The 230,686-nt window shown below is 70.3% G+C and carries 196 protein-coding genes, 1 tRNA gene and 1 riboswitch (2 of these 198 cut by a window edge); of the genes, 88 read left to right on the top strand and 109 right to left on the bottom strand.

Translation table 11 applies throughout. From position 1 onward, the window contains the following. Positions 1-820, bottom strand: the 5' portion of a protein-coding gene (gene secA / locus DEU34_RS04400) for a preprotein translocase subunit SecA (protein ID WP_121148982.1). 1,991 nt of this gene lie to the left of the window's left edge; only the first 820 of its 2,811 coding nucleotides appear in the window; the start codon lies at positions 818-820; its stop codon lies off the left edge, out of view. A 167-nt stretch (positions 821-987) separates the two neighbouring features. Here secA and DEU34_RS04395 point away from each other — a divergent pair, with 167 nt between their 5' ends. Continuing rightward, on the top strand, positions 988-2,292 hold the full coding sequence (locus DEU34_RS04395) for a hypothetical protein (protein WP_121148981.1): 1,305 nt from the start codon (positions 988-990) through the stop codon (positions 2,290-2,292). 119 nt (positions 2,293-2,411) lie between these two features. Here the strand turns inward: DEU34_RS04395 and hpf are convergent, their stop codons facing one another. The 5 genes from hpf to mtrA all read right to left on the bottom strand — a co-directional run bounded on the left by hpf (position 2,412) and on the right by mtrA (position 8,005). Beyond that, positions 2,412-3,071, bottom strand: a complete 660-nt coding sequence (gene hpf / locus DEU34_RS04390) for a ribosome hibernation-promoting factor, HPF/YfiA family (protein WP_121148980.1) — start codon at positions 3,069-3,071, stop codon at positions 2,412-2,414. Positions 3,072-3,220: 149 nt separating this feature from the next. Continuing rightward, positions 3,221-3,859, bottom strand: a complete 639-nt coding sequence (locus tag DEU34_RS04385; RefSeq protein ID WP_121148979.1) for a ComF family protein — start codon at positions 3,857-3,859, stop codon at positions 3,221-3,223. A 93-nt stretch (positions 3,860-3,952) separates the two neighbouring features. Further along, positions 3,953-5,653 carry an LpqB family beta-propeller domain-containing protein gene (locus tag DEU34_RS04380; protein ID WP_121148978.1) on the bottom strand — a complete coding sequence of 567 codons (1,701 nt, stop codon included), beginning with the start codon at positions 5,651-5,653 and terminating at the stop codon, positions 3,953-3,955. Continuing rightward, the gene (mtrB, locus tag DEU34_RS04375; protein WP_121148977.1) at positions 5,650-7,317 is read right to left on the bottom strand and encodes an MtrAB system histidine kinase MtrB; all 1,668 of its coding nucleotides are present in this window, start codon (positions 7,315-7,317) and stop codon (positions 5,650-5,652) included. Before mtrB ends, DEU34_RS04380 begins: the two co-directional genes overlap by 4 nt. 7 nt (positions 7,318-7,324) lie before the next feature. Then, positions 7,325-8,005, bottom strand: a complete 681-nt coding sequence (gene mtrA / locus DEU34_RS04370; RefSeq protein WP_116646071.1) for an MtrAB system response regulator MtrA — start codon at positions 8,003-8,005, stop codon at positions 7,325-7,327. 163 nt (positions 8,006-8,168) lie between these two features. Here mtrA and DEU34_RS04365 point away from each other — a divergent pair, with 163 nt between their 5' ends. The 8 genes from DEU34_RS04365 to DEU34_RS04330 all read left to right on the top strand — a co-directional run bounded on the left by DEU34_RS04365 (position 8,169) and on the right by DEU34_RS04330 (position 18,330). Continuing rightward, positions 8,169-9,407 carry a glycerophosphoryl diester phosphodiesterase membrane domain-containing protein gene (locus tag DEU34_RS04365; RefSeq protein ID WP_121149713.1) on the top strand — a complete coding sequence of 413 codons (1,239 nt, stop codon included), beginning with the start codon at positions 8,169-8,171 and terminating at the stop codon, positions 9,405-9,407. Next, complete coding sequence (locus DEU34_RS04360) at positions 9,404-10,069, top strand: DUF4129 domain-containing protein (RefSeq protein WP_183042356.1); 666 nt, start codon at positions 9,404-9,406, stop codon at positions 10,067-10,069. The genes DEU34_RS04365 and DEU34_RS04360 overlap by 4 nt, the downstream gene beginning before the upstream one ends. Beyond that, the gene (locus DEU34_RS04355) at positions 10,066-11,247 is read left to right on the top strand and encodes a DUF4350 domain-containing protein (protein ID WP_121148975.1); all 1,182 of its coding nucleotides are present in this window, start codon (positions 10,066-10,068) and stop codon (positions 11,245-11,247) included. The genes DEU34_RS04360 and DEU34_RS04355 overlap by 4 nt, the downstream gene beginning before the upstream one ends. Further along, positions 11,244-12,224 carry a MoxR family ATPase gene (locus DEU34_RS04350; RefSeq protein ID WP_121148974.1) on the top strand — a complete coding sequence of 327 codons (981 nt, stop codon included), beginning with the start codon at positions 11,244-11,246 and terminating at the stop codon, positions 12,222-12,224. The genes DEU34_RS04355 and DEU34_RS04350 overlap by 4 nt, the downstream gene beginning before the upstream one ends. Positions 12,225-12,232: 8 nt before the next feature. Then, a complete protein-coding gene (locus DEU34_RS04345) occupies positions 12,233-13,534 on the top strand; it encodes a DUF58 domain-containing protein (protein ID WP_121148973.1) in 1,302 nt (433 codons plus the stop codon). A gap of 142 nt (positions 13,535-13,676) precedes the next feature. Then, positions 13,677-14,699: a 3-oxoacyl-ACP synthase III gene (locus DEU34_RS04340; protein WP_121148972.1), complete on the top strand. Its 1,023-nt coding sequence runs from the start codon at positions 13,677-13,679 to the stop codon at positions 14,697-14,699. Beyond that, on the top strand, positions 14,696-17,365 hold the full coding sequence (locus DEU34_RS04335) for an alpha/beta fold hydrolase (RefSeq protein ID WP_121148971.1): 2,670 nt from the start codon (positions 14,696-14,698) through the stop codon (positions 17,363-17,365). The genes DEU34_RS04340 and DEU34_RS04335 overlap by 4 nt, the downstream gene beginning before the upstream one ends. Further along, positions 17,362-18,330 carry an NAD(P)-dependent oxidoreductase gene (locus tag DEU34_RS04330; RefSeq protein WP_121148970.1) on the top strand — a complete coding sequence of 323 codons (969 nt, stop codon included), beginning with the start codon at positions 17,362-17,364 and terminating at the stop codon, positions 18,328-18,330. The genes DEU34_RS04335 and DEU34_RS04330 overlap by 4 nt, the downstream gene beginning before the upstream one ends. A gap of 234 nt (positions 18,331-18,564) precedes the next feature. Here the strand turns inward: DEU34_RS04330 and katG are convergent, their stop codons facing one another. Genes katG through DEU34_RS04315 form a run of 3 tightly spaced genes read right to left on the bottom strand, consistent with a single transcriptional unit; the run spans position 18,565 to position 22,379 of the window. Continuing rightward, positions 18,565-20,838 (bottom strand): catalase/peroxidase HPI, encoded by a 2,274-nt coding sequence (gene katG / locus DEU34_RS04325; RefSeq protein ID WP_121148969.1) that lies wholly within the window; start codon positions 20,836-20,838, stop codon positions 18,565-18,567. Then, the gene (locus DEU34_RS04320) at positions 20,835-21,326 is read right to left on the bottom strand and encodes a Fur family transcriptional regulator (protein ID WP_259460022.1); all 492 of its coding nucleotides are present in this window, start codon (positions 21,324-21,326) and stop codon (positions 20,835-20,837) included. The genes katG and DEU34_RS04320 overlap by 4 nt, the downstream gene beginning before the upstream one ends. 57 nt (positions 21,327-21,383) lie before the next feature. Next, on the bottom strand, positions 21,384-22,379 hold the full coding sequence (locus DEU34_RS04315; RefSeq protein ID WP_121148968.1) for a stage II sporulation protein M: 996 nt from the start codon (positions 22,377-22,379) through the stop codon (positions 21,384-21,386). 15 nt (positions 22,380-22,394) lie between these two features. Here DEU34_RS04315 and DEU34_RS04310 point away from each other — a divergent pair, with 15 nt between their 5' ends. Beyond that, on the top strand, positions 22,395-23,222 hold the full coding sequence (locus tag DEU34_RS04310; RefSeq protein WP_121148967.1) for an RDD family protein: 828 nt from the start codon (positions 22,395-22,397) through the stop codon (positions 23,220-23,222). A 15-nt stretch (positions 23,223-23,237) separates the two neighbouring features. Here DEU34_RS04310 and DEU34_RS04305 read toward each other — a convergent pair whose 3' ends face one another. After that, the gene (locus DEU34_RS04305; RefSeq protein WP_116646754.1) at positions 23,238-23,444 is read right to left on the bottom strand and encodes a DUF3499 family protein; all 207 of its coding nucleotides are present in this window, start codon (positions 23,442-23,444) and stop codon (positions 23,238-23,240) included. 91 nt (positions 23,445-23,535) lie between these two features. Between DEU34_RS04305 and DEU34_RS04300 the strand changes: the two genes are divergently transcribed. Beyond that, entirely contained in the window at positions 23,536-23,970 is a 435-nt protein-coding gene (locus DEU34_RS04300) for a metallopeptidase family protein (protein WP_183042355.1), read from the top strand. 99 nt (positions 23,971-24,069) lie between these two features. Here DEU34_RS04300 and DEU34_RS04295 read toward each other — a convergent pair whose 3' ends face one another. From DEU34_RS04295 to DEU34_RS04275, 5 genes are all read right to left on the bottom strand, one after another. Then, positions 24,070-25,458, bottom strand: coding sequence for a DUF5719 family protein (locus DEU34_RS04295; RefSeq protein WP_121148966.1), 1,389 nt, complete (start codon positions 25,456-25,458; stop codon positions 24,070-24,072). Then, a complete protein-coding gene (locus DEU34_RS04290; RefSeq protein ID WP_121148965.1) occupies positions 25,455-28,286 on the bottom strand; it encodes a glycosyltransferase in 2,832 nt (943 codons plus the stop codon). The genes DEU34_RS04295 and DEU34_RS04290 overlap by 4 nt, the downstream gene beginning before the upstream one ends. Positions 28,287-28,355: 69 nt before the next feature. Beyond that, a complete protein-coding gene (locus DEU34_RS04285; RefSeq protein WP_116646056.1) occupies positions 28,356-28,676 on the bottom strand; it encodes a WhiB family transcriptional regulator in 321 nt (106 codons plus the stop codon). Positions 28,677-28,827: 151 nt separating this feature from the next. Then, positions 28,828-29,991: a mannose-6-phosphate isomerase, class I gene (gene manA, locus DEU34_RS04280; RefSeq protein WP_121148964.1), complete on the bottom strand. Its 1,164-nt coding sequence runs from the start codon at positions 29,989-29,991 to the stop codon at positions 28,828-28,830. Positions 29,992-30,047: 56 nt separating this feature from the next. Then, the gene (locus DEU34_RS04275) at positions 30,048-32,054 is read right to left on the bottom strand and encodes an acyltransferase family protein (protein WP_183042354.1); all 2,007 of its coding nucleotides are present in this window, start codon (positions 32,052-32,054) and stop codon (positions 30,048-30,050) included. A gap of 132 nt (positions 32,055-32,186) precedes the next feature. On the opposite strand from DEU34_RS04275, the gene DEU34_RS04270 reads away from it, so the two are divergent. Beyond that, the gene (locus DEU34_RS04270) at positions 32,187-33,422 is read left to right on the top strand and encodes an O-antigen ligase family protein (RefSeq protein ID WP_121148962.1); all 1,236 of its coding nucleotides are present in this window, start codon (positions 32,187-32,189) and stop codon (positions 33,420-33,422) included. A gap of 27 nt (positions 33,423-33,449) precedes the next feature. Beyond that, complete coding sequence (locus DEU34_RS04265) at positions 33,450-34,451, top strand: glycosyltransferase family 2 protein (protein WP_121148961.1); 1,002 nt, start codon at positions 33,450-33,452, stop codon at positions 34,449-34,451. A 7-nt stretch (positions 34,452-34,458) separates the two neighbouring features. Here the strand turns inward: DEU34_RS04265 and DEU34_RS04260 are convergent, their stop codons facing one another. From DEU34_RS04260 to DEU34_RS04240, 5 genes are all read right to left on the bottom strand, one after another. Continuing rightward, positions 34,459-36,573 (bottom strand): acyltransferase family protein, encoded by a 2,115-nt coding sequence (locus DEU34_RS04260; protein ID WP_121148960.1) that lies wholly within the window; start codon positions 36,571-36,573, stop codon positions 34,459-34,461. Positions 36,574-36,659: 86 nt separating this feature from the next. Continuing rightward, positions 36,660-38,564: a glycosyltransferase gene (locus DEU34_RS04255; RefSeq protein ID WP_121148959.1), complete on the bottom strand. Its 1,905-nt coding sequence runs from the start codon at positions 38,562-38,564 to the stop codon at positions 36,660-36,662. A gap of 17 nt (positions 38,565-38,581) precedes the next feature. After that, on the bottom strand, positions 38,582-39,724 hold the full coding sequence (gene glf / locus DEU34_RS04250; RefSeq protein ID WP_121148958.1) for a UDP-galactopyranose mutase: 1,143 nt from the start codon (positions 39,722-39,724) through the stop codon (positions 38,582-38,584). Positions 39,725-39,786: 62 nt separating this feature from the next. Next, the gene (locus tag DEU34_RS04245; RefSeq protein WP_121148957.1) at positions 39,787-40,902 is read right to left on the bottom strand and encodes a glycosyltransferase family 4 protein; all 1,116 of its coding nucleotides are present in this window, start codon (positions 40,900-40,902) and stop codon (positions 39,787-39,789) included. Then, complete coding sequence (locus DEU34_RS04240) at positions 40,899-42,137, bottom strand: lipopolysaccharide biosynthesis protein (protein WP_121148956.1); 1,239 nt, start codon at positions 42,135-42,137, stop codon at positions 40,899-40,901. The genes DEU34_RS04245 and DEU34_RS04240 overlap by 4 nt, the downstream gene beginning before the upstream one ends. A gap of 153 nt (positions 42,138-42,290) precedes the next feature. On the opposite strand from DEU34_RS04240, the gene DEU34_RS04235 reads away from it, so the two are divergent. Beyond that, complete coding sequence (locus tag DEU34_RS04235; protein ID WP_121148955.1) at positions 42,291-44,222, top strand: DUF6541 family protein; 1,932 nt, start codon at positions 42,291-42,293, stop codon at positions 44,220-44,222. Further along, the gene (locus DEU34_RS04230; RefSeq protein WP_259460021.1) at positions 44,219-45,127 is read left to right on the top strand and encodes a glycosyltransferase; all 909 of its coding nucleotides are present in this window, start codon (positions 44,219-44,221) and stop codon (positions 45,125-45,127) included. Before DEU34_RS04235 ends, DEU34_RS04230 begins: the two co-directional genes overlap by 4 nt. A 1-nt stretch (position 45,128) precedes the next feature. Here the strand turns inward: DEU34_RS04230 and DEU34_RS04225 are convergent, their stop codons facing one another. Next, positions 45,129-45,905: a glycosyltransferase gene (locus tag DEU34_RS04225; protein ID WP_259460020.1), complete on the bottom strand. Its 777-nt coding sequence runs from the start codon at positions 45,903-45,905 to the stop codon at positions 45,129-45,131. Between the two features lie 119 nt (positions 45,906-46,024). On the opposite strand from DEU34_RS04225, the gene DEU34_RS04220 reads away from it, so the two are divergent. Beyond that, positions 46,025-47,020 (top strand): glycosyltransferase, encoded by a 996-nt coding sequence (locus DEU34_RS04220; RefSeq protein ID WP_121148953.1) that lies wholly within the window; start codon positions 46,025-46,027, stop codon positions 47,018-47,020. Here DEU34_RS04220 and DEU34_RS04215 read toward each other — a convergent pair. The 4 genes from DEU34_RS04215 to DEU34_RS04200 are packed head-to-tail and all read right to left on the bottom strand — an operon-like array spanning position 46,995 to position 51,174. Beyond that, positions 46,995-47,945, bottom strand: coding sequence for a glycosyltransferase (locus DEU34_RS04215; RefSeq protein ID WP_121148952.1), 951 nt, complete (start codon positions 47,943-47,945; stop codon positions 46,995-46,997). The genes DEU34_RS04220 and DEU34_RS04215 overlap by 26 nt on opposite strands. Then, entirely contained in the window at positions 47,945-48,337 is a 393-nt protein-coding gene (locus DEU34_RS04210) for a DUF2304 domain-containing protein (RefSeq protein ID WP_121148951.1), read from the bottom strand. The genes DEU34_RS04215 and DEU34_RS04210 overlap by 1 nt, the downstream gene beginning before the upstream one ends. After that, positions 48,334-49,071 (bottom strand): glycosyltransferase family 2 protein, encoded by a 738-nt coding sequence (locus DEU34_RS04205; protein ID WP_121148950.1) that lies wholly within the window; start codon positions 49,069-49,071, stop codon positions 48,334-48,336. Before DEU34_RS04205 ends, DEU34_RS04210 begins: the two co-directional genes overlap by 4 nt. A gap of 36 nt (positions 49,072-49,107) precedes the next feature. Further along, positions 49,108-51,174 (bottom strand): hypothetical protein, encoded by a 2,067-nt coding sequence (locus tag DEU34_RS04200; RefSeq protein ID WP_147424005.1) that lies wholly within the window; start codon positions 51,172-51,174, stop codon positions 49,108-49,110. Positions 51,175-51,265: 91 nt separating this feature from the next. On the opposite strand from DEU34_RS04200, the gene rfbA reads away from it, so the two are divergent. The 5 genes from rfbA to DEU34_RS04175 all read left to right on the top strand — a co-directional run bounded on the left by rfbA (position 51,266) and on the right by DEU34_RS04175 (position 56,232). Then, positions 51,266-52,135, top strand: a complete 870-nt coding sequence (gene rfbA, locus DEU34_RS04195; RefSeq protein ID WP_121148948.1) for a glucose-1-phosphate thymidylyltransferase RfbA — start codon at positions 51,266-51,268, stop codon at positions 52,133-52,135. A 3-nt stretch (positions 52,136-52,138) separates the two neighbouring features. Continuing rightward, positions 52,139-53,137: a dTDP-glucose 4,6-dehydratase gene (rfbB, locus tag DEU34_RS04190; RefSeq protein ID WP_121148947.1), complete on the top strand. Its 999-nt coding sequence runs from the start codon at positions 52,139-52,141 to the stop codon at positions 53,135-53,137. A 5-nt stretch (positions 53,138-53,142) separates the two neighbouring features. Then, complete coding sequence (locus tag DEU34_RS04185) at positions 53,143-54,558, top strand: bifunctional dTDP-4-dehydrorhamnose 3,5-epimerase family protein/NAD(P)-dependent oxidoreductase (protein WP_121149709.1); 1,416 nt, start codon at positions 53,143-53,145, stop codon at positions 54,556-54,558. A gap of 86 nt (positions 54,559-54,644) precedes the next feature. Next, on the top strand, positions 54,645-55,499 hold the full coding sequence (locus DEU34_RS04180) for an ABC transporter permease (RefSeq protein ID WP_121148946.1): 855 nt from the start codon (positions 54,645-54,647) through the stop codon (positions 55,497-55,499). Between the two features lie 4 nt (positions 55,500-55,503). After that, a complete protein-coding gene (locus tag DEU34_RS04175; protein ID WP_259460019.1) occupies positions 55,504-56,232 on the top strand; it encodes an ABC transporter ATP-binding protein in 729 nt (242 codons plus the stop codon). A gap of 14 nt (positions 56,233-56,246) precedes the next feature. Here DEU34_RS04175 and DEU34_RS04170 read toward each other — a convergent pair whose 3' ends face one another. The 4 genes from DEU34_RS04170 to DEU34_RS04155 form a co-directional block, all read right to left on the bottom strand. Next, positions 56,247-57,341, bottom strand: coding sequence for a glycosyltransferase (locus DEU34_RS04170; protein ID WP_121148945.1), 1,095 nt, complete (start codon positions 57,339-57,341; stop codon positions 56,247-56,249). Continuing rightward, positions 57,338-58,804, bottom strand: a complete 1,467-nt coding sequence (locus DEU34_RS04165; protein ID WP_121148944.1) for an LCP family protein — start codon at positions 58,802-58,804, stop codon at positions 57,338-57,340. The genes DEU34_RS04170 and DEU34_RS04165 overlap by 4 nt, the downstream gene beginning before the upstream one ends. After that, a complete protein-coding gene (purE, locus tag DEU34_RS04160) occupies positions 58,801-59,268 on the bottom strand; it encodes a 5-(carboxyamino)imidazole ribonucleotide mutase (RefSeq protein WP_121149707.1) in 468 nt (155 codons plus the stop codon). Before purE ends, DEU34_RS04165 begins: the two co-directional genes overlap by 4 nt. A 180-nt stretch (positions 59,269-59,448) precedes the next feature. After that, complete coding sequence (locus tag DEU34_RS04155) at positions 59,449-60,072, bottom strand: hypothetical protein (protein ID WP_121148943.1); 624 nt, start codon at positions 60,070-60,072, stop codon at positions 59,449-59,451. Positions 60,073-60,210: 138 nt separating this feature from the next. Here DEU34_RS04155 and DEU34_RS04150 point away from each other — a divergent pair, with 138 nt between their 5' ends. Both DEU34_RS04150 and DEU34_RS04145 read left to right on the top strand, forming a co-directional pair. Beyond that, positions 60,211-61,110, top strand: coding sequence for an alpha/beta fold hydrolase (locus tag DEU34_RS04150; RefSeq protein WP_121148942.1), 900 nt, complete (start codon positions 60,211-60,213; stop codon positions 61,108-61,110). 37 nt (positions 61,111-61,147) lie between these two features. Beyond that, a complete protein-coding gene (locus DEU34_RS04145) occupies positions 61,148-61,540 on the top strand; it encodes a PPOX class F420-dependent oxidoreductase (RefSeq protein WP_121148941.1) in 393 nt (130 codons plus the stop codon). Between the two features lie 4 nt (positions 61,541-61,544). Here the strand turns inward: DEU34_RS04145 and DEU34_RS04140 are convergent, their stop codons facing one another. The 3 genes from DEU34_RS04140 to DEU34_RS04130 all read right to left on the bottom strand — a co-directional run bounded on the left by DEU34_RS04140 (position 61,545) and on the right by DEU34_RS04130 (position 64,161). Further along, complete coding sequence (locus DEU34_RS04140) at positions 61,545-62,681, bottom strand: 5-(carboxyamino)imidazole ribonucleotide synthase (protein ID WP_121148940.1); 1,137 nt, start codon at positions 62,679-62,681, stop codon at positions 61,545-61,547. Between the two features lie 55 nt (positions 62,682-62,736). Beyond that, complete coding sequence (locus DEU34_RS04135) at positions 62,737-63,291, bottom strand: PH domain-containing protein (RefSeq protein ID WP_121148939.1); 555 nt, start codon at positions 63,289-63,291, stop codon at positions 62,737-62,739. 75 nt (positions 63,292-63,366) lie between these two features. Next, the gene (locus tag DEU34_RS04130) at positions 63,367-64,161 is read right to left on the bottom strand and encodes a biotin--[acetyl-CoA-carboxylase] ligase (RefSeq protein WP_121148938.1); all 795 of its coding nucleotides are present in this window, start codon (positions 64,159-64,161) and stop codon (positions 63,367-63,369) included. 375 nt (positions 64,162-64,536) lie between these two features. Between DEU34_RS04130 and DEU34_RS04125 the strand changes: the two genes are divergently transcribed. The 3 genes from DEU34_RS04125 to DEU34_RS04115 all read left to right on the top strand — a co-directional run bounded on the left by DEU34_RS04125 (position 64,537) and on the right by DEU34_RS04115 (position 67,243). Continuing rightward, positions 64,537-65,256 (top strand): endonuclease domain-containing protein, encoded by a 720-nt coding sequence (locus DEU34_RS04125; protein WP_183042353.1) that lies wholly within the window; start codon positions 64,537-64,539, stop codon positions 65,254-65,256. 167 nt (positions 65,257-65,423) lie between these two features. Further along, positions 65,424-67,013: an acyl-CoA carboxylase subunit beta gene (locus DEU34_RS04120; protein ID WP_396652100.1), complete on the top strand. Its 1,590-nt coding sequence runs from the start codon at positions 65,424-65,426 to the stop codon at positions 67,011-67,013. Next, positions 67,010-67,243 carry an acyl-CoA carboxylase subunit epsilon gene (locus DEU34_RS04115; protein WP_121148935.1) on the top strand — a complete coding sequence of 78 codons (234 nt, stop codon included), beginning with the start codon at positions 67,010-67,012 and terminating at the stop codon, positions 67,241-67,243. Before DEU34_RS04120 ends, DEU34_RS04115 begins: the two co-directional genes overlap by 4 nt. 262 nt (positions 67,244-67,505) lie before the next feature. Here DEU34_RS04115 and DEU34_RS04110 read toward each other — a convergent pair whose 3' ends face one another. From DEU34_RS04110 to DEU34_RS04095, 4 genes are read right to left on the bottom strand one after another with little or no spacing between them, the layout of a single operon-like run. Next, complete coding sequence (locus tag DEU34_RS04110; RefSeq protein ID WP_259460018.1) at positions 67,506-68,528, bottom strand: hypothetical protein; 1,023 nt, start codon at positions 68,526-68,528, stop codon at positions 67,506-67,508. Beyond that, complete coding sequence (locus DEU34_RS04105; RefSeq protein ID WP_121148933.1) at positions 68,525-69,778, bottom strand: sensor histidine kinase; 1,254 nt, start codon at positions 69,776-69,778, stop codon at positions 68,525-68,527. Before DEU34_RS04105 ends, DEU34_RS04110 begins: the two co-directional genes overlap by 4 nt. Then, on the bottom strand, positions 69,771-70,433 hold the full coding sequence (locus tag DEU34_RS04100; protein WP_121148932.1) for a response regulator transcription factor: 663 nt from the start codon (positions 70,431-70,433) through the stop codon (positions 69,771-69,773). The genes DEU34_RS04105 and DEU34_RS04100 overlap by 8 nt, the downstream gene beginning before the upstream one ends. Further along, positions 70,430-71,704 (bottom strand): class I SAM-dependent RNA methyltransferase, encoded by a 1,275-nt coding sequence (locus DEU34_RS04095; RefSeq protein WP_121148931.1) that lies wholly within the window; start codon positions 71,702-71,704, stop codon positions 70,430-70,432. The genes DEU34_RS04100 and DEU34_RS04095 overlap by 4 nt, the downstream gene beginning before the upstream one ends. A 73-nt stretch (positions 71,705-71,777) precedes the next feature. Here DEU34_RS04095 and DEU34_RS04090 point away from each other — a divergent pair, with 73 nt between their 5' ends. Both DEU34_RS04090 and DEU34_RS04085 read left to right on the top strand, forming a co-directional pair. Next, positions 71,778-72,413, top strand: a complete 636-nt coding sequence (locus DEU34_RS04090) for a nucleoside triphosphate pyrophosphatase (RefSeq protein ID WP_121148930.1) — start codon at positions 71,778-71,780, stop codon at positions 72,411-72,413. A gap of 80 nt (positions 72,414-72,493) precedes the next feature. Continuing rightward, positions 72,494-74,254, top strand: coding sequence for a biotin carboxylase N-terminal domain-containing protein (locus DEU34_RS04085; RefSeq protein ID WP_121148929.1), 1,761 nt, complete (start codon positions 72,494-72,496; stop codon positions 74,252-74,254). 899 nt (positions 74,255-75,153) lie between these two features. Here DEU34_RS04085 and DEU34_RS04080 read toward each other — a convergent pair. Next, on the bottom strand, positions 75,154-76,614 hold the full coding sequence (locus tag DEU34_RS04080) for an NAD(P)H-quinone dehydrogenase (protein WP_121148928.1): 1,461 nt from the start codon (positions 76,612-76,614) through the stop codon (positions 75,154-75,156). Between the two features lie 53 nt (positions 76,615-76,667). On the opposite strand from DEU34_RS04080, the gene DEU34_RS04075 reads away from it, so the two are divergent. The 3 genes from DEU34_RS04075 to DEU34_RS04065 all read left to right on the top strand — a co-directional run bounded on the left by DEU34_RS04075 (position 76,668) and on the right by DEU34_RS04065 (position 79,875). Then, a complete protein-coding gene (locus tag DEU34_RS04075) occupies positions 76,668-77,501 on the top strand; it encodes a purine-nucleoside phosphorylase (protein ID WP_121148927.1) in 834 nt (277 codons plus the stop codon). Further along, positions 77,498-79,210 (top strand): phospho-sugar mutase, encoded by a 1,713-nt coding sequence (locus tag DEU34_RS04070; RefSeq protein WP_121148926.1) that lies wholly within the window; start codon positions 77,498-77,500, stop codon positions 79,208-79,210. The genes DEU34_RS04075 and DEU34_RS04070 overlap by 4 nt, the downstream gene beginning before the upstream one ends. Positions 79,211-79,296: 86 nt before the next feature. Next, entirely contained in the window at positions 79,297-79,875 is a 579-nt protein-coding gene (locus DEU34_RS04065; protein WP_121148925.1) for a GNAT family N-acetyltransferase, read from the top strand. An 86-nt stretch (positions 79,876-79,961) separates the two neighbouring features. Here the strand turns inward: DEU34_RS04065 and DEU34_RS04060 are convergent, their stop codons facing one another. Then, complete coding sequence (locus tag DEU34_RS04060) at positions 79,962-81,887, bottom strand: transcription antiterminator (protein ID WP_121149706.1); 1,926 nt, start codon at positions 81,885-81,887, stop codon at positions 79,962-79,964. A gap of 163 nt (positions 81,888-82,050) precedes the next feature. Between DEU34_RS04060 and DEU34_RS04055 the strand changes: the two genes are divergently transcribed. From DEU34_RS04055 to DEU34_RS04025, 7 genes are all read left to right on the top strand, one after another. Further along, complete coding sequence (locus tag DEU34_RS04055; RefSeq protein ID WP_121148924.1) at positions 82,051-82,389, top strand: PTS sugar transporter subunit IIB; 339 nt, start codon at positions 82,051-82,053, stop codon at positions 82,387-82,389. A gap of 13 nt (positions 82,390-82,402) precedes the next feature. After that, the gene (locus DEU34_RS04050) at positions 82,403-82,678 is read left to right on the top strand and encodes an HPr family phosphocarrier protein (protein WP_121148923.1); all 276 of its coding nucleotides are present in this window, start codon (positions 82,403-82,405) and stop codon (positions 82,676-82,678) included. Between the two features lie 14 nt (positions 82,679-82,692). Beyond that, positions 82,693-84,384 carry a phosphoenolpyruvate--protein phosphotransferase gene (ptsP, locus tag DEU34_RS04045; RefSeq protein ID WP_121149705.1) on the top strand — a complete coding sequence of 564 codons (1,692 nt, stop codon included), beginning with the start codon at positions 82,693-82,695 and terminating at the stop codon, positions 84,382-84,384. Continuing rightward, entirely contained in the window at positions 84,381-85,991 is a 1,611-nt protein-coding gene (locus tag DEU34_RS04040; protein WP_183042352.1) for a PTS mannitol transporter subunit IICB, read from the top strand. The genes ptsP and DEU34_RS04040 overlap by 4 nt, the downstream gene beginning before the upstream one ends. Positions 85,992-86,094: 103 nt before the next feature. Beyond that, the gene (locus DEU34_RS04035; RefSeq protein ID WP_121148922.1) at positions 86,095-86,535 is read left to right on the top strand and encodes a PTS sugar transporter subunit IIA; all 441 of its coding nucleotides are present in this window, start codon (positions 86,095-86,097) and stop codon (positions 86,533-86,535) included. Further along, entirely contained in the window at positions 86,532-87,686 is a 1,155-nt protein-coding gene (locus DEU34_RS04030; protein ID WP_121148921.1) for a mannitol-1-phosphate 5-dehydrogenase, read from the top strand. Before DEU34_RS04035 ends, DEU34_RS04030 begins: the two co-directional genes overlap by 4 nt. Before the next feature lies 1 nt (position 87,687). Next, positions 87,688-88,476 (top strand): alpha/beta hydrolase, encoded by a 789-nt coding sequence (locus DEU34_RS04025; RefSeq protein ID WP_259460017.1) that lies wholly within the window; start codon positions 87,688-87,690, stop codon positions 88,474-88,476. Between the two features lie 109 nt (positions 88,477-88,585). On the opposite strand, the gene DEU34_RS04020 is transcribed toward DEU34_RS04025, so the two are convergent. From DEU34_RS04020 to DEU34_RS03985, 8 genes are all read right to left on the bottom strand, one after another. Further along, complete coding sequence (locus tag DEU34_RS04020; protein ID WP_121148920.1) at positions 88,586-89,701, bottom strand: adenosine deaminase; 1,116 nt, start codon at positions 89,699-89,701, stop codon at positions 88,586-88,588. 25 nt (positions 89,702-89,726) lie between these two features. Then, positions 89,727-91,028 carry a thymidine phosphorylase gene (locus tag DEU34_RS04015; protein WP_121148919.1) on the bottom strand — a complete coding sequence of 434 codons (1,302 nt, stop codon included), beginning with the start codon at positions 91,026-91,028 and terminating at the stop codon, positions 89,727-89,729. After that, complete coding sequence (locus DEU34_RS04010) at positions 91,025-91,426, bottom strand: cytidine deaminase (RefSeq protein ID WP_116646002.1); 402 nt, start codon at positions 91,424-91,426, stop codon at positions 91,025-91,027. The genes DEU34_RS04015 and DEU34_RS04010 overlap by 4 nt, the downstream gene beginning before the upstream one ends. Positions 91,427-91,492: 66 nt before the next feature. Further along, a complete protein-coding gene (locus DEU34_RS04005; protein ID WP_121148918.1) occupies positions 91,493-92,779 on the bottom strand; it encodes an ABC transporter permease in 1,287 nt (428 codons plus the stop codon). Further along, positions 92,776-94,056, bottom strand: coding sequence for an ABC transporter permease (locus DEU34_RS04000; RefSeq protein WP_121148917.1), 1,281 nt, complete (start codon positions 94,054-94,056; stop codon positions 92,776-92,778). Before DEU34_RS04000 ends, DEU34_RS04005 begins: the two co-directional genes overlap by 4 nt. Further along, positions 94,053-95,567 carry an ABC transporter ATP-binding protein gene (locus tag DEU34_RS03995; protein ID WP_121148916.1) on the bottom strand — a complete coding sequence of 505 codons (1,515 nt, stop codon included), beginning with the start codon at positions 95,565-95,567 and terminating at the stop codon, positions 94,053-94,055. Before DEU34_RS03995 ends, DEU34_RS04000 begins: the two co-directional genes overlap by 4 nt. A 126-nt stretch (positions 95,568-95,693) precedes the next feature. Then, positions 95,694-96,773, bottom strand: a complete 1,080-nt coding sequence (locus DEU34_RS03990) for a BMP family protein (RefSeq protein WP_121149702.1) — start codon at positions 96,771-96,773, stop codon at positions 95,694-95,696. 225 nt (positions 96,774-96,998) lie between these two features. Further along, a complete protein-coding gene (locus DEU34_RS03985) occupies positions 96,999-98,117 on the bottom strand; it encodes a mannose-1-phosphate guanylyltransferase (RefSeq protein WP_121148915.1) in 1,119 nt (372 codons plus the stop codon). 213 nt (positions 98,118-98,330) lie between these two features. Here DEU34_RS03985 and sdhC point away from each other — a divergent pair, with 213 nt between their 5' ends. From sdhC to trpS, 8 genes are all read left to right on the top strand, one after another. Beyond that, on the top strand, positions 98,331-98,765 hold the full coding sequence (sdhC, locus tag DEU34_RS03980; protein ID WP_121148914.1) for a succinate dehydrogenase, cytochrome b556 subunit: 435 nt from the start codon (positions 98,331-98,333) through the stop codon (positions 98,763-98,765). Next, positions 98,765-99,211, top strand: a complete 447-nt coding sequence (locus DEU34_RS03975) for a succinate dehydrogenase hydrophobic membrane anchor subunit (RefSeq protein ID WP_116645996.1) — start codon at positions 98,765-98,767, stop codon at positions 99,209-99,211. The genes sdhC and DEU34_RS03975 overlap by 1 nt, the downstream gene beginning before the upstream one ends. Before the next feature lie 49 nt (positions 99,212-99,260). Continuing rightward, positions 99,261-101,090 (top strand): succinate dehydrogenase flavoprotein subunit, encoded by a 1,830-nt coding sequence (gene sdhA / locus DEU34_RS03970; protein ID WP_121148913.1) that lies wholly within the window; start codon positions 99,261-99,263, stop codon positions 101,088-101,090. Between the two features lie 2 nt (positions 101,091-101,092). Further along, positions 101,093-101,878 carry a succinate dehydrogenase iron-sulfur subunit gene (locus DEU34_RS03965; protein WP_183042351.1) on the top strand — a complete coding sequence of 262 codons (786 nt, stop codon included), beginning with the start codon at positions 101,093-101,095 and terminating at the stop codon, positions 101,876-101,878. Between the two features lie 42 nt (positions 101,879-101,920). After that, positions 101,921-103,060, top strand: coding sequence for an MFS transporter (locus DEU34_RS03960; RefSeq protein WP_259460016.1), 1,140 nt, complete (start codon positions 101,921-101,923; stop codon positions 103,058-103,060). Between the two features lie 9 nt (positions 103,061-103,069). Continuing rightward, positions 103,070-104,224, top strand: coding sequence for a YihY/virulence factor BrkB family protein (locus tag DEU34_RS03955; RefSeq protein WP_121148911.1), 1,155 nt, complete (start codon positions 103,070-103,072; stop codon positions 104,222-104,224). Between the two features lie 166 nt (positions 104,225-104,390). Continuing rightward, complete coding sequence (locus tag DEU34_RS03950; protein ID WP_121148910.1) at positions 104,391-105,239, top strand: exodeoxyribonuclease III; 849 nt, start codon at positions 104,391-104,393, stop codon at positions 105,237-105,239. Positions 105,240-105,531: 292 nt separating this feature from the next. Continuing rightward, positions 105,532-106,536: a tryptophan--tRNA ligase gene (trpS, locus tag DEU34_RS03945; protein ID WP_121148909.1), complete on the top strand. Its 1,005-nt coding sequence runs from the start codon at positions 105,532-105,534 to the stop codon at positions 106,534-106,536. 159 nt (positions 106,537-106,695) lie between these two features. Here trpS and DEU34_RS03940 read toward each other — a convergent pair whose 3' ends face one another. Beyond that, positions 106,696-107,538 (bottom strand): endonuclease domain-containing protein, encoded by an 843-nt coding sequence (locus tag DEU34_RS03940; RefSeq protein ID WP_121148908.1) that lies wholly within the window; start codon positions 107,536-107,538, stop codon positions 106,696-106,698. 349 nt (positions 107,539-107,887) lie between these two features. Here DEU34_RS03940 and DEU34_RS03935 point away from each other — a divergent pair, with 349 nt between their 5' ends. The 6 genes from DEU34_RS03935 to DEU34_RS03910 all read left to right on the top strand — a co-directional run bounded on the left by DEU34_RS03935 (position 107,888) and on the right by DEU34_RS03910 (position 114,143). Continuing rightward, positions 107,888-108,751, top strand: a complete 864-nt coding sequence (locus DEU34_RS03935) for an Fpg/Nei family DNA glycosylase (RefSeq protein ID WP_121148907.1) — start codon at positions 107,888-107,890, stop codon at positions 108,749-108,751. A 274-nt stretch (positions 108,752-109,025) separates the two neighbouring features. After that, entirely contained in the window at positions 109,026-110,051 is a 1,026-nt protein-coding gene (ribD, locus tag DEU34_RS03930) for a bifunctional diaminohydroxyphosphoribosylaminopyrimidine deaminase/5-amino-6-(5-phosphoribosylamino)uracil reductase RibD (RefSeq protein WP_121148906.1), read from the top strand. Continuing rightward, the gene (locus DEU34_RS03925; RefSeq protein WP_121148905.1) at positions 110,051-110,734 is read left to right on the top strand and encodes a riboflavin synthase; all 684 of its coding nucleotides are present in this window, start codon (positions 110,051-110,053) and stop codon (positions 110,732-110,734) included. Before ribD ends, DEU34_RS03925 begins: the two co-directional genes overlap by 1 nt. Continuing rightward, complete coding sequence (gene ribA / locus DEU34_RS03920) at positions 110,731-112,008, top strand: GTP cyclohydrolase II (protein WP_121148904.1); 1,278 nt, start codon at positions 110,731-110,733, stop codon at positions 112,006-112,008. Before DEU34_RS03925 ends, ribA begins: the two co-directional genes overlap by 4 nt. Next, the gene (ribH, locus tag DEU34_RS03915) at positions 112,005-112,481 is read left to right on the top strand and encodes a 6,7-dimethyl-8-ribityllumazine synthase (protein ID WP_116645985.1); all 477 of its coding nucleotides are present in this window, start codon (positions 112,005-112,007) and stop codon (positions 112,479-112,481) included. The genes ribA and ribH overlap by 4 nt, the downstream gene beginning before the upstream one ends. A gap of 171 nt (positions 112,482-112,652) precedes the next feature. Beyond that, entirely contained in the window at positions 112,653-114,143 is a 1,491-nt protein-coding gene (locus DEU34_RS03910) for an MFS transporter (protein WP_121148903.1), read from the top strand. 21 nt (positions 114,144-114,164) lie between these two features. On the opposite strand, the gene DEU34_RS03905 is transcribed toward DEU34_RS03910, so the two are convergent. From DEU34_RS03905 to DEU34_RS03890, 4 genes are read right to left on the bottom strand one after another with little or no spacing between them, the layout of a single operon-like run. After that, positions 114,165-114,905: an ABC transporter ATP-binding protein gene (locus DEU34_RS03905; RefSeq protein ID WP_259460015.1), complete on the bottom strand. Its 741-nt coding sequence runs from the start codon at positions 114,903-114,905 to the stop codon at positions 114,165-114,167. Then, entirely contained in the window at positions 114,902-115,798 is an 897-nt protein-coding gene (locus tag DEU34_RS03900; protein ID WP_121148902.1) for an ABC transporter ATP-binding protein, read from the bottom strand. Before DEU34_RS03900 ends, DEU34_RS03905 begins: the two co-directional genes overlap by 4 nt. Then, positions 115,795-118,356, bottom strand: coding sequence for an FtsX-like permease family protein (locus DEU34_RS03895; protein ID WP_121148901.1), 2,562 nt, complete (start codon positions 118,354-118,356; stop codon positions 115,795-115,797). The genes DEU34_RS03900 and DEU34_RS03895 overlap by 4 nt, the downstream gene beginning before the upstream one ends. Then, positions 118,353-121,004: a hypothetical protein gene (locus DEU34_RS03890; RefSeq protein WP_121148900.1), complete on the bottom strand. Its 2,652-nt coding sequence runs from the start codon at positions 121,002-121,004 to the stop codon at positions 118,353-118,355. The genes DEU34_RS03895 and DEU34_RS03890 overlap by 4 nt, the downstream gene beginning before the upstream one ends. Positions 121,005-121,133: 129 nt before the next feature. On the opposite strand from DEU34_RS03890, the gene DEU34_RS03885 reads away from it, so the two are divergent. Then, on the top strand, positions 121,134-123,047 hold the full coding sequence (locus DEU34_RS03885; protein ID WP_121149699.1) for an ABC transporter ATP-binding protein: 1,914 nt from the start codon (positions 121,134-121,136) through the stop codon (positions 123,045-123,047). Positions 123,048-124,045: 998 nt separating this feature from the next. Here the strand turns inward: DEU34_RS03885 and DEU34_RS03880 are convergent. Further along, entirely contained in the window at positions 124,046-125,923 is a 1,878-nt protein-coding gene (locus tag DEU34_RS03880) for a phosphoenolpyruvate carboxykinase (GTP) (RefSeq protein WP_121148899.1), read from the bottom strand. A 109-nt stretch (positions 125,924-126,032) separates the two neighbouring features. Between DEU34_RS03880 and DEU34_RS03875 the strand changes: the two genes are divergently transcribed. The 3 genes from DEU34_RS03875 (at position 126,033) to DEU34_RS03865 (ending at position 128,994) form a co-directional block, all read left to right on the top strand. Further along, complete coding sequence (locus DEU34_RS03875) at positions 126,033-127,469, top strand: XRE family transcriptional regulator (protein ID WP_121148898.1); 1,437 nt, start codon at positions 126,033-126,035, stop codon at positions 127,467-127,469. A gap of 34 nt (positions 127,470-127,503) precedes the next feature. Then, on the top strand, positions 127,504-128,112 hold the full coding sequence (locus tag DEU34_RS03870; protein ID WP_121148897.1) for a DUF1684 domain-containing protein: 609 nt from the start codon (positions 127,504-127,506) through the stop codon (positions 128,110-128,112). Between the two features lie 87 nt (positions 128,113-128,199). Next, entirely contained in the window at positions 128,200-128,994 is a 795-nt protein-coding gene (locus DEU34_RS03865) for a transglutaminase family protein (RefSeq protein ID WP_121149698.1), read from the top strand. 103 nt (positions 128,995-129,097) lie between these two features. Here the strand turns inward: DEU34_RS03865 and DEU34_RS03860 are convergent, their stop codons facing one another. Together DEU34_RS03860 and glyA are read right to left on the bottom strand one after the other, a co-directional pair. Continuing rightward, positions 129,098-129,979 carry a bifunctional methylenetetrahydrofolate dehydrogenase/methenyltetrahydrofolate cyclohydrolase gene (locus DEU34_RS03860; RefSeq protein WP_116645979.1) on the bottom strand — a complete coding sequence of 294 codons (882 nt, stop codon included), beginning with the start codon at positions 129,977-129,979 and terminating at the stop codon, positions 129,098-129,100. 105 nt (positions 129,980-130,084) lie between these two features. After that, entirely contained in the window at positions 130,085-131,359 is a 1,275-nt protein-coding gene (gene glyA, locus DEU34_RS03855) for a serine hydroxymethyltransferase (protein WP_121148896.1), read from the bottom strand. A 70-nt stretch (positions 131,360-131,429) separates the two neighbouring features. Continuing rightward, positions 131,430-131,531, bottom strand: a riboswitch (ZMP/ZTP riboswitch). A gap of 130 nt (positions 131,532-131,661) precedes the next feature. Between glyA and DEU34_RS03850 the strand changes: the two genes are divergently transcribed. The 4 genes from DEU34_RS03850 to DEU34_RS03835 all read left to right on the top strand — a co-directional run bounded on the left by DEU34_RS03850 (position 131,662) and on the right by DEU34_RS03835 (position 135,379). Next, positions 131,662-132,048, top strand: coding sequence for a YrdB family protein (locus DEU34_RS03850; protein ID WP_121148895.1), 387 nt, complete (start codon positions 131,662-131,664; stop codon positions 132,046-132,048). Further along, entirely contained in the window at positions 132,045-133,418 is a 1,374-nt protein-coding gene (locus DEU34_RS03845) for an FAD-binding oxidoreductase (RefSeq protein WP_121148894.1), read from the top strand. Before DEU34_RS03850 ends, DEU34_RS03845 begins: the two co-directional genes overlap by 4 nt. 14 nt (positions 133,419-133,432) lie before the next feature. Next, positions 133,433-133,828, top strand: coding sequence for an NUDIX domain-containing protein (locus tag DEU34_RS03840; RefSeq protein WP_310793499.1), 396 nt, complete (start codon positions 133,433-133,435; stop codon positions 133,826-133,828). A 96-nt stretch (positions 133,829-133,924) separates the two neighbouring features. Continuing rightward, positions 133,925-135,379, top strand: coding sequence for a L,D-transpeptidase family protein (locus DEU34_RS03835; RefSeq protein WP_121149697.1), 1,455 nt, complete (start codon positions 133,925-133,927; stop codon positions 135,377-135,379). A gap of 199 nt (positions 135,380-135,578) precedes the next feature. Here DEU34_RS03835 and DEU34_RS03830 read toward each other — a convergent pair whose 3' ends face one another. After that, entirely contained in the window at positions 135,579-137,795 is a 2,217-nt protein-coding gene (locus DEU34_RS03830; RefSeq protein WP_121148892.1) for an NADP-dependent isocitrate dehydrogenase, read from the bottom strand. Positions 137,796-137,955: 160 nt separating this feature from the next. On the opposite strand from DEU34_RS03830, the gene DEU34_RS03825 reads away from it, so the two are divergent. Next, complete coding sequence (locus DEU34_RS03825; protein WP_121148891.1) at positions 137,956-138,408, top strand: GNAT family N-acetyltransferase; 453 nt, start codon at positions 137,956-137,958, stop codon at positions 138,406-138,408. Between the two features lie 114 nt (positions 138,409-138,522). On the opposite strand, the gene DEU34_RS03820 is transcribed toward DEU34_RS03825, so the two are convergent. Then, complete coding sequence (locus DEU34_RS03820; RefSeq protein ID WP_121148890.1) at positions 138,523-139,311, bottom strand: lytic transglycosylase domain-containing protein; 789 nt, start codon at positions 139,309-139,311, stop codon at positions 138,523-138,525. A gap of 97 nt (positions 139,312-139,408) precedes the next feature. On the opposite strand from DEU34_RS03820, the gene DEU34_RS03815 reads away from it, so the two are divergent. Then, entirely contained in the window at positions 139,409-140,047 is a 639-nt protein-coding gene (locus DEU34_RS03815; protein ID WP_147424004.1) for a Pr6Pr family membrane protein, read from the top strand. Between the two features lie 7 nt (positions 140,048-140,054). On the opposite strand, the gene DEU34_RS03810 is transcribed toward DEU34_RS03815, so the two are convergent. From DEU34_RS03810 to DEU34_RS03795, 4 genes are all read right to left on the bottom strand, one after another. Next, positions 140,055-141,872 (bottom strand): ABC transporter ATP-binding protein, encoded by a 1,818-nt coding sequence (locus DEU34_RS03810; protein ID WP_121148888.1) that lies wholly within the window; start codon positions 141,870-141,872, stop codon positions 140,055-140,057. Further along, positions 141,869-143,698 (bottom strand): ABC transporter ATP-binding protein, encoded by a 1,830-nt coding sequence (locus DEU34_RS03805; RefSeq protein ID WP_121148887.1) that lies wholly within the window; start codon positions 143,696-143,698, stop codon positions 141,869-141,871. Before DEU34_RS03805 ends, DEU34_RS03810 begins: the two co-directional genes overlap by 4 nt. 131 nt (positions 143,699-143,829) lie before the next feature. Continuing rightward, positions 143,830-144,339, bottom strand: a complete 510-nt coding sequence (locus tag DEU34_RS03800) for a methylated-DNA--[protein]-cysteine S-methyltransferase (RefSeq protein WP_121148886.1) — start codon at positions 144,337-144,339, stop codon at positions 143,830-143,832. Beyond that, positions 144,336-145,832, bottom strand: coding sequence for a DNA-3-methyladenine glycosylase 2 family protein (locus DEU34_RS03795; RefSeq protein ID WP_121148885.1), 1,497 nt, complete (start codon positions 145,830-145,832; stop codon positions 144,336-144,338). Before DEU34_RS03795 ends, DEU34_RS03800 begins: the two co-directional genes overlap by 4 nt. A 201-nt stretch (positions 145,833-146,033) precedes the next feature. Here DEU34_RS03795 and DEU34_RS03790 point away from each other — a divergent pair, with 201 nt between their 5' ends. After that, positions 146,034-147,455, top strand: a complete 1,422-nt coding sequence (locus DEU34_RS03790; protein ID WP_121149696.1) for an NAD(P)/FAD-dependent oxidoreductase — start codon at positions 146,034-146,036, stop codon at positions 147,453-147,455. A gap of 106 nt (positions 147,456-147,561) precedes the next feature. Here the strand turns inward: DEU34_RS03790 and purH are convergent, their stop codons facing one another. The 9 genes from purH to DEU34_RS03745 all read right to left on the bottom strand — a co-directional run bounded on the left by purH (position 147,562) and on the right by DEU34_RS03745 (position 157,933). Beyond that, entirely contained in the window at positions 147,562-149,169 is a 1,608-nt protein-coding gene (gene purH / locus DEU34_RS03785) for a bifunctional phosphoribosylaminoimidazolecarboxamide formyltransferase/IMP cyclohydrolase (RefSeq protein ID WP_121148884.1), read from the bottom strand. 8 nt (positions 149,170-149,177) lie between these two features. Then, positions 149,178-149,816 carry a phosphoribosylglycinamide formyltransferase gene (purN, locus tag DEU34_RS03780; protein WP_121148883.1) on the bottom strand — a complete coding sequence of 213 codons (639 nt, stop codon included), beginning with the start codon at positions 149,814-149,816 and terminating at the stop codon, positions 149,178-149,180. Positions 149,817-149,820: 4 nt separating this feature from the next. Continuing rightward, the gene (locus DEU34_RS03775; RefSeq protein ID WP_183042350.1) at positions 149,821-151,338 is read right to left on the bottom strand and encodes a DUF6350 family protein; all 1,518 of its coding nucleotides are present in this window, start codon (positions 151,336-151,338) and stop codon (positions 149,821-149,823) included. Positions 151,339-151,394: 56 nt separating this feature from the next. After that, positions 151,395-152,951 (bottom strand): polysaccharide deacetylase family protein, encoded by a 1,557-nt coding sequence (locus tag DEU34_RS03770; protein WP_121148882.1) that lies wholly within the window; start codon positions 152,949-152,951, stop codon positions 151,395-151,397. Next, complete coding sequence (locus DEU34_RS03765; RefSeq protein WP_121148881.1) at positions 152,948-153,484, bottom strand: hypothetical protein; 537 nt, start codon at positions 153,482-153,484, stop codon at positions 152,948-152,950. Before DEU34_RS03765 ends, DEU34_RS03770 begins: the two co-directional genes overlap by 4 nt. Positions 153,485-153,596: 112 nt before the next feature. Next, the gene (locus DEU34_RS03760; RefSeq protein WP_121148880.1) at positions 153,597-154,037 is read right to left on the bottom strand and encodes a nitroreductase family deazaflavin-dependent oxidoreductase; all 441 of its coding nucleotides are present in this window, start codon (positions 154,035-154,037) and stop codon (positions 153,597-153,599) included. A gap of 95 nt (positions 154,038-154,132) precedes the next feature. After that, the gene (gene sucD, locus DEU34_RS03755; protein ID WP_121148879.1) at positions 154,133-155,035 is read right to left on the bottom strand and encodes a succinate--CoA ligase subunit alpha; all 903 of its coding nucleotides are present in this window, start codon (positions 155,033-155,035) and stop codon (positions 154,133-154,135) included. Between the two features lie 46 nt (positions 155,036-155,081). Continuing rightward, a complete protein-coding gene (gene sucC, locus DEU34_RS03750) occupies positions 155,082-156,245 on the bottom strand; it encodes an ADP-forming succinate--CoA ligase subunit beta (protein ID WP_116645954.1) in 1,164 nt (387 codons plus the stop codon). Between the two features lie 158 nt (positions 156,246-156,403). After that, on the bottom strand, positions 156,404-157,933 hold the full coding sequence (locus tag DEU34_RS03745; RefSeq protein WP_121148878.1) for an FAD-dependent oxidoreductase: 1,530 nt from the start codon (positions 157,931-157,933) through the stop codon (positions 156,404-156,406). A 112-nt stretch (positions 157,934-158,045) separates the two neighbouring features. On the opposite strand from DEU34_RS03745, the gene DEU34_RS03740 reads away from it, so the two are divergent. Genes DEU34_RS03740 through DEU34_RS03730 form a run of 3 tightly spaced genes read left to right on the top strand, consistent with a single transcriptional unit; the run spans position 158,046 to position 161,560 of the window. Next, complete coding sequence (locus DEU34_RS03740) at positions 158,046-159,284, top strand: acyl-CoA dehydrogenase family protein (protein WP_121148877.1); 1,239 nt, start codon at positions 158,046-158,048, stop codon at positions 159,282-159,284. Positions 159,285-159,336: 52 nt separating this feature from the next. Continuing rightward, complete coding sequence (locus DEU34_RS03735; RefSeq protein WP_121148876.1) at positions 159,337-160,512, top strand: AI-2E family transporter; 1,176 nt, start codon at positions 159,337-159,339, stop codon at positions 160,510-160,512. A 4-nt stretch (positions 160,513-160,516) separates the two neighbouring features. Next, positions 160,517-161,560, top strand: a complete 1,044-nt coding sequence (locus DEU34_RS03730) for an ATP-dependent DNA ligase (protein ID WP_259460014.1) — start codon at positions 160,517-160,519, stop codon at positions 161,558-161,560. Here DEU34_RS03730 and DEU34_RS03725 read toward each other — a convergent pair. The 3 genes from DEU34_RS03725 to DEU34_RS03715 all read right to left on the bottom strand — a co-directional run bounded on the left by DEU34_RS03725 (position 161,533) and on the right by DEU34_RS03715 (position 164,204). Then, a complete protein-coding gene (locus DEU34_RS03725) occupies positions 161,533-161,937 on the bottom strand; it encodes an LPXTG cell wall anchor domain-containing protein (protein WP_121148874.1) in 405 nt (134 codons plus the stop codon). The two genes, DEU34_RS03730 and DEU34_RS03725, sit on opposite strands and share 28 nt — an antisense overlap. A gap of 157 nt (positions 161,938-162,094) precedes the next feature. After that, complete coding sequence (gene ligD / locus DEU34_RS03720) at positions 162,095-163,123, bottom strand: non-homologous end-joining DNA ligase (RefSeq protein ID WP_121148873.1); 1,029 nt, start codon at positions 163,121-163,123, stop codon at positions 162,095-162,097. Positions 163,124-163,181: 58 nt separating this feature from the next. Further along, complete coding sequence (locus DEU34_RS03715) at positions 163,182-164,204, bottom strand: SseB family protein (protein WP_121148872.1); 1,023 nt, start codon at positions 164,202-164,204, stop codon at positions 163,182-163,184. 231 nt (positions 164,205-164,435) lie between these two features. Between DEU34_RS03715 and DEU34_RS03710 the strand changes: the two genes are divergently transcribed. Then, entirely contained in the window at positions 164,436-164,798 is a 363-nt protein-coding gene (locus tag DEU34_RS03710) for a hypothetical protein (protein ID WP_121148871.1), read from the top strand. Here the strand turns inward: DEU34_RS03710 and DEU34_RS03705 are convergent. Beyond that, on the bottom strand, positions 164,795-167,242 hold the full coding sequence (locus DEU34_RS03705; protein ID WP_121148870.1) for an ATP-dependent helicase: 2,448 nt from the start codon (positions 167,240-167,242) through the stop codon (positions 164,795-164,797). The genes DEU34_RS03710 and DEU34_RS03705 overlap by 4 nt on opposite strands. A gap of 151 nt (positions 167,243-167,393) precedes the next feature. On the opposite strand from DEU34_RS03705, the gene DEU34_RS16185 reads away from it, so the two are divergent. Next, positions 167,394-167,469, top strand: a tRNA-Met gene (locus tag DEU34_RS16185). A 34-nt stretch (positions 167,470-167,503) separates the two neighbouring features. On the opposite strand, the gene DEU34_RS03700 is transcribed toward DEU34_RS16185, so the two are convergent. Genes DEU34_RS03700 through DEU34_RS03690 form a run of 3 tightly spaced genes read right to left on the bottom strand, consistent with a single transcriptional unit; the run spans position 167,504 to position 170,049 of the window. Further along, the gene (locus tag DEU34_RS03700) at positions 167,504-167,923 is read right to left on the bottom strand and encodes a low molecular weight phosphatase family protein (RefSeq protein ID WP_121148869.1); all 420 of its coding nucleotides are present in this window, start codon (positions 167,921-167,923) and stop codon (positions 167,504-167,506) included. After that, positions 167,920-169,305 (bottom strand): FAD-dependent oxidoreductase, encoded by a 1,386-nt coding sequence (locus DEU34_RS03695; RefSeq protein ID WP_121148868.1) that lies wholly within the window; start codon positions 169,303-169,305, stop codon positions 167,920-167,922. The genes DEU34_RS03700 and DEU34_RS03695 overlap by 4 nt, the downstream gene beginning before the upstream one ends. A 15-nt stretch (positions 169,306-169,320) precedes the next feature. After that, a complete protein-coding gene (locus tag DEU34_RS03690; RefSeq protein WP_259460013.1) occupies positions 169,321-170,049 on the bottom strand; it encodes an aquaporin in 729 nt (242 codons plus the stop codon). A 50-nt stretch (positions 170,050-170,099) separates the two neighbouring features. Between DEU34_RS03690 and DEU34_RS03685 the strand changes: the two genes are divergently transcribed. Continuing rightward, positions 170,100-170,771: a helix-turn-helix domain-containing protein gene (locus tag DEU34_RS03685; protein WP_121148867.1), complete on the top strand. Its 672-nt coding sequence runs from the start codon at positions 170,100-170,102 to the stop codon at positions 170,769-170,771. Positions 170,772-170,854: 83 nt separating this feature from the next. Here DEU34_RS03685 and DEU34_RS03680 read toward each other — a convergent pair whose 3' ends face one another. After that, positions 170,855-171,319: a MarR family winged helix-turn-helix transcriptional regulator gene (locus DEU34_RS03680; protein ID WP_121148866.1), complete on the bottom strand. Its 465-nt coding sequence runs from the start codon at positions 171,317-171,319 to the stop codon at positions 170,855-170,857. Positions 171,320-171,504: 185 nt separating this feature from the next. Here DEU34_RS03680 and DEU34_RS03675 point away from each other — a divergent pair, with 185 nt between their 5' ends. From DEU34_RS03675 to DEU34_RS03660, 4 genes are read left to right on the top strand one after another with little or no spacing between them, the layout of a single operon-like run. Continuing rightward, the gene (locus DEU34_RS03675) at positions 171,505-172,356 is read left to right on the top strand and encodes a MetQ/NlpA family ABC transporter substrate-binding protein (RefSeq protein WP_121148865.1); all 852 of its coding nucleotides are present in this window, start codon (positions 171,505-171,507) and stop codon (positions 172,354-172,356) included. Continuing rightward, positions 172,238-173,383, top strand: coding sequence for a methionine ABC transporter ATP-binding protein (locus DEU34_RS03670; protein WP_121148864.1), 1,146 nt, complete (start codon positions 172,238-172,240; stop codon positions 173,381-173,383). The genes DEU34_RS03675 and DEU34_RS03670 overlap by 119 nt, the downstream gene beginning before the upstream one ends. Continuing rightward, positions 173,380-174,048 (top strand): methionine ABC transporter permease, encoded by a 669-nt coding sequence (locus DEU34_RS03665; protein WP_116645939.1) that lies wholly within the window; start codon positions 173,380-173,382, stop codon positions 174,046-174,048. The genes DEU34_RS03670 and DEU34_RS03665 overlap by 4 nt, the downstream gene beginning before the upstream one ends. A 2-nt stretch (positions 174,049-174,050) precedes the next feature. After that, complete coding sequence (locus DEU34_RS03660; protein ID WP_147424003.1) at positions 174,051-175,235, top strand: pyridoxal phosphate-dependent aminotransferase; 1,185 nt, start codon at positions 174,051-174,053, stop codon at positions 175,233-175,235. Here DEU34_RS03660 and DEU34_RS03655 read toward each other — a convergent pair. Then, the gene (locus tag DEU34_RS03655; protein WP_121148862.1) at positions 175,213-176,586 is read right to left on the bottom strand and encodes an FAD-binding oxidoreductase; all 1,374 of its coding nucleotides are present in this window, start codon (positions 176,584-176,586) and stop codon (positions 175,213-175,215) included. The genes DEU34_RS03660 and DEU34_RS03655 overlap by 23 nt on opposite strands. A gap of 91 nt (positions 176,587-176,677) precedes the next feature. Beyond that, positions 176,678-177,676 (bottom strand): glycerophosphodiester phosphodiesterase family protein, encoded by a 999-nt coding sequence (locus DEU34_RS03650; protein WP_121148861.1) that lies wholly within the window; start codon positions 177,674-177,676, stop codon positions 176,678-176,680. Between the two features lie 132 nt (positions 177,677-177,808). Between DEU34_RS03650 and DEU34_RS03645 the strand changes: the two genes are divergently transcribed. Next, positions 177,809-178,708 carry a Bax inhibitor-1/YccA family protein gene (locus DEU34_RS03645; protein ID WP_220659921.1) on the top strand — a complete coding sequence of 300 codons (900 nt, stop codon included), beginning with the start codon at positions 177,809-177,811 and terminating at the stop codon, positions 178,706-178,708. 451 nt (positions 178,709-179,159) lie between these two features. Then, positions 179,160-180,383 carry a non-homologous end-joining DNA ligase gene (ligD, locus tag DEU34_RS03635; protein ID WP_121148859.1) on the top strand — a complete coding sequence of 408 codons (1,224 nt, stop codon included), beginning with the start codon at positions 179,160-179,162 and terminating at the stop codon, positions 180,381-180,383. 688 nt (positions 180,384-181,071) lie between these two features. On the opposite strand, the gene DEU34_RS03630 is transcribed toward ligD (DEU34_RS03635), so the two are convergent. The 4 genes from DEU34_RS03630 to DEU34_RS03615 all read right to left on the bottom strand — a co-directional run bounded on the left by DEU34_RS03630 (position 181,072) and on the right by DEU34_RS03615 (position 185,129). Next, positions 181,072-182,457 (bottom strand): glycosyltransferase, encoded by a 1,386-nt coding sequence (locus DEU34_RS03630; RefSeq protein ID WP_121148858.1) that lies wholly within the window; start codon positions 182,455-182,457, stop codon positions 181,072-181,074. After that, complete coding sequence (locus DEU34_RS03625) at positions 182,454-182,903, bottom strand: nitroreductase family deazaflavin-dependent oxidoreductase (RefSeq protein WP_121148857.1); 450 nt, start codon at positions 182,901-182,903, stop codon at positions 182,454-182,456. Before DEU34_RS03625 ends, DEU34_RS03630 begins: the two co-directional genes overlap by 4 nt. Positions 182,904-183,036: 133 nt before the next feature. Further along, on the bottom strand, positions 183,037-184,617 hold the full coding sequence (gene guaA / locus DEU34_RS03620; RefSeq protein ID WP_121148856.1) for a glutamine-hydrolyzing GMP synthase: 1,581 nt from the start codon (positions 184,615-184,617) through the stop codon (positions 183,037-183,039). Beyond that, entirely contained in the window at positions 184,614-185,129 is a 516-nt protein-coding gene (locus tag DEU34_RS03615; RefSeq protein WP_121148855.1) for a DUF3817 domain-containing protein, read from the bottom strand. The genes guaA and DEU34_RS03615 overlap by 4 nt, the downstream gene beginning before the upstream one ends. Positions 185,130-185,432: 303 nt before the next feature. On the opposite strand from DEU34_RS03615, the gene DEU34_RS03610 reads away from it, so the two are divergent. Continuing rightward, positions 185,433-185,705, top strand: coding sequence for a hypothetical protein (locus DEU34_RS03610; RefSeq protein ID WP_121148854.1), 273 nt, complete (start codon positions 185,433-185,435; stop codon positions 185,703-185,705). A gap of 30 nt (positions 185,706-185,735) precedes the next feature. Here DEU34_RS03610 and DEU34_RS03605 read toward each other — a convergent pair whose 3' ends face one another. From DEU34_RS03605 to guaB, 4 genes are all read right to left on the bottom strand, one after another. After that, the gene (locus tag DEU34_RS03605; RefSeq protein WP_121149694.1) at positions 185,736-186,509 is read right to left on the bottom strand and encodes an SURF1 family cytochrome oxidase biogenesis protein; all 774 of its coding nucleotides are present in this window, start codon (positions 186,507-186,509) and stop codon (positions 185,736-185,738) included. Positions 186,510-186,607: 98 nt separating this feature from the next. Beyond that, positions 186,608-187,723 (bottom strand): GuaB3 family IMP dehydrogenase-related protein, encoded by a 1,116-nt coding sequence (locus tag DEU34_RS03600; RefSeq protein ID WP_121148853.1) that lies wholly within the window; start codon positions 187,721-187,723, stop codon positions 186,608-186,610. Between the two features lie 122 nt (positions 187,724-187,845). Next, positions 187,846-188,487, bottom strand: a complete 642-nt coding sequence (locus DEU34_RS03595) for a TMEM175 family protein (protein ID WP_121148852.1) — start codon at positions 188,485-188,487, stop codon at positions 187,846-187,848. An 18-nt stretch (positions 188,488-188,505) separates the two neighbouring features. Then, complete coding sequence (gene guaB, locus DEU34_RS03590; RefSeq protein ID WP_121148851.1) at positions 188,506-190,008, bottom strand: IMP dehydrogenase; 1,503 nt, start codon at positions 190,006-190,008, stop codon at positions 188,506-188,508. Positions 190,009-190,342: 334 nt separating this feature from the next. Here guaB and DEU34_RS03585 point away from each other — a divergent pair, with 334 nt between their 5' ends. Genes DEU34_RS03585 through DEU34_RS03570 form a run of 4 tightly spaced genes read left to right on the top strand, consistent with a single transcriptional unit; the run spans position 190,343 to position 194,332 of the window. Continuing rightward, a complete protein-coding gene (locus tag DEU34_RS03585; RefSeq protein WP_121148850.1) occupies positions 190,343-191,599 on the top strand; it encodes a branched-chain amino acid ABC transporter permease in 1,257 nt (418 codons plus the stop codon). A 9-nt stretch (positions 191,600-191,608) separates the two neighbouring features. Continuing rightward, positions 191,609-192,589, top strand: coding sequence for a branched-chain amino acid ABC transporter permease (locus DEU34_RS03580; protein WP_116648664.1), 981 nt, complete (start codon positions 191,609-191,611; stop codon positions 192,587-192,589). 22 nt (positions 192,590-192,611) lie between these two features. Then, the gene (locus DEU34_RS03575) at positions 192,612-193,598 is read left to right on the top strand and encodes an ABC transporter ATP-binding protein (RefSeq protein WP_121149693.1); all 987 of its coding nucleotides are present in this window, start codon (positions 192,612-192,614) and stop codon (positions 193,596-193,598) included. Beyond that, on the top strand, positions 193,595-194,332 hold the full coding sequence (locus DEU34_RS03570) for an ABC transporter ATP-binding protein (RefSeq protein ID WP_116648663.1): 738 nt from the start codon (positions 193,595-193,597) through the stop codon (positions 194,330-194,332). Before DEU34_RS03575 ends, DEU34_RS03570 begins: the two co-directional genes overlap by 4 nt. 531 nt (positions 194,333-194,863) lie before the next feature. On the opposite strand, the gene DEU34_RS03565 is transcribed toward DEU34_RS03570, so the two are convergent. The 3 genes from DEU34_RS03565 to groES form a co-directional block, all read right to left on the bottom strand. Further along, a complete protein-coding gene (locus tag DEU34_RS03565) occupies positions 194,864-196,147 on the bottom strand; it encodes an ABC transporter substrate-binding protein (protein WP_121148849.1) in 1,284 nt (427 codons plus the stop codon). Positions 196,148-196,392: 245 nt separating this feature from the next. After that, positions 196,393-197,355 carry an EamA family transporter RarD gene (gene rarD, locus DEU34_RS03560; protein WP_121148848.1) on the bottom strand — a complete coding sequence of 321 codons (963 nt, stop codon included), beginning with the start codon at positions 197,353-197,355 and terminating at the stop codon, positions 196,393-196,395. A 189-nt stretch (positions 197,356-197,544) separates the two neighbouring features. Then, positions 197,545-197,841 (bottom strand): co-chaperone GroES, encoded by a 297-nt coding sequence (groES, locus tag DEU34_RS03555; RefSeq protein ID WP_116648660.1) that lies wholly within the window; start codon positions 197,839-197,841, stop codon positions 197,545-197,547. Between the two features lie 397 nt (positions 197,842-198,238). Here groES and DEU34_RS03550 point away from each other — a divergent pair, with 397 nt between their 5' ends. The 4 genes from DEU34_RS03550 (at position 198,239) to DEU34_RS03535 (ending at position 204,211) form a co-directional block, all read left to right on the top strand. Then, a complete protein-coding gene (locus DEU34_RS03550; protein WP_183042349.1) occupies positions 198,239-200,077 on the top strand; it encodes an Hsp70 family protein in 1,839 nt (612 codons plus the stop codon). Positions 200,078-200,100: 23 nt separating this feature from the next. Then, entirely contained in the window at positions 200,101-202,617 is a 2,517-nt protein-coding gene (locus tag DEU34_RS03545; protein WP_121148846.1) for a LuxR family transcriptional regulator, read from the top strand. Between the two features lie 154 nt (positions 202,618-202,771). Further along, the gene (locus tag DEU34_RS03540; RefSeq protein ID WP_121148845.1) at positions 202,772-203,515 is read left to right on the top strand and encodes an IniB N-terminal domain-containing protein; all 744 of its coding nucleotides are present in this window, start codon (positions 202,772-202,774) and stop codon (positions 203,513-203,515) included. A 3-nt stretch (positions 203,516-203,518) separates the two neighbouring features. Continuing rightward, positions 203,519-204,211, top strand: a complete 693-nt coding sequence (locus tag DEU34_RS03535; protein ID WP_121148844.1) for a hypothetical protein — start codon at positions 203,519-203,521, stop codon at positions 204,209-204,211. On the opposite strand, the gene DEU34_RS03530 is transcribed toward DEU34_RS03535, so the two are convergent. The 4 genes from DEU34_RS03530 to DEU34_RS03515 form a co-directional block, all read right to left on the bottom strand. After that, positions 204,140-205,663 carry a dynamin family protein gene (locus tag DEU34_RS03530; protein WP_121148843.1) on the bottom strand — a complete coding sequence of 508 codons (1,524 nt, stop codon included), beginning with the start codon at positions 205,661-205,663 and terminating at the stop codon, positions 204,140-204,142. The genes DEU34_RS03535 and DEU34_RS03530 overlap by 72 nt on opposite strands. Continuing rightward, positions 205,660-207,561: a dynamin family protein gene (locus DEU34_RS03525; RefSeq protein WP_121148842.1), complete on the bottom strand. Its 1,902-nt coding sequence runs from the start codon at positions 207,559-207,561 to the stop codon at positions 205,660-205,662. Before DEU34_RS03525 ends, DEU34_RS03530 begins: the two co-directional genes overlap by 4 nt. Before the next feature lie 152 nt (positions 207,562-207,713). Continuing rightward, positions 207,714-208,610, bottom strand: coding sequence for a hypothetical protein (locus DEU34_RS03520; RefSeq protein WP_121148841.1), 897 nt, complete (start codon positions 208,608-208,610; stop codon positions 207,714-207,716). Between the two features lie 78 nt (positions 208,611-208,688). After that, positions 208,689-209,585 carry a hypothetical protein gene (locus DEU34_RS03515; RefSeq protein WP_121148840.1) on the bottom strand — a complete coding sequence of 299 codons (897 nt, stop codon included), beginning with the start codon at positions 209,583-209,585 and terminating at the stop codon, positions 208,689-208,691. A 192-nt stretch (positions 209,586-209,777) separates the two neighbouring features. On the opposite strand from DEU34_RS03515, the gene DEU34_RS03510 reads away from it, so the two are divergent. Next, the gene (locus tag DEU34_RS03510) at positions 209,778-210,962 is read left to right on the top strand and encodes a THUMP-like domain-containing protein (RefSeq protein ID WP_121148839.1); all 1,185 of its coding nucleotides are present in this window, start codon (positions 209,778-209,780) and stop codon (positions 210,960-210,962) included. 26 nt (positions 210,963-210,988) lie between these two features. Here DEU34_RS03510 and DEU34_RS03505 read toward each other — a convergent pair whose 3' ends face one another. From DEU34_RS03505 to tsaB, 4 genes are read right to left on the bottom strand one after another with little or no spacing between them, the layout of a single operon-like run. Beyond that, the gene (locus DEU34_RS03505; protein WP_121148838.1) at positions 210,989-211,471 is read right to left on the bottom strand and encodes a hypothetical protein; all 483 of its coding nucleotides are present in this window, start codon (positions 211,469-211,471) and stop codon (positions 210,989-210,991) included. Further along, positions 211,468-212,523 carry a tRNA (adenosine(37)-N6)-threonylcarbamoyltransferase complex transferase subunit TsaD gene (gene tsaD, locus DEU34_RS03500; protein ID WP_121149692.1) on the bottom strand — a complete coding sequence of 352 codons (1,056 nt, stop codon included), beginning with the start codon at positions 212,521-212,523 and terminating at the stop codon, positions 211,468-211,470. The genes DEU34_RS03505 and tsaD overlap by 4 nt, the downstream gene beginning before the upstream one ends. Continuing rightward, positions 212,514-213,011, bottom strand: a complete 498-nt coding sequence (gene rimI, locus DEU34_RS03495) for a ribosomal protein S18-alanine N-acetyltransferase (protein WP_121148837.1) — start codon at positions 213,009-213,011, stop codon at positions 212,514-212,516. Before rimI ends, tsaD begins: the two co-directional genes overlap by 10 nt. Then, positions 213,008-213,655 carry a tRNA (adenosine(37)-N6)-threonylcarbamoyltransferase complex dimerization subunit type 1 TsaB gene (gene tsaB / locus DEU34_RS03490; RefSeq protein ID WP_121148836.1) on the bottom strand — a complete coding sequence of 216 codons (648 nt, stop codon included), beginning with the start codon at positions 213,653-213,655 and terminating at the stop codon, positions 213,008-213,010. Before tsaB ends, rimI begins: the two co-directional genes overlap by 4 nt. A 62-nt stretch (positions 213,656-213,717) precedes the next feature. Here tsaB and DEU34_RS03485 point away from each other — a divergent pair, with 62 nt between their 5' ends. Further along, a complete protein-coding gene (locus DEU34_RS03485; RefSeq protein ID WP_121148835.1) occupies positions 213,718-214,659 on the top strand; it encodes an alpha/beta fold hydrolase in 942 nt (313 codons plus the stop codon). Here the strand turns inward: DEU34_RS03485 and tsaE are convergent. The 8 genes from tsaE to coaA form a co-directional block, all read right to left on the bottom strand. Next, positions 214,637-215,140, bottom strand: coding sequence for a tRNA (adenosine(37)-N6)-threonylcarbamoyltransferase complex ATPase subunit type 1 TsaE (gene tsaE / locus DEU34_RS03480; RefSeq protein WP_259460012.1), 504 nt, complete (start codon positions 215,138-215,140; stop codon positions 214,637-214,639). The two genes, DEU34_RS03485 and tsaE, sit on opposite strands and share 23 nt — an antisense overlap. Further along, a complete protein-coding gene (gene alr, locus DEU34_RS03475) occupies positions 215,137-216,261 on the bottom strand; it encodes an alanine racemase (RefSeq protein WP_121148834.1) in 1,125 nt (374 codons plus the stop codon). The genes tsaE and alr overlap by 4 nt, the downstream gene beginning before the upstream one ends. Further along, positions 216,258-216,623 carry a holo-ACP synthase gene (locus tag DEU34_RS03470; protein WP_121148833.1) on the bottom strand — a complete coding sequence of 122 codons (366 nt, stop codon included), beginning with the start codon at positions 216,621-216,623 and terminating at the stop codon, positions 216,258-216,260. Before DEU34_RS03470 ends, alr begins: the two co-directional genes overlap by 4 nt. A gap of 32 nt (positions 216,624-216,655) precedes the next feature. After that, positions 216,656-218,506, bottom strand: a complete 1,851-nt coding sequence (gene glmS, locus DEU34_RS03465; protein ID WP_121148832.1) for a glutamine--fructose-6-phosphate transaminase (isomerizing) — start codon at positions 218,504-218,506, stop codon at positions 216,656-216,658. A 157-nt stretch (positions 218,507-218,663) separates the two neighbouring features. Next, positions 218,664-219,821, bottom strand: a complete 1,158-nt coding sequence (locus tag DEU34_RS03460; protein ID WP_121148831.1) for an HTTM domain-containing protein — start codon at positions 219,819-219,821, stop codon at positions 218,664-218,666. Next, entirely contained in the window at positions 219,818-220,705 is an 888-nt protein-coding gene (locus DEU34_RS03455; RefSeq protein WP_147424002.1) for a DUF5819 family protein, read from the bottom strand. Before DEU34_RS03455 ends, DEU34_RS03460 begins: the two co-directional genes overlap by 4 nt. A gap of 25 nt (positions 220,706-220,730) precedes the next feature. Next, a complete protein-coding gene (locus DEU34_RS03450; protein ID WP_121148829.1) occupies positions 220,731-225,878 on the bottom strand; it encodes a choice-of-anchor G family protein in 5,148 nt (1,715 codons plus the stop codon). A 360-nt stretch (positions 225,879-226,238) separates the two neighbouring features. Next, positions 226,239-227,192, bottom strand: coding sequence for a type I pantothenate kinase (coaA, locus tag DEU34_RS03445; RefSeq protein WP_121148828.1), 954 nt, complete (start codon positions 227,190-227,192; stop codon positions 226,239-226,241). A 70-nt stretch (positions 227,193-227,262) separates the two neighbouring features. Between coaA and DEU34_RS03440 the strand changes: the two genes are divergently transcribed. Continuing rightward, the gene (locus DEU34_RS03440) at positions 227,263-228,195 is read left to right on the top strand and encodes a Ppx/GppA phosphatase family protein (protein WP_121148827.1); all 933 of its coding nucleotides are present in this window, start codon (positions 227,263-227,265) and stop codon (positions 228,193-228,195) included. Between the two features lie 12 nt (positions 228,196-228,207). On the opposite strand, the gene DEU34_RS03435 is transcribed toward DEU34_RS03440, so the two are convergent. Continuing rightward, complete coding sequence (locus tag DEU34_RS03435) at positions 228,208-228,723, bottom strand: flavin reductase family protein (protein ID WP_121148826.1); 516 nt, start codon at positions 228,721-228,723, stop codon at positions 228,208-228,210. After that, a complete protein-coding gene (locus DEU34_RS03430; protein ID WP_121148825.1) occupies positions 228,720-229,262 on the bottom strand; it encodes an NADPH-dependent FMN reductase in 543 nt (180 codons plus the stop codon). The genes DEU34_RS03435 and DEU34_RS03430 overlap by 4 nt, the downstream gene beginning before the upstream one ends. Before the next feature lie 463 nt (positions 229,263-229,725). On the opposite strand from DEU34_RS03430, the gene DEU34_RS03425 reads away from it, so the two are divergent. Continuing rightward, on the top strand, positions 229,726-230,421 hold the full coding sequence (locus DEU34_RS03425; RefSeq protein ID WP_121148824.1) for a hypothetical protein: 696 nt from the start codon (positions 229,726-229,728) through the stop codon (positions 230,419-230,421). A 65-nt stretch (positions 230,422-230,486) separates the two neighbouring features. Here the strand turns inward: DEU34_RS03425 and glmM are convergent, their stop codons facing one another. Further along, a protein-coding gene (glmM, locus tag DEU34_RS03420; RefSeq protein WP_121148823.1) for a phosphoglucosamine mutase crosses the window boundary here: on the bottom strand, positions 230,487-230,686 show its 3' end. The gene runs 1,159 nt beyond the window's last position; the window shows 200 of its 1,359 coding nt (coding positions 1,160-1,359); its start codon lies off the right edge, out of view; the stop codon is at positions 230,487-230,489.

Below are 230,686 nucleotides of genomic sequence, written 5' to 3'. Positions count from 1 at the left end.
AGTCCTCGACCTTCTCGATGCCGGGCTCGAGCACGCCGATGGTGCGCTTCTTCTCGTCGACCTCGTAGTCGACACCGACCTCGAGGGTGCGAGAGATCTTCGCGAACTCGGCGAACCAGCGGTTGGCCTCGCCCGACGAGGGGCCGGAGATGATCAGCGGGGTGCGCGCCTCGTCGATGAGGATCGAGTCGACCTCGTCGACGATCGCGAAGAAGTGCTCGCGCTGCACGAGGTCTTCCTTGCGCCACGCCATGTTGTCGCGCAGGTAGTCGAACCCGAACTCGTTGTTCGTGCCGTAGGTGATGTCTGCCGCGTACTGCTCACGGCGCACCTGCGGCGTCTGCCCGGCGACGATGACGCCCGTCGTCATGCCCAGCGCGCGGTAGACGCGGCCCATGAGTTCGGACTGGTAGCTCGCGAGGAAGTCGTTGACCGTGATGACGTGCACGCCCTTGCCGGCGATCGCGTTGAGGTAGACCGCGAACGTCGCCGTCAGTGTCTTGCCCTCACCGGTCTTCATCTCGGCGATGTTGCCGAGGTGGAGGGCAGCGCCGCCCATGATCTGCACGTCGTAGGGACGCTGGCCGAGGGTGCGCTTGGCCGCCTCGCGGATCGCGGCGAACGCCTCCGGCATGAGCTGGTCGAGCGTCTCGCCCGCTTCGTGACGCGAGCGCAGCTCCGCGGTCTCGCCGCGCAGTTCGTCATCGGTCAGCTGTGCGTAGTCGTCTTCGAGTGCGTTGACCGCTTTGACCACCTGCTGGAGCCGGCGGAGGATGCGCCCCTCTCCGGCGCGGAGCAGTTTCTCGAGAGGATTGGCCACGGAGGATCTCCATCTGTCGGGTGCGGCGCGAAGGCCCGCCTGCGAACAGGCATATGACGCCCATGTTATCCGTTCGTGACCTCCGAGGAACCAGGGTGGGTAAGCCCATCGCGCGCCCACGGCGAACAGTCGGCTTCCACACCGCACCGGGATCGTAGGATCGGAACATGGCCGGGTTCTGGGGAAAACGCAAGCGCGAAGAGCAGGATGCGGCGGATGCCGACCTGATGCGACGGGCCGAGATGGCCATCGTCGCGGCCGACGAGCGCGTGCGTCTGACGACCGATGAGCTCGACTTCGCGGTCGCCGAGCTCGGCGAGTCGGCCACCGCAGACCTGCGCAACGCCCTCGATTCCGTGAAGACCCACCTGAGCGAGGCCTTCCACCTCCACCAGCTCAACCACGATGAGATCCCCGATACTCCGGAGGAGCTCCGCACCCGCAACGCCCGCATCATCCAGCTGTCCGAGTGGGCCGAAGACCTGCTCGAGGAGCGCACCACGGTGCTGCAGGGCGCGATCGAGAAGGTGCGTCGCGCGCCCGAGGTGCTCGAACGCGTGCGCGCCGACCGCGAACGCCTCTCACTGCGCGTGCCCGCGGCCCGCGATGCCGTGCAGCGGCTGGCGACCCGGTACAGCCCGGCCGCGCTGCAGCAGATCTCGGGCAACCCCGAGGAGATCGAGCAGCTGCTGAGCTTCGCCGGTCACACCGCCGACGTGTCGGAGCGCCGACGCGAGGCCGGCCAGCGCGAACAGGCCGGGGTCGCCCTCGAGGCGGCGACCGAGTCGATCCGCCGTGCCGAGTCGCTTCTCGACGCGATCGACTCCTACGAGATCGAGGCGCTGCGCGCCGAGTCGACGCTCGCCGCCGTCGTCGAGGACTCCCGCGGCGATCTGGTCGATGCGCGCAGCGGTCCGCAGACCCCGGCCGTCCGTGAGGCCATGGTCGCCCTCGAGAAGGCCCTGGCCGAGCTTCCGGCCGGCGGAGTGCGAGACGACCCGTTCGGGGCACTCTCGCGACTGCGTCAGGCGAACACCGATCTCGACACCGCCCGCGAGCGCGCCTCGCGGCCGGTCATCCCCCAGACCCACGTGACGCACGCCGTCGACGACGCCGATCGCCAGCTCACCGTGGCGCGCAGCATCATCTCCGGCCACCGCGGCTGGATCGGAGCCGATGCGCGCACGCGCTTCGCAGAGGCCGAGCGCCTCCGCTCCGAGATCCCCCTCGGACCGATCGACGAGGAGGCGCGCGAGCGCACCATCGCGCAGGCCCGCCGGGTGGCCGCGCTGGCGTCGGAGGCCCTTCAGCTCGCGCAGAACGACATCGACTCCTCGCGCCCGAACGACTGGGGCGGCGACGGATGGGGCGGTCGCCGCGGCGGCGGCGGCATGGGCGGCGGCAACATGGTCGGCGGCATGCTCGGCGGCCTCGTCATCGGGTCGCTCCTCGGCGACATGTTCGACGGCTGATCGGCCCGCCGCAGCATCTGCTCGCCCACAGACCGCGAGACCCGATCTCCGCGGCGAGACCCTGACAGAAAGCCAGGGTCTCGCCGGTCGGATCGGGTCTCGCGGTCTGTGCGGGGGTGTCAGGAGGCGGCGCGTGCCTCCGGAGCGGCCTGCGTCTCGAGCGAGATCACGCCGTAGTCCCAGCCCTTGCGGCGGTAGACGACGCTCGGGTGGTCGGAGCGCGCGTCGACGAAGAGGAAGAAGTCGTGTCCGACGAGCTCCATCCGGTCGACGGCCTCCTCGACCGTCATCCACTCGGCGTCGAACTGCTTCGTTCGGATGACGACGGGCGTGTAGTCGGCCTCGTCGTCCGCCTGGACGACGGGCACCTCACCCGTCGCGACGGCGTGCAACAGCTCGGCGGAAGCGGGCTCGATGTCGATGCCCGCGAGCGATCCGCTCTCCTTCTCGAACTTCGCACCCCGGGGGTGGTTGCGCGCGTCGACGCGCTTGTCCTTGGCTCGACGCAACTGCTCGGCCATCTTGTCGACGGCGAGGTCGAGGGCGGTGAACTTGTCGCCGTCCGTTGCTTCGGCCCGTACGACCGGACCCTTGCCGCCGAGGGTGAGCTCGACGGTCTCGTCTTCCATCCGCCCGTTGTGATAAGCGCGATGGGTGACTTTCACCTCGAGGCCCTGCGCGCGGGGCGCGAGGGTTTCGATGCGTGAGGCCTTCTCTTCGACGACTGTTCGGAATCGTTCCGTGATCCCTACTCCCACGCCGACGATGTTGGTGTCCATCCGTGACCTCCTTGTTCCGGGTTCGCCCAATCGGCTTGTTCGGTGCCAAGGGCGAACGGTCCGTCGCCTTGCTAGTCCCCCCACCGTAGTCGTGACGACCGGACCTGTCACGCCCGAACCGCGGATGCGGTGAACCTCATCGGATTCGCCTAGCGGAGGCCCCCGCGACGCCTCGGCGTCGCCGCCGCCGTCGCCGCTCCCACCACGTCGGCTCCTGCCGCGCGCAGGGCCCGCACCGCCTCGCCGAGGGTCGCGCCGGTCGTGACGACGTCGTCGACGACGACCACCCGACGCCCCTCGACGCCCGTCGCGATCAGACTGCGCTCGACGTTCGCGCGGCGGTCGTCGATGCCGAGCGCGCGCTGGTCGCCCGTGGCCCGCACGATGCGCAGCGCCCTGTGGACGGGAACCCCCGCTCGGCGCAGCAGCAGCTCGGGCACGCGGTATCCGCGTCGTCGCATCGACGCCGTCGACGTCGGCACCGGAACGAACGCGGCGCCGTCGGGGAGCGCGGCGAGCGCCGCGCCGAGAGCCGCCCCCAGCGGGCGTGCGAGCGCCGTGCGCCCCTCCTCCTTCAGCGTGCGCACGACGCGGGCAGCTCTCCCCTCGAAGCGCACGCCGCTCCAGACCGCCACGCCGTCGATCTCGCGGCACTGCGGCTCGGGCTCGAGCGCGACGAGGCATTCGCCGCACAAGGCCACGTCTTCGGCCTCGCACCCGGCGCACTCGACGGGGAGGACGAAGGCGAGCGCGTCGGCGAGCGCACGTCGGATGACGGCGGAGTCCATCGCGTCATCGTTGCGCGTCCGAGGAGCGATCGAGCGCCGAGCGGACAGGACGAGAACGGATGCCGCCTTCCTCCCGCCTGGGGAGGAGACGAACTACTCCGGCGCGCCCTGCTGAACGCCGAGGACGGCGATGTCGCCGGCCGCTTCCTCCCAGTTCGCGCCGCGCTGGATGAGCAGTGCTCCGTCGAAGGTCCGCAGGCGAACGCTGGAGTTGCCGCCCGAGATGCTGACGGCGTCGGAGGTCACCGCGTTGGAAGACCCCCGCCCGCCCACCGGTTGCAGCAGCACGGTCGATCCCTGTTCCGAGGCGAGCAGCACCCCCACGCTGAGGTCGTCGAGCCAGGCCAGGTCGAGTCCCAGCGACGACGTGGTGGCGAGCACCTGCGGTTCGCCGACGGCGACGGGCACCCCGCCTTCGCGCGTGATGGCGGCGACCCATACCTCGGTGCGGTCGCTGGTGAGCACGAGAGCGGCGAGCCGCGTTCCGTCGCGAGAGACCTGGAACGCCGAGATCTCCATGGCGCTCGTCCAGAGAGAGGCCGACACCGTGACGGGCTCGCCGTCGAGGGGGTACACCGTGAAGGAGTCGGGCGTGCTCGCCGATGCCGACCACACCGCTCCCTGCGTATCGAGCGACGGGACGACGAGGTCGACGGAGCTGCCGTCGAGAACCTCGTATGTGCCGTCCGCGAACGCACGCAGGATCGCGCCGTCCGTGTTCTGCACGGCAGCGGTGCGATGGTCGGCGGCGAGGACGACGGATGCGGCGTCGATCTCGCGCACGGCGCCGGAGATCCCGGGCACCGCCTCCACGGTGTTCGAGCTGAGGAACCCGAACTCACCCCCGGCGATCTCGACGAGGGGGTTGGAGTTCACGCGGGTGGAACGCACGGCGACGGCCTGCGCCGTGACGGGTGTCGTGCCGACGTTCATCTGCACCTCGGCGACGCCGACCGACTCGAGGCTCTTCTCGAGCTGGGTCTGCATGCGGTTGAGGGTGAGATCGTCGAGCGCGAGGACGGCCGGGGTGAACTCGACCTGCGCGGTGGTGCCGCCGTCTTCGAGCGGCACGGCGCTGCTGGCGAGGGTCACGTTCTCGGGGAAGGCGTTGGCGATGCCCCGCGCCAGCCACTCGCTCGGCGGACCGTCGACGAGGGCCTGGGCGACCCGCGCCGCGATGAGCGTGTTCGGGAACCACCGCTCATCGGGCACGAGGTAGGTGTAGGTCGGATCGAAGTACATGATCGATGCCGGCCGGAAGACGCTCGTGAAGACCTCTTGGTAGAGCACGATGCCGTTCGGGGCACGGTCGATGCGCCATCCCTCGTCGGTCTGCACGAGGTGGAACGCCAGCGAGATCGGTCTGCCGTCGGCGGGGGTGTACTCCCCCGTGTCCGAGACGAACGCCTCCGCGGTCACGCGCTGGGTGATCTCGACGGAGTCGGATCCCTGCGACGGTGTCGGGGACGGCGACGAGGGCGCGGCGGCCCGCTCGCTGAGTCGGTCGATCGTCACCGACCTCGGCTGCCACTGGGGTGCGAAGTCGGTCGTGAGGTATTCGCGAGCGGTCTTCCAGTCGTTCTGCGCGCCGACTCCGGCACGCAGGAAGCCGTCGACGATCTGCTGGGGCGACGCGCCGGCCTGCGGCGGATCGGGGACGAGGTCGAACGGCGGGGAGTCGTCGGCCTCGCGGGGAAGGAGTCCCGGCTGCACCGGCCCCGAGGTCGGCAGTCCCGTGCAGCCGGCCAGGAGCAGCAGCATCCCCACCGCGAGCGCGGCGATGACGCGCCTCACGAGGCACCGTCCGAGACGTGGATCGGCTGGGTGAGCCCCAGCGCTCCGAACGGGGCGACCTCGCCCTCTCGCGGAGCGAGCGGGATGGGCGAGCCCTCCACGCGCGAGCCGTCGCGCGGCAGCGTGAGCACGAAGTGCGATCCCCGGCCCGGTTCCGACCACACCGCCAGGGTGCCGCCGTGCAGCCGCGCATCGCCCAGCGCGATCGAGAGCCCGAGACCGGTGCCGCCGATCGTGCGCTTGCGAGAGGGGTCGGCGCGCCAGAACCGGTCGAAGACGCGCTCGGCGTCGGCCGGCAGCATCCCCATACCGTAGTCGAGCACGCCCAGGGCGACGGTGCGCTGGTCGCTGTCTACCGTGATCACGATCGGCCGCCCCTCGCCGTGCTCGATGGCGTTGCCGAGCAGGTTGCGCACGATGCGGCGGATGCGCCGCGGGTCCATCTCGACCGGCGAATAGCCGCCGGGCGCCACGAGCCGCACGTCCGATCCGTGCTGCTGGGCGAGCTGCGACATCGACGCGATGACGTCTTCGGCGAGGTGGGCCAGGCTCGTGGGCTCGAGTTCGAGCTGCACCGACCCGGCGTCGTAGCGGCTGATCTCGAGGAGGTCGGTCAGCAGCGTCTCGAAGCGCTGCACCTGGGCGTGGAGCAGCTCGGCGGCCCGCGCCGTCGCGGGGTCGAAGTCGTCACGGCGATCGTTCAGCATGTCGGCGGCCAGCCGGATGGTCGTCAGCGGGGTGCGCAACTCGTGCGAGACGTCGGAGACGAACCGCTGCTGCACGAGCGAGAGGTCGGCGAGCTCCTTGATCTGCGACTGGATGCTGTCGGCCATCGCGTTGAACGAACGCCCGAGCGTGGCGAGCTCGTCGTCGCCGCGGACGTCCAGTCGCACCCCGAGGTCGCCCGACGCGAGCTTCGCGCTCGTGTCGGCGGCCTCGCCGATGGGGGTCGTCACCGAGCGCAGCACGTACCACGCGATACCGCCGATGAGGATGAGAAGCACGATCCCGACCATCCACAGCACGAACTGCACGAACGAGAGGGTCTGAGCGGGACTGGCGAAGTCGTAGGCGAGGTAGAGCTCGTAGGGTCCGACGTCGGGGATCTCGAGCTGCTGCCCGACCACGATGCCGGGTACCGTGCCACCGCCCGACGTCGGAAGGGGCACCGACTGCCACCACTGCGAGCCGCTGTCGCCGTTCTGCACCTGCTCGCGGAGCCCGGGCGACAGGATGCTCTCGTCGAACCCGCGAGACGTCTGGTTCTGGGGCGCGAGGGGTGAGATATCGGTGCCGATGCGGTAGAACGCGAACACGTCGCTCGACGCCTGCTGCAGCAGAGGCTGCTGGATGCTGGTCAGGAGGTTCTGCCTCGCGACCGCGCTCTCACCGGTGTCCACGGTCGATTCGAGCGTCTTCTGCGCCGCGATCGTGGCGTTCTGGGAGCTTTCGAGCACCTGGTTCAGCCGCGACTGGAAGAGGTCGTTCTGGATCGCGAGGGCCATGCCGACGCACGCCACGAGAATGGCGAGGGCCGTCAGCCCCACCGTCAGCAGCACCGTTCGGAATCGCAGCGAACGACGCCACAGTGTTGCGAGTCGGGTCGGCCACGCCCGCCAGTCGCGGATGACGCGCACCGTCGAGGTGATGACCGGGCCGGTCATCAGGGCCTCACACGACCGCCCCGGCGCGGTATCCGACGCCGCGCACGGTCGTGACGATGCGCGGGTTGTCGGGGTCGTTCTCGACCTTGGCGCGGAGGCGCTGCACGTGGACGTTGACCAGGCGGGTGTCGGCCTTGTAGTGGTAACCCCACACCTGCTCCAGCAGCATCTCGCGGGAGAACACCTGCTGCGGCTTCGACGCCAGCGCGACGAGCAGTTCGAACTCGAGCGGGGTCAGGCCGATCGGGGCGTCGCCGCGGCGCACCTCGTGCGCGGCGACGTCGACGGTGAGATCGCCGATGCGGAGGGTCTCGCTGCTCGGCTGGCCCGCGGGGCGCAGACGCGTGCGGATGCGCGCGACGAGCTCCTTCGGGTTGAACGGCTTCATGATGTAGTCGTCGGCGCCCGACTCGAGCCCCTTCACCACGTCGGCGGTGTCGGTGCGGGCGGTCAGCATGATGATGGGCACGCCCGATTCCGCACGCACGCGGGTGCAGATCTCGATGCCGTCCATGCCGGGGAGCATGAGGTCGAGCAGGATCAGATCGGGCCGCTCGCGGCGCCAGGCGTCGACGGCCTGGGCTCCGTCCGCGCAGAAGGCCGTCTCGAATCCCTCGGTGCTCAGCACGATGCCGATCATCTCGGCGAGTGCGGTGTCGTCGTCGACCACCAGGATCCGTGAAGTCATATGCGCTTCGCCCTCCCGCGTCCGGCCCAGGCGCCATGGGCCCGCGCAACAGCCTCCCCGTGCGCTCCCCACAGAGTAGTCGACGTGTCGGAGAGGTAGCCGCATCCGCCGCGTGGCGTATGACACGATGGGACGACCGCCGCAGCACGAGGAGGCACCGACCGTGACCGCGTATCCGGCCTGGAGCCCTGCCCCGCGACCGGGCATCGTCCCGCTGCACCCCTTCGGCTTCGGCACGATCCTCGGTCGTTCGTTCGTGGCCCTCCGGCAGAACCCGAAGGTGCTCCTGGGCTTCGCGCTGTGCGTGCAGGTCGTCTCCTACATCGTGCTCATCGTCGCCACGGGCGGGGTCGCCTTCGCGTCGTTCTCGCGCCTGGAGACCATCCCGAGGGGGACCGACGACTACGACGCCGTGATGATCGGATCGATCGCCGCGACGGGCATCACCGGCTTCGTGCTCGGCCTCGCCACCGCCGCCCTCGGGGTCATCGTGCAGGGCGTCGTGGTGAGCGAGGTCGCCTCCGCCGTCGTGGCCGAGAAGCCCACCCTCGGCGAGATCTGGCGACGCGTGAAGCCGGTCGCGTGGCGCCTCATCGGATACACCTTCCTCGTGACACTGGCGGCTCTGATCGCCATCGCGGTCGTCGGCGGACTGCTGTTCGCGGTCGGTGTCGCGGTGCTCCCGCTGGCGATCCTGGGCGGCATCCTCGCCGTCCTCGGAGCGATCCCGCTGTCGCTGTGGCTCACCACGAAGCTTCTGCTGGTGCCGGCGGTCATCATCCTCGAGCACGCGAGCATCCGCACGGCGATCGTCCGGTCGTGGCGGCTCACCCGCCGGCGGTTCTGGCCGACCCTCGGCATCGTGGTGATCATCTCGTTCACCTTCGGCGCGATCGCGCAGCTCATCAGCATCCCGACCTCCTTCGTCTCCCTCGGGTTCACCACCGCTCTGACGCCCACGGGCGATCCGGAGCCGACAGCGATCATCGGCTACATCGCGTCCACCGTGCTCACGCAGGTGCTGACCCTCTTCGTCCAGTGCGTGGCCGTCATCGTGCAGTCCACCGCGACCGCCCTCATATACGTCGACTGCCGCATGCGGCACGAGGGACTCGACCTCGACCTGCAGACGTACGTCGAGCGCAGGGACGCCGGCGGCACCGGTCTGCCCGATCCCTACCGCGAGAACATCGGGCGCACCGCAGGCCCGCGGCCGCCGCAGTACCCCTACCCGCCGCAGGGGTACGCACCGCCCCAGGGGTACGCGCCCCCGACCGGGTACGACCGTCCCGCGACCGCGCACGCGGGGCCGGACGGGGCCACGCACCCCGCTCCCCCGGCTCCGGCCGCGCCCGCTGACCCCTCGCCGACGCGCTGGTCCGCGCCGGGCGACGGCTCGTGACGGCCCCCGCGATCCTGACCCACGTGCTCGCCGCGGCTCCTCTCTCGCCCGACCGCGACGCCGCACGCGAGTGGGCCGAGCGCGAGCTCTCCGACCCTCGCTACGCCGCCGCGGAGCCGAACCTCCTCGATCGCGCCGCCCGAGCCGTGGTCGAGTTCGTCGGCGGCCTGTTCAACGGACAGCTCACGGGCGACTGGGGGCCGGTCGCGGCCATCGTCATCGCCGTCCTCGTCGCGGTGCTCATCGTGGCCGGGACCCTCATCTGGGGTCGGCCGCGGCGCAGCGCTCGCCTCCCCTCCCTCGCGACACCGCTGTTCGGCGACACCGATGCGCGGACGGCGGCCGACCTCCGTCGAGACGCCGCCGCCGCCGCATCGGCCGGCGAGTGGAACGACGCCATCGTGCTGCGCTTCCGCGCGCTCGCCCGCGCGCTCGCCGAGCGCACCCTCGTCGAGGTGTCGGCCGGCACGACCGTGCACGGTTTCGCACGACGGGCAGCGCTCGTCTTCCCGGCCGAGTCTCAGCGGATGGATGAGGCGGCCGCCGCGTTCGACGACGTGCGGTACCTGCGGCGCCCCGGTAGCGAGACCGCCTACCGCGCGATCAGCACCCTCGACGACGATCTGGCTCGCGCGCGTCCGGCCCTGGCGGGCGTCTCATGACCGTCACGACCGAGCGCACCCGCATCGCCGCTGCACCGAACCGCCTCCGACGTGCTCTGCTCGGGTGGGGGGCCATCGTCGCAGCGGTGGTCGCGCTCGCCCTGATCGGCACGGTGCTGGCCGGCGACGGATGGGCCGAGCGCGACGCCCTCGATCCGGAGTCCGCGGGCCCTGCGGGCACCGGCGCGCTCGCACGCATCCTCGTCGACCAGGGCATCGACGTGCGCGTGACCCGCGATCGCGCCACGGCGCGTGCCGCCCTCGGCGGCGGCGCGACACTCGTCCTGCCCGACGCTCCCGCGCTCTCGGACGAGGCGATCGGCGAGCTCGCGTCGGCGGCCGACGAGATCGTCATCCTCGAACCGCGCAGCAGGACGCTCCGCCTCCTCCTTCCCGGCTCACAGCTCGCGGGATCGGCCGGCACCGACGAACTCGCCCCCGCCTGCGACCTCGCCGTGGCCGACCGCGCCGGGGGCGTCGTCGGCGGCTCGCTCATGACCCCCGGTGACGGCGTCACCGGCTGCTACCCGTCCGGCGACGGATTCGCCCTCCTCGTCGGCGAGACGGGGCCGACGCGCGTGACGGCGGTGGACGGACGGGCGATGTTCGCGAACGACGTGCTCGCCGACGCCGGAAACGCCGCTCTGGCCCTCGGCATCGTCGGAACTCACCCGCGCGTCGTCTGGTACGTGCCGTCGCTCTCCGACTCCGACATCTCCACCGCCGCACCCACCCTCGGCGAGTTGACACCCCGCTGGGTGACACCGGCGCTGGTGCTGCTCCTGCTCGCCGCCGTCGCCGCGGGGTTCTGGCGCGGGCGCCGATTCGGTCCGCTCGTCGTCGAGAACCTGCCCGTCGTGGTGCGTGCTTCGGAGACGACGGCCGGGCGCGCTCGCCTGTACGCCCGTGCGAACGATCCGGGGCACGCCCTCGACCAGCTGCGGCTCGGCGCGCTCGAACGCCTCGCGCGCATGCTCGGTCTCTCCGCCACCGCGCGTCCCGAGGACATCGTCGACGCCGTCGCCGCGCGCCTCGGCGGCGACCACGCGTCGGTGCGCAGCATCCTCATCGACACCACCCCGCGTAACGACAGCGACCTCGTCGAGTGGGCGGCCCGCCTGCGCGACCTCGAGGCGCGCGTGCACGCCGCCGTTCGACCCGAAAGGAACACCCGATGAGCGACGAACAGACGGCCGCATCAGACGAAGCCGCCCTCCGCGAGGGGATGCACCGCGTGCGTCTCGAGGTGGGCAAGGCCGTGGTGGGCCAGGACGGCACCGTGACCGGGCTGCTCATCGCCCTGCTGGCGGGTGGCCACGTGCTGCTGGAGGGCGTGCCGGGCGTGGCCAAGACGCTGCTCGTCCGCTCGTTCAGCCGCGCACTCGGGCTCGACACCAAGCGCATCCAGTTCACGCCCGACCTCATGCCCGGCGACGTGTCGGGATCGCTCGTCTACGACGCGCGCACCGGCGAATTCGAGTTCCGTGCCGGGCCGGTGTTCACGAACGTCGTGCTGGCCGACGAGATCAACCGCACCCCGCCCAAGACGCAGGCCGCGCTCCTGGAGGCCATGGAGGAGCGGCAGGTCTCCACCGACGGGGTCACACGGCCCCTTCCCGAGCCGTTCCTCGTCGCCGCGACACAGAACCCGGTCGAGCACGAGGGCACCTACACCCTGCCCGAGGCGCAGCTCGACCGCTTCCTGCTCAAGCTCGTCGTGGGCATACCCGATCGCGATGCGGAGGTCGCCGTGCTCCGCCGTCACGCCAACGGCTTCGACCCGCGCGAGCTCGGCGAGGCCGGCGTGCAGGCGGCCGTCGCACCGGCGGATATCCTCGCCGCCCGCCGGGCCGCCGCATCCGTCGCCGTCGCCGACGACGTGCTCGCGTACGTCGTCGACCTCGCCCGGGCGACCCGCGAGAGTCCCTCCGTCGAACTGGGGGTCAGCCCGCGCGCCTCGACGGGACTCCTCGCGGCGGCGAAGGCGTGGGCGTGGCTCGGCGGGTACCCCGCCATCACCCCCGACCACGTGCAGACGATGCTCGTGCCGACGTGGCGTCACCGGATCCGGCTGCGCCCCGAGGCGGAGATCGAAGGAGTGTCGGTCGACGCGATCCTCTCGTCCGTCGTCCAGCAGACCCGCGTTCCCATCTGATCACGCGCATGTTCGTCACCGGTCGTCTCGCTCTTCTCGTCGCCCTCGGCGTCGTGCCCGTCGTGGTGCTCTCGGTCGGAGGGGTGAGCCCGTGGGCCGCCGCCGGGGTGTGGGTGCTGCTCGCGCTCGCGGCGACGGGGGCGGATGCTGCGGCTGCGGCCGACCCGCGTCGCGTGTCGATCGATCGGCGGGTCCCCCCGCGCGTGCTGCGCGACGAGCCGCTCGCCACCGAGCTCCTCGTGACGAATACCGGCGACCGCCGATTGCGCGGACGGATACGCGATGCGTGGCAGCCGACGGCCGGCGCGTCGGCCGATCGGCCCGCCGTCGACCTCCCGCCCGGCGAGCGCCGATCGGTGCCGATCGCCCTCCGGCCGCGGCGCCGCGGCGAGCTCGGCACCGACGGCGTGGTGGTGCGCTCGAGCGGACCGCTCGGTCTTGCAGGCCGCCAGGCGTGGATCGACGCCCCCGGCCGCGTCCGCGTGCTCCCGCCGTTCACGTCGCGGCGCCACCTGCCTTCGCGTCTCGCACGCCTGCGCGAACTCGACGGCAACACGAGCGTGCAGGTGCGCGGCCAGGGAACGGAATTCGACTCCCTTCGCGAGTACGTCCGCGGCGACGACGTGCGCGCGATCGATTGGCGTGCCACCGCACGAGCGGGCACGACGATGCTGCGCACGTGGCGCCCCGAACGCGACCGCCACATCGTCGTCGTCATCGACACCGGGCGCACGGCCGCCGCACGCGTGGGAGACGGCGTTCGCCTCGACGCCGCGATGGAGTCTGCCCTGCTGCTCGCCGCCCTCGCGGCGCGCGCGGGCGACCACGTGCACCTGCTCCTGTTCGATCGCGCGGTGCGGGGCCGCGTGACCCGCCTCGACGGCCCGGCGCTTCTGCCGGCGATGGTCGACGCCATGGCACCGGTGGAGCCGCAGCTCATCGACACCGACTGGGATGCCGCGTTCGCGCAGGTGCGCCGGCTCACGGGCCGGCCGTCGCTCGTCGTGCTGCTCACCGCCCACGACGAGCCGCTCGCCGCCCGCGGGTTCCTCGCCAGTCTCTCCGGGCTCGCCGACCGCACCCGGGTTCTCGTCGCGACCGCCACCGACGCCGATGCGTCGGACCCGATCTTCGACGACGCGTCCGACGTCTACGCCGCCGCCGCCGTGGAGCGCGCGCGGCGCGATGCCGGGCGCGTCGCGGCCGCCGTGCGCCGCGCCGGGGGCGAAGCCCTCGTGGCCGACGCCGAGGCTCTGCCGCCGCTCGTCGCCGACCGATATCTGGCGCTGAAGGCGGCCGGGCGTCTCTGATCCCTTCCTGGGGAGATTCCGCAAGGGGCCAACGCATACGCCCTCGCTCATACGGAGCGGATTAGGGTTGCAAGGATGTGGCCGCGAGCTCGCGCACACGCAGTGCCCTGCCCCGTCGACCGCCGTCACTACCGGAGATCTCTTGCACGGAAACGCCACGACCCGATTCGATGATGTCGCGCTCATCTCGGTCGCCAGCCAGTTACCCGGACGCGTCACCTCGTCCGACGATATCGAGCGCCGACTCGCCTCGGCCCTGTCCCGGATGCACCTGAAGCCCGGACTCCTGCGTCGCGTCGCCGGCGTGCTCGAGCGGCGCAACTGGGCCGAAGGCGAATCCGCCGACACCTCGACCGTCATCGCCGCCCAGCGCGCTCTGGCCGAGGCCGGCGTCGACCCCGCCGAGGTCGGGCTCATCATCAACACCTCCGTCACGCGCAAGCACCTCGAGCCCTCGGTCGCGGTGCGCCTGCACCACGAGCTGGGCCTGCCGAGCTCGGCCGTCAACTTCGACGTCGCGAACGCCTGCCTCGGCTTCATCAACGGGATGAGCCTGGCGGCGGGCATGATCCAGTCGGGTCAGGTGCGCTACGCCCTCATCGTCAACGGTGAGGATGCGGACGACGTGCAGGTGAACACGGTGGCGCGCCTGCTGGGCAGCGACATCGACCGCGACTCCTTCATGAGCGAGTTCGCCACCCTCACGCTGGGCTCCGGCTCGGCTGCCGCCGTGCTCGGGCGCGCCAGCGAGCATCCGGAGGGGCACCGCATCCTCGGCGGCGTCACCCGCGCGGCGACCCAGTTCCACGAACTCTGCGTCGGCAGCGTCGACGGCATGTTCACCGACGCCAAGGCACTGCTCAAGGGCGGCATGGAGCTCGTCATGTCGGCGTGGAAGGAGGCCAGGACGGACTGGTCGTGGTCGGACATGGACCGCTACATCACCCACCAGGTCTCGGCGGTGCACACGAACGCGATCGTCAAGGCGATCGGCCTCGACCGCAAGCGCGTGCCCGTGACGTACCCGCATCTCGGCAACGTCGGGCCCGCCTCCATCCCGATCACCCTCGACGCCGAGAAGGCGACGTTGCGCTCGGGCGACCGGGTGCTGCTCATGGGAGTGGGATCGGGTCTGAACACCGGCATGCTCGAGCTGGCCTGGTGAGTCGAGAGACCGGTCTCTCGGCGACCCTCCCGCCGGAGGGACTGCCGGGCCTGGACCCCGCTCTGTCCCGGGTCGTCGCCGTGCCGGGATTCGGCGTCGACGTCGGACGCTCCCCGCGGTGGCACGTGCTCGACACCGGCGATGCACTGCGCCGCCTCGGTGCGGAGCCGCTGGGCACGATCATCGCCGTGCACGGCAACCCCACGTGGTCGTATCTGTGGCGCGATCTGCTCGCCGCGTCGCTGCGCCAGGCGGCCGACGGCGGCGACGCCTGGCGCATCATCGCCGTCGACCAGCTGGAGATGGGGTACTCCGAACGCACTTCGCGGTCTCGCGGGCTCGAGCAGCGCATCGGCGATCTCGCCGCGCTCGTGCGATCCCTCGCCCCCGAGGGGCCGATCGTCACCCTGGGGCACGACTGGGGCGGTCCGATCTCGCTCGGCTGGGCCGTCGAGAATCCGACCAGACTGGCCGGCGCGATCGTGCTGAACACCGCCGTGCACCATCCGTCCGAGGAGCGCATCCCGTTCCCGCTCCGCGTCGCCGGGGCCCGGGGCGTGCTCGGCGCCGCCACCACGGTCACCACGGCGTTCCTCGATACGACACTGTCCCTCGCCGATCCGAAGCTCGACCCGGCCGTGTCGTCGGCCTACCGCTCGCCCTACGCGACCACCGCGCGTCGGAGGGGCATCGGCGAGTTCGTCGCCGACATCCCCGCGACCCCCGACCACCGCAGCACCCCCGCGCTCGAGCGGGTCTCGGGCGGACTGGGCGGAATCGGAGTGCCGGCGCTCCTCCTACGCGGCCCGACAGACCCCGTCTTCCTGGAGAAGCACCTCGAAGATCTGACGCGGCGGATGCCCTGGGCCGACGTGCATCGGTTCGAAGGCGCCGGCCACCTGCTCGTCGAAGAGCGGCCGTACGCCGAGACGGTGCTCGCGTGGCTGTCCGACCGGGTCGCCCCCACGCTCGACTCGACCGCGGGCGCGCCGGCCGCCGCATCCGTCCCTCCCGACGACTCGACCCCCCTGTGGGATCGGCTCTTCGCCCGCCGCGACGACGACGGCACGGCCGTCATCGACATGACCGCCGGCAGCGACGGCTCGGCGCTGCGCGTCAGTTGGCGCCAGCTCGCCGACCGGGTGGAGCAGCTCGCCGCCGGGTTCCACCGCATGGGCGTGCGACGCGGCGACCGCGTCTCGCTGCTCGTGCAGCCGGGGCCGACGCTGACGGCCGTGCTGTACGCCTGCCTGCGTATCGGCGCGGTCGTGGTCGTCGCCGATCGCGGGCTCGGCATCCGCGGCCTCTCCCGCGCCGTCCGCGGCGCGAGCCCCCGGTTCGTCGTCGGGGAGGTCGCCGGCCTCGCCGCCGCGCGCGCCCTCGGCTGGTCGGGCATCCGCATCTCGGCCTCACGACTCCCGTCGGCCACGGCGCGGCTGCTCGGGGTCTCGCACAGCCTCGCCGACGTCGCCGCCCGCGGCGCGTCGGGTGTGCTCCCCGAGCCCCCCGCATCGAGCGACGACGCTGCCGTCCTCTTCACCTCCGGTTCGACCGGACCGGCGAAGGGCGTCGTGTACACGCACGGGCAGCTCTCGGCCCTCCGTGACGCTCTGGGCGATCACTTCGACGTGCACGAGGATTCCGGTCTCGTCACGGGCTTCGCACCCTTCGCGCTGCTCGGTCCGGCGCTCGGCACCCGCTCCGCGACCCCCGAGATGGACGTCTCCGCGCCGCGCACGCTCACCGCCACCGCAGTCGCCCGGGCTGTGCGGGAGTCGGAAGCGAAGATCGTCTTCCTCTCCCCCGCCGCGGTCACGAACGTCGTGGCCACCTCGGGCGATCTCGACGACGCCGATCGCGCGGCCCTGGCCGACGTGCGCACGTTCCTCTCCACCGGCGCCCCCGTGAGCCTCGAGCTGCTCCGCGCCGCGCAGCGGCTCATGCCGAACGCGGTCGCGCACACGCCGTACGGCATGACCGAGTGCCTCCTGGTCACCGACATCACCCTGACCGACCTCGAGGACGCCGCAGCATCCGGCCAGGAGGGCGTGTGCGTCGGAGCCCCGATCGGGTCGGGTCGCGTGCTCATCATCCCGCTCGACGAGCTCGGCCGTGCGACCGGCGCTCTCACCACCGACCCCGCAGTCACGGGCGAGGTCGTCATCTCGGCACCGCACCTCAAGCGCGGCTACCACCGCCTGTGGGCGACCGACCGCGAGGCGACCCGCGACGTCGCGCCCGATCCCACCGCCCGGTGGCATCGCACCGGCGACGTAGGGCATCTCGATGAGAACGGCAGGCTCTGGATCGAGGGTCGGATGCCGCACGTGATCGCGACGAGCGACGGCCCCGTCACCCCGGTCGGGGCCGAGCAGAGCATCGAGCGGGTGCACGGTGTCGCGCGAGCCGCGGTGGTCGGCGTCGGCCCCGAGGGGCTGCGTCAGTGCGTCGCGGTGATCGAGACCACCGCCGGTGCCCGGCGGGCGGCTCTCGCCGACCCCTCGCTGACCGAGGCGATCCGCAAGAGCACCGATCTGCCCATCGCGGCCGTGCTGCAGGTGCGGGCGCTCCCGACCGACGTGCGTCACAACTCCAAGATCGACCGCTCGCGCCTGTCGGCCTGGGCCGAGGGCGTGCTGTCGGGCCGTACGCCGAGCGCGCCGTGATCGTGCTCGCCACCGGTACGTCCGGGTTCCTCGGGCGGGCGGTCGCCGCGGCCCTCGTCGATGCCGGGCACGAGGTGCGCACGCTGCAGCGCCGCCCCTCGGGGGTTCCGGGCGTGATCGACGTGCTCGGGTCCGTCACCGATGCCGGCATCGTCGACCGGGCCGCGCGGGGTGTGGACGCCGTCGTGCACCTCGCCGCGAAGGTCTCGCTCGCCGGCTCGCCCGCCGACTTCCGAGCGGTGAACGTCGACGGCACGCGGATGCTGCTCGACGCCGCAGAGGCGCACGGCGTCCCCCGGTTCGTGCACGTCTCCTCCCCCTCCGTCGCGCACGCCGGGAGCGCCCTGGCCGGGGTCGGAGCGGAACCCGCCGACCCCGCCGGCGCGCGCGGCGAGTACGCGCGCACCAAGGCCGAGGCCGAGATCCTCGCGCTCTCTCGCAACCGCGACGGTCTCGCCGTCGTCGCCGTGCGGCCGCATCTGGTGTGGGGCCCGGGCGATACCCAACTGGTCGAGCGCATCATCGACCGCGCGAGGCGCGGGCGACTGCCGCTGCTCAACGGGGGCACGGCGCTCATCGACTCGACCTACGTCGACAACGCCGCATCCGGCATCGTCGCCGCGCTCCAGCACGCGCCCGACGTCGGCGGGCGCGCGTACGTGCTCACGAACGGCGAGCCGCGTCCGGTCGGCGACCTGCTCGCCGGCATGTGCCGTGCCGCCGGTGTGTCGGTTCCTCGTGTCAGCGTGCCGGCGCCCCTCGCTCGCGCCGCGGGCGGGCTGGTCGAGCGCCTGTGGGCGGTGCGCCCGGGCTCGGACGAACCGCCGATGACCCGGTTCCTCGCCGAGCAGCTCTCCACCGCGCACTGGTTCGAGCAGCACAGCATCCGTCGCGACCTCGACTGGTCTCCCGCGGTGTCGCTCGATGCGGGCCTCGCCCGCCTCGCCGCCCACTACGCCCGCTGAGCGCGCCCGCCCGGGCTGCGTGTAGGTGTGTGCTGCTCGCGCCGCACGCGGGCTTCCGGCCCACACGCGGGCAGTCCACACCCCGAAACCCGCGCCCCGACCGATCCCCCGCATCCCGCGAATGGATGCTGCGCCGACCGCGGCCCCGACATGCACGCCCCGATCCCCCCGTCTCGGGCACGGGTACGGCGACGCGGCCCGCCCCCGGAGGGACGAGCCGCGTCGTGGTGGGGCTCAGACCAGGTCGAACCGGTCGAGCTCGGTGACCTTCTGCCAGGCGGCGACGAAGTCGGCGACGAACTTCTCCTTCGCGTCGTCGGAGGCGTAGACCTCGGCGAGGGCGCGCAGCTCGGAGTTCGAGCCGAACACCAGGTCGGCGCGGGTGCCGATCCAGGTCGCCTCACCGGTGGCGTCGTCGTGCGCCTGGAAGGCGTGCGACCCGGGGTCGAGCGGCTTCCACGTGGTGCCGAGCTCGAGCAGGTTCACGAAGAAATCGTTCGTGAGCGCGCCCGGCGTCTGGGTGAGCACACCGAACGACGAGCCGTCCCAGGTGGCACCGATCGCGCGGAGTCCGCCGACGAGCACAGTGGTCTCGGGCGCGGTCAGCGTGAGCTGGGCGGCCTTGTCGATCAGGTGGTACTCGGCCGGGAGCGACGCCGACCGGCTCTGGTAGTTGCGGAAGCCGTCGGCGACGGGCTCCAGCCACTCGAACGACTTCTCGTCGGTCTGCTCGGGGGTCGCGTCGACGCGTCCTGCGCGGAAGGGAATCACGACCTCGACGCCGGCCGCGCGGGCCGCCTCCTCGACGCCGGCGTTGCCCGCCAGCACGATGAGGTCGGCGATCGAGACGCGCTTGCCGGCGGTCTGCGCCGCATCGAACGCGCTCTTGACGCCCTCGAGGGCCTCGAGCACGGTCGCGAGCTGGGCGGGGTTGTTGACCTCCCAGTCCTTCTGCGGAGCCAGACGGATGCGTGCACCGTTGACGCCGCCGCGCTTGTCGCCGCCGCGGAACGTGGACGCTGCGGCCCACGCGGTCGACACGAGCTGGGCGGGCGTGAGACCCGACTCGAGGATGCGGCGCTTGAGGTCCGCAGCATCCGTCTCGTCGATCGGCTCGGACTCGGCCGCCGGGAGCGGGTCCTGCCAGATGAGGTCTTCGGCGGGAACCTCGGGTCCGAGGTAGCGCACCTTCGGACCGAGATCGCGGTGCGTGAGCTTGAACCAGGCACGGGCGAACGCGTCGGCGAACGCGTCGGGGTTCTCGAAGAACCGGCGCGAGATCTCACCGTACGACGGGTCGAAACGCAGGGCGAGGTCGGTCGTCAGCATGCGCGGTTCGCGGCGCGACGCGGGGTCGTGGGCCAGCGGCACGAGGTCGGAGCCGGCGCCGTCCTTCGGACGCCACTGCCAGGCGCCCGCCGGGCTCTTGAACAGCTCCCACTCGTACGAGAAGAGGATGTGGAAGAACTCGTTGTCCCAACGCGTCGGGTGGTAGGTCCAGGTGACCTCGAGCCCGCTGGTGATCTGATCGTCGCCCTTGCCGGTGCCGTGGTTGTTCTTCCAGCCCAGGCCCTGCTGCTCCATGCCCGCGGCTTCGACGTCGCCCTCGAGGTTGGAGTCGGGCGCCGCTCCGTGCGTCTTCCCGAAGGTGTGGCCACCGGCGATCAGCGCGACGGTCTCCTCGTCGTTCATGGCCATGCGGCCGAACGTCTCGCGGATGTCGTGCGCGGCGGCGATCGGGTCGGGGTTGCCGCCCGGGCCCTCGGGGTTGACGTAGATGAGTCCGAGGTGGGTCGCCGCGAGCGGCTTCTCGAGGTTCTTCGCCTCGCGGCCACCGGGGAAGCGCTTCTCGTCGCCGAGCCACTCGGTCTCCGAGCCCCAGTAGACGTTCTCGGGCTCCCAGACGTCCTTCCGGCCGCCGGCGTAGCCGAAGGTCTGGAAGCCCATCGACTCCAGCGCGACGTTGCCCGCGAGGATGAAGAGGTCGGCCCACGACAGGCTCTGCCCGTACTTCTTCTTCAGCGGCCAGAGGATGCGGCGTCCCTTGTCGAGACCGACGTTGTCGGGCCAGCTGTTCAGCGGGGCGAAACGCTGCTGGCCGCTTCCGGCACCGCCGCGGCCGTCCCATACCCGGTACGTGCCGGCGCTGTGCCAGGCGAGGCGGATCATCAGCGGGCCGTAGTGGCCGAAGTCGGCGGGCCACCAGGGCTGCGAGGTCGTCAGCACCTCGAGGATCTCGGCCTTCACCGCGGCGAGGTCGAGGCCCTGGAACGCGGCGGCGTAGTCGAACTCCGCGCCGAGCGGGTTGCGCTCGGCCGGGTTGAACGCGAGCAGGTCGATGTTGAGCTTGTTCGGCCACCACGTGTGGTTCGGGTCACCCGCGGTCGGACGGGGAAGGTCTTCGTGCAGCACGGGGCAGCTCGCGCCGGCGGCGGGCGACTCCTGGCCGGTGGTCGTGGTCGATTCGGTCTCCTCGTCGGTGACGACGGGGGTATCGCTGTCGGTCATTCGGTTCCTTCCGCGGGGTGGGTGAGGGCAGAGGTCGAGTCGGTGGGGGCGGATGCTGCGGCGCCGCTGCAGGGTCGGCACAGACCCCAGAACGTCACCTCCGCCGAGAAGACGGTGAAGCCGTGGGTATCGCCCGGCACGAGGCAGGGCGCCGCCCCGACCGTGCAGTCGACGTCTTCGATACGGCCGCAGGACGCGCACACGAGGTGATGGTGGTTGTCGTCGACCCGGAGCTCGAAGAGCCCGGGGTGGCCCGCCGGCTCGATCCGACGCACCAAGCCTGCCGCCGTGAGGTCGCCGAGCGCGTTGTACACCGACTGCAGGCTGGTGTGAGCGAGCGCGGGGCGAACCCGCTCGAAGACATCGTCGGCCCGCGCGTGGGGCAGGTCTCGCAGAGCGTCGAAGACCGCGACCCGCGTGCCCGTGACGCGCAGACCCGATCGACGGATCACGCCCTCGGTCTCGGAGGTCACGGGAAGATCGGGCACGATTCCAACCTAGCGGCTTCTTTTGATTCGCTCAAAAAAAGCAGGTCACCGGGCGTGTCAGCCGGCGACGAGACGGGGCGTGCCCGCCTCGTACTCGGTGAGATCGCCCGACTCCCCCTCCTCGGCGGCGCGGCGGCCGAGCACGAGCATGTAGACGAGGAACACCGCGAGCGCACCCGCGCCGATCGTGAGCTTGATCTGCCACGGCCACGCCTGCGGAGTGACGAACCCCTCGACCAGACCCGACAGCGCCAGGACGAACACCAGGCCCACCGCGATCGTGCCGAGCGATCGCCCCGCCGCGGCGAGAGCCTCGCCGCGCGATCGACGACCCGGCGCGATCCACGCCCAGAAGATGCCCAGCCCCGCAGCGGCCGCGACGAAGATGGCCGTGAGCTCGAGCAGCCCGTGCGGGAGGATGAACTGGAAGAAGATGTCGCCCCGGCCGAAGGCGAACATGATGGCGGCGGCCTGACCGACGCCCACGGCGTTCTGCATGACCACCATGACGGGCCAGAAGCCGGTGATGCCGAAGATCACGCACTGGGCGGCGATCCAGGCGTTGTTCGTCCACACCGTGCCGGCGAACACCGCCGCGGGGTTCTCGGTGTAGTACCCGGTGAACTGGTCGTCGGCGTAGGCCTGCAGATCGGCCTGCTCACCCAGCGAGGCGAGGGCCGCCGCATCCGACGAGATCCATGATCCGACGAGGCTCGCCACCACGAGGAAGGCCACCGCGACGGCCAGGGTCGTCCATCGCACGCGATACAGCGCCGCGGGCAATTGACGCAGGAAGAATCGCGGAACCTGGCGCAGCACGTTCTCGCGCGCACCGGTCAGCCGCAGTCGCGTGCGGGCGAGCAGGGTCGAGACGTGATCGCCCTGCGGGGTGCGGCCCGCCGAGGTCTTGATGTCGGCCAGATCGGCGGATGCTGCGCGGTAGCGCGTGACCAGCTCGTCGACGTCGGCGCCGCTGAGACGACGGCGGCGACCGAGTTCGTCCAGGCGCGCCCACTCCTCACGTCGTGCGGCGGTCAGGGCATCGAGGTCCACTGGTTAACTGTATCCATGACGCAGGCGCCCGCCCCGGTACGGATCCCTCAGGAGGAGACCCTCACCGGCGAGGCCGTCGCCCTCGACGTGCAGCCCGTGGGCTTCTTCCTCCGCGGGGTCGGCCTCCTGATCGACATGGTCGTCTCGATCGTGGTGCTCGTGCTGCTCGCGCTCGCGACCTTCGCCCTGATCGACGCCGGGGCGCTGAGCGCGGAGGTGCTGCCGATCGTCGTCATCGTCGTGCTGGTGCTGGTCGCCGTCGTGCTGCCGACGACCGTCGAGACCGTCACCCGTGGGCGGAGCCTGGGGAAGCTGGCCGTGGGCGGCCGGATCGTCCGCGCCGACGGAGGGGCGGCGGGGTTCCGCCACGCGCTGCTGCGGTCCCTGGCCGGAGTGCTCGAGATCTGGCTCACCGTCGGCTCGGCCGCCGCTCTCGTCGGCGCCTTCACGCCCCGCGCACAACGGATCGGCGATCTGCTGGCCGGCACGTATTCCGAGCGCACGCGCACGACGCGTCTTCCGGCGCCCGCTCCCGGGGTTCCCGATGCGCTCGTCGACTGGGCGCGCACGGCCGATGTCGACCGGCTCCCCGACCGGCTCTCCTCGCGCATCGCCCAGTTCGTTCGGCAGGCGTCCGATCTGCAGCCCGCACCCCGCGCCCGGCTCGCCGCGTCCCTCGCCGCCGAGGTGCGTCCGCATGTCGCCCCGGTCCCGCCGGTCGACGCGGAGACGCTGCTGCGGGGCGTGGCGGCGGTGCGCCGCGATCGCGAGTGGCGCGCGCTGAACGGTCAGAACACTCGGGTGGACGCACTGCTCGCGGGCACGGGCGACACGCTGCGCTGAGTCGTCGAGCCGGGGTCAGACCTGGAGGGTCTCGTGCCGCACGACGATCCACCCGCGCGGCACGGAGAGGCGCTCGGTATGGATCGCGCAGAGATCGTGTGCGTGAGGGTCGTCGGCGCGCCCCAGTGGTCCGATCGCGGCCATCTGATCGCCGTAGTCGTACGTCAACGTCGACACGGCCTCGCGGGCGCACGCCACCTTGGAACACAGTCTCTCGCGCATTGTCCCGAGCGTAGTCCGGGCCTCCCCCGCGACCGCGACGCCACCCCGCGCACCGCCGAACGCCGGGCCGCCGCCGCGTAGGATGGGCCGCATGGCGTGGCGACGGGTTCGAGAGGCCGCGGCACCGCGCGCGTCTCGTCACGGTCGCCACGGGCGGGAGAACCGCAGCCCGGTGGTGCGTCCGCCGCTCCCGCCGCTCGACACGCGCGCGGAGCGCTTCGAGCTCACCGTCGGTACGGCGGCGGAGTTCCTCCGGTCGGCGTGGGACGAACTGCGCGACGTCTCGTTCGAGATCGGCATCATGCCGCCGCTCGTCGAGGACGCCGGCATCCCCCGGTGGCGGGTGCTGCGCGAGGAGAAGCGCATCATCCTCTTCCGCGTGCCGATCGAGCGGCTCAGTCACCTGCACCGCGACGACGAGCTGCACCGTCGGATGGTGATCGAGGGATGCGTCTTCCGTGCCGCCGCGGAGTACCTCGACCGCGACCCGTGGGACCTCGGCCCCGAGCGCTTCCGCTTCTTCTGAGGCTCGCCCCCGTCGGTCGGATCGGCCCGAAGCGGTGCGCGCGAGCGCTCACCCGCACCGATCTCGACCGATGTCACCGATGACGGCGGGTGCGTCGGCTCAGGGGTACACGGTCAGCGGCGGAGCCGCAGCATCCGATGCCCACACGACGAACGCGCCGATCGCGCTCTCCGACGAGAAGTCGACACCGGCGTAGACCTGCGCGGAGGGCTCGATCCGGTAGACGCTGCCGGGTGAGACGGGGGCGGTGGTCGAACCGCCGGCCGCGACGGAGAGGGTGGTGGAGCCGCCGACGGTGGTGTCGACCAGGGCGACGGTCGCGGCCTCGGCTCCCGCGTTCGCGATCGTGAGGGTGGCATCGGGGCCGTCGGGCACGGCGAAGACGCTCGCGGTGGAGATCTCGGGGGCCGACGTGTACCAGGCGAAGTCGTCGCCCTCGCCGAAACCGGTCGCCTGGAAGGTTCCGGCGACGACGGGCACGGATGCGTCGACCGTGACCGTGTAGCGCCCGGGCTCGAGATCGTCGTAGGCGAGCGAGGAGGGCAGTCCTGCCGTCAGGGGCACCGTCGAGGTGCGCGCAGCCGCGGAACCGTCGACCGACGCGATGGTGACCGTCGCCTCCGCGTCGCCCACCGGCGCGAGCAGGCGAACGATGGTCGCCGAGTTCGCGCCGTCGGGCTCGGACACCACCGATACGCCCGGCATCACCTGACGGGGCGAGGCGGCGGCGAGCGCGCCGACCTGGTCGACGCCGCCGGGCGTCAGCGCCCGGGCCAGGCTCGCCTGGAGCGACGCGCGCACGGGCGCACCGCTCGAGGTGACCCGCACCACCGGGCTCTCCTCGCCGAGGAGGAGGCCCGCCAGCGGGATCACCACCTGCGATCCGGCGGCGACCACGCGGTTGCTGCCCCCCGGAGGCAGCCGCGGACCGTCGACGCCGTAGACGGTGAGCTGCACGGTCGCTGCGACGTCGCCCGGGTTCGACACGACGATCAGATCGTTCGAACCGGTGGTGGTCGCTCCGCCCACGAGCCACGACTCCATCAGCGGGGTCGTGCACGAGGAGGCGGCGAATCCGGCGAGGTCGGCGTCGGCGAGCGACGCCGAGCCCGACGCCGCCAGCTCCGCCCGCACTCCCCCCGACGGATCGGCCGAGAGCGCGACGGGTTCGGCTCCTGCGGGCCCGGTGACGGTCACCGGCTCCGCGGCGGTGGTCGACGGCCCCGACACGACGGACTGCCCCGCGGCGATGCTGATCGCCGACGAGTCTTCGACGGTGCGGCCCAGAGCGAGGACCGGACCGTCGCAGACGACCGTGGCGGCCGAGGGCGTCGGGGTCGCCGAGACGCTGACCGGCTCGGCCGACAGACTCGGCCAGGGGGCGGCGATCCCGGCCCCGACCGCCACGACGGCGGCCGCGGCGATACCCGTTCCCACGACGAGACGTGCGCTCGTGGTGGCCCAGCGGCGTGCGCGTGAATCGGTCATCGGGTCTCCCCGGGAGTAGGCCCGACGATGCGCGGAGATCGGCGTGCCGTTCCTCGGCTGGCGGTCGTGGGGATGGCGAGCAGCAGGGCGATGACGACGACACCGATCTGCACGCCGGCGATCAGGAGCGCCGTATCCCGCGTCATCCGCGAGGGTTCGGCGCGCGGAGCGACCGCCTCGGTCACGCGCCACAGCGTGCCGCGAGAGGTGTCGCCGACGGTGTCGAGCCCGCCGAGCTGATCGAGCGCGGTCGATGCCGACAGCTGCAGGGTCGCGGCCGCGTCGGCCGTGGCCGGATCACCCGGAGTGAGCAGCACGAAGGCGATCCCGCGCTCGGCCAGGTCTGAGACGGCGTCGCCCGCCGACGACGTGACGAGGCTCGCAGCGAGATCGGCCACGTCCCGGTCCGACGCGTCGACGGAGTCGCGCGTCGAGACGACGGTGCTCTGGCCGCCCAGGGTCTCGCTGCCGCCCCACACCACGCGCACGTGAAGACCGGTGTCGTCGGGGTCGAGCACGAGCGTGCCCAGCCGAGCGTCGTCGCGGCCCTCGGCGGCGACGTAGGCCGGCAGGGTCGAGGCGGGCCCGTTGGTCAGCGCCAGCTCGTTGCGGAACGAGAGCGTGAGCACCGGAACCGCAGCGACCGCCAGCGCCGCCAGGGCGAGCACCGCGGCGATCGGACGGACCACGCGCATGCGGTTCACCACACCCGCATCGAGGGTGACCATGGCGGCACCGATCGCGCCGAGCCACGCCAGGCTGAGAGCCGCACCAGGCCAGATCGCGACGGCCGTGGCGTCGACGAACGACACCGCCACCCCGATCGCGGCGAACGCCGTCGCAAGCCCCGTGCCGGCGATGACGAGCAGCGCCGCGCCGCTGACCCATCGCGGGGTCAGCACCGCGAGCAGGGCGAGCACGGCGATCGGGGCGGCGAGCAGCGGCACCCACCATGTCGGAGCGCCCGCGAGCAGCGATGACCAACCACCCGGGTCGGACAGCGGGAACCCCGTCGCGAGCAGGAAGCGTCCGATCGCGTCGGCTCCCACCGTGGCGCCCGCGTAGGGCACACCCGGGTCGGCCAGCAGAGCCCACGGGTTGCCGACGCGCACCTGATGCCAGACCAGCGGCGCGAAGGCGACCACCGAGGGCACGAAGAGCCAGACGATCTGGCCGAGTCCGCGACCGCGCTTGACGAGGGCGACGAGAAGCAGGGTCGCCGACCACAGCAGCACGAACGCCGGAGCCAGCGACGGCGAGCACGCGATCACGGCGACCAGGAGCAGGGATGCTGCGCCCGCGGCGGCCCACGAGCGATGCGCCACGCTCGCGGTGTAGAAGAGCCACGGGAGGAGCAGGTGCACGATCACGCCCGCCGCGCGACCCTCGGAGAGCGCCGCGAGGAACGTCGGGGCGAGCGCCCACGCGACGGCCGCGGTGAGCCGGAGCGAGGAGCGTTCGGTCACGCGGGTGCTCGCGAACCACGCGCCGAGCACAGCGAGGGGCAGAGCCGCGAGCCAGAGGAGCACCATCGCGCGCGCGGGCTCGAAGGGCCACAGGGTGCCCAGGAGCGCGATGACGGCCGAGAAGGGGTCGGCCGGGCCGATCTCGGCGAGTCCGGTGGAGCGCTGGCCGAAGCCCGCGTCGGCCCAGAGGCGCGCGACGGTGTCCTGCATCGGGGCGAGCGCGCCGCCCCCGAGAGCCGGCCACGCCAGAAGCGTGGGGAAAGCGGCGACCGACACGAGGATCGCCCCGAGCACCACCCAGGCCGCGCCGCCGGTGAAGAAGCGGAGGTCGGAGCGCACGGGCGCTGTGGGCTCGGCGTCGCCGTCGAGCCGAAGCCGCAGCTGCGTGCGGCTCACGCGGAGCGAGGCCAGACGCGGCCAGCCGACGCGGCGCACGGCACGGATCCGCCCGCGCGCACGAGCGACGTGATCCAGACGCACCAGAACGCGCAGCGTCGCCAGCCACTCCGGCCAGACGCGCCCCGGTTCCTTCGATACCAGGTGCATGATCGTGCGCCAGATCGCGAGGGGGAGCAGCGACAGCCAGTGCAGCGGCACCGCGAACCCCGGGGCGTAGCTCAGGCGGCGGTGGAGCTCGGCCGTGCGCACCGCGAACGCGCGACGCGAGGCACGGTGGCCGTCGGGGAGGGAGGCGACACCGTCTCCGGCGACGGCGACCCGCGCGCTGGGGACGACGGTGACGAGGTCGCCGGCGAGTCTCGCGCGCACTCCGAGGTCGAGACCCTCGTCGGCGCCCGCCAGCGCGGGGTCGAGGCCGCCGAGCGCCCGCCAGTCCTCGCGTCGCACGAGCACGCCGCGGATGTCGGAACCGAGCACGTCCGCCGCGGCGTCGTGCTGGCCCTGGTCGAGTTCGTCGGCGGCCAGTTCGACGGCGCGGCCGAGGCCGCTCATGCTCACACCCAGCGACACGATCTCGGTGCGGTCGTCCCAGCGCACGAGCTTGGGGGCGACCATCGCCAGCGACGGTGCGAGTTCCAGGGCACCCGCCAACCGCGTCAGCGCCTGGGGCTCGGGCGCGGTGTCCTGAGCGAGCAGCCAGACGGCGTCGCCCGTCAGCCGTGGCGTCGCGAGGGCGGTCGCCGCGGCGAAGCCCGTCGAGTGCGGGGCGGTGATGACACCCTCGGCGCCGGAGGCGGCGGCGATCTCGGTCAGTGCGGCGTCGCCACCGCAGAGCACGATCGTGAGGGCGTCGACCGGCTGGGTCTGCGCCCGGAGGGCATCGATCGTGCGCTTCAGGTGCGGCGCAGCGGGCGTACGTCCCTCGGGACGCACGACGAGAATGGCATGAACTCGCGCGGGCATGGCGCGATCAGCCTAAACGGCGGCGCGACGAGGGCGAGCCGCACGCGCCGAAGCGATCGGTATCGACGATCAGCTGGCGCGACGCTTGAGCTTGCGTCGCTCGCGCTCGCTGAGGCCGCCCCAGATGCCGAAGCGCTCGTCGTTCTGCAACGCGTACTCGAGGCATTCCGTGCGGACGTCGCAGGTCGTGCAGACGCGCTTGGCGTCTCGGGTCGAGCCGCCCTTCTCGGGGAAGAACGCTTCGGGGTCGGTCTGCGAGCAGAGCGCATCGGTCTGCCAGGCGAGCGCGTTGTCTTCGACGTCGGCCTCGCGGCGGACACCGGGGACACCCAGCTGCACCGGATCGACGAACCAGTTCTCGGGTGCACCGGAACGGTAATCTGACGCCATTTCGTCCCCTTCGCGATCCCCCGCGTGTCGGTCACGCGCTCATAATTACACCGGTGTTATTCGCGGAAATCAAGTCGCGGATACTAAAGCCTCAAGCGCGCATTGAACCTTTACGCGGATTCGTCGGCGTGTCGCGGGCTGAATCGGCAGGTCAGACCTCGCCGGGCATGGCAATGAAGAGCTCCCCCAAGCCCACGACCGCCAGCGGGGCCTCGTCGACCGTCGCGAGAACCGCCTGACCCGGTGAGAGCTCGATGCTCTCCCCCGAAGCACCCGTCACGCGAACCGTGCCGCGCGTCGCGAGCGCGATGGCGGTGCCCCGCAGCGCGGCGTGGATCGGTGCGGCGGTCGCCTCGACGTGCAGCAGCGCGAAGTCGGGCACACCCGCGTCGAAGAGCTCCGCACCGGCTTCGAGCGCGACCGGCGCGAGCCTCGGCGGCGGGGAGGGCGCAGCATCCACCAGGGAGAGCAGCTCAGCGACGTCGATGTGCTTCGGTGTCAGTCCGCCCCGCAGAACATTGTCGCTCGCGGCCATGAGCTCGACCCCCAGCCCCGCGACGTACGCGTGGAGGACGCCGGCGGGAACGAAGACGGCCTCCCCCGGTCGCAGCGACACGAGGTTCATCAGCAGCGCGACGACCACACCGGGGTCGCCGGGGTAGGCCTCGGCGAGTCGGGCCGACAGCGCGAGCTCGGCCGCGAACTCGTCCGACGACGCCGACGCGGCGGCGCCGATGATGCGATCGACGTCGACCTGCGCGTCGCCGCCGAGCAGCCACCCGATCGTCGAACGCAGGGCCTCCCCCGCATCCGTTCCCTCGAGATGCGCGCGCAGCGTCGCCGCGTCGGCTCCGAGGCCGTCGACCAGACGCCGCGTCGCCTCGAGGTCGCGCAGTCCTGCCAGGGCGACGAACGGGTCGCTCAGCGCGACGATGACCTCGGGTTTGTGATTGTCGTCGCGATAGTTCCTCTCGCCGGCCTCGCGCGGAACGCCCGCGGCCTCTTCCCGGGCGAACCCGGCCTCGGCCTGCGCCTTCGACGGATGCACCTGGATCGACAGCGGCGCGCCGGCCGCGAGCAGTTTGAGCAGGTACGGCAGCCTCGCCGCCCCGTCGTCGGCGGCGGCCTCCGCGGGGAGCCAGTCGTCGAGCGTGCGGCCGGTGCCGTCGTGCACCTCGGAGGGCGAGCCGGGGTGATCGCCGAACCACACCTCGGCCTCGGGTCGGCCGCTCGGGGAGCGCCCCTCCAGTTCGGCGATCAGGGTGGTGGAGCCCCAGGCGTAGTCGCGCGGCGTGTTCGAGATCCGGGTCAGCACGCTCCCATCGTAGAGGCGGCGCGGAAGACCCCATCGCGTCTCGGAAAGGGACCCCGCTACCCGAGGGGGATGCCGGGGATCGACGCGAGGGCGTCGCGCATCGCCGGTGTGAGGCTCGCCGCGTACGTGGCGGAGAGGTGACTCTGATCCAGGTACACCGCCACGTTGCCGATGACCGCGTAGCACGTCCCCTCGGGGCACAGGAAGTCGAGGAGATCCACGGCATGGACGCCCTCGCGAGAACCCAGCTCCGCGGCGGGATTGATCTCGGCCGAGACGTCGGCCCGAGCGCGGGTGCACTCGGCGGCCTCTCGCCCGTTGTCCTCGACGCAGCGGTACATGTTCGTCTCGTACCGCGGATTGTCCCGGATGAGGAGGACATCGGATCCGGAAGCGACGATCTGATCCACTCGCTCCTCGATGCCGAGCGGCAGCCGCTCCTCCGGCGACTCCGCGACGGCTCGGCTGCCGATCAGGACCACGAGATCCGCGGGGGAATCCTCGGCGTAGGACGCCGCCGCCCGTTCCCAGTCCTCGCACTCGGCGTCGACCTGGGCGGCCTCACCCGGGGCGAAGAAGCACCCGCCTTTGAGGAGCGCAACGACGTTCCAGCCCTCGTCCTGCAGGATCGGCAACAACGCCCCCGACCACTGCTGCGCGTGGGAGTCGCCGATGATGAGAGCGGTGCGCGCAGCACTTTCCGCGCTCAGGGTCTCGAGGCAGGTCGCAGCCAGCGAACGATCGCGGGGCACCCTGTCCTGCGTGCACCTCGAGTCGAAGTCCACCCAGTCCGTATCCACAGCGGTGCCGACCGGGACGATGTCGGCGTCGGCGATCACGTTCGCGGCGTTGCGCGGAAGGAGGACCGAGGCACCGGGGTTCGCCTGCGGGTCGGCCATCGCCGACCGGATGCGGTCGGCGGCCTGCCACCCCGTGAGGGGCACGAGCACGATGAGCAGCCACCCGACGGTGACGCCGACGCTTCTGCGCAGAGATACCGACGACGCCTTCTCGGTCCGACGCTCCACGAGGCGGTTGAGGGTGATGGCCAGCGTCAGCGACACGGCGACGACCAGGAGGCCGCCGATGAAAGAGACCGAGGCCGAATCGGTGATGACGAGGTACGCCACCAACACGGGCCAGTGGACCAGGTAGAGGCTGTAGGCGATGGTCCCCAGCCGGACCATCCAGGTCGAACCGAGGAACCGGACAGGAGCGCTCGTCGTCTCGGCCTGTCCCGCCAGGATCAGGAAGGCTGCGCTCAGCGTGGGCCAGAGCGCCGCTGCGCCGGGGAACCCCGACTCGACGTCCAGGACGATCCCGCACAGCAGCACCCCGGCGATGCCGACCCACGCCAGGATCGCACCGAAGCGGGCGCGGATGCGCAACGACGGCGCGATGATCGCGAGCAACGACCCGAGGGCGAACTCCCAGAGCCGCGACCACGTGTCGAAGTACGCCAGCTGCTGATCGGCGCTGGTGTAGACGATCGAGCGGATGAAGGATGCGGCGAAGACCGCACCGAAGACGATCAGCAGCACGCGTCGCGGGTTGAGCCGCAGACGGCGGGCCACCCAGAGCCCACCCGCGATGAGCACCGGCCAGAGGAGGAAGACCTGGCCCTGGATGGACAGCGACCAGAAGTGCAGGAGCGGCGAGGGGAAGGTCTCGGTGCGTGCGTAGTAGTCCACCGACTCCGCCGACAACTGCCAGTTCTGCGCGTAGAAGAGCGACGCGAACGATTGCGACCAGATCGTGTTCCACGACGACGTGGGGAACACCGCCGCGGCGAGCAGCAGCACCCCGAGTACCGTGACAGCGGCGGCGGGGATCAAGCGGGCGAACCTGCGCAACCAGAACCGGCCGAGATACGGCGCATCGACGCTGGCGGCGCGGCGGAGGAATGACGACGTCAGGAAGTACGCCGAGACCATCAGGAAGACGTCGACGCCGCCCGAGACCCGCCCGACCCAGACGTGGTAGATGACGACGAGGGCGATCGCGAACGCTCGAAGGCCGTCGATGTCGGCTCTGCGCACGGCGGACGCAGACGCGGTCGCCATCGTGCTCCGGAGCCCGGAAGACGCTCCCGATGCGGAGCTCGCCCGACTCATCCCGCTCGCAGCGAGGTGAGGGGGAGACGACTGCACATCCATCTAGCGTAAGGTCGCTGCCGCACTACCCTGGAAGGCACGATGGCGATCTCGACGAAGCATCCCGCGTCCGCTCCCCCGGAGGCACCGGCGCGCGAGACGACCGGCCACCTCCTGCTGCGCGGGTGGTGCGTCTTCGTCATCGTCGCCGCCCTCATCGGATCGGGCTGGGTCTTCGCCCTCGGCCCGGTCGGTACGGGCGTGCTCGTGGCGGCGACGGTCGTCGTCACGATCGTGCTGTGGGTGACCATCCGACCCCCGCTCCAGTGGCGTCGGCTTCCATGGGTCGCGCTCGCCTTCCTCCTCTGGGCCGCGGTGCCGATGATCTGGAGCCCCCGGCCGGTGGAGGCAGCGGTGGTGTGGATGCTGCTGGCCGCCGCCGCCGTGCACGCGATGTTCATCGCCGCCGCCCTCACCTGGCGCGATGTCGTGCGCACCATCGCCTCCGCGCTGAAGTGGCTGATCGGCCTCTCGATCGTCTTCGAGCTGGCGGTCGGCGTCTTCGTGGGCGGTCCGCTCCTGCCGGGATTCGTCGTCGCCTCGGCCGACTCCGACCCCGCCACGTTCTGGTCCAGCGGCGACTTCTTCGGAGCCAGTCCTCTCGAGGGTCTCGTCGGCGACCCCGGCGTGCTCGGGGCGCTCATGGTGCTCGCCATGACCGTGTTCGTCATCCGCTTCGCAGCCCGGGCTCCGCGGCGCCCCGTTCTGCTCGCCTGGATCGTGATCGCGGCGTTCATCCTCGTCCGCTCGGGCTCGACCGTCTCGCTCCTCGCCGTCGCCGGCGTGACCCTCGTCCTCACGACCGTGCTCCTCATGCGCACCGCAACCCACCCCGGCGAGCGCACCCGCTACTACCTCCTGTACGCCACGGCGGGCCTCGCCGGCGGCGCCGTCGTCTGGATCGCCTTCGGTGCCGAACTCGCCCGAGCGGAGGGTGCGTGGGCCCAGGTCTTCGCTCACCTCGGCCCGGTCGGGGTGGTGCTCCTGGCTCTCACGCTGCTCGCCTTCATCTGGCGCGCCTGGTTCTTCGCGATCGATCGCCCCCGCTTCGACCTGCGCGCCGACCGCCCCTACTCCCCCCTTTCGCTCCTCCCGACGCTCCTCGCCGCGCTCCTTCTCGTCGAAGGCGTCGCCGAACCCGGCGTGCTCCTGCTGTGGGGATGGATGCTGCTCGTGCTGCTCGGCGCGAAGATCAAGCAGGCGCCCCTCATCGGGGTCGGGCCCGCCGAGCAGAGCATGGCGATCGAACGCGGAGAGGCGCCCGGCCAGGTCTCCTGAGGTGCCTCGGTTAGGATCGAGCACGATATGAACGCCTCCTCCCGCTCATCCGTGCCCGAGTCCGAAGCGTTCGATCCGTCGTCCGCGACCATCGCGATCGTCACCTACAACCGGTCGCACCTGCTCACCCGGCTTCTCGAGAGCATCGGGCGGATGGATCCCAAACCCGGTCACGTCGTCGTCATCGACAACGCCTCCACCGACGACACGACGGAGGTCATCGAGGCGCTGCGCGAGCAGGTGGGCACCGAGCTCGTCTACCGCCGCCTCGACACGAACACCGGCGGGTCGGGCGGCTTCAGCGAAGGCATGCGCGTCGCCTACGAGCTGGGATCCGAGTGGATGTGGCTGATGGACGACGACGTGGAGGTCATCCCCGACGGCCTCGCCCGCATGGGCAGATGGACACCCCGCTTCCGCAGCATCCAGGGCCGGCGTTACGACTACGACGGCAGTGCCTTCTACTGGCAGTACCGCGTCGCGGAGTCGATGGCGATCCCCATCCCGTTCGCACCCGCGGGGTTCGACGCATCCGGGTTCAAGGAGATGAACTCCGGATGCTTCGAGGGGATGTTCATCCACCGCGACATCGTGCGCGAGATCGGACTGCCCGACCCCCGGTTCTTCATCTACTGGGACGACCAGATGTACGGCTGGCTCGCGTCCCGAGTGACGACGTCGGTCATCGTCGACGACTTCGTACTGCGCCGCACCCGCGAGATCAAGCAGCACGACTTCGGCGTGCGGCACATGAACGCGTCGAGCAACGCCTACCGGTACTACATCATGCGCAACCGGGCCTACTTGAAGCAGTACTACCGAGCGCACGGCGCGTACAAACCCCTGCCGTTCGCCGCCGGCACCGCGCTCACGCTCGCCAAGGAGCTGATCCGACTCGTGCTGGTCGAGAGAACGATCCGCGGCACGAGCCATCTGGCGCGAGGTCTGCGCGACGGGCGGAAGATCGCAAGCGATCGGTCGTGGCGGCCGATGCCTCCTCTCGCCGACGCCGTCGAGTCCCCCGCCTGACCGCCCGTCAGGTGCCGGGGGCGCTATCGACGGCGCTCTCGAACCGGTCGGCCAGCATGCGCGAGTACCGCCGGCTCACGTGGTCGGCGTCGTAATACACCGGTTCCCCACCGATCACGGCGAAGCACGACCGGTCGTCGCAGAACGCGTCCGTGAGGTCGATGAGGCGTACCTCCGGCCTGCCCGCTTTCTCGACGGCCAGCGGAAGCGGATCGCCCGGAGGCAGTGCGACCGCGCGGGGCCGAGCGCACTCGAGCGGATGCTGCGGATTGAGCAGAACGCAATCGGGATCGCGGACGTCGCCGTTGAGCGGCGGATCGACGATGGCGAACACGCGCGACCCCGCGTCGGCCCAGGCGTCCCAATCCGCGACGAGGCCGTCGGCGAACCGTTCCTGAGCGAGTTCGGGTGGAAGATCGCCCTCGAGCAGCTCGAAGCGGCCCGCCATGGAGGTGAAGACCAGATCGGGGCGACTCTCCACGACCGCCGCCGACACATCCCTCGACCAGGTGCGGCAGACCGCGACCTCCGGCGGACCCCAGAGCGTACGGAACCCCGCGAAGGGCACGTCCGCGGCCGGACAGCCGCCGAAGTGGCTGATCGTCAGACGCCATCCTCGCTTCTCGGCGATGTCGAGGAGGGGGCCTTGCCACTGCTCGGCGTGCGAATCGCCGACGAGCCATACGTCTGTGGCGTCGCTCCCCCCGCGCGAGAAGTCGCACAGCGTCGTCGTCGCGCGGTCGTCGTAGACCATCCGGTCGAGAGGCCGGCAGACCTCGGGCGCCCACCAGTAGACGTGCGCGCCGGTGATGACGGCCGACTCCGGAGGTCCGAACGCATCGGGGCAGGACGCCGCATCCGCGATCGCCGCCGGTCCGACGCACGCTCCCGCCCGGAGCGGGCCGTCGGGCAGATCGTACGAACTCTGCTGGGCGTAGGCGGCGTGCAACGAGCCCGCCGCCGTGAGGACAACGATCATCCCCACCGCCATCCCGGCGAAGGCCCGGCGGGTCGACGTCGACCACCACCGCCACCGCTGGGCGGGTCGTTCGACGAGACGGTGCGTCACCCAGGCGAGCAACAGCGAGATGACGAGCACGCCGATCTTCGACACCGTCGACAGGGGGCCCGCGAGCACGAACGGCGCCACGACGATGAGGGGCCAGTGCCAGAGGTAGAGCGAGTACGAGACGTCGCCCACCCACTGCACGGGCCTCGCGCCCGTCACCGCGGAATGGACGAGCCGATCGTGGCCCGTCCCCGCCACGATCACGGCAACGGTCGAGAGCACGGGGAGGAGTGCCGTCCATCCCGGGAACGGAGTCTCGGGCCCGAAGAGGAAGACCGAGAGCACGATCCCGGTGAACCCCAGGAGCGACAGCAGATCCGCCGCTCTTCGAGGCAGCCGGATGCGCGAAGCCAAGACCGCGACCAGCCCGCCCAGCGCGAACTCCCACATTCTGGTGAAGGTGACGAAGTAGGCCGCGCTCGGCGCCAGCTGCGTGTAGATGACGCTCGCCGCGAAGGACGCGACCGCGACCACGGAGATGAGCAGGAGCGCCCGGCGACGGCGGTCGGCCGCGCGGCGGACACCCCACCCGGCGAGCGCCAGCAGCAGCACGGGCCAGATGACGTAGAACTGCTCCTCCACGGACAGCGACCAATAGTGCTGCACCGTGCTGGCCGCCTCGTTCGCTGCCGAGTAGTTCACGGAGAAGCCCGTGAGCACCCAGTTCTCGACGTAGAGCGCCGCCGCGGCGATCTCGGCCGCGTTGCGCTCCCACCGCGGGTACGGCAGGAAGACATACGCGAGCGCGGCGGCCGCCGCGAGCACCAGGAGGGCTGCCGGGAGGAGACGGCGGACGCGGCGGGCGTAGAACCGGCCGAGGCGCACGCGACCCGTGCGGCCGATCTCCGCGAGGAGGTGCCCGGTGATGAGGAAGCCGGAGATCACGAAGAAGACATCGACCCCGACGTAACCGCCGGTGAAGCGCAGTGGCCAGAGGTGGTTGAGCACGACCGCCGCGATGGCGAGGGCGCGAAGCGACTGGATATCGGTGCGGAACGCCCGGGTGCGCTCAGCGGGCTCGCTCGACGGCGCTTCGACGGCCGGTGTCGCCATGCTCGATCCCTCTACTCCGAAGGCGGCGTTCCGCCTCGGAAGAGGCTAGCCTGCCGCGACTCGCGGCCGCCGCAGGCGCCCGTGCCTCACTTTGTGGTGGTCACGTCTCCTGCGAAGATCGACCGCCACTGCTCGGGAGACGTGATCTTCGGCGCCTCCCGACCGTACTCGTCGGCCAGACGCGCCCATCGACGGGCCAATCGCATGTTCAGGCGCACGCTGTCGAAGAGGAACCGTCGCATCGCGGAACGGTCGCGCTGGTACCAGGCGACGCCCACTCCGTCCGGCGAGGTGACGAGGGCGGAGTCGATGTCGGCGAACCGCCACCAGGTGATGTCAGGCGCAGCGATGATGCGCTCCGGGTTGCGATGGCTGCCCTCCGATTCGCGGATGAAGAGCTGCCTCACCGCCACGCGCAGGGCGAGGACGACCGCCGCGACGGGGTTGGTCGGGCGGCGGACGGCGCCCAGCATCACGCGTGACGAACGGCGGACGGGCGGCAGGGTCGAGAAGTCCTCGACGACGGTGGCATCCACGAAATCGGCGCGAAGACGTCTCGCGTCGCCCTGCTTGGTCGCGAGCCAGCCCGGCAGCGCATCCGGGCCGGCGAACGCGTCGCGCAGAGCCTGGTGACGCAGCCGCACGGTCGAGTACTGCAGCATGAACAGGAGCTTGACGTCGCCGAGGAACGAATGCAGCGGCAGGTAGCCGCCGCGCGGGACCGGTGAGCGGAGGAGGCCGGTGATGACGCGGTTGCGGTGGATGAAGTACTCCTCCCACGTCCTCGTCGGGTCCTTGTCGTGCCAGGCCATGTGCCAGACGGCGACGCCGGGAAGACACACCGTCGGGTAGCCGCTCTGCGCTGCTCTCAGCGAGTACTCGATGTCGTCGAACTTCAGAAACACGGGTAGCGAGAGACCGATGTCACGGAGGATATGCGTCGGAATCAGGCACATCCACCAGCCGTTGAAGTCGGCCGCGAGGCGACGGTGGAGCTCCGGTGTCTCACGAAGGGTGTCTTCGGCGAAGTCGTGGTCGTATTCGCTCTCGCCCGAGGCCGACATCCACGACTTGCGGGTATCCCAGACCTCACCCTGGGTGTAGAGGACGGACCGCTCGTCGAGGTGGAGCATCCCCCCTCCGACGATCGTCGGCACCGTCGCGAAGTCGGCGAAGCGCACCGCCCTCATGATCGCTTCGGGCTCGGAGATCGCGTCATCGTCGAGGAGGAGGACGTAGTCGCTGCGGCCCTCCGTCAGCGTTTCGAGCATCGCACGCGAGAACCCGCCGGACCCGCCCAGGTTGGCCTGCCGCAGCACCGAGAGATGTTCGCCGAGCTGCTCGGCGGCCTCGCCGAAACGCGGCTGATCCTCGACGAGATCGGTGCCCTGATCGATCACGTACACCGTGTCGAGGACGCTGGCGATGTCGGTGTCGGCACCGATCGTGAGGAGCTGGTTGAGGCAGTACGAGGGGCGGTTGTACGTCGTGATGCCCACCGAAACCGTGCCGGGTGCCTTCGCCTCGGGGGCAGCCACCTGCCACTCGGCACTCTCGAGAGTCGCCTCGGACTGCGCGCACGCGATGTCGAACCAGTAGTTCCCGCCGTCGACGAACGAGAGCACCGGGAGCTCGAACGACACGGTCTCGTCGTCGAACTGCTGCGACGCCACGGCGGAGGCTCGACCGCGCGCACTCGACTTGTACACGGAGAGGAGACCCTGACCGCGGAGCGTCACGACCAGCCGAACGGACCGGACGCTCGTCCAGCGCTGCCAATAGCTCGCGGGGAACGCGTTGAAATAGGTGCTCAGCGAGATGCGGCGGTGGGCGTACACCGTGATGGATCGTCGCCCATTGATCTCGTAGTCGGCGCCCGGCTGCGATCCGTCGCCCGCCCCCGTATCGACGTAGAGCGCCGAGACCTCCGCGACCCCTTCAGTGGGGAACACGACGCGATTGACGGTGACGTAGTTCTCTGCGTTGTCCATCGATGCTCTCCCTGGCTTCACGCCAGCGTGTTGTTCCACATCGACAGCGCAGATCCGATCGCCATGTGCATGTCGAGGTACTGATAGGTGCCGAGGCGCCCGCCGAAGTGGACGTCCTTCTCCCCCTGGGTGAGTTCACGGTAGGCGAGCACACCGGTGCGGTCTTCGGGAGTGTTGACCGGGTAGTACGGCTCGTCCTCGCGAGTAGCGAAACGCGAGAACTCCTTCATGATGACGGTCTTGTCCGTCGGGTAGCGATCGGCCCGCTCCGGGTGGAAGTGCTTGAACTCGTGGATTCGCGTGTAGGGCACGTCGGCATCGGCGTAGTTCATCACGCTCGTTCCCTGGAAGTCGCCGACCGGCAGCACCTCTTCCTCGAAATCGAGGGTTCGCCAGTTGAGCTCCCCCGCCGTGTAGTCGAAGTAACGGTCGACGGGGCCCGTGTAGACGATCGGGAGCTGCCCGACAGTCGCTCGCTTGTTCAACGGCTGAGACTCGTCGAAGAAGTCCACATTGAGCTTGACATCGATGTTCGGGTGGTCGGCCATGCGCTCCAGCCACGCCGTGTAGCCGTCGACGGGGAGACCCTCCCACGTGTCGTTGAAGTACCGGTTGTCGTACGTGTATCGCACCGGGAGACGCGAGATGACCTCGGCGGGCAGGTCCTTGGGGTCGGTCTGCCACTGCTTGGCCGTGTAGTCGCGGATGAACGCCTCATACAGAGGGCGACCGATGAGACCGATACCCCGTTGCTCCAGGTTCTGGGCAGCTCTGGGGTCGAACTCCCCCGCCTGCTCCGCAACGAGCGCGCGCGCCTCACTGGGCGAATATGCCGCGTTGAAGAACTGGTTGATCGTGCCGAGGCTGATCGGCAGCGGGAACACGACGTTCTTGTGGTTCGTGTAGACGCGGTGCACGTAGCTCGTGAAGTCGGTGAATCTGTTGACGTACTCCCACACCGTCGGATTCGACGTGTGGAACAGGTGCGCACCGTACCGGTGCACCTCGATCCCGGTGGTCGGTTCGGCTTCGGAATAGGCGTTCCCACCGACATGGTGCCGGCGGTCGATCACGGTCACCTTTCGACCGGATGCCGCAGCCCGCTCCGCGATCGTGAGACCGAAGAAGCCGGAGCCGACGACGAGAAGATCAGGATTCACAGTCACGTCCTTTGCGTTGGCAAATCGCCATCAAGTCTAGACGGCCGCCCCGCCGCGCATTTTCAGCTTTGGCGCTTCCGAACGGCCGCAGCGATGTCGAGCAGCGCCCGGGTGTTCTCCCCGTACGTCACCGACCGGATCCGTGCAGCCGCGGTGTCGACGCGCAGCTGAGCGGCATCCGGATTCTCCAGCACGCGTTCGGCGAGCGAGGCCAGGGCCTCGCCATCACCGGGCGGACCGTAGAGCGCCTCATCACCCATCGAGGCTCGGACACCGCCGATATCGGTGGACACCACGGCCGCCCCGGAGAGAGTCGCCTCCGCGGGCGGGAGATGCCACCCCTCTGCATCGCTCCCGCAGAGATAGACGGAGGCAGACCGATAGAGCTCCCGCAGCACCTCAGGCGAGGGGTCGCATACATACTCCACGCCGGGGGCGAGCGGACGCGGTGGGACAGGATCGATACCGAAGGCGACCACCCGCGCGTCCGGGCGGCCGGCGCGCACGGCGCCGAGTGCGTGCGCAACGACGTCGGGCCGCTTGTACCCGTGAGGAGAAAGAAGCGACATCACCATGGGGCGACGTTGCGCGAGCGGAGCACCGGTCGGAAACGAATCGACGTCGAGCGCGTTCGTCAGCAGGACGCTGGACAGACCCGCCTGCGAACACAGCTCGGCGAGCCAGGGCGCGATGACTATTCGCTCGTCAACGCGTGCCCAGGCGCGACGGATGACGTCCTCGGGAGCCGCCCACGTCTCGAAGTGCTGGATGAGGGCGAGAGACGTCGCGCCCGCACGGCGGGCCACCTCAGCGACGTGATCGGTGGTCTGCACCGCCGTCGCGACGACCACAGAGCGCCGCCCCAGCTTCGGTCGGGGCCTGGCGGAGGTGACCTTCACTCGTACGCGCGGATCGAGCCGGTACCAGGGGATGGAAGTGGTCGCGCGCCCGGTCAGACGGCGTCGCCACAGACCCGCCGCCAGGATCGCGGCCCGATACCTCGAGAACCGCCCACTCTCGAATGCGTTGAAGATCGAGCTGTGCCAGACCGTCACATCGACACCTCGGCTGACGAGCGCGTCGGCATACTCGTACACCACCTTGTACCCGCCGATGGGGGTCAGGGCCGGGGCAGGAAGCAGGAAGTGGACGTCCGAGACAGTCTCGTCGGTGCTCACCGCGACGCCGCCTCGGAAGTGAGCGGCTCTGCCAGTCCCGTCCGCCGGGAATACCAGACGCAGCAGAGCAGCGTGAACACCTCGCTGAGGGCGAGGCCCGCAGCGACTCCGACCGGGCCGAACGCGATGCCGCCGACCAGCATCCCCGACAAGCCGAGGATCGCACTCGCCGTCGTGACCCACAGAACCGCACCCTCCCGCCGTGCCGGCAGCAGCACGTTGCGTATCAACGGCGTCGAGGTGGATATCGCGATGTAGGACACCCCTAGCCAGAACAGCATGGCGGGGTCGGCTGCCAGCTCCTGCCCGAAGATGAGTTGACTGGCGGGAACTCCGAGGAAGACGAGAAAGGCGAACCCCACCAGTCCGAGGGCGAGCATGATCCCGATGGACGCGAGATTGCGCGAGCGGCGATGATGGCCGCGTGCCTCGAGCGCCCACCCCTGCAGGGCGTTCCCCATGGCGACCACACCGAGCAGACCGTAACGATAGATGCGGTCGCTCGATCCGTAAGATGCCGAGGCGGCGGGCGACGACGTCGCCGCGACGATGGGCACGGGTGCGTTCGAATAGAGGTTCCCGACCACCTCGACACCCCAGGCGGAGCGCAGCCCCTGAATGTCCGACCGGACTCGTCGCCAGCCCACCCACCTCGGGAAGAACCGTCGAAGGTGGACGAGATGGAACGCGAGGACCCCCGCCACCGCCGCCACGATCATGGCGACGCCGTACCAGACCACGTCGCCCGTCCACAGGAGCAGGCCGATGGCGATCGCCGTGGCGATCGCCCGCGGCACGATCTCGAACCAGACGATGATCGAGATCGACGAGACCCCGACCGCGTACCAGCTCACTCCGAAACCGCCCAGCGCCCCGGCGATGGCGAACGTCACGGCGACGCCGACCGTCGCCCCGGGCGCGAGAAGGGCGCCGATGATGGCAGCGCCCACGGCTACGACGGCGATGATCGGCAGGCGCGCGTAGAACGACCGACCATAGAGCTCGTGGCGGGCTCGACCCGATGTCTCGACGGCGACCATCGGTGTGCCCAGAGCGTTCCACCCGACATAGCCGACCGCGGCGGCGTACGTGCCGACGGCTTGACCGACATTGAATGCGACCCAGCCATCCTCTCCGCTGGCTCGCCCCACGATGGGGATGGCCACGAAGGGCAGGATGGCCGAGATGAAAGGAAGTGTGGAGAATCCGGCAAGACGTCGGATGAGAGTGGCCACCCGAAGAGACTAGTTGACCTCGATTCGAGAACCTGCGGCGCTGCCTCTCGGAGTCCGCCGATCTTGGTCCGTTATTCTTCCCTGCGGGCTCGGTGCCGATATGCGCCGAGTTCGAGCCCTCCGGGCCCCGCGCGCCGAGCGAAAGACATATGAATGACCTGGATTGATCTCGCCATCGCCGGCGCCCTCACAGCGGCCGTGGTGGTCCTTCCCGGAATTGTGCTCGCCGTCGTCATGGGATTGCGCGGGCTCGGGTCGTGGGCCGCTGCCTTCCCGTTCGGAGTCACCGTCGTCAGCACGGCCTCCGTCGCCGCCCCGCTCATCGGACTCTCCTGGTCGCCGCTACCCGTCGTCCTCGTGACGGTCGTGTTCGCAGCCGTGATCGTCGCAGTACGGTTCGCCGCCAATCGCGGCTGGCGGTTCCGTGCGTCGCAGCCGGTGAATCGAGGACACTGGGTCGTCGCCGCGGTGGTAGCGGCAGGGATCGTCGTCGCAGCACAGGTCGTCGTCGTCGTCGGTGCCCCCGACAACATCTCTCAGACGTTCGACAACATCTTCCATCTGAACGCCGTGCGGTATGCGTTGGACAACGGGAATGCGTCGCCGTTGTTCGTCGGTTCCATGACGAGCACGAGCGGCGGAATGTGGTTCTACCCCACCGCATGGCACGCGGTGGCCGCACTGGTCGTGCAGGCGACCGGAGCCTCCATCCCCGTCGCTGCCAATGCCATGGCCCTCGTGTTCTCCGCGCTCGCCTGGCCGGCGGGAGCGATGTGGCTGACGTCCGAGCTCTTCGGGCGCGGGCGCAGCACCGCCCTCGGCGCAGGACTGGCCATCATCGGGTCGGCGTCGTTTCCCCTGCTGATGATCGATTACGGCGTGCTTTATCCACTGCACATGGGGCTGGCCGTCCTCCCCGCCGCGCTCGCGCTTGCGCTACGGGCACTGCGGATCACCTCTCCCGGACGTCTGCCCATGGCGTTGACCGTGGTCGGCACCCTCGGAACATTGCCCGGCCTGGCCATCGCGCACCCCGGCGCTCTCGTGGCGTGGATCGTCTTCTTCTCGGTGGGAATCGTGTTCACCGCCGTCCGGGCGTGGAACGGCTCGCGCTCGAGCGGACAGCGCGTCCTCGTCGTGCTGCTCGTCGGTACCTACGCGGTCGTCGCCGCGGCCGTGTGGTGGGTCCTGCGCCCGCCGGCTGCAGCTCGGACGTGGGAGCCCGAGATGACCGTCGCCCAAGCACTGGGAGAGGTGTCCTTCGCGTCTCCCTACCGCGCGCCGCTCGCGCTGCTCGTTGCCATTCTCATGATCGCGGGAGTCGTCTGGGCCCTGCGGGCGCGTCGCCGCGCCCCCCTGTATGCGGTTGCCGCGCTCCTGGCCGTCGGCGGTCTGTACGTCGTCGTGGCCGCGCTCCCCTACCTCGACGTTCGCGACGTGCTGACGGGCAGCTGGTACAACAACCTCCCCCGGGTCGCAGCGATCCTGCCGACGGCGGTCGTCCCTCTCGCCGGCGCGGGTGCACTGCTCCTATCGTCGGGTGTGCGGGGCGCGGCTCGACGGGCGCGGCTGCGCGGCCCTCTCCGGGCGGTCGCGACCGCGGGCGTCCTGCTCATCGCCGTCGTCGCAGCGCTCCTGCCTATGAGGACGCCCATCGATACGGCGCAGGCGAATTACACGCTGAATGCCGACTCCCCCCTGGTCTCGGCCGACGAGATGGCCCTCATGCGGCGACTCGACGACGAGGTGGAACCGGACGCGGTGATCGCGGGAAGCCCGTGGACGGGTGCCGGGCTGGCCTACGCCATCAGCGGGCGGAAGGTCCTCCAGCCCCATACGCTCATGGACATCACGAGCGAGATGACCGCCATCAACGACGGTCTCGACCGTGCTGTGCCGGGCGGGTCGGTCTGCCGGGCGGTCGACGACACGAGGGTCCGGTACGTCCTCGACTTCGGCACCCGCGAGGTACACGGCGGCAATCACCCGTATCCCGGATTCAGCCGACTCGCCGCCTCGACGGCGGTCGAGCTCGTCGACCAGGAGGGCGACGCGCGCCTGTACCGCATCGTCGGTTGCGCATGATGACGGGCGACCGCGTCGTGGTCGACATCATGCTCCCTTTCTGGGGGCCGCCGGAGCTTCTGTTCGAGGCGGTGCGAAGCGTTCTCGAACAAAGCGACCCGGGATGGCGGTTGACCGTCATCGATGATGCATACCCGAGCACGGAGGTACCCGCGTTCTTCGCCGAACTCGACGACGAACGAGTGCAGTACCTGCGTAACGACAGCAACATCGGCATCACGGAGAATTTCCGTCGCTGCGCCGAGCTGGCCTCCGCGGACTACACCACGATCCTGGGCTCGGACGACCGTCTTCTCCCCGATTACGTCCGGTCGCTCCGAGACTTCGTCTCGCGCTTCCCCGACGTCGATATCTTCGCCCCGGCCGTCGTCGTGATCGATGAGAACGGCGATACCCACAGGCCACTGGCCGATCGTGTGAAGACCGTGTTGGCGCCGTCGCCGACGGCGGGACCGGTGCGTCTGGTGGGCGAGGGCCTCGTCTCCAGCCTCGTCCGCGGCAACTGGCTCTACTGGCCCTCACTGGCCATCCGCACCGCCCGACTCAAGCAGATCCCCTTCCGACTGGACCTGCCGATCATCCTCGACCTGGCTTTCATCCTCGACGTCGCCTTCGATGGAGGGACCGTGATGTACATGAACGGTACGCCGTCGTTCGCGTACCGGCGGCATGGATCGAGCCTGTCGCAGACGGCGATCTCCGACGGCGTCCGGTTCCGAGACGAAGCTCGCTTCCACCGCGAGATCAGCTCCCGTGCGCGCACCCGCGGATGGCGCAAAGCGGCGTGGTGGGCGGCGCTGCGTCCATCGTCGAGACTCCATTCCGCCGCAGCACTTCCGGGAGCAGTCAGGGCACGCGACTCCGCCGCTTCCTCCGCGGCGGCGCGGAACGCTTTCGGACGATGAGCTAAGCCCCGCGCCTGGACCGCCGGGTGCGGCGCACGGCTTCCACCGAGCATCGCACGAGCATGACCCGAGCGCGAAGCACCGCACGGACTCCGCGGGGACGCGAGGGCGACGCGTTCGCCTCATGCAACCGCCGCTGAACCGAAGGCGAGTGGACGTGCTCGAGCGAGGCCGCCGCGTTGGCGGCCGTGGCGATCCACAGATCGTGCGACTCCGTGAGGAAGGTCGGAAACGGTAGCACCGTCGGGAGGAACTCTCGGCGCACCGCCATCGCGCAGCCGAAGTACGGTGCAACGCCCGCCCAGATCGTCAGCTGCCGGCGGATTCGATCGGACGGCCGGGATCGTCCTAGCCGCCACGGGCGCCTCGTCAGAGGGTGCGGGAGGGGTGCACCGTCGCCCAGGAGGACGAGGTCGGATGCCGCGACGTCAGCAGATTCCACGGCAGCGCAGAGGAGATCGCGGCGCCCGTGGACCCAGACGTCGTCTTGATCGGAGAGCAGGATGACGTCGCGCGTCGCGAGCGAGAGAGCATGCTCGAATGTCGCCACATACCCACGATTGGTCTCGTGCCTCAGTATGCGCACTCGTGGATCGGCGAGCGTCTCGATGAGGGCGACGCTGTCATCTGTGCTCGCATCATCGACGATCACGATCTCGTCGTCGGACCGGAGCTCGTCGAGAATGGACTCCAACTGCGGCGTGAGCCACCGTGCGCCGTTGTACACCGCCATGCAGACCGAGACACGGGGGCCTGTCGGCGCGGAAGTGGTGTCCACTGTGTGTCCTCCGGTCGGATGCGCGATCGACGGCGCATTCCGTGCAGCTCGCCCGCGCCATCTAGACTATCCACAGCGCCGAGAGGCGCCGCCATGCAACTCAATCGGGAGGACGATCGATGCTCCGTCCCACACCGGGCGCCATCGTGATGGCCGTCTATGAGCCCGACCCGGAGCTCTTCCGACGGCAGATCCGATCCATCGCCGCGCAGACCGTCGCCGATTTCACCTGTGTGATCTCTCCTGACAGCGACCCCGCACCGATCCGCGCCCTCCTTGATGAGGCCGCCCCGGGCGACGGTCGTTTCGCCGTCGTCGACACGGGAGGGGTGCGGCTCGGGTTCTATCTCAACTTCGAACGCGGCCTCCTGTCCGTGCCGCCCCAGACGGAATGGATTGCCCTCGCCGATCAGGACGACTGGTGGTACCCCGAGAAGCTGGAGGTGCTGCTCCCCCACCTTGCGACGCACGGAATGGTCTCCGGTCAGGCCCGCCTCGTCCAATACCCGTCCGGTGAGGTCCTCGGCACGACCGAACGGCGCAACGGCTCGCTCGAGCGTCTGATACTCAGCAACCAGTTCACCGGTTCGCTGAGCGTGCTCCGCCGCGAGGTGCTGGACCTCGCCCTCCCCTTCCCACGACTGAGCACGAGGGCAGCAGCGCACGATCACTGGTTGGCCGTGTGCGCCGCAGCGACATCGGGCACGCACATCACGACTGACGTGGTGCAGGACTACGTGCAGCATTCCGCGAACGTCTTCGGTGATCCGACCTCCATGCCCTCACGCCCCTCCGTCCTCCAGTCATGGCGGAACGCACGAAAGATGAGTCGCAGCGCGGAGGGCGGTGACGACGTTCTCGCGGTCGTGCGCACCACGTACAACGTCTATGTGGGCTGGCGCGAGGCAATGACGGCGACCCTAGCCCGACGACGGCACGACGCCGCGTCGCTGGGCGTCCTCGAACGCAGCTTCGGCCCACGACGGCGACTGCGGGCTCTGCTTCCCAACCTCCGCGTCGCCGTCAGGGACGGCTATGTTCCCCGCGGATTCGCCGTGCAGTACCTGGCGAGCTGGTTGTGCGGGACGGTCAGTGCGCGACGCCGTCGCGACTGACCTCGACGCCGCTCCACCGCACGCCGTCGGCCACGTTCGAGAGACGAGCGGGTAAACGACCCATGGTGCCCCGGAACCCGGCGCCCAGGCCTCGAACGATGATGTGCGCGAGGGACCGGCGCGGTCGCGCCCCGAGAACGGCGACGACGAAGTAGGCGAGATCGACACCAGCATCCGAAAGCACCCTCACCGGGGCCCGCCGCGCGTAGGAACGGCTGAGCACCACACGGTTTCGGGCACGGTAGAAGTAACGGAACGGGGTGCTGACCGACGTCGTGACCTGCAGCCCCGGAGCCAGGCGCAACCGGATCATGCGTCCGAGCGAATGCGGCATCGACACGCCCCGCGCTGCGAGAACCTCCCACCCGTGGGTCAGTGCTCGCATCTCGAACTCCGTGTCGACGAGGTCGATGAAGTAATCATCGCGCAGTGCGCCGAGCGCGTTCCACGCTTCGCGCGGAACGAGCATTCCCGACTGGATGACTTTCCTCGCTCGGCATAGACCGGGCGCGAGGTCCGCCCCACGCGACTGAGCCGTATCGGCGAAGAACTCGGGGACGATCGCGGCGACCGACGAGGATATGGATTCGCGCGCCCGTGAGAGGGCGTCGCTCATCTGCTCGATGAAATCGTCCGCCGGTGAGGAGTCCTGATCGAACGTGAAGACGGCATCGGCGCCCGATGACAGCGCCCGCTGCACTCCGATGTTCAGCGCGTGCGCTATCCCCCGGTTCTCTTCGTGACGAACGACCTGGGCGCCGGCGTACTCCGCCGCCTCGTAGACGGCGTCCGATCCGGACCCGCTGCCGTCGTCGACTACGACCACGTCGCAATCACGGGCGAGCACGGCGACCAGGTCGGCGAGCGCCTCCGGGGGACGGAAGGTCGCGATGACGGCCGACGGTCGCGTGCGAGGCCCGGTCATCACCGGTCGGGGCCGTCCGAGGGATCGCTGTCGTCGGCGGAGACGGCGTCGAAGGCAGCCTCGATCCGCTCGACGCTCTCTCGAAGCACCGCGACCTCCTCGGCCAGGCGACGAATCTCTTCCTCAGCCTGGGACTGCTCCCACGAGAGGTGCAGCGCTACCCCCAGCAGGAGAAGGATCGCCAGGGTGAAGAGAAGATTCGCGGGCAGCTGGAATCCGAGGGATACCGTCGCCCACATCAGCAGCTGGGGGAAGATCCCGAGGACGAGCACGGCCGCACCGATGATGAGCCAGAGCACGGCGTACTTCTCGCGCAACTGGCGACGCAGGAGCATGGTGACGACCGCGACGACCAGCGCGATGGCGAGCAGGATCGCCCCGAAAACCATCATGCGCGCGCTCCCGGGCTGGTCGGTCCGGTCGGTCGACGCATGATCGCGAGCATCAGCGCGAAAACCGATCGGAGAAGGTAGATCGTCGATCCGAGGGCGCCCTGGCTGGGACGACCTCCCTGTCGCGGTCTCATCGCCACAGGCACCTGGGTCACCGTGAGCCCGACATGCGCGGCCGCCACGAGGCTGTCGATGGTGTCTCCGAGGTACTCCGCCGGGTAGTACCGAACGTACTGATCGATGGCGTGACGATTCGCGGCACGGAAGCCACTGGTCACGTCCGTGAGTCGGGTCTTGGCGACGCGCGACAAGATGGAGGCGAGGAAGACCATCGCCCATCGCCGAGGCCCGCGCGCCGAGAACTCCCCGACCTCGGCAAAACGCGCTCCGATCGAGATGTCGGCACGATCGAGCCCCTCGAGAACCGAAACGATGTCGCGGGGGTTGTGCTGCCCGTCGGCGTCGACCTGGATCGCACGGGCGAAGCCGTGCCGCTGCGCGAAGACGTATCCCGCCCGCATGGCTCCGCCGACTCCCAGGTTGAACGGCAAGACCAAGACACGTGCCCCCGCCGCCTTCGCCACCATCGCCGTGGAGTCGGTGGATCCGTCGTCGACCACGAGCACGTGAGCGGCCGGAAGCTCGCTGCGGATCTCTCGAACCGTGTTGCCGACGTTCCCCTCTTCGTTCCAGGCCGGGACGATGATCAGAAGATCGGCGAGCGACGTGGGCATGCTCTCATTCTAGGCGGGCGGGGCGCGTCGCCCCGGTCAGCGGGGCATCGCCGGGCCGAACGTGTACGAGGCGCGGAAGGATTCCGGCAGCCGTTCCACGACGGGCCAGCGCGGGCTCGCAAGGCGCGTGAGCGTCTCCACGTCCGGAACGAGTCTGAGCACTCCACCGGTGACGTAGAACACGTCCGGATCGCCGAACTGCACGAACGATCCATCGGTCAGATACGGGGCTCCCGACGGGACGCGCGCGATCGAGGCTGCCGACCAGGAGAGGAAGACCAGGGGCCGTCCGGCGTTGAGTCGCTGGAGCGTCTGCTGATCACGAACGTGCCGCAGGGTTCCGTCGGTATAGAGGAGCACGGGGTCCGCAGCCGGGTTCTTGACGAAGAACGGAGCGCTGACGGCGCTACCCCTGCGCGGAAGGACGGCGCAGACGGATTCCGGAAGAGCCGGGGCCGCCGCGGACGGGACTGTGCCGTTGACGGGGACGATGCCCGTTCCCCCGAGAGCGAAGACGGAGCCGCTGCAGGTCAGAACCGGGCCCAAGGTCACGTTCGACTTCGTGAACCCGCTCAAAGTGCCGTCGGGGTAGATCCGGTAACGCGTCACGCCCGCGTCGCGGGCGGTGTCGAACGAATCGACGTAGACCAACTCGGCCGCCGTCCCCGTGAGGTAGACGTTCGGCGTGGACTGCTCCTTGGCGAGGATCCCGGAGGCCAGGACCGGACGCCCGAGTGCAATACCGGCCGCCGACGCGGGCTTCATGGTCGCCACGTACGTCGGCCGGGAGCCGGTGAGCTCGGCCCACGCCCAATCGTCGACGACGTAGCGCTTCTGGTTCTCTCGCCAGACGTAGTAGTCGGCGGACCCCTCCGCCTTGAAATAGTCGCCGACGGCATCACCGGTGCGGAAAGCGTCGACGTGCGAGGGCGACAGATTGACGTAGTCACCGAACGAGTACCCGAACCGGGCGATGAGGTCGCCGCTGGAGAACCAGTGCTTGGTGCCGTCGCTCTCGAGAAGATACAGCGCGCCGCTGCGGGCGTCGTGAATATAGCGCGAGGCGTCCCTGCCGGCCGGCACCGAGGCGAGGTACGCATCAGGAACGGTGGACACCGTGGGCAACGCCGACATGAGCACCCGCAGAGTGGCCTCGTCCGGGATGTAGTGCTTGACGCCCTCCGTCACGAAGTACATCGCGGGCGACGAGGCGGACTTCACGATCGGGGCGTATCGCGTCTGAAGGCTGCCGAACCAGTCCGAGAAGTAGTTGTAGAAGTTGCGGTTGCCGTAACTCGAGCACCCGTCGCCCTCGCCGTAGCCTGCACGGAGCGCCGCCGCGTTGGGCTGATACGGCGTGTAGTAGTAGAGATTCGCCGTGGCCTGGTTCTCGATGTACACCGGCGAAGAACCGCACGACTGGTTCGGGTTGAACTGCACGTTCCACGTCTTGCCCGGTGCGTACCAGGTGAAGTACGTACTCTGCCCGTACAGCTTGAACTGCCGTGCGGCGCCGTACACCTGGTTGTAGAACCCGTAGTACCTCGTATCGCACGCGGCCGTATCCGGGCACCCCTGTCCCATCGCGATCGTGTAACGCCAGTCCGACGGCCACGTGTGCGTGACGAGACCTTGTTCCTTCTGGAGCGTTGTCAGGATCACCTGCGGGTTGATACCGCACGCGGCAGCCACCTTCTGGATGATGCGCGCCGCCGACTCAGCCGTTCCACCGTCATACCGGCCGCAGTACGCGTCGGCCGTTCGGGTGACGGTGTCCTGGCGGAAGTCCTTGAGGCAGACGTAGCCGGACTGGCAGTTCGGAACGCGGGCGCGAAGGAACGCATCGATCTGCGCCTCAGACATCGTCGTGGAGTCATAGAAGACCGCGTTCGAGATGATGTTCCCCGGGCGGAACTGCGAGAGATCGGCGGCGGACTGCACCTGCCGCGGGCCGACGGTGGACTGCGTCCCGACAGCGGCGGGGGCTGTCTGCGATCCGACAGCAGCCACGGCGACGTTCGGCGTCGCACCGATGAGCGCGAGCGTCGCAACGAACGCCAGGAACAACCGAAGCGGACGCGACCGCGCTGTGTTAGATCTCACCGGCATATTCTTGCGGACAACCCCGGCGGGCGCACGGCGATACGGGCTCGACACGCCAGAGCCGGCGAGCCCGGTGTGGCACGATTGACGGGTGAAGGGCATAATTCTCGCCGGTGGTTCTGGCACGCGGTTGCATCCGATCACTCTGGGTGTGTCGAAGCAGTTGATCCCGGTGTACGACAAGCCGATGGTGTATTACCCGTTGTCGACGCTGATGTTGGCGGGTATCCGCGACATTCTGGTGATCACGACGCCGCACGATGCCGAGCACTTCGAGCGGCTCCTGGGTGACGGGTCGAAGTTCGGGATCAATCTGTCGTTCGCGGCGCAGCCGTCGCCGGATGGGTTGGCGCAGGCGTTCACGATCGGCGCGGACCATATCGGCGATGACAAGGTCGCGCTCGTTCTGGGTGACAACCTGCTGTACGGGCCCGGTCTGGGGTCGCAGTTGTCCCGGTACGCGGACGTCGACGGGGGCGCGGTGTTCGCGTACTACGTCGCCGAGCCGTCGGCGTACGGCGTGGTCGAGTTCGATGCGGCGGGGCGTGCGGTGTCCCTCGAGGAGAAGCCCGCCACCCCGAAGAGCAATTACGCCGTCCCGGGGTTGTACTTCTACGACAACGATGTGATCGAGATCGCCCGGAACCTGTCGCCGTCGCCGCGGGGCGAGTACGAGATCACCGACGTGAACCGTGCGTATCTTCAGGCCGGAAAGCTGCAGGTCGAGGTCCTCCCCCGGGGGACGGCGTGGCTGGATACCGGCACGTTCGATCAGATGATGGACGCCGGCGAGTACGTCCGCACCATGGAGCGGCGCACCGGGATGCGCATCGGGGTGCCCGAGGAAGTCGCGTGGCGGCAGGGTTTCCTCTCCGACACGGAGCTGGAAGAGCGTGCGGGCAGGCTCGTGAAGTCGGGGTACGGGACGTACCTGTTGGATCTGTTGAAGCGAGGAAAGTGACGCATGGCACGTTTGTTGGTCACCGGCGGTGCCGGGTTCATCGGATCGAACTTCGTCCACCACGTCGTGGAGCACACCGACCACACAGTGACGGTGTTGGACAAGCTCACCTACGCCGGCAACGAGTCCTCCCTCGCCGGCCTGCCAGAAGACCGGGTCCGCCTCGTGAAGGGTGACATCGCCGACGCCGACCTCGTCGACACCCTGTTCGCCGACACCGACGCGGTCGTGCACTATGCCGCGGAGTCGCACAACGACAATTCCCTGAACGACCCGCGCCCGTTCCTGGACACCAACATCGTCGGCACGTACACGCTGCTCGAAGCCGCCCGCAAACACGGCACCCGGTTCCACCACATCTCCACCGACGAGGTCTACGGCGACCTCGAGCTCGACGACCCGGCACGGTTCACCGAGAACACCCCCTACAACCCGTCCTCGCCGTACTCCTCGACGAAGGCCGGCAGCGACCTCCTCGTGCGCGCGTGGGTGCGGTCTTTCGGGGTGCAGGCCACCATCTCGAACTGCTCCAACAACTACGGCCCGTACCAGCACGTGGAGAAATTCATCCCCCGCCAGATCACGAACGTGATCCGCGGCATCCGCCCCAAGCTCTACGGCGCCGGCGAGAACGTCCGCGACTGGATCCACGCCGACGACCACTCCTCGGCCGTCCTCACCATCCTCGACAAAGGGCAGATCGGCGAGACCTATCTCATCGGCGCCGACGGCGAGAAGGACAACAAGACCGTCGTCGAACTCATCCTCACCCTCATGGGCGAATCCCCCGACGCGTACGACCACGTCACCGACCGGCCCGGCCACGACATGCGCTACGCCATCGACTCCACCAAACTGCGCACCGAACTCGGCTGGGCACCCCAGTACCGCGACTTCGACGCCGGCCTTGCCGCCACCATCGACTGGTACAAAGCAAACGAAGCCTGGTGGGCACCCGCGAAAGACGGCGTCGAAGCCTTCTACGCCTCGAAAGGCCAGTGACCCCGATGACCGAGTACGCCAAGCCGCTCTCCGTCACCGAAACCCCGATTCCCGGACTGGTGGTCTTCGACCTCCCCGTCCACGGAGACGCGCGCGGCTGGTTCAAAGAGAACTGGCAGCGCGAGAAGATGACCGCCCTCGGTCTGCCGGATTTCGGCCCGGTGCAGAACAACATCTCCTTCAACGACGCCACCGGCACCACCCGCGGCATCCACGCCGAACCCTGGGACAAGTGGGTGTCCGTCGCGACCGGCCGGATCTTCGGCGCCTGGGTCGACCTCCGCGAAGGAGAAACGTTCGGCGCCGTGTACACGACCGAGCTCGACCCCTCGAAGGCGATCTTCGTCCCCCGCGGCGTCGGGAACAGCTACCAGACCCTCGACGAGAACACCGCCTACACCTACCTCGTCAACGACCACTGGTCGCCCACCGCCTCCTACACCTTCCTCAACCTCGCCGACGAAACCGCCGCCATCGCCTGGCCGATCCCGCTGGACCAGGTCGAGATCAGCGACAAAGACAAGGCACACCCGCGTTTGCAGGACGTGACCCCCATGCCCCCGGCGAAGATCCTCGTCACCGGCTCGAACGGGCAACTCGGCGCCGCCCTCCGCGACGCCCTCGGAGACGCACCCCACGTCGAATACACCACCCGCGACACCCTCGACCTCACCGACCCCGACCTCGGCACGGCCCGACGGTGGCGCGACTACGACACCATCATCAACGCCGCCGCCTACACCGCCGTCGATACCGCCGAAACCCCCGAGGGGCGCGCCGCCGCGTGGGCGGCCAACGTCACCGCCGTGACCAACCTCGCCACGATCGCCGCCCACAACGGCATCACCCTCGTCCACGTCTCCAGCGACTACGTGTTCGACGGCACGAAAGACGGCGCCTACAGCGAAACCGACCCCGTCGCACCGCTCGGCGTCTACGGACAGACGAAGGCCGCCGGCGACGCCGCGGTCGCCACCGCTCCCCGCCACTACATCGTCCGCACCAGCTGGGTCATCGGCAACGGCAACAACTTCGTCCGCACGATGGCCACCCTCGCCGAACGCGGAATCAACCCCACCGTCGTCAACGACCAGCATGGCCGGCTCACCTTCACCCCGACCATCGCCGACGCCATCCGACACCTCCTCGACACTCGCGCCCCCTACGGCACCTACAACGTCACCAACACCGGCGAGCCGACCACCTGGTACGACATAGCCCGCGATGTCTACCGACTCACCGGACACGACCCCGATCGCGTCACCCCCGTGAACACCACCACCTACTTCGAGAACGCCACGGGCCCCGTCTCCCCGCGCCCTCGTAACAGCACCCTCGACCTCGCCCGCATCACCGCCACGGGATTCACCGCCGCCGACGCGGGCGAGCTGACCGCAGGCTGGGTGAAGAGCTCCGCCTGACCCGCGCGGCGCGCTGTGGTGCGAGCGCACAGCCGATCGCGATTACAGTAGATGACCGCGCGCCCGCGCGCCGTGAAAGAAGACCCATGTCCGATCAGTCCTCATTCGTCGCTCCCGGCAGAAGCGTCGGGCTGGCAGACGTCTTCCGCCGGCGGTATCTCCTTTCGCTGATCGTCCGCAAGGAGATCGGCATCCGCTATCGCGGGTCCGTGCTCGGGTGGATGTGGTCGTACGTCAAACCGCTCGTGCAGTTCGTCGTCTTCTACCTCGCCATCGGTGTCTTCCTCGGAATGAACGGGCGCGTGGAGTACTTCCCGCTCTACCTTCTCGCGGGCATCACTGTCGTCACGTTCTTCAGCGAGGCCTTCACCAACGGCACCCGCTCGCTGGTCGACAACGCGGCTCTGATCAAGAAGATCTACCTGCCCCGGGAGATGTTCCCCGTCGCGAGTGTCCTGGTCGCGGCCGTCAACATCCTGCCGCAGATCGTCGTCGTCACGGTGATCGCCGTCTTCTTCGGCTGGGCGCCATCGGCATTGCACATCGCGGCCCTCCTGCTCGGCCTGATCATCGTCGCCATGCTGGCCACCGGGCTCGGCCTGCTTTTCGGGGCCGTGAACGTGACCTTCCGCGATGCTCAGAGCTTCGTGGAGATCATCACCATGTGCGCGGTATGGGCCTCGCCCGTGATGTATCAGTGGGAGATGGTCCAGGAGAAGGTTCCGGATTGGCTGTTCGTGCTGTACCGGATGAATCCGATCACGGCGGCGGTCGAGCTGTTCCATTTCGGCATCTGGTTCCCCCTGGGGCCGGTGAACGGACAATTGATCCCCGACATGTGGCTTTTCGCGGGGATCGGCGCAGTGCTCTCCCTCGCTCTTCTCGTGATCGGCCAGCTGGTGTTCCGGCGGTTGGAGGGACGTTTTGCACAGGATCTCTGAGCCCGTGACGACATCGAACAGTCGCATCGTGGTGGACGGCGTGCACAAGGAGTTCAAACTCCGGCACACGCACTCCATCAAAGAGACCTTCGTCGCGGCGGTTCGCCGTAAGCCGTTGACCACCAAGTTCCACGCCTTGGACGGCGTCTCCTTCGAGGTGGGCCAGGGCGAGTCGATCGCTCTTCTGGGCTATAACGGCTCAGGCAAATCGACGATGTTGAAGCTCATCTCGGGAGTCCTCCTCCCCGACACCGGGCGCGTGCTCACGCGAGGTCGCGTCGCGGGGCTGATCGAGGTCGGTGCGGGCTTCCACCCCGACCTCTCCGGGCGGGAGAACATCTTCCTCAACGCCGCGATCCTGGGCATGAGCAAGAAAGAGACGGAAGAGCGCTACGACGAGATCGTCGCGTTCAGCGAGATCGAACAGTTCATCGACACGGAGGTGAAGCACTACTCGTCGGGGATGTTCCTGAGGCTGGCTTTCTCCGTCGCCATCCACACCGAGGTCGACATCCTTCTCATCGACGAGATCCTCTCGGTCGGCGACGAGCCCTTCCAGCAGAAGTGCCTCGCGCGTATCCGCGAACTCCACGCGAGGGGGAAGACCCTCGTCGTCGTCAGCCACGACCTCGATATGGTCTCTGACCTCTGCGAACGGGGAATCCTTCTCCGCGATGGCAAGGTCAGGTACGACGGTGCGAGCAAGGATGCTGTTGCTCTGATGCGCAACTGATCAGCGAAGGCGGATCAGAGGTCGGCGTGAAGCGCCCAGACGCGCTCGGCCGATTCGCGCCACGAGAAGGCCTGCGCCCGATCGCGGGACAATACCCCCAGCCGGTCGGCCGCATCGCCGGTGGCCCGCACCAGCGCGGCACCGAGCTCTTCCTGCCCCACGACGATTCCCGCGTCGACGAGCACCTCGCGATGCACGGGCGCGTCCGCGGCGACGATCGGCACGCCCAGCGCCAGCGCCTCGACGAGGCGCCACGGCCAGTCCGACCGCGTCGACGGCGCGAGGAACACGCTCGCGCCTCCCAGGACGGCAGCGCGGTCCCACGTGTCGAGTGCGCCGCGGACGTGCACGCGCGAGGCTGACAGCCCCGCGGCCGCCGCGATCTCGACGACGGCCGGCTCCTCGCCCTCGGGGCAGTCGAGCACGACGACGTCGTTCGACTCGTTCGACTCGGCGACGGCGCGGAAGGCGTGCCCGAGGGCGTCCGACTCCGTCGCGCCACCTGCCGTGACGAGGAACGACGAGGGCAGGTCGAGTGCGCGGAGGCGCCCGACGTGGTCGTTGGGCACCCGGAACCCCGCGGGCGCGGCGCCGGAGATGACGCGCACGCGCCGGTCGAACCGGCCCAGGTCGCCGAGCTTCGAGGCGAGTGCATGGGTGGGAACCACGATCGCGTCGGCGTGCTTCTCGGCACGCTTGAGCATCGCCTTGTGCCAGACGACCTCGGTGCGCGAGAGGGTCTCGGGCGCCTCCCAGGCACGGAGGTCCCACACGGTCGCGACGAGCTGGTGCGTGTCGTTGACCCGGTCGTGCCGCACGAGGGGCGCCAGCAGCGTGGGCGAGTGGATCATGCCCTTCCCGACCCCGGGGGCGATCCCGAGCTGCCACGACGCGGCGAGCTCGCGGCGCGCGAGGGCGAGCCGGTGCACGTCGGCCAGACCCGCGGCATCCTCGTCGTCGAGCCCGGGAGAGGGCACGATCCCCTCGACGACGCAGCCCGACGGCGCGGTCTCGGCCAGGGCACGGACGAGCTCGCCCGACGCCTCGGCGAGTGCGGGGGCCGTGGGGGCGACGAGCTGGTCGAGGATGACGCGCAGCGCGACCGTCACTCGGTCGGCTCCGGGGTCGGCGGATGCAGCGTGCTGTCGATGAGCTGCCGGATGTACTCCACGTCGGGCGAGTCCTGCGAGATCTGATGCGCCTCGGGGGTCAGCTCGATCGTCGTGACCGGCTGCTCCTTCGCTTTCAGGGCGAGGTCGACGAGGGCCGGCAGCAGCCCCTGCGGCAGGTCGGTCTGCACGAGGTTCGTGCCGGCCGCCGCCACGTTCTGGAAGCGTGTGAGCACGGTCTCGGGCGTGAACTGCTCGAGGATCGCCTCCTGCAGCTGACGCTGACGCAGCATCCGGTCCCAGTCGTTCGTCGTGTAGCGGGAACGGGCGTACCACTGGGCGGTGTCGCCGTCCATGTGCTGCGCGCCGGGCTCGATCCAGCCGATCGCCCACTCGTCCGCCGGTTCGCCCGGGTACTGCGGGCCGCCGCCCTTGGGCAGGCGCTGGTCGACGGTGATGTCGACGCCGCCGAGGGCGTCGATCATGGCGGCGAAACCGTGCATGTCGATGAAGACGTAGTAAGGGATGCGGATGCCGAGGAGCCCCTCGGCGGCGTCCTTGGTCGCCTCGACGCCGGGCTCGGAGCCGTTGGCGACGGCGTCGGGGTAGAGGGCGGTGCCGTCGCGGCACACCTCCACCTCGGTGCGCAGCTGGTTGATGCCGCTCCCCCAGCCGCAGGTCGCGCTCGACTTGCCCTCGTGCACGTCGGGGTAGAGGTCTTGCATCGGCCCGGGCGCGAACGGGAAGTGCCCGAGGTCGCGCGGGATGCCGGTGATGGTGGTGGCGCCGGTGTCGGCGTTGACCGAGACGACGGAGATGCTGTCGAACCGCATCGAGTCGCGGCCTTCGCCACTGTCGGCCCCCAGCAGCAGGATGTTGTAATACCCGTCGGTGGGGGGCTCGACCGCGGCCGAGGAGCCGAAGATCGCACCCAGGGCGTCACGTGTCGAGCCGGCGACCTGCGCACCGTAGGCCGCGGTGGTCGACGAGGCGGCGGCGAGGATGATGGCGAGGACGGGAATCCCGATACGCGAGAGGGTCTTGACCCGCACGAGCCGCACGAGACGCAGCGTATCGACGGTGAGAACGATCCAGAGCACCGCGTAGGCGATGAAGAGCCCCTGCACGATGAGGAGCGGGATCGGACGCAGGAGCGACAGGGGTGCGGGCAACCAGGCCCCCGACGCGATGCTGAAGGTTCCGGAGGGCCAGAGCAGCGCCCCCAGACCCGCGAAGACCAGGAGCAGCCACATGAAGACCGTCGCGCCGAGTCCGAAGCGCCCGAGCTTGCGGCTCCCGGCGAGCACCTGGGCGGAGCCCGGCAGCAGGAAGTTGAGTGCGACGAGCCACCATCCCCGCGTGGTCATCATGCTGGCCGATGTCACGTCGGGGTTGCGGATCGGACGCGACTCGATGACGCTCTTGCGCACGGGGCGCTGAAGCGGCGGGCTCGCAACGCTCACAGCGACTCCTTCAACCGGCGGTTCTTCTCCTCGACCTGCGCTTCGAGGTCGCGCGCGAAGGCCTCCACGCGGTCGGCGATCGAGGGATCCCCGGCTCCGAGGATGCGGGCGGCGAGGAGCCCGGCGTTCTTGGCCCCGTTGATCGAGACGGTGGCGACCGGGATACCGGCGGGCATCTGCACGATGCTCAGCAGCGAATCCAGGCCGTCGAGCGTCGCGAGCTGCACCGGCACGCCGATGACGGGAAGAGCGGTGACAGAGGCGAGCATGCCCGGAAGGTGCGCCGCGCCGCCGGCCCCGGCGACGACGACGCGAAGACCGCGTCCGCGCGCCTCGCGGCCGTACCTCAGCAGTTTGTCGGGCGTGCGGTGGGCCGAGACGACCTCGACCTCGTGCGCGATCCCGAAGTCGGTGAGGGCTTGCGAAGCATCCGCCATCACCCGCCAATCGGAGTCGGAGCCCATGACGACGCCGACCACGGGCGCGTCGGAAGAATGCAGCGGTCGGGTCACGCCCACAAGGCTAGGACGCATCGCTGGAAGATCACCGCAACGCGCGGCAGTCGGGAGCGACTCGGATGCTGCGCACCCCCTCGCTGCCGTCGACAGGCCTGACTCGCGGGCCCATGCCGCACCGCGGAGCGGTCAGGCTCCCAGTGTGGCGAGGATGTCTTCGACGTACCCGTCGAGGGGGCGGTTCAGCCAAGAGGTCGCCACCCAGACGTTCCCCCGGAGCGCGTGGGTCTCTCCGCGGACGTACGGGACGTCGTCGAGGCTCACCCCGCGCTGTTCCAGGCTGCAGATCCTCGCACCGCCCTGGTCACCGCAACCGAACCCGCTTTCGGCGAGCTCCGTCTCGATCGCCGCGGCCTGCGCCGCGTCGACGACGGTGACGTTCGTCGTGATCCCGACGGTGCCGGGCGCCCCCCACGAGCAGCGCAGGGTGGGCAGGGTCTCGAGGTCGCCCAGGAGCGCGGCGTTCTGCGTCGCCAGCATCGTCACGGCCGGATCATTAAGGGGCAGGCCCTCCTGCTGCAGCGACGACAGCATCGACGGTGAGTAGACCTGCGCGCAGTCGCCGGGCAGGGCGATGCCTGCCGGAGTCTCGGAGACCGTGGGCGTCGGTGTCGCCTCTTCGGTCACCGACGATGTCGGCATAGACGAGGTCGGCGCCTCGGACGGGGTGGTCGCCGGTTCGGCGACGCATCCGGAGAGCACGACGGCGAGCAGCAGGGTGGTCACGCCGATCGTCGAACGGCTGCGGAACATGGCGCCTCCTGGGGTCGTGCTCGACAGTAGTCGACCGGCCCGACCGCCCCGCGTCGACGCACCGGCCCATCCTGCGGTCGCCGGCGTCGCACGGGCGCCCGGTTCGACCGCCGGGCCCGCTGCCTAGACTGCTCGGCGATGGATACCCTCGTCGAACCCCTCGATCGGGCGTTCGTCGACGTCGACGGCCGACGGGTCGAGGCCTTCGACACGGGCTCCTCGCCGGTGGGCGCACCGGTGGTGGTGCTCCTCACCGGGGCGGGCGACACCGCCCGATCGTGGCTGCCTCTCCAGACGCTCCTCTCGCGCACGACCCGCGTGATCTCGTACGAGCGCTCGGGGATCGGAGCGAGCGCCCCCGGCTCCCCGCGCACGATCGACGGCCTCGTCGCGGAGCTCGAGGGCGTGATCGCGGCACTCGCGCCGCACTCCCCGGTGCTGCTGGTCGGTCACTCGTTCGGCGCGCTGATCGCACGCGTCTTCACCGCGCGGCACCCCGCTCGGGTCGCCGGGCTCGTGATGCTCGACGCGACTCCCGATCTGCTCGCCTCCGACCCGGTGCGCCGACGGGGGTACCGCTTCTACGTCGGGGGCATCGCCGCGGCACGGCGGATGCTGCCCGCTCCCCTCTTCGCGCGCCTGGTTCGCCGCAACACGCTGCCCCTCTACCCCGGACGCGGGCCTTTCCTCGCGGCCCTCCAGCCCCGCGCACGCGACGAATGGCACAGCGCCGTGGTCGCCCTCTTCCTCGGCGACGCGGTCGCGGAGATGCGCGCGGTGCTCCCCGGAACGGTGGCGGCGGCGGCCGAACTCGCAGACGCGGTGCACGGCGACCTCCCGGTGGCGCTGATCACCAGCGGCACCTACGGCCGGGGGTGGATCACGATGCACGACGCGGTCGCGTCGCGTTACCCGAATGCGACCCATCACCTCTCGGGCGATCGGTTCCACAACGTCCACATGCGGCACTTCGGACAGATCGCTGGAACGGTGCGCGCGATGCTCGATCGCGCGTCGGGCGACCCCCACGCCCGGTGAGGGCTCAGACTGAGACCCCACCCCTCGAGGAGACCCGATGACACTGCCCGATGCCCTGCTCGACCTGCTGCGCCAGCCGAGCCCCTGCTTCCTGTCCACGATCATGCCCGACGGGTCGCCTCAGGTGACCGAGACGTGGGTCGACACCGACGGCGACCACGTCGTGATCAACACGGTCGTCGGGTTCGTGAAGGTGCGCAACGTCGAGCGCGATCCGCGCGTGGCGGTCGCGATCCAGGATCCGTCGAACCCGTTCCGCTACATGCAGGTGCGCGGCAGGGTCGTCGACATGACGACCGAAGGCGGGGCCGAGAGCATCGAGGCCCTGTCGCAGAAGTACACCGGTCAGCCCTACCCCTGGTACGGCGGACGCGACCAGCAGCGCATCATCCTCACGATCGCCGCTGACAGCATCAGCGGCCAGGGGTAGCGGGTCAGTCCAGGAACACGGATGCTGCGGCGCGCGCCTCGTAGACGACGTCGTCGAGATCGTCGCCGGCCACGGTGACGTGCCCCACCTTCCGGCCGGGCCGCGGAGCCTTGCCGTAGGTGTGGATCTTGGCCGCGGGGTGCGATGCCATCGCCGCGTCGAAGCGCTCGTCGAGCCCGCCCTGCGCGGGGCCGCCGAGGATGTTGACCATCACGGTCCAGGGGCGGGTCGCCTCGGTCGCCCCGAACGGCAGATCGAGCACGGCGCGCAGGTGCTGCTCGAACTGGCTCGTCACGGCGCCGTCCTGGGTCCAGTGCCCGCTGTTGTGCGGGCGCATGGCGAGCTCGTTGACGAGGATGCGGCCGTCGACCGTCTCGAACAGCTCGACCGCCAGCATCCCGGTGACCCCGATCCCCTCGGCGATCGCCATCCCGACGTCCTCCGCTGCGAGCGCCAGACGCTCGCTCGCCCGGGGCGCCGGGGCGACGACCTCCACGCACACGCCGTCGCGCTGCACCGTCTCCACGAGCGGGAATGCCCGCATGCCGCCCGACGGGCGACGCGCGATCTGCTGGGCGAGCTCGCGCGAGAAGTCGACGAGCTCCTCCACCAGCAGCTCGCCCCCGCGCGCGTCTTCGGCGAGTGCGGCGAACCAGTCGGCAGCCTCCGTGGCGGCCGAGACGACGCGCACCCCCTTGCCGTCATAGCCGCCGCGGGGGGTCTTCACGACCGCGCGCCCGCCGTGGGCGTCGATGAACTCCTGCAGCTGTGCGGCGTCGGAGACCGCGGCCCAGTCGGGCTGCGGCATACCGAGCTCGGCCATGCGGGCGCGCAGCACCAGCTTGTCCTGGGCGACGGCGAGGGCGTTCGGACCGGGATGCACGGCGACGCCGGCGTCGACGAGCGCCGCGAGAACCTCCTGCGGCACGTGCTCGTGGTCGAACGTGATGACGTCGACGTCGCGGGCGAACGCGAGCACCGTCTCGGCGTCGCGGTAATCGCCGACCGCCGTCGCCGCCAGCGCAGCAGACATACCGGTCTCCTCGGCCAGCACGCGCACCTCGATGCCGAGTTCGACCGCGGGCGCGATCATCATCCGCGCCAACTGGCCACCGCCGACCACACCCACACGCAGCGTCATGCCACTCCCTCGTTCGAGTCCGTCGCTCCCATCTTGGCGCACTCGCGCTCGGCGGTCAGGAGGGCAGCGGCGGAGGGGTCAGGCTCTGCGAGTCGCGGTGGGCCAGGATCTGGTTGACCTCGACCTGGTCGACCAGCACTTCGTAGACGAGGGCGACGTTCGCGATACGACGCAGCCGCACGGGCGCATCGACGCCGTTCGACAGCACCAGGGTTCCCCCGCCGCCGATGCGCTGCAGGATTCCGCGCTTGAGTTGCACCGTGTAGCCGCGCACGTGCGACAGCTCGGCTCGGCGACGGCCGAACGGGCCCGACCGGGCGATCACGCGGCGGGTGGTGATCGTGTAGCGCTGCGCCCACCAGCTGAGGAACGGGAGCACGACGAGGAGGAGCACGACCGCACCGGCGGCGCTCAGCAGCATCCAGTCGGCGAACGGCTCGCGCAGGTTGTCGAAGAAGTACCCGACCGCTCCGGCGACGGCGATGAGCACGACGGCCGACCAGAACAGCCGTGTCGCGCGCGGCCGGAACCGCGCCACACGCAGCTCGGGCGTCGGTGCGCCGGGCGCCGGCATCAGCGGGCGCCCCCCGAGGGTCGTCGGCTGGGTCACGCTCTCATTGTCACCCTCCCCGCCGACGTCGGGGTGATCCCACGCGGCACGCCGCTCAACGAGGCGGCGGGGCACTCAACGCACGTGCTGCACGTCGCCGGCCGCGACCGACGTCTCCACACCGTCGACGACGACGACGAGGCGACCCTCGGGGTCGATGCGCTGCGCGCGGCCGTGGAGCGCCCTGTCGTCGGGCAGCGACACGACGACGTCGCGGCCGAGCGTCGCGCAGAGGCTCTCCACCTCGCCTCGCACGTTCGCCGCGGAGGCATCACCGCCGGCCGCCATGAGCGCGCTCAGCTGCTCGTCGAGCGCGCGAAGGAAGTCGGCCAGCAGCCGGTCGTCGTCGCACTCGGCCCCGACGGCGGCGAACGACGTCGCGGTCGAGACGGGCAGGTCGGCGCGCGTCATGTGGGTGTTGACGCCGGCGCCGACGACGACCGCATCCATCGTGCCGGGAAGGGCTTCGGCGAGGATGCCGCAGATCTTCGCGCCGTCGACGAGCACGTCGTTGGGCCACTTCAGCTGGGCGGTGTTGCCGGTGCCCTTCAGCTGCGCTGCCACCGCGCGGGTCATGGCCGCCCCCGCGATGAGCGGGATCCACCCGCGCGACGCGGCGGGGAGCCCCTCGACCCGCACCAGCACCGAGACGGCGAGGGCGGTGCCCGGGGGCGCGGTCCACATGCGACCCATCCGCCCGCGACCGGCGCGCTGGTCGGTCGTGACGAGTGCGGCCAGGTGCGGCCAGCCCTCGGGGGCGGCGGATGCGGCGGCGACCGCGTCGGCGTTGGTCGAATCGGTGGTCTCGACCACCTGCAGGCGCGGACTGACGGCGGCGGCGAGCGGGTAGCCCTCGGCGGGGATCGGCATGGCCACACCCTACGCGGACGCGCGCCGCGCAGCATCCGCGGTTGACAGCCGTGCGCCGCCGTCGCCGCCCGAATCGTTGAAATCGGCCGGAGTCGGTGCGCGTCCAGGTAGACACGCACCGAATCGGGCCGATTTCACCGCAGAGAGGAAAGAGGGGACGTGTCCTCCCCAGCCGGTCTGCGAGAGAATCTCTCCCCATTCGCCCCCTCCTGCATCCGCACACCGCGAGCACGCCGCAACGGTGGGCGGATGGGTTCGAGCACGAGATCATTACGGCCACTCGTCGCCGCGCGAGGTTATATCCATCTTGCGGAGGTGCGCGAAGCGGGGTGGCGCCCCGACGCCATTCGTGCGGCCGTCCAGAGGGAAAGGCTGGTGCGAGCGGGCCGCGACTGGGTGCTGCTTCCCGGCGCACCCCCGGAACTGCTGGTCGCCGCCCAAACCGGCTGCGCGGTGACGTGCGTCTCCGCGGCGTCGCTGCGCACGCTCTGGCGGGCCGACGACGACCCCACGGTCCACCTGGCGGTGCCAAGAGGAGCGCGCAGGTCACCACCCGCCGCACACGGACACTGGGGCGCCGGCATCATTGCGCGCCCCCGGCGGCTTCTCATCGATGCGGTCGAGAACATGCTCGCCGCCGTCGCGGTCTGTCGTCCTCACGAACAAGCCCTCGCGATCTGGGAATCAGCGGTGCGCGCCCGCCTCATCACTGTCGAGAGCATCGGGGCGATCGACTGGCGCGGCGAGCGGGCTCGGGCGCTCCGCGACGAGACCACCGCTCTGTCGCACTCCGGCCTCGAGACCTACTTCGTCTCACGGATGCGGAGGCGAGGCGTCCTGGTACGACAGCAGGTCAAGATCGACGGCCATCATGTCGACGGGCTCATCGGTGCGAGGCTCGTCGTGCAGATCGATGGCTTCGCCCACCACTCCGATCCGAGACAACGTCGATCCGACATCGCCCACGACCGCCGGCTGCGGTTGCTCGGATACACCGTGCTGCGTTTCGATTACCGCGAGATCGTCGACGACTGGCCCCGGGTGGAGGCCACCATCCTGGCCGCCATGGCGCAGAATCTTCACCTCGCGCGGTGACCCGCCCCACCCGAATCGGTCAGTTCGGCGCTCTTCGGTGACCTTGAACAGCAATACGCACCGAATCGCGCCGAACTCACCGACGTGCGCTGGACGACAGGGGATTCGGCGAGTCGTTGTGCGCACCCTCCAAGGCCGAGAGGGAGCCCGCCGCTAGTGTGGAACGCGTGACAGAGCAGCCCGACCACGCGACCACCGCCGGCAAGATCGCCGACCTCCGCACGAGGTACCAGGAGGCGGTCGTCGACGCCGAGGCCGCCGCCCAGGCCAAGCAGCACGCGAAGGGCAAGTTCACCGCCCGCGAGCGCATCGCCCTGCTCGTCGATCCGGGCTCGTTCGTCGAGCTCGACGAGTACGTCCGCCACCGCACGACGGCGTTCGGCATGGACAAGTCACGCCCCTACGGCGACTCCGTCGTGACCGGCACGGGAACGATCCACGGCCGCACCGTCGCCGTCTACGCGCAGGACTTCTCCACCTTCGGCGGCTCGCTCGGCGAGGCGGCCGGCGACAAGATCATCAAGGTCATGGAACTCGCGCTGCGCAGCGGCATCCCCATCATCGGCATCCTCGACTCCGGCGGCGCTCGCATCCAAGAGGGCGTCGTCGCCCTCGGCAAGTACGGCGAGATCTTCCGCCTGAACACCGCGGCCTCGGGCGTCATCCCCCAGATCTCGCTCATCATGGGCCCGGCGGCCGGCGGTGCGGTGTACTCCCCCGCCCTCACCGACTTCGTGATCATGGTCGACAAGACGAGCCAGATGTTCGTCACCGGCCCCGACGTCATCAAAACCGTCACCGGCGAGGACGTCGGCATGGAGGAGCTCGGCGGCGCCTACACGCACAACACCCGCTCGGGCGTCGCGCACTACCTCGCCGAAGACGAAGACGACGCGATCGACTACGCGCGCACCCTGCTCGGGTTCCTCCCCGACAACAACATGGCCGAGACCCCCGTGTTCGACACCGGTTTCGAGTTCGAGACGACGGATGCTGACCGGTCGCTCAACACCGTCATCCCCGACTCCCCCAACCAGCCCTACGACATCAACACCGTGATCGGTCGCCTGATGGACGACGGCGAGTTCCTCGAAGTGCAGCCGCTGTTCGCCCCGAACATCGTGATCGGGTTCGGCCGCGTCGAGGGGCGCACGGTCGGCATCATCGCGAACCAGCCGTCGCAGATGGCCGGCACGCTCAACATCGAGGCCGGCGAGAAGGCGAGCCGCTTCGTGAGGTTCTGCGACGCGTTCTCGGTGCCGATCGTCACCCTCGTCGACGTGCCCGGCTACCTGCCCGGCACCGACCAGGAGTGGACCGGTGTCATCCGCCGTGGCGCGAAGCTGCTCTACGCCTACGCCGAGGCGACCGTGCCCCTGGTGACCGTCATCCTCCGCAAGGCCTACGGCGGCGCGTACATCGTCATGGGCTCGAAGCAGCTCGGCGCCGACATCAACCTCGCCTGGCCGACCGCCGAGATCGCCGTCATGGGCGGGCAGGGCGCCGTCAACATCCTCTACCGCGGCGAGATCAAGCGCGCCGAGGAGGCCGGCGAAGACGTCGCCGCTGTGCGGGCGCGTCTCGCGAGCGAGTACACGTACAACGTCGCCTCGCCGTTCCTCGCCGCCGAGCGCGGCGAGCTGGACAGCATCATCGAACCCGCGCAGACGCGCGTGTCGATCGCGAAGGCCCTGCGTGCCCTCCGCAACAAGCGCGCGACCCAGCCGGCCAAGAAGCACGGGAACATCCCCCTGTGAGCGAGAGCACGGCGGCCGGCGATGCGACGCCGCCCGACATCCGGGTGCGCCGCGGAAACCCGACCGACGAAGAGCTCGCCGCCCTGATCGCGGTCGTCGGCGGCGCCTACCTCGAGGAGTCCGCCGAACCCGCGATCGTCGCCCCCGCACGTTCGCGCTGGGAGCTGTCGGCACGCGGCCTGCGCCGACCCCTTGACCGCGAACGCCGGTGGGGCGGCTTCAGCGGCTGAGCCGGCGACAGGCTAAGCATTTGTCCCCCGAAGTACCTACAGACGCGGGCGTTGGGGTCGCAGATACTGAATGAGCTGGAACGCATTACGCGTTCGGCCGACCTGCTCATTAGAGCCAGGATCGGTCCCGCGGACGGTTTTCGGGTAACCGTTCGCACGGCGAGGGGCGGGCGGCTTCGCCGCCCCTCGCCTTCTCTTTCTTCTCTTCCACCGTCCCGGACCCCTCCCCTACCGGGACGGTGGAGGAGAAGACTTCCGCGCGTCAGGGTCTACGGATCTCGCGCCAGAGGTCGACGCTGTCCTCGTCGGACAGGCTCTCCCCGTCGCCGGACCGCCCGACGACGGTGATGGCGATCTGCGCGTGCGGCGAGGTGCGGATGATCAGACGGGTGGATGCGGCGTCACGCAGCGTCTCGGCGAGCTCGGCGCGAACGATCGCCAGCGCGGCGTCGTCGAGGTCTTCCAGGCCTCCCTCGTCGAACATGGTCACCGCGGAGCCGCGACGACGCACGGCCTCCAGCTCGGCCCGCACGGCGTCGTCGAGAAGACGGCGGCCCCGCAGTTCGTCGCGCAGGCGACCCTCGGCCAGACGTGCGTCGACGCGCTCCTCCGGCCGCAGGTTGCCACCGGTCTCGATCGTGCGGCCCAGCACGGGCCCCGCGGCCTGGAGGGCGCGCTGCACCTGCACACGGCGCTCGCGCTGGCGCCCCACCTGTGAGGCCTGCCACGCGGAGGCCGCCTGCTGCAGGCTCGCGAGCTGCTCTGTGTCGCGGGCAGCCCGGTCGAGGGCGTACATGAGCAACTGGGCGGCGGCGACCCACACGATCGAGCCCGGCAGGCCGAGGCTCAGCGCAGCGAGCGGACCGAGCCACAGGATGGCCGACACCGACATGAGTCCTACGCCGATCCACGCGGTGACCGGGCGACGGCGCACCATGACCACCGTCATCAGCGCACCGATGCCGCCGATGAACCAGGTCGCGAACGGGAGACTGCGCGATTCGACCGGCACGGCCCAGAGGATCGCGTTGGGGACGACGATCGCCGCGACCAGGGAGAGGAGGGCGAGCCACAGCGGGAGGGTGGCGCGCGGGACGGCGCCGGTCGAGGCCGCGCCCGGCCGATAACCCCAGAAGATCACCGTCCACGTGACGACGAGATAGAGGGTCAACGCGAGGTAGGTCACCCAGGGCGTCTGGACGGCGCCGGTGAACAACAGCCCGCGGGCGGCGAGGTAGGCCGTGAAGGCCACTCCGATGACGGAGACGATTCCGCGGACGGTCACCAGCGATCACCGCTTTCCCAGTGGAGGGTGACGGTCGTGCCGGTCGCCCCCGATTCGATCTCGGTGCGCCCGCCGACCGCGGTCACGCGCGCCTGGATCGACCCGCGGATACCCAGACGGTCGTCGGGGATGAGGTCGATGTCGAACCCGCCGCCCGCGTCGCGCACCCGCACCGTGACGCCGCCGGGTTCCGCGCGTCCGCGCAACTCCACCCGGAGCCCCGCGGCGTCGGCGTGCTGCACGGCGTTGGCGACGGCCTGCATGGCCGCAAGCACCAGCGCACGCGCGACGCGTCCCGGAACACGCGGCGTCTCGTCGTCGAGCCGACGCACGACGGCGGTGTCGACGCCCATCTCGCGCGCGGCCGCCTCGATCTCGTCGGCCAGGTGCGCAGCATCCACCGGTTCGTCACTGCCCTCCCACGCGTCCTTCTCGGCATTAGCAAGGCGGGTGAGGGCCTCCCGGGCCATGCTGACGGCGAGCGTGCGCTCGCGCGGCGTGCCGGCGCGTTCGGCGGCGAGGAGAGCGCCGAGCACACTGTCGTGCATGAGGGCTGCGACCGCCACGCGCTCGCGTTCGGTGGCCGCTGCGGCCGCGGCCGCGGCGTAGCTCGCGACCGCGCGCGCCCGGGTCTCGTCGACGTTCGCGGCGACGGAGCGGTACGTCCACCCCAGCACCACCAGGACGCTGCCGAGGATGATGGCGAACGACACGTCGAGCCCGACGGGCACGAAGAAAGCGTCGTCGAAGTCGCCCTGGATGAGGCGGGTGAGCCCGAACAGCAGCGGCGCCGCGATGTTCACGGCGATCTGCAGGGAGAGCGGGAGGGCGACGACGGTGGCGGCGGTGGCCACCGTCAGCAGATAGAAGGTCCACGGCTCTTCGGTCGGTGACGGCTGCGACCCCACCGTCGCGATCGGCCAGAGCGCGAGCACCGCGATGTAGACGACGACGAACACACCCGCGAAGACCCGCGCGAATCGGCCCACCAAGCACGCCACGATCATCGCGGCGAGGGGAAGGAAGACGGCCGCGACCAGCGGCGTGTGCCAGCCGTCGCGCTCGTCGCCCGGGCCCAGGGCCGCGACGAACGCCTGCAGCGCGAACACGAAGCTGCCCGAACCGATCAGCAGCTCGCTGACGCGCTCGATGCGGGTGCGGGTGAAGGATCCGTATCCTTCCGCGGTCTCACGAGTGTGAGGGATGCGCCCCCACGCCTCGTTGAGCACCGACCTGCCCGCTTCAGCCATGGCGTTCTCCGTCGGACGGACCGATGATGCCGTCCTCCATGGCCCGCAGTCGCAGGTCGATCTTCGTCGGGGCGGGCCTGCCGACCTCGACGTACTTGACCCTGACCCGGGTGATGTTCTCCTTGGCAGTTGAATACGCCACACCCAGCCGATCGGCGACGACCTTGAGCGGGAGCCCGGCCGCGTAGAGCCGCAACACCTCGCGCTCGCGCACGGACAGCTGTGCGTCGGCGAACTCGCGGTCGCCCTCGACGGCACTGGCCCACTCGACGTTGTTCAACAGCTCACCACGAGCGACCGTGAGGATGGCGCCGATCACTTCGTGGATCGGCGACGCCTTGCTCACGATTCCGGCGGCCCCCGACGACAACGCCTCGCGCACGGCGGCGGGGCGGTCGGCGACGCTGTGGATCAGCACGCTCGATCCGTCGCCCACGAGACGCTGCACGTTCTCGGCGACCGTCGTGCCGTCGCCGAGCGTGAGGTCGAGCACGACGACGTCGGCGGGCGATTCATCGCCGGCCAGACGCCACTGCAGGTATTCGGTCACGTTGCTTCCGGAGAAGACCACCGCGGTCGATTCTTCGCCGGCGCAGGCGGCCTCCAGGCCGAGTCGCACCGACTCGTGATCGTCGATCAGCGCGACTCGCGTCATGCCGACATCGTATCCGTGTCGCGCTCCAGCACGGCGAGCGCCTCGACGTGGTGGGAGTTCGGGAACAGGTCGACGGCACGCACCCCGCGACGGGCGGAGTAGCCGAGGTCGGCGAACGTGCGGAGGTCGCGAGCGAGGGCCACCGGATCGCAGGCGACGTAGGCGATGACCGCGGGCGAGAGTGCGGCGATCCCCCGCACGACCTCGCGACCGGCTCCGGCGCGCGGCGGGTCGAGGAGCACGACGCCCTGCGAGAGCCGCTCGCGCTCACGGGGGGATGCTTCGGCCGAGAGCTTCGAGACGAAGCGGTCGACGCGTGCGGTCTCGGCCCGGGCTCCGACCCACTCCGCGAGGTTCTCACCGGCGTGCTCGGTGGCACGTGCGTCGGACTCGACCGACGTCACCCGCGTCGTCGGGCCGCCGAGGTCGCCGAGCGTCGCGGCGAAGAGTCCGACTCCGCCGTAGAGGTCGAGGTGCCAGGCGTCGGGATCGATCCGGCCGAGCTCCTCGCTCACCATGCGGGTGAGGGTGTTCGCGGCCAGGCGGTGCACCTGCCAGAAGCCCCGGTCGTCGACTCGGAACTCGCGGTCGCCGACGCGCTCGACGACGACCTCCGGCATGCCCGGCGCGCGGCGCTCGGAGTCGGGTCGGGCGAGCACGCGCACGCGGCCGTCCGCGGGCTGCACCAGGTCGATGCGGCCGGAGGCTCCGGAGCGCAGGCCGAGGGCTGCGCGTTCGACGGCCGCGGTCGCGAGCGGAAGGTCGTCGACCTCGATGACCGTGTTGCTGCGCGGAGCGTAGGGGCCGACGCGGCCCTCGTCGTCGACGTGGAGGCTGACGCGGGTGCGCCACCCGGTGCCGTCGGCGGTCTCGGCCGTGAGCGCGCCGGCCGAGGGCTCCTCCATCGTCACGGGGAAGTCGGTGAATCGCCCGATGCGCTGCAGGGCGTCGGCGAAGACGTCGAGCTTCAGCTGCCGCTGACGGGCGAGCGCGATGTGACCGAAGTCGGCGCCCCCGGCGCGGCGCTCCGGAGCGACCGAGATGTCGGCCGCGCCCCAGACGTGCGCACGACGGTCGGGCGACGCATCCAGGATCTCCAGGGCCTCGGCCCGCCAGAACGACGACTTCGACGTGTCGGTGAGCCGTGCGCGCACCCGCTCGCCGGGGATGGCGTCGGGGACGAACACGACCCGGCCTTCGTGTCTGGCCACGAAGACGCCGCCGTGGGCGACCCCCGTGACGTCGAGGTCGACGAGATCTCCTGATTGCATCCCCCGAGCTTTTCACGTCGCGACCGCCGCGGCGACCGCGACGCGTCGCGGATCGCCCGGGTACCGTCGAGGCATGCGCGTCTGCCTCGCCTCCACCTCCCCGGCCCGACTGATGCTCCTGCGTCAGGCGGGGATCGAACCCGAGACCATGGCTCCGGAGGTCGATGAGGAGGCGGCCGTCGCCCAGGTCGAGGCGGCCGAGGCACGGCGCCTGTCCGCGCCCGAGCACGTTCTGCTGCTCGCACGCCGGAAGGCCGCCGATGTGGCCGAGAGAATCGACCCCGCCTTCGACGGCATCGTGATCGGCGGCGACTCGATGTTCGCGCTCGGCGACGAGATCCTCGGGAAGCCGTACACCGCCGACACCGCGATCGCCCGGTGGAATCGGATGCGGGGAGCCACCGGCGTGCTGCACTCGGGCCACAGCGTCTTCCGCGTCGTGCCCGGCGAAGCGCCGCGCGAGGCATTCGCGGTGGCCGAAGCATCCGTGACCTTCTCCGCCGACGTCACCGACGACGAGGTGGCCGCGTACGTCGCGACCGGCGAACCGCTGCAGGTCGCGGGGGCCTTCACCGTCGACAGCCTGGGCGGTGCGTTCATCGACCGGATCGACGGCGACCCCTCCACCGTGGTCGGGATGTCGCTGTCGACACTGCGCGTGCTCGTGCGCCGACTCGACGTGGAGTGGACCTCTCTCTGGAACCGGTGAGAGACACCCGACACGTTTCACCCATTTTCTTGTGGAGTGGCGCTAAAGGCCTTCCCCAGACCGTCGATAGGCTGACTCTTATGCCGAAGATCGCCAAGGTGCTCATCGCGAACCGCGGCGAGATCGCCGTTCGTGTCATCCGCGCGGCGCGCGACTCGGGCAAAGCGTCCGTCGCCGTCTACGCCGACCAGGACCGCGACGCCCTCCACGCGCGTCTCGCCGACGAGGCCTATGCCCTCGAGGGCGCCACCAGCGCCGAGACCTACCTCTCGATCGAGAAGATCCTCTCGATCGCCCGACGCTCCGGTGCCGACGCCGTGCACCCCGGCTACGGCTTCCTCGCCGAGAACGCCGACTTCGCCCGCGCCGTCATCGGCGCAGGCCTGGTGTGGATCGGCCCCTCGCCCGACGCCATCGAAGCGCTCGGCGACAAGGTCACCGCGCGACACGTCGCCGAGAAGGTCGGCGCGCCGCTGGCTCCGGGCACGCCCGGTCCCGTCGCCGATGCCTCCGAGGTCGTCGCCTTCGCCGACGTGCACGGACTCCCGATCGCCATCAAGGCGGCCTACGGCGGCGGCGGGCGCGGCCTGAAGGTCGCGCGCACCGCCGAAGAGATCCCCGAGATGTTCGACTCGGCCACCCGCGAGGCGATCACCGCCTTCGGGCGCGGCGAGTGCTTCGTCGAGAAGTACCTCGACAAGCCGCGCCACGTCGAGACGCAGTGCCTGGCGGATGCCGCGGGCAACGTCGTCGTCGTCTCCACGCGCGACTGCTCGCTGCAGCGCCGTCATCAGAAGCTCGTCGAGGAGGCGCCCGCGCCGTTCCTCACCCCGGAGCAGAACGACATCCTCTACAGCGCGTCGAAGGCGATCCTCCGCGAGGTCGGATACGTCGGGGCGGGAACGTGCGAGTTCCTCATCGGTGCCGACGGCACGATCTCGTTCCTCGAGGTCAACACCCGCCTGCAGGTCGAGCACCCGGTCTCCGAGGAGATCACGGGCATCGACCTGGTGCGCGAGCAGTTCCGTCTCGCCGAGGGCGGGGAGCTCGACTACGGCGACCCCGTTCCGACCGGCCACTCGATCGAGTTCCGCATCAACGGTGAAGACCCGGGCCGAGGCTTCCTTCCCCAGCCGGGCCCGATCCACGTCTTCAAGACCTTCGGCGGCCCCGGCATCCGCCTCGACTCGGGCGTCACCGCCGGCGACAGCGTCAGCGGTGCCTTCGACTCGCTCCTCGGCAAGATCATCGTCACCGGCCGCGACCGCGCCGAGGCCCTCGAGCGGGCGCGTCGCGCGCTCGACGAGTTCGAGGTCGCGGGCCTGCCGACGGTGCTGCCGTTCCACCGCAAGGTCGTGCGCGAGCCCGCCTTCACAGCCGAGGACGGCCGCTTCGGCGTCTTCACCCGCTGGATCGAGACCGAGTTCGTCAACGACATCCCGGCGTGGGACGGCGAGCTCGACGCTCCCGCCGTGCCGGCCGCACGACACACGGTGGTCGTCGAGGTCGGCGGCAAGCGCCTCGAGGTGAACCTCCCCGATCGCGTGGCCGCGGCCCCGGCCGGACGCCCCGTGGCGGCCCCTCCCTCGCGGCGCGCGCACGCAGCATCCGGCGTCTCGGGCGCGACCGGTGACACGGTCAAATCGCCCATGCAGGCCACAATCGTGAAGATCGCCGTCGAAGAGGGACAGCAGGTCGTCAAGGGCGACCTCGTCGTCGTGCTCGAGGCGATGAAGATGGAGCAGCCCATCCAGGCCCACAAGGACGGCGTCATCGGCTCGATCGACGCCACCCCCGGCGCCACCGTCTCGGCCGGTCACACGCTGCTCACGATCGCGTAGCCCGGCCGCCCCCTCGCCCCGCGCGACCCGCCTCCCCTCGTCCCTGGGCCCGGGCCCGGCCCGGCCCGGCCCGGCCCGGCCCGTACTCAAGGGGATGCTGCGCGGGCCCGCCCACACCTGCGTCTTTCCGCTCCCGCGGTGAGACCATCCTGAGTTGGTGCCACGCCGGCCTGGGCGCGGAGGGTGCCTGCGCGCCGAGCCGGGGTGCGGCTGCGGGTGCGGAGCCGGGGTACGCGCCGCCCCAGCCGCCGGTCTGCCGCGCGCGCCGGGCCGGGGTGCGGCTGCGGGTGAGGCTGCGGCTGCGGGGTACGCGCCGCGCCGCCCCAGCCGCCGGTGGTATGTGCCGGGCCGCCCCAGCCTCCGGGCTGTCCCACCCGCCGGGCCGGGGTGCGGCTGCGCGGGTGGACCTGCCGGGGCGGCCAGGACAGCCCGCCGTCGGCCGGGAGAACACCTCTCCCCGCACGAACTCAGGATGAACGCGGCGGCACAACCGCCCGCGCGGCGTGTCGCCAATAGGGCACCCCTCTCATCCTGAGTTGGTGCGATGGGCGGGCGGAGCCGAGAGGGACGGACGCATCGGCGGCAGACACGGGGCGGATACGGAGCGGCCACCGGGCGGAGCGAGCCATCCGCCGAACTGTCCCACCCGCCGGGCCGGGGTGCGGCTGCGCGGATGGGTGTGCAGAGCCGGCCTACGCCGGCCCGCCGGCGACCGGGAGAAGACCTCTCCCCGCACGAACTCAGGATGAGCGCGGCGACACGGCCGCCCAGGCGGCGTGTCGCGCAGATGGCAGCCCTTTCATCCTGAGTTAGTGCCGCCGGCAGGGACGGAGCGCACGGAAGCGAGCGCGGGCGCGCCGGCGCAGGGACGGGCGGAGGCGGCGCGCGGCCGCCTCGCCTCAGGAGTCGAGGTCGTTGCGGTCGACGACGTGCATCGCCCGGGTCGCATCGGTGATGCTCGCCGACAGCGACGGATAGACGGCGAACACACGGGAGACCTGGTCGATCGTGAGACGTCGTTCGACGGCGATCGCGATCGGGTAGATGAGCTCCGACGCGCGGGGGCCGACGATGACGCCGCCGATGACGGTACCGCTCCCCTGCCGGGCGATGATCTTGACGAAGCCGTCTTTGATGCCCTGCATCTTCGCGCGCGGGTTCGCCGAGAGCGGGAGCTTGCGCACGACCCCGTCGATACGTCCGTCGGCGATGTCCTGCTCCGACCAGCCGACGGTGGCGATCTCGGGTGCGGTGAAGATGTTCGCCGAGATGCGGCGGCGCTCGAGCGGGATGACCACGTCGCCCAGCGCGTGGAAGATCGCGGTGCGGCCCTGCATGGAGGCGACCGACGCCAGCGGCACGAACGTGGTGCAGTCGCCGGCCGCGTAGATGTTCGGCACGGAGGTGCGCGCGACACGGTTCACCCGGATGTTGCCCGACGAGGTCAGCTGCACGCCGGCCTCCTCGAGTCCGATGCCGGCGGTGTTGGGAATCGAGCCGACCGCCATGAGGCAGTGGCTTCCCTCGACCGTCCGCCCGTCGGCGAGGGTCACGACGACGCCGTCGCCGGTGTTCACCACGCTCTCGGCGCGCGCCTTCGACAGCAGCGTCATGCCGCCGCGCTCGAACACCTTCTCGAGCACGGCCGCGGCGTCGGAGTCCTCTCCGGGGAGCACCTGGTCGCGGCTGGAGACGAGCGTGACCTTCGACCCGAGGTTCATGTAGGCCGAGGCGAACTCGGCACCGGTGACGCCGGAGCCGACGACGATCAGGTGCTTCGGCAGCGAACGCATGCCGTAGAGCTGGGTCCAGGTGAGGATGCGGTCGCCATCGGGCTTGGCGGAGGGCAGCTCGCGCGGCGACGAACCGACGGAGACGAGCAGCGTGTCGGCCTCGACGCGGTCGAAGTCGGTGCCGCCCGGCTCGGTGGCGATCACGACGGCGGAGTCGCCCTCGAGGCGACCGTGCCCGGAGACGATGCGCACACCGGCCTCCACGAGCGAGGCACGCATGTCGTCGGACTGCTGGCGGGCGAGGGAGAGCAGCCGGGTGTTCACGGCCGCGAGGTTGATGGCGACCTCGGGCTGCAGCGGCTTGCCGTCGCCACCCTTCGCGAACAGCTGAACCCCCAGGGCGCTCGCGCCCTTGATCGCGACCGCGGCATCGGCCGTGGCGATGAGGGTCTTCGACGGCACGACGTCGGTCATGACCGCGGCGCCACCGACGCTCGCGCGCTCGACGAGGGTCACCTCGGCTCCGAGCTGGGCGGCGGCGAGCGCCGCTTCGTAACCGCCGGGGCCACCGCCGATGATGGCGACGCGCTGGGTTCGCTCGAAGCTGAGAGAGGACATGTACTCCATTCTGTCGCGCGTCGCGTGTGGCGACGAAACGCGGCGATTCCTAGAGTGGGCTCATGTCCTCATCTGCCGAGAACCCTCTCGATGACCCCACGGCCGATCCGTTCGAGATCGCCGCCACCGCCGCCGCCGACATCGCACGCCTCACCGGCGTCGAGCGCCACGACATCGCCGTCACTCTCGGAAGCGGGTGGGGACGCGCCGCCGAGCTCATCGGCGAGAACGTCGCATCGTTCCCTGCGACGGAGGTCACCGGGTTCAGCGCTCCGGCTCTCGCCGGGCACGTCGGCACGCTGCGGAGCGTCCGCACCCCCGCGGGTAAGCACGTGCTCGTGATCGGAGCCCGCACGCACTTCTACGAGAACCACGGCGTGCGCCGGGTCGTCCACAGCGTGCGCACGGCCGCAGCATCCGGCGCGTCCACCATGATCCTCACCAACGGCGCCGGTGGTATCCGCGAGACGTGGACGCCCGGGCAGCCGGTGCTCATCAGCGACCACATCAACCTCACCGCCGCCTCGCCCCTCGAGGGAGCGACCTTCGTCGATCTGACCGACCTGTACTCCCCGAGGCTGCGCGACCTCGCACGCACGATCGACCCGACTCTCGACGAGGGCGTGTACTGCCAGTTCCGCGGCCCCCACTACGAGACGCCCGCCGAGGTGCAGATGGCCAAGACCATCGGCGGCCACATCGTCGGCATGTCGACCGCTCTCGAGGCGATCGCCGCCCGCCAGGCGGGCATGGAGATCCTCGGCTTCTCGCTCATCACGAACCTCGCCGCCGGTATCCAGACCACGCCGTTGAGCCACGAAGAGGTGCTCGAGGCCGGCCGTGAGGCCGAGCCCGTGATCTCCGCCCTGCTCGCGCGCGTCATCGAGGCGCTGTGAGCGCCGACGCGGCGTCGCGCACCGACGACCTGCTGGAGGCGGCCCGCGCCTGGTTGGCGCAGGATCCCGACGGACAGACCCGCGACGAGCTGCGCACGCTGATCAGCCGCACCGAGGAGGCGGATGCTGCGGCCGCCGCCGAGCTGACGAACCGCTTCTCGCAGCGACTCGCGTTCGGCACCGCGGGACTCCGCGGCGCGCTGGGCGCCGGGCCCAACCGCATGAACCGCGTGCTGGTGGCGCAAGCAGCCGCGGGCCTGGCCGCGTTCCTGCTCGAGCGCGCCGGTGGAGGCGATGCGCCGTCGGTCGTCATCGGCTACGACGGTCGCCGCAACTCCGACGTGTTCGCCCGTGACTCGGCCGAGATCTTCGCCGGTGCCGGACTCCACGCGATCCTCCTGCCGCGGATGCTCCCCACTCCCGTGCTCGCCTTCGCCGTCCGCCACCTCGGCGCGTCGGCCGGCGTCATGGTCACCGCCAGCCACAACCCGCCCGACGACAACGGCTACAAGGTCTACCTCGGCGGCGACGACGACGGCGCGCAGATCGTCTCGCCGAGCGACTCGGCGATCGCGGCGCACATCCAGCGGATCGCCGACACCACCGAGCTCGGCGAACTCCCCCGTTCCGTCGGGTACTCCAACGCCGACGAGTCGCTCGTGGAGGCCTACGTCACGGCCACCGCGGCCGTCTCCCCCGCCCCCGTCGGCGCGGACGGACTGCGCTGGGTGTACACCGCGATGCACGGCGTCGGATGGGAGACCCTCTCTCGCATCGTCGAGGCGGCCGGGTATCCGGCGCCCATCCCCGTCGAAGCGCAGCTGCACCCCGACGGCGCATTCCCCACGGTGGCGTTCCCCAATCCCGAAGAGCCGGGCGCCCTCGACCTGGCTTACGAGACCGCGCGGCAGAACTCCGCCGACCTGATCATCGCCAACGACCCCGACGCCGACCGCCTGGCGGTGGCGATCCCGGATGCTTCGGCGGAGGGCGGCTGGCGGATGCTCAGCGGCAACGACGTCGGGCTGCTGCTCGGCTGGCGGGCGGCCCGCGCCGCCGTGGACCAGAACGGCGTGCCCCGCGACCCGTCGGCGACGCTGGCCTGCTCGCTCGTCTCCTCGCCCGGGCTCGGGCGCATCGCGGAGCACTACGGCCTGGGTTTCCGCGAGACCCTGACGGGCTTCAAGTGGATCTCCCGCGCCCCCGGTCTCGTCTTCGGGTACGAGGAGGCCCTCGGGTACCTCGTCAACCCCGGCACGGTGCGCGACAAGGACGGCATCTCCGCCGCCGTCGCGATGCTCGGTCTCGTCGGCCAGGCACGAGAAGACGGTCAGACCATCGCCGACGTTCTCTCGGAGTTCCGAGAGACCTTCGGCGCGTTCGCGAGCGACCAGATCTCCGTCCGCGTCGACGACGTGGCCGAGATCGCCGCCATGATGGCGACGTTGCGCGACGACCTGCCGAAGACGGTCGGCGGGGTCGCCGCATCCCGGGTCGACGACCTGCGCGACGGACTCGGCGACCTGCCGCCCGGCGACGTGTTGCGCTTCTCGCTCGAGGACGGCTCCCGCCTCATCGTGCGCCCGAGCGGCACCGAGCCGAAGCTGAAGCTCTACCTCGACGTGCGCGCCACGACCGAGAAGAAGGCGCGCAAACGCCTCGCGGAGCTCGCCGCGGGCGCTCGCGAAATGCTCGACGCCGTGCGCTGACGCTGGCCTCGTTCGGCATCGACCCGCCGGGATAGGCGGATGCTGCGGGCGCCCGGCGTCGCGCGGGCGAGCCCTAGGCTCGTCGCATGGATCTGGTCGAACCCGTCACCCTCGAGAACGCGCGCGTGCGGCTAGAGCCGCTGTCGGCCGGTCACACGGAAGACCTCGAGGTCGCAGCATCCGGTCTCGAACACGCCTGGTACACCAGCGTCCCCACCCCCGGCGATGTGGCCGCCGAGATCGCGGCCCGGCTGGCGACGCGCGAGAGCGGCTCGATGAACCCCTGGGCCGTGGTGCTCCCCGACGGCACCGCGGTCGGCATGACGACGTACTGCAATATCGACCAGGCGAACCGTCACGTCGAGATCGGCCACACCTGGCTCTCACCCCGCGTGCAGCGCACCGCCGTCAACAGCGCGGCCAAGCTGCTGCTGCTGGGCCACGCCTTCGAGGCCTGCGACGCGATCGCGGTGGAGTTCCGCACGCACTGGCACAACCGTCAGTCCCGCGCGGCGATCGAGCGCCTCGGCGCACGCCAGGACGGCGTGCTGCGCAACCACCGCGTGGACGGGGACGGCATCCTGCGTGACACGGTCGTGTATTCGATCCTGCCCGGAGAGTGGCCCGGCGTCCGCCGCGGCCTCGAGGCGCGCCTCGCGAGCTGACCCGATCGGGGCGCGATCTTCTCCCTGGGGCGCGGAATATCGCGCCCCAGCCGGAGAAAGGCGCCCCGAACCCGCCCGAGCGGGCGTCAGCCGTCGATGACGGCGACCAGCTCGTCGAGGAAGGCCGCGAAGTCGGTGCCGCGCCGCACGATCCGCTGCACGCTGTCGCGCTCGCTGAACACCTCGACGAACTGCTCGAACACGGTCTGGAACGCCTCGCGGTCGGTTTCGCTGAACGCCACGAGAGCGACCACCTGCACGCGGCCCTCGCCCCACGGGATCGAGGAATCGGCGATGCCGATCGCGATCCGCGTGCGCGAGGCGGTCATGTCCATCGCGTGGGGCACGGCGAGCGCGTCGGTGAAGGCGGTCGACGAGAGCGCCTCGCGGTCGATCGCCCGCTCGACGTAGTCGTCGTCGATGACCGACTGCGCCACGAGCAGCGACCCGAGCTCTCGGATCACCCCCGACTCCCCCTCGGCCGCGTCGATGCCGCGGATGAACGCGGTCGGGTCGAAATAGCGCTCGAGCTCGGTGCGCAGCCGCGCGAGGCGCCGCCCGCGCCGGATACGGCCGGCCGCCGCCTGCACCCGTTCCACGTCGCTGTCGGTGAGGAACGGCTGGATCCGCACGATGCGGTCGCTCGGGCGTGCCGGGTCGATCGTGGAGAGAACGAGGTCGGTGTCGATCGACTCCCAGTCGGGATCGACGCGGGTCTCGACGCCGACGACCTCGATGGCCTGGCCGAGCGAGCGGTCGACGCTCGAGCGCAGCAGCTCGTGCAGCTCGTAGTACCCGGGGCACACGATCGTCGCCGTCAGCAGCTGGTCGGCTCGCCTGCTGCGCTCCAGGCGCCCACCGACGTGCATCGCGATGTAGGCGATCTCATCGTCCTGGATGGGGATGCCCAGGCTCCGCTGCAGACCGCTGGCGATGTAGACGGCGACGTCGAAGATCATCGGATACGTCGACTTCAGCGAGCGCGTCAGGGGGTTGCGCGACCACGCCTGCTCCCTCGCGCGGTGCAGCAGGTTCTGCACGTGGAGGGCGAGGCGGAGGATGAAGTCCTCGTGCGCGATGTCGACGAGGAAGTCGGCGGCGGCCTGCTCGACGACGGCACGCACGGATGCTTCGACCTCGGGATCGAGTCGCGCGCGCGCGTCATCGGCCGAGGGCGCGCCGGGGGCGACGACCCGGGTGAGCACGAGGGTGGCGAGGTGCTCGCGGTCGCCGGTGCCCAGCTGCACGCCGAGGTGCCGGAGAGTGAGCCGGTCGAGGAGGCCCGCGACCTCGGAGTGGGCGGCGGAGCTGTCGGTCGACGCGCGTTCGAGTGCGCGGTCGCGGGTGATGCGGTCGGCGGCGATCGCGATGTGCATCACGACATCGCCGATCCCGAACTCGTTGACGAAGTAACCCATCGTGCCCAGTTCCGCCACGAGCTCGGACTTGAACGGTCCGAACGCGCGGGCACCGACCGACCCCTCCCCGAGGGTGCGGCGCAGCGCTGCGAGGTCGAACAGCCCCGCATCCATCTCGTCGTGGGCGAGCTTGCTCAGGAGCCGCCGCTGGGCCATCTCGGTGCCGCGCAACCGCGCGGTCGACGCGGAGCGCTCGAGCGTCAGCTCGGTGCCGCCGAGGAGCCCGCGCACCCGGGCCAGGTCGGCGTCGAGGGTGGCGGTGCTGACGTGCAGGGCATCGGCGGTCTCGAACACGTCGATGCCGTCGGGCGAGTCCAGGAGCGCGCGCACGAGCGTGTGGAGCCGGTCGCGGGGGGTGCCCGCCTCCGGCGCACTGCCCGCTCGCTGGGCGGCCGCCGCATCCGCCCCCGCCCGGTAGCCCGACGGTCCCGACTCGATCGCCGTCCCGTCGGGAACGCGGGCGTTGACGGCGTTGACGTACGACCGGATGCTGCGCGGCGTCACGCCCAGGGAGTCGGCGAGGGTCGCCGCCGTCTCCCACTCGCCGTTCCGGGTCAGCAGGGCGAGCAGGCGATCCTGTCTCGCTCGTGTCACGTCGTCCTCCACGTCCGCCGTCGTGTCGCGGAAGCCCTCCCAGTCAATCACGCGCCGACCCCCCGGGCGGCGGCCCACCAGCGTTCATTCCGGGGGGTGGGAAACGAACCTGGTTGTCGTCTCCCAGCGTTCTCACAAGAATGGGCGAGAAGGAGGCGGATCGATGAGGATCCTCGTGGTCTGTGGTGCGGGTGCGTCGAGCACCTTCGTCGCGCAACGCGTGCGGCACGCCGCTCATGACCGCGGCCTTCCCTACACCGCGTTCGCCGGCACCGACAGATCGCTCCCGATCGATCTGGACGCCGCCGACATCGTGCTGGTCGGACCCCACATGGCCGACTCGCTCGAGAGGATCGAGAGGGATGCTGCGGCCCGTGACGTCGTGGTCGTCCTCCTCCCGGATGACGTCTTCACCGACCTGTCCGGCGTGCGGACCCTCGACCTGGTCGAGCAGGCCGTGCAGAGCTCCCCGGCACGCGCCACCGACCCCCTCGACGCCTGAGAAAGGACCACCCATGCCCCAGATCACCCGCACGGTGAGGATCGGCTCGTCCCACGGACTGCACGCCCGCCCCGCGAAGCTGTTCGCGCAGGCCGCGAAAGACTCCGGCATCCCCGTCACGATCGCCAAGGACGCGGGCGCCCCGGTGAACGCCGCCAGCATCCTCGGGGTGATCGCCCTCGGGCTCGATCAGGGCGACTACGTCACGATCACGGCCGACGGCCCCCACGCCGAGGCGACGGTCGACGCCCTCGCCGAACTCCTGACCACCGACCACGACGCAGCATGACGGGAACCGAGACCATGACGGAACTTCGCGGAGTCGGAATCGGCCTGGGCGTCGCTCAGGGGCCGGTCGCACGCATGGCGGAGCCCCTCCCGGCTCCGAAGGACGCCCCCAGCGAGCTGAGCGTCGACGAGGAATCGTCGCGCGTCCGCGAGGCTGTCGCCGCCGTCGCGCGCGAGCTCGAAGAGCGCGGCAACACCGCGGGCGGCGCCGCCCGCGACGTGCTGGAGGCCCAGGCGATGATGGCCGAGGACCCGACCCTCGAAGCCGAGGTCGACACCCGCCTGCAGGCCGGCAAGACCGGCGAGTGGGCCGTCCACGACGCCTTCGCGTCGTTCCGCGAGCAGCTCACCGCGCTCGGCGGTTACCTCGGCGAGCGCGCCGCCGACCTCGACGACGTCGCCCAGCGCGTCATCGCCCGCCTCCGGGGCGTCGCCGCCCCCGGCATCCCCGACCCCGGGCACCCGTTCGTGCTCGTCGCGAAAGACCTCGCCCCGGCCGACACCGCGCTGCTCGACCTCGACAAGGTGCTCGCGCTGATCACCACCGAGGGCGGCCCGACCTCGCACACGGCCATCCTCGCCCGCGAGAAGTCCATCGTCGCCGTCGTCGGCGCCGCGAATGCCGCGAGCCTCACCGAGGGCGAGACGGTGATCGTCGATGCCGCGGCCAACCTCGTCGTGACCTCGCCGTCCGACGACGAGCTCGCCCGGGCACTGACCCGCGCCGCCGACCGTGCGGCCGCAGCATCCGCCCCCATCACCCCGGGCGCTCTGGCCGACGGCACCGCCGTGCCGCTGCTGGCGAACCTCGGCAAGCCCGGCGGCGCCTCCGAGGCGGTCGAGCTGGGCGCCGAGGGCGTCGGCCTGTTCCGCACGGAGTTCCTCTTCCTCAGCTCGAGCTCGGCCCCCACCGTCGAGGAGCAGCGCGCGGCCTACACCGAGCTGCTGGCGACATTCCCCGGCAAGAAGGTCGTCGTGCGCATGCTCGACGCCGGCGCCGACAAGCCCCTGCCGTTCCTCAACGACGCGCACGAAGAGAACCCGGCGCTCGGCCTCCGCGGCCTGCGCGCCCTCCGCGCGAGCGAGGACATCCTGCGCGAGCAGCTCACCGCGCTCGCGGAGGCGGATGCGGCGACGCGACGCTCTCCCGAAGGACCGGCCGATCTGTGGGTCATGGCACCCATGGTCTCGACGGTCGAGGAGACCGAGTACTTCGTCTCGCTCGCGAAGGACTACGGGCTCAAGACCGCGGGCGTCATGGTCGAGGTGCCCTCGTCGGCGCTCCTGGCCGACCGCATCTTCCGCCACGCCGACTTCGCCTCGATCGGCACGAACGACCTCACGCAGTACACGCTCGCCGCCGACCGCCTGCTCGGCTCGGTGGCATCGTTCCAGGATCCGTGGCACCCCGCGGTGCTCCGCCTGGTGCGCGAGGTGGGAGCGGCCGGAGCGGCGGCGGGCAAGCCCGTCGGCATCTGCGGCGAAGCGGCGGCCGACCCGCTGCTGGCCGTGGTGCTCGTCGGTCTCGGCGCGACCACGCTCTCGATGGCGCCGACGGCCCTGGCCGACGTGCGCGCCACCCTCCTCACCCACACTCTCGACGATGCCCGACGCATCGCCGAGGCAGCACTGGCCGCCGACGGCGCGGCCACAGCACGCGAGGCGGCGCAGGCCGCCTCCGCACGACAGAAAGAAGCGGTCAAATGACGACGACGTCGAAAGACGTGACGAGCAGCACCGGCGGCGCACGCGTCGCGGTGCAGCGCTTCGGCACGTTCCTCTCGGGCATGATCATGCCCCTCATCCCCGCGCTCATCGCCTGGGGTATCTTCACGGCCTTCTTCATCGAGAAGGGCTGGACGCCCAACGACCAGCTCGCCACGATCGTCGGCCCCTTCATCCACTACCTGCTACCGGTGCTCATCGCCTATCTCGGCGGCCACCTGGTCTACGCCGTGCGCGGCGGTGTGGTGGGTGCGATCGCCACGTTCGGCGTCATCGCCGGCTCCGACTACCTCATCGCACAGGTCAACCTGACCCTCCCCGCCGACAACCAGCTCGGTGAGATCAACATGTTCATCGGCGCGATGATCATGGCCCCGCTCGCCGCGTGGACGATGAAGCAGCTCGACAAGCTCTGGGACGGCAAGATCAAGGCCGGCTTCGAGATGCTGGTCAACATGTTCTCGGCCGGCATCTGGGGCTTCGTGATGGCGATCGTCGGGTTCTACCCGCTGGCGTTCCTCATCAACGGCCTCATGAACGTGCTCAGCACCGCGGTGAACTTCCTGGTCGACACGGGCCTGCTGCCGCTGACGAGCATCCTGATCGAGCCCGCCAAGGTGCTCTTCCTCAACAACGCCATCAACCACGGCGTGCTGACCCCGCTGGGCATCCAGCAGGCGGCCGACAGCGACACCGGCGGGTCGATCCTCTTCCTGCTCGAAGCCAACCCCGGCCCCGGCGTCGGCCTGCTGCTCGCGTTCACGTTCTTCGGGCTCGGCGCGGCGCGTGCGTCCGCTCCCGGTGCGGCGATCATCCAGTTCTTCGGCGGCATCCACGAGGTGTACTTCCCGTACGCGCTCATGAAGCCGACCCTCATCCTCGCCCTCATCGGCGGCGGCATGACGGGCGTCACGACCAACCTGCTGCTGGGCGGCCAGCTCCGCGCCCCCGCGGCTCCCGGCAGCATCCTCGCGGTGCTCGCCCAGGTGGCCGACAACCGGTACTTCGCGGTGATCCTGTCCGTGGTGCTGTCGGCCGCGGTGACGTTCCTCATCTCGGCGATCATCCTGCGCGCCTCCCGCAAGCGCGACCTGCTCGCCGAGGGCGACGCCTTCTCCGCCGCCATCTCGAAGACGTCGGCGAACAAGGGCAAGTCGTCCGCCGCTCTCGACGCGCTCCGTGCGTCGGACGGCCGCGACCGCGAAGCGGTTCGCGAGGCCGAGGAGGCCGTCGACCGCCTCGAGACCGAGGAGGAGACCGGTGGAGCGCTCGGCGGCGGCATCGTCGCCACGAAGCAGATCCAGAACGTGGTCTTCGCGTGCGACGCCGGAATGGGCTCGTCGGCGATGGGTGCGAGCGTGCTGCGCAACAAGTTCAAGAAGGCCGGTCTCGCCGACGTCACGGTGACCAACAAGGCCATCGCGAACCTCGACCCGTCGGCCGATCTGGTGATCACCCAGGCTCAGCTGACCGACCGCGCGCGCAAGCAGACGCCCGGTTCGATCCACGTGTCGGTCGACAACTTCATGAACTCGCCGAAGTACGACGAGGTCGTGGAACTCGTGCGCGACCAGCACGACGACAAGTAAGAAAGATCACTCCTACGAGGCCGGGCGCGCGAAGCCCCGGCCTCGTAGGCTTTCACCCACGGATGCTTCGGCATCCGACCCCTCGAAACGAAAGGCGAACGACATGCCACGCGACGTTCTCAGCATCGGCCAGGTGCGCATCCACAGCGGCAGTGCGACCCGTGAAGAGGCGATGAAGGAGGCCGCCGACATCCTCGAATCGGCCGGCGCCGTGACGTCGGAGTACTTCGACGCGATGCAGCAGCGCGAGGAGACCGTCTCGACCTACATGGGCAACGAGCTCGCCATCCCCCACGGCACCAACGAGACGAAGGACGCCATCCTCGACTCCGCGCTCTCGGTGGTCCGGTACGACGGCGGCGTCGACTGGGGCGGGGAGCCGGTGACCTTCGTCATCGGCATCGCCGGCAAGGGCGACGAGCACCTCGAGATCCTCTCGCAGATCGCGATCCTCTTCTCCGACGAGGACGAGGTCGCCCGCCTGAAGCAGGCCGACGCCCCCGAGGCGCTCTACCAGGCCCTCGCCGCGGTCAACGACGCATGAAGGCCGTCCACTTCGGCGCGGGCAACATCGGCCGTGGCTTCGTCGGCGTGCTCCTGCACCAGGGCGGTTACGACCTCGTGTTCTCCGACGTCGCGGCGTCCCTGGTCGATGCGATCAACGATGCGTCCGAGTACACGGTGCACGAGGTCGGCGAGGGCGGCGTCGACACCGTCGTCACCGGCTTCCGCGCGATCAACAGCGCCACCGACGCTGCGGCGCTCGTCGACGAGATCGCCGGGGCGAACGTGGTCACCACGGCCGTCGGCCCGACGATCCTGAAGTTCGTCGCGCCGCACATCGTGGCGGGCCTGGGCCTTCGCGACCCCGCGTCGCCGCCGCTGCAGATCATGGCGTGCGAGAACGCGATCGGCGCGACCGACACCCTCCGCGAAGAGATGGCGAACGCCGCGGGAGATGCGTGGGACGCCGTCTCCGCCCGCGCCGTCTTCGCCAACACGGCCGTCGACCGGATCGTGCCCGCCCAGTCTCCGGGCGACGGCATCGACGTGACGGTCGAGCCGTTCTTCGAGTGGGCCATCGAGCGAGCGCCGTTCGGCGACAACCCTCCCCGCATCCCGGGGGCGCACTTCGTCGATGACCTGACGCCGTACATCGAGCGCAAGCTCTTCACGGTCAACACCGGGCACGCCACCACGGCGTATTTCGGCGCCGAAGCGGGGATCGAGCGCATCTCCGACGCCCTCGCCGACCCGGCGATCGCCGAGAAGGTCGAGAGCGCGCTGCGCGAGACCTCCGAGCTGCTCATCGTGAAGCACGAGCTCGACGCCGCGACGCAGCACGAGTACCGCGCGACGATCCTGCAGCGGTTCCGCAACCCCGCGCTCCCCGACACGGTGTGGCGCGTCGGGCGGCAGCCGCTGCGCAAGCTCTCGCGACACGAGCGCTTCGTCGGCCCGGCCGCCGAGGCCGTCGACCGCGGCCTCCCCGTCGATGCCCTCGTCGCCGCGATCGCCGCGGCTCTGAAGTTCTCCGATCAGGAGGACGCACAGGCCGTCGATCTCCAGCGGATGCTGCGTGAGCAGTCGGCCGCGGAGTTCACGGCGTCGGTGACGGGCCTCGACGCGCAGCATCCGCTCTTCGCCCGCATCGAGGCGCAGGTCGCCGCGCGGCAGGCGGAGCTGGCAGCCTGACGTGACCGATCCGCACGACGCGACGCCGGCCGGGGGCACTCCCCCGCGCCGGCGTCGTCGGTTCCGGGCACTGCGCTGGACCCTTGGCATCATCGGCGGCCTCGTCGTGGCGCTGATCATCGGCGTCGTCGTCTGGAGCCAGGTCGGCGTCATGGCCGCCGAGGCCGGTCCGCTCGACGCGGTCACGAGCGATCCCGCGATCACGGTCGCCGACGACGGCGCGGGCATCGTGCTCGCGCCCGCCGGCGGCGGCAGCGATGTCGGGCTCGTCTTCATCCCGGGCGCGAAGGTCGACCCGTGGGCGTATGCGGCGAAGCTCTCCCGGCTGGTCGTCGACGACGGCGTGACCGTCGTCATCACCCGGCCGTGGTTGAACCTCGCGTTCTTCGACCCGCGCCCGCTCGACGCCTTCACCTCGCTCGCCCCCGACGTCGAGGCGTGGGCGGTGGGCGGGCACTCGCTCGGAGGCGTCCGGGCGTGCCAGCTCGCCTCCGACGCCGACGCGCTCGTGCTGTTCGCCTCGTACTGCGCCAACGACCTCAGCGGTTCCGGTCTTCCCGTGCTGAGCCTCGCGGGCTCCGACGACGGTCTCTCCACCCCGCAGAAGATCGCCGACGCGAGGGGCGATCTGCCCGCCGATGCCCGGTTCGTCGAGATCGCCGGCGCCTCCCACGCCTCGTTCGGCGACTACGGTCCGCAGGCCGGCGACGGCACCCCGACGATCTCCGACGCCGACATGACCGCCGCCCTGACCGACGCGATCGCCCCGTTCCTCGCCGCGCTCCCCTGACCGGAGCCCACGCAAGACCGCGAGACCCGATCCGCGCGGCGAGACCCCGTCAGAATGTCGGGGTCTCGGTGCGCAGAAGCGGTCTCGCGGTCAGCAGCCGGGGCGGAGGTCAGGCGCCGAAGCCGGCGGCGATGAGTTCGATGAGCTCCTCGCGCTCCTCGACCGGCAGGAAGGCACCCGCGGCGGCGTTGAGCTGGAAAGCCTCGAGGTCGCCGAGGTCGTAGCCGAAGGCGTCGACGAGCAGGGAGAGCTCGCGCGTCAGGCTCGTGCGGCTCATCGTGCGGTTGTCGACGTTCACCGTGACCGAGAAGCCGAGCTGGTAGAGCAGATCGAACGGGTGGTCCTCGATCGCGGTGCCCCACGCCTCGATCGCACCGGTCTGCAGGTTCGACGACGGGGAGAGCTCCAGGGTGATCTCGCGGTCGCGCACCCAGCGGGCGAGATCGCCGAACTGCACCATGACCTCCTCGCCCGAGCGCTCGATGACGTTCAGGTCGGATGCGAGCCGCACACCGTGGCCCAGACGCAGCGCACGGCCGTCGAGAAGGGCGGAACGGATGCTGTCGAGCCCGGCCGCCTCTCCGGCGTGCACCGTCGTCGGGAAGAACTCCCGCGCGAGGTAGTCGAAGGCGTCGCGGTGCAGGGCGGGGAGGTACCCGTCCTCGGGGCCGGCGATGTCGAACCCGACCACTCCGCGCCCTCGCCACGACACGGCGAGCTCGGCGAGCTCACGGACGCGTTGGGTGTGGCGCATGCCCGAGATCAGCTGGCCGACGCGGATGTCGCGACCCGCTGCCTCCGCGGCATCCTCGCCCTCCTCGATCCCCTCCTGCACGGCGTCGACGACGTCGTCGAGCGAGAGCCCGCCGGCGAGGTGCTGCTCGGGAGCCCAGCGGACCTCGCCGTAGATCACGCCGTCGGCGGCGAGGTCTTCGACGAACTCGCGTGCGACGCGCGTCAGGTTCTCGCGCGTCTGCATGACGCCGGTCGTGAGGTCGAAGGTCTTGAGGTACTCCACGAGCGACCCCGAGTCCCCCTTCTCGGCGAACCAGTCGGCGAGGTCGTCTCCGTCGTCGACGGGGAGATCGACACCTGCCGCATCGGCGAGCTCGGCGATGGTGTCGGGGCGCACCCCTCCATCGAGATGGTCGTGCAACGACACCTTGGGCAGGCCGCGGAGCGACATCCCCTCGAGGCGGGCGTCTCCGTGCTGATCGATCGACATGGCTTCCTCCTGTGCGCGGGTTCGGTCAGGCCGTGATGCGCTCACGGACCAGTGGCAGCACGTCGACCGCCGAGTCGGCGATCTCCCATGCTCCCGCGACGGCCTCGAGAGCGCGGCCGAACCGCTTCTCATCATCGGCCGACAGGGTGAACAGCGGTTGACCAGCCGTCACCCGATCGCCGGGCTTGACGTGCAGGTCGATGCCCGCAGCGTGGATGACGGGGTCGATGGCTCGGGCGCGCCCGGCACCCAGCCGCCAGGCGGCGACGCCGAAGGGCAGCGCGTCCACGCGCTGCACGATGCCGGCGCGCTCGGCGGTGACGACGTGCGTCTCGCGGGGCGTGGGGAGCGCCGCATCCGGATCGCCGTCCTGCGCGATGATCATCGCGCGCCAGGCGTCCATCGCGCGGCCGTCGGACAGCGCCGCCTCGACGTCGGCATCGGGGTGCCCCGCGAGGGCCAGCATCTCGCGGGCGAGGGCGAGGGTGAGCTCGACGACGTCGGCCGGTCCGCCGCCGGCGAGCACCTCGACCGACTCGCGCACCTCGTTGGCGTTGCCGATCGCACGGCCCAGGGGCGTGTTCATGTCGGTGAGGAGCGCCGTGGTCGACACGCCCGAGTCGGTGCCCAGAGCCACCATGGTGCGGGCCAGCTCACGCGCCCGGTCGATGTCCTGCATGAAGGCGCCGGAGCCGAACTTCACGTCGAGCACGAGCGCGTCCGTGCCCTCGGCGATCTTCTTCGACATGATGCTCGACGCGATCAGCGGGATCGCCTCGACCGTGCCCGTGACGTCGCGCAGGGCGTAGAGCTTCTTGTCGGCCGGGGCGAGGCCCGAACCGGCCGCGCAGATGACGGCGCCGACGTCGCGCAGCTGCGCGAGCATCTCGTCGTTCGACAGGGCCGCGCGCCACCCGGGGATCGACTCGAGCTTGTCGAGCGTGCCCCCGGTGTGTCCGAGGCCGCGACCCGACAGCTGCGGCACGGCGACGCCGAACGCGGCGACCAGCGGCGCCAGCGGAAGGGTGATCTTGTCGCCCACTCCCCCGGTCGAGTGCTTGTCGACGGTGCGCTTGCCGAGGGAGGAGAACTCCATGCGCTCGCCCGAGGCGATCATGGCGTCGGTCATGACCCGGATCTCGTCGCGCGACATGCCGTTGAGGAGCACGGCCATCGCGAACGACGACATCTGCGCGTCGGAGACGTAGCCCTTCGTGTAGTGCTCGATCATCCAGCGCAGCGCGGGCTCGGGCACGGCCTGGCCGTCGCGCTTGGCGCGGATGATGTCGACGGCGTCGTGGGGGTGCACCTCCGACTCCGCGCTCATCGGGCCGCCTCCTCGAGGTCGCGCGGGCCGAAGGCATCGGGCAGCACCTCGTCGATCGTGCGGATCCCCGACACGGTCTCGAGCAGCATGCCCGGGATGGCGTGCTCGAAGAGCAGCTGCCGGCACCGGCCGCACGGCATGAGCGTGCGCCCGTCGCCGTCGACGCACACGAAGGCGACCAACTGGCCGCCGCCGGAGCGGTGCAGCTCGCTCACGAGTCCGCACTCGGCGCAGAGGGTCACACCGTAGGAGGCGTTCTCGACGTTGCACCCCGACACGATGCGCCCGTCGCTGACGAGGGCCGCGGCCCCCACCTTGAAGCGGGAGTACGGCGCGTACGCGTGGTGCATGGCATCGGTGGCCACAGTGCGCAGCTCGTCCCAATCGATGTCGGTCATCTGTCCTTCTTGTCGTGAGTCGGATGCTTCGGCACGCCGTTGATCGGATGCCGCGGCGAGGTCAGGTCAGCCCTTGATGTAGGGCTTGCCGGCGGCGGCCGGACCCCGGACACGGCCCGCCAGGCCCACCACCGCGAAGATGGTCACCAGGTAGGGCAGCATCGCCAGGAAGTCGCCCGGGATAGGCGACCCGAGGTTGCCGAGCAGGGTCTGGAGGTTGGTGGCGAACCCGAACAGCAGCGCCGCGAGCGTCGCGCGCACCGGATCCCACCCGCCGAAGATCACCGCGGCGAGGGCGATGAACCCGAGACCGTTGGTCATCTCCTTGTCGAAGCTGCCGACGGCGCCGAGGGTGAAGTACGCGCCGCCGATGCCCGCGATGCCTCCGGCCAGCAGCAGGTTCCAGAAGCGGGTCGGGTTGACCTTGATACCGACGGTGTCGGCGGCCTGGGGGTGCTCGCCCACGGCGCGCAGGCGCAGGCCCCAGCGCGTCTTGTAGAGCCCCCATGCGACGGCGGGGACCGCGATGTACATGAGGTAGACGATGAGAGTCTGGTTGAACAGCACGGGACCGAGCACCGGGATCTCGCTGAGCCCGGGGATGGCCCAGCGCGGGAAGCGCGGCGGGCTGTTCAGGGTGGCGCCGTTGGGCACCATGATCGCGCCGTGGAGGAAGCTCGTGAGGCCCGTGATGAGCACGTTCAGCACGACTCCGACGATCACCTGGTCGACGAGATAGCGGATGGCGAACAGACCGAGGACGGCTCCGACGAGGGCACCGGCGAAGATGGCCGCGATCAGACCCAGCACGTAGCTTCCGGTGATCGTGCCGACCAGCGCACTCGTGAAGGCCGCGAGGAGGAACTGGGCCTCGATCGCGACGTTGACCACGCCCACCCGCTCGCCGATCACGCCGCCGAGCGCTCCGAAGACGAGCGGTACCGAGAGCGAGATCGCACCGAAGAGCAGACCGGTGACGGGCACGAGGCCGTCCGCAGCCGACCAGGTGAGGAATCCGAAGACGCCCACCAGCGCGACGACGATGGCCAGCCACAGCCCCGGGCGTCGGTAGCGCAGCGTCGCCCAGACCGAGTACGCCGTCGCGAGGGCGAGGAGGAGCGCGCACACCAGCACCGTCGGCCAGGTGGGCACGAGGATGTCGGGCGCGGTCCACGACGACGCGCGGTCGGCGAGGCGGTACGTGCTGACACCGGTGCGTCCGGCGGGCAGCGCGAGCAGCAGGAGGAGGATCGTCGCCACGCCGAACGTGATCGAACCCTTCCAGCTGCGCTGACGCGACATCTCGAGGCCCGTGTCGACGGGGGCGTTGTCCTTGACCGTGGCGGCGCTCATGCCGACACCGCCTTCCGTGCGGCGCGGCGCGTTCGCCGGGTGGGCGTCGCGGGGTCTTTCGGGAGGAAGAAGATCGTCCGCACGAGCGGCGGGGCGGCGATGAACAGCACGATCAGCGCCTGCACGACGAGCACGATGTCGACCGGGATGTTCTCCGTGATCTGCATCGTGAAGCTCCCCGCCTTCAGGGCGCCGAACAGGATGCCCGCGGCGAAGACGCCCCACGCCCGGCTGCGGCCGAGCAACGCCACGGTGATGGCGTCGAAGCCGATACCGGCGTCGATGCCGTTACCGAAACCGCTCGTGATCGTGCCCGAGATCTGGTTGACGCCGGCGAGTCCGGCGAGGGCACCGGCGAGAGCCATCGCGTAGATGAGGATGCGGCCGACCTTCACGCCCGACGCACGGGCCGCGTGCGGGTTCTCGCCCACGGCCCGCATGCGGAAACCGAGCGAGGACCGCTCGATGAGCCACCAGACGAAGACCGTGGCCAGGATCGCGACGAGGAAGCCCCAGTTGACCGTGAGCGGCGCCGGGAAGATCGCCGGGAACTGCGCCGTGACGGGGGTGGCCTGGGAGATCGGCTGCGATCCGCCCGGCCGCATGAGCAGTCCCGGTGTCGAGAGCAGCCACGACACGAAGTAGAAGGCGACGAAGTTGAGCATGATCGTGAGGATCACCTCGTGCGCACCGGTACGGGCTTTGAGCACACCGACGATGCCGCCCCAAACGGCCCCTCCGGCAAGGCCGGCGAGGATGGTCAGCGGCAGGTGGATCCACAGCGGCGCGTCGACCGAGAACGCGACGAACGCGGCCGTCGCGGCACCGATGAGCAGCTGACCGCGGCCACCGATGTTGAACAGACCGACGCGGAACGCGAGTCCGACGCCGAGGCCGGCGGCGATCAGCGGCGTGGCGAAGTTCAGCGTGTCGGTGAGCGGTTTGATGGCCCGGAGGAAGTCGGGTGCGTCGTAGTTGTAGATCGCGCCGCGGAAGAGCGCGGAGTAGGTGCCCGCGAAGGCGTCCCATACGGCGCCGAGCATGTCGCCGGGGCGGGCGAAGAAGTAGCCGGCGGTGCGGATCACGTTCTGATCGGTCAGGGCCACGAGCAGGCCGCCGATCAGCATCGACAGCACGATGGCCAGCACCGTGGTGACGACGTTGCCCCGTAGGAGGTCGGCGACGAAGGCGTTCTGCCGCGGCGCCGGGGGCGAGGACGGCGTCTGGCCCGCCAGCGGTCCGGTGGCCGCGGGAAGCTCGGAGGAGGTGTCGGTCATGCGTTGATCCCCTCGATCGATTCGCCCGCCATCATGAGCCCAAGCGTCTCCCGGGACGCGTCGCCGGGCACGATCCCGACGATGCGACCGCGGTACATCACCGCGATCCGGTCGGCCAGCGCCGACACCTCGTCGAGCTCCGTGGAGACGACGATGACGGGCACCCCGGAGTCGCGGGTCTCGACGATGCGCTTGTGCACGAACTCGATCGATCCGACATCGATGCCGCGGGTGGGCTGGGAGGCGACGAACAGCTTGAGCGGACGGCTCAGCTCCCGCGCGAGGACGACCTTCTGCTGATTGCCGCCCGACAGACGACCCACCGCCGTCTGGGCGCTCTGGGTGCGGATGTCGAACTCGTCGATCTTCTCGCGGGCGAAGTCTGCGAGAACCGACCGGCGCAACGTGGCGGCCTGGAAGAACGGGGCCTCTCCCGACCTGTTCAGCACGAGGTTCTCGGCCACGCTGAACTCGCCCACCAGTCCCTCGACCTTGCGGTCCTCGGGGACGAAGCCGACACCGGCGTCGATGATCTGCTTGACGCTGCGACCGTTCAGGTTCTCGCCGTCGAGGAGGATCGATCCCGACACCTTGGCCTGCAGGCCGATGAGGGCCTCGGTGAGCTCGGTCTGACCATTGCCCTGCACTCCCGCGATCGCCAGGACCTCGCCCGGCTGCACGGTGAAGCTGACGTCGTTGACGACCAGGTGGCCGGTCTCGTCGGTGACGCTGAGGCCCTCGACGACGAGCCCGCCGGGGCGCAGGTTGGGAGCTTCCCGGCTCACGGTGAGCTCGACGGCACGACCGACCATCAGCGAGGCGAGTTCGGCGTTCGTGGCGGTCGGCTCGGCCTCGGCGACGACCTTCCCGAGCCTGATGACCGTGATGGTGTCGGCGACCTCGCGCACCTCGCGGAGCTTGTGGGTGATGAAGACGATGGATGTGCCCTCGTCGCGGAGCTGACGCATGATGCCCATCAGCTCGTCGGTCTCCTGCGGGGTGAGCACGGCGGTCGGCTCGTCGAAGACGAGCACCTTCGCTTCGCGCGAGAGCGCCTTGATGATCTCGACGCGCTGCTGGACGCCGACGGGGAGGTCGCCCACGATCGCGTCGGGGTCGATGGCGAAACCGAACCGGGCCGCCACCTCCCGCACGTGTGCGCGCGCGGCGGGCAGATCGAGCGCGCCGCCGAAGCGCGTCGACTCGTGTCCGAGCATCACGTTCTCGGCGACCGAGAACACGGGCACGAGCATGAAGTGCTGGTGCACCATGCCGATGCCGGCCTGCATGGCATCGCCCGGGCCCCGGAACTGCTGGACGACACCGTCGAGCAGGATCTCGCCCTCCTCGGCCGTGTAGAGGCCGTAGAGCACGTTCATCAGGGTGGACTTGCCGGCGCCGTTCTCGCCCAGGAGGGCGTGGATCTCTCCGGGACGGACGACGAGGTCGATGTGGTCGTTCGCGACAAGGTCGCCGAATCTTTTTGTGATCCCGCGCAGTTCGAGCGTCATGACGTCAATCTAATCGAGAGGACGGGGCGGCAGGAGGCCGGCGGCCCGGGCGAGGGAAGCGGGTGGCGCGAGGCCGGGCACGACCACGGCCAGCCGGATCACCGGCTGGCCGTGGTCGTGGCGGGATCAGCCCTGGGCGGGCGAAGACACCGATTCGGCGTCGATCGTGCCGTCGATGATGCCCTGACGGATCGTCTCCAGCTCGTCGGAGAGGCCGAGTGCGACCTCGTTCTCGAAGTCGTGGAAGCTCGAGATGCCCACGCCGTCGTTGTCCAGCACGCCGACGAACGGGGTGGTGTCGAACCCGCCGGCGGCGGCCTCCATCGCGGCCTCGTGGACGGCGACGTCCATGCCCTTGAGGATCGAGACCAGCAGCAGGTCGGCGACCGACGGGTCGGTCTCGTAGACGTCCGCGTCGACGCCGAGCAGCGCGATGTTGCCGCCCGAGTCACGGATGGCCTGCGCGGCCGACTGGTAGATCGGGCCGCCGACGGGCAGCAGCACGTCGACGTCCTGGTCGATGATGCCCTGGGCGAGCTGCTTGGCGACGTCGTTGGCGGCGAACGCGTTGGTGAACTGGCCCTCCTGCGTGGCCGAGTCCCAGCCCACGACCTGGACGTCGGTGCCCTTCTGCGAGTTGTAGTACTCGACGCCGCTCTGGAAGCCGTCCATGAAGATCGTCACCGGCGGGATCTTCGCTCCGCCGAAGGTGCCGACCTTGCCGGTCTGCGTGTAGGAAGCGGCGGTGTAGCCGCCGAGGAAGGCAGCCTGCGCGGTGTCGAAGAGCAGCGGCTTGATGTTCGGCGCGTCGGTGGTGCCGTCGAAGTCGTTGTCTGCGGCGTCGTCGATGATCGCGAACTCGATGTCGGGGTTGGCCAGAGCCGCCTCCACCGTCGGAGCGCTCAGGTTGAAGCCGACCGAGACGATGAAGGTGCAGTTGGCCGCGACGAGACCGTCGAGGTTCGAGGCGTAGTCCGAGGCCGAGGCGGACTCGGTCTTGGTGACCTCGACGCCCAGTTCGTTCGCGGCGCGCTCCAGGCCCTCGAAGCCGAGCTGGTTGAACGACTTGTCGTCGAATCCGCCCTCGTCCGAGACCATGCAGGGCTTGAACCCGTCGACCACCGTTGCGGCGCTGCCGCTCTCGGCGGGTGCGGCGGCGTCCGGCGCGGATCCACAGGCGGTCAGCAGCGCGAGGGTACCGACCATCGCGAGACCGCTGAGAACGGCCTTCTTCGTCGTGTTCACAAAGTCCTCCAGAACGGGGGTATGACCTCCGGGTTCGGAGATCGATGCAGTCACATTACATATTGTGACGCCGCGCCCCACGGCCCGAACGAGGGCCGAGGGGCAATGGTTACAAAGACGCAACAGAGGGGACACGGATGCGGCGTGCGAGCCGCAGATCCCCCTGCACCGCGCAGCATCCGCCCGTCAGAGCACGTCGCTGCGGCCGGTCAGTTTCAGGGCATCGACGACGCCCTTGACCCGCTGGGCGTTGTCGCTGGTCGTGACAAGGAGCGCGTCGGGGGTGTCGACGACCACGATGTCGTGGACGCCGATCAGGCTGATCACTCGACTGGTCTGCGAGACGACGATGCCGCTGGAGGAGTCGGCGAGCACGCGCGCGTTCTTCCCGAGGATCGCGAGCTCCCCCTTGCCGCCGTGCGAGTTGAGCTTGGCCAGGCTCGCGAAGTCTCCGACGTCGTCCCAGTCGAAGTGTCCGGGGATCACGGCGAGACGCCCCTTGTCGGCAGCGGGCTCGGCCACGGCGTAGTCGATCGCGATCTTCTTGATCGTCGGCCACACCCGGTCGACGACGGGCCCTCGGCGGTCACGGTCGTCCCACGCCTCGGCGAGCTCCATGAGACCGGCGTGCAGCTCGGGCTCGTTGGCCTCGATCTCGGCGAGGAGCACATCGGCGCGCGTGATGAACATGCCCGCGTTCCAGAGGTAGGCGCGGTCGGCGAAGTAGGTCTGGGCGGTCGCGAGATCGGGCTTCTCGACGAAGCGCTCGACCAGCGCGGCCTCGGGCGCACCCTCGACATCGAGCTCGCCGGCCTTCTTGATGTAGCCGAATCCGATCGACGCCTCGCTGGGCTGGATGCCGATGGTGCAGATGTATCCCTCTCGGGCGACCGCGACGGCCTGCTGCACGGCGAAGGCGAAGGTGTTCGTCCCTCGGATGACGTGGTCGGCGGCGAACGAGCCGATGACGACATCGGGCTCGCGGCGAACGAGGATCGCCGCGGCGAGACCGATCGCGGCCGCGGAGTCGCGCGGCTCGGACTCGAGGATCACGTTCTTGTCGGCGACGCCCGGGAGCTCGCGCTCGACCGCGCCACGGTGCGCGCGTCCCGTCACCACGGCGATGCGGTCGCGCCCCGTCAGGGGCTCGAGGCGGTCCCAGGTGTCTCGGAGGAGGGTCTGACCCGACCCCGTCAGGTCGTGGAGGAACTTCGGTGCCTCGGCGCGCGAGAGGGGCCACAGCCGGCTGCCGATGCCCCCGGCGGGGATCACGGCGTAGAAGTCGTCGAGGGGGTGAGAAGCCATGCCGCCAGGGTAGTGGCGTCGCGGGGTCGCGCCCGTCGCGGCCGGGTGACCGGCATGTAAACGATTCTCTCGATATCGAGATAGTTAGGAGGGCCTTAGGGGCGAACCTATGAGGCGCCGAATAGAATTGCGAAGCGCTCGCGCGCCGTCCGGGATGCCCCGTGCGGGGGCATCGAATGGCCCCGAAACCGTGTTCGATCAGGGAGGACGACCGTGTCAGCACCTGCACGCGTCACACCGTCGATATCCGAGACCACCTCGAAGGTCCCTCGCGGCACCCTGTACCGGGGTAACGAGGGAATGTGGTCGTGGGTGCTCCATCGCGTCACCGGCATCGCGATCTTCTTCTTCCTCCTGGTGCACATCCTCGACACGGCGCTCATCCGCGTGTCGCCCGAGGCGTACGACGCCGTCATCGGCACCTACAAGAACCCGATCATGGGTCTCGGCGAGGTGGCCCTGGTCGGTGCGATCGCCTACCACGCCTACAACGGCCTGCGCATCATCCTCGTCGACTTCTGGGGATGGGCCACCCGCCACCAGCGTCAGCTGTGGTGGGGCGTGCTCGGCCTCTGGGTCGTGACGATGCTCGGCTTCACGCCGCGCCACCTCATCAACGTCTTCTCGAGCATGGGAGTCGGACACTGATGACCACCGCAGACCTCGCGGCACCGCGCACCCCCTACGTCCGCAAGAAGGGCGTCAACCTCGAGAAGTGGGGCTGGCTCTACATGCGCGCCTCGGGCGTGCTGCTGATCATCCTGATCTTCGGCCACCTGTTCTCCAACCTCCTGACCAACGACGGCATCCACCAGATCGACTTCGCCTTCGTCGCCGGCAAGCTGGCCTCGCCGTTCTGGCAGTGGTGGGACGTCGCGATGCTCTGGCTCGCCCTCATCCACGGCGCCAACGGCATGCGCACGATCGTGAACGACTACGTCGCGACGCCGCTCATCCGCCGCATCCTCGTGGTGTCGCTGTGGACCTCCGCGGCGTTCCTCATCCTCCTCGGCACGCTCGTGGTCTTCACGTTCGACCCGTGCATCGGGGTCGACGAGGCCAGCGTGCTCTGGGAAACCTGCACCGGCGCCTGACCCGCACCTCCCCTCGCCCGCACTTCACCGACAGCAGAGGCATCTCCCCGTGAGCACCCAGACCAGCTCGGACTCCGTCGTCAAAGACGGAGTGCACTACCACCAGTTCGACATCGTCATCGTCGGCGCCGGCGGCGCCGGCATGCGCGCGGCGATCGAGGCCGGCCCCGGTGCCAAGACCGCGGTGATCTCGAAGCTCTACCCCACCCGCTCGCACACCGGTGCGGCGCAGGGCGGCATGGCCGCGGCGCTCGCCAACGTCGAAGAGGACTCGTGGGAGTGGCACACGTTCGACACCGTCAAGGGCGGCGACTACCTCGTCGACCAGGACGCGGCCGAGATCCTCGCGAAAGAGGCGATCGACGCGGTCATCGACCTCGAGAACATGGGTCTGCCGTTCAACCGCACGCCCGAGGGCAAGATCGACCAGCGGCGCTTCGGCGGCCACACCGCCGACCACGGCAAGACTCCGGTTCGCCGTGCCTGCTACGCGGCCGACCGCACCGGCCACATGATCCTCCAGACGCTGTTCCAGAACTGCGTGCGCCTGGGCATCAACTTCTTCAACGAGTTCTACGTGCTCGATCTCGTGACCGTCGTCGACGATGCGGGCGCGACCCAGGTCGCCGGTGTCGTCGCGTACGAGCTGTCGACCGGCGAGCTGCACGTGTTCCAGTCGAAGGCCGTGATCTTCGCCACCGGCGGCTTCGGCAAGATCTACAAGACGACCTCCAACGCCCACACCCTCACCGGTGACGGCGTCGGCATCGTCTGGCGCAAGGGCCTGCCCCTGGAGGACATGGAGTTCTTCCAGTTCCACCCGACCGGCCTCGCCGGCCTCGGCATCCTCCTCACCGAGGGCGCGCGCGGTGAAGGTGCGATCCTCCGCAACGCCTCCGGCGAGCGGTTCATGGAGCGCTACGCCCCCACGATCAAAGACCTCGCGCCGCGCGACATCGTCGCACGCTGCATGGTGCAGGAGGTCGCGGAGGGCCGCGGCGCGGGCCCCCACCGCGACTACGTGCTGCTGGACTGCACCCACCTCGGCGCGGAGGTGCTCGAGACGAAGCTTCCCGACATCACCGAGTTCGCCCGCACCTACCTGGGCGTCGACCCGGTCGTCGAACCGGTTCCCGTCATGCCGACCGCGCACTACGCGATGGGCGGCATCCCCACCAACATCAACGCCGAGGTGCTGAGCAACAACACCACCGTCGTGCCGGGCCTCTACGCCGCCGGCGAGTGCGCCTGCGTGTCGGTGCACGGCTCGAACCGCCTCGGCACCAACTCCCTGCTCGACATCAACGTGTTCGGCAAGCGCGCCGGCCGCAACGCGGTGGAGTACGTCAAGACCGCCGAGTTCGTGCCGCTGCCGGACGACCCGGCCAAGGAGGTGCGCGAGCTCATGGAGGGCCTGCGCGCGAACCCCGGCACCGAGCGCATCGCCGTCCTCCGCAAGACCCTGCAGGACGAGATGGACAAGGGCGCCCAGGTGTTCCGCACCGAGGAGTCGCTCACCCGGATGCTGACGACGATCGAGGATCTGCGCACCCGCTTCAACAACATCCACGTCGACGACAAGGGCAAGCGGTTCAACACCGACCTGCTCGAGGCCGTCGAGCTCGGTTTCCTGCTCGACCTCGCCGAGGTCGTGGTGTACTCCGCTCTCAACCGCAAGGAGAGCCGCGGAGGCCACATGCGCGACGACTACCCGACGCGCGACGACGAGAACTACATGAAGCACACCATGGCCTATCTGACGGGCGACCCCCACTCGTCGTTCGCCTCCGACCACATCGAGCTCGACTGGAAGCCCGTGGTCTTCACGAAGAACGAGGCAGGCGAGTTGCGTTACCCGCCCCTGGAGAGGAAGTACTGACCATGGCATCTACAGTCATCGACACGACGGACGCCACGGCGGAGGCCTCGGAGAACACGGCCGACACCGGCATCCAGTCGTTCATCGTCACCTTCAACGTGCGTCGCTTCGATCCGGAGTCCGACACCGAACCTCGCTGGGTCGACTACGACGTGGAGCTCTACCCCACCGACCGCGTGCTCGACGCGCTGCACAAGATCAAGTGGGAGGTCGACGGCTCGCTCGCCTTCCGCCGCTCGTGCGCCCACGGCATCTGCGGCTCCGATGCGATGCGCATCAACGGCCGCAACCGCCTGGCCTGCAAGACGCTCATCAAGGATCTCGACATCTCGCAGCCGATCTACGTCGAGGCGATCAAGGGCCTGCCGCTGGAGAAGGACCTCATCGTCGACATGGAGCCGTTCTTCGCCTCCTACCGCGACGTGCAGCCGTTCCTGATCTCCAAGACCAAGGCCGAGCCCGGCAAGGAGCGCGTGCAGTCCATCGTCGACCGCGAGGTCTTCGACGACACCACGAAGTGCATCCTCTGCGCCGCCTGCACCTCGTCGTGCCCGGTCTTCTGGACCGACGGACAGTACTTCGGACCCGCTGCGATCGTGAACGCGCACCGCTTCATCTTCGACTCGCGCGACGACGCGGCCGACGTGCGTCTCGACATCCTCAACGACAAGGAAGGCGTCTGGCGTTGCCGCACGACCTTCAACTGCTCCGAGGCCTGCCCCCGCGGCATCGAGGTCACCAAGGCGATCGCCGAGGTCAAGCAGGCGGTTCTGCGCGGCGGTCGCTGACACTCGCTCCCTGAGGGATCGTCCGCGCGCTACCCTGTGCGCGTGGACGAGCGGATGCGGCGACCGGCGGGTGCCGCCATCGGCGCGGCGTATGCGGCGCAGGGTCTCGGCTACGCGGCCGTCGTCACCTCGCTTCCTTCGCTGAAGGATCAGGTGCGCATCGACGACGTCGCCGTCGCGGTGATCGTGCTCGGGGTGAGCGTGGCCGCGGCCGTCGGATCGGTGCTCGCCGACCTCATCGCCGTCCGGGCCGGTAGCCGCGCGGCGCTCGTCACGGGCCTGCTCCTGCAGGCCGCCGCTCTGCCGCTGATCGCCCTTCTGACCCCTCTCCCCCCGTTCCTGGCGGCCTTCGCCGTCTACGGCCTCGGGCTCGGTTGCGTCGACGCGGCGTCGGCGATGCAGGGCGTCGCGCTCCAGCGCTCGCTCGCCCGCCCCGTGCTCGGACGACTCTTCGCCGTCTACACCGCCGCGGCGATCGTCGGAGCGGTGCTCGTCGCCGGCGCGGCGGCGTCCGCGCTGCCGCCGATACCGCTCCTGATCGCCTGCGCGGTCGCCGTCGGCGCAGCCGTGGCGGGAGTGCGCTGGTTCTCGACGGAACGACCCGTCGCCGCAGCATCCGGCTCGTCACGGCTTCCGCGGCGGGGCATCTGGGTGTTCGGCTCGGTCATCTTCGCGGCCTTCGCCCTGGATGCGGCGGTCAGCACGTGGAGCACGGTCTACCTCGCCGACACCCTCACCACCGCCGCGGTGATCGCTCCCCTCGGCTATGCCGCGTACCAGGGCGCCGTTCTCGTGACGCGGTTGGCGACCGATGCCCTCGTCACGGGGCTCGGCCGCCGAGCGCTGGCGGTGCTGTCGGCGGTGGTCGCGATCGTCGGATGCGGCGTGGTCGCCGCCGTCCCCCTGCCGGCGGCGGCGGTCGTCGGCTTCGCGCTCGCGGGCGTGGCGACGGGCGTGCTCGTGCCGGTCGCCTTCGCCGCCGCCGGCGACCTCGACCCCGCACGCACCGACGAGGTGATCGCCCGGGTGAACCTCTTCACCTACGCCGGCGCGGTGCTCGGGGCCGTGGGCGTGGGACTCATCGGCGACGCGACCGGGCTCGGTATCGCGTTCCTGCTTCCGGGGCTCGCGCTCCTCACCGTCCTCGTCGTGCGACGGCGCTTCGCCCCGCGCGCTCGGTAGTCTGATCGGGTGGCAGACTCCAATGCGTCCGGGGAGCGCCTGCAGGCGCTGCGCGAGCGACTGGACGAGCCGATCGAGAAGGCGACCGAACTGACGAGGAAGACCCTCGCCTGGTTTCCGATCCGCGTCTGGCGCCATTTCCTGCAGCACAACGGGTTCCTGCTCGCGGCCGGGATCAGCTATCAGTCGCTCTTCGCGATCTTCGGCGTCATCTATCTCTCCTTCGCGCTCGCGGGTCTGTGGCTCGGCGGCAGCACGGAGTCGGTGCAGGCGCTCATCGACCTGATCAACCGCTACATCCCGCAGATCATCAGCGAGAACGGGCTCGTGAAGCCCGAGCAGGTCGAAGCGGTCGCGGCCGGCAGCACCGGCCTTCTCACCGTCACCGGCATCGTCGCGGCGGTCGTGGTCATCTGGACCGCCATCGGGTTCATCACCTACGCCCGCCGCGCCGTGCGCGACACCTTCGGCCTCCCCTTCGACCGGCGCAGCTACGTGCTGCTCAAAGCCCGCGACTTCCTCGCCGCGGTGATGTTCGGGGTGGCGCTCATCGTCGGCGCCGGGCTCGGACTCGTCGCCACCGGCGCGATCGAGCTCATCTTCCTGCTGCTCGGCTGGGACAGCCAATCGATCTGGGTGCGCGTCCTCAGCCGCGTGCTGGCGTTCGTCGTGGCGTTCTGGGTCAACACCTCCGCCCTGGCGGCCATGTTCCGGTTCCTCACGGGCGCCTCGCTCTCGTGGCGGCGCATCTGGTCGGGATCGCTCCTCGGCGGCGGCGCGATGGTCGCCCTGCAGATCGCCGCGGGCTTCCTCTTCGTCTACTCCCCCACCAACCCCCTCCTGGCGACGTTCGCGATCTTCATCGGGTTCCTCCTCTGGTTCCGCCTCAACGGGATCGTGATCCTCGTCGCCGCCGCGTGGATCGCCGTGGGTGCCGAGGACCGCGGCCTGTCGCTGTTGTCGGAAGACGAGCGGGTGGCCGCCGAACACGCCGCGCTCGTCACCGCCGCGCAGGTGCGCCTGCGAGACGCCGAGCAGGAGCTCCACGGCGCCCCGTGGTACGCCCACTGGTGGGCCGCACGCGAGGTGAACCGATTGCGTGACGATCTCGCCGAGGCCGAAGCATCCGCCCCTCCTCGGGCCTCGAGCACCTTCCTCGACTGAGCCTCCCCGCCCGTCCCTCGCTCCTGTGCCGGAATGTGGCGCATTCCTGTGGTGTGCCGGAATGTGGCGCATTCCGGCGAATGACCGCAACGATTGGTACCGTCATGAGCGGCAAGGTGTGGCAGTCGCCCCGGCCGTGTCGGGGCCCGCGGTTAGGCTTGCGGTCGTGTCTCGCAGCGTTCGCATCGTCTCCATCAATGTCAACGGCATCCGTGCCGCCGTCCGCAACGGGATGAACGATTGGCTCGCCGAAGCCGATGCCGACATCCTCGCGATCCAAGAGGTGCGCGCCACCGCCGACGACCTGCGCACCGCACTGCCCGGATGGGAGATCGTCAACGACGAGGCCCTCGCGAAGGGCCGCGCCGGTGTCGCGATCGCCAGCCGGGTGGCACCCGTCGAAGTGCGCACCTCGCTCAGCGCCGATCCCGTCGACTCGGCCGGCCGCTGGCTCGAGGGCGACTTCGACATCGACGGCGAGACCGTGACGGTCGTGAGCGCCTACGTGCACAGCGGCGAGGTCGGCACCCCCAAGCAGGAGGCGAAGTGGGGCTTCCTCGATGCCATGGAGAAGCGGATGCCGCAGCTCGCCGCCGAGCGCCGGCTGGCCCTCATCATGGGCGACCTCAACGTCGGTCACCGCGAGCTCGACATCCGCAACTGGAAGGGCAACGTCAAGAAGGCCGGCTTCCTCCCGCGTGAGCGCGGCTACTTCGACCGCTTCCTCGGCGAGGCCGAAGCGACCGTGACGGGCGTCGACGGCAGCGTCGGCACCGGACTCGGCTGGATCGACATCGGCCGCCGCCACGCCGGCGAGGTCGACGGCCCGTACACGTGGTGGTCGAGCCGCGGCAAGGCCTTCGACACCGACACCGGCTGGCGCATCGACTACCACCTCGCCACCCCCGCCATCGCAGAGCGCGTCACCGACTACCGCATCGGCCGGGCACCCTCGTGGGACACACGCTGGAGCGACCACGCTCCCGTGGTGGCCGACTACACCCTCGGCCTCTGACGCGCCGCGCTCCGAGTGCACGGCGGCTGACGCCGCATCCGCTCACCACGTCCGCGACCGAGTCCGCATCCCTGCGCAGCCGTGGGGTGCTGATCCACGTGACGCCGTGTGGAGCGGATGCTGCGCCGTTCCGGGGAGCGGCGGAGCGGTGGGAGGGTCCGCGACGCTGGCATCGGGTCTGGCGGTGAGCCGCCGGCCGCAGGCCGACCACTCCGGGCATGCGTCACGGACCCTCCTACCGCGCAGCCGCGGGCGGGGCTGACGCCGCATCCACCCGCTCTAGGATTGGGCGGTGACCAAACCGCGTTTGTACTCCGGCATGCAGCCCTCGGCCGATTCGCTCCAGATCGGCAACTACATCGGGGCGCTCATGCAGTGGCGGGAACTGCAGGACTCGTACGACGCGTACTTCTCCGTCGTCGACCTGCACGCGCTCACCCAGCCGAACGACCCGGCCGAGCTGCGGGCGAAGACCCGACGCACCGCCGCCCAGTACATCGCGGCGGGCATCGAGCCCTCGCGATCGACGCTGTACGTGCAGTCGCACGTGGCGGCGCACTCCGAGCTCGCCTGGGCACTGTCGACCATCACCGGATTCGGTGAGGCCGGTCGCATGACGCAGTTCAAGGACAAGTCGGCCCGCTACGGTGCGGACGCCACGAACGTCGGCCTCTTCACCTATCCCGTGCTGATGGCCGCCGACATCCTGCTGTACCAGACCGACGTCGTGCCCGTCGGCGACGATCAGAAGCAGCACATCGAGCTCACGCGCGACCTGGCCGAGCGTTTCAATTCGCGCTACGGGAAGACCTTCACCGTTCCGACGCCGGTGATCCAGCGCGACACGGCCCGCATCTACGACCTGCAGAACCCGACGGCGAAGATGTCGAAGTCGGCCGAATCCGACGCCGGGGTGCTGTGGCTCCTCGACGAGCCGTCCAAGAGCGCGAAGAAGATCATGCGGGCGGTCACCGACAGCGAGGGCGTCGTACGGTTCGACCGCGAGACGAAGCCCGGGGTGTCGAACCTGCTCGTGATCTACGCCGCCCTGACCGGACGACAGATCGCCGCGATCGAAGACGAGTACGCCGGCCGCGGCTACGGCGACTTCAAGAAGGGCCTCGCCGAGGTCGTCGTCTCGGAGTTCGGGCCGGTGCGCGAGCGCGCTCTCGCGCTGCTCGACGACACGGCCGAACTCGACCGGGTGCTCGCGGAGAACGCCGGGCGCGCAGCATCCGTCGCCAACCGCACCCTCAGCGACGTCTACGACCGGATGGGCCTGCTGCGGCGCGTCTGAAACCGGTCGCACCTCGTCGCGTCGGCCTCATCGCCACAACTCAGGATGGTTCGCACGGGCATCCGACGGGGCCTTGATTCGTCAGGGCACGCGCACCGCTCGGACGCAACCAGCCTGAATTACGGATGCGCGGCCGACCGACCTCGCGCGGACGCGGGATCAGCGAGGACGGCTCGCGAGCATGCGCTTGACCGCGGCCAGGACGAGCTCGGGCTCGTCCATGATCATCTTCGCGGTCGGTCTCAGCGTCGTGTATCCCCGAGCGGCCAGCAGCATGTCACGGCGACGATCTCGTTCCTGGCTCTCCCAACCGGCGTGGAATTCCTGGCTGTCGCACTCGATGACGAGCCAGCCGTCGACCAGCAGATCGACACGTCCGATGCCATCGAACGACACCTGCACCCTCACCTCGCAGCCGAGGGACCGCAGCATCAGCCGCATGATCGTCTCCGGCCCCGACTCGGAACGCGGATCGAGCAGCGGAAGGAGCACGCGGTATTTTGCCGGGAGCGCGTGGAACATGTCGGCGACCTCCTCCATGCGCACCAATCCCTGGTGCAGAGCGCTGTCGAGCGTGGCGACGGCGGCACGCGGCGCCTGGCAGAGCACGGAGTGCGCCAGCGCGTCGAGGATCGATACGCACGCCGACTGTCCGGGCGGAATGATCAAGGGAAGCCAGTGCAGTCGAACACCCCGCCTCGTCCGGGTTGACAGAGCGCGCCGTCGATCGTGCGGGGAGCGCAGGCGCGAGGCGTTGCGCGGAAGGTGGACGTGTAATGCGCCGTGGCGCAGCACGAAGACCGACAGCATCGACAGGAGCGACAGGCACGTGAGTCGCCCACCCACACGCACGGCGCGAATGATCGACTCGGCCGTGTCGCCGGGGAGGTAGTGGTCACGGCGCGCCCGCACCAGGTATCCGAGAGCGAGGGCGGCGTCGATGTCGGCGCGACGAAATCCATCACGCACGAGGTCGTGACGGTGGAGGAACTCGATATTCATCACGCGACGATCGCCAGCAGCCACGAGCCGATGGGCGCGCGGCGCACATCCGTGGACGAAAGGCGACTCAGCGGATGCTGTGGAGGACCGCTTCTCGCACGAACTCAGGCTGAATCCGGGCGCCCGCCTGCGCGCCCGCGGAAAACCGGGGTTCGACAGGCGCTCAAGAATTCTCATCCTGAGTTCGGGCCGAAGCCGAGCGCGCAGGGGCGGGTGGAGCTGCGGGAGGGACGGACCGCACGGCGCACAGCGGAGCGCAGAGGAGCGGGCGAAGCGCACGGGGCGGGCGGAGCGCACGAGAGCGCACAAGGGCGGGACGGCTGTCGACGGTGCGTGGGAGGATGGGCGCATGCCGGAGATGCCGGAAGTACAGGGCCTCGTCGATTTCCTCCGCGGACGCGTGGTCGGGGTGGAAGTGACGCGGGCGAGCGTCAGCGCGATCTCGGCGCTGAAGACCTACGATCCGCCCATCACGGCTGTGGTCGGTGCGCACGTGACCGGGGTCGAGCGGCGCGGCAAGTTCGTCGACATCGCCACCGACGCCGGCGCGCACCTCGTCTTCCACCTCGCGAAGGCCGGCTGGCTGCGGTGGTACGAAACTCTCCCGTCGACCGTGATCCGCCCCGGCAAGACGCAGATCGCGCTGCGCGTCGGTCTCGCCGACGGGTCGGGCTTCGACCTCACCGAGGCGGGCACGAAGAAGTCGCTCGCGGTGTACGTCGTGAGCGATCCCGCCGACGTGCCGGGCATCGCCCGACTCGGGCCCGATCCGCTCGATCCGGGCTTCGATCGCAACACGTTCGCCGCGCTGCTGGCGGATCGCCGAACGCAGATCAAGGGCGTGCTGCGCGACCAGTCGATCGTCGCGGGGGTCGGCAACGCCTACTCCGATGAGATCCTGCACGCCGCGAAGATGTCGCCGTACGCCCTCGCGGCGGGCCTGAGCGCCGAGGAGATCGATCGTCTCTACGCCGCGCTGCGCGACACGCTGGCCGAGGCCGTCACCACCGCGAGCGGCAAGCCCCCGGCCGAGCTGAAAGACGCGAAACGACGCGGAATGCGGGTGCACGGCCGTCGCGGCGAGACCTGCCCGGTCTGCGGCGGCGAGGTCAAGAGCGTGTTCTTCGCCGACAACTCGCTGGAGTACTGCCCGGTCTGCCAGACCGGAGGGAAGATCCTCGCCGATCGCCGGTTGTCGCGCCTGCTGAAATGACCGCGCGCGATCGGGGAATGAAACGTCGAGACGGGCGTTGACTAGAATCGCACCCAACACACACGTGCTCCGGGGTCGGTGAGAATCCGAACCGGCGGTGACAGTCCGCGAACTCGCGATATCCGACAGGATGCTTCGGGTTGATCCGGTGGAATTCCGGAACCGACGGTGATGCGACGAGCGATCGTCGTCAGTCCGGATGGGAGGAGGCACGCACGGTACGCCGTGCCGTTGCGTCTTGACCCCCGGGGATTCACCGGAAGGAACAGGACCGATGGCCACCACCGCCGAGCTCGAGGCGATGCGGCACGCGCTGCGCCTCGCCCGGCGGGGTCCGCGGGGTGTGAACCCCCAGGTGGGATCCGTGATCCTCTCCCCCGCCGGCGACGTCATCGCCGAGGGCTGGCACCGAGGAGCGGGCACCGCCCACGCCGAGGTCGACGCGCTCTCGAAGCTCGAGCCGGGTGCCGCCCGCGGCGCGACCGCCGTCGTGACCCTCGAGCCCTGCAACCACACCGGGCGCACGGGGCCCTGCGCCGTCGCTCTCATCGAGGCCGGCGTCGGGCGGGTCGTCTACGCGATGGCCGACCCCAACGCCGCCGCCGCCGGCGGAGCCGAGCGTCTACGTGCCGCCGGGGTCGAGGTCGAGGGCGGGGTGCTCATCGACGACGCGATGGATCTCCTGCGCGGCTGGCTCGACGTGCAGCGCCTGCGCCGTCCTCGCGTGACCGTCAAGTGGGCGCAGAGCCTCGACGGCCGCGCGGCGGCGGCCGACGGCACGAGCCAGTGGATCACCGGGCCGGAGGCACGGGCCGACGTTCACCGACGTCGCGCCGAGGCCGACGCGATCGTCGTCGGCACGGGCACGCTGCTCGCCGACGACCCGGCCTTGACCGCGCGCCGCGCCGACGGCTCGCTGTACGACGCGCAGCCGCGGCCCGTGGTCATCGGCTCGGCCGAGGTGCCGACGGATGCTGCGGTGCGGCGTCACCCGATCGATCCGCTGTTCTTCGCCACCCGCGACCTCGACACCGTGCTCGCCGACCTCCGCGAGCGCGGGGTGCAGCGCGTGTTCGTCGAGGGCGGCCCGACGCTCGCCAGCGCGTTCGTCCGCGCCGGTCTCGCCGACGAGATGCTCGTGTACGTCGCCCCGGTCCTGCTCGGCGGCGACCGGCTCGCCGTGGGAGACATCGGCGTCGCCACCATCGCCGACGCGCACCGGCTGCGCGCGGCATCCGTCACCGCTCTCGGCGACGACCTCCTGGTCGTCGCGCACCCCGCCGTCGAAGGAGACCTCTGATGTTCACCGGAATCGTGGAAGAGATCGGCACGGTCACCTCCGTCGAGCCTTCGGGCGACGGCGTGCGGCTCACGGTGCACGCACCCGTCGCGGTCTCCGACGCCGCCCACGGCGACTCGATCGCGGTGAGCGGCGTGTGCCTCACGGTCGTCGAGCAGGGGGCCGACTGGTTCACCGCCGATGTCATGAAGCAGACGCTCGACATGTCGACCCTCGCGGGCGTCGCTCCCGGGCGGCCCGTGAACCTCGAGAGGGCCACCGCTGCGCACGGCCGCCTCGGCGGGCACATCGTGCAGGGCCACATCGACGGCACCGGCGAGGTGCGCGAGGTGCGACCGGGCGAGCAGTGGCGCGTGGTGCGCGTGGGCATCCCGGCAGCGCTCGCCCCGCTCGTCGTCGACAAGGGCTCCATCGCCATCGACGGCATCTCGCTGACGGTGAGCGCCGTCAGCGATGCCGACGAACCCGCGCCGTGGCTCGAGGTCTCCCTCATCCCCGAGACCCTCGAGGCCACGACGCTCGGGGCGGCGGAGGTCGGCGACCCCGTCAACCTCGAGACCGACATCCTCGCGCGCCATGTGCAGCGCCTGTTCAGCTTCTCTTCCGGGGCGAGCGGGGCCGCTTCCTCCCCCGCAGCCGACGAGACGCCTTCCGCATCCACGACCGAAGGAGGCTCGCGATGAGCCTTGCCAGCATCCCCGAGGCTCTCGACGCGCTCCGCGCCGGTCGCCCCATCATCGTCTCGGACGACGAGAACCGCGAGAACGAGGGCGATGTCGTCCTCTCCGCCGAGCGGGCGACCGCCGAGTGGATCGCCTGGACCGTGCGGTGGTCGAGCGGCTTCATCTGCGCGCCGATGCCCGCCGAGTGGGCCGACCGCCTCGACCTCCCCCCGATGGTGGAGGTCAACCAGGACGCCCGCGGCACCGCGTACACGGTGAGCGTCGACGCCGCCACGAACGTCACGACCGGCATCAGCGCGGCCGACCGCGCCCGCACGCTCAACGTGCTGGCCGACCCCGAGTCCGTTCCGACGAGCGTGCACCGGCCGGGACACATCCTGCCCCTGCGCGCGGTCGACGGCGGCGTGCGCGAGCGGAGCGGACACACCGAGGCCGCCGTGGAGCTCATGCAGCTCGCGGGGCTCTCGCCCGTCGGCGCCATCGCCGAGATCGTCGCCGAGGACGGCAGCATGATGCGGCTGCCCGGCCTTCTGGAACTCGGCGAGCGCGACGGCATCCCCGTCATCACGATCGAGCAGCTCATCGCTCACCTCGATCAGATCGCGCCCGCCCCGGCCGCACCCGCCGACCGCCACAAGCGGCGCGTGAGCCTGCGCGCCGAGGCCCAGGTTCCCACCTCGCACGGCGAGTTCCGCTTCCTCGCCTACAAGGACCGCGTCACCGGCACCGACCACATCGCGGTCGTCTCCGGCGACCTCTCCAGTGAGGCACCGCTGGTGCGCGTGCACTCGGAGTGCCTCACCGGCGAGGCCTTCGGCTCGCTCAAGTGCGAGTGCGGCCCGCAGCTCGATGCCGCGCTCGACGCCATCGACAGGGAGGGCGGCGTCGTCGTCTACATGCGCGGGCACGAGGGCCGCGGCATCGGCCTCATCAACAAGCTCCGCGCCTACAGCCTGCAGGAGCGCGGACTCGACACCGTCGACGCGAACCTGGCGCTCGGGCTCCCCGCCGACGCGCGCGACTACGCGGCGGCCGCCGGCATCCTGGCCGACCTGGGAATCGAACGCGTGCGCCTGCTCACCAACAACACCGACAAGGTCTCGCAGCTGCGTCAGCTCGGACTCGAGATCGTCGAGCAGGTGCCGCTCCTCGTGGGCGTCGGGCCCAACAACCACCAGTACCTGTCGACGAAGCGCGACCGGATGGGACACATCATCGCCGAGCAAGACCTCAGCGATGCCCTCGAGCAGATGAAGGAAGGGGCCGGTTCATGAGCGGCAAAGGAGCACCGATCACAGGAGACCTTCGAGGAGAAGGGCTGTCGATCGTCGTGGTCGCTGGCACCTGGCACGACGCCATCACCGACGGACTGATCGCGGGGGCCGAGCGCACGCTCGACGCGGCAGGTGCCGACTGGCGCCTCGTGCGGGTCCCCGGCTCGTTCGAGCTGCCCGTCGCGGCGAAGGCGGCCTTCGAGGCCGGCGCCGACGCGGTGGTGGCCCTCGGCGTGATCATCCGCGGCGGTACGCCCCACTTCGAGTACGTGTCGTCGGCGGCGACCGACGGGCTCACCCGGGTGGCGATCGACGCCGGTCGTCCGGTCGGCTTCGGCGTGCTGACCCTCGACGACGAGCAGCAGGGCATCGATCGGGCAGGACTCCCGGGCTCGAAGGAAGACAAGGGAGCCGAAGCGGCGGATGCTGCGGTGCGCACCGCGCTCGTCCTGCGGCAGCTGCGCGCGGGCTGACGGCGCCGAGGGGTCTGCGAGCGGCATAGGATCGTTCACCGTGTGTCGGCGACCAGGCCGTCGCACTCGGTGACCCGGCGTCCAGCCCCGGCGCAGACCCCGCGCCCACGGCCGCCCACCGCGACGCATCGCAGAACGTGCGTCTCCTCGTGCTGATCGACAGGCCCTCTCTTGACCTCCCCCGCATCCTCCCCCTCCTCCACTCGCGCGCCGTCCAAGCCCGCCAACCCGCGCTCGCGCGTCATCACCGCGAGCCTCGTCGGAACGACGATCGAGTTCTACGACTTCTACGTCTACGCGACGGCGGCCGTGCTCGTCTTCCCGATCCTCTTCTTCCCCACCGGCAACGACACCACGGCCCTCCTGCTGTCGTTCAGCGTGTTCGGCGCCGCGATGATCGCACGGCCGATCGGCGCCATCGTCTTCGGGCACTTCGGCGATCGGTTCGGCCGCAAGGCGACCCTCGTCGCGTCGCTGCTGACGATGGGCGTCGCGACATTCCTCATCGGGTGCCTCCCCACGCACAACGAGATCGGACCGTGGGCGGCGTTCCTCCTGCTGGTCATGCGGCTCGCCCAGGGCTTCGCACTCGGCGGCGAGTGGTCGGGTGCGGCGCTCGTCGCCACCGAGAACGCCCCGAAGGGCAAGCGCGCCTGGTACGGCACGTTCCCCCAGCTCGGCGCGCCGATCGGCTTCATCATCGCCAACACCGTGTTCCTGCTGATCAACTTCGCCCTCCCCCACCCGGGCGGCGCCGGCCAGCGCTCGGCCGACTTCCTCGCCTGGGGCTGGCGCGTGCCGTTCCTCTTCTCCGCCGTGATGGTGATCATCGGTCTCTGGGTGCGCCTGAAGCTCGTCGAGTCGGAGTCGTTCACGAAGGCCGAGGCGAAGGGCACGATCCGCAAGTTCCCGCTCGCGGTCGTCGTGCGCCATCACTGGAAGGCGCTCATCCTCGGCACGTTCATCATGCTGGCGACCTACGTGCTCTTCTACCTGATGACCAACTTCACGCTGTCGTACGGCACGAAGGCGGCGAGCCTCGAGACGGCGGCCGCCGCCGCGCAGACCGCGGCTGCGAACGGGGGTGCGCCCTACGACGCCACGGCGTTCGCCGCACAGTTCTACCCCGGATTGGGCTTCGGCTACACCGACTTCGTCATCATGCAGATCATCGGTGTCGTCTTCTTCGGCATCTTCACGCTGCTCTCCGGTCCGATCGCCGATTCCATCGGACGCCGACGGCTGCTGCTGTGGGTCACGGGCGCGATCATCGCCTTCGGCCTCACGTTCTCGATCTTCCTGCTGCCGCAGGCCGATCCGAAGTTCACGGGTGCGCTCACGCAGGCGTTCCTCGTTCTCGGGTTCATGCTCATGGGTGCGACGTTCGGACCGATGGGCGCGCTCCTGCCCGAGCTCTTCCCGACCAACGTGCGGTACTCGGGGTCGGCGATCTCGTACAACGTGTCGTCCATCCTCGGAGCGGCGCTCGCGCCGATCGTCGCGCTGTGGCTCTGGCAGATGGGTGACGGCAACCCGTGGCTCGTCGGCATCTATCTCTCCGCGATGGGCGTGCTGACCTTCGTCGCCCTGCTGCTGTCGAAGGAGACGAAAGACATCGACTACGACGAGAACCTGGGGCTCGGCGCCACCGGCTCGCTATAGAAGAGCCGCGGAAGGCGGATGCTACGCGGGCGCCTCGCCCCGCAGCATCCGCCTTCTGCGTGCCTGGGCACGAGAGGTCGGCGCGAGGGCGCCGAGTCGGCCGTCGTGGATCTCGATGACCCGATCGGCGATCGCGGCCAGCTCGGGATCGTGCGTGGTGACGACGGCGGCCATGTCGTCGCGGTGCACCCGTTCGGCGATCAGCTCCATCACCGTGCGAGCGCTGGCGCTGTCGAGCTGGGCGGTCGGCTCGTCGGCGAGCAGCACCCGCGGGCGGTGCACGAGGGCGCGGGCGATGGCCACCCGCTGCTGCTGCCCGCCCGAGAGCTGATCGGGGCGCTGACGGGCGTGCGGGGTCAACCCCACCGCCTCGAGCGCTTCCGCCACCCGCGCCCCGCGCTCGGTGACGGGCGTGCGCGCGATCCGTAGCGGCAGCTCGACGTTCTCCGCCGCGGTCAGCATCTCCACGAGCGCGAAGTCCTGTGCGATGAAGCCCACGGTCTGGGCCCGCAGCCCGGCGAGGTCGGTCTCGGACGCCCGCGTCACCTCGACGTCGTCGATCCACGCCGTGCCGGCATCGGGCACGTCGATGCCCGCGAGCAGCGACAGCAGGGTCGTCTTGCCCGAACCCGACGGGCCTCGTACGACGACGACCTCTCCCGCCGAGACGTCGATGTCGATCCCGTCGACGGCGACGGTGCGCAGGGCTCCACCGCCGAAGACGCGCACGAGTCCCTCGGCGTGCACCATGCGACGCGTCATCGCGGGTCTCCGTCCGGCTGATCGCCGGCGTGGATCTCGATATGCCGCTCGCGGAACCCCAGGCGCACCCGGTCGTGCATACCGAGACGGGCGAGCTGATCCTGGGGCAGCTGGAGGCGCCCGGCGCGGTCGAGGACGGCGAACTCCTCCGAGATCCCGCGCTCCACTCCTGCCTCGTCGATGCGCGTCGAGCGCAATACCTCGGTGGAGGTGCGCCCGTCGCGGATCTGCACGGTGCGGCGCACGTGATCGGCGACGTCGGGATCGTGGGTGACGATGAGCACCGTCACCCCGCTCTCGACGTTGACCGAACGCATCGCCTCCAGCACCTGCGCGGAGCTGCGCTCATCGAGCTCGCCCGTCGGCTCGTCGGCGAAGAGCACCTCGGGGGCGTTGACCAGCCCCACCGCGATCGCCGCGCGCTGGCGTTCCCCGCCCGTGACCTGCGCGGGATCGCGCTCGGCGATCGCGGTGATGTCGAGCAGCCGCACGACGTCGTGCACCGCCTGAGCGCGGCGCCGTCGCCCCCCGCCGGTGAGGGAGGCCGCCAGCTCGATGTTCTCGAGGATCGACAGGCCCTCGACGAAGTTTCGGGAGGTCTGCTGCCAGATGAAGCCCGCCGCCTCCCGCCGGTATCGCGCACGCTCCCCCGCATTCATCGACATCAGGTCGTGGTCGCCGACCCGCACACGCCCGGCGCTGGCGACGTCGAGGGCCGAGAGGATGCCGAGGAGCGTGGACTTGCCCGATCCCGACGCCCCGACGATGGCGGTCAGCTCCCCGCGGTCGACCCGCAGGTTCAGGCCCTGGAGCGCCTGCACCTCGACGCTCGCGCTGCGATAGATCCTCACGACGTCGGCGCAGTCGATGAGGGGTGGATGCTGGGCGTTCATGATGCTCCGTTTCGAGCGGGGACGCGGCGTGCGCGCCGGAGGCCGGGGAGGGCGGCGACCATACCCGCCGCGATGAGAATGCTCATGCCACCCGTGGTCGCGAGGGCGACGGCGAGAACGGGGAAGGCGGAGCCGGCCGCCGTTGCGGTGACCCCGGCGATGCCGGCGACGTCGGTGGCGGCCGCCACCAGCGAAGAGACCGCGATACCGACGACGGCCCCCACGAGGGAGCCCGCCACCACCACCGGCACGACCTGCCAGAGCACGGGAAGGGCGCCCCCGCGCGGCGGCATCCCCAGGAGGCGCAGCACGGCGCGCAGACGCTCGCGCTCAGGGCCCACGGCCACGACGGCGGCGAACAGGGCGAGCGCGGCGAGACCGAGCGGCACCACCGCGCCCGCCCAGAGCACGCCGGTCAGCACCACGGCCGATGGGCGCGCGGCGGCCTCCGCCCGCACCTCGTCGGCGACCGTCACCGTGGCGTCGTCCCCGGCGATCGCCCGGAGGCCGGCCGGAGTGTCTGCGGGGGCATCCGCCGCGAAGGAGCACAGCACCCAGACGGGGCCCGAGAGCGCCTCACCCGCGAGGGTGCGCTCGTCCACGAGCACCCACCGCCCCTCGTCGGACGCCGGTAGTCGAGCGGACACGACGCGCGCGTCGACCGGGATGTCATCGCCGATCTCCAGCGTTCCGTCCACCCCGCCTGCAAGCTCGGGACCCACCGCGATCTCGCCCGGCTGCAGCACGGGGAGATCGGGCCGGAGCGCGTGCAGCGCTGCGGTGTCGGTCACGAGCACGTCGGCCGATCGTGACCGGCCGTCGTCGGTCAGGCCGACGCCTCTCGCGACCCTCACTTCGACGGCGTCGGCCACCCCCGGCACGGCCCGGACGTCTCCGAGCGCCGCACCTGCGCCCGAGACGGATACGATCCGTGCGTCGGCTCCGACGGCGTCTCGCGCGACCGTCGTGAGGGTGTCGGCGAGGGCCTGCCCCGCGATCAGCGACGACACGCACGCCGACAGCGCGACGACGATCGCGACGAGCGGCGCCACGGCTGCCGGGCGCCGGGTGGCCCACGCCCGCGCGACACCCGCCCCCGCCGACGCGCCGTTGCGGCGCACCCGCTCGATCGCGCGGAGGCCGTACGGCAGGATCCGGCCGGCGAGCACCCCCGCCGCGATCGCGATCCACGCGGGTGCGGAGACGAGGAAAGGGTCTGCCCCCGCATCCGAGGGCGCGAACCCTCGCACCGCGAGCAGCGCGGCCGCACCGGCGCCGAGGGCGAGCACGAGGAGGTCTCCCCCGACGCGCACCGAGCCGCGCCAGGCCGGGGGCAGCGGGGCCGCCCTCACCGCGCCCCACAGGATGGCCGCCAGAGCGACGATCGCCGCACTCCCGATATCGCCGGGACCGACGGGTCCGGGGAGGGCGACGACCGCGACGGCGACCCCGATCGCCGCTCCCGGCACCGCGGCGACCGCCGTCTCCATCGCGGCGTCACGGATGGTGCGACCGACGCTCGCTCCGCGCGCGGACAGCAGCGCACGACCGACCGCTCGACGGTCGGCGAAGCTCCGTAGGGCGTTCCCGACCGCCACGACGACCGCGCCCAGGACGCCCGCGGCCAGCAGCCACGCCAGCGCCGACGTGTTCGCCGATGTCGTGACGACGCGATCGAGGATCGGTGGGAGTCGGGAGTTCACGCTGAGCGGCTGGCCGCTCTGCAGGGCGGCTCCGGAACTCATCGCCGACCGGATCGCCGAGGTGAGCTCGCCGATATCCGATGCCTCGAGACCGGCCGACGACACCGGGTACCAGGCCGAGAACTGCGCACCGAAGACGAATCCGTCGAGCGCATCGAGACTGGCGGGATCGATCAGGGCGCCGATACCCAGCACGGCGGTGCCGCTCTGCAGGCGTTCCTCGGTGATGTCGTCGAACACCTCGCGGTGCCGGAGCGCGACCGCGTCGCCCGGTGCGGGCTCGACGACCTCGGCGACGATCATCTCGAGGCCGGCCGAGCTCAGGCGGTCGCCCACGGCGACACCCATCCGCGACGCGGCCGAGTCGACGAGCGCGATCTCGAGCGGCCCCACCCCCGTCCACGTCGCCGGGGCGGCACCCTCGATCGTGCGCGCGCTCGAGAGGGCCTGCGCGTCGACGCCCAGGCGCACCCGGACGGGATCGTCGCCGTCGGCGCCCGTCTGATCGAGGAGGAGCCCTGCGAGCACGATGTTCGTCGTCGCCTGGCCGGTGGCCCCGGCGAGCGGTTCGCGCAGCCGTGCGGGGAACTCCTCCGCCGCACGGGCGAGAGAGCGCGCGAGAAGACCTCCCCCGTCGGCCTCGGCCCATTCGCCGCTGAGGGTGATCTCCGAGGCGGAGGAGCGGTTCGGGTCGAGCGCAGCCGCGAACTGCTCGTCGTTCGACACCGCCAGAGCACGCGGCAACCCGACCACGCCGACCACGAGCGCGGCGATGAGCACAGCGGTGAGGACGAGCGGCGCGATGTGCGGAGCGATCCGCCGCCGGAAAAGTCGCGCGGAGACGAGCCGGGTCATGAGCGCGACCCCGGCCCCGGTGCGCGCGGCTCACGCCACGCGACGACGGCGACCACCAGGGCGAGGGCCCCGAGGAACGACACCGCAGACCATGCGAGCGCGATGGTGTCCACGACGGGAGCGGCGAGTCCGAGGGCCTCGCTGGGCGCCGCGCCCCGGGCGAGGGACGGCACGAGGAGAGCGACCACGACGGCGCCCGCCATCAGCCCCACGACGACGCCCACCGCGACGACGGCGAAGCGCTCCGCGGCGCGCGCGGCCCTGCGACGGCGCTGGTCGAGCCCGATCCGTCGCAGCGCGTCCGCTTCCGCGGTCTCGGCGGCACGCCCCGCCAGGGAGACCGCGGCCGTTCCGAGCAGCGCCAGGAACGCCGCAGCCCCCGCGCCCCACCACATCGCCACCGGAGCGGCGGCGAGGATGTCGCGAGCCGGGTCTACCGCCGTCCCGTCGATGCGGACGCCCTCCGGCACGACCCTCCGCAGAGCCGCAGCGGTCGACGCCGGCGCTCCGGCCGGCCCGATCCAGGCCGCCGTCGGCGACGGGGCGTCGTCCGACCAGGCGAGAGATCCGACGACCGGCGCCCACGCGTCGATCATCACGGCGACGGCGTTGTCAGCGCCCGGGATCGCGGGCGTCACGGCGGCGATCTCGACGGCGGTCGTATCGAGGCCCCAGAGCGTCAGGGAGAAGCGGTCACCGAGCGTCAGCCCCGTCGCGTCGAGGAACGCCGTGGTGACCACCACGGGCAGCGGGCCGGCGTCGGGGCCCGCCAGGAAGCGCACGGAGGGCGCCCCGTCGAGGATCGCCGCCTCGAGCCGGGCATCGCGCCCCGTGTCGATCGGGTACGGCTCGGAGAACGGACTCGCGACCACCCACCCCGCGGGGTCGAGCCGCTCCCCGTTCGCGCTCACCTCGACCTCGACGGTCGGCGCGCCCCGCTCGTCTCCGGTGGCGGGCGGTGAGATATCAATGGCGAACAGCCGCCACCCCCCAGCATCCGCGGGTGCGATCAACGCCACCGTCGCCTCACTCCCGGCGGAGGTGCCGCCCACCTCCACGACGAGCCCGTCGGCGTTTCCGAGGAAGGCCGACACCGTCGTACCGGGGGTCGCGCCGTCACCCGACAGAGCGACGTCGATCATCGCGCCACCCGCCACGGGCCACCCCGGCGGAGTCCGGGGGGCGATGATGTCGGCCCACCCTCGTCGTAGCTCCGCGGGGGCGTCGGCGAGCTCGGCCACGGCCGGGGCGGTGACCGCCAGCACCGACACCGACTGCGCGGCCAGCGACTGCTCGGTCGTGCGGATCGGCGCGACCCTCGTCACCTCGTCGAGAGCACCCGCCGCCGCGAGGTCGTCTGCGTCGATGCCGCGGCCACCCGCATCCATTCGCACTTCCGTCCCCCAGCGCGCCGACGCCACCGCGTCGTACCGCGCCGTCCACGATCCGCCGTAGCCGGCCACGACGATCAGCTGACCCACGGCCAGGGCGCACAGCAGCAGCGGGGTGACCGACACTGCCCCTCTGCGGAATGCGCCGCGGGTCCACACCGCGGAGAACCAGGAGGCCCGCCGGTCGACGGCGCGGTCGATCGGCGAGCGCAGCAGCGACACCAGCAGCAATGCAACGATCGACAGGGCTGCGAGAGCGGCGGCCGGCGCGAGGAGGATCGCGGGGTTGGTGCGTGCCGCCTCGGCGGACAGCGGCGACGCGCCGAAAAGCAGAAGCTGCCACGACGTGAAGCCGGCGAGTGCCACGAGCAGAGCGACGGCGACGACGCGCACCGCTCGCCGCGCCCGAGGGCTCTCGGCGGTATCGGGTCGCTCGAGCCTGCGCACCCCGGCGAAGGCGTGACCCGCGATGAGTGCCACCGCGATCGGCACGACCGCGATGGCACCGGCGACCGCCGCCCATCCGGCAGCATCCAGCGGCAGGCGGCCGGCGACCGCGGCTCCGGTCAGCGCGCCGACGGCGGCGCCGACGACGACGGCGACCGCGCTCGGCAGCGTGGCGTCGCCGACGAGGCGGGTCACGCGCGCTCCCCGAGACCACAGCAGCGCCGACCGGCGCGCACCGCGGGTCGCCAGCAACCGCGCGATCTCGTTCACGGCGACGAGCGCGATCATCCCCGCGACCGCCAGCGCGATCGGAGCCGCGCCGCGCAGCGCGTCCGACTGCCGCGTCACCGTCAGAGCCGTCGGCACGAGGCTCCCCGAGAAGGCGACCTGCGACACATCGGCGCCGGAGTCGACCAGCGCCGAGCGCATGCGTCGCCAGGCCGCGGGCACCGCCTCGAGGGCCGCGGCGCTGATCTCGTCGGCACGAGGAGCGATCGTCCACCGCAGGAGGCCGTCGTCGGGCCCGGTCCGCGACACGTCGAGGGCGACCCCGACGCCGTCGGCGCCGAGGGTGGAATCGATCGCGCGTCGGACCGCAGCATCCTGTACGTCGACGTCGTCCGCGACCGGCAGCTCGATCGTCAGCGTGACGTCGACACTGCCACCGGCGGCGAGCGTCGCGCGTGCGAGCTCGTCGACCGCGGCACCCACCTGCAGGGGCAGCAGCACGGCGAGGAAGGCAGCGACCGCAATGACCGCTCCCGCCGCCGCCTCCAGCGCACGGCGCGGGAGAAGCGAAGCGAAGTGCACGAATTCTCCGTCGACTCGATGACTCTCCGCACCATAGACCTCGGCGGAGCACGGCGCGACCCGACAGGCCGCGCGCACGAAGTACGGTCGAAGGGATACACCCGAACATCGATCGAACGAGGTACCGGCATGTCCACCCCCGAACGCGCACGCCGCGGCCGCCGCACCCCCGACGACGGCCCCCGCGCAAGCTTTCGTCAGCTGCTGCCGTTCCTCTTCGAGCACAAGAGGGTGCTGGTGATCGTCGCGATCCTGAGCGTCATCGGCGCGGCCACGACACTCGCCCAGCCGTTGCTCGTGGGCCAGGTCATCGAGCTCGTGCAGAACGGCGAGACGCTGGGCGCGCTGGTCTGGGCGATCGTCGCGCTCGTGGTCGTGTCGTCGATCATCTCCGGCTATCAGCACTACCTGCTGCAGCGCACCGGCACCGCCGTGGTCTATTCCAGCCGCCGCAAGCTCATCGCCCGCATCCTCCACCTGCCGATCAGCGAGTTCGACGCCCGCCGCACCGGCGACCTCGTCTCACGGGTGGGAACCGATACGACGCTGCTCTACGCGGTGCTCACGCAGGGTCTCGCCGACAGCGTCGGCAATGCCCTCATCTTCGTCGGAGCGATCGTCGCTATGGCGATCATCGACCCTGTGCTGCTCGTTCTCATCGTGGTCGTGATCGGCGTATCCATCGCCGGTGTCACCGTGCTGTCGGGCCGCATCCGCAAGGCCACGACGACGCAGCAGGAGAAGGTGGGCGAGCTCGCCTCGAGCGTGGAGCGCGCGGTCGGGTCGATCCGCACGGTGCGCGCCTCCGGTGCCACCGAGCGCGAGGAGTCCTCGATCACGGCCACCGCGGGCGAGGCCTACGGGATCGGTGTGCGCATCGCGAAGGTCTCGGCCCTCGTCGTGCCGATCGCGGGTGTCGCGCTGCAGGTCTCGCTCCTCGTCGTGCTCGGTGTCGGCGGATACCGCGTCGCCGACGGGGCCATCACGATCGCCTCGCTCGTGACCTTCGTGATGTTCCTGTTCTTCCTCGTCGGCCCGCTCGGCAGCTTCTTCGGCGCGATCACCTCGGTGAACCAGGCGCTCGGCGCGCTCGGGCGCATCCAGGAGGTCATCGACCTGCCCGTCGAGTCGCAGGACGACGCGGCGACCGCGGCACGCGTGACGGCGGATGCTGCCGCTGCCCCGGCCGACTCCGACGCCGCGATCGAGTTCCGCGACGTGCACTTCGCCTACCCGGAGAACGTGGTCGCCGCTCGCCGCAAGGCCGAGACCGAGGCCCTCGCCGCGCTCGAGACCGCCCATCTCGCCACCGCCGCGATCGACCTGCCCGCCGGCGACCCCGACGCGCCTCACGCACTCGACGGCGAGGTGCTGCGGGGCGTGTCGTTCACCGTGCCGCGCGGTGCCCGCATCGCCCTCGTCGGTCCGTCCGGTGCGGGCAAGAGCACGACCCTCTCCCTCATCGAGCGCTTCTACGACCCGACGGCGGGCGCGATCCTCCTCGACGGCACCGACGTGCGCGCCCTCGACCGCGCCGAGCTGCGGAGCCGTCTCGGCTACGTCGAGCAGGACGCCCCGACCCTGGCCGGCACCATCGCCGAGAACCTGCGGCTGGCCTCCCCCGAAGCATCCGATGCCGACATCGAGCGCGTGCTGCACGCGGTCAACCTCGGCGACGTGCTCGATCGCAATCCGCTCGGGGTCGATGCGCCCGTCGGAGAATCCGGCGTGATGCTGTCGGGCGGCGAGCGCCAACGCCTGGCCATCGCGCGCGCGCTGCTGGCGGCTCCCCCGATCCTGCTGCTCGACGAATCGACGTCGTCGCTCGACGGGCTCAACGAGCAGCGCATGCGCGACGCGATCGACGCGGTGGCCGCCGGGCGCACGCTCATCGTCATCGCCCACCGCCTGTCGACGGTCGTCGACAGCGACCTGATCGTCGTGCTGGAGAACGGGCGTGTCGTCGGTCAGGGCACGCACTCCGAGCTCGTGGAGTCGACGCCGCTCTACCGCGACCTCGCACGGCACCAGCTGCTCGTCTGACGACGCGCACCTGCGCATCCCCTCGCCCCGTCCACGCCGCCTCCTCCGCGCCGCCTCCTCCTCAGCGCCGCTTCCTCAGCGCCGCCTCCTTAGCGCCGACTCCTCCACGCCGCCTCCTCAGCGCCGACTCCTCAGCGCCGCCGGCGTCACGCCGTAACTCAGGATGGATGCGACAGCCCTGCCCGCGGCACCCCGAGAACACGGGCCTGGGCCCTCCGCCAGGAAGAACGAGCCTGAGTTGGTGCGGGAGGCGCCCGCGCCCGCCGCGGCGCGCTGCACCCGACGCCCGCGGATCGGGCACCGCGGCCGGCCACCCGGCACCCGGACCCCCGGCACCCGGGATGCACGCGCGACGGACCTTAACTCAGGATGGATGCGGAAGCCCCACCCGCGGCACCCGTAAATCCGGGGCTCGGCCCCGCCCCGCGGCGAACGAGCCTGAATGAGCGCACCGGGCCGGCGCGCAGGGGGCGGGAGAGCGGGGACCCCGGTACAGAGGACCGGAGTCCCGAGACGACCGGACACCGGGATGCACGCGCGGCAGACGGCAACTCAGGATGGATGCGGAAGCCCCGCCCGCGGCACCCGCGAATCCGGGAGCCGACCCCGCCCCGCGGCGAACGAGCCTGAGTTAGCGCACCGGGCCGGCGTACCGGGTGCCAGGCGCCGGAGAGACGGGCCCACGGTACCCGCCCCCGGTGCGGACTCCGGCCCCCGCGATCGGCTCCCGGGGTACCCGGACGCCGGGATGCGCGCGCGGCAGACCGCAACTCAGGATGGATGCGGAGGCCTGGGCTGCGGCACCCGTAAATCCGGGGGCCGGCCGCGCCCCGCTGCGGACGAGCCTGAGTTAGCGCACCGGGCCGGCGCGCAGGCCCCGCGGCGAACGAGCCTGAATTAGCGCACCGGGCCGGCGCGCCGACCCCGCCCCGCGGCGAACCAGCCTGAGCGGGCGCAGCGCGCGGGGCGGAGGGGTATCCGAGGATGCTGCGAGGGGTTCAGGCCTGCGCGGCGCGGAGGCGGTAGCGCAGCGCCGACAGCTCCGCCGTGAGCGCGGCGGGGATGCGTCCGCCGAACGTGTCGAAGAACTCCTCGGTGAGGTCGGCCTCGTCGAGCCACGACCGAGGGTCGATCTCGAAGAGCTGCTCGAGGTCGGCCTCGGGCACGTCGATGCCGTCGAGGTTGAGGTCGGCGAGCCGCGGGATGCGACCGATGGGAGTGGTCACCGCGGGCACCTTGCCGTCGATCCTGCGGATGATCCAGTCGATGACGCGCGCGTTCTCGCCGAAGCCGGGCCACAGGAAACGGCCGTCCGCACCCTTGCGGAACCAGTTGACCTGGAAGATCCGCGGCGCGTGGTCGAACCGCAGGCTCTGCCCGACCCGCAGCCAGTGGGCGAAGTAGTCGGCCATGTTGTATCCGCAGAACGGGAGCATGGCGAACGGGTCTCGGCGCAGCTCGCCCACGGTGCCCTCGGCGGCGGCGGTCTTCTCGGACGACACCGTCGAGCCGAGGAACACGCCGTGCGCCCAGTCGGTCGCCTCGAGCACGAGCGGCACATTGGTCGCGCGGCGTCCGCCGAAGATGATGGCATCGAGCGGCACGCCTTCGGGGGTCTCCCAATCATCGGCGATCTGCGGGCACTGGGACGCGGGCACGGTGAAGCGCGAGTTCGGATGCGCGGCGGGGCGCCCCGACTCGGGCGTCCACGGCTCGCCGCGCCAGTCGGTGAGGTGCGGCGGTGCCTCATCGGTCAGCCCCTCCCACCAGACGTCGCCGTCCGGGCGCAGCGCGACGTTCGTGAAGATCGTGTTGCCCCAGAGGGTCTCGACGGCCGTGACGTTCGTCGATTCGCCCGTGCCCGGGGCGACCCCGAAGAACCCGGCCTCGGGGTTGATCGCCCACATCCGGCCGTCGGCGCCTCTGCGTATCCACGCGATGTCGTCGCCGAGGGTCTCGACCCGCCAGCCGGGGATCGTCGGGCGGAGCATCGCCAGGTTCGTCTTGCCGCACGCCGACGGGAAGGCCGCGGCGAGGTGGTAGGCCCGCCCTGACGGATCGATCACGCGGATCAGCAGCATGTGCTCGGCGAGCCAGCCCTCGTCGCGCCCGATGACGGAGGCGATGCGCAGCGCGAAGCACTTCTTCGCCAGGATCGCGTTGCCGCCGTAGCCCGAGCCGAACGACCAGACCTCGAGGGTGTCGGGGAAGTGCACGATGTACTTCTCGTCGTTGCACGGCCACGCCGCATCCGCCTGCCCGGGGGCGAGGGGTGCACCGACCGAGTGCACGGTGCGCACCCAGGGCGCGCCGTTCTCGATCTCGCGCAGCACGGGTGCTCCGACGCGGGTCATGATGCCGATCGATGCGACGGCGTAGGCGCTGTCGGTCAGCTGCACGCCGATGTGCGAGAGCGGACCCCCGACGGCACCCATCGAGAACGGTACGACGTAGAGCGTGCGGCCGCGCATCGATCCGGCGAACAGCGACGTGAGCGTGCCGCGGATCTCGTCGGGTGCGACCCAGTTGTTCGTGGGGCCGGCGTCGTCCTCGTTCTCGGAGGCGATGAACGTGCGCGCTTCGACGCGGGCGACGTCGCCGGGGTGGGTGCGGGCGAGGTACGACCCCGGCCGCCATTCCGGGTTGAGTTTGATGAGCTTGCCCTCGGCGACGAGCTCGCGCATGAGGGCATCGTGCTCGGCGGCGCTGCCGTCGACCCAGTGCACGCGATCGGGCTTCGTGAGCGCGACGACCTCGTCGACCCAGAGGCGCAGGGCGATGAGACCCGGCGACGTCGACGGGGGCGGCGACCCGCCGGCGGGCACGGCCGCGGGCGACGTCGACGGGCGGAAGGTGAGAGTGTCGGCGATGGCCATGCGAGCTCCTTCGAAGAGAACGGGGTTCCTCCTTAGATTGACCGTTCCGTCGGCGTCTTTAGGAGAAAAATCTTGATAAGAATCGAGTTTCTTTCGCTAGGATCAAACAATGACGTCTCCCGCCTTCGAGCTGACGACCCTCGGGCACCGCATCCGTCATCACCGCCTCGCGTGCGGGCTCACCCTGGACGAGCTCGGCGCTCAGGTCGGGGTCGCGGGCAGCCAGCTGAGCCTCATCGAGAACGGCAAGCGCGAGCCCAAGCTCTCGCTGCTGCAGGAGATCGCGCGGGCGACCTCGACGCCCATCTCCGAGCTGCTCTCCGCCGAGCCTCCGAACCGGCGGGCGGCGCTGGAGATCGAACTCGACCGCGCGCAGGCCAGTCCGGTGTTCCGGCAGCTCGGCCTGCCCCCGGTCAAGGTCACGAAGAGCATGTCCGACGACACGATCGAGACCGTGCTCGGACTCCACCACGAACTGCAGCGTCGCGAGCGGGAGGCCATCGCCACCCCCGAAGAGGCTCGTCGCGCGAACACCGAGCTGCGCCTGCGCATGCGCGGCGTCGACAACTACCTGCCCGACGTCGAGAAGCTCGCCGAGAAGCAGCTCAAGAGCGCCGGACACGTCTCCGGCGCCCTCACCCACCGCACGGTCAGCATCATGGCCGAGCAACTGGGGTTCGAACTGCTCTACGTCGACGACCTGCCCCACTCGGCGCGCTCGGTCACCGATCTCGAGAACGGCCGCATCTACCTCCCCCCGGCCTCGATCCCCGGCGGGCACGGCCTTCGGTCTATGGCGCTGCAGGCGATGGCGCACCGCCTGCTCGGCCACCGCCCGCCCACCGACTACGCCGACTTCCTGCAGCAGCGGTTGGAGATCAACTACTTCGCGGCGTGCTGCCTCATGCCCGAGGGCAACTCGGTGGCCTTCCTGCATCAGGCGAAGAAGGATCGCGACCTCGCGGTGGAAGACTTCCGCGACGCCTTCGGGGTCACCCACGAAGCCGCCGGCATGCGGATGACGAACCTCCTGACGCAACACCTCGGGATCAAGCTGCACTTCCTGCGGGCCGACGGCTCAGGGGCAATCTCTCGCGTCTACGAGAACGACGGCCTCCCCCTCCCCGCCGACGTCACCGGTGCCGTCGAAGGCCAGCGCGTGTGCCGACGCTGGTCGGCGCGCACGGCGTTCGCCGAGAAGAACCGCACGACCGAGCACTACCAGTACACCGACACCCCCGCCGGCACGTTCTGGTGCTCCACGCAGACGGGCACGACCTCCGACGGCGACTTCTCGATCACGGTGGGGGTGCCCTTCGACGACGCGCGGTGGTTCCGAGGCCGCGAGACGCAGACCCGCGCGGTGTCGCGCTGCCCCGACGAGTCGTGCTGCCGCAGGCCACCGGCGGAGTCGGCGAGCCGATGGACGGGCAAGGCCTGGCCGAGCGCCCGCGTTCACCGCCACATGTTCTCGCCGCTCCCCCGGGGCGACTTCCCCGGCGTCGACGACACCGAGGTCTTCGCCTTCCTCGATCGCCACGCCTGAGCCACCCCGCCGCGGCGCGGCCTAGGGTCGGAGTATGCAAGCCCTCGAGATCGTCGACTGGCGCCGCCGCGTCTTCGCCCTCTACGCCGCGGTGCGCGAGCACCCCGACCTCTCCGCCGCGCACGACCTGTGGCGGCGCGGTCGCGATGAGCTGTTCGCGCAGCATCCGGCTTCGCCCCTCCTCGACGACGACCGCGGCGCTTTCACCGGCCTGCGCGTGCCGCCGTACGACCCCGAGTGGCGGTTCACCTGCCGGATCGAGCCCACCGACCCGCATCGTATGGAGGTCGAGACCGGCACCGACGGCTCCGTGCCGTTCGAGCGCATCGGCCGCGTCGACGTTCCCGGCGTGGGCGGTCTCGACGTGTGGCGGCTCGCCTCGTACGGCGGCGGGGTGTTCGTGCCCGTCAAGGATGCCCTCAGCCGCGTGCCCGGCGGCACCTACGGCGGCGGGCGGTACCTGCTCGACACCATCAAGGGTGCCGACCTCGGGGGTTCGCCCGACTCGCTCGTGCTCGACTTCAACTTCGCCTACAACCCGTCGTGCGCCTACGACCCGATGTGGGCCTGCCCGCTGGCCCAGGTCGGCAATACGGTCGACGTCGAGATCCCCGTCGGCGAGCGCTACGGAAGCGCGCGCTGAACTCGCTCGGACCGCGACGAACGACGCCCCGAGATCTCGGGACGGATGCTGCGACCCGAGCGAGCGCGGGTGTGGCACGCTGTGCGCATGAGACGTGACGTGACCAGCAAGATCGTGCTCGACGTGACCGGACAGGCCGACCTGGTGTTCGCGGTGGCGGTCTCGTCCCACTACGCCCCCACGACCGAGGAGTTCACCGCCTCGATCGACGGACGCCGGATCGACCCGTCGGTCGTCGACGATGCCCACGGAACGCGTCTGCACCGGCTGAGCGCCTCGCCCGGCCGCCTGGAGGTGCGGTATCGCGCGACCGTCGGCGAGGGGGAGGTCGCCACCGCGACCGAGACCGACCTTCTGGTCTACACCCGCCCGAGCCGGTACGCCGAGTCCGACCGGCTGCTGCCGACGGCCGTGGCCGAGTTCGCGGGCATCACCGACCCCGTCGACCTGCTGGCCGCCGTGTCGTCGTGGGTGGGCACCGAGCTCGCGTACGTGCCCGGGTCGAGCCTGCCGACCGACGGGGCGGTGCGCACCCTGCTCGACCGCCGCGGCGTCTGCCGCGACTACGCCCACCTGTGCGTCGCGCTGCTGCGCGCGCTGAACGTGCCCGCCCGCCTGGCGGCCGTGTACGCCCCCGGGCTGCACCCTATGGACTTCCACGCGGTGGCCGAGGCGTGGGTCGACGGCGCGTGGCGGATCGTCGACGCGACCACCCTCGCGCCGCGTCAGACGCTCGTGCGCATCGCGACGGGGCGAGACGCCGCCGACACCGCGTTCCTCACCATCATGTCGGGCTTCGCGAACCTCGTCGAGATGGAGGTCACCGCGACGGCGGAGTCGCTCCCCCTCGACGACATCACCCGGCTGGTGCAGCTCGCCTGACCGCGATTCGCGAGGCCGGGGCCGGAGAACCGCACCTGCGTCGGAGGATCCCGCGCGCATCGTCCGACGCTGCGACGACCCTCCGACGCGCGGAAACGCCGGGTCAGGCCGTGGCGCGCTCCGCCGCCTCGACGACGTTGGTCATGAGCAGCGCCACCGTCATGGGGCCGACCCCGCCGGGGTTGGGCGAGAGGTACCCGGCCACGTCGGCCACACCGGGGTGCACGTCGCCGTATACGCGGTTCTTGCCCGTCTCGGGGTCGGTCTCGCGCGTGACGCCGACGTCGAGCACGGCTGCGCCGGGCTTGACGTGCTCGGGGAGCACGATGTGCTTGACCCCGGCGGCGGCGACGATTACGTCGGCCTGACGCAGGTGGTGACCGAGGTCGGTCGTGCCCGTGTGGGTGAGGGTGACGGTCGCGTTGTATTCGCGGCGTGTCAGCAACAGCCCGATCGAGCGGCCGATCGTGACACCGCGGCCCACGACGACGACCTCCTTGCCCGTGAGGTCGTAGCCGTTGCGCACCAGCAGCTCGATGACGCCGCGAGGCGTGCAGGGCAGCGGCGTGGTGATCGGCGCGTTGACGTTGAGCACGAGGCGTCCGAGGTTGGTCGGGTGCAGGCCGTCGGCGTCTTTCGCGGGGTCTATCCGCTCGAGGATCGCGTCGGTGTCGATGTGCTTCGGAAGCGGCAGCTGCACGATGTAGCCGTGGCACGTCGGGTCGGCGTTGAGCTCGTCGATGGTCGCCTCGACCTCGGCCTGGGTCGCCTCGGCGGGCAGCTCGACCTGGATCGAGTTCATGCCGATGGCCTCGGACTCGCGGTGCTTCATGCCGACGTACAGCTGCGAGGCCGGATCGGCACCGACCAGCACCGTCGCGATGCCCGGCGTGACGCCCTTCGCACGGAGGGCGTCTACGCGCTCGCGCAGCTCCGCCTTGATCTCGGCTGCCGCCGCCTTGCCATCGAGCTTCTGCGCGGTCATGTGTTCTCCTCGTGTCGTCGTCGACGGTCGAGAGCCCGGCTCCCGCAGATCACTATGCCCGTAGGTATAGGTCCACGGCAACCGGGCTTCCGAACCTCTCGGTCTTTACTGAGTCAGACCCGGGTACAGCGGGAAGGCTGCGGCGAGCGCGGCGACGCGGGTGCGCAGGGCCTCGACATCGGCGTTCGGCAGGAGCGCCAGGGCGATGATGTCGGCGACCTCGGTGAACTCCTCGTCGCCGAAGCCGCGCGTCGCGAGCGCCGGGGTTCCGATGCGCAGACCGGAGGTCACCATCGGCGGGCGCGGGTCGTTCGGCACCGCGTTGCGGTTGACCGTGATGTGGATCTCGTGCAGCAGGTCTTCGGCCTGCTTGCCGTCGATGGCGGCCTCGCGCAGGTCGACCAGCACCAGGTGCACGTCGGTGCCGCCCGACCGCACGGCGATGCCGGCGGCGGAGACGTCGTCGCGGGTGAGGCGCTCGGCGACGATCGCCGCGCCGCGCACCGTGCGCTCCTGACGCTCGCGGAACACCGGCGAGGCGGCGAGCTTGAACGCCGTGGCCTTGGCGGCGATCACGTGCATGAGCGGGCCACCTTGCTGGCCGGGGAACACCGCGGTGTCGATCTTCTTCGCCAGCGCGGCGTCGTTCGTGAGGATGAAGCCCGAACGCGGGCCACCGATCGTCTTGTGCACGGTCGACGACACGACGTGGGCGTGCGGCACGGGGCTGGGGTGCAGGCCCGCCGCGACGAGGCCGGCGAAGTGCGCCATGTCGACCCACAGGAGGGCACCGACCTCGTCGGCGATCTCACGGAACCGGGCGAAGTCCAGCTGACGGGGGTAGGCCGACCAGCCGGCGATGATGACCTTGGGCTGGTGCTCGATCGCCAGTCGGCGCACCTCGTCCATGTCGATGAGCGAGGTCTCGGGGTCGACGCCGTAGGCGACGATGTTGTAGAGACGACCCGAGAAGTTGATCTTCATGCCGTGCGTCAGGTGGCCGCCCTGGTCGAGCGAGAGACCGAGCAGCGTGTCGCCGGGGCGGGCGATCGCGTGCAGCACGGCGGCGTTGGCGGTCGCACCCGAGTGCGGCTGCACGTTGGCGAACTCCGCGCCGAACAGGCTCTTCGCCCGCTCGATCGCGAGCTCCTCGGCGACGTCGACCTCCTCGCAGCCGCCGTAGTAACGGCGACCGGGGTAGCCCTCGGCGTACTTGTTGGTGAGTACCGATCCCTGCGACTGCAGCACCGAGACGGGCACGAAGTTCTCGGACGCGATCATCTCGAGGTAGCCGCGCTGACGCTCGAGCTCGCGCTCGAGCACCTCGGCGATCTCGGGATCGACCTCGGAGAGGGGGGCGTTGAATGACGGGTCGGACACGGGCGGACTCCTCGATCGTCGGGTGGTTACTGCGGTTGCAGTCGGCCCGCGGAGCGCGCCGACGAACATCCACATCGGCCCAGGCGAGCGGTCGAATGCCATCGTGCAGAAGGCGAAAACAGTGTCGCTCCCCGGTGGTCCTCCACCTTGAACGCCAGTCGCGACAGGTCAGATCATACCGGATGCTGCTGTCCGGCGACCCGCGCCGACGAGCCCCCTCGGCGTGCCGGTCGTGCCCGTTTCCCGATCCGTCCCCGACCGCGGCCTCCGCCTCGCGGCGAGACGGATCGTAGACTGGTGGCATGCCCGAAACCCCGAATGTCCGCGCCGAAGCGCCCCTCCAGCCGGGGATGCGACCGCGGCCCTCGGCCGCCGAGATCGGCGCCTTCCTCTGCGGCCTGTTCGCCTTCGCGACCCTCGCCCTGTGGGGCTTCCTGGCATGGCCGCTCCCTTGGAACATCGTGTTCGGCATCGCCGCTCCCGTCGCGGCGATCCTCGTGTGGGCGCTGTTCGTCTCGCCGCGCGCGGTGTTGGCCGTGCACCCGTTCGTGCGGGCGATCGTCGAGCTGCTCGTGTACGCGGCGGCGACCGTGGCCTGGTGGAACATGGGCCAGGTGTGGGTCGGCATCGCCTTCGCGATCGTCGCCATCACGTGCGGCCTGTTCGCCGGCCGGCGACGACTCGCATGAGCGTCGACGTCGTCGGGCTGCTCCGAGACGCCCTCGGCGACCTCGTCGACACCTCCGCCGATGCGCTCGACGCCGCCCGCGCCGACAAGTCGGGCCACGCGGCCCCCGACCGGCCGCTCGCTGTCGTGCACGCCGAGTCGGTGGCCGACGTGCAGCGCGTGCTGCGGATCGCCTCGGAGACCTCGACCCCCGTCGTCACCCGCGGCGCGGGCACGGGGCTCGCCGGCGGCGCCAACGCCGGGGGCGGCGAGATCGCCCTCTCGGTGCGCCGCATGAACCGCATCCTCGAGGTGCGCCCCGATGACCTCCTCGCGGTGGTCGAGCCCGGCATCCTCAACGCCGAACTGAACGACGCCCTCGGTCTCCAGGGCCTGTGGTGGGCCCCGGATCCGGCCAGCCGGGCCATCTCCACCGTCGGCGGCAACATCGCCACGGGCGCCGGCGGACTCCTGTGCGCCAAGTACGGCGTGGTCCGCGATGCCGTGCTCGGGGTCGACATCGTGCTCGCCGACGGGCGGCTCATGAAACTCGGACACCGCAGCGTCAAGGGCGTGACGGGCCTCGACCTCACGTCGCTCGTGATCGGCTCCGAGGGCATCCTCGGGGTCGTCGTCGCCGCCACCCTGAAGCTGCGTCGTCTCGTGGAGGGCGAGATCGTCACGATCGCGGCCACCTTCCCCGACGTCCGCACCGCGGCCGCGGCATCCGCCGCCGTCACCGCCTCGGGCGCGCAGCCCGCGATCATGGAGCTCATGGATGCGGCGTGCCTGGCCGCCGTGCACGCGCTCCTCGGTCTCGACGCGCCCGCCCCCGGCGTGGCGCAGCTCACCCTCCAGACCGACGGCCCCGCCGCCGCCGCGGAGGCTTCGAGGATCAACGAGGTGCTCTCGGCCGCCGGGGGCACCGTGCGCGTCGCCGCCGACCGCGAGGAGGGCGAACGGCTGCTGATGATCCGTCGTTCGATGCATCCCGCGATGGAGACCCTGGGGACCGCCCTGATCGAAGACGTCTCGGTGCCGCGCAGCGCGCTCCCGGCGATGTTCGACGAGATCGCCCGCATCGAGCGGGAGTTCGGCATCGTCATCCCCACCGTCGCCCACGCCGGCGACGGCAACCTGCACCCGAACTTCGTCTTCGACGGTCCGGAGGTGCCCGAGCACATCTGGGCCGCGGCCGACGCCCTGTTCCACGCCGCCCTCGACCTCGGCGGCACGCTCACCGGCGAGCACGGCATCGGCGTGCTCAAGCGACGCTGGCTCGCCGACGAGCTGGGCGCCGATCAGTGGGAGCTGCAGCGGCAGGTGGCTCGCGTGTTCGATCCCGCCGGGATCCTGAACCCGGGCAAGGTCTTCGAGACGGCCTCCCGGTGACCGCGGAGGTGCACGTGAGCGCCGCCGTCGTGCTCGACCACGAACGGCGCGCGCTGCTCGTGCGCAAGCGCGGCACGCACACCTTCATGCAGCCCGGCGGCAAGCCGGAGCCCGATGAGACCCCGGCCGAGACGCTCGCGCGCGAGCTCCTCGAGGAGGTCGGGCTGAGCGTCGATGCGGCTGCGCTCGAGCCGCTCGGGCAGTTCCGGGCGGATGCGGCGAACGAGCCCGGATTCACCGTCGTGGCGCACGCGTTCCGTGTGCGAGAAGCGGTCTCGGCGTCGGAGGTCACCATCGGCGCAGAGATCGAGGAGATGCGCTGGTTCGGTGAGGCCGAAGCATCCGTTCTGCCTCTCGCTCCGCTGAGCCACGTGCTGCTCCCCCTGGTCTGGGGCGCGTCCCGCGAGTGAGCCCGGCGCACTTCGTTGTGCCACCGTGATACGGATCGCCCCCGCAGGCCCACCCCTGCGGACTACCATGGAGTCATCAAACGGGGGGTGACCGACATGACCGATCTCGTCACGAGACCGGATGCCGACGCAGACGACCGCGATAGAACGACCGTCGACGGCGGCACCGACGGTTCCGCCCCCACGGTGGCGTGGGCCCCCGTCGAACCCGGCCGTCCCAAGAAGAAGCGCACCGCGCTGTGGATCGGCCTGCCGGTGGGCGCGACGCTCACCGCACTGATCGCCGCCTCCCTGGTTCTCATCGCCCCCGGCGCCTCCGTCGCGGGCGTGCCGGTCGGCGGACTCACCGCCGGCGGCGCCGCCGACGCGATCTCCGCCCGCCTGGCCGAGACCACCGTGGTGCTCGACAGCCCCGACGGCACCTTCGAGGTCACGGGTGCCGACCTCGGTGCGAGCGTCGACGCGAGGGCCCTCGCCGACGCCGCGTTCGCCGAGAACCCGATGTGGAACCCGTCGACCTGGTACCCGGGCAGCAGCGACGCCGCGGTCACCATCGACCAGGCGACCGCCACGGCCGCCCTCCAGAGCACCGCCCCCGACCTCTACGTCGCCCCCGTCGACGCAGCCGTGACGTTCGACGCCGCATCGGCGAGCTACGTCACGACCCCCGCGGTGCCGGGCGAGGGCGTCGACCTCGCGACCGTGCAGGCCGCCCTGCAGACGGCCTTCGACAGCGGGCAGACCACCACCACGATCGACGCCGCGCCCGTCGCCGTCGACGCCCTCGCGACGACCGACGAGGCCGACGCCGCCGTGGCTGCGCTCAACAGCGTGCTCGAGACGGTCGGCTTCTACGTCGGCCAGGAGCGCACCGTGCCCGTCGACCGCACCGTGGCCGCGTCGTGGCTCACCGTGTCGTCCGAGGGCGGCCAGTTCTCGTACACGGCCGACCCCGCGCTGATCCAGGCGAGCGTCGACACGCTCCCCGCAGCCGTGAACCGCGACGCCGTCAACGCGAACGTCATCACCGACTCCTCCGGCGGCGTCCTGCTCGAGCAGGTCGCCGGCGTCACCGGTCGTGCCCTCGAGTCGACCGACGGCATCGCCTCCGCTTTCGCGAGCCAGCTCGCCGAGGGCAACGGCGTGTTCCCGCTGACCGTGGCCGAGACGCCGTTCGCGACGACCGCCACCGAGCGCCGCCTCGAGGTCAACCTGAGCACACAGATGACCTACCTCTACGAGAACGACCAGGTGCTGTACGCCTGGGCATCGTCGACCGGACTCCCGAGCAGCCCGACGACACCGGGCTCGTTCCGCATCGGGTGGAAGACTCCCCTGCAAGACATGGGGTGCTTCCCCGGCGCGACGTACTGCACCGAGAACGTGCCGTGGGTGGCCTACTTCAATGGCGACGAGGCCTTCCACGGCGCCTACTGGCACAACAATTTCGGCAACGTCATGAGCCACGGCTGCGTGAACCTGCCGGTCGCCTCGGCCAAGTTCCTCTACGACTGGGCGCCCAAGGGCACCGAGGTCTGGGTGCACTACTGAGTTCGGCCGAAGGGGCGGATGCTGCGAAGCATCCGCCCCTTCTTCGTACCCGGGTGCGCTCGGCCGGCGTCCGACTCGTGCGCCCCTCGAAGCCGCGCTCCCCCGTCTCGCATCGCGTCCGCTACCGCGACCGGTGCAGGCCGCGTGAAACGACGAGGAGCGGATGCCTCGCAGCATCCGCTCCTCGTCGTTCGGGGCGTCAGACGGCGTCGATGATGCCGTTCAGCGTCGTCGAGGGACGCATGACGGCCTCGACCAGCGCGGGGTCGGGCCGGTAGTAGCCGCCGATCTCGGCCGGCGTTCCCTGCGCCGCGGCGAGCTCGTCGACGATCGTCTTCTCGTTCGCCGCGAGCGCCTCGGCGACCGGGGCGAAGACCGCCGCCAGCTCCGCGTCGGTGGTCTGCGCTGCGAGCTCCTGCGCCCAGTAGAGCGCGAGGTAGAAGTGGCTGCCGCGGTTGTCGATCGCGCCGATGCTGCGTCCGGGCGACCTGTCGTTCTCGAGGAACGTGCCGGTGGCCGCGTCGAGCGTGTCGGCGAGGATCTTCGCACGAGCGTTGCCGGCGCGGTCGGCGAGGTGCTCGAGCGACGCCGCGAGGGCGAAGAACTCACCCAGCGAGTCCCACCGCAGGAACCCCTCCGCGACGAGCTGCTGCACGTGCTTGGGGGCCGAGCCTCCGGCGCCGGTCTCGAAAAGTCCGCCGCCCGCGAGCAGGGGCACGATCGAGAGCATCTTGGCGCTCGTACCGACCTCGAGGATCGGGAAGAGGTCGGTGAGGTAATCGCGCAGCACGTTGCCGGTGACCGAGATGGTGTCCTCGCCGCGACGGATGCGCTCCAGCGAATAGGCGGTCGCCGCCTCGGGCGCGAGGATCTCGATCGTGAGGCCCTCGGTGTCGTGGTCGGCCAGGTAGGTGCGCACCTTCTCGATGAGCCGCGCGTCGTGCGCGCGGGTCTCGTCGAGCCAGAACACCGCGGGAGTGTCGCTGGCACGGGCACGGCTCACCGCGAGCTTCACCCAGTCGCGGATCGGGATGTCTTTCGTCTGCGTCGCGCGCCAGATGTCGCCCTGCGCGACCTCGTGCTCGATGAGCACGTCGCCGGCCGAGTTCGTGATCTGCACGACACCGGGAGCGGCGATCTCGAAGGTCTTGTCGTGGCTGCCGTACTCCTCGGCCGCCTGAGCCATGAGGCCGACGTTGGGCACGGTGCCGATCGTCGCGGGGTCGAGCGGGCCGTTCGCGATCACGTCGTCGATGGTCGCCTGGTAGACGCCCGCGTACGACGAGTCGGGGATCACGGCGAGCGTGTCGTCCTCGCCCCCGTCGACACCCCAGAGCTTGCCGCCGTTGCGCACGAGCGCCGGCATCGACGCATCGACGATGACGTCGGAGGGCACGTGGAGGTTCGTGATGCCCTTGTCGGAGTTCACGTACGACAGGCTGGGTCCCGATGCGAGGTCGGCGGTGATCGCCGCGGCGATCTCGTCGCCCCCCTCGATCGACGACAGGCCGGAGAGGATCGCGCCGAGTCCGTCGTTCGCGGTGAGTCCGGCGGCGGCGATGGCGTCGCCGTAGCGGTCGAAGACGTCGGCGAAGTAGGCCTTCACGACGTGGCCGAAGATGATGGGGTCGCTGACCTTCATCATCGTGGCCTTGAGGTGCACCGAGTAGAGCACGTCGTCGGCCTTGGCCGTCGCGAGCGTCTCGGCGAGGAACGCGTCGAGGGCCGTCGCCGAGAGGAACGTGGCGTCGACGATCTCGCCGGGCAGCACCTTCAGGCCGTCGCGCAGCGTGGTCACGGTGCCGTCGGCGGCGACGTGGCGGATGTCGAGCACGTCGTCGCCGGGGATGACGACCGACTTCTCGTTCGAGCGGAAGTCGTCGTGCCCGAGCGTCGCGACGCGCGTCTTCGAGCCCTGCGCGAACGGCTTGTTGCGGTGCGGGTGCTTGCGGGCGTAGTTCTTCACCGACAGCGGCGCACGGCGGTCGCTGTTGCCCTCGCGGAGCACCGGGTTCACCGCGGAGCCCTTGATGCGGTCGTAGCGGGCGCGGGCGTCCTTCTGCTCCGTCGTCGTGGGCTCGTCGGGGTAGTCGGGCACGTCGAAGCCCTGCGACTGCAGCTCGGCGATCGTGGCCTTCAGCTGCGGGATTGAGGCGGAGATGTTCGGGAGCTTGATGATGTTCGCTTCGGGCAGCGTCGCGAGACCGCCGAGCTCTGCCAGGGCGTCGCCGACCTGCTGCTCGGGGCTCAACCGCTCGGGGAACGCGGCGAGCACGCGCCCGGAGAGCGAGATGTCGCGGGTCTCGACGTCGACGTCGGCGTGCCGCGCGATCGCCTGCACGATCGGCAGGAACGATGCGGTCGCGAGCGCCGGGGCCTCGTCGGTGTGGGTGTAGATGATGGTGGAGTCAGGCACGTGTCGTCTCTCCGTCAGGCGTCGTTGTCACCCGTCGATATCGAGCGTCGGGGTCGAGAATCAGCCTAACGCAACCGGGAAAATATCTTGATGTCGAGATAGTTGACACGGGCCGTCAACTCGTTTCCCGCGGCACGCTCTTCCCGGCTAGCCTGTCGTCATGGCAGACCTGCGACTCGTCGAACTGTCGGCCGCCACGATCGTGGCCGTCAACACGCTGTCTCTCAAGCCCGGGCAGGAGCAGTTCCTTGCTCCGCTGAGCTACGGGATCGCCGCCACCGTGGTGAATCCGCAGACCTCGTGGCAGCGCGTCGTGCTCGACGGTGACGAGGTCGTGGGTTTCGTCAGCGCGAACTTCGACCCCGAAGCATCCGTGGAGCACTTCCGTTCCGTGCTCTGGCGCATCAACGTCGACGCCGACGACCAGGGCCGCGGCATCGGGCGTTTCGCCGTAGAACGCCTGCTCGACGAGGCCCGATCGCGCGGGCTCGAGCACGTCGACGTGATCTACGAGTCGGGCGAAGAGGGCCCGGAGGCGTTCTTCCAGCGCGTCGGCTTCACCCCCGTCGGCGAGACCGAGTACGGCGAGATCATCGCCCAGGCCCACCTCTGACCGACGCCGACGCTTCACCGGCGTCGGAGAACCGCACCTTCGTCGGAGCATTCGGGCCGCAGCCTCCGACCCGGGTGCTCTTCTCCGACGCCGATGCGAGGTGGATGCTGCGTCTCAGCCGGCGTCGAGCGCGTAGCGGTTGGCGACCGCGGCCACGTCGTCGACGTAGACATCGAGGTGGTTGTAGCTGAACACCGCCGCCCGCCAGCCCTCGGTGCTCGTCATCGAGCCGGAGTGGCAGAGGTAGCGCGCCGCCGCCAGCGCCGCGTCGTCGATCTGGTTCGGGTCGGCCGCGCCGTCGCCGTTCGCGTCGGCACCCCAGCGCGCCCAGGTGTCGGGGATGAACTGCATCGGGCCCACGGCGCGGTCCCACACGATGTCGCCGTCCCATGCTCCGCCGTCTGTGTCGCGCAGGGCGGCGTTGCCGTCGCCGTCGAGCTGCGGGCCGCGGATGGCGGGCGACGGGTAGCCGTCGTCGCCCAGTGCGGCTCCCCCGTGACGGCCGTGGTCGGTCTCGACCGAACCGATGCCCGCGAGCGTGTTCCACCCGATGCCGCATCCCGGCTGCTCGGCGTCGACGACGAGATCGGCCAGGGCGTAGGCCTCCAGCGCCCGCCGCGGGATGCCGATGGCGGCCGCGACGCGTGCGCTCCACGCCGCATCCACCGTGACCGCGGGGGCACTCGCCGGCGACGGGCCGGCGACCGACGTCTGACCGCCGACCTGGCCCGACACCTCGGTCGCGGCGGCCGGCGAATCGACGCGCGGGGCGTCGGCCCGCGTCGACGCGGTGTTCACGGTGGCGAGCCACGCCCCCGCGACGACCAGGAGCACGACCCCGGCGATCAGGCCGAACCACGTGAGGCTCGAACCGCGCGTCGGGATCTCGTCGTTCGATGTCACGGGGGTTCTTCGCGGGTCGGGAACGGGAAGAGGATGCTGCGCACCATAGCAGGGCGCAATGACCCGCGCCCGAACGCTCTCCCGCTATCGTGTGCACATGACCTCGCGGGTGGCGTCGATCGTGTTCAGGCTGTTCTTCGCCGTGCTCTCGCTGTCGGCGGTGGCGTGGCAGTTCTTCGCCGGCACCGTGGCGAGCGGCTTCAGCATCCTGAACTTCTTCTGCTACTTCACCAACCTCTCGAACATCCTCATCTCGATCGTGTTCATCGTGAGCGCGGTGCGGGTGATCCGACGACGCGCCGATCCCTCCGAGACGCTCGTGTCGATCCGCGGGGGCGCCGTCGTGTACATCGTGTTCGTCGGCATCGTCTTCAACACAATCCTGGCCGCCGGTGACATCGGCGCGATCTTCCCCTGGGTGAACGTGGTCGTCCACATGATCGTGCCGGTCGCGGGCCTCGTCGACTGGATCATCTGGGCGCCGCGGCGCAGGCTGCCCTTCCGGGTGACCCTGTGGTGGATGATCTGGCCGGTCGTGTACTCGGTCTTCTCGCTGGTGCGCGGCGCGGTCTCGGGCTTCTACCCCTACCCCTTCTACAACCCGGCCGTCTCGGGCGGGTACGGCGGGGTGGCCCTGTGGTGCATCGGACTCGTCGCCGGCTTCTTCGTGCTGGCCGTGGCCGTCTGGGCGATCGGCAACGCCCGGCACGCGCGCGCCGCGCGGGTGCGCACGTAGCCGGACGTCAGACGAGCGACTCGCGCCACGACGCGTGCAGCTGGGCGAACTTGCCCGTCCCGGCGATCAGCGCCTCCGGGGTGTCGTCCTCGATGATGCGGCCGTACTCCATCACGAGCACCCGGTCGGCGATCGCGACCGTCGACAGACGGTGGGCGATGATGATGGCGGTGCGGTCGGCGAGCAGCGTCTGCAGGGCCTCCTGGATGAGGCGCTCGCTCGGCATGTCGAGCGATGCCGTCGCCTCGTCGAGGATCAGCACCGCCGGATCGGCGAGAAACGCCCGCGCGAACGAGATCAGCTGACGCTGACCGGCCGATACGCGCCCGCCGCGCTTGTTCACGTCGGTGTCGTAGCCGTCGGGAAGAGCGCGGATGAACTCGTCCGCTCCGACCGCTCGCGCGGCCGACCGGATCTCGTCGAGCGTCGCGTCGGGCTTGCCGAGAGCGATGTTGTCGGCGACGGTGCCACTGAACAGGTAGGCCTCCTGCGTGACCATCACGATCGCGCGACGGAGGTCTTTCGGGTGCAGCTGCCGGAGGTCGACGCCGTCGAGGGTGATCGCGCCCGACGTCGGGTCGTAGAACCGCGATACCAGCTTCGCGAGCGTCGACTTTCCGGCGCCCGTCGTTCCGACGAGGGCGATCGTCTGACCGGCGGGCAGATCGAGTGTGAAGTCGGGCAGGATGACGCGGTCGTCGGAGTACCCGAACTCGACGTCGTCGAAACGGATGTGCCCGCGGGCCTGCCGCAGGTCGACGGGGTCGCTGGGGTCGGGGACGGTGAGTTCCTCCTCGAGGACTCCCGACACCTTCTCGAGCGCGGCCGTCGCCGACTGATAGGAATTGACGAAGAACGCCACCTCGCTCAGCGGCGAGAAGAAGTTGCGCACGTACAGCACCGCACCCAGCAGCGTTCCGACCGCGAACGTGCCGTCGACGACGCGCAGCCCACCCCACAGCAGCACCAGGGCGACGGAGACGGCGGCCACGGCCATCAGGCCGGGCTCCAGGATGCCGAACAGCCGGATCGAGCGCATGTTGACGTTGCGGTACTGGTCGGACAGGTCGCCGAAGCCCTCGTCGTTGCGGGGCTCTTTGCGGAACGCCTTCACCGCGCGGATGCCGGTCATCGTCTCGACGAACTTCACGATCACCTGGGCGCTGATCACGCGCGACTCGCGGTACACGCCCTGTGAGCGGAGGTAGAACCAGCGCATCAGGAAGTACAGCGGCACACCCATGACCACCACGACCATGCCCGACTGCCAGTCGAGCAGCAGCAGCGCGATGAGCGTGAACCCGCCGTACAGCACACCGGAGACGAGCTCGTTCAGGCCGCCGTCGAGCAGTTCGCGGATCGTGTCGAGGTCGCTCGTCTGCCGCGAGATGATGCGGCCGGAGGTGTACGACTCGTGGAACTCGAGACTCAGCCGCTGCGTGTGCAGGAAGATGCGCTTGCGCAGATCGAGCATGACGGCCTGCGTCAGCCGCGCGGCGACGATCGAGTACCAGCCGATGAGCGCGGCGCCGCCGAAGCCCGCGACGAGGTACACCGAGACGACGCCGATCGTCGGCATCCAGTCGGCCTGCTCGAGGGCGGCGGGCAGGGCGTTGTCGATCCCCCACGCGATGAGCGCGGGGCCGGCGACGCGCAGGGCCGTCGAGATCACGAGCACGACGGCTGCCAGCAGCACCTGCCAGCGCACCGGGCGCACGAGCGAGCCCAGAAGCCGCAGGGAACGACGGCGGATGCTGCGGCTCTCGGCCTTGGTGTAATCGGAGCGGTCTTCGCCGGCCGTTCCGGAGACGGTCGTGGCGCTCATCGGATCACCTCGATCTCCCGGGTGTTCGTATCGCGCACGGCCGCCTCGACCTCCAGGCTCGAGATCACGTGGCGGTAGTGCTCGTTGCCCCGCAGCAGCTCGGTGTGCGTGCCGATGGCGGTCACGCGGCCCTGCTCGAGCAGGGCGACACGATCGGCCAGCAGCACGGTCGACGGGCGGTGGGCGACCACGAGCGCGGTGGTGTCGGCGAGGACCGCGCGCAGCGCCTCCTCGACCAGCGCCTCGGTGTCGACATCGAGGGCGGACAGGGGGTCGTCGAGCACGAGGACGGCGGGCTTGGCGGCCACGGCGCGAGCCAGGGCGAGGCGCTGACGCTGGCCGCCCGACAGGCTGAGCCCCTCCTCGCCGATGACGGTGTCGAGCCCGTCGGGCAGCTCGTGCACGAACCCGGCCTGAGCGACGGCGAGCGCCTCGGTGATCGCGGCCTCCGCCTCCGGCGAACCGGGCTCGAGGTCTTCCCGACCGAGCAGGACGTTCTCGCGCACGGTGGCCGAGAAGAGCGTGGCGTCTTCGAACGCCATGCCGATGTGGCGCCGCAGATCGCTGAGGGTGAGGTCGCGCACGTCGACGCCGTCGAGCGTCACCCGGCCTCCGGTCACGTCGTAGAGGCGGGCCGGGAGAGTGGTGAGCGTCGTCTTGCCCGACCCGGTGAGCCCGACCAGCGCCATGGTCTCTCCGGGGCGGAGGGCCAGGTCGATGCCGTCGAGCAGGTCGCGCTCGCCCTCCCCGGCATCCTGGTACCGGAACCGGGCGCCTTCGAAGACGAGCGCTCCGCGCACCTCGTCGAGCGCGACCGGGTGCTGAGGGTCGACGATCGTGTTCTCCTCGTCGAAGACCTCGAAGATGCGGTCGGTCGCCGTGCGCGCGTCGAGGAGGAACGAGAAGAGGAAGCCGATCGACTCGGTGGGCCAGCGCAGGATCGCCGCCATCGCGAAGAACGCGAAGAGCTGCGCCACGTCGAGTTGACCGATCGAGGTGAGCACGATGCCCGCGCCGAGGCAGAGCGCCAGCGCGATGTCGGGCAGCAGCACGAGCCAGAACATGATGAGCCCGACCGACTTCGCCTTGCGCAGCTCGGTGACGCGCAGACTCTCGGCCTGGCGGGTGAACTTGCCCAGCAGGTGCCCGCCGCGACCGAACGCCTTGAGCACGCGGATGCCGTGGACGCTCTCCTCGACCGCGGTCGCGAGGTCGCCGGCCTGGTCCTGGCTCTGGCGGGTCAGCATGCCGTACTTCTTCTCGAAGAGGTAGCCCGCGATCCACAGCGGTGCCGAGCACACGACGTAGACGGTGCCGAGCACCCAGTGCCAGCTGAACAGCAGCACCGACCCCGCGAGGATGGTGAGCATGTTCACCACCAGCAGCACGAGGCCGAAGGCGAACCAGCGGCGCACGAGGCTGATGTCCTGCATCATGCGGCTCAGCAGCTGCCCCGACTGCCAGCGGTCGTGGAACGCGACCGGCAGACGCTGCAGACGCTTGTAGAACTCGGTGCGGATCACGTACTCGACCTGGGTCGAGGGCGCCAGTACGAACCACCGGCGAGCCCACGTCATGAGGGCTTCGAGCAGACCGAGCGCGAGCACCGCGGCGGCTCCCCAGGCGATGAGGCCGGGGTCGCCGGAGGCGATCGGACCGCCCACGACGGCCTCGAGCACGAGCGGGATACCGAGCGCGAGCAGGCTCGCGACGAGGGCGCTGACACCGCCGAGGATGAGGCGTCCCTTGACGGGACGCACGAACGGCAGCAGCCGCGCGAGCGATCGCGCGGTGGACAGTTCGGAGGCAGGTGTAACGGGGGTCATGATCCTCGGTGGAGCGGCACCGTCCACGGACGGCAGAATTTCAGGGGACTCACAGCCGCAACGCTCGGGCGGGAGGAGTTATGCCCGACTCGCGGGCAGCCCTCCAGGATACAGACGTTCGCGCTGCAGCCTCAACCCCGGGCGCGCAGCGCCGTCTCCCGGTCGAGGAGGCGCCTCTTGACCTCGAGGCCCCAGGCGAACCCGCCGAGCGAACCGTCGGTGCGCAGCACCCGGTGGCAGGGCACGAACAGCGCGGGGGCGTTGCGGGCGCAGATGGAGGCTGCGGCCCGCACCGCACGAGGCTGTCCGAGCGTCGCGGCGAATCCGGTGTAGGTGAGCGGCGCCCCCGGGGCGATCCCCCGCAGCGCCGACCAGCCGGCGAGCTGCAGGGCGGTGCCCGTCTGGGCGACGGCGACACCGTCGATGGCGGCGACGTCGCCCTCGTAGTACGCCCGCGCGGCATCCGCAGCATCCGTCCGGCCCTCGGCGACGGCCGACGGGCGCGCCGCCGGGGCCAGGCGGCCGACGACTAGCTCGGCATCGCTCGTCCAGCCCGACGACAGCACGCGGCCGTCGGGGTCGGCGAGGATCGTGAAAGGGCCGTCGGGGGTGTCGATCGTCTCGATCGTGGCGGTGGTCATGACTTCTCCTCGATGGGGGCGGGCGCGGCGCGCCAGGACTGGGTGACGGGGGCGGCGTACCAGAGGTGCGACATCAGATAGCTGCGCCACGGTGCGGCGCGCACGGCCCATCCGGTGAGACCGGCGGCGTCGGCCGGGATGCCGGCGGCGGCCGCGCCCGCACGCGCGGCGATGTCTCCGGGAAGCAGCACATCGGGGTCGCCGAGCACGCGCATACGCACGTAGTCGGCGGTCCACGGACCGACGCCCCGCAACGCCAGCAGCCGTTCGCGCTGCTCGGCGCCGTCGTCGCCGGCCCCGAGGTCGAGCGAGCCGTCGGCCAGGGCGGTGGCGGTCTCGACGATGGCGCGCATGCGCGCCGCAGGACCCCGCAGCACGTCATGGCCGCGCTCGGCGATCGCGGTCATGGTCGGGAAGAGCACGGTCGTGCCCTCGTCGCCCTCTACCCGCTCGCCGAGGGCATCGGCGAGCCGCGTCATGGCGGTGCGCGCGGCGGCGACGCTGATCTGCTGGCCGATCATCGCGCGGATGAGCATCTCGTGCGCGTCGACGCATCCCGGCACCCGCACCCCCGGAATGCGCGCGACGAGGGGCGCGAGCAGAGGATGCCGCGACAGCGCCGTATCGACGGCGACCGGATCGGCGTCGAGGTCGAACAGGCGCCGGACGCGGGTGATGAGGGTCGCGAGGTCGGACAGCTGAGACAGACGCGCGCGCATGCGCACCCGGCCGTCGGCATCGAGCGTGACGGAGAACCAGGCCGGACCGCCGCCGAGCAGGAGTGTCCGCGCGAACGAGGTGGCCGACGCATCCTCTACTCCTCCGATGGCGTGAGCGGCCATCCACCCGAACAGTCCGGCGGAGTCGAGGGGCCCGCGATGCGGCAGCACGAGGTCGATCTGCCCCGGGGTGCTCTCGTGCGAACGACGACGTGCGCGCAGCTGCGTGGGCGGCATGCCGAACACCTCGCCGACGGTCTCGTTGAACTGGCGCACGCTGGAGAACCCCGCCGAGAACGCGACGTCGGCGGCGGGCAGGTCGGTGCCGACGAGCAGCATGCGCGCGGTGTGCGCCCGGTGCGCCCGGCTCAGCGCGAGAGGGCCGGCGCCGAGCTCGGCCGCGAGCAACCGGGTCAGATGCCGCGGGGAGTATCCGAGCCGGCGGGCGAGCCCCGGTACGCCCTCGCGGTCGACGACCCCGTCGGCGATGAGGCGCATCGCCCGAGCCGTCACGTCGCCGCGGAGGTTCCACTCCGGCGAGCCGGGGGCGGCCTCCGGCAGACACCGCTTGCACGCGCGGTAGCCCGCCTCGTGGGCGGCGGCCGAGGTGGCGTAGAACGAGACGTTCTGCTCCTTCGGGGTGCGCGCCGGGCAGCTCGGACGGCAGTAGATGCCGGTGGAGCTGACCGCGGTGACGAACTGGCCGTCGAAGCGCGTATCGCGCGACTGGATCACGCGATACCGCTCGGAGAAGCTCATGCCCGTCGTGCTCATTCCCCCAGCCTGCCACCGCCCGCCGACACCGGCTGGCGGTTTTCGGACACGGCCGTCGCGGCTGGCGCGCTGAGAGTCCACGACACCCGGGCGGCCCGGGCTGCGCGTCCGGGTGTCTTGGACTCTGGAGGGAGAGTGGGTCAGCTCGACGGGACGCGCAAGCCCCGCCCTCCCCCGCTCGTGCGGCGGTACCGTGTCGCCATGAGCGCACGCGAATACGACGTCATCGTCATCGGAGCCGGTCCCGTCGGAGAGAACGTCGCCGACCGGGCCGTGCAGAGGGGCCTCTCGGCGGTCATCGTCGAAGCCGAGCTGGTCGGAGGCGAGTGCTCCTACTGGGCGTGCATGCCGTCGAAGGCGCTGCTGCGCAGCGGCGCGGCTCTGCGAGCGGCGCAGGCCGTCGACGGCGCCAAGCAGGCCGTCACGGGCGACCTCGACGTGGCCGCTGTGCTGCGCCGGCGCGATTCGATGACGCACGACTGGAACGACTCGAGCCAGGTCGAATGGCTGCAGGGCGCCGGCATCGATCTCGTCCGCGGCTACGGCGCGCTGACCGGCGAGAAGACCGTGCGCGTCACCGCTGACGACGGCACGACGACCGACCTCGTCGCCCGGCACGCGGTCGCCGTGTGCACCGGATCCGCAGCCCTCCTCCCCGACATCCCGGGACTCGCCGATGTCGCACCGTGGACCAGCCGGGAGGCGACGAGCGCCCAGAAGATCCCCGCGTCGCTCGCGATCCTCGGCGGCGGTGTGGTGGGGGCCGAGATGGCGACCGCCTACGCGAGCCTCGGCAGCGCGGTCACGCTCGTGGCGCGCTCAGGGCTGCTCGCGAACAACGAACCGTTCGCGGGAGAGCTCGTCGCCGCATCCCTCACCGACCTCGGCGCCACGGTGAAGACGGGGGTGGACGCCGTCTCCGCCCGTCGCACCGACGCGGGCCTCGTCGCCATCGAGCTGTCCAACGGCACCACCGTCGAAGCCGAAGAGGTGCTGGTCGCGACCGGGCGGATCCCCCGCACCGGCGGGCTCGGCCTCGAGACGGTGGGACTCGAGCCCGACTCCTGGCTCGAGGTCGACGACACGCTGCTCGTGCGCGGGACGGATTGGCTCTACGCGGTGGGCGACGTGAACCACCGGGCGCTGCTCACCCACCAGGGCAAGTACCAGGCGCGCGCCGCCGGCGACGTCATCGCCGCGCGCGCCCAGGGTGCGCCGGTCGACGACGCGCCCTGGGGCGCCCACGTCGCGACGGCCGATAACGAAGCGGTACCGCAGGTGACCTTCACCGACCCCGAGGTCGCCTCGGTCGGATTCACCGCGGCCTCCGCCGAGAAGGCGGGACGCCGCATCCGTGTTCTCGACTACGACCTGTCGTGGATCGCCGGTGCCAGCGAGCAGTCGGACTCGTACAAGGGTCAGGCCCGCGCCATCGTCGATGAAGACCGCGGCACGATCATCGGCGCGACCTTCGTGGGTCCCGATGTCGCCGAGCTCGTGCATTCGGCGACGATCGCGATCGTCGGCGAGGTGCCGCTGACGCGCCTGTGGCACGCGGTGCCGTCGTACCCGACCGTCAGCGAGGTCTGGCTGCGCTTGCTCGAGACCTACGGCCGCCCCTGACACCATCCGCCCGAAGACCGCGAGACCGCTTCCGCGCCGCGAGACCCCGACATGAAGCCGGGGTTTCGGTGCGCAGGAGCGGTCTCGCGGTCTTGGCGGGGGCGCGTCAGTGGAAGAAGTGGCGCTCGCCCGTGAAGAACATCGTCACGCCGGCGGCACGCGCCGCGTCGATGACCTCTTCGTCGCGCACCGAACCGCCCGGCTGCACGATCGCCGACACCCCGGCGTCGAGCAGCACCTGGGGGCCGTCGGCGAAGGGGAAGAAGGCGTCGGATGCTGCGACCGAGCCCGCGGCGCGGTCACCGGCGCGCTCGACGGCCAGACGGCACGAGTCGACGCGGTTGACCTGACCCATCCCGATCCCGACCGTGGCGGAGCCCTTGGCCAGCACGATCGCGTTGGACTTCACGGCGCGGCACGACTTCCACGCGAAGATCAGGTTCTGCATCTCGGCCTCGCCGGGCTGCTCGCCCGAGACGAGCTGCCAGTCCTTCGCGACCGACTCGATGTCATCGGGGAAGCGGTCGGCGTCCTGCAGCAGGAGCCCGCCCGAGACGAGGCGCACGTCGAGACGCTCCTGCTCCCAGTCGGCCGGCAGGCACAGCACGCGCAGGTTCTGCTTGAGCTTGAAGACCTCGAGCGCCTCGGGCTCGAAGTCGGGCGCGATGATGACCTCGGTGAAGATGTCGCGCAGGTTCTCGGCCATCTTCAGCGTCACCGTGCGGTTCGCGGCGATGACGCCACCGAACGCCGACACGGGGTCGCACTCGTGGGCGCGCAGGTGGGCGCTGGCGATCTCGTCGAGCGCGTTGGGTGCGGCCACCGCGATGCCGCAGGGGTTCGCGTGCTTGATGATCGCGACGGCGGGCTTGACCATGTCGAACGCGGCGCGAAGGGCGGCGTCCGCGTCGACGTAGTTGTTGTACGACATGCCCTTGCCCTGCAGCTGGCGGGCCTGGGCGATGCCGTGGCCGCCTGCGCGGGAGTAGATCGCCGCGCGCTGGTGCGAGTTCTCGCCATAGCGGAGGGTCTCGAGACGCTCGGCCGCGATCGTCAGGTGCGCCGGCAGCTCGTCGGCCGACGAGAGCGTGTCGTCGGCGAACCACGTCGAGACCGCCGTATCGTACGCGGCCGTGTGTGCGAAGGCACGCGCGGCCAGCTCGCGGCGCTGTGCGAGGGTCGTGCCGCCGGCACCGAGCGCGTCGATGATCGTGGGGTACGACTCGGGCGCGACGACGATCGCCACGTTCGCGTGGTTCTTCGCGGCGGCGCGCACCATCGCGGGGCCGCCGATGTCGATCTGCTCGACGACGTCATCGCCCTCGGCGCCCGAGGCGACCGTCTCGACGAACGGGTAGAGGTTCACCACGACGAGTTCGAACGGCGCGATGCCGAGCTCGTCGAGCTGGCGCTCGTGGCCCTCCAGGCGGAGATCGGCGAGCAGCCCGGCGTGCACGCCCGGGTGCAGGGTCTTCACACGGCCGTCGAGCGACTCGGGGAAGCCGGTCACCGCCGACACGTCGGTGACGGCGTGACCGGCCTCGCGGATGGTCGCCGCGGTCGAACCCGTCGAGACGATCTCGACGCCGGCGGCGGCGAGTGCCTCGGCGAGGCGCAGCAGGTCGGTCTTGTCGCTCACCGAGACGAGCGCGCGGCGGACCGCCACGACGTCGCGGTCGCGGTAGAGGGAGGGGTCGTGCCGAGGTCCGGCCATGGGGACTCCTAGGGTGTGTCGAGGGCGGATGCTTCGTTGTGCCGCGCGGCGGACGGCGACGGGACGGTCGAGGACAGGTCGAGATCACCGGTCGCGATGCGGCGCACCACGTCGATGAGGAGCCGTCGCTCCACGGGCTTGATGCGGTCGTGCAGGCGGTGCTCGTCGTCTCCGGCCAGCACGGCGACGCGCTCCTGGGCGAGGACCGGCCCGGTGTCGACACCGCCGTCCACGACGTGCACGGTCGCCCCGGTCTCGGTGGCACCGGCGGCGAGGGCGTCGCGCACTCCGTGCGCTCCGGGGAACTCGGGCAGGTAGGCGGGGTGGGTGTTGATGAGCCGCGGCGACCAGGCCTCGACCACGGCCGGCGGGAGCACGCGCATCAGTCCGCTCAGCACGACGAGGTCGGCGTTCCAGACGGCGAGCTGTTCGATGAGCTCGCTCCCCCACTCGGCGCGCGAGTCGAACTGCTCGTACGGCACGAGGAACGTGGGGATGCCGAAGGCCTCCGCGTGCGCGAACCCCTCGGCCTCGCGGTCGGCGCCGACGACGATGACCCTCGCCGGGAAATCGGCGGAGGCGGCGGCCTCGAGGAGGGCCCGGAGGTTCGATCCGGTGCCCGAGATGAGGACCGCGACGGTGAACACCCGGTCAGTCTACCGACGGGCGCCGCGGACGCTCGTCGCCATCCGAGGCGCCCCCGCGCTCGAATCCGGGGATCGGCTCGGTCGCGTCCGCGTCGACCGGCACCGGGTGGGCGCGCTCGCCGTCGCCCGCCGCCGCCGGCTCCCCCGATTCGGTCGGCGGGGCCAGCCACGTGTCGGTCGTCGGGATGGGGCGCTCGGGGTGGGAGAACGGACGCTCGGCGGCCAGACGCCGCCAGGTGTCGAGACCGGTGTCGGGCGGTGCCGGGCGCGCGGGGACGACGGATGCGGCGACCTCGCGGCGCTCGTCGTCGCTCGCGCGTCGCGGCAGGAGCAGAAGGATCGCTGCACCGACGAGCACCTCGACTCCGACGGTGAACGCGAGAGCACCGGCGTCGGGACCGATCCGGGCGAGCCGCCCGGGACCGATCGAGCCCGACCCGAAGACGGCCAGAAGCGCGGCGACGGCCCCCGTCACGACCGCCACCGACACGGCGAGCACGAGGCGGAACAGCAGACCGCCGTCGTGGTCGCGCGCGGCGTGGGGCCTTGCGGCGAGGCGGGAGCGCAGCATCCATCCGGTCAGCACGCCGACGGCGACCGGGAGGAGCGCCAGGAGCAGCAGCCACGTCGTCGATGACTCGGGCACGACCCCGAGAACCGGGATGCCGGGCAGCACTCCCAGCTGCGTGCCCGCGGGCGAGACGGCCGTGCCCTCACCGAGAGCGAAGCCCGGGCCCGCGACGAACGAGAGCGCCCAGACGATCAGCGTCGGAAGGTACGCGAGCTGCGCGAGGGCGAGCACGATCACGCCGGCGGCGTCGACGTGTGCGGCCTCGAACAGCGCCACGATCTCTCCGCCGCGCAGCAGTACGGCGATGCCCGCGACGGTCGCCGCGACGCCGATCAGACCGGTCACGGCGATGGCGCTGCCCCGCGCGAGGAGACCCGGCAGCGCTCCCCAGGTGCCGTGCTCGATCCGAGACCGCAGCCGCGCGATCGATCCGTGCTCGTCGAGTCGCCACGATTCGACGAATGCGCCGAGCATGGCGGGGAGCCCGAAGACGAGAGCGGGGAAGAGCACGGCCTGCCAGAGTTCGACGGTGGCGAGGTCGTTGGCCGTCGTCAGGGCGATGACCGCGGCGATGGCCGTGAAGACCGCCAGGCCCGTCACCGCACCGGTCGCGGGGGCGCCCGCCTGAGCCGCGCGGCGACCGGATCGGGCAGCGAACAGCGCCGTGAAGACGGCGAGGGCGAGCGGCGCGAGCGAGAGGGTGAACGACGCCGCCGTCGGGTCGATACCGGCGACGTTCAGATACTCGGGCGGCAGCGTGAGCTCGAGCGGCACGAGGTGCCCGAGCTGCCAGATCGCCCCGCTCGCGGGCCAGAGCGTCGACCAGTCGGCACCGGATCCGAAGCCGACGACCCACAGCAGGGTCAGGGGTGCGAGCACGACGGCGACGCCGCCCGCTGCCGCGATGACGGCGTCGAGGGCGGCGAGGAGAACGACGAGGAGGCGATGCATGCGCGAACGACCCTACCCGCGGGTGCGGCGCGTCCCGCGACGGGACACGCGCAGGCTCAGCGGCCGCTGCGCCAGGCGCCCGACGCGGGTGCCTGGCCGCCGAACAGCTGCGCGACGGTGACGAGGCTGAAGCCCCGGTCGCGCAGCCCGTCGTAGACCGCGCCGGCGGTGCGGGCGGTGTTCGGCTGGATGTCGTGCTGCAGCACGATCGATCCGGGTCGGGGCTGCTCGACGGCACGGCCGATCAGCACGTCGTCGGCGATCCCCTGCCAGTCGAACGTGTCGACGTCCCAGAGGATCGCAGGAAGGCCCGACCCCGAGACGATCTCGGCGGTGTACTCGCCGTACGGCGGACGGAACATGGTGACCCGCTCCCCCGTCTGCTTCTCGATCGCCCCGGTGGCATCGCGGATCTGTCGTAGTGCCGCGTCGAGAGGGATGTCGGGGAGGTGCGGGTGGTTCCAGGTGTGGTTCTCGGCGAGGTGCCCCTCCGCCACCATGCGGCGCAGAACGTCGCCGTAGCGCGACGACTTGTCGCCCATCGTGAAGAACGTCGCGGCCGCCCGGCGTGAGGCGAGCTCGTCGAGGATGCCGGGAGTGAAGTCACTGGGTCCATCGTCGTAGGTGAGCGCCACGCACGGGAAGAGGTCGCAGTCGATCGGGGCGCTCCCGGCGGGCAGCGCGACGGGGCTCTCGAAAGCGGCGCCCGACTGCCCGGCCGCGACGAGCGCGGCGCCCAGCGGGGTGACCAGAGTCGCGGCGGTCGCCGCGGGCACCTCGATCACGAGAGCCGACTCGGTCGGCGGCACGTCGAGCGCCGCCAGCTCGGGAGCGGTGAAACCGGGCGCGAGCGTGAAGACGAGCGAGCCGCCCGCGCCGGGGACGGTCGTCCCGAGAGCGGGGGCGAACCCCGCCAGACCCGCCTCGTCGGCGGGCGCGGCCGTCGCGAGGCTGAGCGCACCCGCCTCGCGCCGCAACAACTCCACGATCTCGCCGTGAAGACGCCCGGATGCTTCGGGATTCCAGAGGTCGGCGGCGGAGCCCACCGTACCGCTGGCGACGTCGGCGTAGACGATGGTCGTCACGTCGGACGCCACGCCGCCCGGGCCGCCGTCGACGACCCTCACACGCTCGCCGAGGACGGGTCCGGTCGCGGCGACGATGTCGCAGACGACGGCGATGCCCGTTCCGCCCACCGGCCCCAGTGCGGGATCGGCCAGCACGTCGGCAGCGCTTCTCAGCGTGCCCCCGCGCACGCATCCGCGGTCGCCGAGTCCGGCGCCGAGGGGGAACACCTCGGGCGCATAGGTCTCGCCGATCGCCGCGGCACGGCCCAGGGCGGCATCGCGGACCAGGCCCACCACCCGTTCGTCGAACGCCCCGGAGCCGGGGAGCAGCGAGAACCGGGCATGGACGCCGACGGTGTCGTTGCGCAGGCGTTCGCCGCTGAGCGCGCCGACGCTCGCCGGGTCGATCGGCTCGGGCGGTGTCGTGATGCGGATGTCGTGCTCCTCCCAGCCGGGTGGTGTCCACTGCGGGTCGCTCGCGACGGCGCAGCCGCTCAGGAGCAGTGCGGTCACCGCGACGACGGCGACGAAACGGCGCCGCCTCATGATCCCACCCGCACGCTCTCGATCAGATCGGCGATGACGGGCCGGTAGGGGGCGAGATCCTCCCTCGCTCCGGTCGCCACCATCCGCACGCTCGGCCCCGCCGTCCCTCGCCCGACCGCGACGACGAGCGCGTCGTCGGTCTGCGCGTGCGCGGCGTCCAGGCCCGAGGCGAGCCGCTCCACGACCGTCCCGCCTGGGCCCGTCGCGTCACCGGGGTCGACCGTCGGTCGCGCGGCGTCGACCGAGATGGTGAAGGTCACGGCCAGCCCGCCGTCGGGCGAACGGAGGACGAGTTCACTCTCGCTGCCCCCCGCCCGCTGCGACGCCCAGCCGGCGGGGACGACGACCGTCGCACTGGTGTGCGCGTCGACGATCGTCTGCGGGTGCGCCTCGTCGAAGACCTCGGTGAAGAGGTTGGGAAGCACGCGGGGTGCCAGGTACGCCCCGAGCAGCAGAACGGCGACGACGACGAGAAGGACCGCGCCGATGCCGATCGCCACCGATCGCGCACGTCGGGCCTGCTGTGCGGTCATGCCGACTCCCCCGATCCGCCGCTCCACCCGTGGAGCAGGGAGATTCTAGGGTCGGCCGGTGACCGATCGGTGCAGCGACGCCCGTCTGCGCGTCACCCGCGCCGGCGCTCGATCACCCGTCGACGGGCTCGAGCACGAACACCGCGATCCGGCGGTCGGTCTTCGCCTGGTAGGCGTCGTAATCGGGCCAGACCGCGGTGGCCCGCGTCCACCAATCCACGTACTCGTCGCCCTCGGCCTCGTGAGCGATGTAGTCGCGTGTCACGGCGCCGTCCTGAAGCTCGACGTGCGCGTTCTTGACGAGGTTCCAATACCAGGCGGGCGCCTTCGGTGCGCCGCCCTGAGAGGCGACGACGGCGTAGCGGCCGTCGTGCTCGACGCGCATGAGAGCGGTCTTGCGGAGCGCCCCCGACTTCGCACCCACGGTCGTCAGCACGATGATCGGCACGCCGCGCAGCTCGGCGGCCTCCGCACCCCCGGTGGCCTCGAAGGTCTCGGCCTGGTTGCGGGCCCACTCGGACGTGCTGGGCAGATACTCCCCGGAAAGCGGCATGCGTCCCACCCTATGCCGCGACGACAAGGGGGCGGATGCGGCGACCGCGGCGCGTGAGCGCCGGTGTCGAAGCATCCGCCCCCTCGGGTGCGTGCTTACAGTGCGGCGATGATCTCGCGCATGAGCGTCGCGGTCTCGCTGGGCGTCTTGCCGACCTTGACCCCGGCGGCCTCGAGGGCCTCCTTCTTGGCCTGGGCGGTGCCCGCCGAGCCCGAGACGATGGCGCCGGCGTGGCCCATCGTCTTGCCCTCGGGTGCGGTGAAACCGGCGACGTAGCCCACGACGGGCTTGGTCACGTTGGCCTTGATGAAGTCGGCCGCGCGCTCTTCGGCGTCGCCGCCGATCTCGCCGATCATCACGATGGCCTTGGTCTCGGGGTCGGCCTCGAACGCGGCGAGCGCGTCGATGTGCGTCGTGCCGATGATCGGGTCGCCCCCGATGCCGATGGCGGTCGAGAAGCCGAGGTCGCGCAGCTCGAACATCATCTGGTAGGTCAGGGTGCCCGACTTCGAGACGAGGCCGATGGGGCCCTTCCCCGTGATGTTGGCGGGGGTGATCCCCACGAGCGCCTCACCGGGCGTGATGATGCCCGGGCAGTTCGGACCGATGATGCGCGTGGTCTCGCCCTTCGACTTCGCGTAGGCCCACGCCTCGGCGCTGTCGCCGACGGGCACGCCCTCGGTGATGACGACCAGCAGCGGGATCTCGGCGTCGATGGCCTCGATCATGGCGTCCTTCGTGAACGCCGGCGGCACGAACGCGATCGACACGTCGGCGCCGGTCGCGGCGATCGCCTCGGCGACCGAGGCGAACACGGGCAGCTCGACGTCGTTGCCGTCCTTGTCCTTGTGCGCGACGACGGTGCCCGCCTTACGAGCATTGACACCGCCGACGACCTGGGTGCCGGCCTTCAGCATGAGCGCGGTGTGCTTGGTGCCCTCGCCGCCGGTGATGCCCTGGACGATGACCTTGGAGTCCTTGTTGAGGTAGATCGACATTTCTTATGTCCTTCGAATCAGTCGCTGAGCTTGTCGAAGCGTCGGGTCAGGCGTTCGCCAGCTCGGCGGCCTTGTCGGCACCCTCGTCCATACCGGCGGCGAGGGTCACGAGCGGGTGGTTGGCGGCGGCGAGGATCGCGCGACCCTCTTCGACCTGATTGCCGTCGAGGCGCACGACGAGCGGCTTGGAAGCGGTGTCGCCGAGGATCTCGAGCGCCTTCACGATGCCGTCGGCGACCGCGACGCACGAGGTGATGCCGCCGAAGACGTTGACGAACACGCTCTTGACCTGCTCGTCGCCGAGGATGACGTCGAGCCCGGCCGCCATGATCGTGGCCGAGGCCCCGCCGCCGATGTCGAGGAAGTTGGCGGGCTTGACGCCGCCGTGCTTCTCGCCGGCGTACGCGACCACGTCGAGGGTCGACATGACCAGGCCCGCGCCGTTGCCGATGATGCCGACCTGGCCGTCGAGCTTGACGTAGTTGAGGTCGTGGGCCTTGGCCTTGGCCTCGAGCGGGTCGGCGGCGTCCTTGTCCTCGAGCTCTTCGTGCTCGGGGTGGCGGAAACCGGCGTTCTCGTCGAGCGAGACCTTGCCGTCGAGGGCGATGACGTCGCCCTCCTCCGAGAGGATCAGCGGGTTCACCTCGACCAGCGTGGCGTCTTCGCCGGTGTAGACGGCGTAGAGCTTCACGAAGACGTCGGCGACCTTGGGAGCCAGCTCGTCGTCGAAACCGCCGGCCTTGGCGATCTCGAGGGCCTTCTCGGGGGTGATCCCCTCGATCGGGTCGACCTCGATGCGCGCGAGCGCCTCGGGCTTCTCGACGGCGAGCTGCTCGATCTCCATACCGCCCTCGACGCTCGCGAGGCTCAGGTACGAGCGGTTCGCGCGGTCGAGCAGCACGGAGAAGTAGAACTCCTGGGCGATGCGGGCGCCCGCGGCCACCATCACGCGCTTGACGACGTGGCCCTTGATGTCGAGGCCGAGGATGGCCTGTGCCGCCTCGAACGCCTCGTCGGGGGTCTTGGCGACCTTGACGCCGCCGGCCTTTCCGCGGCCGCCGGTCTTGACCTGAGCCTTGACGACGACGACGCCGCCGAGCTTCTCAGCCGCGGCTCTCACTTCTTCGGGGGTATCGGCGATGATGCCGGCAAGCACCGGCACCTCGTACTTTTCGAACAGATCGCGTGCCTGGTACTCGTACAGATCCACGGAGAATCCTTCGCTGGACGATGGGACGGGGGAGCCGGAAACATCTTGATGTCGAGATATATCGACCAGTCCCCCACCCTACTATCCCGACCCTGGAGGCCCGAATCCGCGGCCTCCTGCGAGCGCGCGACGGACGGACGTCCTGGTCGCGGGCCCCGTCAGGCGTGCGCCCCGCCGTCCAGGCGGCGCAGGTCGGCGACCGCCGGACCCTCGATGCGGGTGCCGTCCGCGGCGAACCGGGAGGCGTGCAACGGGCAGTCCCACGTGCACTCGAGATCGTTCCACGACAGAACTCCGCCCAGATGCGGGCAGACGGCGTCGACGGCCCGGGTGACGCCGCCGGTCGTCGAGATCCCGACGGGCCTGCCGGAGCGCTGCGCGACGACCCCGCCGCCCTCGGCCGGGCGCGGCACGGGTACGGCTGTCGACTCGGCCGCCGCCCAGCCCCGAGCGGCCTCGCGAGCGACCGACACGTTCTCGACCGCACCCTGCGCGAGGTCGGCCGGCACCGTCAGCCGCGTGCCGATCACGGTCATCCATCGCGGCCGATCGCGCAGCTTCTCGCCGCGGAGCTCCGACACGAGGCGCATCGCCGCCGCCGGGCCGTTCGTCAGCCCCCATTTCGCGTACCCCGTCGCGAAGCTCACCCGCCCGAGTGTGCGCGGAAGCGTGCCGACGAACGGCACGAGGTTGTGCGATCGGTAGTCCTGCGCCGACCACCGGTGGGTCTCCTCACCGATCGGGAGGTGCTGCCGCGCCCAGGCGACCAGTTCGTCCATGAGGGCGAGCGCCGAGTCCTCGCGGCCGACGGGGTGACCCGCTCCGCCGACGATCAGTTGCGGAGCATCGACGGGTCCGTCCGCCTCGCGGACGACGCGTATCGAGCGCGAGGGGTCGTCGGTGGAGAGGTACATGCCGTCGAAGGCATCCCCCTCGAGCGCGAACGAGACGCACGACGATCGCAGCCCGCTGGTCTTGGCGAAGTAGAGACCGCGGTCCATGATCGGCGTCGCCGTCGCCAGCACCACGCGGTGCGCCGAGAGGTCCCCCGCATCCGTGTGCACCGTCGGCGTGCCCATCACGCTCACTCGCCGCACCGGGGTGCGGGTATGGAGGCGACCGCCCTCGGCGACGAAGGCCGCGGCGAGCGCGCGGGCGAAACGGGCCGGGTCCAGCGCGAGCTGGTCGTCGAGCGCGACGGCCCGAGCGACCGGGAACGGCACCTGCGCCATCTCGTCGACGCCCACGATGCGCGTCTCGACACCGGCCTCGGTGGCGGCGGCGTGCTCGTCGCCGACCGCGCGCACGCCACCGGCATCCTGCGCGTAGGTATAGGCCGTGCGTCGCGTCGCCGGGACGCCGAGTTCGCGTGCGGTGTCGGCCACCCATTCCGCGCCGCTGCGGTTGGCGTCCACGTAGGCACGGACGAGGCGGGCGGGATGGTGACGTCGCAGCTCGGAGAGGGTCGTTCCCTGAAGGAGCGAGACCTTGCCGGTGTTCGAGCCCGTGGCGAGTTCGGCGACGTCGCCCTTCTCGACGAGGGCGACGTCGAATCCCGACCTCACGAGCATCAGCGCGGTCGAGAGTCCGGTGATCCCGGCACCCACGACGACGACCTCGTGCGAGGCACCGGCTTCGATCGTCGTGCCGGTGACGGGCTCCAGCCCGTGCTTCCACAGTGAGGTCATGCGCGTCAGTCAACGCCCGCCGGCGACCGGGCGCAGGCGGCTTGACACGACACCTCGATGCGGTCGGGACAACCCGCCCGCATCGGGCGCTCGAGCGTCTAGCGTGGTTCGCATGAGCGACGCTGCTACTTCACACCTCCCCGGCGAGGCCGTCTCGCGCTACGACCTCACCGGCCGACGCGGCACCGACTATTACGCGGTCTTCGCCGACGTGTCCGATGCCGACCTCGACGCCTGGAAGAACGCGCAGACGCTCATCGACGAGGTCGGAACGCGGATGCAGGGCGCGTGGGATGCCGCGGAGTTCCCTATCGACCTCCTACCCCGCATGGGCGAGCTCGGCCTGTTCGCCGACGGCATCGACGACCCCGACCTCCCCGCGTCGTCGCCCCTCGCGGCGGGCCTGGTGAACATGGAGGTCTCGCGCGGCGACGGCTCGCTCGGCACCATCGTGGCCGTCCAGGGCGGACTCGCCCTGCGCACGCTCGCGCTCTACGGCTCACCCGAGCAGCGCGAGCGATGGCTGCAGCCCCTCTTCCGCGGAGACGTGCTCGGCGCCTTCGCACTCACCGAACCCGACCACGGATCGGACTCGGTCTCGCTCGAGACGGTCGCGCGGCGCGACGGCGACGCGTGGGTGCTGCGCGGCACGAAGAAGTGGATCGGCAACGGCGCCTCCGGCGGGGTCAGCTTCGTGTGGGCGCGCGTCGACGACCCGGACGCCGCCGAGCACGGCTCGGTGCGATGCTTCCTCGTCGAGCAGTCCCTCCCCGGTTACACCGGCACCGTCATTCCGGGCAAGGCGTCGCTCCGCGCGATCCATCAGGCGCACATCGCGCTCGACGACGTGCGGGTGCCGCTGAGCGCGGTGCTCCCCGGCACGAAGAGCTTCAAGGATGCGTCGACCGTGCTCTTCGCCACGCGCTCGGGCGTGGCGTGGTCGGCCCTCGGCCACGCGACCGCCTGCTACGAGGCCGCCCTGTCGTACGCGACGCAGCGCGTGCAGTTCGGCAAGCCGTTGGCGAAGTTCCAGCTCATCCAGGAGCGCCTGACACAGATGCTCGACGACCTCACCGGCATGCAGCTGTTCTGCCGCCGGTTGGCCGACCTCGAAGCATCCGGCGGTCTTCGGCCCACGCAGGCCTCGCTCGCGAAGTACCACAACACCCGCGCGGCCCGTCGGGTCGCATCGACGGCGCGCGACCTGCTCGGCGGCAACGGCATCCTGCTCGAGAACGGGGTGATACAGCACATGGCCGACATCGAGGCGATTCACACGTACGAGGGCACGGAGAGCGTGCAGGCGCTCCTGCTCGGACGCGACATCACCGGCATGAGCGCGTTCGTATAACGCACCGCCGCAACCCCGGGTGCCCACCGGAGCGACCGGCTACCTTCGGAGCATGAGCCTGTTCCGTCGCACGCCCGTGCACAAGGATGCCGTGGCATCCGCCATCGAGCACACCGAAGACACCCCGCCCCGCTCGCTGTGGGCCGACGCCTTCGGACGCCTCGCGCTGCGCAGCGTTCAGATCGTCGTGCTCGTCATCGTCGTCGGCGGTCTCATCTGGGGCATCCAGCAGGTGACGCTCGTCGTGATCCCCCTCATCCTCGCGCTGATCTTCGCCTCGGCGTTCGGTCCGTTCACGATGTGGATGCGGCGCAAGGGTGTGCCGTCGCTGATCGCGACGCTGCTCACCCTCCTGGCCGTCGTCGTAGTGCTGACGGGGCTGGGCTGGCTGGTCGTGCGCGCCGTCATAGACCAGTGGGACGACCTGTACTCACAGGCCCAAGACGGCTTCTCGCAGGCGCTCGACTGGTACCACACCCTGCCGTTCGCCATCTCTCCCGAGCAGATCGACAGCGCGATGTCGGCGATCACCGACTTCGTCACGAGCGCACAGTTCGGCACCGGAGCGCTGGCGGGCGTGAGCGCCATCGCCTCGTTCGCCACCGGATTCGTGCTGCTGATCGTGATCCTCTTTTTCTTCCTGAAGGACGGCCCCCGCATGTGGGAGTTCGTGCTGCGCCCCTTCCGCGGCGCCCACTACGACCGCGCGCGCCGCATCGGCGACAAGACGGTCACGGTGCTCGGCTCGTACGTGCGGGGCACCGCCTCGGTCGCAGCCGTCGACGCCATCGGCATCTACATCGGTCTGCTGATCCTTCAGGTGCCCCTGGCGCTCCCCCTCGCGGTGCTCGTCTTCCTCCTCGCGTTCATCCCGATCGTCGGTGCGGTATCGGCCGGCGTACTGGCAGCGCTCGTCGCACTGGTGGCGAACGGACCGGTCAACGCGCTCTTCGTCGTCGGGGTGGTCGTGCTCGTCAACCAGCTCGAGGGCAACTTCCTCCAGCCGGTGCTGATGGGTCGCACGATGAAGCTGCACTCGTTCGTCGTGCTGGTCGTGCTGGCCGGCGGCACCGCGATCGGCGGCATCCTCGGAACCCTGCTCGCCGTGCCGCTGACCGCCGTCGCCTGGGGCATCGTGTCGGTCTGGAACGGCGAGAACGAGCCGGCCGAGTGGGCCCGGCGAAAGAAGCGCCGGTCGCCCGTGCCGCTCTCCGGCGGCGAGGGGTGAGATCGTGCCCTACGACATCCCGGCACCGATGCTGGCGAAGTCCGTGCCCCAGGTGCCCGAGCAGGCCAAGGTCGACGGCGGCCTGAGCTACGAGCCCAAGTGGGACGGGTTCCGTGCTCTGGTCTCGTGGGACGGCACCGCGGTCGAAATAGGCAGCCGCGGAGCGAAGCCGCTCACCCGGTACTTCCCCGAGCTCGTCGAGGCCTTCACCCGTCTTCTCCCGGAGCCGTGCCTCATCGACGGCGAGATCGTCGTGGCCCGGGGCGAACCGGGAGCGCAGCGCCTGGACTGGGAGTCGCTGTCGCAGCGCATCCACCCCGCCGCCTCCCGCGTCGCGATGCTCGCCGAGGAGACGCCGGCGATGTTCATCGCGTTCGATCTGCTCGCGCGCGGCGAGCGCGACCTCCAGCCCGAGCCGTTCTCGGTGCGTCGCGCCGAACTCGTCGACCTGCTCGTAGGGCTCCCCCACCCGGTGCACGTGACGCGCACGTCGGACGACGCCGACGTCGCGCGGCGCTGGCTCGCGGAATTCGAGGGAGCGGGACTCGACGGCGTCATCGCGAAGCCGCTCGCCCAGCCGTACGCCCCGAGCAAGCGCGCCATGTTCAAGATCAAGCACGCCCGCACCGCAGACGTCGTCGCACTGGGGTACCGCATCCACAAGTCGGGTCGGGGCGTCGGTTCGCTCCTCGTCGGGCTCTACACCGCCGAGGGCACCCTCGTGGGGGTGGGCGGGGTGGCCGCGTGGAGCAACGAGCGACGATTGTCACTCATCGACGAGCTCGCGCCGTACGTGGAGCGCGACGACGCGGGAGACGCGATCACCGGAGAGACGGACCGTTCTCGCTTCTCGGCGTCGAAGGACGTGTCCTTCGTGCGACTGAGACCCGAACGAGTTCTGGAAGTCCGGTACGACCAGCTCGAGGGGTACCGTTTCCGTCACACGGTGCAGTTCGAGCGGTGGCGCGACGACCGCGACGCGCGGTCGTGCACCTACGAGCAGCTCGAGACGGTCTCGGCCTACGACCTGGGCGACGTGCTCGACTGACGCGAACGCGCCGCGCCGCGGATCGTGAGGCCGACCGCGGTGATCGCGCCGCCGGCGACCAGGAGCCAGAGCAGACCCTCGCCACCGGTCGCGGGGAGCTGACCCGATGCGCCGTTACCCGACGCGCCATTGCCCGAGGAGCCGTTGCCCGGCCCGGTCGTCGAGCTCGACGACGGCTGCGGCCACGGAGTCGGATCGACCGTCGCGGTGGGCGACGGGGTCGGAGTGGCGGTGCGCTCGGGGATCTCGACGACGAGGGTCAGCGATTCGCTGTCGACGGGTTCGGCTGATGCCACGCCCGCCGGGAGCAGCAGAGCCCCCGCGAGCACTGCCCCGGCGACGATGCCGACCGTTCTGCGTCCGTTCGACGTGCGCACCCTTGTTCTCCGATTCCCGGCCGCCCTTGGCCGTTCGACGCTGTCGGCGTTTTGTCGCCACTCCCCACGATATCGTGATCCGCGCGCGACATGCGACATCGTATCCGCGTACCCCGGTGGCGCCGGTCGGACGCCCCTCCCCGCGCACCTCGATCTCTCAGGCGGTATCGGGCTTACGGGCGCGCGACGGCTGCACACGGGGCGGTTCGCCCGGCATCTTGGGGAACTCGGGCGGGAACGGCAGCTCGCCGAGCCCGCCGGCGAGGTCGCGCTCCCACCACTGCAGCAGCACGTCGATCCGACCGCGCCTGTCGAGCATCCCCCGCCATGGATCGCCGACGTCGGCCAACCGCTGCGGCACGGTTCGCACGGTGAAGTCGTGCGGATCCACGCCGTCGAGCTCGTCCCACGTCAGCGGGGTGGAGACGGTCGCCGTCGGGAGCGCGCGCGGCGAGTAGGCGCCGGCCATCGTGCGGTCGCGGTTCGCCTGGTTGAAGTCGACGAAGATCCGCTCTCCTCGCTCCTCCTTCCACCAATTCGTCGTCACCCGATCGGGCATCCGCCGTTCGAGCTCGCGCGCCGCGGCGATCACCGCGTGCCGCACGTCGAGGAACTCGTGGGCCGGTTCGATGGGGCAGAAGACGTGCAGCCCGCGGTTCCCGCTGGTCTTGATCCAGGGTTCGAGGCCCGCCTCTCGCAGCACCTCGCGCAGCCCGTGGGCGGCGGCGACCGCCTCGGCGAACCCGGTGCCGGGCTGGGGATCGAGGTCGATCCGCAGCTCGACGGGGTGGTCTGTGTCGTCGGCGAGCGACGCCCACGGATGGAAGACAATGGTGTTCATCTGTGCGGCCCACACCGCCGACGCGATCTCGGTGAGCACGAGCTGCGGATGCCGGCGTCCGCTGTTGTAGGTGACGGTCACCGCTTGGACGTAGTCGGGCGCGCCCTTCGGCGGGTTCTTCGAGAAGAAGCTCTCCCCTTCGATGCCGTCGGGAAATCTCTCCAGCGACACGGGGCGACCGCCGTTGGCCGCGAGGAACGGCTCCGCCACGGCGACGAAGTACTCCGCCAGCTCGCGCTTGGTGATACCCGCCTCCGGCCAGAGCACGCGATCGGGGCTCGACAGACCCACCTCCCGCTCGCCATCAGGGCCCGGGACGGTGAGGGTGATGCGCGGAGACGCCATTGTTCGACACTAGGGCGGTGCGCCGCATCCGTCACCCCGCGAGCGTCGGACGGGTCGACTACGAGGACGCGTCGGTGAGCGGCGCGGCCAGCTCGGCGCGAGGCACGCGGATCCACGGTCCGCCCGGATCGACGACCACACCGGTGAGTCCCGCGTCGGCGGCGAGCGCTTTGCCGAGCTGATCGGCCGTCACCGGCAGGGCCTGGTCGCCGCGGCCGAGGCTGAGCACTTCGAGCGGGTGGGAGAACACCTCGAGGTACCGATCGCCGTCGGCCGTGCGCGATTCGGCGATGCCGACCGGACCACCCTCCTCGGTGCGGCGTACGGCGATCCACAGGGGCGCCTCGGCCAACGCGGCGGCGACCGCGGGCGCCGTCTCGTCGGTGCGGGGACCGGCGAGAAGCGTCTTGATGGTCAGCGTCGCGTGCGCCTCGTCGACAGCGCGCTGGAGGAGCGGCTTCGGCAGGACGGCCCGGGCAGGCCCCGACGACGGGTCGATGACGATGCCCTCGTAGGGCCCGTCGAGCACGTGGCGCAGCACCGTGAGAACCGGCTGCGCCATCGCGGAGGTGTCGGTGTCGCCGTCGGCTTTCACGCTGGCCTGGAGAGCCGTACCGGAGCTGTAGACGAGCACGTGCTGCTTCTCGCCTCGCCGGGTCACCGCGAGCGGCAGACCACGGCCTTCCGAGAGCAACGCGCGAGCATCGCCCTTGACCCGCAAATAAAGGTGCCCCTGCAGCAGCTGCCGCGCAACGTTCATGAGCGCGGTCGGTGTGGGCGGATCGGGCAGCGCGGCCAGCGCATCGCGGAGGAGCACGTTGTCGTACACGCCCGGGAGCGACTCGTTCGGCGCGGGAGCCTCCGCGGGCACCGCGCGAGCCCGGGGTCGCGTGTCGGGGACGGGCTCGGCGGGCGGGGACGCCCCCACACCCTGGAACGTGGAGAGAGAGATGCCGACCGACGCCGCGGGGTCGCTCACCGGCTCGACCGGCGGAGCCGTGACGTCGGTGGTGCCCGCCTCGGCCGGAGCCTCGGAGGCGGCCGGACGGTCGGAATTCTTTCGACGCGAGAAGAGAGCCATCCGTTTCAGCCTAACCCGAGGCCCAGTTCCCGCACGCGGCGAACCTCGCGCTCGCACGGGGACGGCCCCGCGTCTCCACGGACCGCAGTGACCCGGCTAGCATGTACACATGCGCACGCGAGCCCCGGCCGGCGAGCACGCGATGTCGGAACCCCACGCTTTACTGGGCGGAGAGGTCGTGCCCACCTCACCCAGCGATGACAGACGTCGAATGGCGAGAGGGGAGCCCCGATGAGCGACGACGAGGTTCGGCGCCGACCCGAGAGCCGAGGCCCGTCCTGCCCCTTCGCCTGGTGCACGACACGGCACGGCCAGACGACGCACGAGGCAGACGAAGACCATCGCAGCGGTGGGCGCTCGCTCACCCTCACCCTGCGCGACGGACGCGACGGTGCCGCGATAGCGACGGCCGACGTCGAGGTCGGCCTCCTCCACCGGCGCAGCGACTCCCGCACCTGGCTGGTGATCGAGAACGGGCGCGACATCCGCGTGCAGATCACCGCCGAGAGCGCCCACGACCTCCTGGCGGCCGTGCTGGCCGACCCCGCCGTGGCAGACGAACTCGGCGTCGCGACCGCTGAGGGCGATCGCTAGATCTTCGCGATCGGTGCGATCTTGATGAGGAGTTTCTTTGCGCCGACCGTGTCGAACCTCACGTGGGCGACGCGTTTGGCACCCTCCCCCGTCACGGCGTCGACGCGGCCCTCGCCGAAATCGTCGTGCCGGATGCGATCACCCGACGCGAGCACGAGGTCGCCGTTGTCGCGCACCTTCGCGGGGATGCGATTGGGGAACTTGTCGATCGCCGTCGACTTCGGTGCGAGGTCGTCGCCGTAACGCTTCGTGCCCCAGCTGCCGGAATCGGAGCCTCCCGACGGACGGGCGTTGAGGGCACGGGAGCGAGAGCCGCCGCGCGAGTTCACATCCCCCGGCGATTGGCGCCAGTCGATGAGCTCCGACGGCACCTCTTGCAGGAACCGGCTGGGCATGGCGACGGTGACCTCGCCGAACTGCGCGCGGGTCATCGCCAGCGAGAGGTAGAGGCGCTTGCGAGCACGCGTGATGCCGACGTAGAAGAGGCGGCGTTCCTCGGCGGGCCCCCCGGGCTCGTTCGCCGAGATGCGGTGGGGGATGAGGTCTTCTTCCACGCCGGTGAGGAAGACCGCGTCGAACTCGAGCCCCTTCGCCGTGTGGAGGGTCATCAGTGACACCGACCCCGATGCATCGTCGAGGTCGTCGGCATCGGCGACCAGGGCGACTTCGCTGAGGAAATCGATGATCGTGCCCTCGGGGTTGTTGCGGGCGAACTCGCGGGTCACGGCGACGAGCTCGTCGAGGTTCTCGAGGCGCGCTTCATCTTGCGGGTCGCGACTGCGGCGCAGGGCGTCGAAGTAGCCCGACTTGTTCAGCAGCAGGGTGAGCCCCTCGGCGACGGCCGTGGGGGGCGCGAGCTCGCCCGTGGCGGGCAGCATGATCGCGGTCGCCTCGGCGAGGACGGCGTCGAGCTGGGCGATGGCCGCCTGCAGCTTGGGCCCGACGCCCAGAGCGGAGGAGTTCGCGAGCGCATCGCGGAAGGTGATCTGCTGGTCGGCCGCGTACCGCGCGATCGCCGTCTCCGTCACGTCGCCGATTCCGCGGCGCGGACGATTCAGGATGCGGCGCAGCGCCATCTCGTCGGCGGGGTTCGCCACCGCGACCAGGTAGGCGAGGGCGTCCTTGATCTCGGCGCGCTCGTAGAACTTGGTGCCGCCCATGATCTTGTAGGGCACCGCCGAGCGGATGAAGATCTCCTCCAGCGCACGCGACTGGGAGTTCGTGCGATAGAACACGGCCATCTGCGAGTAGTCGACGCCCGTCTTGTGCAGCGACTCGATCTCGTCGGCGACGAACTGGGCTTCGTCGTGCTGCGAGTACCCGGTGAACCCGATGATGGGTTCGCCGGCGCCGACATCGGTCCAGAGTCGCTTCTCTTTGCGGTCGAAGTTGTTGCTGATGACGGCGTTCGCCGCCGACAGGATGTTCTGCGTGGAACGGTAGTTCTGCTCGAGGAGCACGACTTTCGCACCCGGGTAGTCGCGCTCGAACTCCGTGATGTTGCGGATGTCGGCGCCGCGGAATGCGTAGATCGACTGATCCGAGTCGCCGACGACCGTGAGCGACGCGGCGTCTTCGCCGACGGGCTCGGGCTCGAAGATCATCATGCCGCCGCTGGAGGCGATCGGCGCAGCATCCGCCCCGATCGGACGGGTCAGCTCGTGGATGAGCGCGTACTGCGCGTGGTTGGTGTCTTGGTACTCGTCGACGAGGATGTGGCGGAAGCGCCGACGGTACTGATCGGCCACGTGCGGGAACGCGCGAAAGAGGTAGACCGTCTGACCGATGAGGTCGTCGAAGTCGAAGGCGTTCGATTTCTGGAGTTCGCGCTGGTACGCGCCGAAGATCTCGACGAAGACCCGCTCGACGGGGTCGCTCATGTTCGCCTGGCGCGCGTACGACTCCGCATCGGCGAGCTCGTTCTTTAGCTTCGAGATGCGGCTCTGCGTGCCCGCCGGTGTCAGGCCGAACGCGTCGCCCTCGTGCTCTTTGACGAGCCGCTTGATGAGCGCACGGGAGTCGCCGGAGTCGTAGATCGTGAACGACTTCGTGAAACCGAACTGCTGGGCCTCGCGGCGGAGGATGCGCACGCACGCGGAGTGGAACGTGGAGATCCACATGCCCTCGGCGCGGTCGCCGATCAGCGAGCGCACCCGCTCGCGCATCTCGCCCGCGGCCTTGTTGGTGAACGTGATGGCGAGGATCTGGCTCGGCCACGCCTCACGGCTGCGCAGCAGCGACGCGATGCGGCGCGTGAGCACGCTCGTCTTGCCCGAACCGGCGCCGGCGACGATCAGCAGCGCGGGGCCGCGATACGTGACGGCCTCGAGTTGGGGCGGGTTGAGTCCGGCGAGCAGGTCGTCGTCGGAGCGCGAGGCGTGATCGGCCTTGTCGAAGCGCCCGGTGCCGCTGCCGACGATGAGGGGCGTGGTTGCGTCGGTCATGTCCCGTCAAGTGTAGGCGCGGGCTCCGACAGCCGCCCCGTCGATCGCGGCCGCGGGGACGACGACCGCCGGTCTGTGACGACTCAGGGGGACATCATCGGTCACACACCTCGACCCGGGTGCGACTGGCGATCTACCGTGGAACCGTCATCGCGGCGATCCGGGCGGTCCCGGGCATCGGTTCATACCCGACTGCGTGGCGGGTTCGACTCCCGCCGTCGCGTCCACTCTCCCCGCCGGAATCGACGGCGCCGGGCGATGTCAGCCCATCGGCGCAGGGTTGTGCGCGTGGCGCTCCGCGAGCATGGTGACCGCGGCGAGGACGGCGTCGCGGAGGTCGCGCGCCCCGTCGGCCTCCCAGTTCGCCGGGTCGGGGAACGCCCATTCCACGTGCTCGCCCGCGATCGGGCCGGGCACGCGCAGCCCGGGCTTCATCGTGACGACGATGTCGGCGGTCGCGAGATCGTCGACGGTGACCGCGCGCGGCTTCGCCGCGGAGGTGTCGATCCCCAGCTCGGCGAGGGTGGCGGCGATGGCCGGGTTGATCGCCTCGGCGGGGGCGACCCCCGCACTCGTCGCGGCGAAGCGATCACCGGCGACGTGAGCGAGAAGGTGGGCGCCGAGCTGCGAACGTCCGGCGTTGTGCGTGCAGATGAACAGCACGGTGGGCGGGGTGGTCATGCGTGGGCTCCGGTCGGTCGAGTGTCGCGCGACCAGCTCTGGGTCGCGAGCTGCACGGCATCCCACGGGGAGCCGAGCGGCGGGGTGTACGAGAGGTCGAGGTCGCTGATCTGCTTGACGGTGAGGCCGGCGAACAGGGCGGTGGCGTACGTATCGACGCGCTTGGCGGTCTCGGTGCCGAGACGCCCGACGAGCTGGGCGCCGAGGAGGCGACCGGTGCCCGTGTCGCCGGTGACGCGGATGCTGATGGGCTGAGCGCCGGGGTAGTACCTCTTGTGGTCGTCGGCGACCGCCTGGGTCGTGGCCGCGGTGAATCCCGCGGCGACGGCCTCGTGCTGGCGGAGCCCCGTGCGCGAGGCGACGAGGTCGAAGACCTTTACCACCTGGGTGCCGACGGAGCCCGCGAAACGCGCGGCCCCACCCAGGGCGTTCTCCCCCGCGATGCGCCCCTGCTTGTGCGCGGTGGTGCCGAGCGGGAGGTAGGTGACGCCGAGGAGGCGGTGGTGGGTCGTGACCCCGTCGCCGGCGGCGAAGACTCCCGGAAGTCCGGTGCGCATCTGCTCGTCCACGACGACGGCGCGTCCCGCGCCGAGAGTGGCCCCGGCACGCTCGAGCAACTGCGTGTTCGGGCGCACGCCGACCACCGCGAGCACGAGGTCCGCCGTGTGATCGACCTCCGTCCCATTGTGGATGGCGTGAACGGTCAGGCCGCGCTCGGACTTCTCGACGCCGCGAACGGTGGTGCCGGTGTGGACGACGACGCCGTGGTCGACCAGCTCCGCGCGCACCAGGGTCCCGAGCTCGACGTCGAGAGTGGAGAGCACTTCGGGGCCGCGTTGCAGCTGGGTGACCGCGATGCCGCGAGCGGTGAACGCCTCGGCCATCTCGAGGCCGACGTAGCCCGCCCCGATGATGATCGCCGAGCGCGGCGGTCGCTCGGTGAGGTGTTCGTCGAGCGCGAAGGTGTCGCCCATGGAGTGGATGACGTGCACCCCGTCGTCGGGGCCGAGCTCGTCGAGACCGGCGATCCCCGCGTGAGTGGGGAGGGCTCCGGTGCCGACGACGAGCGCGTCGTAGTCGATCGTCGACTCCACACCCCGCCCGTCGCGAACGGTCAGCCGTCGACCCGGGACGTCGATACCCGTTGCGAGGGTGTCGAGACGCAGGCGCATGCCGGTCGCCTCGAGATCCGCGTGGGTGCGGTGGGCGAGCGACTGCCAGGGCTGCACTTCTCCGGAGAAGAAGTACGGGATGCCGCAGATGGAGTAGTTGGGATAGGCGTCGGCGACGACCACGGTGACATCCGCGGTCGGGTCGAGTTCGCGGGCACGCAGCGCGGCGGAGATTCCGGCGTCACTGCCACCGATGGCGACGAGGTGCATGAGGTGTCCTTCGGGTCAGGGGATGGTCTGCGGCACGACGACGTCATCCGCGACAGGCGAGCCCGTCACGGCGCGGGGGAACACGACGACGGCGAGCGCGGCGCCGAGGATCGCGCCAAGCAGCTGGGCGGCGAGGAACGGGAGGACCGACGTCGGTGCGATACCGGCGAACGTGTCGGTGAACATGCGCCCGACGGTGACGGCGGGATTCGCGAACGAGGTCGAGCTGGTGAACCAGTAGGCCGCGCCGATGTACGCTCCGACGGCCGGCGCCGCCACCCAGCCCGCGCCCGCGCGCGCCAGGCCGAGCACCAACAGGAGGAGCCCGGCGGTGGCGACCACCTCGCCGAGGAGGACCCCGGGGCCGGTCCGCACCGTCGTGGACCACGCGGTCGGAACGTCGAACATCAGGTTCGCGAGCACCGCTCCCCCGATCGCGCCGGATATCTGCGCCGTGACGTACACGATCGCCTCGGGTGCCCGCGGGCCCGACCGTGCCCCGCGGCCCAGCACCGCGTCGACCGTCGAGACCATCGGGTTGAGGTGCGCGCCCGAGACGGGACCGAACAACAGGATCAGCACGGTGAGGCCCATGGCCGTCACCAGGCTGTTGGCCAGCAGCTGGATGCCCCCGTCCGTCGACAATCGCGACGCGGCGATGCCGGACCCGACGACGACCGCGACGAGCAGTCCGGTGCCCAGCGTCTCGGCGACGGCGCGCCGCATCAGGTGCGAGTGGTTCATGGTTCTCCAAAGCTTGACAGCGACACACTACCTCAATCAATATTGAGTCAATGAACAGCGAGCAAACAACCCTCGAGGCTCGCGCCGCCCGTCACGCGGCGCTCGCCGATCCGACTCGACTGCGGATCGTCGACCTGCTCGCGCTGGGCGACCTGTCCCCGCAGGAGCTGCAATCGCGGCTCGGGGTGGCGTCCAACCTGCTCGCCCACCACCTCAAGATCCTCGAGTCCGTGGCGCTGATCACGCGGTCGCGGTCCGAGGGCGATCGGCGACGCAGCTACGTGCACCTGAACGCGCACGGTCTCGGCGACGTGGGCCCGCACGCTCACCTCGCGGCGTCCCGCGTGCTCTTCGTGTGCACGGCCAACTCCGCGCGCTCACAGCTCGCCGAGCACATGTGGCGCGAGAGCAGCAGTGTCCCCGCGGTGTCGGCCGGAACCGTCCCCGCCCACTCGGTCGCTCCCGGAGCGGTGAGGGTCGCCGCGAAGCACGGCTTCGACCTCTCCCCCGCCCGCCCACGGCTCCTGTCGGAGATCGATCAGGTGGAGGGGGAGCTCCGGATCACGGTGTGCGACAACGCCCACGAGAACCTGGGCGCGAGCGACCTGCACTGGTCGATCCCCGACCCCGTCGCCGTGGGGAGTCTCGCAGCCTTCGAGACGGCGTACGCCGACCTCCGCCGCCGCATCGACACCCTCGCACCGCAGGTCTCCGCCGCGTAGCGCACCGCTGTCCGGGCGGCGGATCCGGCACGGCGTTGCACGACCGACGCCGCGACGCTCCGCAGCTGACCTCCCAGCGTGCGTTACCGCTCCGGCTTGCCGTCGATCGCGAACTCGCGATGCGCGGTCGCGACCGCCTCGAGGAACTCCGTGATCACGCGCTGCTGCTGCGCCGTGAACGCGGTGCCGATCTCGTCGATGCGACGCTCGAGGGGCGCCAGCTCGACCGCGACGAGTTCCCGAGCCTCATCCGTCGGCACCAGACGGAAACGTCGTCCGTCGGCCTCGTCGCGCCGCCGCTGGATGTGCCCCGACCGAACCAGTCGGTCGATGATCTCGGTCGCGGAAGAGCGCGTCACACCGAGGCGGACGCTGAGTTCTGCCGGGCCGATCGGATCGGCCGCGAGAGCGATGTGCTCGATCGCGGCGGCATCGGTGGTGGAGAGATTCATCCGTCGGGCTGTGACGAAACCCGCCTGCATCGTCGCGTCGTGCAGCTCCTGGAGGAGTGACGCGAAGGCGGATCGCTGAGCGTCCGCGGAAGGCATGTAGTTAATATACAGCTTTGCTAGTAGTTAGACTTCCGAACTAGTTTTCCCTCCCGATCGTTCGACTGTTGCCGACTGTGACGCCCGGAATCCCGGCGACGAGCGGGGGCTGGCTAGCGTGACCCCCAGCACCTGGAGAGTTCCGCATCCGGACCCCTGAGACACTCACCGCAGAAGAGGCCCCCATGAAGCTTTTCCGTCCTGCGCTCGTCAGCGCGATCGCCGCCGTCGTCCTCGTCGCCACCACGGCGTGCACCGGCGGGTCCACCACGACGACGGGCGACGCCGCCGATGGCGCCGAGAAGACGAGCATCAAGATCGGCTTCAACCCCGGCCCCTACCTCGACATGTTCCAGGGCGGCATCCTCCCGATCCTCGAGTCCGAGGGCTACTCGGTCGAGACCGTCGACTTCACCGACGGCATCGTCGTCAACGTGGCGGTCTCGCAGGGCGAGATCGACGCGAACATCATGCAGCATCCGGTGTACCTCGACTTCGTGAACGCCCAGGAGGGCATCACGAACGCCGCACTCGTGCAGATCCCGACGCCCCGGATGGGTCTGTTCGGCGGCAAGAAGTCGTCGCTCGACGACGTGGCCGACGGCTCGACCGTCACCGTTCCGAACTCGCCCTCGAACATGTACCGCGGTCTTCTCATCCTCCGCGACGCGGGGTGGATCGACTTCGACGACGTCGACGACCCCAATACGGCCGACCTGTCGATCATCACGTCGAACCCCTACAACCTGAACATCACGCCCATCGAGAACGCGCAGCAGGTTCCGGCGCTGCAAGACGTCGACTACGCGACGATCCAGGGCAACTTCATCGTCTCGGGCGGCCTGGACCACGGCGACGCCCTCGCCGTCGAGGACCAGCCCGTGTTCTTCTCGAACGTGGTCACCGTGCGCGAAGACGATGTCGACTCGGACTGGGCTCAGGCCATCAAGGCCGCTTACGAGTCGCCCGAGTTCATCGAGTACATCGCCTCCGACCCGCAGTACGACGGCTACCAGCTGCCGGCCTGGTTCGAGTGAGTTCTCGCGACGAAGGGCGCATCGTCTTCGAGAGCGTCACGAGACCTTCGGACAGAAGGATGCGGCGACCGCCGCACTGCGCGACGTCTCTCTCGAGGTCTCTCCGGGATCGATCTTCGGAGTCATCGGATACAGCGGCGCCGGGAAGTCGACGCTGATCCGCACGGTGAACGGCCTCGAGCAACCCACGAGCGGGCGGGTGATGGTCGAGGGAGTCGACATGGGCGCGCTGCGCGGGCGTGCCCTGCGCACCGCCCAGCGCCGCACGGGCATGATCTTCCAGCAGTTCAACCTGCTCGAGACCGTGCGCGTGCGCGACAACGTGGCGCTGCCCCTTCGGCTCGACGGGGTCGCACCCGCCGCCGCCCGCGCCCGGGCGGAGGAGGTGCTCGACTTCGTCGGCCTCGGCGCGAAGGCCGACAGTTTCGCCTCGCAGCTCTCCGGCGGTCAGAAGCAGCGGGTGGGCATCGCTCGCGCACTCGTGCGGAACCCCCGCATCCTCCTCTCCGACGAGGCGACCAGTGCGCTCGACCCGACGACCACGGTGCAGATCATCGAACTGCTGCGCAGCATCAACCGCGAATACGGCACGACGATCCTCGTCGTCACCCATGAGATGGACGTCATCAAAGACCTCGCCGACGAGGTCGCCGTCATGGCCGGCGGCGCGGTCGTCGAGCACGGTTCGGTGCTCGACGTGTTCGTGCACCCGCGCGCCTCGATCACACGCGACTTCGTCACGACCGTCGTGCCGCAGGGACTCCCCGCTCGCGTCGTCTCCCACGTCGGCGGCGACAACCTGTGGCGCCTCCTCCTGCTCGACGAGCAGGTCGCCGAGCCGCTCGTGTCGCACATGATCACCGACCTCGGCGTGACGGTGAACATGCTCCACGCCGACATGACCGAGGTCGGCACGCACACGATCGGTCAGATGATCGTGAAGGTCGACGGCCCCGCCGATCGGGTGCGCTCGGCGCGGGACTACCTCGAGTCACGGGTCGTCAGCCTCGAGGAGGTCGTGGCATGAACGGCGACCGCTGGACCCTCATCACGCCCGACATCTTCCTGAAGGCGATCGGTGAGACCCTGCAGATGCTGGGGTTCGCCCTCGTGTTCGGGTCGATCCTCGGGGTCGCGATCGGCACCTTCCTCGCGCTCACGCGACCCGGCGGCATCCTGCAGAACAGGCCCGCCAACATCGTGCTGGGCGTGTTCGTGAACATCGCCCGGTCGCTGCCGTTCATCGTGCTGCTCGTGGCGATCCTGCCCTTCACCCGCCTGCTCGTCGGCACGAGCATCGGAGTGTGGGCCGCCATCGTGCCGCTGACGGTCATGATCGCCCCCTACATCGGACGCCTGGTCGAGAACTCGTTGCTGGAAGTGCCGCAGGGGGTCATCGAGGCCGCCCGCTCGATGGGCGCCTCGCCGTGGCAGATCTTCCGCCGCTTCCTCCTTCCCGAAGCGCGCAGCTCGTTGATCCTGGCGATCACGATCGCCACGGTCGGACTCATCGACGCCACCGCGATGGCGGGCACGGTCGGCGCCGGCGGCATCGGCGACCTGGCGCTGTCGTACGGCTACCAGCGCTACGACGGCTTCGCCATGGTGCTCACGTGCGTCACTCTGATCGTGCTGGTGCAGGGCATCCAGATGACGGGGTCGGCGATCGCGCGCCGGTACCGGCGGCGGTGACGGTGGCCGACTTCTCCCCCGCGCGCCGGGTGCGCGCCCTACCCCCGAACTTCTGGGGCGCCATGGACCGCGAGATCGCGCGCCTGCGCGCGGAGCCCGGACCGCCGGTGATCGACGTGTCGAAGGGCAATCCCGACCTCCCGACGCCGGAGCACATCGTGGCCGCGATGCAGCGGGCCGTCGCCGACCCGGTGAACCACCGCTACCCGTCGTCGATCGGGCGTCCGGGGGTGCGTCGGGCGATCGCGAAACGCTACCGCGACGACCACGGTGTGCAGATCGACCCCGACGCGCAGGTCGCCATCTTCCACGGCTCGCACGAGGCCATCATGGCGTCGGTCATCGCGCTCGCCGATCCGGGCACGAACGTCGTGCTGCCCGACCCCGGGTACCCGCTGTACCTCTCCGCCGCCGACCTGGCCGAAGCATCCGTCGTCTCGCTGCCCCTCGACGCACCGTCGTTCCAGCCGCGATTCGCCACGCTCGACGCCGTGAGCGATGCGAGCGTGCTCGTGCTGAACTACCCGAACAATCCGACCGGGGCTCTGGCGACGCCCGAGACGATGGAGCGGGCGCTCGCCTTCGCACGTCGGACGGGCGCGGCGTTCGTGCACGACTTCGCCTACTCGTCGCTCGGTTTCGACGACCGTCGCCCGCTGTCGGCGCTCGCGTTCGACGCCGGGCTCGATGTCACCGTCGAGCTGCAGACGTTGTCGAAGACGTACAGCATGGCCGGGTGGCGGTTCGGCTTCGCGGCCGGCAACGCCTCCATCATCGACGCGATGGCGCGCTACCAGGCGCACGCGTTCAGCACGATGTTCGGCGCGACGCAGGTCGCGGCCACGGCCGCCCTCGACGGCGACCAGAGCGCCGCCGCAGAGCTCGTCGGCATCTACCGCCGGCGGCGCGACCTCGTCGTCGCGGGGCTGCGCGCCGCCGGGTGGGAGGTCTTCGAGCCCGAGGGCACGTTCTTCGTCTGGGTGCGGGTGCCCGGTGGGGCGGATGCTGCGGACTTCGCACGCAGGCTCCGGGAGGAGCAGCGCGTGGCGGTCGCGCCCGGCGACGGGTTCGGCGAGCGCGGACGCGGCTTCTTCCGCGTCGGACTCGTCCACGACGACGCGACGCTGACCGAGTTGGTCGAGCGCCTCACGGCGTTCGGCGCGGTCAGAGCTTCCGCCCGGGGTTGAGGGTCCCCCTCGGGTCGAACACGACCTTGACGGCACGCTGCAGTTCGCGGATGCGGGGCGGCACCTCGCCGTCGACCGCGTGGAGCTTCACCGAGCCGATGCCGTGCTCGCCGGCGACCGTTCCCCCGAGTCGCTGAGCCAGCACGAGCAGTTCGCGCTCGGCCGCCCGCGCCCGCGCGGTCTCGTCGGCGTCTGCCGGATCGAACACGACCGTCGGGTGCAGGTTGCCGTCACCCACGTGCCCGGCGAGGCTGATCTCCACCCCGAGGCGCGCCCGCAGCTCGACCACGGCGTCGGCGATCGCGGGCAGCTGTGACCGGGGTACGGCGAGGTCGCCGTGGGTCGCCCCGCCCCGGACGGCGACGAGAGCGGGACTCAGCGCACGACGGGCGGCGAACAGGTGATCCAGCCCGTCCGCGTCATCGGCGCGCGTGACGGTCTCCGCCCCGTGCGCGCGGAACGCGGCTTCGAAACCGTCGAGGTCGTCGGCGCTCCCGATCGCTTCGTCGGTGACGGCCAGCAGCCACGCCTGCGCGTGCTCGGGGATGCCGAGCTCGGGACGCACGAGACGGATGCCGCGCAGCGCCACCTCGTCGAGGAACTCGAGCGTCGACGGCAGTCGGGAGCCCGAGGCGACGACGTTCGCCGCCGCGAATGCCGAGGCCGCGTCGCGGAAGACGGCAGACACCCCCCTGCTCGGGCCGGGCGCGGGGCGCAGGGCGAGGGTCGCCTCGGTGATGACACCGAGGGTCCCCTCCGACCCCACGAACAGACTCGTGAGGTCGAGTCCGGCGACGCCCTTGACGGTCTCGGCTCTGGTGCGCACCACCTCGCCGTCGGCGAGCACCACTTCGAGGCTGCGGACCGCGTCGCGGGTCACCCCGTACTTGACGCAGCGCATGCCGCCCGCGTTGGTCGCGATCGTGCCGCCGATCGACGCCCAGTCGGCCGAGGCGGGGTCGGGCGGGTAGAAGAGCCCCACCGCCGCCACCGCGCGCTGCAGGTCGGCGACGACGACCCCCGGCTGGACGACGGCGACGCGGTCGACGGGGTCGATGCGCACGATGCGGTCGAGCGCGCCGAGGTCGAGGAGCACGGCGCCCTCGATCGCCGCCGCCGCCCCGACGAGACCCGACCGCGCGCCCTGCGGCACGACGGGTATGCCCGCGTCGTTCGCGGCGCGCAGAACGGCGGAGACCTCGTCCGTCGAGCGTGGCCGCACCACCACGGCGGCGACCGGCGGGGTCGTGCGCGACGCGTCGGACGCGTGCTGCGCCACGATCCGCGGATCGTCGATCACCGCCCCGTCGGGGAGGAGGTCACGGAGCGTCTTCACGAAAGCGGTGGCCACCGCTCCACCGTACGGATGACCGGCGCGCGGCGGCGCGACGCGCGTCACCGCCCGACACACACCCGCACGACGGCGCTGACCGGCGCGCGTCTCACTCGCCGCGGAAGATGGCTACGGCGAGATCGGCGTGGTCGGCGAAGACACCGTCGGGCTCAGCATCCCGGATCACCGCCCACTCCTCTTCGTACCGGCCGAAGGCACCGTCGTCGGTGCCGGATCGGAACTCCGGCACGAGGAAGGCGTTCTCAGGGCGGCACGTCCACGTGAAGACGCGCAGCCCCCGCTCGTGCGCATCCGCGACGACGCGGCTGGGTCCCCTCGCACGTCCGGCCGCATCGGGAGCCAGGATCATCCGCTTGTCGACGCTGATTCCGTCGAACCGGCCCGCGAGCGCATCCAGCCCGGCGGGCGCCGCCGTCTGCGCGTACGACGGTGCGGCCTCCCCGAGCGAGGCGACGAGGTCGGACGGACGGCCGTCGGCGGCGAGCAGGTAGATGTACTCGGCGGCGAGACCGCGCTCGCGGAGAGCGGTCAGCACGGTCGACTCGAACGACTCGACCATGAGCGGAACATCGTCGCCGAGGCCGCGGAGCTCGTCGAACACCAGCTGGTCGAGCCGGTGGCCGAGCCGACCGAGAGCGGTCGCGTGCTTGATCTCGACGACCAACCCGACCGGTCTCCCCCGCGCCGACCCGGCGTCGCGCACGAGATCGACGAGATCGCTCAGGCGCAGCATGGGCTCGGAATCGTCGAAGGCCGCGCTCCCGGGGCGCAACGTCGACAGCCGCTCCCGGCATCGGAGGGTGGCGAGCTCGGCCCACGTGAAGTCCTCGGCGAACCAGCCGGTGAGCATCTCGCCGTCGATCTCCTTGGTGGTCCGACGCGAGGCGAACACCGGATGCTGCGAGACATCGGTCGTGGCTCCGATCTCGCTGTCGTGCCGCACCACGAGCACACCGTCGCGCGAGACGACGACGTCGGGCTCCACCGCGTCGGCCCCCATCGCGATCGCCAGCTCGTACGACGACGCGGTGTGCTCGGGACGGTAGCCCGGGGCGCCACGGTGCCCGATGACGAGGGGTGCGGTCACGTCTTCACGTTAGCGGCCGGCTCGCTCATGGTGTCCTCACAGCAGCACCCCGCGACGGCGGGGAGGGCGTCGGCTAGTGTTGATCTACAGCACGGTGCTGTAGATCAACCCCGATTTTGGAGTGTGAGAGCAGTGGCCCTCAACAACCCGGCCTTCAACAACCCGGCGTTCCAGGACCCGCGCGCCGTTCAGACCTACCCCGGTGGCTCGCAGGCTGCGCGCCTGGGCAACGGTCAGACGCAGTATGCGCCGCCCCCCGCCGCCACCAGCGCCGAGCTCGAGGGCAAGTTCGCCGCCCCGTCGGCCGGCGCCCAGCAGACCGACCGCATGACGTACGAGGACACCGTCTACAAGACGATCGCTCTCTTCGCGGTCATGCTCGTCGTCGCGGTCGGCGGATGGATCTGGACGATGTCCAGTGTCACGCCCGCCAACCCCCAGCCCAACGTCGCACCGTGGCTCATCGGCGCCCTCGGCGGCTTCGTGCTCGCCATGGTCAACATCTTCAAGAAGCAGCCCTCGGCACCGCTGATCATGGCGTACGCCGCGTTCCAGGGCCTCTTCGTCGGTGGCATCTCGGCCTACTTCGAGTTCATGATGCCGGGCATCGTCGTGCAGGCGACCCTCGCGACCGTGTCGGTCGTCGGCGTCACCCTGGCCCTCTTCGCCAGCGGCAAGATCCGCGCCTCGAAGCGAGCCACGAAGATCTTCATGATCGCGATGATCGGATACCTGGTGTTCAGCCTCCTGAACGTCGGCCTCATGCTCTTCGGTGTCCTGCCCGCCGACCAGATGTTCGGTCTGCGTTCGGCCACCATCGCCGGCATTCCGATCGGCCTCATCCTCGGTGTGCTCGTGGTCATCATGGCCGCGTACTCGCTGGTGCTCGACTTCGATCAGATCCAGCAGGGCGTGCGCAACGGGGCTCCCCGGAAGTTCGCCTGGAAGGCCGCCTTCGGCATCATGGTCACGGTCATCTGGCTCTACGTCGAGATCCTCCGCATGATCGCGATCATCCGCGGCAGCAACTAGCCACCGCTCGCACGAAGGGGTCGTCCGTTCCGGACGGCCCCTTCGTCGTTTCCGCCCGGCCCCTTCGTCGTTTCCGCCCGGCCCCCTCGTCGTTTCCGCCCGGCCCCGTTCCCCCCGGCCCCGTTCCCCCCGGCCCCGTTCCGCCCGGCCCGCTTCCGCCCGGCCCGCTTCCGCCCGGCCCGCTTCCGCCCTCGTTGTCCAGAATGTGGCGCATTCCTGCGTATGACCGCACCGATCTGTAGGGTCACTCGACGGATGCTGTGGCAGTCGGCTCGGCGGAGAACCGACTGAACTGCGCGGACGGCGCGCGGAGAGCCGACCGAACTGCGCGGACGGCTCGGCGGGGAGCCGGGCGAACTGCGCGGACGGCGCGCGGGGAGCCACGACCGACGCGACGGCGCGACAGCGCAAGGCCTGGTCGCAGCATCCTGCACCCGGCTAGCCTCGCGCCATGAGCCCGTCGAAGACACCCGCCGAGACCCTCGAGATCGCCGGTCACGAGGTGCGCGTGACCAGCCCCGACCGCGTGGTGTTCCCCGGCCCCGGGCTCACGAAGCTCGACATCGTGCGCTATTACGTGGCCGTCGCCGACGGCGCGCTACGCGGAGCGGGCGGGCGCCCGATGGTGCTCAAGCGCTTCGTGAAGGGCATCGACGAGGAGGCGTTCTTCCAGAAGCGGGTGCCCGAGAAGCATCCCGACTTCATCGATACCGCGACACTGCATTACGCGCGCGGCACCTCCGCCGAAGAGACCGTCGTCAGAGACGCCGCCGGGCTCGCCTGGGTCGCGAACCTCGGATGCCTCGACCTCAACCCGCATCCGGTACGTGCCGAGGATCTCGACCACCCCGACGAACTGCGGGTGGATCTCGACCCCATGCCGGGCGTCGAGTGGGCGCAGATCGTGGACGTCGCGATGATCGTCCGCGACGTGCTCGACGACCACGGTCTCGTCGGCTGGCCGAAGACGAGCGGGTCGCGGGGCCTGCACATCCTCGTACGCATCGCGCCCGAATGGGATTTCGCCGCGGTGCGGCTGGCTGCCGAGACCCTCGCGCGCGAGGTCGAGAACCGCGCGCCCGGCCTCGCGACCGCGCGGTGGTGGAAGGAGGAGCGCGGTGAGAGCGTCTTCGTCGACTTCAACCAGAACGCCAAGGACCGCACGGTGGCGTCGGCGTACAGCATCCGTCCCCTCCCCGATGCCCGCGTGTCGACGCCGCTCGCCTGGGACGAAGTGCGTGCGCGCCGCCCGGAGGAGTTCACCGTCGCGACCGTGCTCGAGCGCTTCGGCGACATCGGAGACCCGCACCGCGGTATCGACGAGGCGGTCGGGCGTCTCGACGGCCTGCTGCGGCTCGCCGACGAGCTGGGCCCCGCCGACAAACCGCCGGCAGCGTCCGACGGCTCGGGTCGGCGCGCGTCCACGATGCCGTTGATCGAGGTGGCGCGCACGAAGACGAAGCCCGAGGCCCTCGAGGCCCTGGAGACGTGGAAGACGGCGCACGAGCGGGCGGCGGCCGTGCTGCATCCCGCAGATGTGATGATCGACGGCATGCGCGGATCGAGTTCACTCTGGTACCGCGTGCGCGTCAACTTGCAGCACGTACCCGAGGCGGAGCGCCCGCCGCAGGAGCCGCTGCTCGCCGACTACGACCCGTGGGCCGGGCGGGCCTAGGCGTCTTTCCTCCCCCGCCCGAGTGCGTCCGCGGCTCCGTCGCCCCTGCCCTCGGCGCGCCCGCATCCCCCCGCGCATTTGCCACGCCCCCCCATGCGCCCGCCCTCCCTGTCCCCTGCGCCTTCTCCATCACAAGGCCCCCCTCACTCCGCACTAACTCAGGAAGAATCCGCCAACCCCCGCGGTCTGGAGCGGTTCCGCGCCCGTCCTCGGCCAACCATCCTGAGTACGGTCGCCGAAGCCGACTGACCCGGGCACGAGCCGCACGCGCGCCCTCCCGTCCCCTTCTCCCTCACAAGGCCCCTCACTCCGCACTAACTCAGGAAGAATCCACCGCCCGCCACGATCCGCGCTGTCTTGGCTCCTCGCGCGCCAACCATCCTGAGTACGGTCACAGAAGCCGACGAAAGCGGCACGAGCCCCCACGCGCCCGCCCTTCCCTCATCCCCTTCCTCCTCATCAAGCCCCTCGCCCCGCACTATCTCAGGAAGAATCCACCGACCCCCGCGGTGTGGAGCGGTTCCGCGGCCCTCCCCGGCCAATCATCCTGAGTACGGTCGGCAGACCCGACGGAAGGGGCACGAGCCCCATGCGCGCGCCCAACCGCAGCGCGCGCCCAACCGCAGCGCGCGGCCGACCGCACCGCGGAGACGGAGGCGGCGCGGCCCAGCGAGCGGCGGGCGGGGGCTCAGCGAACGGCGGGCGAGCGCCGCGGCTCGCGGTCGAGCGCCTGCCGGGCCACGGCCGCGAGGGCAGCCATCGTCGGGGCGGGGGCGAACCGCGCCGCGGCGACGACGGCCTCCGCCGACAGCCGGTCGCGCACCGCCGCGTCGCCGAGCACGTCGGCCAGCGCGGCCGAGAGCGCGGCGACGTCGCCGTCGGGCACGAGCACTCCCCCGCCGCCCCGCAGCATGTCGCGCGGACCGTAGCGGATGTCGAACACCACCGCGGGGGTGCCGTGCGACAGCGCCTCGGCGAGCGCGAGCCCCTGCCCCTCGAAAGCCGAGGTCGAGAGATAGACGGATGCGGCGTCGAGCGCGCCGGCGACGTCCTCCGTCGCACCGCGCAGCACGACCGCTCCGCCGACGCCGAGATCGTCGATGAGCGCCTGGAGAGCCCCGCGCTCCGCCCCGTCGCCGTAGATGTCGAGCGTCGCACCCGGCACGGCCGCGCCGACGAATGCGCGGATCGCGAGGTCCACGCGCTTCCCGGGCGCGAGCCGGCCGACCACGACGACCCGACCGGGCTCGCGCGCCCCGATCGGGACGACGGATGCGGGGGGCACCACCGCATTCGGGACGACCGCGTGAACGCCCGACGAGCCGAACCGCTCGACGACGTCGTCACGCTGCGACGGGGTCGGCCACAGCACCGCGTCGAAGCGGTCGGCGACGGTGAACCACCGCGACCACAGCGGGTTCACGGGCGCATCGGCGGTGAACGGCGGCTCGAGGTGCGTGGTGTGCACGGTGTGCAGCAGACGCACCGCGGGTGCGCGCCACCCGCTGAGCAGTTCACCGAGCTGGCGGGATTCGCAGATCACGACGACCGGGCGCTCGACCCGCCCGCGCAGCCCCGCGACCACGTGGTCGAGCCAGGCGCGATACAGGGCCCCGAACCCGGCGATGACACCGACGGATGACCCGTCCGCGTCGCGCACGACGATGGGTGCCGTCGTGAGGTGCCAATCGGGGTCGCCCGTGATCACCGGCAGCGACACGATCGCGCGGCCCGCAGCATCCGTCACGTCCCGGTATGAGAGCGAGGGGTTGGCGTCGCCGGGCACAGTGGCCTCACGCAGCCACGGCGCGCCACCGCCACGGGGGTCGGATGCTTCGTCGAACAGATTGCGCAGGCGTTCGGGCACGTCGAGCATCCCGCGACGCACGAACTCCGACCGGTGTTCGACGTGCGCCTCGGGCGCGCCCGGATCGACCGTCAGCAGCGCGATCTCGGCACCGGCCTCCCTCATCTGCCGCGAGCGGGCCAGGGTCGCCACGGTGTATCCGCCGTCGAGTCCGGGGATGAGCCGGCTCGACAGCACGAGGTACCAGGCGTCGGGGAATCGGGTCATGGGCGCGATCTTCCTATCCGGAACACGGGAAAGCCCGGAGCGATCTCGGCGAGCTCCTCGTCGGAAGAATCCGCGTTCACCCCCTCGAAGAAGCGCCCGACCTCCCAGGCCCAGGCCTTCAGATAGGCACGAAGGATCGCGGGCTTCTCCGCATCGTCGATCTCGACGGCTGTGAACGCCTCGACCCGGCGTCCGGCGCGGAGCTCGCCCTCGCCGGAGACCCGGAGGTTTCGCACCCACTGCGCGTTGCCCCGCGGCGCGACGAGGTAGCGTTCGCCGCCGACCCGGAGCGGATTGACCGGCGTCGTGCGCCACTCGCCGCTCGATCGCCCCCGCACGGCCAGCACTCGGCTGCCGGCGAGCGGGATTCCGATCCGCGTGAGAAACCCCACGACGCGGTTGAACCCCTCGTCCATCGTCGTGGGTCGCACGAATCTCTCGCTCATCCCCTCATCCTCTTCTCTCCCCGAGGGGTCGGGCTAGGGGCGACGCCACCGGACAGCAGACGGATGTCGGCCGAAGGCGCACGGAGCCGACACCCGAGGGCCGACCGTCACCGCGGAGCCCGTAGGCTCCGCGTCACTCCCACTCGATCGTCCCCGGCGGCTTCGACGTCACGTCGAGCACGACACGGTTGACGTCGCGCACCTCGTTGGTGATGCGGTTGCTGATCTTCGACAGCACGTCGTAGGGCAGCCGCGTCCAGTCGGCCGTCATCGCGTCTTCGCTCGACACGGGGCGCAGCACGATCGGATGCCCGTAGGTGCGGCCGTCGCCCTGCACGCCGACGGATCGCACATCGGCGAGGAGCACGACGGGGCACTGCCAGATCTCGTTGTCGAGGCCGGCCTTGGTCAGCTCCGCACGCGCGATGGCGTCGGCGTCACGCAGAATCTCGAGGCGGTCAGCGGTGACCTCACCGACGATCCGGATACCGAGGCCGGGCCCCGGAAACGGCTGGCGACCGACGATCGCCTCGGGGAGGCCGAGTTCGCGTCCGATCGCCCGCACCTCGTCTTTGAAGAGGGTGCGCAGGGGCTCGACGAGCTCGAACTGGAGGTCTTCGGGAAGGCCGCCGACGTTGTGGTGGCTCTTGATGTTCGCGGTGCCCGCACCGCCGCCGGATTCGACGACGTCGGGGTAGAGCGTTCCCTGCACGAGGAACCGGATCGGCTCGCCGTCTGCTGCGGCCTCCGCGACGAGGTCGCGCTCGGCGGCCTCGAACGACCGGATGAACTCGCGCCCGATGATCTTGCGCTTCTGTTCGGGGTCGCTCACGCCGGCCAGCGCGTCGAGGAACTGCTCGCGCGCGTCGACGGTGATCAGGCGAACACCGGTGGAGGCGACGTAGTCGTTCTCGACCTGCTCGCGCTCGCCCTTCCGCAGCAGCCCGTGGTCGACGAAGATCGCGGTGAGCTGATCGCCGACGGCCTTGTGCACCAGCGCGGTCGAGACGGCGGAGTCGACCCCGCCCGAGAGGGCGGAGATGACGCGCGCCGAGCCGATCTGCTCGCGGATGCGGTCGACCTGCTCGGCGATGACGTTGCCGCTGTTCCAGTCTGCAGGAAGGCCCGCGGCCTTGTGGAGGAAGTTCTCGATCACGCGCTGACCGTGATCGGAGTGCTTTACCTCGGGATGCCACTGCACGCCGTACATGCGGCGGGCGTCGTTCGCGAAGGCGGCGACCGGGGTCGCGGCGGTGCGTGCCAGCACGTCGAACCCCTCGGGGGCGCGGGATACCTGGTCGCCGTGGCTCATCCAGACGTTCTGCTCGGCGGGCTGACCGTCGAGCAGGGTTCCCTCGGTGACGATCGTGGCATCGGTCGCTCCGTACTCGCGCAGGCCGGTGTTCGCGACCTCGCCGCCGAGCGCCTTCGCCATGACCTGGAATCCGTAGCAGATGCCGAGCGTGGGCACGTCGAGGTCGAACACCCCGGAGTCGAGCGACGGGGCGCCCTGCTCGTACACCGACGACGGACCACCCGAGAGGATGATGCCCACCGGGCTCTTGGCGGCGATCTCCGCGGCCGTGGCCGTGTGAGGGACGATCTCGCTGTAGACACCGGCCTCGCGGACGCGACGAGCGATCAGCTGCGCATACTGCGCGCCGAAGTCGACGACGAGGACGGGACGTTGGGAGGTCTCGGTCTGTTCGGTCAACGGGTGCCTTCCGGTGCAGGAACGGATGCTTCGGCCGCCTCGCGTTCTGCGAGGTAGGTGGTGACCTTCCGGGCCGTGACGGCCTCGAGGAAGAAGGAGAGGAGCGGGACGACGCCGCCGAGGGCGAGCAGGATGAACCGCGGGAAGGGCCAGCGCATCAGACTCCAGATGCGGAAGCACGAGAACAGGTAGACGACGTAGAACCATCCGTGAACGACGAGGATCGCGAGGGAGATGTTGACGCCGTCACCGGTGGAGAGGATCTCGCACCCGTTGCCTCCCGGCAGGAAGAGCGAGAACCACTCGCACGCCGGACCGGGGATCGCCGGGGCGAAGTACAGGAGACCGCGCGTCCCGCCGGCGAAGAGCTCGACGTGCAGCGGGGTGTACTTCAGGATCATCTCGGTCAGGAGCAGCAGCAGGCCGACACCCGTGATGACCGAGCAGATCTGGTAGAACTTCAAGGCTCCGCGGATCGCAGGAAATGATGCGAGTTTCGGGGCTCGAGGCATGGGCTCCATTCTAGACGGCGGCGAAAACGCCGACTGCCCTCCCCCGCGCGGGGAGAGGGCGGTCGGTCGATGTCGAACGATCAGTTCTTCGGAGGAGTGACCCGGCCGTTCATCCGGGCCGAATCGACGAAGCATCCACTGGGACTCTCCTATGGATCGCGGTGATCACCTGCGGACGAGGCGGAAGGCGAGTAGCCTCTCCGCAAGCCCCAGCCCCCGGCTGAACCCCGCAGACTGCTCGCCGCGAGCTCCACGCTCGGCACGACGCGGGATTCTCGCTGCAGCCTTCCCCTGGGAGAAACCGTGACCGACAACCTGCATCTCGCCGAGCAGAACTCGGCGCTCATCGCCACTGCCCTGGACGGTGAATCGGTGGCCATGCCCGTCGTGGGCCATGTCGAGGACGACGAGAATCCCGTTCGGATGCTCGCGGTCGCGCTCCATCACGCTCAGACGGCCATCACCGCCCTCACCGAAGAAGTCCGCGACCTTCGCGACGAGGTCGACCGGCTCGGCGCGGATCCCTCCCGGATCACGACCGCCGATCTTCACCGACTAGGACTCGACCTGCCCTGAGCGGACGCGTCGCCCCCGACCAGGCGGCGCTTACGCGGCGGCGTCTCCCGCCGCATCCTCGAGGTCTTCGATCTCCTTCTCCCAAGCGTCGCGGGCCAGGCGGTACCAGAGGTAGAAGGCGAAGCCCGCGAACACGGCCCACTCCGCCGCGTAGAAGATGTTGAGCCAGTTGACGTTGGAACCCTCGGCGGGCGCGGGCGACGAGATCGCGTCGAGTCCGCCCAGCGGCTCCGCCGCCGTCAGATAGGGGCGGTAGACCTCGAGGTCGGCCGTGTCGTGCCACCGCGAGAGCAGGGCGGCGGGCGACATCCTCGGGATCTCCTGCGGGTCGGTCCTGGCGGGGACGGCGGCCCCCTCGTCCGAGATGATGCGCCCCGTCAGGTCCACGCGCGCCGGGGAGGCGGCGGCCTGCGCCGACAGGGCGGATGCGGCGGACTCGGCCTGCGCCTTGTCGCTGGTCCATCCCACCGCGACGGCCAACGAGACCGGCGACGGGGCGTCGGCGACGCGGAGCTGACCGGTGACCCAGTACCCCTGCACGTCGTCGTTGAAGCGGGAGGAGACGACGATGAAGTCGTCGGGCACCCAGGTGCCCGAGACGTCGACCCGCTGCCCGACGAGGGGCTCCTCGAGATACTTCCCCGGTGCGACGATTTCGTCGAGCGGACGCACGACCTCGGTCGACCCCGGCGGGGGCGGCGAGGTGTCGATGGCCCGGCTGAGCTGCCACTGACCGAGCCACGCGAACACACCGGCTACGACGAGGCAGACGGCGAGCACGCCGATCCACCGCGGCCGCAGCATCACCTCGCGCAACGTCGGGGCGTAGGCCTTGACGGGGTCGATCATCGACGCGGTCACGGCTGCGTCGTCACGGGGTGCGCTCGGGGTCGTATCGGTCATCAGTGGCCGTAGGGCGCGACGACGACCTCCACGCGCTGGAACTCCTTGAGGTCGGAGTACCCCGTGGTCGCCATGGATTTGCGAAGCGCTCCGATGAGGTTCGCCGTGCCGTCCGCGACGGGCGCCGGTCCGTAGAGCACTTCCTCGAGGGGACCGACCTGCGACACCCGCACGCGGCGCCCCCGCGGGAGCTGGGGGTGGTGTGCTTCGGGACCCCAGTGGTAGCCGTGCCCCGGAGCATCGGTCGCTCGCGCGAGCGCGACCCCGAGCATGACGGCGTCGGCGCCCATCGCGAGCGCCTTGACGATGTCTCCCGAGGTGCCGACTCCCCCGTCGGCGATGACGTGCACGTAGCGTCCGCCCGATTCGTCGAGGTAGTCGCGGCGTGCACCTGCGACGTCGGCGACGGCGGTCGCCATCGGAGCATGCAGCCCCAGAGTGGCGCGCGTCGTGGAGGCCGCGCCGCCGCCGAAGCCCACCAGCACGCCGGCGGCGCCCGTGCGCATGAGGTGCAGGGCGGCCGTGTAGGTCGCCGCACCGCCGACGATGACGGGCACGTCGAGGTCGTAGATGAACTTCTTCAGGTTCAGCGGCTGGTCGACCGACGACACGTGCTCGGCCGAGACCGTGGTGCCGCGGATGACGAAGAGGTCGACGCCCGCGGCGACGACGGTCTCGTAGAAGTCCTGGGTGCGCTGCGGAGTGAGGGAGCCGGCGACGGTGACACCCGCGGCCCGGATCTCGGCGAGGCGGTCGCGAACGAGCTCGGGCTTGATGGGCTCGGCGTAGAGCTCCTGCATGCGGCGGGTGGCCTCGCCGTCGCCGAGCGAGGCGATCTCGGCCAGCAGCGGCTCGGGGTCGTCGTACCGCGTCCACAGCCCCTCGAGGTCGAGCACGCCGAGGCCGCCGAGCTGCCCCAGCATGATCGCGGTGCGCGGGCTGACGACGGAGTCCATCGGTGCGCCGAGCACGGGGATCGAGAACTGGAACGCGTCGATCGTCCACGCCGTCGAGACGTCTTCGGGGTTGCGCGTGCGCCGCGACGGCACGACCGCGATGTCGTCGAACGTGTAGGCGCGGCGAGCGCGCTTGGCGCGGCCGAGATCGATCTCCATACTCACCCTCCCAGCCTACCCGCGCGGCCTGACATCCCCCCGGTCCCCGCCGAAACACCGCATTCGGCCGAGACGCACCGCCAGGCGGCGCGTCTGCGCCGATCCGCGTGTCTCGAGCGGGCTCAGGATGCGGTGGAGTCGCGCGGGAGACCGCGCTGCAGCAGCCGCGTGACGACGGGATCGAGGAGGAAGAGCACGAAGGCGATCGACCCCGCGACGGTCGACAGCGCGATGACGGCGACCGAGATGATCACGGCGCTCAGCCCCGCCCGTCCGATCGCGGCGGCCTGCGCCTCGGACAGGTCCGGCAGCATCCGTTCCCGGTGACGGCGGGCCCACATCCACTGCAACCAGCTGATGACGACGGCGAAGAAGAAAGTGACCGGCATGACGACACGGCCGACGAGGAACGCGGAGTACTCCGTGGTGAGCCCCGTCACGAACGGGATGAGCACGATGAACAGCAGCCGGGCGTTGTTGAGCCAGACGACGACGCCGTCGACGCGGGCGACGTGCTCGAACTGCTGCGTATGGGTCATCCACAGCAGGCACAGCAGCACGAAGCTGAGCACGAAGTTGAAGAACAACCCGCTCATGTCACGCAGGCCGGCCAGCAGGTCGCCGTCCGACGACACCGACCCGATCGAGTTCGACGTCAGGTCGAGGACGAGCAGGGTCGCCGCGATGGCGAACACCCCATCGGTGAAGGCCTCCAGTCGACCCGTGCCCTGGGTCGCATCCGGATGCGAGCGCCGTGCGAACATCCGCACAGCGTAGCGCCGCTACTTCTTGTAGTTGGGCGCCTCGACGACGATCTGCACGTCGTGCGGGTGCGACTCCTTCAGACCCGCCGCGGTGATGCGAACGAACTTGCCCTTGGCCTTCAGCTCGTCGATCGTGCGGGCGCCGACGTAGAACATCGACTGACGCAGACCACCGACGAGCTGATAGGCGACCGCGGCGACGGGGCCGCGGTATGCGACCTGACCCTCGATGCCCTCGGGGATGAGCTTGTCGTCGCTGGGCACGTCGGCCTGGAAGTAGCGGTCCTTGGAGTAGGACGTCTTCTTGCCGCGGGTCTGCATGGCCCCGAGCGAGCCCATGCCGCGGTACTGCTTGAACTGCTTGCCGCCCTGGAAGACGATCTCGCCGGGCGACTCGTCGGTACCGGCGAGGAGCGATCCGAGCATGACGGTGTCGGCACCCGCGACGAGGGCCTTGGCGATGTCGCCCGAGTACTGCAGACCGCCGTCGGCGATCACGGGCACGCCGGCCTCGCGAGCGGCGAGGGATGCTTCGTAGACGGCGGTGACCTGCGGAACCCCGACCCCGGCGACGACGCGGGTGGTGCAGATGGAGCCCGGGCCGACGCCCACCTTCACGGCGTCCACGCCCGCGTCGACGAGCGCCTGCGCGCCCTCGCGCGTGGCGACGTTGCCGCCGATGACGTCGATGTGGTCGAACGTCGGGTCGGCCTTCAACCGGCGCACCAGATCGATCACGCCCGCCGACTGGCCGTTGGCGGTGTCGACGACCAGCGCGTCGACGCCCGCGTCGCGGAGGGCCTCGGCGCGATCCCACGCGTCGCCGAAGAAGCCGATCGCCGCACCGACGCGGAGACGGCCGTGCTCGTCCTTGGTGGCGAGGGGGTACTTCTCGCTCTTGTCGAAATCCTTGATCGTGATGAGTCCGGCCAGCTTGCCCTCGTCGTCGACGAGGGGGAGCTTCTCGACACGGTGCTTCGCGAACGTCGCGATGACCTCGTTCGCGCTGATGCCGACGGGGCCGGTGATGAGGCCCTCGGTCGTCATGACGTCCTTCACGAGCGTCGTCTGACGCTCGAAGCCCGAGACGAATCGCATGTCGCGGTTCGTCACGATGCCGACGAGGCGGCCGTCGTCGTCGACGACGGGCAGACCCGAGATGCGGTACTTCGCGCAGAGGTCGTTGACCTCTTCGATCGTGGCATCGGCGGTCGTGGTGATCGGGTCGGAGATCATCCCCGATTCACTGCGCTTGACGCGGTCGACGTGCGCGGCCTGGTCTTCGATGGAGAGGTTGCGGTGGATGATGCCCAGCCCGCCCTCGCGCGCGATCGCGATGGCCAGACGCGCCTCGGTGACGGTGTCCATCGCGCTGGAGAGCAACGGTGTCGCCACGGTGATACGCCGCGACACCCGTGAAGAGGTGTCCGCCTCGCTGGGGATCACGTCCGTGTGCCCCGGAAGGAGGAGGACGTCGTCGTAGGTGAGGCCTACGAATCCGAAGGGGTCGTTGTGCTCCATGGTTCTCGTTCTCCTGCGCGCGCGGCGCGTTGCTCGAAAGGACGACGACGGCCGGGTGCGCTGCTCGCGCGCCGTTACCGATTCTAAACGCGGCGGACCTTAGTTCATTCCCGGAAATACCCCGACACGGCCGTGGCCGACCTAGTATTCCCCTCAGCGTTCCCGCGATCTTCGGGTTTCGCTGTGAAACACCGACGACACATTACGCTCGTAACGTCTTCATCATTGCCGATGCGACTCGATGTCGGCGCCCCCGACTGGAGGATCCGTGAGACCCACCACCACCGCGCCACCACGAGTTCGCGCGGGTGTCATCCCAGCCGTCATCGCGCTGATGCTGACGCTGCTCGGGCTCTTCGCCGGTGTGACGCCGGCGCACGCGGCCGAAGACGACCCCTATCGCATCAGCGGCAACGTCCAACTCGACGGCGAACCCCTGGCGGGCGTCGTGCTCGTCGTGACCGGTCCGGGCGGTGAGCAGGAAGTAGAGACCGACGCCGAGGGACAGTGGCGTGTCGGTGTTCCCGAGCGCGGCGAGGAATACGTCGTCACGCTCGACGAGTCGACCCTGCCCGACGGCATCGCGGTCGTCGACCCGGAAGACGACACCCCCAACGCCAAGGAAGTGGAGGTGGGAGCCGGCGGTCGCGTCAGCGTCAACTTCTTCATCGGCGAGGGAGAACGCAGCGTCACCGGTTTCGCCGATCAGCTCGTGCAGCGCGTCGTCCAGGGCCTCAGCTTCGGCCTCATGCTCGCCCTGGCCGCGGTCGGACTGTCCCTCGTCTTCGGCACGACCGGTATCTCCAACTTCGCCCACGGCGAGATGGTCACCTTCGGCGCGGTCATCGCCCTGTTCCTCGTGGGCCCGGCGACGCTCGCGCTCCCCGTGTGGCTGGGCTTCCCTCTCGCGGTCATCCTCGGCGGCGGACTGGGGCTCATCCTCGACATGATCCTCTGGCGACCACTGCGGCGTAAGCGGGTGGGAGCGGTGCAGCTCATGATCGTGAGCATCGGCCTCTCGCTCGCGATGCGGTACGTCTTCCAGTACTTCATCGGCGGCGGCACGAGCCAGCTCCCGTTCGCCTCCGAGCCGAAGATCCCACTGTTCGGCGTCGTGCAGCTGAGCGTCATCGACATGGTCTCGATCGCCATCTCGATCGTCGTGATCGTCGCGTTCGCCCTCTGGCTCACGTTCTCGCGGCTGGGCAAGGCCACGCGGGCCATCTCCGACAACCCCTCGCTCGCTTCGGCCTCGGGCATCGACGTGGACTACGTCGTCCGGGTCGTGTGGGTCGTGGCGGGAGGCCTTGCCGCCCTCTCCGGCGTGCTCTACGCCTACTACCGCCCGGGCATCAAGTGGGACATGGGTGCGCAGGTGCTGCTGCTCATGTTCGCCGCGGTCACGCTCGGCGGGCTCGGCACCGCCCTCGGCGCGCTGGTCGGCTCGATCATCGTCGGCCTCCTCGTCGAGGTCTCGACCCTGTTCGGCGTCCCCTCGGATCTGAAGTACGCCACAGCGCTGGTCGTCCTCATCGTGATCCTGCTGTTCCGCCCGCAGGGCATCCTCGGCCGCCGCGAAAGAATAGGTTAGGCGCGAATAATGGACTGGCTCCAGATCCTCTCGAACACCGCATCCTCGATCCTCAGCCCGGCGACCCTCGGCTACGCGCTGGCGGCACTGGGCCTGGCCGTGCACTTCGGCTACGGCGGACTCATCAACATGGGCATCGCCGGCTTCATGGCGATCGGCGCCTACGGCTATGCCATCTCGGTCCTGAGCTTCGGACTGCCCTGGTGGCTCGCGGCCCTCATCGGGCTCGTCGCCTCCGCCGTCTTCGCCCTCATCCTCGGCATACCCACGCTGCGATTGCGCGGAGACTATCTCGCGATCGTCACCATCGCCGCCGCGGAGGTCGTTCGACTGCTGTTCCTCACGACGGCGTTCGAAGACGTCACCGGGTCGGCCGACGGCCTGAGCGGCTACCACGAGAGCTTCCGGTCGTCGAACCCGATCCCGGCCGGCACCTACGGTTTCGGTCCGTTCACCTACAACGAGACCGACTGGTGGGTGCGCATCACGGGACTCGTGACCCTCGCGATCGCCGCACTCGTCGTGTGGATGGTCACGCGCAGCCCCTGGGGTCGCGTGTTGAAGGGCATCCGTGAAGACGAGGACGCCGTGCGCTCGCTCGGTAAGAACGTCTTCTCCTACAAGCTGCAGGCGCTGGTTCTCGGTGGCGTCCTCGCGGCGGCGGGCGGCATCGTCTACGCGCTCCCCTCGGCGGTCAGCCCCGGCGTCTACGTCACGTCGCTGACCTTCTTCGTCTGGACGGCGCTCCTCCTCGGCGGAGCGGCGACGGTCTTCGGGCCTCTCCTGGGATCGCTCATCTTCTGGGTGCTGCAGACCTTCCTCTCCAACGTCCTCCCCGCTCTCGTGAGCGCGGGCGTCCTCCCGTTCATGTCGGAGATCCAGGCGGGAACGGTGCGCTTCATCCTCGTGGGTGTGGCGCTCATGCTGCTCGTGATCTTCATGCCGCAGGGAATCCTCGGCAACAAGAAGGAGCTGACCTTTGTCAAATAGCGCCTCCCCCAGCGACGCTCCGATCGAGCCCGCGCCGCTCACCTCCCCCACTCCGCGTGCGAAGGCCACCGGCCTGCACATCGGCGAAGCGGTCCCCGGCGTGAAGAAGGTCGACCCGATCATCGTCGCCGACGGCATCACGCGATCGTTCGGCGGTGTGACCGCGGTCGACGTCGAGCACCTCGAGGTCCCCCGCGGGGCGATCACGGCCCTGATCGGCCCGAACGGTGCGGGCAAGACCACCCTGTTCAACCTCCTGACCGGCTTCGACAAGCCCAACAGCGGGTCGTGGACGTTCGAGGGCAAATCCCTCTCGGGCATCCCCGCCTACCGGGTGTCGCGGATGGGCCTCGTGCGCACCTTCCAGCTCACGAAGGCGCTCGGGCTGCTCACCGTGATCGACAACATGAAGCTCGGGGCACGCAAGCAGCGCGGCGAGAACTTCTGGCAGGGGCTCATCCCGGCGATCTGGCGCAAGCAGGACGAAGAGATCGAAGCGCGGGCCATGAAGCTGCTCGCCAAGTTCAAGCTCGACGCGAAGGCCGACGACTTCGCCGCGTCTTTGTCGGGCGGTCAGCGCAAGCTCCTCGAGATGGCCCGGTCGCTCATGACCGATCCGACCCTCGTCATGCTCGACGAGCCGATGGCCGGTGTGAACCCCGCCCTGACGCAGTCGCTCCTCGACCACATCCTCGACCTGAAGGACCTCGGTATGACCGTGCTCTTCGTCGAGCACGACATGCACATGGTGCGCCACATCGCGGACTGGGTCGTCGTGATGGCGGAAGGACGCATCGTCGCGGAGGGAGATCCGCTCTCGGTGATGAAGAACCCCGCCGTGATCGATGCCTACCTCGGCGCCCACCAGGACCTCGACCTGGGGGTCGTCACAGGTCGCGTCGCCGTCGTCGACGCCGACCCGACCACCGATGCCGAAGCATCCGTCGACGCCGACGCGACGGTCCTCGTCGAAGACGGCGTGGCCGAAGACGAAGGGAATCGCGCATGAGCGCCACCGCCACCGCCACACCCGTCGTGGTCGTCGACAACGTCCACGCCGGGTACCTGCCCGGCGTGAACATCCTCAACGGCTGCTCGCTGGTCGCCGAGCAGGGCGAGCTCATCGGCATCATCGGTCCGAACGGTGCCGGCAAGTCGACGCTGCTGAAGGCCATCTTCGGGCAGGTGAACGTTCGCGGCGGCACCATCTCGCTCGAGGGCGACGAGATCACGGGGCTGAAGGCCGACAAGCTGGTGCGTCGCGGCGTGGGCTTCATCCCCCAGACGAACAACGTCTTCCCCAGCCTGACGATCGAAGAGAACCTGCAGATGGGGCTTTACCAGAACCCCAAGATCTACAAGGAACGACTCGAGTTCGTCACCGGCATCTTCGCCGAGCTCGGCAAGCGCCTGAAGCAGCGCGCCGGCTCGCTCTCGGGCGGTGAGCGGCAGATGGTCGCGATGAGCCGCGCCCTGATGATGGACCCGAAGGTGCTGCTTCTCGACGAGCCGTCGGCTGGTCTCTCCCCCGTGCGGCAGGACGAGGCGTTCATCCGCGTCTCCGAGATCAACAAGGCCGGGGTGACGTGCATCATGGTCGAGCAGAACGCCCGCCGCTGCCTGCAGATCTGCGACCGCGGTTACGTTCTCGACCAGGGGCGCGACGCATACACCGGCACGGGCCGCGAGCTGCTGAACGACCCCAAGGTCACCGAGCTCTACCTCGGCACGCTGGGCGTCTAGACCTCCATACCTGCCATCCGGCCCCGACGGGGTTCGGATGGCGGGTGCGTGCGCGCGCTGCCCGTCCGCCACGCCGCCTCCGAGCACGAACTCAGGATGAATGCGGGGTCACGCCCACCACGGCGGCGTGTCGCAGCCGTCGCGACGGCTCAGCCTGAGTTGTGGCGGAGGGCGGCCCGATCTTCGGTGCGTGCGGAACGGATGCCGCCGAGCTCCGAGCCGGGCCCGGGCCGACCGTCCCGCCCGAATCTCGCGGGCGGGGAGCCGCCGGCCGGCAGCACGTAATCAGGATTAGCGCGACTCCGCAGCCCGTGGGAGGGGCGTTTCGCCTGTCCGCTGACCTCTGAGCCTGAGTTCGTGCGAGCGGAGGCGAGGCGGGGCGGGCGGTCGGGGCGGGTGAAGGCGGGGCGGGTGAAGGCGGGGCCGGCGGGCGGGGTGGAGCGCGGCGTCGTCGCCGGGGTGGAGCCGAACGCACGGGGAAGGGCCCCGGTCCGAAGACCGGGGCCCTTCCTGTCGAGCGGATGCTGAGGATCAGCCCTCGTACGCGACGTAGTTGTTGTCTTCGCCGAACTGGTAGATACCGATCGACGCCTCGGTCGGGTCGCCGACCTCGTCGAACGTGATCGGACCCGAGATGCCGTCGTAGTCGGCCGTGCCACCGTCGAGGATGATCGCGGCGCAGTCGGCGTACGACTCGCACTTCGTGCCGTCGCCCGAACCGCCGGAGACCTCCTGCAGCTTCCCTGCGATGGCCTCGGCATCGGTCGAGCCGGCAGCGAGGGATGCGAGAGCGAGCAGCACGGTGGCGTCGAACGACTCCGCCGCGTAGCTGTAGTCCTCGAGCGCGGGGCGACCCTCGGCCGACTGGAACTCGTCGAGCGACGACGTGAAGTCGCCGATCGAGTCGATCGACAGACCGGGCAGCGTGCCCTTCGCGCCGGTCAGCGATCCCGCGGGGAACGCGTCGGCGAAGTTCTTCAGGTTGCCGTCGACGAAGTACAGCTTGTCAGACGGGAACTGGCCGAACAGGCTCGGCAGGATCGTCGAGACCTCGTCGAACGTGATCAGAGCGATCGCGTCCGGCGCGGCCGCGAGGACCTCGCTGATCTGCGAGTCGAACGTGGTGTCACCGGTGTTGTAGGTCGACTGTGCGACGACCTCGCCACCGGCGGCCTCGAAGGCCTCGGAGACGTACTTCGCGAGACCGGTGCCGTACGAGTCGTTCAGGACGATGAGGCCGAGCGTCTGCGCGCCGCCCTCGGCGATGAGGTTACCCAGCACCTCGCCCTGCAGGACGTCCGACGGGGCGGTGCGGAAGTACAGCCCCTTGTCGTCGTAGGTCGTGAACGTGTCCGACGTGTTGGCCGGGGAGAACTGGATGACGCCCGCACCGACGACCTGGTCGATGAACTGGAGCGACGTTCCCGAGGACGCCGCACCGATGATCGCCGAGACGTCCTCGCCCAGGAGGCGGGGGATGGTGGTCTCGTAGGCCTTGTTGTCGGTGTCGCCGGAGTCGCCGTAGACGGTCTCCAGGGTGAGACCCGTCGTTGCGGTCTCGGCGTTGATGAGGGACTCCGCGTAGGCGACGCCGGCCTCTTCGGGCGGGCCGAGGAAGGCCAGGTTGCCGGTCTGCGGGAGCGCGGTGCCGATCTTCAGCGTCAGGTCCCCACCAACCTCTGCGTTGGGCGCCGCCGACGAGGACTCCGCGGTTCCGCCGCCACCGGCACAGCCGGCCAGGACGAGCGCGCTGACACCGACCAGGGCGATGCCGCCCAGGACCTTGCCGGCACGCGAACGTGAAATGACGCTCATGTTGCTCCTTGCTGTGAATGATTGCGGGCGCGATTCGGGGACCGGCCCAGTGCCCTAAACCTATGCGGCCGTTCGTCTCGGCAGTGTTGCCGTTCGTTAACGATGTGTAACGCGACCCAATCGTTATGCGGCGAGACTCGCCAAACGCCGAAAGCGCCCGTTTCTGCCATTCGAGCCCCCGATTTTGCGCTCTTCCGGCGGGAACGGGCACTTTCGATGGATGCTGCGCCCCCGGCCGGGGGCTGTCAGGTCAACTCGGCGACGTCCGAGACGGAGGCCCTGCCTCGCCGGGCGGCGAGGAGCGAGTCGACCGTGAGGACGGCGAGCGCCACCCACACCAGCGCGAACCCGACCCACCGCTCGAACGGCATGGGTTCGCCGAGGAGCCACGCACCGGTGACGAACTGCAGCACCGGCGCGACGAACTGCAGGAGCCCGACCAGGGTGAGGGGCGCGCGCCGGGTGCCCGCCGCGAAGAAGAGCAGCGGCGTGGCGGTGAACACGCCGGCCATGAGCAGGAGAGCGGCGTGGCCGGCGCCGGCGGTGAAGAGCGTCAGCCCGCTCGTGGCCGCGACGACGCAGAGCTGGACGATGGCGATCGGGAACAGCCAGAAGGACTCGAGCGTCAGGCCGCTGACGGCGTCGACGGCCGGCCCGATCTTCTTCTTCACGAGGCCGTACAGCCCGAAGGAGCACGCCAGCGACAGTGCGATCCAGGGGAACGTGCCGTAGCCCACGACGATGACGAGCACGGCCACCACGGCGATGCCGATCGCGATCCACTGTGTGATCCGCAGCTTCTCCCGGAGAACGAGAACCCCGAGCAGCACCGTGACGATGGGGTTGATGAAGTAGCCGAGGCTCGTCTCGATGACGTGACCGCTCAACGTGCCGAGGAGGAAGACCTGCCAGTTGACGTAGATCAGGGCGCCGGCGAGCGCCGTCAGACCGAGCAGACGGGGTTGCCGAACGATCCGCCAGAGCGCCGTCCACCCGCGGACGACGAAGAGGAGGATGGCGCAGAACACCAGCGAGAGCACGATCCGCCAGGCGACGACCTCCCACGCGCCCGTGGGTGCGAGGGTCAGGAAGTACAGGGGAAGGAATCCCCAGAGGAGGTAGGCGACGAAGGCGTAGACGCCACCGATCGCGATTTCACGGGAGGGGGTCCGCGCCGCGGGCGTGGAAGCACCGGCACGGTCGTTCACGCTGCCAGCCTAGGCCCGTTAAGGGGTCAATCCGATCGGTCGTCGGCGCCGAAACATTCACGACGGCTCCTTCGTACGCGCCCCTTGCAACGCGGGAGCCGCCCCACACGGCACACGTGCGCCTGCGGTGCGCGCAGAAAGGCCCGGATGCCGAAGCATCCGGGCCTTTCCCGACTCGCGAGGAGACGATCAGCGAACGACGACCGCCAGGACGTCGCGCGCCGAGAGCACGAGGTAGTCGTCGGCGCCGAACTTCACTTCGGTGCCGCCGTACTTGCTGTAGATGACGCGGTCGCCGACGGCGACGTCGATCGGAACACGGTTGCCGTTGTCGTCGATGCGGCCGGGGCCGACAGCCACGACCTCGCCCTCCTGGGGCTTCTCCTTGGCGGTGTCGGGGATGACGAGACCACTCGCGGTGGTCTGCTCTGCCTCGACCTGCTGGATGACGATGCGGTCTTCGAGCGGCTTGATGGAAACCGACACGGTCTACCTCTTCTTTCTTGACGCTTCGGTACGGAAGACTCATTAGCACCCACGCGGGGAGAGTGCTAAGCCCGAGTCTAGGGAAGTGCTGGCACTCTCGCAACGCGAGTGCCAGCGGACGCTCTCCCCGCCTCCGCGCCTTGCATATCCGGCCTCCCGAGCGCTACCCCCCTTTTTTCGTCTGCGGGCGTGTGTCATCATGTCCGAACGACGTCGGAGTCGTAAGGGGCACGATCCGGCACTGGAACAGAACTCGAAGCTAAGACGCTTCGGTTCTAGGCGAGGCGCTAGCGCGCGCTCGTCGGGGGGAATTCTGTACATGCGTGCTCCATATTTTCTTGCGATCGATGTGGGAATGACGCGGACGGCTGCTGCCGTCTCGCAACGTTCTGGGGGTGTGACGACAGTCACCTCCGTGCCGCTGGGGCGGCACTCCGATCACGCGTCGACGGCGGTGTTCGTCGGCGAGAGCGGTCTGCTCTTCGGCGATGCCGCGGAGCGCCGCGGGCTGACTCAGCCCGACAGGCTCATCCGCGAGTTCAAGAGGCGCGTCGGCGACGACGTGCCCGTCGTCGCGGGCGACCAGAGCTTCACCGCCGAGCAGCTCTACGCGCACGTCGTGACCTGGGTCACCGAGACGGTGAGCGAGCGCGAAGGACGCTCGCCGTCGGCGATCAGCGTGACCGTCCCCGCTGCCTGGGGCGAGTATCGCTCCGAGCGCGTCGGCGCAGCCATCGCCCACGAGGGCTGGCGAGACGTGAACCTCATTCCCGAGCCGGAGGCTGCGGCGCGCCATTACGACCACGTCAACCCGCTCGAGACCGGCCGGGCACTCGCGGTCTACGACCTCGGCGGTGGCACGTTCGACGCCGTCGTCGTGCGGAAGGACAAGAAGGGCGCGCTGCGGATCGTCTCGCCCGCGTCGGGACTCTCCGACGTCGGTGGCGCCGACTTCGACGACCTGCTCCTTCGCCACGTGATGACGGCGGCGGGCATCTCCGCGGACGTCCTGGCCACCGACCCCGGAGCACGCGTCGCACTCGCCGCCCTGCGTCGGGAGTGCGTGGATGCGAAGGAGTCGCTGTCGTTCGACTCGGAGACCGTGATCCCCGTCCTGCTCGGCGGGCGGTCGACCTCCGTGCGCGTTACTCGTGCCGAGTTCGAGGCCATGATCGAGTCGCAGATCGAGCGCACGACCGACGCTCTGGAGCAGTCGATCGAGTCGGCTTCCCTGCGCGCCGACCGCCTGGATGCGATCCTCCTCGTCGGCGGATCGTCGCGTATCCCCCGCGTCGCCCAACTGCTCTCCGAGCGCGTCGACGTCGCGATCGCCGTCGACGCCGACCCGAAGGCCGTCGTCGCGTTCGGCGCTGCGCGTGCCGCCGCCGCCGAGTTCGAGGGCGAGGAGGCACCCCCGGCGCTCGCCCGTGTGCAGGCCGACCCGACCGAGGAGCTGTCGACGCTGCTCGACGAGTCCCGGCACGTTCCGGCACCCCGCCCTCAGCAGAAGTCCCGCGTCCGCTGGTTCGGGCGCGGCCCCGCGGCCGCGGCCGTCGCGGTCGGCGCCGTCGTCCTCGCGGCGGGCGTGACGCTGTCGGGTGTCGCCGCTCTGGCCGGCAACGCCGACCAGCCGGTGCAGGCCGCCGGGCAGGGCGCGGCGTTCTTCAACGACGCCCTGGCCGCCGGCAGCCTCTCCGCGATGGGTTCCGACGACGAGATCGTCGAGACACCCTTCGGCGTGAACGCGCCCATCAGCGACGTTCCGGTACTCGAGATCGCCGCCCCGTCATCGCCCAACAACGCAGCGCAGAAGCCCAAGACCAACACCTCGAAGTCGAACGCCTCGAAGACGCCGACGCGCGCTTCGGGCAAGCCGAACACGTCGACGAACCCGTCGACGCCGAACCAGGCGGGTTCGAACTCGAACCCCTCGTCGGGCTCGGGCGGCAACCCGTCGACCGGACAGCCGAGCACGCCCAGCGGTTCGACCGGCGGCGGCTCGACCACCCCCACGACGACGCCGACCACGCCGAGCACGACCCCGACCACGACGCCGACCCAGGAGCCGAGCACGCCGCCGGTCACGACCCCGCCGACGGAACCGACGCCTGAGCCCTCGACCCCGCCCGTCACCCCCGACCCCGAGCCCACGGTCGACACACCGCCGGCCACGGAGGCTCCCGCTCCGGCGCCCGCGCCGGAAAGCACCCCCACTGAGACCGCCTCGGCCGTCTGACGCGGATGACTGGGGGAAACGTCATGACACAGTCACGCCCTTTCGACCTCGCAACGCTCGGATCCGGAGCCCCCGTGTGGGGTCGTGCCGCTCGCGCGCAGCTCGATGCGCTGATCGACTCCGGCGACGAACCGCGCCGGGCGATCATCACCGGTCCGGCCGGCTCGGGTAAGACGCTGCTGCTGCGCCACGCCCGCCGGCGGTTGACCGACCGCGGGGCGGCCTCGGCCCTTCTGCGCACGAACTCCGATACCGCCGACCTCGACAGCACCGACGTGCTCTTCGTCGACGACGCCCACCGTCTCGACGACCGCCGGCTCGCCTCGCTGATCGACTGGTTGGCCGACCCGTCGGCGCAGATCGTCGTGGCCTCGCGACCGTGGCCGCGCACTGCCGCGATGCGACAGCTCGCCGACGTGATCGAGCGCGCGCACCCCGCTGTCGTGCTCGGCCACCTGAGTCACCACGATCTGACAGACCTGCCGGGCCTCGGCGACGCCTGCGTCGCCTCGATCCTCGCGCTCACGGCGGGTACGCCGTGGCTCGTCGCCGAGGCGATCCGCGTGCACGACACGTCCTGCGAGGGCTCGGGAGACCACGGTCACATCACGGGCGACCTGCAGGACGTCATCGCCCACCGGCTCGCCGGCATCGACGAAGCGGTGGCCGAGGCCGTCATCGCCGTCAGCCTGTCACCCTCCTCGGCGGCGATGGCGTCGGAGGAACTCCTGTTCGGCGGATACAGCGAGGGGATGCTGCAGCGCAACGGCAGGCCCGTCCCCCTGGTGACCGATGCGGTGCGCGCGACGCTCCCCGTCGCCCGCATCGTCGACCTCTACATGTCGTCGACGCCCACCGCGTCGGACCTCGAGGACGGCATCGTCGACGGGATCAGCGACGACCGGATCGCCGGCATGCTCCTGCGGGAAGGCGATGCGAGTCTCTCGCGAGACGCTGCCGCGGCGGCCGAGCTCTTCCGCCGGGCCGGCAGGGCCGGCGCCGACCCTCTATCGGTGCGGATCCGCGAGGCCTCGGCCGCGTGGGTCGCCGGCGACATCGACACCGCGGCCGCGCTGCTGGAGGGGGTCGACCTCGACACCGCCCATCCCGACCGCGATCGTGCCATCGACCTGTCGGCATCGATCTGGGCCGCCCGCGGCGACTTCGAGTCGGCGGCGGCGGTCTACCGCGCATCCGGCCGCCTCGGAAGCGACTCGGCGGCTCGGGCCGCCACCGTTGCGCTGGCTGCGGGTGACCCGGTCGCCCTCGACGACGCGAAGCAGGTGCACGACGGAGCGCCGGCGATGCCGTCCACGCTCTCGGTCTCTCTGGGCCTGGTGGCCCGCGGAATCCAGGAGAGCACGACCGGATCGGCGCAGTACGCCCTCGTCGACCTCGTGCGCGCCGCGGAGGTGTACACCGCATCCGGAACCGCGGCGCCGATCGGGGAGCTCCCCGCCGTCATCGCGACGCTGATGGCACTGAACACCGGCGAGCTCGATGTCGCGCACTCCGTGATCGCCGACGCGGTCGCCCGCGGCCACGGCGGACCGTGGGCTCGCCCGCGTCTGCTCCTGTGGAGCTCGTGGGTGTCGCTGCAGTGCGAGCACCGCGCCGACGCCGAGGCCGCACTGGCGCAGGCGTTGGCCGCCCCTCGCCCGCTCTCACCCCGCGACGCGACGCTCGCGAGCGCCCTCTCGGTAGCCATCGCCCGCCGGTACGGCGACCTGGGCGAGCTCACGGCGCAGTGGCGACGCGCACGCTCGAACGTGATGCGGTCGCAGTTCGACGTCTTCAGCATCCTGCCCCTGGGCGAGTTCGTGCTGGCGGCGGTGCGCGTCGGCGACGAGGCGCGCATGGATCCCCACTTCCAGCGGGCGCTGGAGAGCGTCGCGCGGCTCAGCAAGGGCAGTGTCTGGGGCGTGCCTCTGCACTGGACCGGCATCCAACGCGGCATCCTCCGCGGCCACCCCGACGACCTTCGTCCGCACGCTCGGGCGCTCGTGGAGGCGGCAGGGACGAACGCGCTCGCGGCGCAGATGGCGCAGGCCGGGAGGGTGTGGACGGCCGTGCTCGCGGGCAAGGTCGACCCTGACGTGGTCGAGGCCGCGGCGCTCGGACTCGCATCCGTCGGACTCGCGTGGGACGGCGCACGGCTCGCCGGACACGCGGCCGGCCGCACCGACGACAAGCGGGAGATCTCACGCCTCCTGGCCTGCGCACGTCAGCTGCACCCCCGCGAGGAATCGCGCCCCGCTGCCGCACCCGCCGAGTCGACCGATCAGCCCACCTCCACTCCCCCCGCGGCCCACGGCGCATCGCTGAGCCCCCGGGAGCGCGAGGTCGCCGAGCTCGTCCTGCAGGGCAAGACCTACGTGGAGATCGGCGAATCGATCTTCATCTCGCCCCGAACGGCCGAGCACCACATCGCCCGCATCCGCCGGCGCCTCGGCGCGACGACGCGTTCCGACCTGATCGCCAAACTGCGCGCCGCGCTCACCGCGGAGGATTCCTCCGCGCGCGCACGGGTTTCCGCGTGAACGGCATCGGTTCGCAGCGGGCTCGTCATGCCGTTCCCCTAGCTTCCCCCCGGAACCCCTACTGGGGTTCTCACCTCTTCGGGGGTAACCCCGACGCGCGAATCGCGCGCCGGTCGTACTGTTCGAATACAAAGATCTTCATAAGGAGCCGAGCATGAGCGTAACCCTGGCCAGTGTCGCCGACGCGCTGATCGAATTCATCCTGAGCCTTCTGCGCGACCCTGAGGCCGCCGCAGAGTTCGAGGAGGATCCCGATGGGATGCTGGCCTCGCGTGGGCTCAGTTCTGTCAGCCATGCAGATGTGTGCTCGGTCGCCCCCGTGCTGGTGGAGCGTCACGACGTCATCCCCTCGCCGAAGCCCACTCCGGCGCCGACCCCCGACCACCACACCCCCGACAACCCGGTGGTGCGTGAGATCAAGAACATCACGAACCAGTTCACGTCGATCGATGACCGCGACACGATCATCGACCAGTCGGTCAACCAGAACATCTGGGCCGAGGGCGACGTCAACCAGGTCTTCGACAACGAGGCCAACGTCGCCTCGGGCGATGGCTCGATGGCTGCCGGTGACGACATCGCGATCGACAAGACGCAGGACAACTCGACGACCATCAACGCCGGCGGCGACGCGAACGTCGGCAACGACACCGACGTCACCGACATCGACGACTCGTACAACGAGGACACCGACGCGTCGACGACGACCGACAACTCCACCGACGTCTCGCTCGACGGTTCGGCGAACGATAGCTCGACCAACGTCGACGTCAACGACTCGCTCAACGACACGACCACCGAGACGAACGACGTCGACACGACCGTCAACAGCGACGCCGTGTTCGACTCGACCGACACGGTCATCGTGGACGACTCGTCGGCAGACGACACCTTCTAGTCGATGGCACCGTCCGACGGCCTGGCCCGCAGATCCGATGATTCTGCGGGCCGGGCCCTCGCGCGTTCGCGGGCGTACACGCCCGCGAGCCGCGACAACGAGCCCGATGACGACGACGACTTCGAGGAGCGCAAGCCCCCGGCGCGGCCGTCCGTGGCCGACAAGCCCGGTGCGCCCGTCATCGTGAAGCTGCCCCTCCCCTTCACGGTCGGTCTGAGTCAGGTCGCCTGGATCCTCAGCATGGCCGTCGGCGCCGTCGTCGTCGTCTACATGTTCGTGATCCGCGAGGCGCAGCTGCCCGCGATCGTCGACATCGTGAAGGATGTCGACGCGACGAGGGCCGACGAGACCTATACCGCCGCCGCCGACATCATCTTCTGGGTCATCTTCGGCATGCAGGTGCTGCTGCTGTTCATCCAGATCATGCTGCAGGTGTCGTTCTCCAACCGCCGCCCCAACGTGCGCTGGTGGCAGTTCGGCGTGCTGCTGACGCAGGCGGGTGTCGTGCTCATCGCGCGCGAACTGCTGGCCGTCGGCGATCGGGGCATTCCGCTGGAGCGGATCATGCTCATCCAGCTCGGGCTGGCCCTCCTGGGCCTGCTGATCGGGCTGTTCCCGCCCGCCCTACGCTGGACTGCCCGCGGCCACGACGTCCGCCGTGGACCGATCGGCTCCGGGAGCAGCTCCGACCTGTGAGGCGATCCCCTCGAGGCTGCGGATCACGACCCGGCAGACCTCGATCGTGGCGCGATCGCTCAGCGGAGACTCGCTGAGGGTGCGCCACTTCGCCAGCGACGAGGCGAGCGTCTCGCGCACCTCCTCGGTGCGCGCCGAGTCGGTCAGCCCGAGCCGCGCGGCGACCGCGGTCCCGGAGCCGCCGATGATGCGCTCGGCTTCCGCAGCGTCCGCCGGCGCCAGCTGCGGGATCGTCGTTCGGAACTCCGACAGCAGCACCAGTTCGCGCAGCTCGTGGTTCGTCGCCACCAGGCGTTCAAGGCCCGCACGCACGTCTTCGGAGCCGTCGCGGGGCTTGTCGCGCAGCAGGTCTTCGAGACCCGCCAGCACGGCCCGCGTCTTCAGCACCGACGCCCGAGCGCGGAACTGCTCGACGATGAACTGCTGCACCTCGAGCAACCCGCTCTGCTGCACGAGGCGCTGAGCGAGGTCGGTCGAGCTGGATGCTCCCGCGCGGACCAGCGCGGAACCGAGGCGGACGCCGAAGATCCCGAACCGGGCGAGCAGGCGCTTGCGATCCTCGACCGACAGCGTTGTCTCGGTGGAGGGCCGGGTGAAGCGATCGACCGACACCAGCATCCGGTCTCGCGTGGCCCTGTCGAGGCCCGCGAGTTCACGGAACGCGGCGAACTCGCTCTCACGGAGCGCCCGCGCGCCCTCGGCGAGGAGACCGGCCACGGGGATGCACCCGAGCGCGAGGGCCCGCAGCTCGCCGTCGCGTCGGTACCTGTCGGCGACACGAGCGGCCGACAGCAGAGAGTCGATGCGACCGGAGCCGATCTCGTCGGCCCGGGACAGCAGGGCGACGGCGTTCACCGTCTGCGACGAACCGGCCGCGTTGTCGCGGAAGGCCTCGAGGAACCCGATGTCGGATGCGTGGATGTGCCGCAGCAGGTAGAGGATGGCGTCGGCGTCGGAGGGCGCGTCTTCGGGGGCGAGGAACGCGTGCGAGCGAGCGGAGACGTCCTGCGAGAGAGAGGCGATGCCGGGGGTGTCGATGATCACGAGGGAGCGCAGGCTCTCGGAGGGCCACGCGACCTCGATCCACTCGACCTGGTCGGCCGTCAATGCACCCAGTTCGATCACCAGGGCACCGTCGGTGCGCTTGACCGGCAGGCGCGTCTCTCCTCCGCCTTTGAGATGGGCGGTGATGCGGGCAGAGACGGAGTAGCGGTACCAGGTGACGATCTTGGTGCACTCGCCGGCGTCGGTCGGAGCGATCTGCTCGCCGATGAGGGCGTTCAACACGGTCGACTTGCCCGCCTTGACCATGCCCGCCACGGCCAGCCGCAGCGGCTCACGGAGTCGGCGCGCGTGTCGCTCGAGCGCCGCGACCGCGGCACGGTCGTCGGCGTAGAGCTCGAGAGCGTCCTGGACGAGGGTCGCCGCGTCGGCGAGGCCCGCCCGACTCATCGGATGGACTTCTTCGGAGAGCTCTCGCCGACGACGAGCGCCGGGATCTCCTTGCGGAGCGCGTCGATGCGGTTGAGATGCATCTCCAGCTGCTTCACGCGCGAGTCGCGATCGCTCTGGTACGTCACCGCCGCCTGCTTGGCGACGAGCACGGAGTCGGAGAGCGAGCGGTGCAGCTCGTCGGCGATGCCGCCGAAGTGGTCGCGTGCGGCCCGCTGCACCGACCTCAGGCGGTCTCGGAGCTGCTTGCCCACCTGGAACACGACGTCTTCGATGTGACGGCGCACGAGGTTCTTCGCCTCGGCCTGGCGGCGGTTGAGACGGTTCGACATGTCCTCTTTGTACGCGCGACGACCGACCACGACGCCGACCAGCAGCGAGATCGGGTTGAGGAGCGACAGCCCGACGAGACTGGTCGCCAGACCCGCCATCAGCACGCCGCCGTAGGAGCCGCGGACGCCGATGTAGATCTTCTCGGCAGCCCCCATGCGCCCCGAGGCGATGCCCTGCATGTCCTCGACGGGATCGAGCAGACCGTCGGTTTCGCCGACGCGGATGAGGGGGATGCCCGCCTCCTCCGTGATGAACTCCTCGGCGACCCGCTCCGCGAGCCACTGCGAGCGCTCGTTCGTCCAGACGAACGTCTCGGATACCGCGGCGGAGACCCGCTGGTCCAGCCACTCGGTGATCTGGTCCCAGATCGGACCGGGGTCGCCCTCGTCGATGGCCGCCTCGGCCTCGCGCTGCACCTTGCGGAGCCGGTCGCGGAGGTCGTGCTCGGTGTCGGAGATGAGGTCGGCGATGCCGTCGCCGAGCGCGACCTGCCAGCGCGACGAACGCCCGCGGAACTCATCGGCCCGCGCTTTGGCCTCGTCGAGACGGGCGATCATCTGCGGGGTGTCTTCGGGGTGCAGCAGAGCGTTCAACTCGGTCTTGACGCTGAGCGAGAGCTGATCGGTGACCGACATGAGGTCGTGCATCGCCGCACGCTGGTGCAGCGCCTCGGCCTTGCCGAGCACGTCGCGACGCAGGTGTGCCACGAGGGCGGGGAATCCCGACTCCTCGTTGAGCTCCCGGTCCTGCTCGTCGGCCGCGGTCAGGCGGAGGTCGCTCGACACGGCGAAGATCGGGATCTCCCCGACCGCGCCGAGGTGCGACCGGTCGATGCGCTCGATCTGGCGCCACTCGGGGTAGACATCTGTCTTGGAGAGCACGGCGGCGACGTTCGGGGAGACCCGCAGCGCGTGCTTGAGGAACTGCACCTCGGGCTCGGTGTACTCCTGCGATGCGTCGGAGACCAGCAGCACGGCGTGCGCGGTGGAGAGGGCGGCCAGGGTGCTCACCGAACGGGTCGATTCGATCCCTCCGACGCCGGGCGAGTCGATGAGCTTGAGCCCGCCGCGGAGGATCTCCCGTGGGAGCATCACCTCGGCGGCGAGGATGTCGCGGGCGTTGTTCGGGTTGCCGCGCTCCGAGACGTACTCGGCGAGATCGGTGAGCGGGATGGTCGTGCGTTCCACGCGGGGCTCGACCCCGCTGTCGTCGCGCGTGAGCACGACCGCCGATGCCTCTTCTGCGTAGGAGACGAAGGTCGGCACGCTGGTGGCGACGTCGTCGTCGACCGGGCAGGCCGGCGCGTTCACGAGCGCGTTGACGAGTTTGCTCTTGCCCTGCTTGAACTGCCCCACGATGACCACGCGCACCTGCGGGTCGAGGAGGCGGGCGCGGGTCTGGTCGAGACGCTCGGCCAGGTCTTCGCGCCCCGCGACGGACGTGAAGCCCTTCGTGCGGTCGACGAGGACCACGAGATCCTTGTTGGCCAGCTCGACCGCGGTGGGAGAGGTGTCATCTCCGGCGGTGGTGCTCTGATCGGTCGTCGCAGGAACGGTCTGGCTCATCCGAGATCTCCTTCGTCGCATCACACCGGGGTGATGCCATTGTCGCCTGTTTTCGTCTTCGCCGGGCCGTGAACGGAGCGATGACCCCGGTGGCAGGGGCAGCCACCGGGGTCATCGGTTTGATCAGGTCGCGAGGACCTTCACGGGAGTGCTCACAGAGCGTCGAAGTCGACGTCCACGCTCACGTCGTCGGCGATGACGGAGTCGTCACTGCCCCAGATCACGTCGGCGTCGATGTCCCAGTTGCTGCTCGTCGACTCGTTCAGCTCGTCGTTGAACGAGTTGTCGACGGCCACGTTGGTCGAGTCGTCGTTGAACGATCCGTCGATGGTCCAGTCCTGCGAAGCGTCGGTGTACTCGGACGCGTCGGTGTAGGAGTTGTTCGAGAACAGCTCGTTGGAGATCGTCGTCGTGTTGCCGATGTTGACGTCGCCGTCGGCCGAGATGTTGGTCGAGTCGTCGCGGAACTGGTCGACCGTGATGTCGCCGCCGGCAGCCCACGAGCCCTCGCCCGAAGCGACGTTGGCCGTGCTGGCCGAGCCGTACGCGACGTCGCCCTCTGCAGCGATGTTGCCGTTGACCGACTGGTCGACGACGGTCGCCGAGTTGTTGATCCACAGGTCGCCGCCGCCGCCGGCGCCGCCGCCGAGGTGCAGGTCGCCGAAGCCGGTGTTGTACTCGCGGTTGCCGGCGTTGATCGAGTGGTCGTCGGTGATGTCGAAGCTGTACGAGTTGCCCGAGTTGTTCATCGAGCTGTCGTTGCCCGAGTCGTTGATCGAGTTGTCGGAGAGGTCGTTGCCCGAGTTGTTGATCGAGTTGTCGGTCTCTTCGAAGAACTCGTTGAACGAGTCGGTCACGCCGATGGTGGTGTTGGTCTCGGTGTTGGTCTCGTCGACGTTGCCGACGTTGTCGAGAGCGATGTCGGTGTTGTCGGTGTCGTTGACCGAGTTGTCGACGTTGCCGACGGTGTCGAAGTCGACGCCGACGGTGTTGTTGGTCTCGGACTGGTTGAACGAGTTGTCGATGTCTTCAGCGAAGAAGTCAGGCATATCCGTGTCTTTCTGTGGGGGTAATCGAGAAGAGGGAGGGTGAGCCCGGTCGCCGCCAGCGGCGACCGGGCCGGTCGATCAGAAGGTGAAGTCGGACCCGTCGATGATCGCGGAGCCGTCGCTGTCGTTGACCAGGTCGACGTCGGCGTTGACCGTGAGGTCGCTGTCGATGTCGGTGAACTCGTTGAACGAGTCCGACAGGTCGTAGTTGTCGGAGTAGTCGTTGAACGAGTCGTTCACGTCGATGACGACCGACTCGTCGGTGGTGACCGACTCGTCGAGGTACGAGTTGCCCGAGCCGATGACGTTGCTGACCGTCGTCTCGTTGCCGATGTTGACGTCGCCGCCCGCGTCGATGTTCGTCGAGGTGTCGATCGTGGTCGACAGCGAGATGTCGCCGCCGGCAGCGATCGCGCCTTCGCCCGAGGCGACATTGGCGGTGTTGGCGCTGAGGCCTGTCACGCTGCCACCGGAGACGATGTTGCTGTTGACCGACTGGTCGACGATCGTGCTCTGGCTCCAGATGTGGGTCTCTCCGCCACCGGCCGCGGCCGCACCGGCTGCTCCGCCGAAGTGCAGGTCGCCGAAGCCCGTGTTGTACTCGCGGTTGCCGGCGTTGATGGAGTGGTCGTCCCACGAGGTGTAGGTGAGGGTGTTGTTCGAGTCGTTGACCGACTCGTCGTTGAAGGAGTCGTTGACCGAGTTGTCGGACTCGTCGTTGAACGAGTCGTTGACCGAGTTGTCCTCGTTGACGGTCTCGGTGTTGCCCGAGTTGTCGATGTCCCAGTCTTCGTTGGTGACCTCGGTGTTGGTGGTCTCGTTGAACGAGTCGTTCACGTCGACACCCAGGTTGCCGGAGTCGTTGACCGAGTTGTCCTCGTTGAACGAATCGGCGATCGTCGCCGACAGCGAGTTGGTGGTCTCTTCCGAGTTGCCCGAGTCGGTGATGTCGCCGACGTTGATCTCATCTGGCATTTCTGTTCCCTTTGCTCAGGGCCGGAGCCCGACAGTGGTCTGTGTCATCTCAAAGTAGGAGCACCCCCGCGAAGGCACATCGGGGATGCCTCCGGGACCTCCGGGGGCCCCCGAGGGGGTTTCGGGGTTCGGGGGATCCCCGGGTAGGGGGTTTGCGAGTGCGCGCCGCGGCGCCGACCTAGGGTGGATCCGATGGACATCGCCGAACTGACCGCCCTGCTGACCCCCGACGGACTCCGCCTTCTCGACGAGACAGCGGCTGCCCCCGGCGACGTGGCGCAGACGGTGTCTCGGCTTCGCGCCGCGGGCCACTCCCCCGAACTCGTCTCGGCGGTCGTGGGGCAGGCACGGCTGCGCACCCGGGCGGCGGCGAAGTTCGGAGAGTTCGCCGAGCGGATGCTGTTCACCCGCGCGGGGCTCGAGCAGGCCACCCGCCTGTCGATCGCCGGGAGGCACGCGGCGCGGTTCCGCGATACGGGCATCTCGCGCGTGGCCGACCTGGGCTGCGGGATCGGCGGCGACGCGATGGGGTTCGCCGCGCTCGGGCTGCGGGTGCGGGCGGTGGACGCCGACGAGGTGACCGCGGCGATCGCGGCGTACAACCTGGCTCCCTTCGGCGACGCCGTCGAGGTGCGGAACGCAACGGCCGAGAGCGTGGACCTGACGGGCGTCGACGCCGTGTGGCTCGACCCCGCTCGGCGCACGGCCGGGCACACGGAGACCAGTCGCGTGTCGGCCGCCGACTACTCCCCGCCGCTCGACTGGGCGTTCGCGCAGCTATCGCGTCTTCCCGGGGGGATGAAGCTCGGCCCCGCCTTCGACCGCGACACGATCCCCGATGACCTCGAAGCGCAGTGGGTCAGCGCCGACGGCTCCACCGTCGAGCTCGTGCTGTGGTCGGGGGCACTGGCCCGCGAGGGCGTGCGGCGAGCCGCACTCGTCACGCGGGGCGAGCAGTCGTGGGAGATCACGAGCCCCGCCGACGCCGAAGACGTCGCTGTTCGCGAACTGGGGACGTTCGTGCACGAGCCCGACGGCGCCGTGATCCGCGCGCGCCTGATCGGCGACGTCGCACGCGCACTCGAGGCCGGCATGCTCGCGCCCGGCATGGCGTACCTGACCTCGGATGCTGCGGTGACGAGCCCGTTCGTCTCGTCGTTCCGCGTGCGCGAAGAAGTGCCGTCCGACACCCGCGCGCTGGCGAAGCTGCTGCGCGCGCGAGGCATCGGCACCCTCGAGATCAAGAAGCGCGGGGTCGACGTCGATCCCGCGACGCTGCGCGGCAAGCTCGGACTGCGCGGCGACGACTCGGCGACGCTCCTGCTCACGCGGATCGGCTCACGCCGTCTCGCACTTCTCGCCGACCGGGTGTCCTGACCCGCTCCCCCATCGACGGGCGCGGGTCAGCCCAGGAGGCCGGCGCGCGAGGCTGCCCACAGCAGCCAGCCGGCGCTGTAGAGCACCGAGAGCGCGCCGAGCACGATCGCCCAGACGACGACGCCCCGACGCTCCACCGGTCGGCGTGAGGCGACGATCGCCGTCACGATCGCGACGAGCCCGAGCGGCAGCATCCATCCCCCGACGAACGACGCGGCCAGCGATACGACCGCGAGCCCGAGCGCCCACGGACCCACGACGGGGCGCGGCGCGCGTGGCGTCGTCGCCGTGGCGACGAGGGGCGGCGCGTGGGTGACAGCCTCGTCGTCGCCGGAGAGCACCGCGGTGGCGGCGTCCGTCTCGACGGGGTGTGCGAGCTCTTCGGGCACGGGGGCCGTGGCGCGACGACGCCGTTGGACCGACGCCGACACCGCGTCGAGGTCGGGTACCGGCGGCGGTGGCCCGGGCAGGACGGGGGCGTCGTCGTCGACACGCTCGTGGTCGCTCATACCTGGATCTCCGTCACGGGGAGCGTCGAGTCGGCGCCGAACGCCAGCGTGGAGGGTTCACGTCCGGCGGAGATGAGCTCGGCGGCGAGCGCGGCGATCATGGCGCCGTTGTCGGTGCACAGGCTCAGCGGTGGGATGCGGACGGTGACGCCCGCCGCCTTGGCACGCGCCAGTGCGACGTCGCGCAGGCGCCGGTTGGCGATGACGCCGCCCCCGAGCAGCAGGCGGGGCACGCCGTGACGGGCGCACGCGTCGAGCGCCTTGGTCACGAGCACGTCGACCACGGCCTCCCGGAAAGACGCCGCGACGTCGGCCACCGGCACGGGCTCCCCCGCGTCTTCGCGCTGCTCCACCCAGCGCGCCACGGCGGTCTTGAGCCCGGAGAACGAGAAGTCGTAGCGGTGCTCGACCATGTCGGATGCCCGCGAGAGTCCGCGGGGGAATCTGATCGCGAGCGGGTCGCCCTCGGCCGCGGCACGGTCGATCTCGGGCCCCCCGGGATAGGGCAGCCCCAGCACGCGCGCGACCTTGTCGAAGGCCTCCCCGGCGGCATCGTCGACGGTCTCGCCGAGCAGTTCGACATCGCTCGTGAGGTCGCGCACGAGCAGCAGCGACGTGTGACCGCCGCTGACGAGGAGGGCGACCGTCGGGTATTCGAGACGATCGGCGTCTTCGGTGAGGATGTCGGCGGCGATGTGTCCGACGAGATGGTTGACGGCGTAGAGCGGTTTCCCGAGCGACACGGCGAGCGCCTTCGCCGCGCCCACTCCCACCATGAGGGCGCCGGCGAGTCCCGGCCCGCTCGTCACCGCGACCGCGTCGAGGTCGTCGAGCGTCACGGATGCTTCGGCGAGGGCCGCCTCGATCGACGGCTGCAGCGCCTCGAGGTGCGCGCGGGCGGCGACCTCGGGCACGACCCCGCCGTAGCGGGCCTGCTCGTCCATGCTGGACGCGATGGTGTTCGACAGCAGTTGGCGGCCGCGCACGATGCCGATGCCCGTCTCGTCGCAGCTGGTCTCGATGCCCAGTACCAGCGGCCCGCTCACGTGCACGCTCCCGCGTCGGTGGCGGACGGGTTCGTCGCGGCACGCCACGCTGCGACATCGAGCCGCATGACCACGGCGTCGACGTTGCCGTCGGGGTAGTAGTTGGGGCGTCGGCCGATCTCCACGAATCCCTCCGAGCGGTAGAGGCTCTGCGCCGTGGCGTTGTCGTCGCGGACGTCGAGGAACACCTCGCGGATGCGGCGACGCTCGGCCTCGCCCAACAGCTCGCGCAGGAGCGCCCTTCCCTGCCCTCGCCCGCGGGCGGATTCGGCGAGCGCGATGGTCTGGATGTCGGCGTCGGTGCTCCCCGCCGGAGCGCGCAGCCCCGCGTAGCCGTCGAGACGGCCCGGCGCCTCGGCGACGACGTACCAGTTGTGCTCCGATGCGAGCTCCGCCCGCATGACGGCCGGTGACCAGGCATCGCCGTGGAACGACGCGCGTTCGAGCACCATGATCGCGTCGAGATCGTCGACGGTGGCAGGACGGAGGTTCACGAGCCCACCCGTTTGCGCGCGCCGCCCACGGTGACGTCGGGGGCGCGGAGATAGAGAGGCTCGGAGGCGGCGACCTCGCGGCCGGCGGCGACGGAGCGTGCGCCCATCAGCGCGACCATGGTCGCCGGGACGGATGCGGCGTCCAGCCGCGGGACGTCGAGGTCGGCGAGCACGCGATCGAGGTCGTCGCGCGGCACGAGCGCCGGGCCGACCTCTCGCACCGGGAGACCGTCGTCATCGAGCCCGTCGTAGACCGAGTAGGCGAATTCGCGTCTGCGCGCGTCGGTGACGACGGCGAACCGGGCGGAGTCGGAGTCGAGACCGTCGACGAGCGCGCTGCGCAGGAGGACGCCGAGCGCGACCGCGTCATGGCTGACGACGGGGACGACCGGCAGACCCCGCCCGAGGGCGAAAGCGCGCGCGGCCGCGATGCCGACGCGGAGCCCCGTGAAAGGGCCCGGTCCCATCCCCGCCGCGACATGCGTCAGCGGCGCGGACGACTCCGCCACGACCCGCGCGAGCAGATCGCCGATGACCTCGGCGTGCCCGAGCGGGTTCTCGCTCGATGCTTCGGCGACGATGACCCCGTCGTCCTCGACGACGGCGACGGACGTGCCGAGGGAGGTATCGATGCCGAGGAACACTCGTCCAGGATAATCGCCCCGGCCCCGGCCATCCGAAGCAGCCGCCGCCACGAAGAGAGTATGTGACCACGCCGACCGCCCTCGAAGTGAACGCGGCCCCTCTGGGGCTCAGCCGGGTCGTCGTGCCGACGGCCGTCGGTGCGGTCGCCTCCTACGCGGGCCGACGGGCAGGCGGCCCCGCCGTGGTTCTGCTCCACGGGGCTGCAGCCCGGTGGACGACCTGGACGCCGCTGCTGTCGGCATCCGACCGCTCGGCGCACCCGATGACCGACGTGGTGCTCGTCGACCTCCCCGGCTGGGGCGACAGCGGCGTGCGCGCGCCCTCGCTCGAGCACCTCTCCGCCGCGGTCGTCGACGTGATCCGTGCGCACGGATACGACCGGTGGCGCCTCGTCGGACATTCGCTCGGCGGTTTCGTCGCCCTCGACATCGCGGCGAGGCACCCCGACGAGACGCTCGCGGTGGGCCTGGTCTCCGCGACCGGCGGCGGGGTGCTCGACGTGCTGCGTCACCCCCTGCGCGGAGGGCTCCGGCTCCCCGGGTTCGCGGGAATGCTGATCGCCATGCGGGTGCTGCACGCGCTCGGCCGGGCCGCGGGTCCCCTTCTCCTGTTCCTGCGGAACGTCGGGCTTCTCCGCGCCTTCGCCGCCCCGCTGTTCCGCCACCCGAACGAGGTCGATCGTTCCGTGTCCGACGCCCTCGCCGGAGAGATCCGGCCGGTGGCCTTCCTGCGCGCGGCCCGGGCGGCGCGCACCTACGACGACCGCCGCTGGCGACGCATCCGGTGCCCCGTGCGAGCCGTCGCCGGCGAGCACGACGTGTTCTCCGCTGCGTCCGACGACGCGTGGTTCTCCCGACGGATCCGAGACTTCTCCGCGGAGCGTCTGCGCGACGCCGGTCACTACGCGGCCGTCGAACGCCCCGACGAGGTGCTGCGGTGCCTCGCCGGAGTGCTCGCACCCGCGGTCGAGACGCCCGCCCTCAGGGTCGCCGCGAGATCGTGACCGTGCGCGGCGCGTCGGCGTCGAGGTCGGCGCTCGCGCGAGAGAGGTCGCCGCACGCCGTGTCGATGCCGCGTCCGCCGGTCTGACGGACCAGATCGATCTCCCACCACGCGTCGGTGAGGTGCTCGGCCATGCCGCCGCCCCACTCGACCACCACGACGGAGCGGTCGACATCGATGTCGAGGTCGTCGAGTTCCACCGCCGACCCGAGCCGATAGGCGTCGACGTGCACCAGCGGCGGACCGTCGACCAGCGACGGGTGCGTCCGCGCGAGCACGAAGGTCGGGCTCTGCACCGGGCCGCGGATTCCGAGACCGGCACCGATCCCCCGCGTCAGCGTGGTCTTACCCGCCCCCAACGGTCCGTTCAGCACGACGACGTCGCCCGGCGCGAGGGCGGCGCCGATCGCGCGACCGAGCACATCCATGTCGGCCGCGGTCGTGACCTCGCGCGTGCCGAGCAGCTCGGCGGGGACGGTCACGACGACACCTGCACGCGGGGCACGCGCGGACCGATGCGGGTGACGATCTCGTAGTCGATCGTCCCCGCAGCATCCGCCCAGTCCGAGGCGGCGGGGTGACCGAGGGTGGGGTCGCCGAACAGCACGACCTCGTCGCCGACCGCGACCGGAGCGTCACCGACGTCGACGACGAACTGGTCCATCGCGATGCGGCCGGCGACGCGGTACTCGGCGGCGCCGATGCGGACGGGCCCCGATCCCGACGCCTGGCGCGGAACACCGTCGGCGTAGCCGAGCGGCACGAGGGCCAGGGTGGTGTCGGCCTGCGTGCGGTAGTCGTACCCGTACGACACTCCCGTGCCCGCCGGCACCCGGCGCACCGCGGCGACCGCCGAGCGCAGGGTCATCGCCGGACGAAGGCCGAGATCGGCCGACGAGCGGTCGTCGAAGGGCGAGAGTCCGTAGATGCCGATGCCGATGCGCACGCACCCCATGCGCGACTCCGGGAGGGCGATGGCGGCGTGGGTCGCGGCGATGTGGCGCAGCGGCGGGTGCAGTCCCGCTGCCGCCGCCAGCACGACGCCCTCTTGAAATGCGGCCAGCGCGGCGCGGTCGTCTTCGGGAGAGGTGTTCGACAGATGCGAGAAGAGGCCGACGACCGTGAGCTTGCCGATGCGCTCGAGGCGCGCGGCCTCGGCGAAGACGACGCGGTAGTCGGCGGGGGCGATCCCGTTGCGTGACAGGCCGGTCTCGATCTTCAGATGCACCGAGACGGGGCGCGACTCGGATGCGGCCGCCGCGACCTGCAGCAGCTGATCGAGCCCGGAGATGCCGAGTTCGATGTCGGCGGCGATCGCGTCGTCGAAGGTCTCCCCCGGCGCGTGCAGCCAGGCGAGGATGGGTGCGCGGATCCCCGCGCGGCGCAGGGCGAGCGCCTCCGTGACATCGGCGACCCCGATGCGGGTGGCCCCGCCCTGGAGGGCGGCGACCGCGGAGCGGAACGCGCCGTGCCCGTACCCGTCGGCCTTGACGACGGCGATGACCTCGGAATCGGTCAGCCGTCGGAGGTGCCGCACGTTGTCGGCGATCGCCTCGACGTCGATGCGCGCCTCGCGCAGGCGCCCGGCGGGGAGTCGGTTCATGACGCACCCTTCTCTGCTTCTGCCACCACGTAGGCCATCGCGATTCCCGCGTCGTGACTCATCGACAGGTGCACGGCGGTGATGCCGCGCTCCGTGAGGACGGCCGCCGTCGATCCCGAGAGACGGAACAGGGGCCTGCCGGATGCTTCGGAAGCGATCTCGATCTCGCTCCAGTGCACGCCGTCGGAGCCGCCCAGAGCTTTGATGAGGGCCTCCTTCGCGGCATAGCGGGCGGCGAGCGACCGGGGCTTCAGCATCCGCTCATCCGGGGAGAACAACCGCGAGAGCAGCCGAGGGGTGCGCGCGATCGACCGCTCGAACCGTGCGATGTCGACCAGGTCGACGCCGATGCCGACGATCACCGAGTGCTCCTTCTGCGCCCCGCGGGCGATGCCTATTCGACCGTGACGGACTTCGCGAGGTTGCGCGGCTGGTCGACGTCGAGACCCTTCGCCGTCGCCAGACCCATCGCGAAGATGTGCAGCGGCACGACGGCGAGCAGCGGCTCGAACAGGGGACCCGCGAGCGGGATGCGCAGAACCTCGTCGGCCTGCGGGAGCACCGCCGCGTCGCCCTCCTCGGCGATCGCGATGACCCGGGCGCCGCGGGCGCTGATCTCCTCGATGCTCGAGATCACCTTGCGGTGCAGCTCGCCCGAGCCCCGCGGCGACGGGACGATGACGAACACCGGCTGCCCGGCTTCGATGAGGGCGATCGGGCCGTGCTTCAGCTCTCCGGCGGCGAACCCTTCGGCGTGGATGTAGGCGAGCTCCTTCAGCTTGAGCGCACCCTCCATCGCGATGGGGAACCCCACGTGACGACCGAGGAAGAGCACCGAGCGCGTGTCGGCCATCCAGTGGGCGAACTGCTCGATGCGGGGCTGCTCGCGCTCGAGGATCTGCGCGATCTTGCCGGGCACCGACTCGAGCTCGACCACGTGGTCGGCGATCTCGGCGGCCGAGAGCGACCCGCGCAGTCGCGCGACGTGGAGGCCGAAGAGGTAGAGCGCGGTGATCTGCGCGACGAAGGCCTTGGTGGAGGCCACAGCCACCTCGGGGCCGGCGTGGGTGTAGACGACCGCGTCGGATTCGCGCGGGATGGTCGCGCCCTGCGTGTTGCAGATCGACAGGGTCTTCGCGCCGCGCTCGCGGGCGTACTTGACCGCCATCAGGGTGTCCATGGTCTCGCCCGACTGGCTGATCGAGACGACGAGGGTGTCGGGTCCGAGCACCGGATCGCGGTAGCGGAACTCGTGGGCGAGCTCGACGTCGACCGGCACGCGGGTCCACTGCTCGAGCGCGTACTTGCCGACCTGTCCGGCATACGCCGCCGTGCCGCAGGCGATGACGATGACGCGCGAGACGTCGCGGAACAGGTCGTCGAGTCCCTCGAGTTCGGGGATGACGACCGCACCGTCGTGGAGGCGACCGCGCAGCGTGTTGGAGACGGCGTCGGGCTCCTCCGACACCTCCTTGGCCATGAACGACGACCATCCGCCCTTCTCGGCCGCCGAAGCATCCCAGGTCACTTCGAACGGTTCGACCTCGACGGGGGCGCCGTTGAAGTCGGTGACCTCGACGCCCGACGGGGTGATCGCGACGATCTCGTCCTGCCCGATGGCCAGGGCGTGGCGGGTGTGCTCGACGAAGGCGGCGACATCGGAGCCGAGGAAGTTCTCGCCATCGCCCAGACCGATCACCAGCGGCGAGTTGCGGCGAGCGCCGACGACGAGTCCGGGGTGGTCCTGGTGCATCGCGAGGAGGGTGTAGGCGCCCTCCAGCCGGGAGACGACGGCACGGAACGCGGCGACGAGGTCGCCCGTCCTGCGGTACTCGCGACCGATGAGCACGGCTGCGACCTCGGTGTCGGTCTGACTGAGGAAGGTGTAGCCGTCGCTGACCAGTTCGGCCTTCAGCTCGGAGAAGTTCTCGATGATGCCGTTGTGGATGACGGCGAGCTTGTCGTCGTCGGCCAGGTGCGGGTGCGCGTTGGAGTCGGTCGGTCCACCGTGCGTCGCCCACCGGGTGTGCCCGATACCGGTGGTGCCGTCGCTCAGCGGATGCTCGACGAGGTCGTCGCGGAGCACGGCGAGCTTGCCCGCGCGCTTGCGCATGCCGAGGCCGCCATCGGCGTCGATCACGGCGACACCCGCCGAGTCGTATCCGCGGTATTCCAGTCGGGCGAGGCCCGCGAGAAGGATGCTCTGACTCTGCCGGGGGCCGACGTATCCGATGATTCCGCACATAGGGATTCATCCTAGGCGCGGCGACCTGTCCGTCGGCTTCGAACGCGCGCCCGCGCGCGGCGACCCGGTGGAGTGACATCGGGGCGCGTTCCTCCGGTCGGGGCGCGCAAGACCCGCCCCGAGGCGAGGAAAGCGCCCCGAACCGGCCCGCCACGGGTCAGAGGGCGCGACCGTCGGGCATCGGCTGGGGCTCGTGGGTGGGGCGCCGTGGGCCTCGGACCGCTCGGGTGCGCCCCCGCGCGGTGCGCCCGCTCCCCCGCCCGGATGCCCCGTCGTCGGCCCATGCGTCGTCGACCACGCGCCTCGCGGCTCGACCGACTCTTCGCGCCCCACCCCACGCGCGCGCCCACGAACGATCACGCACGAGCAGGAGATCCAGCGCGATCATCGTCAGCGAGAAGGGCCAGAGCCCCAGGAGGACGGCGATGCCGAGGTGCATCCCGGTGATGAGCACGAGGGCGACGTAGCGCGTCGGGCGCCACAGGATCAGCACCGGGAACAGCAGTTGCACCCACAGCGCCGTCCAGGTCGCCAGCATCACGCCGGGCGTGAACTGCCACACCAGGTCGCTGAGCCCCGGCAGCACACGGAACTGGTCGATGCTGAGCGCGTAGTAGATCGCCGTCCCCTGAAGCCACTCCTCACCGGCCAGCTTGAGCACGGACGAGACGAGATACACGAGCAGAATCTGATACACGCAGAGGATCAGCACGGTGTTGTGCGCCCAGTTCGACGCCCACGCCGGCACGAGTCGCAGCCACCGCGGACGGGACGTCGGCCCACCTCCCCGGCGGCGACGCAGCCACGCGTCCACCGAGAAGTGCGAGCTGAGGTCGGCGAAGACGGCGAACAGCAGCACGATCCGCATGAGCGTGTCGCCACCGTTCGTCAGCAGCGTGCTGTTCGTCGACAACCCGACCCAGAGCAGGAGCAGCGCCGGAGTGACCCAGCGCGTCTTCCAGCCGACGAGGAACACCAGCACGAGCGCCAGCAGCGCCCCGTAGGCGATGTCGAACAGAAGGATGCTGTCTTTGGAGAAGAGCAGACGCAGCGGCTCCCACCACCCGCGCCGACTCGCCTCGGGCTCGACCCACCACGACCCCGGACCCCACAGGTAGTGCCGGTCGGGAAGGCTGGGCACGAGCACCGCCAGCATCGCCGCCGAGAGCAGGATCCGCATCAGCGAGAAGCTGATCGTGGAGTGCTTTCGTTCGGTGAGCCATCGCGAGAGACCGGTCCACAGCCGCGCGGGACTCCCGATGCGACTCAGACGTGACGAAGGAGCGATCCGATCCTGCGTGCGCGTGGCGGTCATCGTCCGGTGTACCTCTCCACGACGTCGTCGAAGATGGTGAGCACCTCGGGGTCGACCTCGCGACCGGGCTGGCGCCACCCGAAGGTGACGACCGAGGCCTCCGACCGGGGTTCGTCGTCGAACCGGTGCAGGAAATCGTTGGTGCGCTGCGTCTCGATCCTCCAGCGCACGCGTTCCACGTCGTGGTCGAAGTACGCGGAGCCGAAGGCCGCCGCGAAGCGCACCAGCATGTAGTCGTACCGGAGGAACCTCACGACGGCCGAACGGTTGCCGCTCGCCTCTGCCGCGGCGCTCTCGTCGACGACGTCGGCATCGGTGACCGGCTCGAACTCCTCATCGCCGCCGGCGGATCCGGCGGCGTCGATCTCGTCGAGCAGCCGGGAGTCCTGGATCGGTGCGAACTCTCCGCCACCGACCGCCTCGATGAAGGTGTCGCGCACCCTCGTCTTCTGCGGGCTCGACAGCGCGTTGTAGCGCGACATGTAGGCCTGCGCCGCGTTGAACGAGCTCTTCGAGATGCGAGAAGGAAGCGGGATGCCGCGGGCCGCCGCGAATTCGGTATCGGTCACGTCGATCCAGTCGCTGTGGACGAGCTCCCCGTCCTCGCGCCACTGCACCTGCACCTGGAGCTCGCGATTCGACCGCATGATGTTCGGGGCGAACACGTTCCATTGCTGCGAGAAGTACGGGGCGAAGACCTGTCGCACCGAGGCCTGGGCCGCTGTCGGCGGCAGGGTGAAGGAGGCGCTGACGAACACGTACCCGGCGACGACCGCCAGTGTCAGCGCCGTCGCGACCGCCATGACCGGCCCTCCGCGGGGAGGGGCCGCCGCCGGCGACGGAGTGGTTCCGTCACCGGCGGCGTCGGTTGCGACGGTGGGCAAGCCCGCCCGAGGCTTACCCACCGCCCTACCTCTCTTCAGCGGTGTTCCGGCGGCGGATCGTCAGTGCCGCAGCACCGGCGATCAGCATCGCCACTCCGAGCCCTCCCAGTGCGAGACCGTTCAGATCTCCGCCTGTCGCCGGGAGCGTCCCGGGAACGGCCGGTGCCGCCACCACGGTGAACGCGGTGCGCTCACGATCGGTCGGCAGCTCTCCCGACACCGAGCCCTGCACCTCGACGCGGTGTGCGCCGAGTTCGAAGGTGGACCCGACCGGGAAGGTGAATCGCACGTTGCCGGCGGCGTCGGCGACCACGGGGGTCAACGCGAACGGTGTCGAGAGCACGGTGGCCGAGACGGTCTCACCGGGCTGGAACCCGGTTCCGAGAACCACCTGGGTGACACCGGTGCCGCGCACGATCCGCGTCTGCGTCACAGCCGCTTCGGGAACCGTGGTCTGGCCACCGTCCGTCGCGTCCGCGTCGGTACCGTCGGCGTCAGCGTCAGCGTCCGCGTCAGCGTCAGCGTCAGCGTCAGCGTCAGCGTCAGCGTCAGCGTCAGCGTCAGCGTCAGCGTCAGCGTCAGCGTCAGCGTCAGCGTCAGCGTCTACGGCATCCGTGTCGGCGTCAGCGGCATCCGCGTCAGCGTCAGTGTCCGCGTCCATGCCATCAGCGTCGGCGTCGGCGTCCGCATCGGCGTCCATGCCGTCAGCGTCAGCGTCAGCGTCCATGCCATCAGCGTCCGTGTCAGCGTCAGCGTCCATGCCATCAGCGTCCGTGTCAGCGTCCGCGTCCATGCCATCAGCATCTGCGTCAGCGTCCATGCCATCAGCGTCCGCGTCAGCGTCCATGCCATCAGCGTCCGCGTCAGCGTCCATGCCATCAGCGTCCGCGTCAGCGTCCATGCCATCAGCGTCCGCGTCCATGCCATCGGCGTCCGCATCCGTGTCGGCGTCCGCATCCACACCATCGGCATCCACACCGTCAGCATCCACACCATCGGCATCCACACCGTCAGCATCCACACCATCGGCGTCCACACCATCGGCATCCACACCGTCAGCATCCACACCGTCAGCATCCACACCATCGGCATCCACACCGTCAGCATCGATGCCATCGGCGTCCACACCGTCAGCATCCACACCATCGGCGTCCACACCGTCAGCATCCATGCCATCCGCGTCCACACCGTCAGCATCGATGCCATCGGCGTCCACACCGTCAGCATCCACACCGTCAGCATCCACACCGTCAGCATCCACACCGTCGGCATCCATGCCGTCGGCATCGGCGTCGATCGCGTCGACCGCTCCCTCGACGGCCACCGAGAAGTCGACCGAGTCGGTCGAGCCGTCGGCGTCCTGGGTCGCGGTGGCGGTGTAGTCGCCGACCTCCACGTCTTCGAACGTGACCTCCCACGTGCCGTCCTCGAGCACGGTGGCCGTCTCGACGCCCTCGACCCCGTCGAGCTCGACCTCCACCTCGGCGCCGGGCTCGCCGGTTCCCGATACGGTCACCGCGGTGGTGTCGCCCGTGGCCTGGACGGTGATCTCCTCGCCGTCGTCCGGCGAGCCGATCGCGACCGGGGTGATCTCGGCGACGACCGAGAAGTCGACCTCGGCCTCCGAGTCGTCCACGTCCTGCGTGGCGACGGCGGTGTAGTCGCCGACCTCGACATCCTCGAACGTGACCGTCCAGGTGCCGTTCTCGAGCACGACCGCGGTCTCCTCGACATCGGTGCCTTCGAGCACGACGGTGACCGTCGCACCCGGCTGCCCGATTCCGGTGACGACGACGTCCGTCGTGTCATCGACACCGTCGACGGTGAACTCCTCACCGGGGTCGGGTGATGTGATGGCGACGTCGTCCGCGGCCTCGACCGAGACGGTCACCGTCGTCGACGACCCGTCGTCCTGGGTCGCCGTGATGACGTGCTCGCCCTCGGGGACGTTGGGCACGTCGACCGTCCACGAGCCGTCTTCCTCCACCTGGGTGTCCACCGGGTCGAGACCCGGGATCGTCACGGTGACCGTGGAGCCGGGGTTACCCGTTCCTGTCACGGTGATGGTGGTGGTGTCGCCCTCATCCGGAACGAGGATCACGTCGCCGTCATCCGGCTCGGTGATCGTCACGTCGGCCCGGTCGTCGATCTCGAAGGCCACCGTGTCGGTAGACCCGTCGACGTTCTGTGTCGCGGTCACGGTGTACTCGCCGAGGCCGAGTGCCGGCAGTGTCGCCGTCCACTCGCCCTGCTCGTTCACCGTCGTGGTCTGCGTCGGGAAGTCGCCGGTGAGGGTGATGACCGCACCCGGCTGACCGATGCCCGAGACCTCGACGACCGCGGTGTCGGCCGGTCCGTCGACGAGGATCGTCTCACCGTCCACCGGGTCTTCGATCACCACGTCGTCGGCCTCCTCGATCGAGAAGTCCACGCTGTCGGTGGATCCATCGACGTCCTGGGTCGCGACGGCGGTGTGCCCGCCCTGGCCCACGTCGTCGAAGAGGACGCTCCAGTTGCCGTCGCCGTCGACCTCGTCCGTGAGCGTCTCGTCCCCGTCGAGCACGACGGTGACGGTCGCCCCCGGCTGTCCGGTTCCCGAGACGAGCACATCGGCGGTGTCATCCGCGTCGGGCACCACGATCACCTGGCCGGGGGTCGGCGTGGCGATGGCCACGTCGTCTTCGGGCGCGATCTCGAACGACGTCGTGTCGGTCGATCCGTCGCTCTGGGTCGCCGTGGCGGTGTAGTCGCCCACCGGGAGGCCCGGGAAGGTCACCGACCACGTTCCGTCGGCGAGCACCGTCGCCGCTGCGGGAGTCGGCTGACCGGGGATCGTGACGGTGACGGTCTCGCCGGGCTGGCCGGTGCCCGAGACCGTGACGTCGGTGGTGTCGCCCTCGTCGTCCACGAAGATGCTCGAGCCGTCGACCGGCGCGAGGATCGTGACGTCGATGGCCGCGACGACCTCGAACGTGACCGAGTCGGTCGAACCGTCCGCGTCCTGCACGGCGGTCGCGGTGTACTCGGCGACGGGGAGGTCGTCGAAGACCACCTCCCACTCGCCGTCCTGATCGACCTCGGCCGTCTGGGTTCCGATACCGGGGATGGTCACCTCGACCGATGCTCCGGGAGCGCCGATGCCCGACACGGTCACGTCGGTGACGTCACCGGGGCCGTCGACGACGATCTCCGCGCCGTCGACCGGCTGCTGGATCTGCACGTCGACCGCTTCGACGACGGAGAAGTCGACCGTGTCGGTCGAGCCGTCGATCTCCTGCGTGGCGGTGGCCGTGTACACCCCGACCGGAAGGTCTTCGAAGGTCACCGTCCAGGTGCCGTCGGCACCGACGGTGACGGGCTCGCTGTCGCCGTTGCTGAGCTCGACCTCGACGATGGAGTCGACGGCGCCCGTTCCCGAGACGACCACGTCGGTCGTGTCGAGCGGGCCGGCGACGGGGAACTCGTCTCCGTCGACCGGAGCGGTGATGACGACGTCGGGGGCCGCAGCCACCGAGAAGGTGACGGATGCGACGGAACCGTCGACGTCCTGCGTCGCCGTGGCGGTGTACGTGCCGACCGGCAGGTCGGGGAACGTCGCCGTCCAGACACCGTCGACGACGGTGGCGGGCTGCGTCGTCTGGCCGAGGATCGCGACGCTGATGGTCGCGCCTTCCGCTCCCGTGCCCGTGACCGTCACGTCTGTCGTGTCGTCCGCGTCGGGAACGGTGAAGACCTGACCGGGGGTGGGCGCGGTGATGGTGACGTCGGGGTTGGCGTCGATCACGTTGGGGCCGACCGTGGCGTTCGCGAGCTCGACCGTGAGCACGCCGCCGCCGACCGCCGGCAGCACCGTCAGGATCAGCGCGGTGATGGAGTACTCGCCCGCCGCCTCCGACTGGTTGTTCGCCGTCAGGCTGACCACGCCGGGAAGCACGAGGTCGATGACGTTCAGCAGCACGTCGTTCACGGGCGCGAGCGCGGCCGCCGCCACGCCGGTCACGGAGTCGATCAGCGCGTCCAGCGGAGCGGTGAGGACGCCGACCACGGCGCCGATGAGGCCCGGGACGGGTACGGGGAGGCCGAGCAGGGTGATGCCGGCCGTGCTGCCGTCCGCGAGGGCGCCGACCGTCGTGTTGACGGTGAGCGCGTCGAGGGTGCCGAGGAAGCCGAGGTCGATGTCGACTCCGCCGGTGACGGTCAGGTCGCGAATCGCGTCCACCAGGGTCTGCGTGACGTCGTCGAGCGTGCCGTCGATCGCGTCGAGCACCGCCTGCTGGATGTACTCGATCGTGGCTCCGCTGAGGATCTCCTGCCCGACACCCAGGTTGTTCAGATCGACGATCTGCTCGAGGTCGACCGAGATGACGCCGGTCGAGAGGTTGACGACCACTCCGGGGTAGTCGGGGCTCGTGATCGGGCCGGTCAGCAGACTCGAGACGGAACCGGTGAGGCTCGCGGTGTCGACGGTCAGATCCGACGACAGAGCGAACCCTGCGACCCCGTTCACGAGATCGTTGATGGTCGTCTGCAGACCGTTGACCGTCGTCTGCAGCGGCGCTATCGCCGAGTTGACGGTGCCTGCGAGGCCGGAGACGGTGTTGCTCTGGAGCGTGAGCGTCGCATCGGCGATCGTGTAGTCGCGGGTGACGCCGGTCGCGCCGACGAGCTCGGCCTGGGCCGATACGACGCCGACGGAGAGGTCGACGTCGGCGACATCGTTGACGAGCGCAGGCGGCAGCCCCAGCGCACCGGCCGCTGCGGTCAGGTCGAGCGTCAGGGGGCCGGGAGGCGAGCCGGGCACCGGGCCGGCGCCGACGACGCCGTCGGATCCGACGGCGCCCGACGAACCGTATGACGAACCGTCCGAGTCGGCGCTGGCGTACTGCCCGAGCACACCCGCGTCGGCGAAGCTGATCGGGATCTGGATCCCGCCCTCCGCCGTCACGTTCACCACGCCCAGCGCACCGAGGTCGAGCGTGTTGAAGTCGACCACCTCGGGGGGCGTGCCGTCGTTGCTCGCCTGCGCGCCTTCGAGGTTGACGAGCGCGTCGAGATCGATCAGGTCGAGGATCGAGCCGCCGAGGAAGGTGCCGCTGGCGTTGGACGAATCGCCCGGTGCGGCATGCGCCGCGGTGGCTCCGCCGAACACCGCCAGCGCACTGACGCCGACCATGGCGGTCGTCCGAAGCGCGAGGCTCCGAGTGCGCGCGCGAACTTTCTGCCTGATCTTGGGGACGCGTGTGCGATCGAGACTCATGTGTGCTGCTCCCGGCTCCGGTCGTCATCGACGGTCTCCGCGCATCTGTGGGCGAGCGCGCGGCGTTAGCCCCGAACGTAGGTGAACCTGTGAGCGACCTGAACAGCTGCCCGGGCATGCCCGTAGGTAATCCCGAGTCCCGGTACTACTGGGGCGCGCCGCATCCGTGATCCCCGTAGTGACTACTGAGAAGCGACCGCATCCCACGGCGAGCGGCCGCTCGACGGGCGTCGCAGCCTGCCGCGCGGAGCAGTACGTCGAACGGATGCGGCGTCGTCAGACCTTGCGCAGGAGCACGCGCTCGACCGAGTGATCGGCGGATTTCTGCAGCACCAGGGTCGCCCGATGACGGGTCGGCAGAACGTTCTCCTCCAGGTTGGGGAGGTTGATCTCGTTCCAGTACTTCAGGGCCGTCTGCACGGCCTCCTCATCGCTGAGTTCAGCGAACACGCGGAAGTACGACGTGGGATCGGCGAAGGCTCCCTGACGCAGTGCGAGGAACCGGCTGACGTACCAGGCTTCGATGTCGGCGGCCTGCGCGTCGACGTAGATGGAGAAGTCGAACAGGTCGCTGACGGCCACCTCGTTCGGCGAGGGCGGTGGCTGAAGGACGTTCAGCCCCTCCACGATGACCACATCGGGCCGGTTCACCGTCACGTGCGCGTCGGGCATGATGTCGTACCGCATGTGCGAGTAGAAGGGCGCCCGCACCACGGGATCGCCGCTCTTGACGCGACTGACGAAGTCGACGAGGGCCCGGCGGTCGTACGACTCGGGGAAGCCCTTCCGGTGCATGATGCCGCGGCGCTCGAGCTCGTCGTTGGAGTAGAGGAATCCGTCGGTGGTGACGAGCTCCACCCGCGGTGTGTCCGACCAACGGCTCATGAGCTCACGCAGCAGACGCGCGATCGTCGACTTGCCGACGGCGACCGAGCCGGCGACGCCGATCACGAAGGGAGTGGTGGCATCGGGCTCACCGAGGAAGTCGCTCGTCGCTGCGCCGAGCCGTCGGGTGGCGGTGGCGTAGAGGCTGAGCAGTCGACTGAGGGGCAGGTACACCTCGCGCACCTCACGCAGGTCGAGCCGGTCCCCGATGCCGCGCAGCTGCACGACCTCGGTCTCGGTGAGCGGCTGCGGCATGCCGGCGGCCATGCGGGCCCACTCGGCGCGGGCGATGTCGCGATACGGGCTCAGCGACGGTGCGGGTGCAGCGGTCTCGGCGGCGGACACCCTCCGACCCTACCTCCGGCCGGCCGGCGCCCCGCACAGCGGGCCGACGCGGCGCCGGTAAGGTCGGAGGGTGCGTCTCGGGGTTCTCGACATCGGTTCGAACACCGTCCATCTGCTCGTGGCGACGGCCCGGGCCGGAGGGCGCCCGACCGCACGGACGAGCGACCGCACGGTCCTGCGCCTGATGCGTTACCTCACCCCCGACGGCGCGATCTCCGAAGAGGGCGTGAGCGCACTCGTCGACGCCGTGACCCGTGCACGGCTTCGCGCCGAGACCGAGGGCGTCGACGAGCTGCTGGCCACGGCGACCTCCGCCGTCCGCGACGCTGTCAACGGCGCCGAGGTGATCGCGCGCATCGAGGCGGCACTCGGACAGCCTCTGCAGGTGCTCGGCGGCGAGACCGAGGCGCGCTTCACCTTCCTCGCGGTCCGTCGGTGGTTCGGCTGGTCGGCCGGTCAGATCCTGCTCTTCGACATCGGCGGCGGCTCGCTCGAGATCGCCGGCGGCGCCGACGAGCTGCCCGACCTCGCGGAGTCCGTCGCCCTGGGTGCCGGCCGGATGACGGTGCAGTTCCTCCCCGACGACCCGCCTCGCGACGACGAGATCGAGGCGCTCCGCGACCACGCCGCATCCGTCCTGGCCCCCGTCGCCGACAGGTTCGCCGCGCTCCCCCGGCCCGACCATGTCGTCGGCTCGTCGAAAGCGATCCGTTCGCTCGCGAAGCTCGCCGGGTTCCCCGTGCCGGGCTGGTCGGGGATCGAACGAATGGTGCTGCCGCGCACGGCGCTGAAGGACTGGATCCCCCGTCTCGCGCGCATCCCCGCGGAGGCGCGTCAAGAGCTCCCCGGCATCACGCCCGACCGCACGTTCCAGATCGTCGCCGGCGCGGTCGTTCTGCACCAGGCGATGAAGGCCATGGACGTCGACGAGCTCGAGGTGTCGCCGTGGGCCCTGCGCGAGGGAGTGCTGCTGCGCTACATCGAGTCGCTCGCCCAGGGCTGACCCGGGCCGGCCTCAGCCGGCCAGACCGCGCAGATGCCGGTACGCGCCCTTGAAATACAGAAGCGGCTCGTGCCGGTGCCATTCCGCGGGGCTCGTCTCGACCACCCGACCGATCACGATGAGGTGGTCGCCGGCCTCGTGCTCGGCCCAGATCTCGCAGTCCAGCCACATCGACGAGTCGTCGACGACCGGGTTGCCTGCGGCGGTCGGACGCCACGAGACTCCGGCCCACTTGTCGGTGCCCTTGCGCGCGAACTGCGACGAGATCCCGTGCTGGTGGTCGGAGAGCACGTTGACGGCGAACGCACCCGTCTCGCGGATGCGCGGATAGGTGGTCGACGTCTTCATGACGCTGAAGGAGACCAGAGGCGGGTCCATCGAGACGCTGTAGAACGACTGGCAGGTGAAGCCGATGGGTCCGGCGTCGTCGATACCGCTGATGATCGTGACGCCCGACGCGAAGTGCCCGAGAGTGTCGCGGAGAGTCCGCTGATCGATGGCGGCGGACGGATGCTGCGAGATCGTCATCGTGCCACCTCCTCCTTCCGAGATGCCGACGTCGCCAGGCCGGCGACGTGGGCGAGATTGGATCGGTACTCCTCGGCGGCGGCCCCCACCAGCTCGTCGAGCCGGTCCATCTGGCTCGAGACGAAGTAGAGACCTCGGCCGGGAACGACGGCTCCGAGCTCGGCGAGGAGCGGAGCGAACGTGTACGTCGGCCCCATCGAGTGGGTCTGGTCGGCCCCCGTCAGCACGGGGATCGCCACGACGCCGCGAAGGCCATTGGCCGGATAGCGGTCGAGGAACGACTTCAGCAGCCCCGTGAAGGTGGCCTTGTAGGTCGGGGATGCGAACACCACGAGATCGCTCTCGGCGACCAGGGAGTTCAGTCGCGCGAGCTCGTCGCTCGGCCACGCGAAGATCTCGGCCTGGTGATCGACGAGATCGATCACGGTCAGGTCGAACGACCCGGGCTCGAGCAGGCGCTCCACGAGGGTGGTCGCCACTTTCATCGTTCTGGACTGCGGCTTCGGGTTGCCCACGACCACCGCTACTTTTACCGTCATTCGAGATCTCGCACTTCCGCCGGAGGAACAGGAAAGGAGACGACGAGGAGATCGAAGCCGAGGACCATGCGGACTCGACGACGTCGACGTCTCTCACATTCCACCGAGATCTTTTGGCCCGGTGGCCCACAACGGCTTACGTTGCCCCTCCACTATAAGCACGTCGGGGCGCCGACGGGCGAGACGCGAAACACGACGTCATCCTCGGGTCTCGCGGGCGCACGCGCACGTGCCCGGGAGTCGTGGATTCCACGAGCGTCCCGGGCACGCGGTGCGAACACCGACGACCCCCCGGTGCGATGCGCTTTCGTGTGCGGAGCACGGTGCGCATCCCGTCGGTAGTCTCGACGATATGGCAGAGAGCGCGACAAGACAAGACTCAGGACTCACAGTCCAAAAGGCGCGTCCCCGGCGTCTCTCGAAAGCCGAACTGCGCTCACGGGTTCTTCGCGCCGGAACCGAGATGCTCGGCGAGGGCGGCCTCACCGTCAGCCTCCACCACCTCAACATGGAAGACCTAATCCGGCAGGTCGGGGTGCCTCGCAGCTCGGCCTTCGCGGCGTTCGGCGGCAAGGAGGAGCTGCTCACCAGTCTGATGGTGCAGCTGCTGAGCGAGAGTGATGGATCGGACGGGATCTTCGCAGCCACCCTCGATGTCGTCGAGCGGACCATCGCCGAGCACGGGCATCGGATGCTGCGCCCCGACGGGTCGCGCGACCGCGACGGATCGTACGCGGTGCTCCGGGAGACGGTGCGGCTGACACTGCGCCAGAACGTCGAGGACACCGCGGCGTCTGCGCACTGGCAGACCTGCCAAGCCCTGGCCGCGACGCTTCCGAGCCTCCCCCCGGGGCGTCGAGAGCGTGTCGCGGAGGCCCTGCGCGAATCGGATCGCGCCTTCCGCGAGACGATGACCGAGTTCTACGCCGCTGCGTGCGAGCGCCTCGGTCGCCGGACGCGTCCCGGTGTGCAGTGGCAGCATCTCGCCACCGCGGGAGGCGCGATCGTCGAGGGCGTGGTCACGCACCGCCGCATGGGTGCTCCCCCGGCGTCGGAGATCCTCACCGCGCCGGGCATGGATGGCGAGCCCGTCGAGTGGACGCTCGCCGCTCTCGCCTACCTGGCCATGATCGAGGGGCTCACCGAGCCCGACGACTGACGACGGGATGCACAGAACCGCCGGAGCCCGGAGGTGCTCGGGTGCCGACGGTTCTGGCGCGGGACTCAGAGGGCCAGTCGGTCGCTCACGACGGCCGCAAGCCTGTCGGCGTACTCGCGAGCCGATTTCTCGTCGGCGGCCTCGACCATCACCCGCACGAGCGGCTCGGTGCCCGAGGCGCGAAGGAGCACGCGACCGGTGTCGCCGAGCTCGGCTCTCACTTCCTCGACCGAGCGCTGCAGCTCCTCGTCCGTGGCCACGCGGG

The organism is Microbacterium sp. AG1240 (assembly GCF_003635115.1).
Lineage (GTDB): Bacteria > Actinomycetota > Actinomycetes > Actinomycetales > Microbacteriaceae > Microbacterium.
This window is presented reverse-complemented; position numbering and strand designations above follow the sequence as displayed.

What these genes read in the sequence shown, in the direction of transcription:
- DEU34_RS04395 (WP_121148981.1), top strand. Translation starts at nt 988, where the DNA reads ATGGCCGGGTTCTGGGGAAAACGCAAGCGCGAAGAGCAGGATGCGGCG.
- hpf (WP_121148980.1), bottom strand. Translation starts at nt 3,071, where the DNA reads ATGGACACCAACATCGTCGGCGTGGGAGTAGGGATCACGGAACGATTC.
- DEU34_RS04385 (WP_121148979.1), bottom strand. Translation starts at nt 3,859, where the DNA reads ATGGACTCCGCCGTCATCCGACGTGCGCTCGCCGACGCGCTCGCCTTC.
- mtrB (WP_121148977.1), bottom strand. Translation starts at nt 7,317, where the DNA reads ATGACCGGCCCGGTCATCACCTCGACGGTGCGCGTCATCCGCGACTGG.
- mtrA (WP_116646071.1), bottom strand. Translation starts at nt 8,005, where the DNA reads ATGACTTCACGGATCCTGGTGGTCGACGACGACACCGCACTCGCCGAG.
- DEU34_RS04355 (WP_121148975.1), top strand. Translation starts at nt 10,066, where the DNA reads ATGACCGTCACGACCGAGCGCACCCGCATCGCCGCTGCACCGAACCGC.
- DEU34_RS04350 (WP_121148974.1), top strand. Translation starts at nt 11,244, where the DNA reads ATGAGCGACGAACAGACGGCCGCATCAGACGAAGCCGCCCTCCGCGAG.
- DEU34_RS04345 (WP_121148973.1), top strand. Translation starts at nt 12,233, where the DNA reads ATGTTCGTCACCGGTCGTCTCGCTCTTCTCGTCGCCCTCGGCGTCGTG.
- katG (WP_121148969.1), bottom strand. Translation starts at nt 20,838, where the DNA reads ATGACCGACAGCGATACCCCCGTCGTCACCGACGAGGAGACCGAATCG.
- DEU34_RS04310 (WP_121148967.1), top strand. Translation starts at nt 22,395, where the DNA reads ATGACGCAGGCGCCCGCCCCGGTACGGATCCCTCAGGAGGAGACCCTC.
- DEU34_RS04305 (WP_116646754.1), bottom strand. Translation starts at nt 23,444, where the DNA reads ATGCGCGAGAGACTGTGTTCCAAGGTGGCGTGCGCCCGCGAGGCCGTG.
- DEU34_RS04300 (WP_183042355.1), top strand. Translation starts at nt 23,536, where the DNA reads ATGGCGTGGCGACGGGTTCGAGAGGCCGCGGCACCGCGCGCGTCTCGT.
- DEU34_RS04295 (WP_121148966.1), bottom strand. Translation starts at nt 25,458, where the DNA reads ATGACCGATTCACGCGCACGCCGCTGGGCCACCACGAGCGCACGTCTC.
- DEU34_RS04290 (WP_121148965.1), bottom strand. Translation starts at nt 28,286, where the DNA reads ATGCCCGCGCGAGTTCATGCCATTCTCGTCGTGCGTCCCGAGGGACGT.
- DEU34_RS04285 (WP_116646056.1), bottom strand. Translation starts at nt 28,676, where the DNA reads ATGGCGTCAGATTACCGTTCCGGTGCACCCGAGAACTGGTTCGTCGAT.
- DEU34_RS04275 (WP_183042354.1), bottom strand. Translation starts at nt 32,054, where the DNA reads ATGGCGACCGCGTCTGCGTCCGCCGTGCGCAGAGCCGACATCGACGGC.
- DEU34_RS04270 (WP_121148962.1), top strand. Translation starts at nt 32,187, where the DNA reads ATGGCGATCTCGACGAAGCATCCCGCGTCCGCTCCCCCGGAGGCACCG.
- DEU34_RS04265 (WP_121148961.1), top strand. Translation starts at nt 33,450, where the DNA reads ATGAACGCCTCCTCCCGCTCATCCGTGCCCGAGTCCGAAGCGTTCGAT.
- DEU34_RS04260 (WP_121148960.1), bottom strand. Translation starts at nt 36,573, where the DNA reads ATGGCGACACCGGCCGTCGAAGCGCCGTCGAGCGAGCCCGCTGAGCGC.
- DEU34_RS04255 (WP_121148959.1), bottom strand. Translation starts at nt 38,564, where the DNA reads ATGGACAACGCAGAGAACTACGTCACCGTCAATCGCGTCGTGTTCCCC.
- DEU34_RS04235 (WP_121148955.1), top strand. Translation starts at nt 42,291, where the DNA reads ATGACCTGGATTGATCTCGCCATCGCCGGCGCCCTCACAGCGGCCGTG.
- DEU34_RS04230 (WP_259460021.1), top strand. Translation starts at nt 44,219, where the DNA reads ATGATGACGGGCGACCGCGTCGTGGTCGACATCATGCTCCCTTTCTGG.
- DEU34_RS04220 (WP_121148953.1), top strand. Translation starts at nt 46,025, where the DNA reads ATGCTCCGTCCCACACCGGGCGCCATCGTGATGGCCGTCTATGAGCCC.
- DEU34_RS04215 (WP_121148952.1), bottom strand. Translation starts at nt 47,945, where the DNA reads ATGACCGGGCCTCGCACGCGACCGTCGGCCGTCATCGCGACCTTCCGT.
- DEU34_RS04210 (WP_121148951.1), bottom strand. Translation starts at nt 48,337, where the DNA reads ATGATGGTTTTCGGGGCGATCCTGCTCGCCATCGCGCTGGTCGTCGCG.
- DEU34_RS04205 (WP_121148950.1), bottom strand. Translation starts at nt 49,071, where the DNA reads ATGCCCACGTCGCTCGCCGATCTTCTGATCATCGTCCCGGCCTGGAAC.
- rfbB (WP_121148947.1), top strand. Translation starts at nt 52,139, where the DNA reads ATGGCACGTTTGTTGGTCACCGGCGGTGCCGGGTTCATCGGATCGAAC.
- DEU34_RS04185 (WP_121149709.1), top strand. Translation starts at nt 53,143, where the DNA reads ATGACCGAGTACGCCAAGCCGCTCTCCGTCACCGAAACCCCGATTCCC.
- DEU34_RS04180 (WP_121148946.1), top strand. Translation starts at nt 54,645, where the DNA reads ATGTCCGATCAGTCCTCATTCGTCGCTCCCGGCAGAAGCGTCGGGCTG.
- purE (WP_121149707.1), bottom strand. Translation starts at nt 59,268, where the DNA reads ATGGGCTCCGACTCCGATTGGCGGGTGATGGCGGATGCTTCGCAAGCC.
- DEU34_RS04155 (WP_121148943.1), bottom strand. Translation starts at nt 60,072, where the DNA reads ATGTTCCGCAGCCGTTCGACGATCGGCGTGACCACCCTGCTGCTCGCC.
- DEU34_RS04150 (WP_121148942.1), top strand. Translation starts at nt 60,211, where the DNA reads ATGGATACCCTCGTCGAACCCCTCGATCGGGCGTTCGTCGACGTCGAC.
- DEU34_RS04145 (WP_121148941.1), top strand. Translation starts at nt 61,148, where the DNA reads ATGACACTGCCCGATGCCCTGCTCGACCTGCTGCGCCAGCCGAGCCCC.
- DEU34_RS04140 (WP_121148940.1), bottom strand. Translation starts at nt 62,681, where the DNA reads ATGACGCTGCGTGTGGGTGTGGTCGGCGGTGGCCAGTTGGCGCGGATG.
- DEU34_RS04130 (WP_121148938.1), bottom strand. Translation starts at nt 64,161, where the DNA reads ATGCCGATCCCCGCCGAGGGCTACCCGCTCGCCGCCGCCGTCAGTCCG.
- DEU34_RS04105 (WP_121148933.1), bottom strand. Translation starts at nt 69,778, where the DNA reads ATGGCTGAAGCGGGCAGGTCGGTGCTCAACGAGGCGTGGGGGCGCATC.
- DEU34_RS04100 (WP_121148932.1), bottom strand. Translation starts at nt 70,433, where the DNA reads ATGACGCGAGTCGCGCTGATCGACGATCACGAGTCGGTGCGACTCGGC.
- DEU34_RS04095 (WP_121148931.1), bottom strand. Translation starts at nt 71,704, where the DNA reads ATGCAATCAGGAGATCTCGTCGACCTCGACGTCACGGGGGTCGCCCAC.
- DEU34_RS04090 (WP_121148930.1), top strand. Translation starts at nt 71,778, where the DNA reads ATGCGCGTCTGCCTCGCCTCCACCTCCCCGGCCCGACTGATGCTCCTG.
- DEU34_RS04085 (WP_121148929.1), top strand. Translation starts at nt 72,494, where the DNA reads ATGCCGAAGATCGCCAAGGTGCTCATCGCGAACCGCGGCGAGATCGCC.
- DEU34_RS04080 (WP_121148928.1), bottom strand. Translation starts at nt 76,614, where the DNA reads ATGGAGTACATGTCCTCTCTCAGCTTCGAGCGAACCCAGCGCGTCGCC.
- DEU34_RS04075 (WP_121148927.1), top strand. Translation starts at nt 76,668, where the DNA reads ATGTCCTCATCTGCCGAGAACCCTCTCGATGACCCCACGGCCGATCCG.
- DEU34_RS04065 (WP_121148925.1), top strand. Translation starts at nt 79,297, where the DNA reads ATGGATCTGGTCGAACCCGTCACCCTCGAGAACGCGCGCGTGCGGCTA.
- DEU34_RS04055 (WP_121148924.1), top strand. Translation starts at nt 82,051, where the DNA reads ATGAGGATCCTCGTGGTCTGTGGTGCGGGTGCGTCGAGCACCTTCGTC.
- DEU34_RS04050 (WP_121148923.1), top strand. Translation starts at nt 82,403, where the DNA reads ATGCCCCAGATCACCCGCACGGTGAGGATCGGCTCGTCCCACGGACTG.
- ptsP (WP_121149705.1), top strand. Translation starts at nt 82,693, where the DNA reads ATGACGGAACTTCGCGGAGTCGGAATCGGCCTGGGCGTCGCTCAGGGG.
- DEU34_RS04040 (WP_183042352.1), top strand. Translation starts at nt 84,381, where the DNA reads ATGACGACGACGTCGAAAGACGTGACGAGCAGCACCGGCGGCGCACGC.
- DEU34_RS04035 (WP_121148922.1), top strand. Translation starts at nt 86,095, where the DNA reads ATGCCACGCGACGTTCTCAGCATCGGCCAGGTGCGCATCCACAGCGGC.
- DEU34_RS04030 (WP_121148921.1), top strand. Translation starts at nt 86,532, where the DNA reads ATGAAGGCCGTCCACTTCGGCGCGGGCAACATCGGCCGTGGCTTCGTC.
- DEU34_RS04020 (WP_121148920.1), bottom strand. Translation starts at nt 89,701, where the DNA reads ATGTCGATCGATCAGCACGGAGACGCCCGCCTCGAGGGGATGTCGCTC.
- DEU34_RS04015 (WP_121148919.1), bottom strand. Translation starts at nt 91,028, where the DNA reads ATGAGCGCGGAGTCGGAGGTGCACCCCCACGACGCCGTCGACATCATC.
- DEU34_RS04010 (WP_116646002.1), bottom strand. Translation starts at nt 91,426, where the DNA reads ATGACCGACATCGATTGGGACGAGCTGCGCACTGTGGCCACCGATGCC.
- DEU34_RS04005 (WP_121148918.1), bottom strand. Translation starts at nt 92,779, where the DNA reads ATGAGCGCCGCCACGGTCAAGGACAACGCCCCCGTCGACACGGGCCTC.
- DEU34_RS04000 (WP_121148917.1), bottom strand. Translation starts at nt 94,056, where the DNA reads ATGACCGACACCTCCTCCGAGCTTCCCGCGGCCACCGGACCGCTGGCG.
- DEU34_RS03995 (WP_121148916.1), bottom strand. Translation starts at nt 95,567, where the DNA reads ATGACGCTCGAACTGCGCGGGATCACAAAAAGATTCGGCGACCTTGTC.
- DEU34_RS03990 (WP_121149702.1), bottom strand. Translation starts at nt 96,773, where the DNA reads ATGGTCGGTACCCTCGCGCTGCTGACCGCCTGTGGATCCGCGCCGGAC.
- DEU34_RS03985 (WP_121148915.1), bottom strand. Translation starts at nt 98,117, where the DNA reads ATGGCTTCTCACCCCCTCGACGACTTCTACGCCGTGATCCCCGCCGGG.
- DEU34_RS03975 (WP_116645996.1), top strand. Translation starts at nt 98,765, where the DNA reads ATGACCACCGCAGACCTCGCGGCACCGCGCACCCCCTACGTCCGCAAG.
- DEU34_RS03965 (WP_183042351.1), top strand. Translation starts at nt 101,093, where the DNA reads ATGGCATCTACAGTCATCGACACGACGGACGCCACGGCGGAGGCCTCG.
- DEU34_RS03940 (WP_121148908.1), bottom strand. Translation starts at nt 107,538, where the DNA reads ATGAATATCGAGTTCCTCCACCGTCACGACCTCGTGCGTGATGGATTT.
- DEU34_RS03935 (WP_121148907.1), top strand. Translation starts at nt 107,888, where the DNA reads ATGCCGGAGATGCCGGAAGTACAGGGCCTCGTCGATTTCCTCCGCGGA.
- ribD (WP_121148906.1), top strand. Translation starts at nt 109,026, where the DNA reads ATGGCCACCACCGCCGAGCTCGAGGCGATGCGGCACGCGCTGCGCCTC.
- DEU34_RS03925 (WP_121148905.1), top strand. Translation starts at nt 110,051, where the DNA reads ATGTTCACCGGAATCGTGGAAGAGATCGGCACGGTCACCTCCGTCGAG.
- ribA (WP_121148904.1), top strand. Translation starts at nt 110,731, where the DNA reads ATGAGCCTTGCCAGCATCCCCGAGGCTCTCGACGCGCTCCGCGCCGGT.
- ribH (WP_116645985.1), top strand. Translation starts at nt 112,005, where the DNA reads ATGAGCGGCAAAGGAGCACCGATCACAGGAGACCTTCGAGGAGAAGGG.
- DEU34_RS03905 (WP_259460015.1), bottom strand. Translation starts at nt 114,905, where the DNA reads ATGACGCGTCGCATGGTGCACGCCGAGGGACTCGTGCGCGTCTTCGGC.
- DEU34_RS03900 (WP_121148902.1), bottom strand. Translation starts at nt 115,798, where the DNA reads ATGAACGCCCAGCATCCACCCCTCATCGACTGCGCCGACGTCGTGAGG.
- DEU34_RS03895 (WP_121148901.1), bottom strand. Translation starts at nt 118,356, where the DNA reads ATGACCCGGCTCGTCTCCGCGCGACTTTTCCGGCGGCGGATCGCTCCG.
- DEU34_RS03885 (WP_121149699.1), top strand. Translation starts at nt 121,134, where the DNA reads ATGTCCACCCCCGAACGCGCACGCCGCGGCCGCCGCACCCCCGACGAC.
- DEU34_RS03880 (WP_121148899.1), bottom strand. Translation starts at nt 125,923, where the DNA reads ATGGCCATCGCCGACACTCTCACCTTCCGCCCGTCGACGTCGCCCGCG.
- DEU34_RS03875 (WP_121148898.1), top strand. Translation starts at nt 126,033, where the DNA reads ATGACGTCTCCCGCCTTCGAGCTGACGACCCTCGGGCACCGCATCCGT.
- DEU34_RS03870 (WP_121148897.1), top strand. Translation starts at nt 127,504, where the DNA reads ATGCAAGCCCTCGAGATCGTCGACTGGCGCCGCCGCGTCTTCGCCCTC.
- DEU34_RS03865 (WP_121149698.1), top strand. Translation starts at nt 128,200, where the DNA reads ATGAGACGTGACGTGACCAGCAAGATCGTGCTCGACGTGACCGGACAG.
- DEU34_RS03860 (WP_116645979.1), bottom strand. Translation starts at nt 129,979, where the DNA reads ATGACCGCGCAGAAGCTCGATGGCAAGGCGGCGGCAGCCGAGATCAAG.
- DEU34_RS03850 (WP_121148895.1), top strand. Translation starts at nt 131,662, where the DNA reads ATGCCCGAAACCCCGAATGTCCGCGCCGAAGCGCCCCTCCAGCCGGGG.
- DEU34_RS03845 (WP_121148894.1), top strand. Translation starts at nt 132,045, where the DNA reads ATGAGCGTCGACGTCGTCGGGCTGCTCCGAGACGCCCTCGGCGACCTC.
- DEU34_RS03835 (WP_121149697.1), top strand. Translation starts at nt 133,925, where the DNA reads ATGACCGATCTCGTCACGAGACCGGATGCCGACGCAGACGACCGCGAT.
- DEU34_RS03825 (WP_121148891.1), top strand. Translation starts at nt 137,956, where the DNA reads ATGGCAGACCTGCGACTCGTCGAACTGTCGGCCGCCACGATCGTGGCC.
- DEU34_RS03815 (WP_147424004.1), top strand. Translation starts at nt 139,409, where the DNA reads ATGACCTCGCGGGTGGCGTCGATCGTGTTCAGGCTGTTCTTCGCCGTG.
- DEU34_RS03810 (WP_121148888.1), bottom strand. Translation starts at nt 141,872, where the DNA reads ATGAGCGCCACGACCGTCTCCGGAACGGCCGGCGAAGACCGCTCCGAT.
- DEU34_RS03805 (WP_121148887.1), bottom strand. Translation starts at nt 143,698, where the DNA reads ATGACCCCCGTTACACCTGCCTCCGAACTGTCCACCGCGCGATCGCTC.
- DEU34_RS03800 (WP_121148886.1), bottom strand. Translation starts at nt 144,339, where the DNA reads ATGACCACCGCCACGATCGAGACGATCGACACCCCCGACGGCCCTTTC.
- DEU34_RS03795 (WP_121148885.1), bottom strand. Translation starts at nt 145,832, where the DNA reads ATGAGCACGACGGGCATGAGCTTCTCCGAGCGGTATCGCGTGATCCAG.
- DEU34_RS03790 (WP_121149696.1), top strand. Translation starts at nt 146,034, where the DNA reads ATGAGCGCACGCGAATACGACGTCATCGTCATCGGAGCCGGTCCCGTC.
- purH (WP_121148884.1), bottom strand. Translation starts at nt 149,169, where the DNA reads ATGGCCGGACCTCGGCACGACCCCTCCCTCTACCGCGACCGCGACGTC.
- DEU34_RS03775 (WP_183042350.1), bottom strand. Translation starts at nt 151,338, where the DNA reads ATGCATCGCCTCCTCGTCGTTCTCCTCGCCGCCCTCGACGCCGTCATC.
- DEU34_RS03770 (WP_121148882.1), bottom strand. Translation starts at nt 152,951, where the DNA reads ATGAGGCGGCGCCGTTTCGTCGCCGTCGTCGCGGTGACCGCACTGCTC.
- DEU34_RS03765 (WP_121148881.1), bottom strand. Translation starts at nt 153,484, where the DNA reads ATGACCGCACAGCAGGCCCGACGTGCGCGATCGGTGGCGATCGGCATC.
- DEU34_RS03760 (WP_121148880.1), bottom strand. Translation starts at nt 154,037, where the DNA reads ATGCCGCTTTCCGGGGAGTATCTGCCCAGCACGTCCGAGTGGGCCCGC.
- sucD (WP_121148879.1), bottom strand. Translation starts at nt 155,035, where the DNA reads ATGTCGATCTACCTCAACAAGGACTCCAAGGTCATCGTCCAGGGCATC.
- DEU34_RS03745 (WP_121148878.1), bottom strand. Translation starts at nt 157,933, where the DNA reads ATGACCTCACTGTGGAAGCACGGGCTGGAGCCCGTCACCGGCACGACG.
- DEU34_RS03740 (WP_121148877.1), top strand. Translation starts at nt 158,046, where the DNA reads ATGAGCGACGCTGCTACTTCACACCTCCCCGGCGAGGCCGTCTCGCGC.
- DEU34_RS03735 (WP_121148876.1), top strand. Translation starts at nt 159,337, where the DNA reads ATGAGCCTGTTCCGTCGCACGCCCGTGCACAAGGATGCCGTGGCATCC.
- ligD (WP_121148873.1), bottom strand. Translation starts at nt 163,123, where the DNA reads ATGGCGTCTCCGCGCATCACCCTCACCGTCCCGGGCCCTGATGGCGAG.
- DEU34_RS03715 (WP_121148872.1), bottom strand. Translation starts at nt 164,204, where the DNA reads ATGGCTCTCTTCTCGCGTCGAAAGAATTCCGACCGTCCGGCCGCCTCC.
- DEU34_RS03710 (WP_121148871.1), top strand. Translation starts at nt 164,436, where the DNA reads ATGAGCGACGACGAGGTTCGGCGCCGACCCGAGAGCCGAGGCCCGTCC.
- DEU34_RS03705 (WP_121148870.1), bottom strand. Translation starts at nt 167,242, where the DNA reads ATGACCGACGCAACCACGCCCCTCATCGTCGGCAGCGGCACCGGGCGC.
- DEU34_RS03700 (WP_121148869.1), bottom strand. Translation starts at nt 167,923, where the DNA reads ATGACCACCCCGCCCACCGTGCTGTTCATCTGCACGCACAACGCCGGA.
- DEU34_RS03695 (WP_121148868.1), bottom strand. Translation starts at nt 169,305, where the DNA reads ATGCACCTCGTCGCCATCGGTGGCAGTGACGCCGGAATCTCCGCCGCG.
- DEU34_RS03690 (WP_259460013.1), bottom strand. Translation starts at nt 170,049, where the DNA reads ATGAACCACTCGCACCTGATGCGGCGCGCCGTCGCCGAGACGCTGGGC.
- DEU34_RS03685 (WP_121148867.1), top strand. Translation starts at nt 170,100, where the DNA reads ATGAACAGCGAGCAAACAACCCTCGAGGCTCGCGCCGCCCGTCACGCG.
- DEU34_RS03680 (WP_121148866.1), bottom strand. Translation starts at nt 171,319, where the DNA reads ATGCCTTCCGCGGACGCTCAGCGATCCGCCTTCGCGTCACTCCTCCAG.
- DEU34_RS03675 (WP_121148865.1), top strand. Translation starts at nt 171,505, where the DNA reads ATGAAGCTTTTCCGTCCTGCGCTCGTCAGCGCGATCGCCGCCGTCGTC.
- DEU34_RS03670 (WP_121148864.1), top strand. Translation starts at nt 172,238, where the DNA reads ATGTCGACTCGGACTGGGCTCAGGCCATCAAGGCCGCTTACGAGTCGC.
- DEU34_RS03665 (WP_116645939.1), top strand. Translation starts at nt 173,380, where the DNA reads ATGAACGGCGACCGCTGGACCCTCATCACGCCCGACATCTTCCTGAAG.
- ligD (WP_121148859.1), top strand. Translation starts at nt 179,160, where the DNA reads ATGAGCCCGTCGAAGACACCCGCCGAGACCCTCGAGATCGCCGGTCAC.
- DEU34_RS03630 (WP_121148858.1), bottom strand. Translation starts at nt 182,457, where the DNA reads ATGACCCGATTCCCCGACGCCTGGTACCTCGTGCTGTCGAGCCGGCTC.
- DEU34_RS03625 (WP_121148857.1), bottom strand. Translation starts at nt 182,903, where the DNA reads ATGAGCGAGAGATTCGTGCGACCCACGACGATGGACGAGGGGTTCAAC.
- DEU34_RS03615 (WP_121148855.1), bottom strand. Translation starts at nt 185,129, where the DNA reads ATGCCTCGAGCCCCGAAACTCGCATCATTTCCTGCGATCCGCGGAGCC.
- DEU34_RS03605 (WP_121149694.1), bottom strand. Translation starts at nt 186,509, where the DNA reads ATGCTGCGGCCGCGGTGGATCGGCGTGCTCGCCGTCTGCCTCGTCGTA.
- DEU34_RS03600 (WP_121148853.1), bottom strand. Translation starts at nt 187,723, where the DNA reads ATGGAGATCGATCTCGGCCGCGCCAAGCGCGCTCGCCGCGCCTACACG.
- DEU34_RS03595 (WP_121148852.1), bottom strand. Translation starts at nt 188,487, where the DNA reads ATGTTCGCACGGCGCTCGCATCCGGATGCGACCCAGGGCACGGGTCGA.
- guaB (WP_121148851.1), bottom strand. Translation starts at nt 190,008, where the DNA reads ATGGAGCACAACGACCCCTTCGGATTCGTAGGCCTCACCTACGACGAC.
- DEU34_RS03585 (WP_121148850.1), top strand. Translation starts at nt 190,343, where the DNA reads ATGCTGACGCTGCTCGGGCTCTTCGCCGGTGTGACGCCGGCGCACGCG.
- DEU34_RS03580 (WP_116648664.1), top strand. Translation starts at nt 191,609, where the DNA reads ATGGACTGGCTCCAGATCCTCTCGAACACCGCATCCTCGATCCTCAGC.
- DEU34_RS03570 (WP_116648663.1), top strand. Translation starts at nt 193,595, where the DNA reads ATGAGCGCCACCGCCACCGCCACACCCGTCGTGGTCGTCGACAACGTC.
- DEU34_RS03565 (WP_121148849.1), bottom strand. Translation starts at nt 196,147, where the DNA reads ATGAGCGTCATTTCACGTTCGCGTGCCGGCAAGGTCCTGGGCGGCATC.
- DEU34_RS03545 (WP_121148846.1), top strand. Translation starts at nt 200,101, where the DNA reads ATGACACAGTCACGCCCTTTCGACCTCGCAACGCTCGGATCCGGAGCC.
- DEU34_RS03540 (WP_121148845.1), top strand. Translation starts at nt 202,772, where the DNA reads ATGAGCGTAACCCTGGCCAGTGTCGCCGACGCGCTGATCGAATTCATC.
- DEU34_RS03535 (WP_121148844.1), top strand. Translation starts at nt 203,519, where the DNA reads ATGGCACCGTCCGACGGCCTGGCCCGCAGATCCGATGATTCTGCGGGC.
- DEU34_RS03530 (WP_121148843.1), bottom strand. Translation starts at nt 205,663, where the DNA reads ATGAGTCGGGCGGGCCTCGCCGACGCGGCGACCCTCGTCCAGGACGCT.
- DEU34_RS03525 (WP_121148842.1), bottom strand. Translation starts at nt 207,561, where the DNA reads ATGAGCCAGACCGTTCCTGCGACGACCGATCAGAGCACCACCGCCGGA.
- DEU34_RS03520 (WP_121148841.1), bottom strand. Translation starts at nt 208,610, where the DNA reads ATGCCTGACTTCTTCGCTGAAGACATCGACAACTCGTTCAACCAGTCC.
- DEU34_RS03515 (WP_121148840.1), bottom strand. Translation starts at nt 209,585, where the DNA reads ATGCCAGATGAGATCAACGTCGGCGACATCACCGACTCGGGCAACTCG.
- DEU34_RS03510 (WP_121148839.1), top strand. Translation starts at nt 209,778, where the DNA reads ATGGACATCGCCGAACTGACCGCCCTGCTGACCCCCGACGGACTCCGC.
- DEU34_RS03505 (WP_121148838.1), bottom strand. Translation starts at nt 211,471, where the DNA reads ATGAGCGACCACGAGCGTGTCGACGACGACGCCCCCGTCCTGCCCGGG.
- alr (WP_121148834.1), bottom strand. Translation starts at nt 216,261, where the DNA reads ATGAACCGACTCCCCGCCGGGCGCCTGCGCGAGGCGCGCATCGACGTC.
- glmS (WP_121148832.1), bottom strand. Translation starts at nt 218,506, where the DNA reads ATGTGCGGAATCATCGGATACGTCGGCCCCCGGCAGAGTCAGAGCATC.
- DEU34_RS03460 (WP_121148831.1), bottom strand. Translation starts at nt 219,821, where the DNA reads ATGACCGCCACGCGCACGCAGGATCGGATCGCTCCTTCGTCACGTCTG.
- DEU34_RS03450 (WP_121148829.1), bottom strand. Translation starts at nt 225,878, where the DNA reads ATGGTCGGCGTCAGTGCGCTGGCGGTGTTCGGCGGAGCCACCGCGGCG.
- DEU34_RS03435 (WP_121148826.1), bottom strand. Translation starts at nt 228,723, where the DNA reads ATGACGATCTCGCAGCATCCGTCCGCCGCCATCGATCAGCGGACTCTC.
- DEU34_RS03430 (WP_121148825.1), bottom strand. Translation starts at nt 229,262, where the DNA reads ATGACGGTAAAAGTAGCGGTGGTCGTGGGCAACCCGAAGCCGCAGTCC.
- DEU34_RS03425 (WP_121148824.1), top strand. Translation starts at nt 229,726, where the DNA reads ATGCTCGGCGAGGGCGGCCTCACCGTCAGCCTCCACCACCTCAACATG.